This window comes from Halorubrum distributum JCM 10118, from assembly GCF_000337335.1.
In the GTDB taxonomy this organism is placed as follows: domain Archaea; phylum Halobacteriota; class Halobacteria; order Halobacteriales; family Haloferacaceae; genus Halorubrum; species Halorubrum distributum.
Window position 1 is genome coordinate 1 of record NZ_AOJN01000049.1, and the last position, 220,109, is coordinate 220,109.

Annotated in this window: 232 protein-coding genes, 5 tRNA genes and 5 pseudogenes (1 of these 242 running past the window's edge); 130 read left to right on the top strand and 112 right to left on the bottom strand. The window is 68.7% G+C overall.

All coding sequences use genetic code 11. The features are described from left to right. A partial coding sequence (locus C466_RS08890; protein WP_394295022.1) for a helix-turn-helix transcriptional regulator occupies positions 1 to 333 on the top strand: 333 nt, incomplete at its 5' end. Between the two features lie 42 nt (positions 334 to 375). On the opposite strand, the gene C466_RS17515 is transcribed toward C466_RS08890, so the two are convergent. The 8 genes from C466_RS17515 to btuC all read right to left on the bottom strand — a co-directional run bounded on the left by C466_RS17515 (position 376) and on the right by btuC (position 6,148). Further along, the gene (locus C466_RS17515) at positions 376 to 612 is read right to left on the bottom strand and encodes a rubrerythrin-like domain-containing protein (protein ID WP_321163794.1); all 237 of its coding nucleotides are present in this window, start codon (positions 610 to 612) and stop codon (positions 376 to 378) included. A gap of 36 nt (positions 613 to 648) precedes the next feature. Beyond that, on the bottom strand, positions 649 to 1,056 hold the full coding sequence (locus C466_RS08895) for a DUF4112 domain-containing protein (protein ID WP_004598308.1): 408 nt from the start codon (positions 1,054 to 1,056) through the stop codon (positions 649 to 651). 267 nt (positions 1,057 to 1,323) lie between these two features. Then, positions 1,324 to 1,396: transfer RNA gene (locus C466_RS08900), tRNA-Thr, on the bottom strand. A 583-nt stretch (positions 1,397 to 1,979) separates the two neighbouring features. After that, positions 1,980 to 2,369 carry a hypothetical protein gene (locus tag C466_RS08905; protein ID WP_004598307.1) on the bottom strand — a complete coding sequence of 130 codons (390 nt, stop codon included), beginning with the start codon at positions 2,367 to 2,369 and terminating at the stop codon, positions 1,980 to 1,982. Then, positions 2,356 to 2,577 carry a hypothetical protein gene (locus C466_RS08910; protein WP_004598306.1) on the bottom strand — a complete coding sequence of 74 codons (222 nt, stop codon included), beginning with the start codon at positions 2,575 to 2,577 and terminating at the stop codon, positions 2,356 to 2,358. Before C466_RS08910 ends, C466_RS08905 begins: the two co-directional genes overlap by 14 nt. A gap of 85 nt (positions 2,578 to 2,662) precedes the next feature. Next, complete coding sequence (locus C466_RS08915; RefSeq protein WP_004598305.1) at positions 2,663 to 3,658, bottom strand: class I SAM-dependent methyltransferase; 996 nt, start codon at positions 3,656 to 3,658, stop codon at positions 2,663 to 2,665. Between the two features lie 64 nt (positions 3,659 to 3,722). After that, positions 3,723 to 4,985, bottom strand: a complete 1,263-nt coding sequence (locus C466_RS08920) for an ATP-binding cassette domain-containing protein (RefSeq protein ID WP_004598304.1) — start codon at positions 4,983 to 4,985, stop codon at positions 3,723 to 3,725. Then, the gene (btuC, locus tag C466_RS08925) at positions 4,982 to 6,148 is read right to left on the bottom strand and encodes a vitamin B12 ABC transporter permease BtuC (RefSeq protein WP_049897581.1); all 1,167 of its coding nucleotides are present in this window, start codon (positions 6,146 to 6,148) and stop codon (positions 4,982 to 4,984) included. Before btuC ends, C466_RS08920 begins: the two co-directional genes overlap by 4 nt. A gap of 62 nt (positions 6,149 to 6,210) precedes the next feature. On the opposite strand from btuC, the gene C466_RS08930 reads away from it, so the two are divergent. Continuing rightward, a complete protein-coding gene (locus C466_RS08930) occupies positions 6,211 to 7,440 on the top strand; it encodes a PGF-CTERM-anchored ABC transporter substrate-binding protein (protein WP_004598302.1) in 1,230 nt (409 codons plus the stop codon). Between the two features lie 48 nt (positions 7,441 to 7,488). On the opposite strand, the gene C466_RS08935 is transcribed toward C466_RS08930, so the two are convergent. Both C466_RS08935 and C466_RS08940 read right to left on the bottom strand, forming a co-directional pair. Then, a complete protein-coding gene (locus C466_RS08935; protein WP_004598301.1) occupies positions 7,489 to 8,736 on the bottom strand; it encodes a pyridoxal-phosphate dependent enzyme in 1,248 nt (415 codons plus the stop codon). Positions 8,737 to 9,227: 491 nt separating this feature from the next. Continuing rightward, positions 9,228 to 9,788, bottom strand: coding sequence for a hypothetical protein (locus C466_RS08940; protein ID WP_004598300.1), 561 nt, complete (start codon positions 9,786 to 9,788; stop codon positions 9,228 to 9,230). A 98-nt stretch (positions 9,789 to 9,886) separates the two neighbouring features. Here C466_RS08940 and C466_RS08945 point away from each other — a divergent pair, with 98 nt between their 5' ends. After that, complete coding sequence (locus tag C466_RS08945; RefSeq protein ID WP_004598299.1) at positions 9,887 to 11,209, top strand: NAD(P)/FAD-dependent oxidoreductase; 1,323 nt, start codon at positions 9,887 to 9,889, stop codon at positions 11,207 to 11,209. A 30-nt stretch (positions 11,210 to 11,239) separates the two neighbouring features. Here C466_RS08945 and C466_RS08950 read toward each other — a convergent pair whose 3' ends face one another. From C466_RS08950 to C466_RS08990, 9 genes are all read right to left on the bottom strand, one after another. Further along, positions 11,240 to 11,422: a hypothetical protein gene (locus tag C466_RS08950; protein WP_004598298.1), complete on the bottom strand. Its 183-nt coding sequence runs from the start codon at positions 11,420 to 11,422 to the stop codon at positions 11,240 to 11,242. A gap of 74 nt (positions 11,423 to 11,496) precedes the next feature. After that, the gene (locus tag C466_RS08955) at positions 11,497 to 12,708 is read right to left on the bottom strand and encodes a thiamine pyrophosphate-dependent dehydrogenase E1 component subunit alpha (protein WP_004598297.1); all 1,212 of its coding nucleotides are present in this window, start codon (positions 12,706 to 12,708) and stop codon (positions 11,497 to 11,499) included. 21 nt (positions 12,709 to 12,729) lie between these two features. Beyond that, complete coding sequence (locus tag C466_RS08960) at positions 12,730 to 13,212, bottom strand: hypothetical protein (protein WP_004598296.1); 483 nt, start codon at positions 13,210 to 13,212, stop codon at positions 12,730 to 12,732. A gap of 63 nt (positions 13,213 to 13,275) precedes the next feature. Next, positions 13,276 to 14,316 (bottom strand): NAD(P)-dependent alcohol dehydrogenase, encoded by a 1,041-nt coding sequence (locus C466_RS08965; RefSeq protein ID WP_004598295.1) that lies wholly within the window; start codon positions 14,314 to 14,316, stop codon positions 13,276 to 13,278. Positions 14,317 to 14,481: 165 nt separating this feature from the next. After that, positions 14,482 to 15,273, bottom strand: a complete 792-nt coding sequence (locus C466_RS08970; protein ID WP_004598294.1) for a metallophosphoesterase — start codon at positions 15,271 to 15,273, stop codon at positions 14,482 to 14,484. Beyond that, positions 15,270 to 16,028 (bottom strand): J domain-containing protein, encoded by a 759-nt coding sequence (locus C466_RS08975; RefSeq protein ID WP_004598293.1) that lies wholly within the window; start codon positions 16,026 to 16,028, stop codon positions 15,270 to 15,272. Before C466_RS08975 ends, C466_RS08970 begins: the two co-directional genes overlap by 4 nt. Positions 16,029 to 16,134: 106 nt before the next feature. After that, positions 16,135 to 16,392 carry an MTH865 family protein gene (locus C466_RS08980; RefSeq protein ID WP_004598292.1) on the bottom strand — a complete coding sequence of 86 codons (258 nt, stop codon included), beginning with the start codon at positions 16,390 to 16,392 and terminating at the stop codon, positions 16,135 to 16,137. A gap of 200 nt (positions 16,393 to 16,592) precedes the next feature. Beyond that, entirely contained in the window at positions 16,593 to 17,078 is a 486-nt protein-coding gene (locus C466_RS08985) for a DUF371 domain-containing protein (RefSeq protein WP_004598291.1), read from the bottom strand. A 79-nt stretch (positions 17,079 to 17,157) separates the two neighbouring features. Continuing rightward, positions 17,158 to 17,988: an amidohydrolase family protein gene (locus C466_RS08990; protein WP_004598290.1), complete on the bottom strand. Its 831-nt coding sequence runs from the start codon at positions 17,986 to 17,988 to the stop codon at positions 17,158 to 17,160. Between the two features lie 145 nt (positions 17,989 to 18,133). Here C466_RS08990 and C466_RS08995 point away from each other — a divergent pair, with 145 nt between their 5' ends. Further along, positions 18,134 to 18,601: a GNAT family N-acetyltransferase gene (locus C466_RS08995; protein WP_004598289.1), complete on the top strand. Its 468-nt coding sequence runs from the start codon at positions 18,134 to 18,136 to the stop codon at positions 18,599 to 18,601. A 79-nt stretch (positions 18,602 to 18,680) separates the two neighbouring features. On the opposite strand, the gene C466_RS09000 is transcribed toward C466_RS08995, so the two are convergent. The 3 genes from C466_RS09000 to C466_RS09010 form a co-directional block, all read right to left on the bottom strand. Then, positions 18,681 to 19,868 carry a redox-regulated ATPase YchF gene (locus C466_RS09000; protein ID WP_004598288.1) on the bottom strand — a complete coding sequence of 396 codons (1,188 nt, stop codon included), beginning with the start codon at positions 19,866 to 19,868 and terminating at the stop codon, positions 18,681 to 18,683. Positions 19,869 to 20,294: 426 nt separating this feature from the next. Beyond that, entirely contained in the window at positions 20,295 to 20,486 is a 192-nt protein-coding gene (locus C466_RS09005; RefSeq protein ID WP_049902618.1) for a hypothetical protein, read from the bottom strand. A gap of 251 nt (positions 20,487 to 20,737) precedes the next feature. Beyond that, on the bottom strand, positions 20,738 to 21,847 hold the full coding sequence (locus C466_RS09010; RefSeq protein WP_004598287.1) for an OBG GTPase family GTP-binding protein: 1,110 nt from the start codon (positions 21,845 to 21,847) through the stop codon (positions 20,738 to 20,740). Between the two features lie 179 nt (positions 21,848 to 22,026). Between C466_RS09010 and C466_RS09015 the strand changes: the two genes are divergently transcribed. The 4 genes and pseudogenes from C466_RS09015 to C466_RS09025 all read left to right on the top strand — a co-directional run bounded on the left by C466_RS09015 (position 22,027) and on the right by C466_RS09025 (position 24,283). Next, the gene (locus tag C466_RS09015) at positions 22,027 to 22,227 is read left to right on the top strand and encodes a VNG_1110C family protein (protein ID WP_004598286.1); all 201 of its coding nucleotides are present in this window, start codon (positions 22,027 to 22,029) and stop codon (positions 22,225 to 22,227) included. A 100-nt stretch (positions 22,228 to 22,327) separates the two neighbouring features. Beyond that, positions 22,328 to 22,561 (top strand): annotated as a pseudogene (locus C466_RS17660) (hypothetical protein); the annotation flags it as partial. A 124-nt stretch (positions 22,562 to 22,685) separates the two neighbouring features. Next, positions 22,686 to 23,708: an NADP-dependent oxidoreductase gene (locus tag C466_RS09020; RefSeq protein WP_004598285.1), complete on the top strand. Its 1,023-nt coding sequence runs from the start codon at positions 22,686 to 22,688 to the stop codon at positions 23,706 to 23,708. A gap of 92 nt (positions 23,709 to 23,800) precedes the next feature. Next, positions 23,801 to 24,283 carry a hypothetical protein gene (locus C466_RS09025; RefSeq protein WP_004598284.1) on the top strand — a complete coding sequence of 161 codons (483 nt, stop codon included), beginning with the start codon at positions 23,801 to 23,803 and terminating at the stop codon, positions 24,281 to 24,283. A 36-nt stretch (positions 24,284 to 24,319) separates the two neighbouring features. Here C466_RS09025 and C466_RS09030 read toward each other — a convergent pair whose 3' ends face one another. The 4 genes from C466_RS09030 to C466_RS09045 form a co-directional block, all read right to left on the bottom strand. Continuing rightward, complete coding sequence (locus C466_RS09030; protein ID WP_004598283.1) at positions 24,320 to 25,606, bottom strand: sulfatase-like hydrolase/transferase; 1,287 nt, start codon at positions 25,604 to 25,606, stop codon at positions 24,320 to 24,322. A gap of 219 nt (positions 25,607 to 25,825) precedes the next feature. Next, positions 25,826 to 25,910: transfer RNA gene (locus C466_RS09035), tRNA-Leu, on the bottom strand. Positions 25,911 to 25,979: 69 nt separating this feature from the next. After that, positions 25,980 to 26,552, bottom strand: a complete 573-nt coding sequence (locus tag C466_RS09040; RefSeq protein WP_004598282.1) for a phosphatase PAP2 family protein — start codon at positions 26,550 to 26,552, stop codon at positions 25,980 to 25,982. Positions 26,553 to 26,594: 42 nt separating this feature from the next. Continuing rightward, the gene (locus C466_RS09045; protein WP_004598281.1) at positions 26,595 to 27,296 is read right to left on the bottom strand and encodes an endonuclease III domain-containing protein; all 702 of its coding nucleotides are present in this window, start codon (positions 27,294 to 27,296) and stop codon (positions 26,595 to 26,597) included. A gap of 125 nt (positions 27,297 to 27,421) precedes the next feature. On the opposite strand from C466_RS09045, the gene C466_RS09050 reads away from it, so the two are divergent. The 3 genes from C466_RS09050 (at position 27,422) to C466_RS09060 (ending at position 28,480) form a co-directional block, all read left to right on the top strand. After that, positions 27,422 to 27,730 (top strand): hypothetical protein, encoded by a 309-nt coding sequence (locus C466_RS09050; protein WP_004598280.1) that lies wholly within the window; start codon positions 27,422 to 27,424, stop codon positions 27,728 to 27,730. A gap of 142 nt (positions 27,731 to 27,872) precedes the next feature. Then, positions 27,873 to 28,289: a DUF2178 domain-containing protein gene (locus C466_RS09055; RefSeq protein ID WP_004598279.1), complete on the top strand. Its 417-nt coding sequence runs from the start codon at positions 27,873 to 27,875 to the stop codon at positions 28,287 to 28,289. Further along, positions 28,286 to 28,480, top strand: coding sequence for a helix-turn-helix transcriptional regulator (locus tag C466_RS09060; protein ID WP_004598278.1), 195 nt, complete (start codon positions 28,286 to 28,288; stop codon positions 28,478 to 28,480). Before C466_RS09055 ends, C466_RS09060 begins: the two co-directional genes overlap by 4 nt. Here C466_RS09060 and C466_RS09065 read toward each other — a convergent pair whose 3' ends face one another. From C466_RS09065 to C466_RS09075, 3 genes are all read right to left on the bottom strand, one after another. Beyond that, positions 28,481 to 29,119, bottom strand: coding sequence for a fibrillarin-like rRNA/tRNA 2'-O-methyltransferase (locus tag C466_RS09065; protein WP_004598277.1), 639 nt, complete (start codon positions 29,117 to 29,119; stop codon positions 28,481 to 28,483). It abuts the gene before it with no gap. After that, a complete protein-coding gene (locus C466_RS09070; protein WP_004598276.1) occupies positions 29,112 to 30,089 on the bottom strand; it encodes an NOP5/NOP56 family protein in 978 nt (325 codons plus the stop codon). Before C466_RS09070 ends, C466_RS09065 begins: the two co-directional genes overlap by 8 nt. A 61-nt stretch (positions 30,090 to 30,150) precedes the next feature. After that, positions 30,151 to 30,399, bottom strand: coding sequence for a glycine zipper domain-containing protein (locus C466_RS09075; protein ID WP_004598275.1), 249 nt, complete (start codon positions 30,397 to 30,399; stop codon positions 30,151 to 30,153). 224 nt (positions 30,400 to 30,623) lie between these two features. Here C466_RS09075 and C466_RS09080 point away from each other — a divergent pair, with 224 nt between their 5' ends. The 3 genes from C466_RS09080 to C466_RS09090 are packed head-to-tail and all read left to right on the top strand — an operon-like array spanning position 30,624 to position 33,609. Beyond that, the gene (locus C466_RS09080; protein WP_004598274.1) at positions 30,624 to 31,793 is read left to right on the top strand and encodes an ABC transporter substrate-binding protein; all 1,170 of its coding nucleotides are present in this window, start codon (positions 30,624 to 30,626) and stop codon (positions 31,791 to 31,793) included. After that, positions 31,794 to 32,723 carry an ABC transporter permease gene (locus tag C466_RS09085; RefSeq protein ID WP_004598273.1) on the top strand — a complete coding sequence of 310 codons (930 nt, stop codon included), beginning with the start codon at positions 31,794 to 31,796 and terminating at the stop codon, positions 32,721 to 32,723. 1 nt (position 32,724) lies between these two features. Then, positions 32,725 to 33,609, top strand: a complete 885-nt coding sequence (locus tag C466_RS09090; RefSeq protein WP_004598272.1) for an ABC transporter permease — start codon at positions 32,725 to 32,727, stop codon at positions 33,607 to 33,609. 87 nt (positions 33,610 to 33,696) lie between these two features. On the opposite strand, the gene C466_RS09095 is transcribed toward C466_RS09090, so the two are convergent. The 5 genes from C466_RS09095 to C466_RS09115 all read right to left on the bottom strand — a co-directional run bounded on the left by C466_RS09095 (position 33,697) and on the right by C466_RS09115 (position 37,950). Further along, positions 33,697 to 34,749 (bottom strand): ABC transporter ATP-binding protein, encoded by a 1,053-nt coding sequence (locus tag C466_RS09095; protein WP_004598271.1) that lies wholly within the window; start codon positions 34,747 to 34,749, stop codon positions 33,697 to 33,699. 88 nt (positions 34,750 to 34,837) lie between these two features. Next, entirely contained in the window at positions 34,838 to 35,620 is a 783-nt protein-coding gene (locus tag C466_RS09100) for a CBS domain-containing protein (RefSeq protein ID WP_004598270.1), read from the bottom strand. Positions 35,621 to 35,766: 146 nt separating this feature from the next. Next, positions 35,767 to 36,132, bottom strand: a complete 366-nt coding sequence (locus C466_RS09105) for a winged helix-turn-helix domain-containing protein (protein ID WP_004598269.1) — start codon at positions 36,130 to 36,132, stop codon at positions 35,767 to 35,769. Positions 36,133 to 36,298: 166 nt separating this feature from the next. Beyond that, positions 36,299 to 37,234, bottom strand: a complete 936-nt coding sequence (locus C466_RS09110) for a sulfurtransferase (protein WP_004598268.1) — start codon at positions 37,232 to 37,234, stop codon at positions 36,299 to 36,301. After that, a complete protein-coding gene (locus C466_RS09115) occupies positions 37,231 to 37,950 on the bottom strand; it encodes a helix-turn-helix domain-containing protein (protein ID WP_004598267.1) in 720 nt (239 codons plus the stop codon). Before C466_RS09115 ends, C466_RS09110 begins: the two co-directional genes overlap by 4 nt. Positions 37,951 to 38,098: 148 nt before the next feature. Here C466_RS09115 and C466_RS09120 point away from each other — a divergent pair, with 148 nt between their 5' ends. Further along, a complete protein-coding gene (locus tag C466_RS09120; protein ID WP_004598266.1) occupies positions 38,099 to 38,338 on the top strand; it encodes a hypothetical protein in 240 nt (79 codons plus the stop codon). A 55-nt stretch (positions 38,339 to 38,393) separates the two neighbouring features. On the opposite strand, the gene C466_RS09125 is transcribed toward C466_RS09120, so the two are convergent. The 3 genes from C466_RS09125 to C466_RS09135 are packed head-to-tail and all read right to left on the bottom strand — an operon-like array spanning position 38,394 to position 41,062. Beyond that, positions 38,394 to 38,639 carry a hypothetical protein gene (locus C466_RS09125; RefSeq protein WP_004598265.1) on the bottom strand — a complete coding sequence of 82 codons (246 nt, stop codon included), beginning with the start codon at positions 38,637 to 38,639 and terminating at the stop codon, positions 38,394 to 38,396. A 1-nt stretch (position 38,640) separates the two neighbouring features. Further along, on the bottom strand, positions 38,641 to 39,645 hold the full coding sequence (locus tag C466_RS09130; protein ID WP_004598264.1) for a cytochrome d ubiquinol oxidase subunit II: 1,005 nt from the start codon (positions 39,643 to 39,645) through the stop codon (positions 38,641 to 38,643). Next, positions 39,638 to 41,062 carry a cytochrome ubiquinol oxidase subunit I gene (locus C466_RS09135; RefSeq protein ID WP_004598263.1) on the bottom strand — a complete coding sequence of 475 codons (1,425 nt, stop codon included), beginning with the start codon at positions 41,060 to 41,062 and terminating at the stop codon, positions 39,638 to 39,640. Before C466_RS09135 ends, C466_RS09130 begins: the two co-directional genes overlap by 8 nt. A gap of 217 nt (positions 41,063 to 41,279) precedes the next feature. On the opposite strand from C466_RS09135, the gene C466_RS09140 reads away from it, so the two are divergent. Then, entirely contained in the window at positions 41,280 to 41,459 is a 180-nt protein-coding gene (locus tag C466_RS09140; RefSeq protein WP_049897574.1) for a hypothetical protein, read from the top strand. Positions 41,460 to 41,617: 158 nt separating this feature from the next. Here C466_RS09140 and C466_RS09145 read toward each other — a convergent pair whose 3' ends face one another. From C466_RS09145 to lonB, 4 genes are all read right to left on the bottom strand, one after another. Further along, entirely contained in the window at positions 41,618 to 41,836 is a 219-nt protein-coding gene (locus C466_RS09145) for a hypothetical protein (protein WP_004598262.1), read from the bottom strand. After that, positions 41,833 to 43,734 carry a ferrous iron transport protein B gene (gene feoB / locus C466_RS09150; RefSeq protein ID WP_004598261.1) on the bottom strand — a complete coding sequence of 634 codons (1,902 nt, stop codon included), beginning with the start codon at positions 43,732 to 43,734 and terminating at the stop codon, positions 41,833 to 41,835. The genes C466_RS09145 and feoB overlap by 4 nt, the downstream gene beginning before the upstream one ends. Next, positions 43,731 to 43,973 (bottom strand): FeoA domain-containing protein, encoded by a 243-nt coding sequence (locus C466_RS09155; RefSeq protein ID WP_004598260.1) that lies wholly within the window; start codon positions 43,971 to 43,973, stop codon positions 43,731 to 43,733. Before C466_RS09155 ends, feoB begins: the two co-directional genes overlap by 4 nt. A gap of 277 nt (positions 43,974 to 44,250) precedes the next feature. Next, positions 44,251 to 46,530, bottom strand: coding sequence for an ATP-dependent protease LonB (gene lonB / locus C466_RS09160; protein ID WP_004598259.1), 2,280 nt, complete (start codon positions 46,528 to 46,530; stop codon positions 44,251 to 44,253). Positions 46,531 to 46,700: 170 nt separating this feature from the next. On the opposite strand from lonB, the gene C466_RS09165 reads away from it, so the two are divergent. Then, complete coding sequence (locus tag C466_RS09165; RefSeq protein ID WP_008365526.1) at positions 46,701 to 47,231, top strand: nicotinamide-nucleotide adenylyltransferase; 531 nt, start codon at positions 46,701 to 46,703, stop codon at positions 47,229 to 47,231. A gap of 502 nt (positions 47,232 to 47,733) precedes the next feature. Further along, positions 47,734 to 48,609 carry an SAM hydrolase/SAM-dependent halogenase family protein gene (locus tag C466_RS09170; RefSeq protein ID WP_004598257.1) on the top strand — a complete coding sequence of 292 codons (876 nt, stop codon included), beginning with the start codon at positions 47,734 to 47,736 and terminating at the stop codon, positions 48,607 to 48,609. Between the two features lie 21 nt (positions 48,610 to 48,630). Here the strand turns inward: C466_RS09170 and C466_RS09175 are convergent, their stop codons facing one another. Next, entirely contained in the window at positions 48,631 to 49,110 is a 480-nt protein-coding gene (locus C466_RS09175; RefSeq protein ID WP_004598256.1) for a DUF5793 family protein, read from the bottom strand. A gap of 194 nt (positions 49,111 to 49,304) precedes the next feature. Here C466_RS09175 and C466_RS09180 point away from each other — a divergent pair, with 194 nt between their 5' ends. From C466_RS09180 to C466_RS09195, 4 genes are read left to right on the top strand one after another with little or no spacing between them, the layout of a single operon-like run. Next, positions 49,305 to 51,038 (top strand): type II/IV secretion system ATPase subunit, encoded by a 1,734-nt coding sequence (locus tag C466_RS09180; protein WP_004598255.1) that lies wholly within the window; start codon positions 49,305 to 49,307, stop codon positions 51,036 to 51,038. Next, positions 51,035 to 53,227 carry a type II secretion system F family protein gene (locus tag C466_RS09185; protein WP_004599769.1) on the top strand — a complete coding sequence of 731 codons (2,193 nt, stop codon included), beginning with the start codon at positions 51,035 to 51,037 and terminating at the stop codon, positions 53,225 to 53,227. Before C466_RS09180 ends, C466_RS09185 begins: the two co-directional genes overlap by 4 nt. Positions 53,228 to 53,268: 41 nt before the next feature. Continuing rightward, entirely contained in the window at positions 53,269 to 53,919 is a 651-nt protein-coding gene (locus C466_RS09190; protein ID WP_004598254.1) for a class I SAM-dependent methyltransferase, read from the top strand. A 60-nt stretch (positions 53,920 to 53,979) separates the two neighbouring features. After that, entirely contained in the window at positions 53,980 to 56,418 is a 2,439-nt protein-coding gene (locus C466_RS09195) for a methyl-accepting chemotaxis protein (protein ID WP_004598253.1), read from the top strand. 101 nt (positions 56,419 to 56,519) lie between these two features. Here the strand turns inward: C466_RS09195 and C466_RS09200 are convergent, their stop codons facing one another. Together C466_RS09200 and C466_RS09205 are read right to left on the bottom strand one after the other, a co-directional pair. Next, the gene (locus C466_RS09200) at positions 56,520 to 56,804 is read right to left on the bottom strand and encodes a hypothetical protein (protein ID WP_049897570.1); all 285 of its coding nucleotides are present in this window, start codon (positions 56,802 to 56,804) and stop codon (positions 56,520 to 56,522) included. Between the two features lie 13 nt (positions 56,805 to 56,817). Continuing rightward, positions 56,818 to 57,342, bottom strand: a complete 525-nt coding sequence (locus tag C466_RS09205; RefSeq protein ID WP_004598251.1) for a DoxX family protein — start codon at positions 57,340 to 57,342, stop codon at positions 56,818 to 56,820. A gap of 227 nt (positions 57,343 to 57,569) precedes the next feature. On the opposite strand from C466_RS09205, the gene C466_RS09210 reads away from it, so the two are divergent. Beyond that, positions 57,570 to 57,640: transfer RNA gene (locus C466_RS09210), tRNA-Gly, on the top strand. 236 nt (positions 57,641 to 57,876) lie between these two features. On the opposite strand, the gene C466_RS09215 is transcribed toward C466_RS09210, so the two are convergent. Then, positions 57,877 to 58,953 (bottom strand): NAD(P)/FAD-dependent oxidoreductase, encoded by a 1,077-nt coding sequence (locus C466_RS09215; protein ID WP_004598250.1) that lies wholly within the window; start codon positions 58,951 to 58,953, stop codon positions 57,877 to 57,879. 165 nt (positions 58,954 to 59,118) lie between these two features. Between C466_RS09215 and C466_RS09220 the strand changes: the two genes are divergently transcribed. Together C466_RS09220 and C466_RS09225 are read left to right on the top strand one after the other, a co-directional pair. Then, positions 59,119 to 59,436 carry a hypothetical protein gene (locus C466_RS09220; protein ID WP_004598249.1) on the top strand — a complete coding sequence of 106 codons (318 nt, stop codon included), beginning with the start codon at positions 59,119 to 59,121 and terminating at the stop codon, positions 59,434 to 59,436. 100 nt (positions 59,437 to 59,536) lie between these two features. Next, entirely contained in the window at positions 59,537 to 61,753 is a 2,217-nt protein-coding gene (locus C466_RS09225) for a prolyl oligopeptidase family serine peptidase (RefSeq protein ID WP_004598248.1), read from the top strand. Position 61,754: 1 nt separating this feature from the next. On the opposite strand, the gene C466_RS09230 is transcribed toward C466_RS09225, so the two are convergent. Together C466_RS09230 and msrA are read right to left on the bottom strand one after the other, a co-directional pair. Continuing rightward, a complete protein-coding gene (locus tag C466_RS09230; RefSeq protein ID WP_004598247.1) occupies positions 61,755 to 62,435 on the bottom strand; it encodes a metallophosphoesterase family protein in 681 nt (226 codons plus the stop codon). A gap of 475 nt (positions 62,436 to 62,910) precedes the next feature. Then, the gene (msrA, locus tag C466_RS09235) at positions 62,911 to 63,450 is read right to left on the bottom strand and encodes a peptide-methionine (S)-S-oxide reductase MsrA (RefSeq protein WP_004598246.1); all 540 of its coding nucleotides are present in this window, start codon (positions 63,448 to 63,450) and stop codon (positions 62,911 to 62,913) included. A gap of 545 nt (positions 63,451 to 63,995) precedes the next feature. On the opposite strand from msrA, the gene ribH reads away from it, so the two are divergent. The 16 genes from ribH to C466_RS09315 all read left to right on the top strand — a co-directional run bounded on the left by ribH (position 63,996) and on the right by C466_RS09315 (position 79,080). After that, positions 63,996 to 64,400 (top strand): 6,7-dimethyl-8-ribityllumazine synthase, encoded by a 405-nt coding sequence (ribH, locus tag C466_RS09240; protein WP_004598245.1) that lies wholly within the window; start codon positions 63,996 to 63,998, stop codon positions 64,398 to 64,400. A gap of 27 nt (positions 64,401 to 64,427) precedes the next feature. Next, complete coding sequence (locus C466_RS09245) at positions 64,428 to 65,582, top strand: pyridoxal phosphate-dependent aminotransferase (protein WP_004598244.1); 1,155 nt, start codon at positions 64,428 to 64,430, stop codon at positions 65,580 to 65,582. A gap of 102 nt (positions 65,583 to 65,684) precedes the next feature. After that, positions 65,685 to 66,209: a universal stress protein gene (locus C466_RS09250; RefSeq protein ID WP_004598243.1), complete on the top strand. Its 525-nt coding sequence runs from the start codon at positions 65,685 to 65,687 to the stop codon at positions 66,207 to 66,209. 149 nt (positions 66,210 to 66,358) lie between these two features. Continuing rightward, complete coding sequence (locus tag C466_RS09255) at positions 66,359 to 66,787, top strand: DUF5788 family protein (protein WP_004598242.1); 429 nt, start codon at positions 66,359 to 66,361, stop codon at positions 66,785 to 66,787. Between the two features lie 103 nt (positions 66,788 to 66,890). Then, on the top strand, positions 66,891 to 67,193 hold the full coding sequence (gene gatC, locus C466_RS09260) for an Asp-tRNA(Asn)/Glu-tRNA(Gln) amidotransferase subunit GatC (RefSeq protein ID WP_004598241.1): 303 nt from the start codon (positions 66,891 to 66,893) through the stop codon (positions 67,191 to 67,193). Beyond that, the gene (gene gatA, locus C466_RS09265; protein WP_004598240.1) at positions 67,194 to 68,498 is read left to right on the top strand and encodes an Asp-tRNA(Asn)/Glu-tRNA(Gln) amidotransferase subunit GatA; all 1,305 of its coding nucleotides are present in this window, start codon (positions 67,194 to 67,196) and stop codon (positions 68,496 to 68,498) included. It begins immediately after the preceding gene. Continuing rightward, on the top strand, positions 68,495 to 69,001 hold the full coding sequence (locus C466_RS09270) for a DUF5797 family protein (RefSeq protein ID WP_004598239.1): 507 nt from the start codon (positions 68,495 to 68,497) through the stop codon (positions 68,999 to 69,001). Before gatA ends, C466_RS09270 begins: the two co-directional genes overlap by 4 nt. An 83-nt stretch (positions 69,002 to 69,084) precedes the next feature. Next, positions 69,085 to 69,531, top strand: coding sequence for an SHOCT domain-containing protein (locus C466_RS09275; protein WP_004598238.1), 447 nt, complete (start codon positions 69,085 to 69,087; stop codon positions 69,529 to 69,531). A gap of 81 nt (positions 69,532 to 69,612) precedes the next feature. Then, positions 69,613 to 69,858: a YhbY family RNA-binding protein gene (locus tag C466_RS09280; RefSeq protein WP_004598237.1), complete on the top strand. Its 246-nt coding sequence runs from the start codon at positions 69,613 to 69,615 to the stop codon at positions 69,856 to 69,858. Next, a complete protein-coding gene (locus C466_RS09285) occupies positions 69,858 to 70,781 on the top strand; it encodes a mechanosensitive ion channel family protein (protein ID WP_004598236.1) in 924 nt (307 codons plus the stop codon). Before C466_RS09280 ends, C466_RS09285 begins: the two co-directional genes overlap by 1 nt. A gap of 118 nt (positions 70,782 to 70,899) precedes the next feature. Then, positions 70,900 to 72,237: a Trk system potassium transporter TrkA gene (gene trkA, locus C466_RS09290; RefSeq protein WP_004598235.1), complete on the top strand. Its 1,338-nt coding sequence runs from the start codon at positions 70,900 to 70,902 to the stop codon at positions 72,235 to 72,237. A 7-nt stretch (positions 72,238 to 72,244) separates the two neighbouring features. Beyond that, positions 72,245 to 73,747, top strand: coding sequence for a TrkH family potassium uptake protein (locus C466_RS09295; RefSeq protein ID WP_004598234.1), 1,503 nt, complete (start codon positions 72,245 to 72,247; stop codon positions 73,745 to 73,747). A 543-nt stretch (positions 73,748 to 74,290) separates the two neighbouring features. Continuing rightward, the gene (locus tag C466_RS09300) at positions 74,291 to 75,829 is read left to right on the top strand and encodes a TrkH family potassium uptake protein (protein WP_004598233.1); all 1,539 of its coding nucleotides are present in this window, start codon (positions 74,291 to 74,293) and stop codon (positions 75,827 to 75,829) included. Between the two features lie 70 nt (positions 75,830 to 75,899). Further along, the gene (locus C466_RS09305; protein ID WP_004598232.1) at positions 75,900 to 76,349 is read left to right on the top strand and encodes a universal stress protein; all 450 of its coding nucleotides are present in this window, start codon (positions 75,900 to 75,902) and stop codon (positions 76,347 to 76,349) included. 56 nt (positions 76,350 to 76,405) lie between these two features. Continuing rightward, the gene (locus C466_RS09310; RefSeq protein WP_152418573.1) at positions 76,406 to 77,278 is read left to right on the top strand and encodes a universal stress protein; all 873 of its coding nucleotides are present in this window, start codon (positions 76,406 to 76,408) and stop codon (positions 77,276 to 77,278) included. A 101-nt stretch (positions 77,279 to 77,379) separates the two neighbouring features. Further along, positions 77,380 to 79,080, top strand: a complete 1,701-nt coding sequence (locus C466_RS09315) for an acyl-CoA mutase large subunit family protein (RefSeq protein WP_004598230.1) — start codon at positions 77,380 to 77,382, stop codon at positions 79,078 to 79,080. A gap of 92 nt (positions 79,081 to 79,172) precedes the next feature. On the opposite strand, the gene C466_RS09320 is transcribed toward C466_RS09315, so the two are convergent. Further along, positions 79,173 to 79,409 carry a hypothetical protein gene (locus C466_RS09320; RefSeq protein ID WP_004598229.1) on the bottom strand — a complete coding sequence of 79 codons (237 nt, stop codon included), beginning with the start codon at positions 79,407 to 79,409 and terminating at the stop codon, positions 79,173 to 79,175. Positions 79,410 to 79,521: 112 nt separating this feature from the next. Here C466_RS09320 and C466_RS09325 point away from each other — a divergent pair, with 112 nt between their 5' ends. The 13 genes from C466_RS09325 (at position 79,522) to C466_RS09390 (ending at position 93,429) form a co-directional block, all read left to right on the top strand. Beyond that, positions 79,522 to 80,286 carry a 4-phosphopantoate--beta-alanine ligase gene (locus C466_RS09325; RefSeq protein ID WP_004598228.1) on the top strand — a complete coding sequence of 255 codons (765 nt, stop codon included), beginning with the start codon at positions 79,522 to 79,524 and terminating at the stop codon, positions 80,284 to 80,286. Between the two features lie 55 nt (positions 80,287 to 80,341). Then, positions 80,342 to 80,791 carry an Lrp/AsnC family transcriptional regulator gene (locus C466_RS09330; RefSeq protein ID WP_004598227.1) on the top strand — a complete coding sequence of 150 codons (450 nt, stop codon included), beginning with the start codon at positions 80,342 to 80,344 and terminating at the stop codon, positions 80,789 to 80,791. 72 nt (positions 80,792 to 80,863) lie between these two features. Then, positions 80,864 to 82,021: a DUF63 family protein gene (locus tag C466_RS09335; RefSeq protein ID WP_049908400.1), complete on the top strand. Its 1,158-nt coding sequence runs from the start codon at positions 80,864 to 80,866 to the stop codon at positions 82,019 to 82,021. Positions 82,022 to 82,757: 736 nt separating this feature from the next. Further along, positions 82,758 to 83,927, top strand: coding sequence for a bifunctional phosphopantothenoylcysteine decarboxylase/phosphopantothenate--cysteine ligase CoaBC (gene coaBC / locus C466_RS09345; RefSeq protein ID WP_004598224.1), 1,170 nt, complete (start codon positions 82,758 to 82,760; stop codon positions 83,925 to 83,927). Positions 83,928 to 84,132: 205 nt separating this feature from the next. After that, positions 84,133 to 85,410, top strand: coding sequence for a monovalent cation/H+ antiporter subunit E (locus tag C466_RS09350; protein ID WP_004598223.1), 1,278 nt, complete (start codon positions 84,133 to 84,135; stop codon positions 85,408 to 85,410). Then, entirely contained in the window at positions 85,407 to 85,712 is a 306-nt protein-coding gene (locus C466_RS09355; protein ID WP_004598222.1) for a cation:proton antiporter, read from the top strand. Before C466_RS09350 ends, C466_RS09355 begins: the two co-directional genes overlap by 4 nt. Beyond that, positions 85,709 to 86,044 (top strand): monovalent cation/H(+) antiporter subunit G, encoded by a 336-nt coding sequence (mnhG, locus tag C466_RS09360; RefSeq protein WP_004598221.1) that lies wholly within the window; start codon positions 85,709 to 85,711, stop codon positions 86,042 to 86,044. Before C466_RS09355 ends, mnhG begins: the two co-directional genes overlap by 4 nt. Further along, entirely contained in the window at positions 86,041 to 86,631 is a 591-nt protein-coding gene (locus tag C466_RS09365; protein WP_004598220.1) for a DUF4040 domain-containing protein, read from the top strand. Before mnhG ends, C466_RS09365 begins: the two co-directional genes overlap by 4 nt. After that, positions 86,628 to 87,371: an MnhB domain-containing protein gene (locus tag C466_RS09370; protein WP_004598219.1), complete on the top strand. Its 744-nt coding sequence runs from the start codon at positions 86,628 to 86,630 to the stop codon at positions 87,369 to 87,371. The genes C466_RS09365 and C466_RS09370 overlap by 4 nt, the downstream gene beginning before the upstream one ends. Continuing rightward, complete coding sequence (locus C466_RS09375; RefSeq protein ID WP_004598218.1) at positions 87,371 to 87,931, top strand: cation:proton antiporter subunit C; 561 nt, start codon at positions 87,371 to 87,373, stop codon at positions 87,929 to 87,931. The genes C466_RS09370 and C466_RS09375 overlap by 1 nt, the downstream gene beginning before the upstream one ends. Then, a complete protein-coding gene (locus C466_RS09380) occupies positions 87,924 to 89,546 on the top strand; it encodes a proton-conducting transporter transmembrane domain-containing protein (protein WP_004598217.1) in 1,623 nt (540 codons plus the stop codon). Before C466_RS09375 ends, C466_RS09380 begins: the two co-directional genes overlap by 8 nt. Next, positions 89,543 to 91,654 (top strand): cation:proton antiporter, encoded by a 2,112-nt coding sequence (locus C466_RS09385; protein WP_004598216.1) that lies wholly within the window; start codon positions 89,543 to 89,545, stop codon positions 91,652 to 91,654. The genes C466_RS09380 and C466_RS09385 overlap by 4 nt, the downstream gene beginning before the upstream one ends. Further along, positions 91,651 to 93,429: a Na(+)/H(+) antiporter subunit D gene (locus C466_RS09390; RefSeq protein ID WP_004598215.1), complete on the top strand. Its 1,779-nt coding sequence runs from the start codon at positions 91,651 to 91,653 to the stop codon at positions 93,427 to 93,429. Before C466_RS09385 ends, C466_RS09390 begins: the two co-directional genes overlap by 4 nt. 52 nt (positions 93,430 to 93,481) lie before the next feature. Here C466_RS09390 and C466_RS09395 read toward each other — a convergent pair whose 3' ends face one another. The 3 genes from C466_RS09395 to C466_RS09405 all read right to left on the bottom strand — a co-directional run bounded on the left by C466_RS09395 (position 93,482) and on the right by C466_RS09405 (position 95,150). Next, complete coding sequence (locus tag C466_RS09395; RefSeq protein WP_004598214.1) at positions 93,482 to 93,838, bottom strand: hypothetical protein; 357 nt, start codon at positions 93,836 to 93,838, stop codon at positions 93,482 to 93,484. 105 nt (positions 93,839 to 93,943) lie between these two features. Beyond that, entirely contained in the window at positions 93,944 to 94,297 is a 354-nt protein-coding gene (locus C466_RS09400; protein WP_004598213.1) for a helix-turn-helix transcriptional regulator, read from the bottom strand. A 73-nt stretch (positions 94,298 to 94,370) separates the two neighbouring features. Further along, the gene (locus C466_RS09405) at positions 94,371 to 95,150 is read right to left on the bottom strand and encodes an NRDE family protein (protein WP_004598212.1); all 780 of its coding nucleotides are present in this window, start codon (positions 95,148 to 95,150) and stop codon (positions 94,371 to 94,373) included. 104 nt (positions 95,151 to 95,254) lie between these two features. Between C466_RS09405 and C466_RS09410 the strand changes: the two genes are divergently transcribed. The 4 genes from C466_RS09410 (at position 95,255) to C466_RS09425 (ending at position 98,566) form a co-directional block, all read left to right on the top strand. Continuing rightward, complete coding sequence (locus tag C466_RS09410; RefSeq protein ID WP_004598211.1) at positions 95,255 to 96,325, top strand: glucose 1-dehydrogenase; 1,071 nt, start codon at positions 95,255 to 95,257, stop codon at positions 96,323 to 96,325. After that, positions 96,312 to 96,944 carry a transcriptional regulator GfcR gene (gene gfcR, locus C466_RS09415; protein ID WP_004598210.1) on the top strand — a complete coding sequence of 211 codons (633 nt, stop codon included), beginning with the start codon at positions 96,312 to 96,314 and terminating at the stop codon, positions 96,942 to 96,944. Before C466_RS09410 ends, gfcR begins: the two co-directional genes overlap by 14 nt. Positions 96,945 to 97,476: 532 nt before the next feature. Continuing rightward, positions 97,477 to 97,821 carry a glutaredoxin family protein gene (locus C466_RS09420; RefSeq protein WP_004598209.1) on the top strand — a complete coding sequence of 115 codons (345 nt, stop codon included), beginning with the start codon at positions 97,477 to 97,479 and terminating at the stop codon, positions 97,819 to 97,821. A 175-nt stretch (positions 97,822 to 97,996) separates the two neighbouring features. Continuing rightward, entirely contained in the window at positions 97,997 to 98,566 is a 570-nt protein-coding gene (locus C466_RS09425) for a DUF7110 family protein (protein WP_004598208.1), read from the top strand. A 26-nt stretch (positions 98,567 to 98,592) separates the two neighbouring features. Here C466_RS09425 and C466_RS09430 read toward each other — a convergent pair whose 3' ends face one another. After that, the gene (locus C466_RS09430) at positions 98,593 to 99,834 is read right to left on the bottom strand and encodes a trans-sulfuration enzyme family protein (RefSeq protein WP_004598207.1); all 1,242 of its coding nucleotides are present in this window, start codon (positions 99,832 to 99,834) and stop codon (positions 98,593 to 98,595) included. 181 nt (positions 99,835 to 100,015) lie between these two features. Between C466_RS09430 and C466_RS09435 the strand changes: the two genes are divergently transcribed. Then, the gene (locus C466_RS09435) at positions 100,016 to 100,732 is read left to right on the top strand and encodes a diphthine--ammonia ligase (protein ID WP_004598206.1); all 717 of its coding nucleotides are present in this window, start codon (positions 100,016 to 100,018) and stop codon (positions 100,730 to 100,732) included. A 35-nt stretch (positions 100,733 to 100,767) separates the two neighbouring features. On the opposite strand, the gene C466_RS09440 is transcribed toward C466_RS09435, so the two are convergent. Together C466_RS09440 and C466_RS09445 are read right to left on the bottom strand one after the other, a co-directional pair. Continuing rightward, positions 100,768 to 102,021: a Glu/Leu/Phe/Val family dehydrogenase gene (locus C466_RS09440; protein WP_004598205.1), complete on the bottom strand. Its 1,254-nt coding sequence runs from the start codon at positions 102,019 to 102,021 to the stop codon at positions 100,768 to 100,770. A gap of 155 nt (positions 102,022 to 102,176) precedes the next feature. Next, a complete protein-coding gene (locus C466_RS09445; RefSeq protein ID WP_004598204.1) occupies positions 102,177 to 103,052 on the bottom strand; it encodes an HpcH/HpaI aldolase/citrate lyase family protein in 876 nt (291 codons plus the stop codon). 498 nt (positions 103,053 to 103,550) lie between these two features. Between C466_RS09445 and C466_RS09450 the strand changes: the two genes are divergently transcribed. Next, positions 103,551 to 104,099, top strand: coding sequence for a MaoC family dehydratase (locus tag C466_RS09450; protein ID WP_004598203.1), 549 nt, complete (start codon positions 103,551 to 103,553; stop codon positions 104,097 to 104,099). A gap of 12 nt (positions 104,100 to 104,111) precedes the next feature. On the opposite strand, the gene cyaB is transcribed toward C466_RS09450, so the two are convergent. Further along, complete coding sequence (gene cyaB, locus C466_RS09455; RefSeq protein WP_004598202.1) at positions 104,112 to 104,708, bottom strand: class IV adenylate cyclase; 597 nt, start codon at positions 104,706 to 104,708, stop codon at positions 104,112 to 104,114. A gap of 176 nt (positions 104,709 to 104,884) precedes the next feature. Here cyaB and C466_RS09460 point away from each other — a divergent pair, with 176 nt between their 5' ends. Together C466_RS09460 and C466_RS09465 are read left to right on the top strand one after the other, a co-directional pair. Then, positions 104,885 to 105,820: an FKBP-type peptidyl-prolyl cis-trans isomerase gene (locus C466_RS09460; protein WP_004598201.1), complete on the top strand. Its 936-nt coding sequence runs from the start codon at positions 104,885 to 104,887 to the stop codon at positions 105,818 to 105,820. A gap of 109 nt (positions 105,821 to 105,929) precedes the next feature. Then, positions 105,930 to 106,190 (top strand): hypothetical protein, encoded by a 261-nt coding sequence (locus C466_RS09465; RefSeq protein WP_004598200.1) that lies wholly within the window; start codon positions 105,930 to 105,932, stop codon positions 106,188 to 106,190. A 26-nt stretch (positions 106,191 to 106,216) separates the two neighbouring features. On the opposite strand, the gene C466_RS09470 is transcribed toward C466_RS09465, so the two are convergent. The 4 genes from C466_RS09470 to C466_RS09485 all read right to left on the bottom strand — a co-directional run bounded on the left by C466_RS09470 (position 106,217) and on the right by C466_RS09485 (position 108,861). Then, positions 106,217 to 106,837 carry an RAD55 family ATPase gene (locus tag C466_RS09470; RefSeq protein ID WP_004598199.1) on the bottom strand — a complete coding sequence of 207 codons (621 nt, stop codon included), beginning with the start codon at positions 106,835 to 106,837 and terminating at the stop codon, positions 106,217 to 106,219. 104 nt (positions 106,838 to 106,941) lie between these two features. After that, positions 106,942 to 107,664, bottom strand: coding sequence for a MinD/ParA family ATP-binding protein (locus C466_RS09475; protein ID WP_004598198.1), 723 nt, complete (start codon positions 107,662 to 107,664; stop codon positions 106,942 to 106,944). A 91-nt stretch (positions 107,665 to 107,755) separates the two neighbouring features. Next, complete coding sequence (locus C466_RS09480) at positions 107,756 to 108,130, bottom strand: YlbF family regulator (protein ID WP_004598197.1); 375 nt, start codon at positions 108,128 to 108,130, stop codon at positions 107,756 to 107,758. Between the two features lie 71 nt (positions 108,131 to 108,201). Further along, on the bottom strand, positions 108,202 to 108,861 hold the full coding sequence (locus C466_RS09485) for an alpha/beta hydrolase (RefSeq protein WP_004598196.1): 660 nt from the start codon (positions 108,859 to 108,861) through the stop codon (positions 108,202 to 108,204). Between the two features lie 178 nt (positions 108,862 to 109,039). Here C466_RS09485 and dph2 point away from each other — a divergent pair, with 178 nt between their 5' ends. Both dph2 and C466_RS09495 read left to right on the top strand, forming a co-directional pair. Further along, positions 109,040 to 110,083 (top strand): diphthamide biosynthesis enzyme Dph2, encoded by a 1,044-nt coding sequence (dph2, locus tag C466_RS09490; protein ID WP_004598195.1) that lies wholly within the window; start codon positions 109,040 to 109,042, stop codon positions 110,081 to 110,083. 141 nt (positions 110,084 to 110,224) lie between these two features. Beyond that, entirely contained in the window at positions 110,225 to 110,764 is a 540-nt protein-coding gene (locus tag C466_RS09495; RefSeq protein ID WP_239641205.1) for a hypothetical protein, read from the top strand. 108 nt (positions 110,765 to 110,872) lie between these two features. Here the strand turns inward: C466_RS09495 and C466_RS09500 are convergent, their stop codons facing one another. Both C466_RS09500 and C466_RS09505 read right to left on the bottom strand, forming a co-directional pair. Beyond that, a complete protein-coding gene (locus C466_RS09500) occupies positions 110,873 to 111,088 on the bottom strand; it encodes a hypothetical protein (protein WP_004598193.1) in 216 nt (71 codons plus the stop codon). Then, positions 111,085 to 111,285, bottom strand: coding sequence for a hypothetical protein (locus C466_RS09505; RefSeq protein ID WP_004598192.1), 201 nt, complete (start codon positions 111,283 to 111,285; stop codon positions 111,085 to 111,087). The genes C466_RS09500 and C466_RS09505 overlap by 4 nt, the downstream gene beginning before the upstream one ends. Before the next feature lie 160 nt (positions 111,286 to 111,445). On the opposite strand from C466_RS09505, the gene C466_RS09510 reads away from it, so the two are divergent. Next, positions 111,446 to 112,600 (top strand): cobalamin-independent methionine synthase II family protein, encoded by a 1,155-nt coding sequence (locus C466_RS09510; protein ID WP_004598191.1) that lies wholly within the window; start codon positions 111,446 to 111,448, stop codon positions 112,598 to 112,600. A 107-nt stretch (positions 112,601 to 112,707) separates the two neighbouring features. After that, positions 112,708 to 113,784, top strand: a complete 1,077-nt coding sequence (locus C466_RS09515) for a sensor histidine kinase (RefSeq protein WP_004598190.1) — start codon at positions 112,708 to 112,710, stop codon at positions 113,782 to 113,784. Between the two features lie 11 nt (positions 113,785 to 113,795). Here the strand turns inward: C466_RS09515 and C466_RS09520 are convergent, their stop codons facing one another. Further along, entirely contained in the window at positions 113,796 to 114,245 is a 450-nt protein-coding gene (locus C466_RS09520) for a TIGR00725 family protein (protein WP_004598189.1), read from the bottom strand. 137 nt (positions 114,246 to 114,382) lie between these two features. Between C466_RS09520 and C466_RS09525 the strand changes: the two genes are divergently transcribed. The 3 genes from C466_RS09525 to C466_RS16990 all read left to right on the top strand — a co-directional run bounded on the left by C466_RS09525 (position 114,383) and on the right by C466_RS16990 (position 117,779). Then, positions 114,383 to 115,039, top strand: coding sequence for an HAD family hydrolase (locus C466_RS09525; RefSeq protein ID WP_004598188.1), 657 nt, complete (start codon positions 114,383 to 114,385; stop codon positions 115,037 to 115,039). 107 nt (positions 115,040 to 115,146) lie between these two features. After that, on the top strand, positions 115,147 to 117,540 hold the full coding sequence (locus C466_RS09530; protein ID WP_004598187.1) for an ATP-dependent DNA helicase: 2,394 nt from the start codon (positions 115,147 to 115,149) through the stop codon (positions 117,538 to 117,540). Positions 117,541 to 117,626: 86 nt separating this feature from the next. Beyond that, a complete protein-coding gene (locus C466_RS16990; RefSeq protein ID WP_004598186.1) occupies positions 117,627 to 117,779 on the top strand; it encodes a hypothetical protein in 153 nt (50 codons plus the stop codon). Between the two features lie 24 nt (positions 117,780 to 117,803). Here the strand turns inward: C466_RS16990 and C466_RS09535 are convergent, their stop codons facing one another. From C466_RS09535 to C466_RS09550, 4 genes are all read right to left on the bottom strand, one after another. Continuing rightward, positions 117,804 to 118,979 carry a M24 family metallopeptidase gene (locus tag C466_RS09535; protein ID WP_004598185.1) on the bottom strand — a complete coding sequence of 392 codons (1,176 nt, stop codon included), beginning with the start codon at positions 118,977 to 118,979 and terminating at the stop codon, positions 117,804 to 117,806. A 73-nt stretch (positions 118,980 to 119,052) separates the two neighbouring features. Next, positions 119,053 to 119,664 (bottom strand): translation initiation factor IF-2 subunit beta, encoded by a 612-nt coding sequence (locus C466_RS09540; RefSeq protein WP_004598184.1) that lies wholly within the window; start codon positions 119,662 to 119,664, stop codon positions 119,053 to 119,055. Between the two features lie 118 nt (positions 119,665 to 119,782). Then, positions 119,783 to 119,857: transfer RNA gene (locus tag C466_RS09545), tRNA-Met, on the bottom strand. Positions 119,858 to 120,015: 158 nt separating this feature from the next. Continuing rightward, a complete protein-coding gene (locus C466_RS09550) occupies positions 120,016 to 120,255 on the bottom strand; it encodes a hypothetical protein (protein WP_004598183.1) in 240 nt (79 codons plus the stop codon). Between the two features lie 99 nt (positions 120,256 to 120,354). Between C466_RS09550 and C466_RS09555 the strand changes: the two genes are divergently transcribed. Next, positions 120,355 to 121,971 (top strand): long-chain-fatty-acid--CoA ligase, encoded by a 1,617-nt coding sequence (locus C466_RS09555; RefSeq protein ID WP_004598182.1) that lies wholly within the window; start codon positions 120,355 to 120,357, stop codon positions 121,969 to 121,971. Between the two features lie 6 nt (positions 121,972 to 121,977). Here the strand turns inward: C466_RS09555 and C466_RS09560 are convergent, their stop codons facing one another. Then, positions 121,978 to 122,337, bottom strand: a complete 360-nt coding sequence (locus C466_RS09560) for a DUF5779 family protein (RefSeq protein ID WP_004598181.1) — start codon at positions 122,335 to 122,337, stop codon at positions 121,978 to 121,980. Between the two features lie 106 nt (positions 122,338 to 122,443). Between C466_RS09560 and C466_RS09565 the strand changes: the two genes are divergently transcribed. Further along, entirely contained in the window at positions 122,444 to 123,124 is a 681-nt protein-coding gene (locus C466_RS09565) for a DsbA family protein (protein ID WP_004598180.1), read from the top strand. Positions 123,125 to 123,217: 93 nt separating this feature from the next. Next, the gene (locus tag C466_RS09570; RefSeq protein ID WP_004598179.1) at positions 123,218 to 124,558 is read left to right on the top strand and encodes an MFS transporter; all 1,341 of its coding nucleotides are present in this window, start codon (positions 123,218 to 123,220) and stop codon (positions 124,556 to 124,558) included. Positions 124,559 to 124,628: 70 nt separating this feature from the next. Here C466_RS09570 and C466_RS09575 read toward each other — a convergent pair whose 3' ends face one another. After that, on the bottom strand, positions 124,629 to 125,684 hold the full coding sequence (locus tag C466_RS09575; protein WP_004598178.1) for a M42 family metallopeptidase: 1,056 nt from the start codon (positions 125,682 to 125,684) through the stop codon (positions 124,629 to 124,631). 151 nt (positions 125,685 to 125,835) lie between these two features. On the opposite strand from C466_RS09575, the gene C466_RS09580 reads away from it, so the two are divergent. Both C466_RS09580 and C466_RS09585 read left to right on the top strand, forming a co-directional pair. After that, positions 125,836 to 126,609 carry a prephenate dehydrogenase gene (locus C466_RS09580; protein WP_004598177.1) on the top strand — a complete coding sequence of 258 codons (774 nt, stop codon included), beginning with the start codon at positions 125,836 to 125,838 and terminating at the stop codon, positions 126,607 to 126,609. Positions 126,610 to 126,661: 52 nt separating this feature from the next. After that, on the top strand, positions 126,662 to 128,128 hold the full coding sequence (locus C466_RS09585; protein WP_004598176.1) for a small ribosomal subunit Rsm22 family protein: 1,467 nt from the start codon (positions 126,662 to 126,664) through the stop codon (positions 128,126 to 128,128). A 30-nt stretch (positions 128,129 to 128,158) separates the two neighbouring features. Here C466_RS09585 and C466_RS09590 read toward each other — a convergent pair whose 3' ends face one another. Both C466_RS09590 and C466_RS09595 read right to left on the bottom strand, forming a co-directional pair. Then, the gene (locus tag C466_RS09590; protein ID WP_004598175.1) at positions 128,159 to 128,902 is read right to left on the bottom strand and encodes an SOS response-associated peptidase; all 744 of its coding nucleotides are present in this window, start codon (positions 128,900 to 128,902) and stop codon (positions 128,159 to 128,161) included. A gap of 25 nt (positions 128,903 to 128,927) precedes the next feature. Then, a complete protein-coding gene (locus C466_RS09595; protein ID WP_004598174.1) occupies positions 128,928 to 129,635 on the bottom strand; it encodes a glycerophosphodiester phosphodiesterase in 708 nt (235 codons plus the stop codon). Between the two features lie 145 nt (positions 129,636 to 129,780). Here C466_RS09595 and C466_RS09600 point away from each other — a divergent pair, with 145 nt between their 5' ends. Continuing rightward, complete coding sequence (locus C466_RS09600) at positions 129,781 to 130,551, top strand: ribonuclease H-like domain-containing protein (RefSeq protein WP_004598173.1); 771 nt, start codon at positions 129,781 to 129,783, stop codon at positions 130,549 to 130,551. Positions 130,552 to 130,679: 128 nt separating this feature from the next. Here C466_RS09600 and C466_RS09605 read toward each other — a convergent pair whose 3' ends face one another. Both C466_RS09605 and C466_RS09610 read right to left on the bottom strand, forming a co-directional pair. Then, positions 130,680 to 131,561 carry a WD40/YVTN/BNR-like repeat-containing protein gene (locus C466_RS09605; protein WP_004598172.1) on the bottom strand — a complete coding sequence of 294 codons (882 nt, stop codon included), beginning with the start codon at positions 131,559 to 131,561 and terminating at the stop codon, positions 130,680 to 130,682. Between the two features lie 287 nt (positions 131,562 to 131,848). Further along, positions 131,849 to 133,156 (bottom strand): polymer-forming cytoskeletal protein, encoded by a 1,308-nt coding sequence (locus C466_RS09610; protein ID WP_004599771.1) that lies wholly within the window; start codon positions 133,154 to 133,156, stop codon positions 131,849 to 131,851. A 169-nt stretch (positions 133,157 to 133,325) separates the two neighbouring features. Here C466_RS09610 and C466_RS09615 point away from each other — a divergent pair, with 169 nt between their 5' ends. From C466_RS09615 to C466_RS17595, 7 genes and pseudogenes are all read left to right on the top strand, one after another. Then, a complete protein-coding gene (locus C466_RS09615; protein WP_004598430.1) occupies positions 133,326 to 133,508 on the top strand; it encodes a DUF5786 family protein in 183 nt (60 codons plus the stop codon). A gap of 123 nt (positions 133,509 to 133,631) precedes the next feature. Beyond that, positions 133,632 to 133,880, top strand: a complete 249-nt coding sequence (locus tag C466_RS09620) for a hypothetical protein (RefSeq protein WP_004598429.1) — start codon at positions 133,632 to 133,634, stop codon at positions 133,878 to 133,880. Between the two features lie 111 nt (positions 133,881 to 133,991). Continuing rightward, on the top strand, positions 133,992 to 134,189 hold the full coding sequence (locus C466_RS09625) for a DUF5800 family protein (RefSeq protein ID WP_004598428.1): 198 nt from the start codon (positions 133,992 to 133,994) through the stop codon (positions 134,187 to 134,189). A gap of 219 nt (positions 134,190 to 134,408) precedes the next feature. Next, positions 134,409 to 134,792 carry a hypothetical protein gene (locus C466_RS09630; RefSeq protein ID WP_004598427.1) on the top strand — a complete coding sequence of 128 codons (384 nt, stop codon included), beginning with the start codon at positions 134,409 to 134,411 and terminating at the stop codon, positions 134,790 to 134,792. Between the two features lie 2 nt (positions 134,793 to 134,794). Beyond that, the gene (locus C466_RS09635; protein ID WP_004598426.1) at positions 134,795 to 135,007 is read left to right on the top strand and encodes a helix-turn-helix transcriptional regulator; all 213 of its coding nucleotides are present in this window, start codon (positions 134,795 to 134,797) and stop codon (positions 135,005 to 135,007) included. A 266-nt stretch (positions 135,008 to 135,273) separates the two neighbouring features. Further along, entirely contained in the window at positions 135,274 to 135,474 is a 201-nt protein-coding gene (locus tag C466_RS09640) for a hypothetical protein (protein ID WP_004598425.1), read from the top strand. A gap of 869 nt (positions 135,475 to 136,343) precedes the next feature. Next, a pseudogene (locus tag C466_RS17595) lies at positions 136,344 to 136,546 on the top strand (PIN domain nuclease); the annotation flags it as partial. Between the two features lie 72 nt (positions 136,547 to 136,618). Here C466_RS17595 and C466_RS16090 read toward each other — a convergent pair. The 6 genes from C466_RS16090 to C466_RS09665 all read right to left on the bottom strand — a co-directional run bounded on the left by C466_RS16090 (position 136,619) and on the right by C466_RS09665 (position 139,967). Continuing rightward, positions 136,619 to 136,834 carry a hypothetical protein gene (locus C466_RS16090; RefSeq protein ID WP_004596396.1) on the bottom strand — a complete coding sequence of 72 codons (216 nt, stop codon included), beginning with the start codon at positions 136,832 to 136,834 and terminating at the stop codon, positions 136,619 to 136,621. Between the two features lie 462 nt (positions 136,835 to 137,296). After that, entirely contained in the window at positions 137,297 to 138,373 is a 1,077-nt protein-coding gene (locus tag C466_RS09645) for a tyrosine-type recombinase/integrase (RefSeq protein ID WP_004599772.1), read from the bottom strand. Further along, entirely contained in the window at positions 138,370 to 139,095 is a 726-nt protein-coding gene (locus C466_RS09650; RefSeq protein WP_239641206.1) for a hypothetical protein, read from the bottom strand. The genes C466_RS09645 and C466_RS09650 overlap by 4 nt, the downstream gene beginning before the upstream one ends. A gap of 14 nt (positions 139,096 to 139,109) precedes the next feature. After that, positions 139,110 to 139,424 carry a hypothetical protein gene (locus tag C466_RS09655; RefSeq protein WP_004596393.1) on the bottom strand — a complete coding sequence of 105 codons (315 nt, stop codon included), beginning with the start codon at positions 139,422 to 139,424 and terminating at the stop codon, positions 139,110 to 139,112. After that, the gene (locus C466_RS09660; RefSeq protein WP_004596392.1) at positions 139,421 to 139,669 is read right to left on the bottom strand and encodes a hypothetical protein; all 249 of its coding nucleotides are present in this window, start codon (positions 139,667 to 139,669) and stop codon (positions 139,421 to 139,423) included. Before C466_RS09660 ends, C466_RS09655 begins: the two co-directional genes overlap by 4 nt. 115 nt (positions 139,670 to 139,784) lie before the next feature. Continuing rightward, positions 139,785 to 139,967, bottom strand: coding sequence for a hypothetical protein (locus tag C466_RS09665; RefSeq protein WP_004596391.1), 183 nt, complete (start codon positions 139,965 to 139,967; stop codon positions 139,785 to 139,787). 233 nt (positions 139,968 to 140,200) lie between these two features. On the opposite strand from C466_RS09665, the gene C466_RS09670 reads away from it, so the two are divergent. The 6 genes and pseudogenes from C466_RS09670 (at position 140,201) to C466_RS09685 (ending at position 145,678) form a co-directional block, all read left to right on the top strand. Beyond that, on the top strand, positions 140,201 to 140,482 hold the full coding sequence (locus tag C466_RS09670; protein ID WP_049908356.1) for a phage repressor protein: 282 nt from the start codon (positions 140,201 to 140,203) through the stop codon (positions 140,480 to 140,482). A 5-nt stretch (positions 140,483 to 140,487) separates the two neighbouring features. Beyond that, a complete protein-coding gene (locus C466_RS16585; RefSeq protein WP_152418562.1) occupies positions 140,488 to 141,087 on the top strand; it encodes a hypothetical protein in 600 nt (199 codons plus the stop codon). A 289-nt stretch (positions 141,088 to 141,376) separates the two neighbouring features. Further along, the gene (locus C466_RS09675) at positions 141,377 to 142,786 is read left to right on the top strand and encodes a hypothetical protein (RefSeq protein ID WP_239641207.1); all 1,410 of its coding nucleotides are present in this window, start codon (positions 141,377 to 141,379) and stop codon (positions 142,784 to 142,786) included. Between the two features lie 118 nt (positions 142,787 to 142,904). Next, a complete protein-coding gene (locus C466_RS16590) occupies positions 142,905 to 143,933 on the top strand; it encodes a hypothetical protein (RefSeq protein WP_152418561.1) in 1,029 nt (342 codons plus the stop codon). Between the two features lie 132 nt (positions 143,934 to 144,065). Continuing rightward, entirely contained in the window at positions 144,066 to 144,404 is a 339-nt protein-coding gene (locus tag C466_RS09680) for a hypothetical protein (protein ID WP_239641208.1), read from the top strand. Positions 144,405 to 144,726: 322 nt separating this feature from the next. After that, positions 144,727 to 145,678: pseudogene (locus C466_RS09685) on the top strand (IS1595 family transposase). Between the two features lie 92 nt (positions 145,679 to 145,770). Here the strand turns inward: C466_RS09685 and C466_RS16095 are convergent. Further along, a complete protein-coding gene (locus tag C466_RS16095) occupies positions 145,771 to 146,910 on the bottom strand; it encodes a pentapeptide repeat-containing protein (RefSeq protein ID WP_004596387.1) in 1,140 nt (379 codons plus the stop codon). Positions 146,911 to 147,227: 317 nt separating this feature from the next. Between C466_RS16095 and C466_RS17335 the strand changes: the two genes are divergently transcribed. From C466_RS17335 to C466_RS09750, 18 genes are all read left to right on the top strand, one after another. After that, positions 147,228 to 149,891, top strand: coding sequence for an McrB family protein (locus C466_RS17335; RefSeq protein WP_239641209.1), 2,664 nt, complete (start codon positions 147,228 to 147,230; stop codon positions 149,889 to 149,891). 2 nt (positions 149,892 to 149,893) lie between these two features. Next, positions 149,894 to 151,189 (top strand): McrC family protein, encoded by a 1,296-nt coding sequence (locus tag C466_RS16105; RefSeq protein ID WP_080505971.1) that lies wholly within the window; start codon positions 149,894 to 149,896, stop codon positions 151,187 to 151,189. 219 nt (positions 151,190 to 151,408) lie between these two features. Continuing rightward, positions 151,409 to 152,014 (top strand): site-specific integrase, encoded by a 606-nt coding sequence (locus C466_RS09695; RefSeq protein ID WP_004596385.1) that lies wholly within the window; start codon positions 151,409 to 151,411, stop codon positions 152,012 to 152,014. Between the two features lie 34 nt (positions 152,015 to 152,048). Continuing rightward, positions 152,049 to 152,186 (top strand): hypothetical protein, encoded by a 138-nt coding sequence (locus C466_RS16780; protein ID WP_160163044.1) that lies wholly within the window; start codon positions 152,049 to 152,051, stop codon positions 152,184 to 152,186. A 198-nt stretch (positions 152,187 to 152,384) separates the two neighbouring features. Continuing rightward, the gene (locus tag C466_RS16995) at positions 152,385 to 152,525 is read left to right on the top strand and encodes a hypothetical protein (RefSeq protein ID WP_004596384.1); all 141 of its coding nucleotides are present in this window, start codon (positions 152,385 to 152,387) and stop codon (positions 152,523 to 152,525) included. Positions 152,526 to 152,738: 213 nt separating this feature from the next. Beyond that, the gene (locus C466_RS16785; RefSeq protein WP_158295143.1) at positions 152,739 to 152,906 is read left to right on the top strand and encodes a hypothetical protein; all 168 of its coding nucleotides are present in this window, start codon (positions 152,739 to 152,741) and stop codon (positions 152,904 to 152,906) included. After that, positions 152,903 to 154,357 carry a phage tail protein gene (locus tag C466_RS09700; protein ID WP_004596383.1) on the top strand — a complete coding sequence of 485 codons (1,455 nt, stop codon included), beginning with the start codon at positions 152,903 to 152,905 and terminating at the stop codon, positions 154,355 to 154,357. The genes C466_RS16785 and C466_RS09700 overlap by 4 nt, the downstream gene beginning before the upstream one ends. Then, positions 154,357 to 154,845 (top strand): hypothetical protein, encoded by a 489-nt coding sequence (locus C466_RS09705; protein WP_004596382.1) that lies wholly within the window; start codon positions 154,357 to 154,359, stop codon positions 154,843 to 154,845. The genes C466_RS09700 and C466_RS09705 overlap by 1 nt, the downstream gene beginning before the upstream one ends. Positions 154,846 to 154,893: 48 nt before the next feature. Next, entirely contained in the window at positions 154,894 to 155,355 is a 462-nt protein-coding gene (locus C466_RS09710) for a hypothetical protein (protein WP_004596381.1), read from the top strand. Further along, positions 155,356 to 155,841 (top strand): hypothetical protein, encoded by a 486-nt coding sequence (locus C466_RS09715; protein WP_239641210.1) that lies wholly within the window; start codon positions 155,356 to 155,358, stop codon positions 155,839 to 155,841. It abuts the gene before it with no gap. Further along, positions 155,838 to 156,116, top strand: coding sequence for a hypothetical protein (locus tag C466_RS09720; RefSeq protein ID WP_004596379.1), 279 nt, complete (start codon positions 155,838 to 155,840; stop codon positions 156,114 to 156,116). The genes C466_RS09715 and C466_RS09720 overlap by 4 nt, the downstream gene beginning before the upstream one ends. 58 nt (positions 156,117 to 156,174) lie before the next feature. Further along, positions 156,175 to 156,546 (top strand): hypothetical protein, encoded by a 372-nt coding sequence (locus C466_RS09725; RefSeq protein ID WP_004596378.1) that lies wholly within the window; start codon positions 156,175 to 156,177, stop codon positions 156,544 to 156,546. Further along, a complete protein-coding gene (locus C466_RS16600; RefSeq protein WP_004596377.1) occupies positions 156,546 to 156,776 on the top strand; it encodes a hypothetical protein in 231 nt (76 codons plus the stop codon). The genes C466_RS09725 and C466_RS16600 overlap by 1 nt, the downstream gene beginning before the upstream one ends. Beyond that, positions 156,773 to 158,629: a hypothetical protein gene (locus C466_RS09730; RefSeq protein WP_004596375.1), complete on the top strand. Its 1,857-nt coding sequence runs from the start codon at positions 156,773 to 156,775 to the stop codon at positions 158,627 to 158,629. The genes C466_RS16600 and C466_RS09730 overlap by 4 nt, the downstream gene beginning before the upstream one ends. After that, positions 158,622 to 159,392: a hypothetical protein gene (locus C466_RS09735; RefSeq protein ID WP_004596373.1), complete on the top strand. Its 771-nt coding sequence runs from the start codon at positions 158,622 to 158,624 to the stop codon at positions 159,390 to 159,392. The genes C466_RS09730 and C466_RS09735 overlap by 8 nt, the downstream gene beginning before the upstream one ends. Beyond that, complete coding sequence (locus C466_RS09740; RefSeq protein ID WP_004599774.1) at positions 159,389 to 160,759, top strand: hypothetical protein; 1,371 nt, start codon at positions 159,389 to 159,391, stop codon at positions 160,757 to 160,759. Before C466_RS09735 ends, C466_RS09740 begins: the two co-directional genes overlap by 4 nt. Before the next feature lie 171 nt (positions 160,760 to 160,930). Further along, the gene (locus C466_RS17340) at positions 160,931 to 164,239 is read left to right on the top strand and encodes a hypothetical protein (RefSeq protein ID WP_239641211.1); all 3,309 of its coding nucleotides are present in this window, start codon (positions 160,931 to 160,933) and stop codon (positions 164,237 to 164,239) included. Continuing rightward, the gene (locus tag C466_RS09750; RefSeq protein WP_239641212.1) at positions 164,229 to 164,561 is read left to right on the top strand and encodes a hypothetical protein; all 333 of its coding nucleotides are present in this window, start codon (positions 164,229 to 164,231) and stop codon (positions 164,559 to 164,561) included. The genes C466_RS17340 and C466_RS09750 overlap by 11 nt, the downstream gene beginning before the upstream one ends. A 461-nt stretch (positions 164,562 to 165,022) precedes the next feature. Here C466_RS09750 and C466_RS09755 read toward each other — a convergent pair whose 3' ends face one another. From C466_RS09755 to C466_RS09780, 8 genes are all read right to left on the bottom strand, one after another. Next, on the bottom strand, positions 165,023 to 166,690 hold the full coding sequence (locus C466_RS09755) for a winged helix-turn-helix domain-containing protein (RefSeq protein WP_239641213.1): 1,668 nt from the start codon (positions 166,688 to 166,690) through the stop codon (positions 165,023 to 165,025). Further along, entirely contained in the window at positions 166,687 to 166,863 is a 177-nt protein-coding gene (locus C466_RS16790) for a hypothetical protein (protein WP_160163043.1), read from the bottom strand. The genes C466_RS09755 and C466_RS16790 overlap by 4 nt, the downstream gene beginning before the upstream one ends. Beyond that, the gene (locus tag C466_RS09760; protein ID WP_004599776.1) at positions 166,860 to 167,078 is read right to left on the bottom strand and encodes a hypothetical protein; all 219 of its coding nucleotides are present in this window, start codon (positions 167,076 to 167,078) and stop codon (positions 166,860 to 166,862) included. Before C466_RS09760 ends, C466_RS16790 begins: the two co-directional genes overlap by 4 nt. Then, positions 167,068 to 167,205: a hypothetical protein gene (locus C466_RS16795; protein WP_160163042.1), complete on the bottom strand. Its 138-nt coding sequence runs from the start codon at positions 167,203 to 167,205 to the stop codon at positions 167,068 to 167,070. The genes C466_RS09760 and C466_RS16795 overlap by 11 nt, the downstream gene beginning before the upstream one ends. After that, positions 167,202 to 167,417 carry a hypothetical protein gene (locus C466_RS09765; RefSeq protein WP_004596360.1) on the bottom strand — a complete coding sequence of 72 codons (216 nt, stop codon included), beginning with the start codon at positions 167,415 to 167,417 and terminating at the stop codon, positions 167,202 to 167,204. Before C466_RS09765 ends, C466_RS16795 begins: the two co-directional genes overlap by 4 nt. A gap of 81 nt (positions 167,418 to 167,498) precedes the next feature. Continuing rightward, positions 167,499 to 167,673: transfer RNA gene (locus tag C466_RS09770), tRNA-Trp, on the bottom strand. A gap of 138 nt (positions 167,674 to 167,811) precedes the next feature. Continuing rightward, entirely contained in the window at positions 167,812 to 168,036 is a 225-nt protein-coding gene (locus C466_RS09775) for a DUF5795 family protein (RefSeq protein ID WP_004596358.1), read from the bottom strand. A 108-nt stretch (positions 168,037 to 168,144) separates the two neighbouring features. Next, the gene (locus C466_RS09780) at positions 168,145 to 169,161 is read right to left on the bottom strand and encodes a DUF5794 domain-containing protein (RefSeq protein WP_004596356.1); all 1,017 of its coding nucleotides are present in this window, start codon (positions 169,159 to 169,161) and stop codon (positions 168,145 to 168,147) included. 523 nt (positions 169,162 to 169,684) lie between these two features. Between C466_RS09780 and guaB the strand changes: the two genes are divergently transcribed. The 3 genes from guaB (at position 169,685) to C466_RS09795 (ending at position 174,011) form a co-directional block, all read left to right on the top strand. Beyond that, a complete protein-coding gene (guaB, locus tag C466_RS09785; RefSeq protein WP_004596354.1) occupies positions 169,685 to 171,172 on the top strand; it encodes an IMP dehydrogenase in 1,488 nt (495 codons plus the stop codon). A 180-nt stretch (positions 171,173 to 171,352) separates the two neighbouring features. Further along, on the top strand, positions 171,353 to 171,940 hold the full coding sequence (locus tag C466_RS09790; protein WP_004599777.1) for a HalX domain-containing protein: 588 nt from the start codon (positions 171,353 to 171,355) through the stop codon (positions 171,938 to 171,940). Between the two features lie 70 nt (positions 171,941 to 172,010). Further along, positions 172,011 to 174,011, top strand: coding sequence for a DEAD/DEAH box helicase (locus tag C466_RS09795; protein WP_004596349.1), 2,001 nt, complete (start codon positions 172,011 to 172,013; stop codon positions 174,009 to 174,011). Positions 174,012 to 174,064: 53 nt separating this feature from the next. On the opposite strand, the gene C466_RS09800 is transcribed toward C466_RS09795, so the two are convergent. Next, positions 174,065 to 175,126, bottom strand: coding sequence for a phytoene/squalene synthase family protein (locus C466_RS09800; protein WP_004596347.1), 1,062 nt, complete (start codon positions 175,124 to 175,126; stop codon positions 174,065 to 174,067). 177 nt (positions 175,127 to 175,303) lie between these two features. Here C466_RS09800 and C466_RS09805 point away from each other — a divergent pair, with 177 nt between their 5' ends. Further along, positions 175,304 to 176,449, top strand: coding sequence for an acyl-CoA dehydrogenase family protein (locus C466_RS09805; RefSeq protein WP_004596345.1), 1,146 nt, complete (start codon positions 175,304 to 175,306; stop codon positions 176,447 to 176,449). An 18-nt stretch (positions 176,450 to 176,467) separates the two neighbouring features. On the opposite strand, the gene C466_RS09810 is transcribed toward C466_RS09805, so the two are convergent. Beyond that, on the bottom strand, positions 176,468 to 178,492 hold the full coding sequence (locus C466_RS09810; protein WP_004596343.1) for a PH domain-containing protein: 2,025 nt from the start codon (positions 178,490 to 178,492) through the stop codon (positions 176,468 to 176,470). Next, positions 178,489 to 178,953, bottom strand: a complete 465-nt coding sequence (locus C466_RS09815; RefSeq protein ID WP_004596341.1) for a PH domain-containing protein — start codon at positions 178,951 to 178,953, stop codon at positions 178,489 to 178,491. The genes C466_RS09810 and C466_RS09815 overlap by 4 nt, the downstream gene beginning before the upstream one ends. Positions 178,954 to 179,124: 171 nt before the next feature. Between C466_RS09815 and C466_RS09820 the strand changes: the two genes are divergently transcribed. Then, complete coding sequence (locus tag C466_RS09820) at positions 179,125 to 180,414, top strand: Glu/Leu/Phe/Val family dehydrogenase (RefSeq protein ID WP_004596339.1); 1,290 nt, start codon at positions 179,125 to 179,127, stop codon at positions 180,412 to 180,414. A 464-nt stretch (positions 180,415 to 180,878) separates the two neighbouring features. Here the strand turns inward: C466_RS09820 and C466_RS09825 are convergent, their stop codons facing one another. Both C466_RS09825 and C466_RS09830 read right to left on the bottom strand, forming a co-directional pair. Further along, the gene (locus C466_RS09825; protein ID WP_004596338.1) at positions 180,879 to 181,589 is read right to left on the bottom strand and encodes a YqjF family protein; all 711 of its coding nucleotides are present in this window, start codon (positions 181,587 to 181,589) and stop codon (positions 180,879 to 180,881) included. An 89-nt stretch (positions 181,590 to 181,678) separates the two neighbouring features. Continuing rightward, positions 181,679 to 182,599 (bottom strand): cation diffusion facilitator family transporter, encoded by a 921-nt coding sequence (locus C466_RS09830; RefSeq protein WP_004596337.1) that lies wholly within the window; start codon positions 182,597 to 182,599, stop codon positions 181,679 to 181,681. Positions 182,600 to 182,779: 180 nt separating this feature from the next. On the opposite strand from C466_RS09830, the gene C466_RS09835 reads away from it, so the two are divergent. Next, positions 182,780 to 183,481 carry an HD domain-containing protein gene (locus C466_RS09835; RefSeq protein ID WP_004596336.1) on the top strand — a complete coding sequence of 234 codons (702 nt, stop codon included), beginning with the start codon at positions 182,780 to 182,782 and terminating at the stop codon, positions 183,479 to 183,481. A 34-nt stretch (positions 183,482 to 183,515) separates the two neighbouring features. Here the strand turns inward: C466_RS09835 and C466_RS09840 are convergent, their stop codons facing one another. Then, positions 183,516 to 184,250, bottom strand: coding sequence for a TetR/AcrR family transcriptional regulator (locus C466_RS09840; protein WP_004596335.1), 735 nt, complete (start codon positions 184,248 to 184,250; stop codon positions 183,516 to 183,518). Positions 184,251 to 184,416: 166 nt separating this feature from the next. On the opposite strand from C466_RS09840, the gene C466_RS09845 reads away from it, so the two are divergent. Together C466_RS09845 and C466_RS09850 are read left to right on the top strand one after the other, a co-directional pair. Continuing rightward, the gene (locus C466_RS09845) at positions 184,417 to 186,132 is read left to right on the top strand and encodes a COG1361 S-layer family protein (RefSeq protein WP_004596334.1); all 1,716 of its coding nucleotides are present in this window, start codon (positions 184,417 to 184,419) and stop codon (positions 186,130 to 186,132) included. Between the two features lie 60 nt (positions 186,133 to 186,192). After that, positions 186,193 to 188,712: an efflux RND transporter permease subunit gene (locus C466_RS09850; RefSeq protein ID WP_004596333.1), complete on the top strand. Its 2,520-nt coding sequence runs from the start codon at positions 186,193 to 186,195 to the stop codon at positions 188,710 to 188,712. 46 nt (positions 188,713 to 188,758) lie between these two features. Here C466_RS09850 and C466_RS09855 read toward each other — a convergent pair whose 3' ends face one another. Next, complete coding sequence (locus C466_RS09855) at positions 188,759 to 189,181, bottom strand: hypothetical protein (protein ID WP_004596332.1); 423 nt, start codon at positions 189,179 to 189,181, stop codon at positions 188,759 to 188,761. A 252-nt stretch (positions 189,182 to 189,433) separates the two neighbouring features. Between C466_RS09855 and coxB the strand changes: the two genes are divergently transcribed. Both coxB and C466_RS09865 read left to right on the top strand, forming a co-directional pair. Then, the gene (gene coxB, locus C466_RS09860) at positions 189,434 to 190,216 is read left to right on the top strand and encodes a cytochrome c oxidase subunit II (RefSeq protein ID WP_004596331.1); all 783 of its coding nucleotides are present in this window, start codon (positions 189,434 to 189,436) and stop codon (positions 190,214 to 190,216) included. Beyond that, positions 190,213 to 192,711 (top strand): cbb3-type cytochrome c oxidase subunit I, encoded by a 2,499-nt coding sequence (locus C466_RS09865; protein ID WP_004596330.1) that lies wholly within the window; start codon positions 190,213 to 190,215, stop codon positions 192,709 to 192,711. Before coxB ends, C466_RS09865 begins: the two co-directional genes overlap by 4 nt. Positions 192,712 to 192,742: 31 nt before the next feature. Here C466_RS09865 and C466_RS09870 read toward each other — a convergent pair whose 3' ends face one another. Beyond that, positions 192,743 to 193,252, bottom strand: a complete 510-nt coding sequence (locus C466_RS09870) for a zinc ribbon domain-containing protein (protein WP_004596329.1) — start codon at positions 193,250 to 193,252, stop codon at positions 192,743 to 192,745. Positions 193,253 to 193,329: 77 nt separating this feature from the next. Between C466_RS09870 and C466_RS17000 the strand changes: the two genes are divergently transcribed. Continuing rightward, the gene (locus C466_RS17000; protein WP_162832646.1) at positions 193,330 to 193,470 is read left to right on the top strand and encodes a hypothetical protein; all 141 of its coding nucleotides are present in this window, start codon (positions 193,330 to 193,332) and stop codon (positions 193,468 to 193,470) included. Positions 193,471 to 193,529: 59 nt separating this feature from the next. Next, positions 193,530 to 194,522 (top strand): NAD-dependent epimerase/dehydratase family protein, encoded by a 993-nt coding sequence (locus tag C466_RS09875; RefSeq protein WP_004596328.1) that lies wholly within the window; start codon positions 193,530 to 193,532, stop codon positions 194,520 to 194,522. 62 nt (positions 194,523 to 194,584) lie between these two features. Here C466_RS09875 and C466_RS09880 read toward each other — a convergent pair whose 3' ends face one another. Then, complete coding sequence (locus tag C466_RS09880) at positions 194,585 to 195,334, bottom strand: GNAT family N-acetyltransferase (protein ID WP_004596327.1); 750 nt, start codon at positions 195,332 to 195,334, stop codon at positions 194,585 to 194,587. A gap of 91 nt (positions 195,335 to 195,425) precedes the next feature. Continuing rightward, positions 195,426 to 195,506: pseudogene (locus C466_RS17345) on the bottom strand (pirin family protein); the annotation flags it as partial. Positions 195,507 to 195,512: 6 nt separating this feature from the next. Here C466_RS17345 and C466_RS09885 point away from each other — a divergent pair. Next, positions 195,513 to 195,791 (top strand): annotated as a pseudogene (locus C466_RS09885) (aldehyde dehydrogenase family protein); the annotation flags it as partial. A gap of 56 nt (positions 195,792 to 195,847) precedes the next feature. On the opposite strand, the gene tenA reads toward C466_RS09885, so the two are convergent. Together tenA and C466_RS09895 are read right to left on the bottom strand one after the other, a co-directional pair. Further along, positions 195,848 to 196,507 carry a thiaminase II gene (gene tenA / locus C466_RS09890; protein WP_004596325.1) on the bottom strand — a complete coding sequence of 220 codons (660 nt, stop codon included), beginning with the start codon at positions 196,505 to 196,507 and terminating at the stop codon, positions 195,848 to 195,850. 189 nt (positions 196,508 to 196,696) lie between these two features. Further along, positions 196,697 to 196,972 carry a cytochrome C oxidase subunit IV family protein gene (locus tag C466_RS09895; protein WP_004596324.1) on the bottom strand — a complete coding sequence of 92 codons (276 nt, stop codon included), beginning with the start codon at positions 196,970 to 196,972 and terminating at the stop codon, positions 196,697 to 196,699. Between the two features lie 180 nt (positions 196,973 to 197,152). Between C466_RS09895 and C466_RS09900 the strand changes: the two genes are divergently transcribed. Beyond that, a complete protein-coding gene (locus C466_RS09900) occupies positions 197,153 to 197,671 on the top strand; it encodes a hypothetical protein (protein ID WP_004596323.1) in 519 nt (172 codons plus the stop codon). Positions 197,672 to 197,731: 60 nt separating this feature from the next. Here the strand turns inward: C466_RS09900 and C466_RS09905 are convergent, their stop codons facing one another. Continuing rightward, positions 197,732 to 198,256, bottom strand: a complete 525-nt coding sequence (locus tag C466_RS09905; RefSeq protein WP_004596322.1) for a halocyanin domain-containing protein — start codon at positions 198,254 to 198,256, stop codon at positions 197,732 to 197,734. Positions 198,257 to 198,402: 146 nt separating this feature from the next. Between C466_RS09905 and C466_RS09910 the strand changes: the two genes are divergently transcribed. After that, on the top strand, positions 198,403 to 198,993 hold the full coding sequence (locus C466_RS09910) for a hypothetical protein (protein ID WP_004596321.1): 591 nt from the start codon (positions 198,403 to 198,405) through the stop codon (positions 198,991 to 198,993). A gap of 45 nt (positions 198,994 to 199,038) precedes the next feature. On the opposite strand, the gene C466_RS09915 is transcribed toward C466_RS09910, so the two are convergent. After that, positions 199,039 to 200,187 carry an acyl-CoA dehydrogenase family protein gene (locus C466_RS09915; protein ID WP_004596320.1) on the bottom strand — a complete coding sequence of 383 codons (1,149 nt, stop codon included), beginning with the start codon at positions 200,185 to 200,187 and terminating at the stop codon, positions 199,039 to 199,041. A 114-nt stretch (positions 200,188 to 200,301) separates the two neighbouring features. Between C466_RS09915 and C466_RS09920 the strand changes: the two genes are divergently transcribed. Next, positions 200,302 to 201,099 (top strand): RIO1 family regulatory kinase/ATPase domain-containing protein, encoded by a 798-nt coding sequence (locus tag C466_RS09920; RefSeq protein WP_004596319.1) that lies wholly within the window; start codon positions 200,302 to 200,304, stop codon positions 201,097 to 201,099. 31 nt (positions 201,100 to 201,130) lie between these two features. Here C466_RS09920 and C466_RS09925 read toward each other — a convergent pair whose 3' ends face one another. The 5 genes from C466_RS09925 to C466_RS09945 are packed head-to-tail and all read right to left on the bottom strand — an operon-like array spanning position 201,131 to position 206,145. After that, the gene (locus C466_RS09925; RefSeq protein ID WP_044965613.1) at positions 201,131 to 201,883 is read right to left on the bottom strand and encodes an ABC transporter ATP-binding protein; all 753 of its coding nucleotides are present in this window, start codon (positions 201,881 to 201,883) and stop codon (positions 201,131 to 201,133) included. A gap of 8 nt (positions 201,884 to 201,891) precedes the next feature. Then, entirely contained in the window at positions 201,892 to 202,680 is a 789-nt protein-coding gene (locus C466_RS09930) for an ABC transporter ATP-binding protein (RefSeq protein WP_004596317.1), read from the bottom strand. Next, positions 202,673 to 203,854, bottom strand: a complete 1,182-nt coding sequence (locus tag C466_RS09935) for a branched-chain amino acid ABC transporter permease (protein ID WP_004596316.1) — start codon at positions 203,852 to 203,854, stop codon at positions 202,673 to 202,675. Before C466_RS09935 ends, C466_RS09930 begins: the two co-directional genes overlap by 8 nt. Then, a complete protein-coding gene (locus C466_RS09940) occupies positions 203,851 to 204,810 on the bottom strand; it encodes a branched-chain amino acid ABC transporter permease (RefSeq protein WP_004596315.1) in 960 nt (319 codons plus the stop codon). The genes C466_RS09935 and C466_RS09940 overlap by 4 nt, the downstream gene beginning before the upstream one ends. Before the next feature lie 9 nt (positions 204,811 to 204,819). Next, on the bottom strand, positions 204,820 to 206,145 hold the full coding sequence (locus tag C466_RS09945) for an ABC transporter substrate-binding protein (RefSeq protein ID WP_004596314.1): 1,326 nt from the start codon (positions 206,143 to 206,145) through the stop codon (positions 204,820 to 204,822). A gap of 181 nt (positions 206,146 to 206,326) precedes the next feature. Between C466_RS09945 and C466_RS09950 the strand changes: the two genes are divergently transcribed. Then, positions 206,327 to 207,208: a proline dehydrogenase family protein gene (locus tag C466_RS09950; protein WP_004596313.1), complete on the top strand. Its 882-nt coding sequence runs from the start codon at positions 206,327 to 206,329 to the stop codon at positions 207,206 to 207,208. Positions 207,209 to 207,774: 566 nt separating this feature from the next. Here C466_RS09950 and C466_RS09955 read toward each other — a convergent pair. After that, positions 207,775 to 208,512, bottom strand: a complete 738-nt coding sequence (locus tag C466_RS09955) for a helix-turn-helix domain-containing protein (protein WP_049908353.1) — start codon at positions 208,510 to 208,512, stop codon at positions 207,775 to 207,777. 89 nt (positions 208,513 to 208,601) lie between these two features. On the opposite strand from C466_RS09955, the gene C466_RS09960 reads away from it, so the two are divergent. Next, positions 208,602 to 210,122: an aldehyde dehydrogenase family protein gene (locus C466_RS09960; RefSeq protein WP_004596311.1), complete on the top strand. Its 1,521-nt coding sequence runs from the start codon at positions 208,602 to 208,604 to the stop codon at positions 210,120 to 210,122. 42 nt (positions 210,123 to 210,164) lie between these two features. On the opposite strand, the gene C466_RS09965 is transcribed toward C466_RS09960, so the two are convergent. After that, a complete protein-coding gene (locus C466_RS09965) occupies positions 210,165 to 211,097 on the bottom strand; it encodes a transcriptional regulator TbsP domain-containing protein (RefSeq protein WP_004596310.1) in 933 nt (310 codons plus the stop codon). Positions 211,098 to 211,227: 130 nt separating this feature from the next. Between C466_RS09965 and C466_RS09970 the strand changes: the two genes are divergently transcribed. Further along, a complete protein-coding gene (locus tag C466_RS09970; RefSeq protein WP_004596309.1) occupies positions 211,228 to 212,025 on the top strand; it encodes an aldo/keto reductase in 798 nt (265 codons plus the stop codon). Between the two features lie 24 nt (positions 212,026 to 212,049). Here C466_RS09970 and C466_RS09975 read toward each other — a convergent pair whose 3' ends face one another. Next, positions 212,050 to 213,099 carry a phosphotransferase family protein gene (locus tag C466_RS09975; protein ID WP_004596308.1) on the bottom strand — a complete coding sequence of 350 codons (1,050 nt, stop codon included), beginning with the start codon at positions 213,097 to 213,099 and terminating at the stop codon, positions 212,050 to 212,052. A 143-nt stretch (positions 213,100 to 213,242) separates the two neighbouring features. Between C466_RS09975 and C466_RS09980 the strand changes: the two genes are divergently transcribed. Both C466_RS09980 and C466_RS17005 read left to right on the top strand, forming a co-directional pair. After that, positions 213,243 to 215,390: a hypothetical protein gene (locus C466_RS09980; protein ID WP_004596307.1), complete on the top strand. Its 2,148-nt coding sequence runs from the start codon at positions 213,243 to 213,245 to the stop codon at positions 215,388 to 215,390. Between the two features lie 67 nt (positions 215,391 to 215,457). Continuing rightward, the gene (locus tag C466_RS17005) at positions 215,458 to 215,607 is read left to right on the top strand and encodes a DUF7557 family protein (protein ID WP_004596306.1); all 150 of its coding nucleotides are present in this window, start codon (positions 215,458 to 215,460) and stop codon (positions 215,605 to 215,607) included. Between the two features lie 33 nt (positions 215,608 to 215,640). Here the strand turns inward: C466_RS17005 and C466_RS09985 are convergent, their stop codons facing one another. The 3 genes from C466_RS09985 to C466_RS09995 all read right to left on the bottom strand — a co-directional run bounded on the left by C466_RS09985 (position 215,641) and on the right by C466_RS09995 (position 218,325). After that, entirely contained in the window at positions 215,641 to 216,102 is a 462-nt protein-coding gene (locus C466_RS09985) for a DUF5799 family protein (protein WP_004596305.1), read from the bottom strand. Positions 216,103 to 216,214: 112 nt separating this feature from the next. Continuing rightward, positions 216,215 to 217,399, bottom strand: coding sequence for a mandelate racemase/muconate lactonizing enzyme family protein (locus C466_RS09990; RefSeq protein ID WP_004596304.1), 1,185 nt, complete (start codon positions 217,397 to 217,399; stop codon positions 216,215 to 216,217). After that, positions 217,396 to 218,325, bottom strand: a complete 930-nt coding sequence (locus C466_RS09995; RefSeq protein ID WP_049908352.1) for a 1,4-dihydroxy-2-naphthoate polyprenyltransferase — start codon at positions 218,323 to 218,325, stop codon at positions 217,396 to 217,398. The genes C466_RS09990 and C466_RS09995 overlap by 4 nt, the downstream gene beginning before the upstream one ends. Before the next feature lie 206 nt (positions 218,326 to 218,531). On the opposite strand from C466_RS09995, the gene C466_RS10000 reads away from it, so the two are divergent. The 3 genes from C466_RS10000 to C466_RS10010 form a co-directional block, all read left to right on the top strand. Further along, entirely contained in the window at positions 218,532 to 219,074 is a 543-nt protein-coding gene (locus C466_RS10000; protein ID WP_004596302.1) for a carboxymuconolactone decarboxylase family protein, read from the top strand. 40 nt (positions 219,075 to 219,114) lie between these two features. Continuing rightward, positions 219,115 to 219,393, top strand: a complete 279-nt coding sequence (locus tag C466_RS10005; protein ID WP_004596301.1) for a DUF7111 family protein — start codon at positions 219,115 to 219,117, stop codon at positions 219,391 to 219,393. Between the two features lie 297 nt (positions 219,394 to 219,690). Then, positions 219,691 to 220,109: the beginning of a substrate-binding domain-containing protein gene (locus C466_RS10010; RefSeq protein WP_004596299.1), read on the top strand. 559 nt of this gene lie beyond the right edge of the window; only the first 419 of its 978 coding nucleotides appear in the window; the start codon lies at positions 219,691 to 219,693; its stop codon lies off the right edge, out of view.

Genomic DNA, 220,109 nt, shown 5'->3' on the forward strand with positions numbered 1-220,109 from the left:
GTGTATAAGAGACAGCTGTTGAGCAACGAAGAGCAGGTGCTCCGGCTGATCGAGGCGCAGGGCGGGCGGATGAAACAGAAGCAGGTGGCCGAGGAGCTGGACTGGACCGCCGCGAAGACGAGCCAGGTGGTGACTGGACTGCGCGACGAGGGCGACCTCGACGGCTTCCGACTGGGCCGCGAGAACGTCCTCTCGCTCCCCGACTACGACCCCGAGGCAGATTCGGGTGGAGACGACGAGGACGAGAGCGACGACGGCGACGGGAGCGACGTCGACGAGGAGAGCGGCGGCAGGAACGGGAGCGACGAGCGCGACGCTACCGACGGCTCCTGACCGGACCGACGGCGGTCCGCACAGCGTTCCGCCCGACCGGGGTCACAGGTCCCGCGAGCGGCCGATGTGTAGCAGCTCACCCCCGCACTCGCACTCGCCGGGCGAGTCCGTCCGTCGACCGCATTCGAAACACTCGTACACTTCTTCGCTGTCGCACTCGTATTTTGGTCGCATATCAACCGATACGCTCCCGTGATAGATAATCACACGCCTAATATTGTTTGGATAATATAAACCAGTTTGCACGAGCCGGTGACCGAACGATCGGAATCCCGACATCGGCGGGCCTCGAACCGAGCGAGTTCCGGTGAACTCCTACGCCTCTGCGGCGAGCTCTTCGATCACCAGCTCGAAGTTGCGCGTGTTGGCCTTCCAGACGACGTCGAAGAGGTCGCCGACGACCGGGACCGCCCCCACGAGCACGTCCAAAGAGATGTTCGCGATCATTCTGAGCTGTGTCGTGTCGGAGACGCCGAGACGGGCCGCCTCGACCACGATATACAGCGAGACGCCGCCGCTGAGTACGTCTCCCGCACCCGGGAGGATGCCGAACAGCGGATCGATTCCGATACGATACCCGACGACCGGAACGCGGACGCCCTCGTCGAGGACGTACGCGAGGATTAGGACGCGCTTGACCGCCGCTCGGTCGACTGACTCCGGGAGGCGCGCGATCCGCTCGTTGGCCTCGGTCAGAAACTCGCTCTCCTGTGCGCTCGGCATACACCACGTACAGTTTCCCGCTGAATAACGCTGCTGTCGGAAATTCACCCTACGAGCCACAGCAAGTGATCGTATGCCGCTTATCAGGGGGTTCACTGAGCGATCGAAAACGGACCCGGCAGCGCATGGCTGCGACCCTTCGACTCCGCGTTGGTCCGTCAGAAGAGCCGGAGGGGGATTGTGAACAACGGCCGGACTCGCTCGCGCTCGTCCGGCCTCGTTCAAATCCCGCTTTGGCTTCCGCTGCTCACGTTGTCCACAGCAGGAAGCCGGAGGGGGGATTTGAACCCCCGACCTATTCCTTACGAAGGAATCGCTCTGCCAGCTGAGCTACTCCGGCACGCATGCTTCAATTCCCGGACGGAAAAATAAGGGTTCCGAAACGGGGACGGGGCGGCGATCCGCCGCGCCGAGCCGCGCGGTGAAATCGGCGAATTGTTCCGACAATAACCGGACGGACGTCTCGAATATGCTCATTTTCTGTTTCGAGACGAGCAAGAAATCGGAACACAATACAAGTGTATAAGGAAAAAGACTAAATACGTGTTCGGACTTCAATCCGAGTGTGCTGACACCGCCCGCGCGCCGAGACGGCGGGGATCGAATCCCCCGGCGGTGCGTGCCCGGTCGAAGCCCGTACCGGGCGGCGATAGCCTCGCCGGTCGTCGCCCTCACGGCGACTCGGCGCGGCCGTCATCCCCAGCAGCGTCCCGTCGCGGCTACCGTGTGAACCGCGTCTCCGACGCGCCAAGCGCAGAATCGCCTCTGGTCCGAGACTGCCGCCGCGACCGCTTGTCATGTGACGGGCCCCGGCCGCCCGCCCCCGACCCCCCTCGGGGCGGCGCGGCGTTCTCGCAGTTTCGACCGCTCCCCGCGAGCGACCGGACCGGTCGGCGCGCTCGGTCGGCGTCGGACGACCCGCGCTACGAGAACAGCCGCCGCGCCCGGCGGATCGCGGCGGAGAGGTCGCCGTACCCTGCGCCGACGACTCCGGCGAGCCGCAGCTCCGCGGGCGCGAGGCCGAGCCGGTGCGAGAGCGGTCCCGGTCGCGCGTCGGCCCCCGCGACCGCGACCGTTCGGCCGCGGACCCTGACCTCGGCGGTGAGGCCCGCGCGCATCAGCTCGGCGAGGGCGCGGTTCGAGACGGACTCGTCCGGCAGCCGCCGGGCGATACGGAGGGCGTCGCGGAGGCTCTCGACCTCGACGAACAGCCGGCGGTCGGTCGCGTGGACCGCCGCGTCGACGCCGTCCACCGAGAGCGTCAGGTCGTCGGTCTCGACCGAGAGCCGCGGGCCCGACTCACTCAGACTCACTCGTCGTGACCCGAACTCCGCCGTCGACGCGCCACTCGGCGTGCTCGACGTCGTCCCCCGTCCCGCTCGGCACCTCGACGGTCAGGTCGTCGAACTGGTAGTGAATCTCCGCGTTTCGGCCGGTCAGTCGGTCGTACAGTCCGATCGCTAAGTCCGGCCAGGTGGTCGTCTCGTCGATGCGCTCCTCTGGGTCTGCGGCGTCGCTCATACGAACACATGTTAGAGAGTAACACTCATAAACGGACGCCCTGACGTGTCGTGCCAGTGTTCCGAGGCGGCGCGTCGCGACCGGGTCAGCCCTCGGCGCGCGTCAGGCGCACGTCGAGACAGACGTTGTACTCGTGGGGGGCGTACGACCGGACGACGCGCTCGGCCTCGACCTCGACCGCGTAGTCGTCGCCCGCGGCGGCCTCGACCGCCCGGCGGCCCGGGCCGAACGGGTCGTCCTCGTGTTGGATGTCGTAGTAGTGAACCACGCAGTCGTCGCCCGCGAGCGTGACCGCGGTCTCCAGGAACTCCTCGGCGGAGTGCGGGAGGTTCATCACGAGGCGGTCGGCCGTGTCGGCGTACTCGTCGGCGATCTCGCGCACGTCGCCAGCGATCGCAGTCACCCTATCCGCGACGCCGTTGCGCTCGGCGTTCTCGCGGAGGTACTCGACCGCGCGCTCGTTGAGGTCGCACGCGACCACATCGGCGCCTCGGGAGGCCATGGGCACCGCGTACGGCCCCACGCCGGCGAACATGTCGACCGCCGACTCCCCGGCTCCGACCTGTTCGACCACCCGGTTGCGCTCGGTCGCGAGCCGCGGGGAGAAGTACACCTCGGCGACGTCGAGCGCGAACTCGTGGCCGTACTCGCGGTGAACCGTCTCGGTGCCGTTCCCGGCCAACACGTCCCACCGGCGGACCCGGAGCTCGCCCTCGATCGGCGACGCGCGGTTGAGGACGGTGTCGCAGGGGAGGTCGGCGGCCATCACGGCGTCGGCGATGTCGCGAGCGCGCTCGTCGTCGTCCTCGTCGACGATGACGATGTCGCCGAGCCGCTCCAGGGAAGGCTCGTAGCCGAGGATCTCCGCGGGCGTCGTGGGTCGGTCACGGGCCGCCGCGTCGCGCTCGACGACCCGGTCCGCGAGGTCGGCGGGCACTCGGTCGCGCCCGGAGACGGGGATGTAGATCGTGTCGTCTTCGACCGCGATCTGATGGTCGCCGTCGAGGGCGTCGGCGCCGGCGAGCCGGCTCCGGACGCTTTCGCCGCGCTCGCGGTCGACGGCGACGCAGGGGACGCTCATCGTCGGAGGGACGCGGGCGAGCGAATAAACGGTGACGCTTCGCGGGCGGCGTGAGCGCGAGAACTCACTCACCGTCCGCGGTCGTGGCCGCGACCGCGTCGAGCAGCTCCGCGCCGCTCGCGTCCGGCGAGACCGGGACGACTCGGTCCGCGGCCGCGGCCACCTCGGCGTTCGGGCCGTCCGCGACCCCGACCACCTCCGCCGGGCCGTCCGCGGTCGTGGGCCGGCCCTCGGCGGTTCCGACCGCGAGCGTCGCGTCCGCGTCGGCCGCGAGCTCGCGGGCCGCCGCGAGCGTCGCCTCGGAGGGGGCCTCGAACGGCGGCGCCGTCACGGCGGTCGCGCCCGCGTCAGCGGCGGCGCCGGCGGCCGCGTCGCCCGGCGGGACCACGCCGACCGAGGGCTCGTGGCCCGCGGCGGCCAGTCGGGCGACGACGCGCGCGGTCGGCCGCCCCCTACCGATCACGTGGACGCGCCGACTCTCGACGTCGCTGTGCGGGAAGGCGGTCACCGCGGGCGCTCCGGTCGCCGGGTCGCGGCCGACGAACGCCTCCGCGTCGAAGGCGGCGCCGACGGTCGACGCGGACAGCACCGACTCCGGCGGGCCGGCGGCCCGGACCCCGCCGTTCGCGAGGACGACGACCTCGTCGCAGTACCGCGCCGCGGCGTCCAGGTCGTGGATCGCGGCGATCGCGCCCCGGTCGCCGTCGTCGACGAACGCGCGGACCAGCTCGAGCGTCTCGACCGCGTGGTTCACGTCGAGGCTCGCGGTCGGCTCGTCGAGGAGGAGGAGCGGGGCCGCCTGCGCCAAGGCCCGCGCGAGCAGCACGCGCTGGCGCTCGCCGCCCGAGACCTCGGTGATCGACCGGTCGTCGAAGCGCGCGACGTCGGCCGCGGCCATCGCGGCGTCGACCGCGGCGTCGTCCTCGACGCCGTGGGCGTCGAAGCGGCCGAGGTGCGGCGTCCGCCCCATCTCGACGACGTGGCGCACGCGGAAGTCGAACGCGAGGTTCGTCGCCTGCGGCACGCTCGCGACGCGCCGCCCCACCTGCTTGGCCGACAGCGACGCGGCCGGGTCGCCGCCGATCTCGACGGTCCCCGCGTCCGGTTCGACGGCGCCGGTCACCGCGCGCAACACGGTGGTCTTCCCGGCGCCGTTGGGCCCGACGAGGCCGACCAGCGAGCCGGGCTCGACCCGGAGGTCGACGCCGGAGATGACGTCGAGGTCGCCGAAGGAGACGGCCACGTCCGAGGCCGACAGCAGCGGCGCGTCGCCGAACGAGAGCGCCGTGTCGGGCAGCGACGAGGGGGGAGAGCGGTCGGCGCTCACAGCTCCGTCACCTCCCGGGTCACGAGCAGGTAGACGAAGAAGGGCGCGCCGACCGCGGCGGTGATGATGCCGACCGGGTACTCCGCGGCCGCCGAGCGCGCGACGGTGTCGGCCGCGACGAGGAAGGTGCCGCCGGCGAGCGCCGCGGACGGGAGCAGCACCCGGTGGTCCGGCCCGACGACGAGCCGGAGCATGTGCGGGACGATGAGGCCGACGAACCCGATCACGCCGGCGAACGCGACGCCGGCGGCCGTGACGAGCGCCGACGCCGCGAGCAGCACGCGCTTGGTGCGCTCCACCGCGATGCCCAGCCCGCGCGCCTCCTCCTCGCCGAGCAGGAGGACGTTGAGGTCGCGGGCGTACGCGAGCAGCACGGCGAAAAGCGGCGGCACGACGGCCGCGGTGACGGCGACCTCGCTCCACGCGGCGCCCGAGAGGTGGCCCATCAGCCACGCGACGATCTGCCGGAGCGACTCGCCGGCCTGAAGCTGGAGGTAGGAGACGACCGCGCCGAGGAACGTCTGGACGGCGACGCCCGCCAGGAGGAGGGTGGCGACCGGGGTCCGGCCGTTCCGCGTCGCGATCGCGTACACGCCGAAGGCGGCGACGAGCGCGCCGACGAACGCGAAGAGGCTCGTCCCCGCGCCGCGCGAGAGCGCGACCTCGACGGGACCGAGGAGCGGGAGGGCGATCGTCGTCGAGAGCGCGGCGGGGAAGACGATGAACGCGACCGCGCCGACCGCCGCGCCCGAGGAGACGCCGATGATCGACGGGTCCGCCATCGGGTTGCGGAAGAACCCCTGCATTACCGTGCCGGCAGACGCGAGCGCGAAGCCGACGAGCGCGGCGAGCAGGATCCGCGGGAGCCGCACGCCCACGACGATCTGCTGGTGGACGGAGTCGACGGGGAACGCGAACGGCGACGCGAACGCGAGGTCGACGCTCGGGATCGTGAGGGGACCCACGCCGGGTATCGGCAGCGGGCCGACGCCGCCCGCGCTCGTCTCGATCCCCGCCGGCACCGCGACCGCGTTCAGCACAGACTTCATCACGGTCTCCGGCGGGATTCGAACCGGTCCGATCGCGGCGCTGCCGACGACGACGACCGCGAGCAGCGCGGCTCCCGCCGCCGACCACGCCGCCGATCGCACCCAGGGTCGCATACGTACTCCAACACAACTTGTAGTAGGTAAATACTTATTGGACGAGCCCGCCCCTCGATCCGATGCGAAACAGCTTCGCGATCGCGATGGCCGTGCTGGTGACGACCGCCCTGATCGGGGGCGTCGCCGGGACGGTCGCGGGCGCACAGCCGACGATATCGACCGACGGACCGACGGCGGGCGCGCAGCCGGCGGTCGGCGCCGCGGGCGCGACGGGGACCGGCCCCGCACAGACGGACGGCGCCTGCGGGTTCCCGTTCAACGCGACCGACGCCACCGGCGAGACGGTGACGCTGGAGGAGCGGCCCGAGCGGATCACGACGATCAACCCGTCGGCCGCGCAGACGCTGTGGGAGCTCGGCGAGCAGGACCGCGTCGTCGGCGTGAGCCAGTTCGCCTTCTACCTCGACGGCGCCGAGGAGCGCGCGAACGTCTCCGCCGAGTTCGGCGCGAGCGTCGAGCGCGTCGTCGACACCGAGCCCGACCTCGTGCTGGCGCCGAACTCTTCGGCGGCCGACGTCGAGCCGCTCCGCGAGCAGGGGCTGACCGTCTACCACTTCCCGGCGGCGACGGACGTCGAGGACATCGCCGAGAAGACGGAGACGATCGGTCGGCTCGTCGGCGCGTGCGACGCCGCCGCGGAGACCAACGAGGAGATGTACGACGCCGTCGACGCCGCCGAGGAGCGGACGGCCGACGTCGACCGCCCCGCCGCGCTGTACCCGCTCGGCGGCGGCTACGTCGCGGCGAACAACACCTTCATCGACGCGATCATGAACATCGGCGGGGCCGACAACGTCGCGGCCGACTACGAGGGGTACCCGCAGCTCTCCGACGAAGTCATCCTCGAATCGAACCCCGAGCTACTCTTAGTCACCGACTCCGAGGCCTCCATCCTCGAGCAGGAGCCGTACGCCAGCACGACCGCGGGCGCCGAGGACAGCTACGTGGTGATGAACGTGAACTACCTCAACCAGCCGGCGCCGCGCAGCGTGATCGAGTCCACGACGACGCTCTCGAACGCGGTGGTCGAACTCCAGGGCGAGGGCAGCGAGTCGACCGACGGCGCCGACGACGGTTCGTCGGACGGCGACTCCTCGGAGGATGGAGAGTCGTCGGCGGACGACACGTCTGACGGTTCCGACGACGGCTCGTCGACTGACGACGCGGACGGGAACGCGAGCGAAGGTGACGGAAGCGACGAGAACACGGGCGATTCGGCGCCCGGATTCGGCGTCGTCGCGGCCGCACTCGCGCTGCTCGCGACCGGGCTGCTCGCACGGCGCGACTGAGTCGAACCCGCATCGGATTCGACCCCGGCCGGATCGGCGGTTTTCTTTTTAAATACCCTGGCCCATCAGGTGGCTGCGCAGGATGTCCGGGGTCTTCAGCCCGGCGTCGCTGTTGAGCAGCACGACGGTCTCGTCGCCGTCGAAGAAGTCGTCCTCAGCGAGCGCCCACGCGCCGGCGGGGGCCGCCCCACCCGCCGCGCCCATCTCGACGACCTCGTTCTGCGCCACGGCGACCGCGCTCGCGAGGATGTCGTCGTCGTCGACGCCGACCGCGGTCCCGCCGCTCTCGGTGACCGCCTCGACGGCCGCCGCGCCGCCCGCGGGGTCCGGGATCTCCAGCTCGCCGCAGATGGTGTCGGGCGTCCCCCACGGCTCCGGCTCGTCGAGGCCGCGCTCGACCGCGGCCGCGATGGGCGCGCAGCCCGACGCCTGCGCGGCGACGACCTTCGGCGCCCCGTCGATCGCGCCGACCCGCTCCAGCTCCGAGAATCCCTTATAAACGCCGGCGACGACCTCGCCGGAGCCGGTCGGGACGACGACGACGTCCGGGGCGTCGCCGAGGTCGGCGACGAGCTCGAACGCGACGGTCTTCGCCCCTTCGTGGCGGTACGGCGTCGCGAACTCGCCGAGGTCGGAGTAGTCGGTCTCCAGCTGCTCGTCGACCGCCTCGGCCGCGTCCGGGAAGCGCCCGCCGACCACGCGCATCTCGCCGCCGTGGACGTTCGTCATCGACTTGTTCGAGAACGCGCAGCGCGAGGGAACGAAGGAGTACGATCGCAGGTCCGCGCGGCCCGCGTACGCCGCCATCGACTGCCCGGCGTTGCCCGGGCTCGCGCAGACGAGCGGCTCGACGTCCGCGCCGTCGGCCGCGCGCTTCGAAACTGCGGTCACGGCGAGCGACAGGCCGCGGTCGAGGACGGTCCCCGTGGGGTTCCGCCCCTCGTCTTTGACGTACACCGATTCCACGTCCAGCTCGTCGGCGAGCCGCTCGGTGGCCACGAGCGGCGTGGCGCCCTCGCCCGCGGTGAGCGCGTCATCGGCCGCGAAGGGGAGCAGCGCGTCGAACCGCCAGTGCCCCCTCGCGGTCGCGGGCGCGGTCCGGGCGTCGCCGCTCCCCCCGCGGGCCGCGGGGTCGAACAGGTCGTCCGGATCGACCGCGTCGTAGTCGTAGACCGGGTCGAGGCCGCGCGCCCGCTCTTCGTCGTCGATCGACGCCGCGTCGGCGGTCTCGTGGACGCGCCCCGACGCCCGACTTTTTAAACCGCGAAACGCCGGCGTGGTCTCGAAATCAGCCATACCGAACGTTGCGGCGGCGGCGACTAATCGCTTCGCACTCGGAGACGGATCTCCGTTGACTGACACCCCGAACATGCGGTGGCGCGTGCCGACGAGCGCCCGACAGGGCGCGAGTCGCACGCGCGAGCGACGCGGTGAGTGAGGGGCGACCGCAGGGAGCCCCGAACGAGCCGCGAGGCTGGGGAGGCGTGAGGCCGCGGTGCTGTGCGGGGCGGGACTCGAAGGGGCAGCCGCGAGGCGGGCGCAGGCGACGCAAGCACCGGAACGAGGAAGCGAACGCAGTGAGCGACCGAGTGAGGAGCGCAGCGAGCGTGCGCCCGCCTCGCGGCTGGGGCTTCGGTGGCGTTCGTGTCGGCCGTCGGTTTATAAGCGACTACGTACGGCCGAGCGGCTGGGGCTTTGCGGGCGTTCGCGTCGCTTCGCGATTTATAAACGCCTGAGTCCGACACCGCGACACAGTTGAATCCGGACCGCTCACCGGCTCCGGAATTTCACCACTGCGAGGAGGGTGGCAGTCGGAAGAGCGCGATCAGCCGACCGAGCGCGTACACCGCGGCGTACAGGAACGCAGACGAGGGCGCCGCGACGAGGAGCGCGAGGTACGTCCCGAACGTGCCGGTCCCACCGATTGCTCGGAACCAGACCGTCCGGCTCACGGCTCGAAGCCGATCCCACCGAAACGTGAGGACCGTCAGCCCGCCGCCGAGAACCGCCCCGGCGACGACGGCGACGAGGACGGACGTCCCCGGAGACCGGAGCGAAGCGACGACGGCCGAGGGAGATTCGAACCCGCCCAAAACAACGGTGAGAAACGCGAAGACGAGCAGCGCCGCGCCGAGCTGGAAGAGGTCCGCGGCTCGCGCGTCGATGATACTCCTCGACGAGGCGGCATCCGGGTCGAACAACCGGTCTGACAGCCCGAATCCGGCCAGCCCGAACAGGGCGACCGGCGCGCCGAGCGCGGCGCTCGCGTCCGGACCGCTGACGGACAGCCAGACACCGAGCGGGACGAGAGCGAGGGACAGCCACCGGCCGAGTTCGACTCGATCCACGCGTGGAACTCGCGCGGTCCCGACAAAAGCGTGGTCACCGCGACGTCCGCGAGCCGATCCCGCAGCCGCTTATAAACCCGCGACCCGATACTCGACGTATGAACGGAGACGCCACGGTCGTCGGCGGCGGACTGGCGGGGCTGGTCGCGGCGACGCACCTCGCCGAAGTGGGCGCGGACGTGACGCTGTACGAGCGACGGCCCGAGGTCGGCGGGCGCGTGCGGACGGAGACGGTCGACGGCTTCACCCTCGACCGCGGGTTCCAAGTCCTCTTCTCCAACTATCCCGCGGTCAAACGCGAACTCGGCGCCGGAGGTCTCGACGACCTCGACTTGCGCACGTTCGCCCCGGGCGCGACGATCTGTCGCCCCGGCTCGCGTTCGACGCTCGGGGACCCGCTCCGCGACCCGCTCTCGGCGATTCCCTCCCTCCTGAACGACGAGGTCTCCTTCTCCGACAAGCTCCGGACGCTCGCGCTCCGGTACGACCTCGCGAACCGCGACGAGGACGAGTTCTTCGCCGGGCCGGACGCGCCGATCCGCGAGTACCTCCGCGACTGGGGGTTCGCCGACGACTACGTCGAGAACTTCGTGGAGCCGTTCTACGGCGGGATCACCCTCGACCGCACCCTCTCGACCTCCAAGCACGTCTTCGAGTACACGTTCCGCGCGATGGGCCGCGGGTCGATCGGCGTCCCCGCCGAGGGGATGGCCGCGCTCCCCGCCGCGCTCGCCGACCGCGCCCGCGAGGCGGGCGTCGAAATCGAGACGGGCGAGGACGTGGATGCGGTCCGGATCGCGGGGCAGGGCCGGATCCCGTTCCGGTCCGGCGCGGCCGACGCCGACGGCGCCACCGTGGAACTCGCGGACGGCTCGACCCGCGAGACGGACGCCGTCGTCGTCGCGACCTCGCCGCCCGAGGCCCGGCGGCTCACCGGCGTCGAGTCGGTCCCCACGGAGGGCGTGCCGAACGTCACCGGCTGGTACGCGCTCCCGGCGGGCGAGTCGTTCGAGACCGGCGAGCGCATCCTGCTCAACGCGGCCGAGGAATCACCCAACGCCGTGGTCCCCATGTCGGAGGTCGCGCCCGAGTACGCGCCCGACGACCGCCCGCTGCTGGCCGCGACGTTCCTCGGCGAGGACTCGCTGGAGCGCGACGAGGAGGCCCTCCGCGGCGACGTGCGCGAGGCCCTCGACGCGTGGTTCCCCGAGCGCGACGTCTCCGGGCTGGAGACCCTCGACGTCCACCGGATCCGGTTCGCGCAGTTCGCGCAGCCGCCGGGCGTCCACGCCGACCTTCCGGACGTCGACGACCCGGACGGACCGGTGACGCTCGCCGGCGACTACACCGAGTGGTCGTCGATCCAGGGCGCGCTGGAGAGCGGCCGGAAGGCGGCCGAGGCGGCGGCGGAGCACCTGTAACCGCCCCGGCCGCACCGTGCCGTGCGCGTCTCACGGCAGCGCGCCGGACCGCCGTCCCCGGACGAGCCCGTACCCGACGAGCGCGGCGAGGACGGCCACCCCCACCGTGATCTCCCTCGCGTACCGGAACCCGACCCCGAACAGGAGGAGGGCGTTCGTCGCCAGCAGGAGCAGGATCGCGTCGAGGCGGGTCCGGAGGGCGGCGTCGTTCATGCGGGCACACCTCCCGGCGGACCAATAGGCGTGCTGGTCCTCGGAGCGCGGGCGGCACCCCCTCGCGGTCGACGCTACTCCTCCCGCAGGAACGCGTCCTCGCCGTGCTCCTCGACGGCCCCGAGCAGTTCGTCGCGCTGGCGGCGGACCTCGGGCGGGAGCTCGGCGTACGCGTGGTCGAACATGTCGCGCGGGTCGGCCTCTATCGACTCCGCGAAGTCGATCGCGTCGGCGACGACGTCGGCGGCCTCGTCGCGGATCGCCGCGACGCCCTCGTCGTCGATCCGCCCGGTCTCGCGGAGGAACGCCTCCATCCGGTCGAGCGGATCGAGCGCGCGCCACGGGTCCACGTCGTCGGGGTCGCGGTAGGCGGTCGGGTCGTCGGCGGTCGTGTGCGCGCCGAACCGGTACTCGACGAACTCGATGAGGACGGGGCGGGGGTCGTCGCTCTCCGCGTCGTCACCGGTGCCGCGAGCGCGCTCGGCCGCCTCCCGCGTGACCGCGTAGCTCGCGAGCGGGTCCATCCCGTCGACGCGGACGCCGTCGAACCCGTAGGCGGTCGCCTTCTGCGCGAACGTGTCGCTCGCGGTCTGTCGCTCTCCCGGGATCGAGATCGCCCACCCGTTGTTGTGACAGCAGAACAGCGTCGGCGTGTCGAACACGCCCGCGAAGTTCATCGCCTCGTGGAAGTCGCCCTCGCTGGTCGCGCCGTCGCCGAAGTGGCAGGCGACGACGCGGTCTTCCTCCTGATAATCGAACGCCCACGCGGCGCCGACCGCGTGCGGGAGGTGTGCCGCGATCCCGATGTTCAGCGGGAAGACGTTTCCGTCGGCGATCGCCTCGGTCCCGGACTCGTGGCCCATCCAGTACGGGAGGTACTCGCCGAGGAGGTCGCGGACGACGACCGCCCCGTGCTCGCGGTACTGGTAGCTTATCAGGTCGTCGTCCGCGAGCGCGTGCGTCGAGCCGACCGCCGACCCCTCCTGGCCCGCGCAGGGGGCGTACGTGCCGATCCGTCCCTGCCGCTGGAGGCTCACCGCGCGCTCGTCGAACCGGCGGGTGACCACCAGGTCGCGGTAGATCGCGCGGAACCGCTCGTCCGAGAGGTCCGGAACCGTCGCGTCGGACAGCGGGCTCCCGTCCGGCCCGAGCACCCGATAGACGTCCGCGTCGGCGAGCGGGTCGGCGGGGCCGCCGGCGGTGTCGGCGGGGCCGCCGGCGGTGTCGGCGGGGCCGCCGGCGGTGTCGGCGGTGTCCGCGGCGCCGTCGGCGCCGTTCTCGTCCATGGGGTCCCGTGTGCGCGCCGGTCACAAGGAGTTAGCGGTCCCGGGGCCGTCGGATGCCCCTCGGCTCCGCCGGCGGACGTAGGTGATCGGGAGGCCGACGACGACGCCCGCGACGGAGACCGCGGCGAACACGAACCCGACGAGCAGCCGCACGGGATCGGCCGCGAGCATCTCCGGGCTCCAGACGGAGACGAACCGAGCAGTCCAGAGGGTCCCCGTGACGAGCGCCGTGAGCAGTCCGAACGCGGCCCCCCGGAGGTACGTGACCGTCCCGCGGCGCTCGACGAGCGCCCACCAGACGAGAGCGCCGGCGAACAGCGCCGGGGCCGCGAGGATCGGCACGACGAGCGCGGTCGGGAGGCCGATCACCTCGCCGAAGAGGCCGAGCACGGTCGAGAGGGAGGCCGCGGTGAGCGCGGCGCAGGCGAACGCGTAGACGCCGGCGAAGAGCGACCAGCGTCGAGACGCGCGCGCACCGGCCGCGGACGAGGTCGAACTGTCCATACCACGACATCACTCACGCCGAGGAAAGCTCTTGCCGTAGGTGAAACGTCGGCTTGTCTCTTCTCAGGGCGTGATGACGGCGCGCCCGTCGATCTCGCGGTGTTCGAGCTTCTCGGCGACCGCGTTGATCTCGCCGAGGTCGTACCGGCTGGTGTGGAGGTCGACGTCGCCCTGCTCGACGAGCGCGACGAGCTCCTGGAGCTCGGCGTACCGGCCGACGATGTTGCCGACGAAGGAGAACTCGCCGTTCACCAGCGCCTGCGACGGCTCGTGGACGTGGCCGCCGTAGCCGATGACGTGGTGGTCGCCGCCGGCGGCGGTGATCTCGGGGGCGTAGGAGGTCGTCACGTCCTCGCCGACGAAGTCGAGCACCTGCGCCGCGCCGGTGCCGTCCGTAATCGATTCGATCTCGGCCGCGACGTCGTCCTCGCTCGGATTGATCAGGTGGTCGGCGCCGTAGCCGTCGGCCAGATTCAGCGCCGAGTCCTTCAGGTCGACCGCGGTGACCCGGGCCGCGCTCATCGCGTCGAGACACTGGAGGCCGATGTGGCCGAGCCCGCCGACGCCGATGACGACCGCGTGGTCGCCGGGGTTTAGGTCGGCGACCGCCTTCTTCGCGGCGTGGTACGCGGTGATGCCGGCGTCGGCGTGGGGGGCGATGTCGATCGGCTCGACGCCCGACGGCAGCGGGATAACCGAGCGCTCGCTGGTGTGGAGGTACTCGGCGAAGCCGCCGTCGGTGGTGAGCCCGTTGAACGCGTCGTTCTCGCAGTACATCGTCTCGCCGAGCCGACAGGGGCGACACGTGCCGCAGGTCTGGACCGGGTGACAGATCACCGGGTCGCCCGGCGAAACCAGATCCACGTTGTCGCCGGTCTCGACGACGGTGCCGGCGTTCTCGTGGCCCAGGGTCAAGGGGAGCTCCTGCGGGACGTACTCGGCCCACATCCCCTCGATGATGTGGTTGTCCGTCTGGCACCACCCCGCCCCCTCGACCTCGACGATCACGTCGTCCGGCCCCGTCGCCGCCGGCCTGTCTACCTCGTCGATGGTAAGCCCCTCGCTCATGTCGTCGGTGTACTCGTGGAGTCTCGCGGCTTCCATGCGTGAGAAACTCACGCGGAATTCACATAAACGTTCGTTGCGGACTCCGGCGTCGGGTCGCGGCCCCCGAGGGACCGCGAGTCGGTCCTCGGGGGAGGGAGAAGAGGAGAGAGAAGAGGAGAGAGAAGAGGAGAGAGAAGAGGAGAGAGAAGAGGAGGGAGCGCGTCACAGCAGCCGGTCGAACGCGCCCAGCGGCGGGAACCGGAGCGGCTCCCCGCGATCTGCGTCGTACACGATCGGGGCGAGCGCGGCCGCGTCGCCGACGAGCGGGGAGTCGAGGCCGGCGCTCACGGCGTCATTGACCGCCACGCCCGGAGCGAGCCGGGTGAACGCGGGCAACACGAGGAGGTCGGCGCCGCGGTAGGTCCCCTCGCCGCGGAGGACGCAGGGACGGCGGTCGCCCTCGATCTCGATCGTGGGGTGGACGTGGCCGATCACGTACCGGTCCGCCGCCGCAGACGGCGCCTCGTGGCCGTGGCAGACGACGGTTCGGGACGTGTCGCTGACGCCGGCTTCGCGGTCCCCGGCGCCACCGAGAACCAACTCCTCGCGGACCGGGCCGTCCCACGCGTCCGCGAGCGCGGCGTCGTGGTTGCCCGCGACGAGTTCGAGGGCGGCGCCGCGTGCGTCGCAGGCGTCGCGGAGCGCGTCAAGCGCCTCGCGGGCCCTGTCGCTGACCCGGTCAAAGGTGTGGACGACGTCGCCGGCGACGACGACCGTCGCGGGGTCGAACCGGTCGAGCAGCGCGCCGATCCGGTCGACGAGGTCCGCGCGCTCGCCGAGCGGAAGCGAGACCGCGGAGGCCTCGCCGCGGCCGACGTGGAGGTCGGCGACGACGAGCGCGTCGGCCTCCGAGAGGTACACCGCGCGCTCCGCGAACGCGACGTCTGAGAAGGGGGTTCCGGCTCCGGTCTCGGGCCCGACTCCGGCCCCGGCCTCGGCGTCTCGCCCCGTCACCGCCCGTACCCGGTCGAGCGCTCGCGGCGGCGGTCCGCGTCGCGGTCGGCCGGACCGCCGTCGACGTGGTTGCGGGCGGTCGCGTACGCCTCGCGGACGCGCCGGAACGACTCCTCGTCGCCGCCCTGATCGGGGTGCGTCTCCTTGACGCGCTCGCGGTAGGCGCCCTTCACCGCGTCGAGGTCGGCGTCGCGGTCGAGGCCGAGCTCGTCGAAGGCGTCGCCGACGGGATCGGCGCGGCCGGCGGGGCCGCCCGGCCGTGAGGGGCCGGTAGCGGAGCGGTCGGTTCCAAAGCGACCGCCGCCGAAACGGGCGGAGCGGCCGGCGTCCGGACCGGACTCGGCGGTCGCCCAGTCGGGCTCGTCGACGTCGAACGGGAGCCGACGGCCGAGCCCGCGCCCCGGCATCTCGTGTTCGCAGAGGACGGTGTAGACGCCCTCGCCCTCCAGCCGGAAGTAGTCGTGCGCGTCGAAGGTGATGGCGACGCCGCGCTCGGGGAGGTAGAAGGGGACCGACACGTCGTCGAAGGCGTGGTCTTCTGCGAACCGCTCGTCGGCCCCGGTCAGGTACGTCCGGATCTCGCGGCGGCGGCGCTCGTCGCCGGCGGCGCCGCGGCGGCCGGCCGACGCGGCCGGAGCCGGCACGAACCGGTCCCCGAGGTAGAAGGCGAGCGCGACCACCCCGGTGGCGGCGATCCCGAGGCCGACACCCCAGAGGACCCACCGCGGCACCAACGTCGTGAGCTCGGCGAACACACCCGTCGTAGCGGCTCCGCGGTAATCAACCTCCCGCCGGCGCGTCGGCTACGGGGTCACGGAGCGTGGGACCGTCGGCAGAAACGTTCCGTTTCGGTCGGCCGGCTCAGATCATTCCCTTCGCTTCGAGCCCGTCGAGGATGTCGTCGACGAGCTCCTCGGCGGTGTCGTAGGGGAACTCCTGTTCGCTGCCGAGCTTCGCCGCCATCTCCATCGCGGTGAAGCTCACGTCGCCGGCCTCGAACTTCGTCGCCGGGCCGTCCGGCAGCGCGGGGACGAGGTCCATCTGGTTCTCGACGGGGAAGTCTGCGCCGCCGAACGCCTCTAAGAACTGTTCGCGGAGTTCCGCTTTCACGTCGCTCATACACTGTTCATCCCGCGACCCCCGCAAAAGGGTTGCGGAACAACAGTGAACTCATTTAGGGTTGTCAGGTTTCGTGACGGCGGCCGTCTGTCGCGACTGTTCCGCCGTGGCGGCCGGTGGGACGCTGTTCCGCCGCGGCGGCCGGTGCGGACGCGACCGCCACGGGGGCACGCGGCGCGGGCCGAGGCGGCGGGCGGTCGTTACTCGCCGGGCTCGACCGCCAACCGAAGCGTGAGGTCCGCACCGTCGGCCAGCGCGGCGACGAGGGCGCGGTCGAGGTCGGCCGCCGCGCCGTCGCCGTCGACGAGTATCGTGCGCTCGTCGTCCGTGTAGCCGCTCGTCCGGCCGACCATCGAGCGGTCGTCGAGCAGCGCGAGGCCGGGGTCGCCGCGGCCGGTGACCGTCTCCTCGAACGTCTCGTCGCCCGCCTCGACGACGAGCGTCGCCTCGATCGTCGCGTCCGCGTCCCGACACGCCTCGCGGAACTCGGTCGAGAAGTCTCGCGGGGTCCGGTCCGCCTCGACGCCGACGATACAGTCGCCGGCGGGGGTGAGCCAGTCGTCGGTCGTGAGTTCGAACGTGCTCGCGTGCTCGGCGGTGACGTTCTCGTGGCCGACCGCGCGGACGACCTCGACGTGGGGGTCGTCGACGGCGGTCCGCGGGGCGTCTGCGTCCTCGTCGCTCATTGTCGGCGGTCGGCGGCGACGCGACAAGTGGCCGTCGCTTCGGCGCCGGGAGGCGGTCCGCGGGCGACGGTTTCCGGCGTCAGACGTCCGCGCCCTCGGCGAGCGCGGGGACGAGGCGGGCGGGGTTCTTCGCGAGGACGCGGGCCATCAAGTCCTCGGAGACGTCGAGTGTGAGCACCTCCATCACGCCGACGTTCGGGTGAACGTCGGGCGCGCCGGAGCCGAAGAGGACGCGGTCGGGGTGTTCCAGCACGCCGCGTTCGAGCACCTCGCGGTACCGCACCGCGCTCGTGTCGACGTACAGCCGGTCGTACTCGTCGAGCAGGTCGAGCGTCTCGTTCATCAGGTCCGCGTCCAAGGGATACCCCCCGAAGCTCCCCAGCACGATCGGGAGGTCGTAGCCGAGCAGCTCCGTCTCGACGGCCTCGGGCGGGAACTCCCGGCCCGCGTGGACGAAGAGGGGGAGGTCGGCGTCCTCAAGCCGAGCCAGCACGTCCTCGTTCGGGAGGCCGTCGACGTGGGGCGCGAGCGTGAAGCCGTGGAAGCGGTCGTCGTAGGAGTACTGCTCGACGTCGTCCGGCCGGGTGTGGTGGTCGTCGCGCTCGGCGCGGAGGTTCCGGACCGCCGACACGGGCCCCGTCCCCGAGTCGCGTGGGCCGTTGAGGCGGGCGAACGCGACGAACGGGCGGTCGATCGACAGCCGGGCGACCGCGTTGTTCGCGCGGAGGTAGCTCCGCCCGGCGGCGCGCTGGCCGGGGCTCGCGACCGCGCGGACGATGCCCGCCTGTAGCATCTCGCGTTCCAGCCGCTCCGGCGAGATGTCCCGCCCGTGGGTGGCGACCGACGACTCGTCGGGGTCGAGGGTCGCGCGGGTGTCGACGATCCGGAAGTCGTGTTCGAGCCCGAGCATGGCCGCTCTCTACCGACCCGTCTCGGGCGACCCGCATGTGCCTGTCGGTCGCACGGCGGGCGCTCGGCCCGCCTCGGCGCCCCGGACGCGACGCCGACGCACGCCGAACGAAGGCTGAAGTGGTCGCCCGCCGACACCGGGCGGCATGGAACTCGTGGAGGCCGACGAGAGCGACCTCGACGCCCTCGTCGAGCGGTGGTACGACCTCGCGACGGCGATGGAGCGGTACTCGGCGCTGAACGAGATCGCGTACGCCGACGTGGCGGAAGTCCCGGACGACGGGTTCCGCGCACACCTCGACGACCCGGACGTGACCGACTACCTCGTCGTCGTCGACGGCGAGACGATCGGGTTCGTCACCCTCGAAACGGGTGACCGACCCTCCCGAGAGCGTGGCCGGTACCTCGACGTGGTAAACCTCGAGATCGACCCGGACCACCGGAACGTGGGGAACGGCACGGCGGTCGTCGACCGGGTGACGGAGATGGCTCGCGAGGAGAACCGCGACTACGTCACCGTCTCCTGCGAGTGGGGCAACGACGGCGCGCGGCGGTTCTACCGGGACGCGGGGTTCGAGCCCAAACAGGTGACGTACGCGCGCTCGTTGGAGTGAGCGGCGCCAGGGCTCGGACCGGGACGCGGCGGAGCCCGGAAGGACCCGGCAGGACCGAGAGCGCGTCGCTCCGCCCCGATCAGGGGCCCGCCGTCGAAACGATCTTCACCACGTCGCCCTCGGTGAGCTCGTGGTTCTCGCCGATCCGACGCGAGGCGCGCGCGTCGACCGCGTGGAGGTACCCCTCGCCGATGTCGGAGTGGACCGCGTACGCGAGGTCGTGGGGGGTCGCCCCCGAAGGCAGGAGGAACGCGTCCGGGAGGACGTTCCCCGTCCCGTCGGTCCACTTGCCGGCGTCCTGGACCGGGTAGGCGGTGATCCGGTCGAGCAGGTCGTAGACGGCCGCGTTCAGCGCGGTCTGGACCCCCGTGCCACCGTGGGTCGCCATCGACTCGCGGAGGGCGTCGAGGCCGGCGCGCTGGTCGTCGGAGACGTCGCCGACGACCTCGAACGACTCGTCGCCCGGGTCGTAGTCGACGACGCCCGCTTCCGCGGCGCGCCGGAGGGCGAGCTCGCCGTCGGCGGTCGCGGGGATCACGGGCTTGTCGGTCTCCTCGCGGATGCGGTCGACCGCGCCGTCGGGCGCCGCGTCGACCTTGTTCGCGACGACGACGATGGGCTTGGTGCGGCGGCGGACCGCCCGCGCGAGCGCCTCGCGGTCGTCGTCGTCCCACGCCTTCGGGTCGTCGGGGTACTCCAGGTCGCGGAGGACCGCGGTCACGTCGCGCTCGGTCGCGCCGAAGCCGGTGAGCATGTCCGACAGCGCGGCTTCGAGGTCGAAGTCCGGCGAGCGGGACTGCCGCTCGACGCCCTCCCAGTTGCGGTCGACGATGCCCGCGAGCCAGAGGTCCATCTCCTCTTCGACGAAGTCCACGTCGTCGAGGGGGTCGTGGCTCCCGACCTCCACCGGCTCCCCCTCCGCGTTCGTCGCGCCCGAGGCGTCGACGACGTTCAACACGACGTCCGCGTTCGTCAGCTCGTCGAGGAACTGGTTGCCGAGGCCCTTGCCCTCGTGGGCGCCCGGCACGAGCCCGGCCACGTCGAGCAGTTCGACCGGGACGTAGCGCTTCCCGTCGCGGCAGTTCTCCGCCCCGCAGCGCTCCTCGCGGTCGAGGCAGGGGCACTCGGTGCGGACGTAGGTCACCCCGCGGTTCGGGTCGACCGTCGTGAACGGGTAGTTGGCGACGTCGACGTCGGCCATCGTGGCGGCGGTGTAGAAGGTGGACTTGCCGGCGTTCGGCTTGCCCGCGAGCGCGACCGTGAGCATACCCGAGGGTCGCGGCCCCGCGAAAAGCGCCTTTCGGTCGGGCGGGGGCAACAGGCGTGAGATCCGAGAAGACGAAGACTGAGGCTGTGCGGCGGCGCGCGCCTCCGAGTGGCCGCCGCCGGCGGCCACGAGGAGCGCGTGCGAGGGAGTCGCGGCCGTTTTTAAACGGCCGCGACGAGGCTGGGGAGGCGTGAGGTTGCGGTGCTGTGCGGGATGGGACTCAAAGGGGCAGCCGTGAGGACGAAGCACGCCGCAGTAAGCACCGCATCGAGGGAGTGAACGGCGTGAGCGACCGAGTGAGGAGCGCAACAAGGCGCGCGAGTCCTCACGGCTGGGGCTTTGGAGATGTTCGTCTCCGTTTGGGTCCTGTCGAGTTTTCTTTATCAGACAAGTTCTCACCTGAAACAGCCGGTCGATGAGAACTGCTTATATTGTGGTCAGTTGGTCCCGTTTTGTGTAGACAATGAGGGCGATGTAACCAGCAAACACTGTGTGTGCGGCATACAGCGTCTCTCTTTCAATCATGCCGGAATACCGTGTGACTGCTAAGATAAAGAATACGCCGTATAGGAGACAAGGGAGCGTAATGTATACTGTAATAGCCTTCTTCGGGGTCATGTTGCTTCATTTTCAACAACAGCATTAAAACCGTCAGATACGGGTGATTTCCACTTCGTCTGTATTGACCGATTCGTGAGCGCCCTGTACTGAGCGATTCGTGAGCCCCAGTACTGATCGGATACAGTTCAGAACGTATCCCCTACTGAGGATTTCAACGGATCCCTGCCTGTTGTCCGCTCGTCATCTGAGAACGATGAACGCGTCAGAAGAGGGAACAACCGCCCTACTGCTGTGATCAGCTCACAGACCTATTTCCGCGCGACGATCCGGAGCACGTCCTCGTCGGCCAGCTCGTGGCCCTTCCCGACCTGCTGGTCGTCGTGCTTCGCGCTGTCGCCGGACACGCGAGCAAATTTAAACCGCTCGTCGAACTCGCCGCCGAGCTTCGAACAGGCGTCGCCGACGGTGTCGCCCTCGAAGAGGATGAGGGGCTCCTCGTAGTCCACCCCCCGACCGGGCTTGTCCATATAAATACGAATGACGCCCAGCTCCTCCCAGAGCCGCTCCTTGAGCCCGTCGAGGCCGAGCTCCTTCTCGGCGGAGATGAAGAGCACGTCGTCGGGGTTCAAATTCCGCTCGCGCAGCTCCTCTTTCACCGTCGGGAGGTAGCTCTTGTCGATGAGGTCCGCCTTGTTCACGGTGACCATCGAGGGGAGGTACTCGCGGTTGTCCATCACGGCGTCGACGAGCTCGTCGATGGTCAGATCGTGGGGGATGGTGACCTTCGCGTTGACGTAGCCGTACTCACGGAGGACCTGCTTGACCGTCTCCTCGTCGAGACTCACGTCGTCGCTCATCGTCACGCCGAGCCCGTCCTTGTGGGTCTTCCGGATGTTGATGTTCGGCGGCTCGGTGTCGAGGCGGATGTTCGTCGCGTACAGCTCCTCGCGGAGGCGGTCGTACTGCTCGATTTCGAAGACGGAGAGCATGAACACGACGAGATCCGCCGTCCGGACCACGGAGAGCACCTCCTTCCCGCCCCCGCGACCGCCGGCGGCGCCCTCGATCAGCCCCGGCACGTCGAGGATCTGAATGTTCGCGCCGCGGTACTTCAGCATCCCGGGGTTGACGTCCAACGTCGTGAACTCGTAGGAGCCGACCTCGCTGTCGGCGTTGGTGAGGGCGTTGATGAGGGTGGACTTGCCGACGCTCGGGAACCCGACCAGCGCGACCGTGGCGTCGCCGTGCTTCTCGACCGCGTAGCCGTGGCCGCCGCCGGCGGAGGACTGGTTCTCCAGCTTCTCTTTCTTCTCCGCGAGCTTCGCCTTCAGACGCCCGATGTGTGCCTCGGTGGACTTGTTGTAGGGCGTCTCGGCGATCTCCTCGCGGAGGTCCTCGATCTCCTCCTCCAGTCCCATTACGATACCCTCGGCCGGTCGGCTCGTTAAAGGTGTTCCTTCGGTTCGCCGCCGCGCCGCCGCGGACCGAATCCCCCGACGACCGCCCGCGAACCGACGGATCGCCGCCGGGAGAGTGGTTGGAACGCCGATACTTCGACACGGTTATATCGGCGCCGAATAATTCCCACCCACGCCGAATGCCAGACCCGTCGAGCCTCCGTGACAGCACGCAGATCGTCCTCCCGCGCCGCGCGCTCGACGGACACCGGGAGCACCTCGAAGCCCGCTTCACCGTCACCGTCGTCGAGAGCGACGAACAGTTCCGGATCATCGGCAGCCCGGTCGAGATCAAGGCCGCGAGCGACTACCTCACCCGCAACGGCGTCGCCGTCGCGTAGCCGCTCTCTCCTCGCCACCCTGCTGAACCACTCCGCCGTCCGTTCGGAGGGTTGACGTCGCCGCTCGTCGAGCCCACGCGGCGATTGGCACCGTCGGTCGCTGCTCGCCGCTGGCGTCGCCGGAGTCGCCGGCCGCGCTGCCGCTCCGCCCGGCCGCGCCGCGGGCGGTCCCACCGCTGACGGGGACGACGGAGACGGCGACGCTGACGACGAACCCGCGACGTTCGAAACGGGTGACCTCACCGTCGCCGCGTTCGGTCTCACCGACCGGTCGACGGCGTTCGCGGCGACGGGCGACGACCCGGGCACCGCGTTCGCGCGGCCCGACCTCGCCGCCCTCCGCTTCTCGATCCCCTTGCCGGCCCCACCTCCGGATCCCCTTGTCGGCCCCGCCTTCGGATCCCCTCGACGGCTGCTGGCGTCCAAACCCTATTGGGTCGCAGCCGTCAACGGCAACCGTGACGAACACCAACCGCGAGTGGCTTCTCGCCGAGCGGCCGACCGGCGAGCCCGATCAGGACAGCTTCGACCTGCGAGAGACGGACGTCCCCACCCCCGAACCCGGCGAACTGCTCGTCCGCACCCGATACCTCTCGGTCGACCCGTACATGCGCGGCCGGATGCGAGACGCGGAGTCGTACGCGGAACCGTGGGACGTCGGCGACGCGCTCAAGGGCGGCGTCGTCGGCGAGGTGGTCGAAAGCGAGAGCGACGCGTACGACGCGGGCGATCTCGTGACCGGCGAGGGGAAGTGGGCCGACTACGCGACCCTCGACGCCGACGACGTCGCGCCGGTCGACCCGAGCGTCGCAGACCCCGAGGCGTACCTCGGCGTCCTCGGCATGCCCGGGCGGACCGCCTACTTCGGGCTCCTCGAAGTCGGCGAGCCGAAGCCCGGCGACACGGTCGTCGTCTCCGGCGCGGCGGGCGCCGTCGGCTCCGTCGTCGGCCAGATCGCGAAGCGAAACGGCTGCCGCGTGGTGGGCTTCGCCGGCAGCGACGAGAAGACCGACTGGCTCACCGACGAGCTCGGCTTCGACGCGGCAATAAACTACAAGACCACCGACGACTACCGCGCCGCGCTCGACGAGGCCGCGCCCGACGGCGTCGACGTGTACTTCGACAACGTCGGCGGCCCCATCACGGACGCCGTGTTCACGAAGCTGAACCTCGACGCGCGGGTCGCGGTCTGCGGGCAGATCGCCCATTACAACGACGAGGAGGCCCCGATCGGACCGCGCAAGCTCCCGCAGCTGATCCCGGTACGAGCGAAGGTTCAGGGGCTGCTCATCGCCGACTTCGCGACCCGGTTCGGCGAGGCGAGCGAGCGCCTGGGGCAGTGGGTCGCGAGCGGCGACCTGAAACACCGCGAGACGGTCGTGGAGGGGCTGGAGAACGCACCCGACGCCTTCCTCGGCCTGTTCTCCGGCGACAACATCGGCAAGCAGGTGGTGCGGGTGTCGGCGGCGGACGCGGCGTAACGGATCCGACTCAGGCACTCCACCTTCCCCGGCGGTGAGACGCACGTCGGTCGGAGCGCAACGCAGAAATCCCGATAGCGCGTAGCACGCCCATGCTTTTCGCGACCCACCTCCTCATCGGCGCGCTCGTCGCGCGGAACCGCTTCCCGGTGCCGTGGGTCGTCGCGGGCGCGGCGCTTCCGGACCTCGTCGACAAGCCGCTGGCGATGGTCGGGCTCGTCCCCACGTACCACTCCGTCGTCCACTCCGCGCTGTTCGCGGGCGTCCTCGGCGCCGGCTGGCTGGCGGCCCGTCGGTACGGCGCCGCGACGGCGATGACGGCCGCCGCAGCGGTCGGGGTCGGCTGGGCGACGCACCTCGTCGCGGACGCCGCCCACATCACCATCAACGGCCGACCGGAGAACACCGTGTTCCTCCTCTGGCCGCTCGTTCGGAGCTGGAACTCCATCGGCGCCGGTCCCGGGTCGTTCGCGCTCCAGTACCTCTGGACGCCGTCGTTCTACGTCGAGGTCGCGATCTGGCTGTTCGCCGGCGCGGTCCTGCTGCGCGACGGCCCGCCAGTGATTGGCGCGTGACGCGTCCCCCTACTCGACGTAGCCGAGCGCCCGCAGCTACTCGACGTAGCCGAGCGCCCGCAGGTGGGACTCGTCGACACCGGAGAGGTACTGCTCGTCGCCGACGAGACCGCCCGCGTCGGCGGCCCGTTCGAGCAGCCCCTCGGGGACGCTCGCCGCCGTCGCGCCGTCGCCGTACGGCTCCCCGACGACAGTCTCCGCGGCCGGATCCCCGACCTCGTAGCGGGCGTGGACCACGTCGGTGCCGTCCGCCGTCCGCCGCCCGAACAGCTTCTCCCCGTCCGCCCGGCGGACCCCGCGGACGACTCCCGCGGCCGTGAGCGTCCCCGCGACCGTCTCGACGTACTCCCGGCCGAACGCCGTCGGCGGAGCGGCCGCTCCCGGCTCGGGTCGGAGCATGTCGGGCAGGTCGACGAGCGAGACCTGCTCGTCCACCGTCGACTCCGGCCAGTCGGGTCGCGAAACGACGAGCGGAACGTGGACGAGCGACTCCCACGAGGCCGGCGGCAGGTGGCCGAACACCCCCCGCTCGGGGTCGAGGCACTCCCCGTGGTCGGCCGTCACCGCGAGCACGTCTCGGTCGGGCCTGTACAGCCCCCGTTCCCGGAGCTCGCTCACGAACTCGACGACCGATCCGCCGAGGTGGTCGCAGGCCCACCGGTACAGCCGCGCGACCGTCTCGGCCTCCGCCCGGTCCACGTCCGCGGCGTCCCCTATCGTGAGGCTCCGACTCATCGCGGCCGCCCGGTCCGGGTCGAGCCCCGCGGCCGCCTCGCCGTCGTTCGGGACGTAGTAGGGACTGTGGGTGTCCATGTAATGGAGCCAGCAGAACACCGGATCGGTCTCTCCGGACAGCGTCTCCAGCGCGCGCTCGTGGAGCCGCGCCGCCGGCCGGTAGTAGGGGGCAGCGAGCCCGAGGCGGCGCATCATCGGCCAGATGCGCCGGAAGTACGCCTGCTCGACGGGTCGGGTCACCCCGCGCGGCAGCAGGTCGTCCAACAGGTTACTCACCCCGCCGGCCTCCCCGACGGACCGCTCGGTCAGCGCGTCGGCGGCGATGGGGTTGTCGGTCAGCAGCCGCGTGCGGTAGCCGTCGGCCGAGAGCGACGACGGGAGCAGCGGGTCGTCGACCGTCCCCTCCTCGTCGATGAACCGCCCGGTCGCGAGGGCCGGGATCGAACTGGCCGTGTGCGAGGCCGGCGCGACGGCGTTCGAGAACCGGGTCCCGCCCGTCCGTTCCGCGACCTCGTCGACGAGTTCGGTCGCGTGGTCCGCTCTGAGCGCGTCGGCGGACAGGAGAAAGATATTCGGACGGCGTGGCATCTGGCCGCATTACGCCGTGACTGAGGTTATATCTGTTGTCCTCTCGGGGTTCGAATCCTCAGCACGTATTTGCGGCTCACGGATTGTTCGCCGCAAAATGCGCGGGACCGGATTTGAACCGAGGCGAGAAATGCTCGCTCACTCCGTTCGCTGCGCGTTTCTCGCTGGGCTCAAATCCGCTCCTGCTCCCTCGCTCAGTCGCTCCGCTCCTTCGCTCAGTGCGCGGGACCGGATTTGAACCGGCGGACCCCTACGGGATAGCGTCCTAAGCGCTACGCCTTTGGCCTGGCTCGGCAACCCGCGCGCGAGTTACCGTACCCGAGTGGTTCAAAAATAGTTGTCGCTAGCGACCCGCGACGCCCCGATCTCCCGCTCAGATGTCGGTGTCGAACGGCAGCAGATCGAGCACCGCCTCCTCGCCGACCCGATCGAGGAGCCACTCCGCGAACAGCACCGCGACGACCCCGAGCCCCATTCCGAAGAGGGTGTCAGAGAGGTAGTGCGTCCCGAGGTAGATCCGCGAGAAGGAGATCAGCCCGGCGAAGCCCGCGGCGACCGCGAAGGGGAGCTCATCGGAGTTGCGCGCGATCGTCGCGTACGCCGTCACGGCGGCCGCGTGTCCCGAGGGGAACGAGCTCGTCACGCCGGTGTCGCTCTCGGTGATACAGATCGGATTCGGCGGGAACGGTCGGTCGACGAGCGACATCAGCCCCCAGACGACGACGCCGAGCAGCGACAGCGCGACGACGCTTTTGACGAACTCCTCGCGCCAGCCGGCGAGGTAGAACAGCCCGACGAACACGACTCCGGCCGTGACGGAGCCGAGCCCGGTCATCGAGGTCATCATCACGGTCAGAAGCGACGTGCGGATCGCGCTGACAAACTCGACGCCGAGCCGATCGATCCACTGGACGGCGTTTAGAACCTCACCGGCGAGCGCGTACATGGATGACCGATCCTATCGACCCGAGAACCATAGAGGCCGCGCTCACCGACAGAACTCGCAGTCGCAGTACGCGTCGCAAACGGGGTTGTCGCAGTCGGCGCCGCGCGCCGAGCAGTGCTCGCGACCGTGCCGAATCAACAACACGTGAAGCGGGTAGGTCAGCTCGTCGGGAACCTGTTCGTCGAGCGCCTCGTGAGCCCGCTCGTTCGAGGCCGACTCCGGGACGAGTCCGAACCGCTTCGAGACGCGCTCGACGTGGGTGTCGACCGCCATCGTGGGCTTCCCGAAGTGGAAGTTCAACACGACGCTGGCGGTCTTCGGGCCCACGCCCTTGATCTCGGTGAGCCAGTCTTTCGCCTCGTCGGTCGGCATCGCGTCGAGGAACGCCAGCGAGTACGCGCCGCCGGTCTCCTCCCGGATCGCGGTCAGCGCGCGCTGGATCCGGGCGGCCTTCTGATCGGTGAGTCCCGCCACGCGGATCGTCTCCTTCAGCTCCTCGTGGTCGGCGCTCTCGACGGCCGCGAAGTCGTCGTAGCGGTCGAACAGCGCCTCGGCGGCGCGGCTCGTGTTCTCGTCGGCGACGTTCTGCGAGAGGATGGTGGTCACCAGCTGGCGGACGCCCTCGCCCGGCTCGGCAGTCGGGTCCGCGCCGTGTTCGGCGACGCGGTCGACCGGCTCGTACAGCGCCACGAGGTCGTCGTGAAGCGCCCGGACCCGCGTCTCGTTCCACTGCTGTGTCGACATACGCTCACTACGTGCGCGGGCGACTTCAGCGCGGCGGAGGCGCTCTCCTTCGGAGCGGCGAGGGCGGTCGACTCCGCGGCTGCGACCGCGGACCGTTTATATATCTCGCTCGACTACCCCGGCGCGTGTACCGGGCGAGCGACCGAGTCGACAACGAGGCGTGGATCGAGCTGGTCGAGGAGGCGTGCGTCTCGCTCGACCTCGACGAGGAGACGCGCTCGACCGCGGTCGACCTCTTCCTCTCCCGCGCGCCCGATGACGACCGCGGGAAGCGCGTCGCGGCCGCCGCCAGCCTCTACGCCGCCGGCCTGATCCGCGGCGAGGAGCGCTCGCAGTCCGCCGTCGCCGACGCGATGGACGTCTCGCGCCTCTCGGTCCAGAAGCGCTGGAAGCCCATCCTCGAAGACGCCGGCTTCTCGCCGCCCTCGTGGTGAACCCCGAAGACGCGGAATACCCGCCTTCTCGAACCGTGTGCGTTCGATGTATTGCTCTGCGATAGATTTATTATCCAACGTAAAGCACCCTTTACTGTAAAGCGAGCTTTACACACAACCCGCGCTCGCTTTACCCTCCACCATGAGCGAACACACGACCTCCGCGACGGCTCGGCCCTCCACCAGAAAGCGGTACAAGCGCATCGCCTACGGACTGCTCGGTGCCGGTATCCTCGCCTTGTGGATCGGCATCGCGGTCGACCGCTTCGTCCTCGGCGTCGCCCTCTACTGGGCCGGCGGCCTCGGCATGGGGCTCGTCCAGCGGTTCAGCCCCGTCGAACTGTACGACGAGCGCGACGGCACCATCAGCCGCAAGGCCAGCCAGACCACGATGAACGTCTTCGCCTACGTCTTCGTCCTCGGGACGCCCGGCGGACTCGCATTACAGGAGAGCGGCCTCGTCACGCTTCCGGGCGAGTTCTACGGCGCGACTTGGACCCTCTTCGGGGTCTTTGTCGTGTTCGGCGCGTCCCATCTCTACTACAAGCGGCGCACATGAGAAACGATATCCCCGACAGGCGCGACGAGACCGACGAGAGCCAGGCCGACCTCGCCGCCGCGGTCGAGGTCACCCGCCAGACGATCAACGCGATCGAACGCGAGCGCTACGACCCGTCGCTGGAGTTGGCGTTCGCGCTCGCGGATCACTTCGACTGCCGGATCGAGGACATGTTCGACCCGGACGAGTGATCACTTCGGCGTCGCGACGACGCCGAGGTGGTCCTCGTGGAACCGGTCCAGTCGCCGCGTCTCCAGTATCTCGTACGCGTCTCGGAGCCGGTCGAGCGCGCCCTCGAACACCGCCTCCGGCGCCGCCGTCACGTCCTCGCTGCGCGCCTTGATCGCCAGCAGGAGCCGCCCGTCCTCGGTCAAAAACTCCGCGTTGCGCACGGCGACGTCCGCCTGTCCGCGCGTGGCAACGTCCTGAACGACCGCGTCCACGTCGGCCTCGACGACGTGCGCGTACGTGTCCGGCTTCCGCGCGTCCTTGAGCAGCGGGAACAGCCGGTCGCGCGGCTCGGCGGCGTCGAGCAGGTCACGCGCCGGCCGCGGCGCGAACTCGACCGCGTAGGTCGGGCCGGCGAAGTCCGCGACGTGGCTGACCGTCGTGCCGCTCGCGGCGCCCAGGTAGAGGACCGTCTCGCCGCCCGTCAGGCCCGTCTCCAACCCGAGTTCGAGCATCCCGCCCAGCTTCGACCGCTCGGGGTCCCACGCGCGCCAGCCGTCGGCGGTCGGCTCGCCGTACACCGGCTCGCCGCGGGTCGCCAGCCGCTCCTCGCCGTTGACCTCGCGGCGCTCGACGCCGTCGGGGAGCGCGGGGTCACTCATCGTCGACCCCTCCGTCGCTCGCCGCTCCGCCGCTGTCGCCGCCCTCGCTTGGCCCGTCGTCCGCCCGCGCCCGGATCGTCGCCATCCGCTCGCGGAGGTCGTCGTGGAGCTGCGCCCGCCGCTCGCCGGCGTAGTGATCGGCGCGCGCCGCGAGCGTCAGCTTCCCGGCGAGCGCGCGCGCCGCGGAGCCGCGGTCCGCCGGCCGCGTCCCGCGGACGAACTCGTGGGTGTAGATGATCCCGTGCTTCGGCGAGGGCGCGCGCCCGGAGAGGTGCGCGAACAGCGCGTCCTCGGCGCCGAGCACCTGAACCGTGCCGGACGGCTTCTTCGCGAGCGACTCCAGTCCGCCCGCGAGCGCGATCAGCCGCGCGGCGAGCTCCGGCCCGGCCATCTCGGTGAGGTTGGGCGCGACGGCGGGCGCGATCCGACCGATCGTCTCGGCGAGTTCGGCCCGCTCGTCGTCGAGCTCCGCGGCGCGCTGCGCGAGGGAGACCGCCCGCCGCTCGACCCCGTTCTCGGGCTCTCGGGCCGCGATCTCGCGCGCGCCGTCGACGCCGGAGCCGACGTCGTCGAAGAGGCTCCCCGCCCACTCGACGGCGCGCTCGGCGAGCTCGTTGGCGACGCGCTCGGCGTCGTCCATCGCCCGGACCGCGTGGATCAGCTGCGCGTCGTCGGCGCGCTCCCGCTCGCGGACCGCCTCGCGGGTCGCGCGCGTCGTCGCGGCCTTGAGTCGGTCGTAGTACTCGTCGGCGTCGTCCGCGAATCCTGACTCGACGGCGCGCGCGGGCCAGTCGGCGGGCGCCGCGGCGCTCCCGCCGCGCACCCCCGCCGCGGCCGCCGCGGTCGCGGCGTCGTCGCTCTCCGTCTCGCTATCGATATCGCCGGTCGCGTCCGCCGGCGGCGCCTCGAACCAGCCGCCCCCGCCGTCGGACGCAGCGCTCGCGTCCGGTCCGGCGTCGGTGTCGCTCATTGCCGGCGGCTACTCGCCCCGGCGGTATAGACGTTCCCGATGCGACCCGCGGCCGCGCCGCTCACGCCGCCGCGTCGGCCGCGTCGGCCTCGGCTTCGCCGTCCTCGTCGTCCTCGTCGGGGCGGAGCGCGCCGAAGACGCCCGCCGAATCGGAGCGGAAGTCCGCGAGCGTCGCCCCCGCGAGCGCGCCGAGCGCGCCCCCGCTGGATGCCGCCTGTCTGCTGATCAGTCCGCCGACAGCGGCGCCGACGGCCGCGCCGACCGCGGCGAGCGTCGCCCGTGAGAGTGCGCGTCGAATCCGTGATCCCATGCGCGGAACGTCTACGCCGATTTACAAAAGCCTGCCCACGGTCGGACTCCGGCATCGGTCCGCCCGTCGGACGAGGGGTCACCGACGTCGCGGTTCGCTTCCGCGACGGCCGAGCGCGCGCGAGCCGAGCTAAGGAGCTTACACGACCGTCTTTGGGGTAAAATTTATCAATCCACAATATATGTCATCGGGATATGGCGTCAGATCCTGACAATAGGTCTCATGTGACGAACAACCAATCGAACGCGACCCGCCGCGGCGTGAGCCGCCGTCAGTACATCGCCGGCGCGGGCGCCGCCGGCGTGGCGGCGTTCGCCGGGTGTAGCGGCGGCGACGGCGGTGACGGCAGCGACGGCGGTAGCATGGGCGGCGACGGGACGACCACGATCAACATCATCACGTGGGAGGAGTACGCCGAGATGCAAGAGAACATCGAGTCCACGCTCGACGGGGTGGAGCTGAACATCACGCCCTCGACGTCGTCGACGGAAATGTTCTCGCAGTGGAGCTCCGGGCAGGACGAACAGTACGACATCGCCGTCCCGAACAACAACCTCGTCCCGCGGTTCATGGACGCGGACCTCGTCGCGCCGGTGAACAACGACGTGGTGAACAACTTCGGCTCCATGTACGACCGGTTCCAGTCGTTCGTCGACAACCAGTTCACGGAGAGCGGGAACGCGTACGGCGTGCCGATCCGCTTCGGCTGGTACGGGTACTCCTACGACTCCCGGAGCGTGCCGGACCACGAGCCGAGCTACGACATCCTGTTCGAGGACGACTACGTCGACGCGGACCTCGACGGCGAGATCATCATGTACGACGAGGCGGCGAAGTCGATCCCCGCCGCGGCGCTGTACCTCGGCATGGACGACGCGATGTCCGGGGCGCGGATGACGTTCACGGAGGACCAGCTCTCCGAGATACAGGAGCTGCTCATCCAGCAGAAGCCGCGGCTTCAGGGGTACATCGCCCCCGACCCGACGTTCATCCAGGAGTTCCGTCAGGGTAACTTCCTCGTCGGCCACAGCGGGCGGAATGAGACGGTCCAGATGCGGAGCGAGGGGGACGACTGGGTCGAGTTCGTCGCTCCCAGAGAGGGCGCGCTGGCGTGGTACGAGACCGCGGTCGTCTCGGCCGCATCGGACAACAAGGAGACCGCTTGGGAGGTGATAAACGAGTTCATCACGCCGCAGAACGGAGCGGCGCTCGCCGAGGCCGGCTTCTCGCCCAGCACGAACCCCAACGTGGCCGACGAGCTGACTGAGGAACAGAACGAGCTATACGGGCGGATCGACCCGTCGCGGCTCGAAGGGATGTACTCGCTCAAGGACATCGCCTCGGACGTCGAGGAGGCGTACGTCTCCACGTGGGAAGAGGTCAAGGCAGCATAGATGGCCGCAGACGAGCGGGACGAGAGCGCGCGGGCGAGAGTGGTGAGGCTGCTGAGCGGACCACGCAGTCGGATCGGCGTCACGGTCGGTCCCAGCGCGGCGTGGATACTCACCCTGCTCGTCGCGCCGCTGGCGTTCATGGTGGCCGTGAGCTTCTTCGAGGTCAGTTCGCTGACGTACCAGATAATCTACGAGCCGACGCTGAACAACTACCGCTCCCTGTTCGACGGCGGCGGCGCGATCTGGAACACCCCGTTCGTCACGGCGCTGTGGCTCTCGTACGTCATCGCCACCGTGACGACGCTGTTGTGTCTCACGCTCGCGTTCCCGCTGGCGTACCTGCTGGCGCGGAGCGGCGGGCGGCTGTTCAAGCTCGTCATCTTCTTCGTCCTCCTGCCGTTCTTCACGATGTACCTCGTCCGGGCGTACTCGTGGGTCCTGATGTTCGGTCCGGGCGGCGTGATCAACAGCACGCTCATGAGCTGGGGGCTGATCGACGCCCCGCTCGGGATCTTCAACTACGGCGTCCCGGCCATCGTCGTCGGGCTCACGCACGCGTACTTCCCGTACATGCTCCTGACGCTGTACGCGAGCCTCGACGGCCTCGACTTCTCGATCATCGAGGCCGCCCGCGACCTCGGCGCGTCGCGGGTCGAGGTGCTCCGCGACCACGTGATCCCGCTAACGCTTCCGGGGATCATCGGCGGGAGCCTCTTCGTCTTCGTACCCAGCGTCGGCGCGTTCATCACGCCGACGTTCCTCGGGCAGGGCAAGGTCCAGATGATCGGCATGCTCATCGAGAGCCGGGTCGCCGGGACCTACTCGATCGGGTACGCGAGCGCGGCGTCGATGTTCGTGCTCGTCTCGATCGTGGGCGCGATGATCCTCGCGTTCCGGTACGTGAGCATCGAGGAACTGGGGGGTGCCTGAGATGGCGACCGAGACGTCGGAGTCGACCGAGACGACTGGATCGACTGAGCGGCTGGTCGGGCATCAGACCGTCGAACGGCTCCTCGGCACCTCGCTGTACGTCGTCTCCGGGCTGTTGCTCCTCTTTTTGTGGGTGCCGCTCGCGATCATCATCTTCCTCGCGTTCGCGGAGAACGCCGTGACGATCTTCCCGTTCGAGGGACTCACGCTCGACAACTTCCGGCTGGCACTCCGCAGCGACTCGATGCGATCCTCGCTCGTCGGGAGTTTCACCATCGCGACGGTCGCGGCGTCTATCGCGACGATTCTCGGCGTGCTGGCCAGCTTCGCGCTGACCCGCTACCGGTTCCGCCTCCGGGAGGTGTACCGGACCTTCGGGATCATCCCCATGGTGATCCCGGGCATCATCCTCGGGGTGGCCCTGCGGATCTACTTCCAGAACCTCCTCGGCATTCTCCCGGGGTTCGCCACCGTGGTGCTGGCCCACTCGCTGTACGGGCTCCCGTTCGTGCTCCTCATCGTCTCGGCCCGGCTGTACACCTACGACGAGTCGCTGGAGGAGGCGGCCCGAGACCTCGGCGCGGACCCGCTGACCGTGTTCCGCGACGTGACGCTCCCCGTGATCGCCCCGGCCGTCGGAGCGGGGTTCCTGTTCGCGTGGATCCGGTCGTTCGAGGACTACATCCGCGCGCTGTTCCTCACCGGTCCCAACACCGACGTGCTGACGATCTGGATGTTCAGCCGGATCCGACAGCTCGACGCGCCGGAGCTCAACGCGGTCTCCGCGATCATCGTGTTCGGGATCGCGATCGCGCTGGCGGTCGCGATGAACGTCGGCAACGTGACCGGCTACGTCGCCGGGACGGTCACCGAAGAGGAGGAGTGAGGCCCCAAGCGGGCGGCCCCGCTTTCCGGTTACTTTCGCCGCCCCGACCGTGACCGCGGAAACGGTCCGACGGAGGGCGACGACCGATCAGAACACCGTCGGGGCGCCGTCGACCACGTCGAGTGCGACGTCGTCGCCGGTGTCGACCGCCGACTCGCGCCCCTGGATGACCACCTGGAGCTCGTCCACGTCCCCGTGGGGTTCGACGAGGTAGTTCGTCTGGTCGCCCTGGAAGTACCGCTCGACGACGGTGCCGCGCAGGACGCCGTCCCCGTCCGCGATGGTGAAGTCCTCCGGTCGGATCGAGACGGTGACCTCGCCGGTTCGGTCCGGCGCCGGCACGGTAAACCCACCTTCGCCGCCGACCTCCGCGACGGTCGTTCCGTTCCGCTCGACGGTCCGCGCGTCGATGAGGTTCGTGTCGCCGATGAAGTCCGCGACGAACTCGGACGCGGGCTCGCGGTAGATCTCCTCCGGCGGACCGATCTGCTCGATGTGGCCGTCGTTCATCACGGCGATCCGGTCGCTGAGCGTCATCGCGACCTCCTGGTCGTGGGTCACGTAGAAGAAGCCCCCCTGCGTCTGCTTGTGGATCCGGCGCAGTTCGACCTGCATCTGCTTCCGGAGCTTCCGGTCGAGGCTGGAGAGCGGCTCGTCGAGCAGCAGCACCGCCGGCTCGTTGACCAGCGCTCGCGCGAGGGCGACGCGCTGCTGTTGGCCGCCGGAGAGCTCCGTCGGGTTCCGGTCCTCGAACCCGTCGAGGTCGACGAGTTCGAGGTACTCGGAGACGCGCTCCGACCGCTCGTCGGCGTCGACGCCCGACTTCGCGAGCCCGTACCCGACGTTCTCGCCGACGCTCATGTGCGGGAAAAGCGAGAGCTGCTGGAACACGAGGTTCGTCTCCCGGGCCTCCGGGGGAACCGATCCCATCGATTGGCCGTCTATCCGGACCTCTCCCTCGGTCGGGTGTTCGAAGCCACAGATCATCCGGAGCGTCGTCGTCTTGCCGCAGCCGGAGGGACCGACGAGCGTGAAGAACTCGCCCTCTCGAACGGAGAAGTCGACGCCGCCGACCGCGGTGAGGTCGCCGAACCGCTTCGTCACCTCGTCGAGTTCGACTAATGTGTTCCCCGTTGCCATGTGCCACTCCTCCTGACACCAGCACTATCAATCTATCGCCGGACGGGACCGCGGATGGGGTGGGTGCTCCCCGGGCAGCAGAACGGCGTCACTGAAGCCGCTTCGTCGTCTCCACGAGGGGATGTCGCGCGTAGTCGACGATCTCGATGTCAGCGACGACGCGGAGCCCCTCCTTCTCTGCGGTCTTCGCCATCCCCAGATCGACAGGGGTCCGCGGGACGATCACGTAGGCGTCCATCGTCTCGATGCCGGCCTCGCGCGCGGCCATCGCTCGGTGGTGGCCGTCGGCCAGGTAGAGGGTGCCGCCGTTGTCGATGACGACGAGGGGTTCGGCGAGCCCGTGTTCGAGCTCGTACTGTCGGCCCTCCAGCTCGTCGGCGTACACGCGGGCCTGCGTCGGCGTCAGGTCCGCGATCGCCACCTCGCGGCGCTCCTCGTCGAGCTCGACGCCGTGGATCTGCGAGAGGGTTCGCATCAGCTTCCCGACCTTGCCGGGCGTCGCGCGCTCGATCTGCGAGCGGACCACGTCGGTGTTCGAGATGATCCCGACGAGGTTGTCGGCGTCGTCGACGACCGGGAGCCGCTGGATGCCGGAGCGTAAGATCACGCGGGCGGCGTCGGTCACCTTCATGTCCGGGTGCGCGACGATCAGGTTCTCGGTCATCACCGTGAACAGGGGGGCGTCGTCGTCCGCGAGCAGCAGGTCCCCGGCCGAGACGAACCCCTCGACGGTGCGGCCCTGGGTGACGGGGAACCCGTTGTGCCCGTCGCTGTCGGCCATGCGGCGCGCGACGGTCGCTACCGTCTCGTCCGGACTGACCGTCTCCACCTCGCGGGTCATGTACTCCCCGACCGTCGGTTTCCCGCTCATCGTCAGTCGTAGAGGCTCCCGGGATAAAAAGAGGGCGGGGCGACGGAGGCCCGCCCCGGCGGCCCGGCGCGGCCGCCCGCCGGAGCGCCACGGGAGGCGACTCCCGCCACAGGTCCACCGCGGGCGCCCGTCGGTCGAGGGCGGCGTTACCCCGCGGGCGGCCCCCAAGTCACCGACTCGTCGGGCTCGCCGTTCGGGCGCTCGACCCGAGTCCTGAGCCCCCCGCGCTCGTCGACGGCGATCGAGACACGGCTCACGTTCCGCTCGTAGCGCCGGTACCGTCCCTTTTCGGCGTCTATCGAGACGTGTTCCGTCACCAGGTCCAACTCGTTGAGCACGTCCAAGCGCCGGTACACCGTCGACATCGGGATACCGGACTCCTCGACCACTTCGGCGACCGAGGTCGGCTCGTCGAGCGCGGTCAGGATCGTCCGGTTCGTCTCCTCGCTCAGGGCGTCGAGGAGCCGCTGAACGAACTGCGACTCGTCGCGTTTCGGGCCGGCGTCACTCATCGCGAACGACCGGTGACGCGGGCTCGTTTCTCCGGGCTCCGTCCCCGTCTCCTGTGCGCTCCGCCTTCGACTCGACGTGAGGATCGCTCATCATCGGGGATTACACGCACAGCGGCTAGTGTGTCCGTTTGTCGCAGGACAACTCCGCCGCCACCGCTCCGGGCGGCTAACTGTCGCCGTCCGGCTCGCCGACTTCGATCGGGACGCCGATCATGTTCCCCCACTCGGTCCAGGAGCCGTCGTAGTGTCGCACGTGTTCGTATCCGAGCAGCTCCTCGAGGACGAACCACGTGACCGACGACCGCTCCCCGATCCGACAGTAGACGATCACGTCGTCGTCGGGGGTGACCCCTCGAGACTCGTACACGTCCGCGAGCTCCTTGCGCGACTTGAACAGGCCGTCGGGGCGGACGTTCTCGGCCCAGAACACGTTCGTCGCTCCCGGGATGTGTCCGCCCCGCATCGCTCCCTCGTCGCTGCCGGGCGGCTTCGTGACGTCGCCGCGGAACTCCTCGGGCAGGCGCACGTCGACGAGCTTCGCGTCGGTCCCGATCGCCGCCCGCACGTCCGTGCGCCCGGCCCGCACCTCCGGTCTGGCCGGCGCGTCGGGGGCGTCGCCGTACGTCACGTCGGGCGGCGCGACCGGCTGCGTCGTGGTCGGGTAGCCGTGTTCCGTCCAGTACTCGCGCCCGCCGTCCATGATCCTGACGTCCGGATGGCCGTAGTGGGCGAGCTGCCAGTACAGGTGCGCCGCGAACCAGTTCCGGTTGTCGCCGTAGATGACGACGGTCGTCTCCTCGGTGATCCCGCGCGATTCGAGGAAGGCGGTCATCTCCGTCGGGGAGAGGATGTCGTGTGCCTCCGCCGACCGGAGGTCGGTCCGCCAGTCGACGCCGACGGCGCCGGGCGCGTGCCCCTCCTCGTAGAACGAGGCGTTGACGTCGACCTCGAGCAGCCGCAGGTCGGTCGCGACGGAGCTGAACTCGTCGAGCCGGGCGTTCACCCAGTCGGCGCTAACGAGCACGTCCGTCGGGTAGCGGCCGCCCGTCGACGCGGCTGTCGGGTCTCGCTGATCGTCGTCCGTGGGGGGTTCGGCGGTCATGCTTGTTGGTCCGCGAATCGTTTCGCTAACTCAGCGGTCGCGCGTCGCAGCCGGTAGGACACCGTCGAGCGGGGCTCTCCGAGCTCCGCCGCGAGCTCGTCGAGCGTCACGCCCCGCGGCGTCTCGAAGTAGCCGCGCTCGACCGCGAGCAGCAGGGTCTCGCGCTGCTCGGCGGGGACGTCCGGTCGGGAGAGCAGCTCGCTCTCCCAGTGGTCGACCTCGGTCAGGTGCTCGAACGAGAACGACAGCCCGTCGCCGAGCTTCGCGGCCAGCGTGTCGTACAACAGCCCGATCTTCGAGTCGTCCTGGACCAACACGCGCCACCGGACCGTATCGCCGGACCGCGTCTGCTCGAAGAGGACGCCTCCGTCGACGTACTTCGCCGCGATCAGCGGCACGGACTCGCAGTAGTCCACGTCGGAGACGTACGTGTACGTCACTCGCCGCCGCTGCTCGTGGGTCAACAGGCTCGTCGTGCGGTTCGAGCGACACTCTCGAGCGCTGATCGACTCGCAGTCGACGGACTCGTCCAGGAGCAGCTCGTCGACGGCGTCGAGGTCGGCCGCGTCGCCGGTCACCGATTCGAGCTTCCACAGCTCCGTGGGATCGAGACACGAGTAGGTCGCCTCCGACTGGAGGGACTCGCGGTCGATGAACAGGTCGACGTACTCGTCGGCGCCGGGTTCGTAGGTTATGGTGAACGTGAAGTCGTACATCTGACGGGGAGCTCGTTCTGTCGTGCGATTTCGGTTCGCCGCGTCCGCCTCACGGGCGACCGAACCGTCGCGGTCGGCCGCGCTCCGGCGGGAAGTTGGCCCTCGACAACACGCCTGATACGGGCCCGACGCACTTACGTTATCTCGTATGGTACATCCACGTTCGAATCGGGGAACGCCGGCCGCGCTCCGGAGCCGCCTCCTGATCCCGGCCCTCGTCGCGCTCGTCGGCGGGATCGGCGGGTTTGCCTTCGGACTTGCCCGCGACGACGCCGTCACCGCGCTGGGCGCGCTGCTGTTCCTCCCGAGCGCCGCGCTGCTGTTCGGCATCGTCGCCAAGCGCCACGGTATCGGACCGTTCGGACCGTCGAACCGCCGAGGGGACTGACGGTCGTTCGCCCCCGCGCGGCACCGCGAGCGGGCCCGCTGGCGAGGCGCTCGGCTCACGTCGCCTCCCGAACGCGAGCGGTGACGAGCCGGTCGACGTTGTACATGAACACGGCGACCGCGGCGAGGACCGTCGCGAAGTAGACGACGAGCTGCGGCGGCCCCGACGCGGCGCCGCCTGCGACGGCCCCGCCGAACCCGACGAGGGTGAGCTCCGCCCACGTGATGAACACGCGCGAGAGCAGCAGCGTTCCGACCGGCGACCGCCGACTCGGCGCGTTCGCCGCTGGGTCGTCGCTCATCTCAGTACGCCTCCTCGGCCGATATCGGGCCGCTGAACGCCGAGTACAGGACGGCGAAGTACGTGGCGATCAGCGGCAACAGCAGCGCCGCGCCGATCGACATGAGGTTTAGCGGTAACGTCGAGACGACGGCGTCACTCACCGTCGCCCCGGTCGCCGGGTCGATGCGCGGGTACATGAGGACCGCGACGACCGCGGTCAGCCCGTACGTCAGTCCCGCGGCCGCCGCGAGCGCGGCGACGTTCGCCCCGCGTCGAAGCGCGACGGCGTAGCCGACGCCGAGCGCGACGGAGGCGGCGACCAGCGCGAGCACCGGGAGCGACAGGAGCGCGTCGACGCCGGCCGGGAGTCGGGTCGCCAGGACGCCGAGGGTCGCGACGACGGCGAGGAGGTACGCCGCGACCGCCCCGACTCCGATCTGAGTCACCGTTTCGGGAAGCGCGTCCCGGGCTTTCAGCCGGAGGAACGCGGCGCCGGAAACGACGGTCAGCGCCGTGACTGTGACGCCCGTAACGACGCCGACGAGCGTGAGCGACCGGGGAGTCCCGACGAGCCAGTTGCCCGCGAACGCGCCGAGGAGGAACGGCGCGAGGACGCTGCCGGCGACGAACGACCGCCCCCACCACCGCTGCCAGCGCTCGTCGCGGCGCTGTTCGTACATCTCCGGCGCCAGTCCCCGGAGGATGAGGGCGCCGAGGATGCCGAACATCAGCAGGTAGTGTCTGCTGAACAGCCCCGCGTACACCGACGGGAAGGCGGCGAACAGCGCGCCGCCGAAGACGACGAGCCACACCTCGTTCCCGTCCCAGAACGGCCCGATAGCCGACAGCACCGCCTCGCGCGCCGCGTCTTCGCGAAGCGTCGCGAAGATCGCGCCGGCGCCGAAGTCGAAGCCGTCGAGGAACAGGAACGTTCCGAGGATCGCGAACACCAGCGCGAACCACAGCTCCGGGAGCGGCAGGCCGAACACCGGCCCCGCCGCGAGCGCGTCGACGGCGCTAGTCATCGCCGGGCACCTCCGCGGGCCCGGTGTCGCGCTCGGCGCGGGGACGCGGTCCGGGCACGCTCGGGGGCCCCTCCCGGATCACCCGCGCGACGACGTACGTGTACAGCGCGAGGATGCCGGCGTAGACGCCGACGAACCCGGCGAGCGTGACCATCGCTTCCGTCCCGGTGAGGCCGGGAGAGACCCCCTCGCTCGTCTTCAACACGCCCTGGATCACCCAGGGCTGACGACCGACCTCCGTGACGACCCACCCGAGCTCGACCGCGGCGATCCCGAGCAGGCCGGACGCCATCAGCGCCTTGTGGAGCAGCCCGTCCTCGAACAGCTCGCCCGTGTACCACCGGTAGCCGCCCCAGAACGCGAGCAGGATGAACCAAAAGCCCATCCCGACCATCGCGCGGAACGACCAGAACACGACGGCGACCGGCGGCGCCTCCGTGTCGAACGTGTTCAGTCCGCGGATCTCCGCGGTCGCGTCGCCTCCGCTGGCGAGCCACGACGCCCCGCCCGGGATGCCGATGCCGAACAGCTCCTTCGCGCGGGGGTCGGTGAACTGGCTCAGGTCAGTTGGAATCGCGAAGATGTACTCCGGGACGTACGCCTCGGTGTCCCAGACCGCTTCCATGGCGGCGAACTTCTGCGGTTGCGTCTCGTAGACGTGCCGCGCGTACAGGTCGCCTTGGAGCACCTGTAGCGGGGCCGTGATGAGCAGCGCGACCAGCGCGATCTTGAGCGTCTTCTGCCAGAAGGCGATGTTCTCCGTCTGGTGTCCCCAGACGTGGTGTCGGTAGACGTAGTACGCGGAGACGCCGGCCATGAACAGCGCCACCGACTCGACGGCGGCGTTTTGCATGTGGACGTACATGTACCCGAACCGCGGGGTCAGGTACGCCGCGACCGGGTCGACGAGGTGGACCACCTCCTGTCCGTCCTCGGCGACGAGCTCGTAGCCGCGCGGCATCTGCATCCACGAGTTCGCGATGAGGATCCAGACGGCGGACAGCCACGTCCCGACGCCGACGGCGAGGCTTGAGACCATGTAGAGCCGGTCGGAGACGCGCTCGCGACCGAACACGAAGATGCCGAGGAACGTCGCCTCCAGCATGAACGCCATCATCCCCTCGACGGCGAGCGGGCCGCCGAACAGCTCGCCGGCGGTCGTCGAGAACGCCGCGAAGTTGGTTCCGAACTCGAACTCGAGCACGATGCCGGTGACCGTCCCGACGACGAACGAGATAGCGAAGATCTTGGTCCAGAACCGACGCAACTGCTCGTACACCGGATCGCCGCCCCGGATGTCCTTCCACGTGAAGTAGATCAGGAACGGAGCCAGTCCCATGCTCATCACCGGGAAGATGATGTGAACGATCGTCGTCAGGGCGAACTGGAATCGGCTTGCGAGTACTGGGTCGATCATATTGTGGTGTGTGGCTGCCTCGGAGGGTCGCTCCGCCGTGCGCCGCGGTCGATCGCCTCGTTTGTCGCTGCGTACTCCTCGTCCATAACCCCGGAGTTGGCACAGGACAAGCGCCGGTCGGACCCCCCGTTTCCCGGCGTCGAGCCCTCGACGAGGCGCCCCGCGGTTGTCCTGCGCCAACCCGCCTCTTTGGGTGGCGAAGCGGTTACGGTCGCCCATGGAGACACGGCACGCCGTGCTGGCGCTCGTCGCGCTCGTCACCACGATAATGGCCGTCAGAGCGGTTGTCGCCGGCCTCGACGGTGACTTCGGGACGGTCGGTCGGCAGGTCGGCGTCGGGGGGATCGTCCTCGCGTTCGGCGTGGCGCTGTACCGGAACTGGGAGTCGGTCGGGTGATGCGGGGAGGCGGTCGGCTGACGCGGGGAGGCGGTCGGCTGACGCGGGGGGCCGTCCGCGTCGGGATATGCCGCGCGCCGGTCCCGGCGTCCGCTCGCCGTTCGCCGGCTCGGCGCCCCGTCCGTCGCGATGTCCGTCGGGCGTCGTCGCGGCGGCCGTCAGGACTCCTCCGCGGACTCGTCACGACCGTCTCCGTCGTCGCGCCGCTTCCCGCCGCGCAGCCGTTCGGCGACCCCGTGCCGAAGGCGATGGAAGGGCCGCGAACAGGCGCCGCACTCGGCACAGGAGACGTCCGAACAGGACACGGCGGCGCCACACCGCGGACACGAGAGCCCGTTCGCCGGGTCGAACTCGTACTCGCAGCGCGGACAGTTCACGCGATCACCTCCAGCGCGGCCGCGACGGCCCCGCCGACGGTGAACGCCGTGACCCAGGAGCCGACCCACACGAGGAGCGCGCTCCGCGCGTCGCGCTCCCTGAGAATCATCGCCATCGTGAGGATACAGGGGACGAACAGCGTGACGACGATCAGTCCGACGAACGTCTGGGACGCCGACAGCGCCATGTCCGTCATCCCGGCGGCGGCGAAGTCGCGCCGGATCAGCCCCAAGACGAGAACCCGCCCGAACGACGGCGGTAGGCCGAGCGCCGCGGTCAGCGGTCGGACCCCCTTGACGATCGCGTCCAGCGCCCCGACGTAATCCAGCGTCGACACCGCCGCCGCAGTGGCCCCGAACAGGGGGACCGCCTCTCTGAGGAACGCGGCGCTCCGGTTCGCCGTCTTCCGTGCGACGTTGCCCGGGCGGGGGACGCGCAGTCGCGGCAGCTGCTCGATCAGCGGCTCCGCTCGGCCGGGGAGCGTCCGGTCGAGGAAGACGCCGGCGACCCCGAGGACCCCGAGCAGCACCGCCAGATAACCGACCCACCAGGCGAGTCCGAGCCCGGCGAGCAGCCCCGTGATGACGCCGATCTGCGCCGAGCAGGGTATCGCAAGCCCCAGCAGCGCCGTCGCGATGAGTCGCTCCCGACGCGACCCCACCATTCGGGTCGAGATGACCGCCATCGTCACGCAGCCCACGCCGACGACGAGCGGAACGACCGCGCGGCCGTTGAGGCCGATCCGGCTGAGTCCCCTGTCGGTCAAGACGGCCAGTCGCGGCAGGACGCCCGCGTCCTCGAGCGTCCCGATCGCGAGGTAGAACGCGACCACCAGCGGGAGCAGGACGCCGAGAACGTACTGGACGGTGATCGTTAGCAGTCCGAGGTTGCCGTTGACGAGCAGGAACTCGACGGGCGCGGCCCACTCGCCCCCCGGGAGCAGGTCCGCGACGACCGCCTCGACCGCGGGGTTGTAATACCGGTCGAAGAGCACGCCCTCCGCGTAGCCGACGACCCGCTGCGCGACGACCACGCCCATGACGTAGAAGACCGCCGCGAGGAGTCCGATCGCGATCGGCACTCCCGTCATCGGCCGCATCAGCAGGTCGCCGAGCCGCTGCTCGGCGGCCCGCCCGGGGCCGGCCTCCCGTTCGACCGCTTCGACGATGGACCGAACCCGACTCCGGCGCTCGCGGTACACCGCTTCCCGCGCTCCGGCGTCCGCGAGCGGCGCGTCTCCCCCGTCGGCCACGAGGCCACGGGCGGCCACGCGTCGAGCCGTGGGTTCGTCGCCCTCGACGAGGAGGGTCTTCTCCGCCCGGCTTGCCTCGACCGCGTCGGGGAGCGCGTCGTAGTACGAGTCGACGGGCGTCGACGCGGGGGCGGACGCCTCCGGGAGGCGGTCCCTGAGTTCGTCGACGCCGGATCCGGTGACGGCGACGGTCGGCACGACCGGGACGCCGAGGGCCGCCTCCAAGGCGTCGACGTCCACGTCGACACCGTCGGCCTCGAGTTCGTCCATCATGTTCAACGCCACGACCGTCGGAACGCCCATGTCCAGCAGCTGTAGGGTCACGAACAGGTCCCGGTCGAGCTTCGTGGCGTCGACGACGTTGACGACCGCGTCCGCCTCGAGGACGGCCTCCTTGGTGACTCGCTCCTCCTCGGAGAACGACGAGATCCCGTGGACCCCGGGAGTGTCGGTCAGGCGGGTCGAACCGACGGTCGCCGCGGTCGTCTCGACCGTTGTTCCGGGGTAGTTCGAGACGTCGGCGTACTCGGCCGTGAGCCTGCCGAAGAGCACGCTCTTGCCCGCGTTCGGGGCGCCCACGAGCGCCACGAGCGCCTCGCCGTCGCCGGTCCCGAGCCCGCCGGCCGCCTCGCCGTTCGCCGTCATCGGCGTTCGCCGTCGCGTCCCGCTCGCTCGACGGTGATGTCCCGAGCGAGCGACCGTCCCAGCGCCACCTCCGTCCCGCGACGCCGCACGACGACCGGCCCGTTACGGATCCGCCGGCGACACTCGACGCGGCCGTCGAGGAGGCCGAGCCGCAGCAACCGAGCGCGCGACTCGTCGTCCGGCACGTCGACCAGTTCGATCCACTCGTCCGGCGGAACGTCGACCAGCGCGGCCGTCATTTAGGTGTACCTAAAACCACGCCCGTAATGGGCGGCACGCCGAATTATGTGGCGTTATAAAAGCGCACCGCGTTTCGAACCGCCCCGAAGCGGGCCGTGAGTTCGGCTCCTCGTCGTCGCCGCTCCGAGCGACGGCGCCCTCGGTGATCTCATCGCCGCCGAGCCGATCGGGGGCATCGGAGACGCCCGGGATCCCCGGCTCCGCGACCCGCTCGCGGCGCGGCGGCTCGCGGGGCGGAGCGAGAGCGGAGAATCGGAGGGGGAAGCGCCGAACCGCCTACTGCGGGCTGGGGTTCGACGGCCCGGAGACGTTGCCGTCCTTCAGCGTCGACCCCGTGATCGACTTCAGCCGGGAGACGAGCGAGTCCTTCTCGGTTTCGCCCTCCAGGGCGATGTCGAGGACCTCGCTGATGTGCGAGACGGGGATGACCTCGATCATCTCCTCGTACTCGTCTTCGATCATCACGTCCTGCTCGTTGGCCGCGGGGATGATCACACGGTCGCAGCCGGCCTTCGCGGCCGCCTCGATCTTGTGGGTGACCCCGCCGACGGGGAGCACGTCGCCGCGGACCGACAGCGAGCCGGTCATCGCGAGGCTCTGGTCGACGCCGACGTTCTCCAAGGCGGAGATGACGGCGGTCGCGACCGTGATGGACGCGCTATCCCCGTCGACGCCCTGCTGGCCCGTCTGGATGAACTGGATGTGGATGTCCTTCTCGGAGATGTTCTCGTCGGAGAACTTCTTGATGATCGCCGAGACGTTCTGGACCGACTCCTCGGCCATCTCCTTCAGCTGGCCGGTGGCGATCACCTGCCCGCCGCTCTGGGTCGGCGTCACCTCGGCCATCACCGGGAGCATGATCCCCGAGTCCTCGCCCATCACGGCGAGACCGTTGACGCGGCCGACGACGTAGCCGTCGGAGACCTGGAGCTCGTAGTCCTTCCGGCGCTCGATGTAGTCGTCCGCGAGCTGCTGTTCGATGGACCGCGAGCGCCCCTTCGCCTGGAGCACGTGGTCGCGGGTCGTCATCTCGGCGTCCTCGCCCCGGGCGATGTCGCCCGCGACGCGGACCATCCCGCCGAGGTTCCGCATCTTCAGCGTGAGGTGGCCCTTCCGGCCGGAGCGCCGCTTGGCCTCGAGGATGATCTCCTCGACGGCCTCGGCGGAGAACTCCGGCAGGCGGCCGTCCTTCGCGACCTCCTGGGCGATGAACCGCACGTACTTGCGGCGCATCTCCGGGGTGTCCTCGATGGTGTCCTCCATGTACACCTCGTAGCCGTACCCCTTGATGCGGCTGCGCAGCGCCGGGTGCATGTTCTCCATCGCGTCGAGGTTCCCGGCCGCGATCATGACGAAGTCCGTCGGGACGGGCTCGGTCTGGACCATCGCGCCCGAGGAGCGCTCGGACTGGCCCGTGATCGAGAACTCGCCCTCCTGGATCGCCGTCATGAGGTGCTGCTGGCTGCGAATGTCGAGCGTGTTGATCTCGTCGATGAACAGCACGCCCTTGTTCGCCTTGTGGATGGCGCCCGCCTCGACGCGGTCGTGGCTGGGCGTCTCCATCCCGCCGGACTGGAACGGGTCGTGCCGGACGTCGCCGAGCAGCGCGCCGGCGTGCGCGCCGGTCGCGTCGCGGAACGGCGCGGTCTTCGTGTCGCCGTTGTTCACCAGCAGGTTCGGGATCATGGCGTCCGACCCGCGGTTGAGGTAGCGGAAGACGAGGTACACCACGCCGGCCGCGATGATGCCGACGAGGATCTGGCCGACGATGATGAGCGCGTAGCCCAGCACAACGGCGATGATGATCCACATCAGCAGCGACCGCATCTGGTTGCGCTTGCGCGCCTCCTCGCGGTGCGCCTCGACGATCTGGTCGCCCTTGCCGGCCGGCACCGTCCGCACCTTCGGCTTGTTGCCGTCGTCGGGGTTGTGATACACCAGGACGTCCTGGAGCTCCTCTTTGGGGAGGAGCTCGGACATCGCCTTCGCGAGCATCGACTTCCCGGTCCCGGGCGAGCCGATCATCATCACGTGGCGGCGCTGCTTCGCCGCCTTGATGATCACGTCGCGGGCGTGCTCCTGCCCGATGACCTGGTCGACGAGCCGGTCGGGGATCTCGATCTCGGCCGTCGTGTCGATCTTGAGCCCGCCGAGGAGGTCGTCCTCGTCCGGGTCCTCCTCGATCTCGGCGCCCTCGACCTCGACGGTGCTGCCGAGCTCGTCGATGTCGCCGTCGTCGGCCGGCTCGGCGGCGTCGCCGTTCCGGCCGCCGTCGGGACCCTCCCCGACGACGTCGGTCCCGTCGAACCCGTCGTCGTCGACGACGACCCCGTCGTCCCAGGGGTCGTCCTCGCCGTCGGGGTCCGCGGTCGACTCCCCGTCGGAGTCCGGGACCTCCTCGACGCCGGGCTCGTTCGCCGGACCGTCGTCGGGCTCGGGGTCGCCTCGCTCGGCGTCCTCGCCGTTCCCCGCCGGACTCGAGTCGTCGACGCCGCCGTGGGGCGGTTCGTCGGGGTCGTCGGCCGTCGGGTCGTTCGTGTCCTTCTCGTTGCTCATAGAATCGGGTGTCGCTATCCAAAAGGACGGGTCGGCTACTGATATACTTTCTCCCCCCGGAGGCACCGGCTGGGGGGCAGCAAACACCGTTTTGAAGGCTTATATCCCCCGATTTCGACGTGCGACCGTTCCCACGGGGTTTATAAATGACGCCGACGGTACGTAGATTCATGCGGGGGTTTTACATCGGCCGGTATCAGCCGTTTCACGACGGCCACCGGCACATGGTGGAAGAGATCGCGGCGGAGGTCGACGAGCTCGTCTTGGGGATCGGCTCCGCCGGCGACTCCCACACCACGCGGAACCCCTTCACGGCCGGCGAGCGCGTGATGATGGTGACCAAGGCGGTCGAGAAGCTGGACGCCACCACCTACGTCGTCCCCATCGAGGACCTCGACCGGAACTCCGTCTGGGTGAGCCACGTCCAGAGCATGACCCCGCGGTTCGACGTCGCGTACTCGAACAACCCGCTCGTGGTCCGCCTCTTCGAGGAGGCCGGGGTCGAGGTGCGCCAGTCGCCGATGTTCCGCCGCGACGTGCTGGAGGGCACCGAGCTCCGGGAGCGGATGATCCGCGGCCGCGACTGGGAGGACCTCGTCCCAGACGCCGTCGTCGACGTGATCCGCGAGGTCGACGGCGTCGAGCGCATCCGCCGGATCGCCGAGACCGACACGTTAGGCGACGAGCCCTCGGATCAGTAGGTCGCTCACCGCGTTTCGGACGCGTCGATGCGACCCGGCGGCTGTTTATATATCGTTGCCCGGGCGGTGACTGCCTCAAACGCGCAAGCCGCTTGCTTATAAATGGCCGCTCCTGAGTCAACGGCGAACACCGCCGAAGCCCCAGCCGCTCGCTTATAAATGAACGACTGTCGATCGGCGGAGAACACCGCCAAAGCCCCAGTCGCGAGGATGCCGTACGCTCGCTGTGGTCCTCGGTCGCTCGCTCCGCTCGCTCCCTGCGGTCCTTGCGTCGCCTACGGCGTCCTCGCGACTGCCCCTTTGAGTCCACCCGACCGCACAGCGCCTCACGCCTCCCCAGCCTCGTCGCTCACGCCCTACGGGCGTTCGCGACTCCCTCGCGCGTGCTGACTCGCGGCCTCCGCTTCGCTCCGGCCGCTCGCAGGCACGCGCCACCGCGGTTGTCGAGTGAGCGGCGCGGCCGCCCGTTCCTTTTAAATCTGCGCCGACCGCGGGTTCTGACATGATCACGCTCACCTCGGACTTCGGCTCGCCGTACCCCGCCGCGATGAAGGGAGTGATCCGCCGGCACACGGACGCCGAGATGATCGACGTCGCGCACGACCTCCCGCGCGGGGACCCCCGCGCGGCGGCTTTCTGGCTCCGGTTCGTTCTCCCCGAGTTCCCGCCGGCGGTCCACTGCGCCGTCGTCGACCCCGGCGTCGGCACCGACCGCGACGCCCTGGTCGTCCGCGCCGGCGCGCACGTCATCGTCGCGCCCGACAACGGCCTCGCGATGCCGCCGGCCCGGGCGCTGGCGGCCGACGAGTCGGACGTCGAGGCCTGGACCGTCGCGGTCGACGACCCCGCGAGCGAGACGTTCCACGGCCGCGACGTGTTCGCCCCGACCGCGGCCCGGATCCGGGCGGCGCTCGACGAGGTCTCGGGGGCGCCGAACGGCGCTCCCGACGCCGACGCGGTCGCCGAGACGCTCGCGGCGATGGAGGACCTGACGCCCGCGAGCGACCCGGTCGACATCAGCTTCCCGGAGCCGACGGTCGAGCGCGCCGAGGGGAGCGAGGAGGGCGGAGACGGCGAGGAGGGCGGAGACGGCGAGGTGATCGCCGTCGACGGCGAGGTGCTCGCGATCGACCGGTTCGGCAACGTGATCACCAACGTCCCCGGCGAACTGGTCCGCGGCCGCGACTGGGTCCGCGTCGACGGCGACCTCACGCCGGTCGCGGAGACGTTCGGCGCCGTCGACCCCGGCGAGCGCCTCGTCACCGTCGGGAGCCACGGCTACGCGGAGTGCGACGTCAACGACGGCCGCGGCGACGGCGCGTTCGACCTCCGGCCCGGGGACTCGGTGCGGTTCGTGCCGGACAGCGTCAGCCTCTGACTCGCGGAAAAACCGTCGCGCCTACAGCTCGACGCCCGAGGGGATCAGGCTCTCGCTGCGGAGGAGGTTCCCCTCGTGGTCGTACACGAGGAAGGTGTCCTTGTCATAGGCGACCAGCCGCTCGCCGTCGACGTCGATCTCGACGCGGTACCGGGCGTCGCCGTCGTCGGTCGCGTCGCGCGCGGCATGGATGAACGGGAGGACGTCCGTCGCCGTCTCGTTGAGTTCGAGGACGAAGTCGCCGGTGTACCGGTTGGTGACGCCGACGACGCCCTCCGGGTCGTCCGCCTCGCCGAGCGGCTCGCGGAGCCGGAAGGCGACGTCGATCTGGTCGGCCGCGAGCAGGTCGCCGTCGTCGGCGCCGTCGCTCTCGCCCCCGGAGAGCCGCTCGCGGAGCAGCTCCTCCGGCCCGTGGAAGTCGATCCGCACCAGCGGTGGGGACCGGGAGTCGGCGCCGTCCCCGACGCCCTCGACGGTCAGATCGAAGTAGTCACGCCGCATTTCCTATCGAACGCTTTGCGGTCCGGCCGTATCAACGTAACGGGCGGATCGGGGCCGCGGAGCCGACAGCGCCGCGTCGACGGTGCCCCCGGTCGTCCGCACTGTGTCGGCACCGCCCTGGAGCGTCCCCGGCCTCGCTCGTGATAATCGTCGGGGGTAGTTTAACTTCCCCCCGCCACTACGTCCTCGTATCCATGGCGAGTGACGCCGGCGGGAGCGACCTCGGCGACCGGATCGAGGACCTCCAGCGGCGCCTCTCGCGTACGTGGGAGCTGCTCCAGGGATCGACGCTCGACGTCCGCCCGTTCAGCCCGGGCGAGGACGGCCCGCTCGCGTCGTTCGTCGTTCCCGAGGACGAGCGCGAGGTCGACCGGTACTGGGTGAACGCCCCGTACGCGTACGTCGTGATCACCTACGACGAGGTCGAGAGCGAGCACCGGTACTACGCGGTCGAGCCCGAGCTCGACGCGTTCGAGCGAGGCCTCCTCGACCGCATCGTCGACGACATCCGCGACCCGCTCCTCTATCGCGAGGGGACTGGGAAGACGGACGAGGAGACGCTCAAAACGGAGCTGGTGACGCTGCTCGAGGGGTACGGCGTCGAGGCCGGGATGGACACGTTCCACGCGCTCGCGTACTACCTCTACCGCGACTTCCGCGGCTACGGGAAGGTCGACCCCCTCCTGAACGACCGCCACATCGAGGACGTCTCCTGTGACGGCTACGACCTCCCGATCTTCGTCTACCACGACCAGTACACGGACATCGAGACGAACGTCTCGTTCGGCCAGGAGGCGCTCGACAGCTACGTGATCCGGCTCGCCCAGCAGTCCGGCCGCCACGTCTCCGTCGGCGACCCCATCGTCGAGACGACGCTCCCCGACGGGTCGCGCGCGGAGCTGGCGCTCGGCGAGGAGGTGACCCCGCGCGGCTCGGCGTTCACCATCCGCCAGTACGCGGAGGACCCGTTCACCCCGGTCGACCTCGTGGAGTACGGCACCTTCTCCGTCGAGCAGATGGCGTACTTCTGGCTCTGTATCGAACACAACAAGAGCCTCATCTTCGCTGGCGGCACCGCCTCCGGGAAGACCACCTCGATGAACGCGGTGTCGATGTTCGTCCCGCCGCGCGCGAAGGTGCTCACCATCGAGGACACCCGCGAGCTCTCCTTGTACCACGACAACTGGCTCTCCGCGGTCACCCGCGAGCGCCGGTACGAGGGGACGGACATCGACATGTACGACCTGCTGCGCTCGGCGCTGCGCCACCGCCCCGAGTACATCATCGTGGGCGAGGTGCGCGGCGAGGAGGCGATCACCCTGTTCCAGGCGATGAACACCGGCCACACCACCTTCTCGACGATGCACGCGGACTCGATCGAGACGGTGATCAACCGGCTGGAGAACGAGCCGATCAACGTCCCCCGCGCGATGGTGCAGTCGCTCGACATGCTCTCGGTCCAGACGCTCACGCGCTCGGACGACGAGCGGGTCCGCCGCGCGAAGACGATCGGCGAGATCGGCGGCATCGACCAGCGCACCGGCGAGCTCGACTACTCCTCCGCGTTCGAGTGGGTGCCAGACACCGACAGCTTCAGGCGTAACGACTCCTCGCTTTTGGAGGAGATCGCCGACGAGCGCGGCTGGTCCCGGTCCGAGCTGCTCCGCGAGGTCCGGCGCCGCGAGCGCTTCATCGAACTGCTCTCCGCGCTCGGCATCGACGACTACCGCACGTTCACCGCCCTCGTCAACGAGTACTACGCGGACGCCGACCGCGTGATGGAGAAGCTCGACGACCGCGCCGCCGCGGCCGACGGCGTCGATCCCGACGACCTCGCGGACGAGACCGACGCGGTCGCGGCGGGCGACGGGGCCGACCGCGGTCCCGGGGCCGCCGACGGCGTCGACCCAGACGCCGCGGACCGATGATCGAGTACCTCCCGCTCGCCGTCGCGGTCGCGGCCTGCCTCGCGCTCGCGCTGCCGTTCGTCGACGACCGCGCGGACCTGTTCGTCACCCGCGTCGCGCTGTCGGCGTTCGGCGACTACGTCGGCGAGGACGAGGCGCGGCGGCAGGCCCAGCGCGACCGGATGCGCGCGGCGCACGTCGCCGGCACCACCCACCGCGTGTACGCCTCCCGGACGCTGCTGTACGCCGCTGTCCTCGGCGTCGCCGGCAGCGTGATCGGCGTGTACGCGGCCGGGGGATTGCTCGCCGCGCTCGACGTCGGCGAGGCGGCGATCCGCGAGGCGCTCCCGGCCTCCGTCGAGTTCGTCGCCGTCGTCGCGCGGCTCGCCGACCTCGGGCTCGGCAGGCTGTTCGTCCTGCTCGCGGTCGTCTCCGCGACCGTCGGCTCCGGGCTCGCGCTCGGCGCGTACGTGGCTCGCTGGCGGCTGCTCGATCAGCGGGCCTACGCCCGCGCGGCCGAGATCGACGCCACCCTGCCGCGGACGGTCGCGTTCATGTACGCGCTCTCGCGCTCCGGGATGGCGTTCCCGCGCGTGATGGACACGCTCGCGGAGAACGAGGCGGTGTACGGCGAGGCCGCCACGGAGCTTTCCGTCGCGGTCCGCGACATGAACGCCTTCGGCACCGACGCGCTCACCGCGCTCCAGCGGATCTCGCGGCGGACGCCCAGCGAAGACCTGGCGGATTTCTCGGAGAACCTCGCCTCCGTCCTGAGCACCGGGCAGTCGGTGTCGACGTTCCTCAACGACCAGTACGAGCGCTACCAGGCGGAGGCGGAGGCGAAACAGGAGCAGTACCTCGAGCTGCTCTCGACGTTCGCCGAGGCGTACGTGACCGCGCTCGTCGCCGGCCCGCTCTTCTTCATCACCATCCTCGTCGTCATCGGCCTCGTCTTACAGGACACCCTCCCGCTCCTCCGCGTCGTCGTCTACCTCGGCGTGCCGCTCGCCACCTTCGGCTTCGTCGTCTACGTCGACAGCGTGACGCAGGGCGTCGGCGGCACCGAGACCGTCGCGGCGTCGTCGCTCGATGACCCGGACACCACCTCGGTCACCGGCGTGCGCCACGCGACGGACGAGCCCGGCGACCGGGGCGGCTCCCCGCGGTTCGACGGCGGCGCGGCGACCGGCCGCGAGGCAGACAGGAGATCCGCAGACCGGAGCAGCGCGGACCGCTGGGCGGAGAGCCGCGAGCGGCTCCGCGTCTACGACCGCCTCCGCTGGGTGCGGCGGCTGGTCGCGTCGCCGGCCGAGACGGTGCTGGCCTCGCCGCGGACGGTCCTCCTCGTCGCGGTCCCGGTCGCGGTCGCCGGGCTGCTCGTCTTCGCGTTCCCGATCACGCTCGGGACGCCCGTGGAGATGGTCGGCCAGGTCGACGGGCCGATCGTCGCCGCGACGGCGTTCGTCCTCGCGGCGTACGCGGTCGCCTACGAGTTCGGCAAGCGTCGGGTCCGCCGCATCGAGTCCGCGGTGCCCGACTTCCTCGACCGGCTCGCCAGCGTCAACGAGGCGGGCACCGCCGTGGTCGGCAGCGTCCGTCGCGTCGCCGACTCGAACCTGGAGGCGCTGACCGAGGACCTCCGCCGGACCCGCCGCGACATCGACTGGGGAGCGGACGTCTCGACGGCGCTACGCCGGCTGGAGCGCCGCGTCCGGTCGCCGATGACCTCCCGCGCGGTCGCGCTCGTCACCAACGCGATCCGGGCGAGCGGCGACGTCGGGCCGGTCCTCCGGATCGCCGCGGACGAGTCCCGGGCGACGTGGTCGCTCCGGCGCGAGCGCCGGCAGGTGATGTTGACCTACCTCATCGTCATCTACATCTCCTTCCTCGTCTTCCTCGGGATCATCGCGGCGCTGTCGGTGTCGTTCATCCCCGCCATCGAGGCGGCCGGCGTCCCGGGGACGGGCGGGAGCCTCCCGGACGCGGGGACCGGCGTGCCCGACGGGCCGGGGGGGATCGCGGACGGGATCGGCGACATCGAGGTCGACGCCTACGAGCAACTGTTCTTCCACGCCGCGTCGATCCAGGCGGTCTGCTCCGGCCTCGTCGCCGGACAGCTCGGAGAGGGGTCGGTGCGCGACGGCGTGAAACACGTCGTGGTGCTGCTCGCGCTCACGCTCGTCGCGTTCGTCGCGATCGGCGTGGTGTGACGGTCCGGTCGGCATTTATCCGCCGGGGCCGAGGCTCCGATATGGACCCGCAGTCGACCGGCGATCCGCAGTCGACGTACGACCGCATCGCGGCGCACTTCTCGAAGACGCGGGAGTACGCGTGGCCCGAGGTCGAGTCGTTCCTGGAGGGGCGGTCGGGGGCCGTCGCGCTCGACGTCGGCTGCGGGAACGGCCGGCACACGGAGGCGCTCGCGGCGCGCGCCGAGGTCGCGGTCGGCGTCGACCTCAGCCGCGGCCTGCTCGACGAGGCGGTCGCGCGCGCTCGCGACCGGGGATTCGCGGACGCGGCGGCGTTCGTCCACGGGGACGCGGGCGCGCTCCCGGTCCGCGACGACGCGGTCGACCTCGCGGTCTACGTCGCCACGCTCCACCACCTCTCGCCCCGGGCGACCCGCGTCGAGAGCCTGAACGAACTGGCGCGCGTCCTCGCGCCCGACGGGGTCGCGCTCGTCAGCGCGTGGAGCACGGCGCACGACCGGTTCGACCGCGACGAGGGGTTCGACACGACCGTCGACTGGACGCTGCCGGGCGGCGAGACGGTCCCCCGGTACTATCACATCTACTCGCCCGCGGAGTTCGAGGCGGACCTCGCGGAAAGCGACCTCGAGCCGCGAGACGTGACGGTCTCGAGCGGGAACTGCTACGCGGAAGTGACGCCTCGAACCCGCTGATTATCACTACCGATACCGTTGGGGGTGAATTAAAGAGCCCCTGTCGAGCGCGTGATAGTAATGGCCGACACCTTCCTCGAACGGGTCCTGCGTCGGGTGACCCCCGGCGCGCTGGCTCGGAGCTACCTCGCGAAGTTCCTCGTCGCCCTCGTCGTCGTCGTCCTCGCGATCGGCGCCGTCGGGGCGGTCACGTACGCGGAGACGACCGATCAGCTCGAATCGAACGCGCAGGGCGACTACACGGCCGTCGCGGAGCTGAGCGCGACGGAGCTCGACGGCTGGGCGACCGACCGGCGCACGCTGCTCACCGACGTGGCCGACAACCACGCGTTCTCGCAGGACCCCGCCCGCGTGGAGAGCTACCTCGCCTCTCACCTCTCGCGGACCTCCGAGGCGGTCACCGCCTTCCACTTCGTCGACCGCGACGAGGGCACCGTGATGGCCACCACCGACCAAGCGGGCGGCGAGGCGGTCACCTCTCAGGCGTGGTTCGACGACGACCTGCTGTTCGCGGACGACGTGTTCACGAGTCCCACCTACACGGTCGACGGCGAGCGTCGGATCGCGTACGTCGCGTCGACCCCCCTGCGCGAGTACCTCGTGATGGAGATCTCGCTCGGCCCCGTCACCGAGGACTTCCGTCAGCCGACAGACGGCGCCTTCACGACCATCGTCCAGCCCGACGGCCGGATCGCGGCGAGCAACGCCGACTACATCTCCGGGATCCGCTACGACGGCGACGTCCGGTCGGCGATGCTCGACGACACGCGGTCGGTCGGGTTCCTCCCCTCGGCCACGTTCAGCTTCGCCGACGGCGGCGAGTACCTCGTCGCGTACGCGCCCCTGGAGAGCGAGGAGTGGTACGTCGCGGTCCACGTCCCGCTCTCGGAGGCGTACGCCCTCTCGGGGATGATCGGGCGGAACCTCCTCCTCATCGTCGGCGTCGCGATCGTCGGGCTGGGCCTGCTCGGCGCGACGCTCGGCCGCGGCACCGTCGCCGAGCTGAACCAGCTCCGGGCACGGGCGTCGGCGCTGGCGGACGGCGACCTCGACGTCGACTTCGACACCGAGCGGCGCGACGAGTTCGGCGACCTCTCCGCGGCGTTCGCCACCATGCGCGACTCGCTGCGCGAGCAGATCCAGTCGGCGGAGACGCAGCGGGAGCGCGCCGAGGCGGCGAAGGCGGAGAGCGAGGCGTTCGCCGAGCGGCTGGAGTCGCGGGCGAGCGAGTTCGGCGAGACGATGGCGGTCTGCGCCGACGGCGACCTCACGGCGCGGCTCCGCGCCGACCCCGACGACCCCGAGGCGCTCCGCTCGATCGCCGCGGAGTTCAACGACGCGATGGACGAGCTGGAGGCGGCGATCGCGGCGGTCGACGCGTTCGCGGTCGAGGTGGCCGACCGGAGCGACGCGGTCACCGACGGCACGGACGAGGCCGCAGCCGCGGGCCGCGAGACGAGCGACGCGGTCGACGAGATCTCCGCCGGCGCGGAGCGGCAGAGCCGCCAGCTGGCCGAGGTCGCCGGCGAGATGGAGGACATGTCGGCGACCGTCGAGGAGGTCGCCGCCTCCGCGGACGAGGTCGCGACCACCTCCCGGCAGGCCGACGCCCTCACCGAGGAGGGCCGCGAGGCGGCCGCCGACGCCGTCGACGAGCTCCACGGGATCGAGGCGCGCTCCGAGTCCGCCGCGGAGACGATCGAGCGGCTCGAGGCCGAGATGGCGGAGGTCGACGCGATCGTCGAGACGATCTCGGAGATCGCCGACCAGACGAACCTGCTCGCGCTTAACGCCTCGATCGAGGCGGCCCGCGCCGGGGAGGCCGGCTCCGGCTTCGCGGTCGTCGCCGAGGAGGTGAAGTCGCTCGCCGAGGAGACGCAGGAGTCCGCCGCCGAGGTGGAGGCCTTGATCGAGAGCCTCCGCGAGCGCACCGACGAGAGCGTCGACGAGATGGCCGCGATCCGCGACGGGGTCGACGACGGCGTCGATGTCGTCGAGGACGCCGAGGACGCGCTCGCCGAGGTCGCCGACCGAGTGAGCGAGGCCGACGACGGCGTTCAGGAGATCTCCGGCGCGATGGACGCGCAGGCGGCGTCGGTCAACGAGGTGACCGGCGCGGTCGACGACCTCGCCGGCGTGAGCCAGCAGACGACCGCCGAGGCGACGACCGTCGCCTCCGCCGCCGAGGAGCAGGCCGCCACGCTCGGCGAGGTCTCCGAGCAGGCGCACGACCTCCACGAGCGCGCCCGCGACCTCCGTGAGATGACGGAGGAGTTCGAGGTCGACGCCGACGCCGAGGCCGGGGACGACGCTGTCGGGGGCGCGGACGGCGACTCGGTCGGCGAACCTGCCGCCGGCGGATCGGTCGAGACGGACGAGACGGCGTTCGCGTTCGGCGCGGACGAGGAGCCGTCGGACGCCGCCCCCGCCAGCACCGACGGCGGCACCGCTCACGGAACCGGAGAGTCAGGCGAGCCGCACGCCGACGACTCGGCGTAGCCGGAGACGGCTCTCAGCGAACGTCGGAACGAAGGAAAGTGGTCGTCGTCGCCCGCGGCGACGAGCACTACCGGTGGCGTCGCGGCCGGGTGCCTCGCTTCTCAGTCAGCCATCGTCTCGTGGCTGACGCCCCGGTCCTCGGGGAGCGGCGCCACGAACCGGTAGGCCGCGTACAGCCCGAGCACCACGAGGCCGGCCAGCACGAAGCCGGTCCGGATCTCCGGGCTGATCAGCGGCATCGCGGTCACCTCGCCCGCCTCGTTCGTTATCGGGGCCGGGGCGAACGGTTTGCCGGTGAACGTCTCGACTAGTCCGAGGACCACGATGCCGAACAGCATCAGTCCCGCGCTCAACGCCCGTGCCGCCTTGTCAATGGTGTCTGTCATAGTGAATCACCTTTTAACCGAGCAGGTACCGCAGCTTGGGGTTCTGCTTGACGAGCGCCGTCTGTTCGAGGAGCGCGTCGAGCCCGTAGTACCGACCGGCCGCGAGCACGATCACGGTCATGAACAGGAACAGGCCCATCAGGTCGCTGTTGACGACGCCGTGACCGAAGCCGGCGTTCCCGACCCAGAACAGGACCATGAAGATGACCCCGCCGAACGCGGCCAACCGGGTGAACGCCCCCGCGATCAGCGCGAGGCCGATGAGCGTCTCGAACAGCGGCACGCCGGGCTCGATGAGCCACGCGAGGTTGTTCCCCATCCAGACGGGGATGCCGCCCAGCGCGGTGCCGGTCATGCCCTTCATGTACGACGGCCCGTAGGTGAACGCGAACCCGTTCTCGATGATCTTGGTGACCCCGGCGTGGAAGAACCACCACCCGGTGACGACGCGCAGGAACGCGATCCAGTAGGTCGCCCAGGGGCCTTCCAGCGCGAACTCGGTCTCGCCGACCAGCGGATTGCTTGTTTGGTATGACATCGGTCTCACCTCACGGGTGTAGGTTGGGTGGGTAGACAGATATGTACCGAACAGTGTTCTAACCGGCTGAAAAGCGTTCTAACGCGCTGGGAGACGCCCGCAGTATCGTGGCCCTTTAAGTGAGATATGCTCACCGGGCGGCTCGTGCCCGCTGATCTCCTGCCCGAACACGGAACGCTTATGAAAGCCGTTGTGCCTACGTGTAGGTGCGTCATCGACCGACGCGAGCGCCGGTGGTCTAGTGGTAGGACCTGAGCCTTCCAAGCTCATGGCCCGGGTTCAAATCCCGGCCGGCGCACTTCTCGAACGAAGTGAGAGAAATCGCCGAGAGGGATTTGAACCCTATCAGTCGCGCGCAGCGAGCGGTGCGAGGTGCGAGCGAAGCGAGCACCTCGATAAGCGAGCGAGCACGTCTGATTCCGGTTCAAATCCCGGGCGGCGCACTCACTTCGTTCGTGCGCCGCCCGGACTCCCGCTCGCTCGCTGCGCTCGCTCACGGGAGTCCCGGCCGGCGCATCCTGCCGCACAGATTCTTCAGTCGTCGTCCGCAGCCGGGGCGTCCGCGTTCTCGGCCTCGGCAGACTCGCGCGGCCCGCCCGCGTGCCCCTCGTGGGCGACGGCGGTCGCCATGAGGTGCGGCGGGATGGCAGGCACCTCGTCGGCCTCGACGGGGCCGTTCGCCTCGATGTCCTCGGGGGAGCGCGGGAACTCGCGGAGGCTCTTGTGGATCGCGATGCCAGCCTTCGCGCCCTGTCCCATCGCGACCGGGACCTGGTTGTGGCCCGGCGTCACGTCGCCGACGGCGAAGACCCCGTCGACGCTCGTCCGACCGTGGTCGTCGACGTCGACCTCGCCGCCGTCGGTGAGGTCACAGCCGAGGCCCTCCGCGAGCGAGGTGTTGTAGTCGGAGCCGTACATCGGGAAGCCGCCGCGGTACTCGCGGCGGGTGCCGTCCTCGAACTCCATCGCCTCCAGCCACCCGGAGTCGGGGTCGTTCTCGACGCCCGTAACGTCCTCGTGGACGACGTCGACGGGGTGCGCCTCCAGCTGGGCGGCCGTCTCCTCGCTCCACGTGGGCTCCGCGCCGCGGGTGAGCAGGTCCACCTCGTCGGTCATGTTCAGCATGATCATCGCGACGTGGGCGGCGGCCTCGCCGTGTCCCATCACGTACACCGGCTCGTCGACGAACATGTACGCGTCACAGTGGAGACACCAGTGGAGTCCCTTGGCGTTCCGCGGGAGCGGCGGGTCCGGGCGCTCGTCGGAGAAGCCGGTCGCGAGAACGACGTGGTCGGCGACGATCTCGGCGTCGTTCGTCGAGAGCCGGAACCGGCCGTCGTCGGTCTCGACCGCGTCGGTGACGAAGTCCCGGACGAAGGTGCCGCCGTACGACTGAACTTGTTCCCGGCCGGTCGCGAGCAGCTCGTTGCCGGACACCTCCTCGGTGACGCCGATCACGTTGTGCGTGTCCGCCATCATCGCCGCGCGCCCGCCGCCGCGGTCGATAAGCACCGTCTCGTGGCCCAGTCGAGCCCCGTACAGGGCGGTCGTCAGCCCGGCCGGCCCGCCGCCGACCACCGCGATCTCGTACTCGTCGTCGGACGAACTCATTATCCGTGTTACGAGGTGCGCCGGTTTAAATGGCGCCGTGCTGTGCGCGGCCGGCGACCAGCCACACCGTCGGGGTACGACCCGCCTACCTCCGACCGGCGGGCGTCGCCGCGATCCGACCGCATGCCCGGAGATTTATGCGTCCGTACCGCGTTCGCCCGGTCAGTGCCTTCCCGTCTCGCCCTCGCCGTCGGCCTCCTGCTCGTCGGCATCGCCGCCGACGTGGGAACGACGTACGTCGCCCTCACCGGGAGCGAGTACGTCGAGGGGTCGCCCGTCGGTCGCCTGTTCATCTCGCGGTTCGGGCTCCTCGGCGGGATGCTCCTCACGAAGGTCGTCGGCATGGCCGTCATCGGAGTCCCGGTCGCGCTCGCCGGCGGCACGCGGCGGTTCGTCGCGACCCTGATGTGCGCCGGGGTCGGCGCCCTCTCGCTGGCGGTCGCCGCGCGGAACCTCCTGTTCGTCGCCGGCCTGTGGCCCTGACGGCCGCGTCGTCGTCGCCCGCAGTCCGCGGGTCGCCCTGAGCGGCGGCCTCGGCCGCCGCGACCCCAGCCGTTTTGCGTCGCCGGCGACAGGCGAACGTATGTCACGCCAGTCCGCTCCGGCCCCGTCCCCGCCGGAGACCAAGCGGGAGGTCGTCACGGAGACGCTCCACGGGATCGACGTCGACGACCCGTACCGGTGGCTCGAAGGCGACGACGAGGCGGTCCGCGAGTGGGTCGACGCGCAGAACGCCCACGTCGACGAGGCGCTCGACGACGACCTGCGCGACCGGCTCCGCCCGCGCTTCGAGGACCTCGTCGAGGTGGCCGACTACGGCCCGATCGCCGTCCGCGAGGGGCGGTACTTCGCGACGGTCCGCGAGCCGGGCGCCGACCACGCCCGCCTCGTCGTCCGCGACGCCCCGGACGGCGCGGACCGCGTCCTCGTCGACCCGAACGCGTGGGCGGCGAATCGCGACGACGACCGCCCGCCCAGGTCGATGGCGTGGTACGTCCCCTCGCACGACGGCGAGCGCGTCGCGGTCGGCGTCACCGAGGGCGGCGACGAGAACTACGACGTGCGGGTGCTGTCGGTTCCCGACCCGAGCGAGGGGCACTCGGGCTCCGAGGCGGGCGAGTCCGACTCCGACGCGGCCGAGGGCTACGGCCTCGGCGTCGAGGAGGTCGCGGTCCTCCCCGAGCGCGGTCGGGTCAACGCCGGGAGCCTCGCGTGGGAGGCGGACGGCGAGGGGTTCGTCTACGTCGCCACCGGCGGCGCGGCCGACGGCGCGCAGATGGACAAGGAGATCCGTCGGTTCCGGCTCGCTGACGGGACCGACGAGGAGGAAGTTCTGTTGGAACACGACGATCAGCACGTCTGGCCGCGGGTGACGGTCGACCCGGACTCCGGCCTGCTCGCGGTCGCCTTCTCCGAGATGGTGGGCGGCACCGAGTGGTACGTCCACGTCGACGGCGAGCTCCGACCGGTCCTGACCGACACCGACGCCGAAACGTCGGTCCAGTTCCACGGCGGGACGGCGTTCGTCTCGACCGACCACGGGGCGCCCCGGCGGCGGCTGCTCGCCTGCTCCGTCGACCGCTTCCGCGAGGGCGACCTCTCGTTCGAGGAGTGCCGCGAGGTGCTCCCCGGCGGGGAGGGGATCATCCAGTCCGTGGTGCCGACCCCGGAGCGCCTCCTCGTCCACCGTCAGCGGGACGCCCACTCCCGGCTCTCGGTCCACGACCGCGACGGGACGCACCTGCGCGACGTGTCGCTACCGTCGTACTGCTCCGTCACGTGGGTCTCCGGGAACCGCGACGCGCCCGAGGCGTTCTTCGGCCTCACCGGGTTCGACCGCCCGCCGGCGGTCCGCGGGCTCGACCTCGACGACGGATCGGGAGTCGGAGGGGACGAGTCGGACGGCGCGCCGGAACTCGCGTCGACGGAGCTCGATTCGACGGAGATCGACTCCGTCGACCTCCCGGTCCCAGACGACCTCGTCGTCGAACAGCGGTTCGTCGACTCGACGGACGGCGCCGAGGTCCCGGTCTTCGTCTGCTACCGCGAGGACGTGGAGGTCGACGGGGCGCGCCCGACGCTTTTGTACGGCTACGGCGGATTCCGGAACAGCGTCACGCCCTCGTTCGGGCGGTTCCGCCTCCCATTCCTCGCGGACGGCGGCGCGTTCGCCGCGGTGTGCGCCCGCGGCGGGTACGAGTACGGCGAGCCGTGGCACGAGGCCGGGATGCTGGCCGACAAGCAGCACACGTTCGACGACTTCGTCGCGGCCGGGGAGGCGCTCTGCGGGTCGGGGCTCACCGACGCGGACCACCTCGCGGTCGCCGGCGGGTCGAACGGCGGGCTCTCGGTCGGTGCGGTCGTCACGCAGCGCCCGGACCTGTGGGCGGCCGCGCAGTGCGCGGTCCCCCTCTTGGACATGCTCCGGTTCCACCGCTTCCTGCTCGGCGAGTCGTGGACGACGGAGTACGGCCACCCGGAGGAGCCGGAGGCGTTCGAGTACCTCCGCGAATACTCGCCGTACCACAACGTCGACCCCGAGGCGACGCACCCGCCCGTCTACTTCACCACGGCCGCGAGCGACACGCGCGTCCATCCCTCGCACGCCCGGAAGATGACCGCGCGGCTCCAGAACGAGGCCGCTGGCGGTCCGTTCCTGTTGCGGACCAAAGGCGAGACCGGTCACGGCGTGGGCAAGCCCACGTCGATGATCGTCGACGAGCAGACGGACTCGTGGGCGTTCCTCTACGAGCAGTTGGGTGTAGAAGTCGGCGGCGACGCCGACCGCGACGGCGCCTGATCTACTTGCCTTCGTAGAGTCGCTCCGCGGTCGTCTCGGGGAGATCGGCGTCGCGGACGGCCTCCGCGACGCGGTCGACGTCGTACTTCACGCGATACGTCTCGACCGCGTCGGTCCCGTCGGCCGTGGTGTCGAGGACGGCGTAGCCCGCCCGCGGGTCGCCGTCGCGCGGCTGGCCGACGCTGCCCGGATTGAGCACGAACCCGCCGGCCACGGCGCGGCAGCCTTGGACGTGGGTGTGGCCGAGGACGATGCCGTCGTACTCGCCCATGTGGCGGTCGAGGTTGGGGAACTCCTCCGGGTAGACGTAGGCGTCCTCGCGCTCGGCCGCGGGGTGCGAGTGGACGAGCAGGTACCGGTCACCCCCGAACGTCTCCGCTCGCGGGAGGGCGCCGATCCACTCGCGCTGCTCGTCGGAGAGGGACGCCTTCGCGTGTTCGAGACCGGCCTCGGCCATCCGGTTGGCGGCGTAGCGCTCCGGGGTCTCGACGGTGCGGTCGTGGTTCCCCCTGACCGTCGCGGCCGCGACGTCGCGAACGCGCTCGACGCACTCGGCGGGCCAGGGGTTGTAGCCGACCACGTCGCCGGCGCAGTAGATCCGGTCGACAGCGGGCATGTCGTCGAGCACGGTCTCCAGCGCGGGGAGGTTCGCGTGAACGTCCGAGATGAGGCCGACCTTCATCGAGTGTTCGTTCGATCGGCGGGAGGGAATAGATTGTGGCGAGAGGGTTCGTCGGACGGGTGACAGGGTCGTAGGGTTTCGAGAGGAGTTTAAATAGGGTACGCGGTGGCGCGTGCCTGCGAGCGGCCGCTAGGCCGCGAGGAGCACGCGCGAGGGAGTCGGTCGCCGAGCGAAGCGACGGCGACCGACGAGGCTGGGGAGGTGAGAGGTGCGGTGCGGTGCCGTGCGGGGTGGGACTCGAAGGGGCAGTCGCGAGGCCGCAGTAGGCGACGTAAGCACCGCAGCGAGCGAAGCGAGCGAGGAGCGCAACGAGCGTACTGCGGCCTCGCGACTGGGGCTTCGGTGGTGTTCTCTGTCGAGACGCAGTCAGTCGTTTATAAGCGACCGACCAGGGCATCGGTGGTACTCACGGCCGATTCGCAATCAGACGTTTATAAGTGAGCGCCTGGGATTCGGTGGTTTCCACCGACGATCCTTACGCCTTGACCTTCTCGCGGAAGCGCTCGCGGACCTTCTCCACCTTCGGCTGCGCGTGCATCGTACAGTAGGCGTCGGCTGGGTTCTTCTCGAAGTAGTCCTGGTGTTTCTCCTCGGCGCGGTAGAACGTCTCCAGCGGCTCGACCTCGGTGACGACCTCGTCGTCGTAGCCGCCCTCCTCGTCGAGCGCCTCGACGTACCCCTCGGCGACGTCGCGTTGCTCGTCGTCGTGGTAGAGTACGATCGACCGGTACTGGCTGCCGACGTCCGGGCCCTGTCGGTTCAGCTGGGTCGGGTCGTGGACGGTGAAGAAGATCTCCAGGATGTCCTCATACGAGAGGGCGTCGGGGTCGTACTCGACCTGAACGACCTCCGCGTGACCGGTGGTGCCGGTACACACCTCGCGGTAGGTGGGGTCGTCGGCGTGGCCGCCGGCGTAGCCGGAGGTGACGCTCTCGACGCCGTCGAGCTCCTTGAACGCCGCCTCGACGCACCAGAAACAGCCGCCGCCGACCGTCGCGGTCTCGGTGTTCGTCATAGAGACGTGTAGGCCCCGCAGACGTATTAATCACGCGTGGCGCGAGACGTGAGGGTGGACTGGTTCGGTTATTTATAAATAATCGATGCCGGATCGACGACGGAGACCTCCAAAGCCCCAGTCGGCGAGGCGGGCGCACGCTCGCTGCGCTCCTCGGTCGCTCGTTACACTCGCTCCCTGCGGTGCTTACGTCGTCATCAGAACGCGGAGCGTTCTGATTGGCTCACGAGAGCTTTGCTCTCGTGAACGCCTGCGCCCGCCTCGCCGACTGCCCCTTTGAGTCCCGCCCCGCACAGCACCGCAACCGCGCCTCACACCTCCCCAGCCTCGCGGCTCACGGCTCGCGGCTTCGCCGCTCGCGTTCGCCGCGTCCCTCACGCGGTGCTGACTCGCGGCCGCCAAGGGCGGCCGCTCGCAGGCACGCGCCACCGCGGATCCATCTATAAACGATCGTCCGCCCGTTTGCGCCCTGTTCCCGAACGCGTTCGCCCGGCAACCCTGCGGTCGAACGGTAGACCTTTGCCGTCGCCCGCTCCAGTTCGGGTATGGTCTCGCTGGGACTGGTGGTGGCGCGGTTCAACGACTCCGTCACGGAGCCGATGGCCGAGGCCGCCCGGGAGGCGGCCGCCGACCGCGACGCCGTCGTCGTCGACGAACTGAGCGTGCCGGGCGCGTACGACAGCCCCCTGGCCGCGGACCGGCTCGCGCGGCGCGAGGACGTCGACGCCGTCGCGGTCGTCGGCGCCATCGTCACCGGCGACACCGACCACGACCGCGTCATCGCGAACGCGACCGCCGAGAAGCTCACGCAGGTGAGCCTCGACCGGGACACGCCGGTCACCTTCGGCGTGAGCGGCCCCGGGATGTCCGGCGCTGAGGCGCGCGAGCGGATCGACAAGGGGGCGGACGCGGCCGCGGCCGCGATCGACCTCGCGGAGGCGCTCGACTGACCGAGACACGACGACTACACACGACACATGAGCGACGCATACGACTTCTCGGAGCGGATCGGACGCGTAGAGCCCAGCGCGACGCTGGCGATATCGAACCTCGCGGCGGAGAAGGAGGCGGAGGGCGCCGACATCGTCGACCTCTCGGTCGGCGAGCCCGACTTCGACACGCCGGCGAACGTCGTCGAGGCCGGCAAGGAGGCCCTCGACGCAGGCCACACGGGGTACACCTCCTCGAACGGGGTCCCCGAACTCAAGGAGGCGATCGCGGCGAAGCTCCGCGGGAACGGCGTCGACGCCGACGCCGACGAGGTGATCGTCACCCCCGGCGGCAAGCAGGCCCTCTACGAGACGTTCCAGACGCTGATCGACGAGGGCGACGAGGTCGTCCTCCTCGATCCGGCGTGGGTCTCCTACGAGGCGATGGCGAAGCTCGCGGGCGGCGACCTCTCGCGGGTCGACCTCGCGCCTCACGGCTTCCAGCTGGAGCCCGCGCTCGACGAGCTCGCGGCGACGGTCTCCGACGACACCGAGCTGCTCGTCGTCAACACCCCGTCGAACCCGACGGGCGCGGTGTTCTCCGAGGCCGCGCTGGAGGGCGTCCGCGACCTCGCCGTCGAACACGACGTGGCGGTCATCTCCGACGAGATCTACGAGCGCATCACGTACGGCGTCGAGCCAACCTCGCTCGCGAGCCTCGACGGGATGGCCGACCGCACGGTGACGGTCAACGGCTTCTCGAAGGCGTACTCGATGACCGGCTGGCGGCTCGGCTACCTCCACGCCACCGACGAGTTCGTCGGCGAGGCGGGGAAGCTCCACTCGCACTCCGTCTCCTGCGCCACCAACTTCGTCCAGCGCGCGGGGATCGAGGCGCTCGAGAACACCGAGGAGTCGGTCGAGGAGATGCGCGACGCGTTCGAGTCCCGCCGCGACCTGCTCGTCGACCTGTTCGACGAACACGGCGTCGACGTGGACGTCGGCGACGGCGCCTTCTACATGATGATCCCGGTGGACGACGACGACCAGGCGTGGTGCGAGCGCGCCATCGAGGAGGCGTCGGTCGCCTGCGTCCCCGGCAGCGCGTTCAACGCAGACGGCTTCGCGCGGATCTCCTACGCCGCGAGCGAGGAGCGCCTGCGCGAGGCGGTCGACCGGCTCGTCGCGAACGACCTGTTGTAGCTCGTCGCGTCGACCGCGCGGCCCCGAGCCCGACGGTCCCGCAGAGTTCGCTCCGCCGCCAACGTTTTGTGTCAGCTCGGCGAAATCCGCACGGACCACACCATGTACCAGACAATCCTCTACCCGACTGACGGGAGCGAGGGATCGGCGGCCGTGGCCGACCACGTCCGAGAGCTCGCGGCCGCGTTCGACGCGACCGTCCACGTCCTGTACGTCGTCGACGCGCGAGGCGCCAACTACGGACTGAGCGGCGCCTTCCTGACGGACGAGGGATCGGGCGTGCGGGCCGACCCGGCGCCCGACGACGGCAGCGGCATGGTCGGTGAGGGAACGGACGCGGAGGCGACGCGGTCGGCGCTCGTCGAGCGCGGCGAGGAGATCGTCGAGGCCGCGGCCGCGGCGCTCCGCGACGCCGAGGCGCCGCCGGAGACGCTCACCGCCGTCGAAACGGGCACGCCGCACTCGGCGATCTTGGAGTACGCCGACGAGAACGACGTCGACCTCGTGGTGATGGGGACCCACGGCCGGACCGGCGTCGAGCGGTACCTGCTCGGCAGCGTCGCGGAGAAGGTGGTGCGGCTGTCGGACGCCCCGGTGGTGACGGTGCGGGCGGACGACGGCGAGTGACGACGGTGCGGGCGGACGACGGCGAGTAACGACGGCGCGGGCGGACGACGGCGAGTAACGACGGCGGTCAGGGTCGGCTTCGAGGCTCGGTCCGACGGTCCGGGCCCGCCGGCCAACGGTTTTTCTGGCTCCGTCGACCACGGTCGCTCATGAGCGACTCGGAGCGAACGGCGATCGGCGACGACGTTCGTGAGGCCCTCCTCGACCGCGTGACCAGTCAGAGCGCCACGGTCGGCGCGAGCGTCCCCGACGAGGTCGAGGTCGACGGGACCGCGCTCGACCTCTCCGCGTTCATCGTCGAGAGCCGGAAGGTCGACGCCGTCCCGCCCGCGCTCGACCGGAAGGTGACGGCCGCGCGCGACGCCCTCCGCGCGGAGCGGGAGCGGCGGCTCGACCGGTTGGAGACGGAGCCGCTCGACCGGGAGACCGCGGAGACGATCGCCGAGGAGGTCATCGGTATCGACCGCGCGCTGAACGCCTTGGAGGGGATCCGCCGCCCGGGGTTCGCCGACGAACACCACGCCGACACGCTGGCGGGCCACGAGCGCTGGCTCGCCTTCGTCGATCAGGTGCGGTGAGCCGTCGCCGGGCCGACGCCGCTCCTCCGCCGGGACGCCGCCGGTCCCTCGTCGCCGACCCCTTCCGAAACCCTTACTCGCCGCCCGCGTGGTACGTTCGGGTATGAGCGACACCGCAGCGTCGGACGACGGCGAGGCCGCCGTCGACGCCGAGGAGGTCAGACACGTCGCCGACCTGGCGCGGGTGCGGCTCGCCGACGACGAGGTCGACGAGTTCGCGGCGCAGTTCGGCGACATCCTGGAGTACTTCGCCGCGCTCGACGAGGTCCCCGAGACCGAGCGCGAGGAGGAGCTGGTCAACGTGATGCGCCCCGACGAGATCGAAGAGGGACTCTCCCAGGAGGAGGCGCTCGCGAACGCCGAGGAGACGGAAGACGGCTTCTTCGTCGGGCCGAAGGTGTCGTAGATGGCGGCCGACCTCAACGCCTTCGTCACGGAGGAGACGATCGAGGGCGACGCGGACGCCGAGGGCCCGCTCGCGGGGCGAACGGTGGCGGTCAAGGACAACATCTCCACCGCGGGGATCCGGACGACCTGCGGCTCAGAGATGCTGGCTGACTACGTCCCGCCGTACTCCGCGACCGTGGTCGACCGCCTGACCGAGGCGGGCGCGACGGTCGTCGGCAAGACGAACATGGACGAGTTCGGGATGGGGACGACGACGGAGACCTCCGCGTTCGGCCCCACCCGGAACCCGGTCGACACCGACCGCGTGCCCGGCGGCTCCTCCGGGGGCTCCGCGGCCGCCGTCGCGGCCGGCGAGGCCGACGTGGCGCTCGGCTCCGACACGGGCGGCTCGGTGCGGTGTCCGGCCGCGTTCTGCGGCGTCGTCGGCATCAAGCCCACCTACGGGCTCGTCTCCCGCTACGGGCTCATCGCGTACGCGAACTCCCTCGAACAGATCGGGCCGATCGCGGGCACCGTCGAGGAGGCGGCGGCCGCGCTCGACGTCATCGCCGGCGACGACCCGAACGACGGGACGACGCGCGACCTCGCCGACGTCGAGGGCGCGGATCCCGACGCGAGCTACGCCGCGGCCGCCGACGGCGACGTGGAGGGGCTGACGGTCGGGGTGCCCACCGAACTGTTCGAGGGCGCCGACGAGCGCGTCGTCGAGACGGTCGAGGCCGCGCTCGACGACCTCGAAGCACAGGGCGCGGAGACGACCGAGATCTCGCTCCCGTCCGTCGAGCACGCGGTCCAGGCGTACTACGTGATCGCGATGGCGGAGGCCTCCTCGAACCTCGCGCGCTTCGACGGCGTGCGGTACGGGAATCGCGCCGAGTCGGACGGCAACTGGAACGAGTCGTTCGCGGAGACGCGCGAGGAGGGGTTCGGCGCGGAGGTCAAACGACGGATCCTGCTCGGCACGTACGCGCTCTCGGCCGGCTACCACGACAAGTACTACGAGAAGGCCCAGGACGCCCGGGCGTGGGTCCGGCGGGACTTCGAGGACGCGTTCGCCGACGTCGACGTGATCGCGTCGCCGACGATGCCCGTCCTCCCCTTCGAGCTCGGCGAGAGCCTCGACGACCCGCTGCGGATGTACCTCGCGGACGCGAACACGACACCCGTCAACCTCGCGAACCTGCCCGCGATCTCGGTGCCCGCCGGCGAGGCCGACGGGCTCCCCGTCGGGCTCCAGCTCGTCGGGCCGAAGTTCGGCGAGGAGACGATCGTTCGCGCCGCGAGCGCGGTCGAGGAGCGATGAGCCTCACGGACGAGGAACGCGGGCGGCTCGCGGACGTGGTCCGCCTCCAGCCGACGAAGAACGGCGAGCTGCAAGACGCCTGGGAGATGGAGAGCGGCAGCGACGTCCACGGCTACCTGGAGAACCACCTGAAGGAGTACTACTACCGCGACGACGACAGCCTGATCCGGACGACCGCCGAGGCGAACGACCTCGTCGACGTCGAGCCCGGCGTCGAACCCGACGCGGTCGCGAAGGGCGGCGTCCCCGAGACGGTCCGCGTTCCGGAACTGGAGTCGCGGATCGTGGACGTGCTCGCCGGGCCGGACGAGCGCTCGCAGTCGGTCGTCAGCGTGCTCAACGCCCTCCGCGAGGCGTACGACGCCGACCCCGAGGTGGACGCGGTGCGGCGGGCGCTCCGGAGCCTCGAACGCAAGAACGTCGTCGAGGTCGTCTACCGCACCGTGCCGACGTTCCGGCTCGCGGTCGCCCGCGACGAGATCACGGTCGAGATCGAGGAGTAAGCGGCCGCGACGCGGCCGACCCCAGACCGGGGCGCGGTTAATCGCCGATACGACTTTGTACCGCGACTGACACCCTGCTACCGATGGCCGACGACGAGACCCTCCGCGAGCGGTTCCGCCGCAACGCCAGCGGCATCGCCGCCACGACGGTGACCGGGACGTGGCTCGCCGCCCTCCTGCTCAACTTCGACTGGTGGCTCGGGTTCATGCTGTTCGGGTACATCGTGATCGTTCCCGTCGTCTCGATGCTGTTCGACGAGGAGGAGGCGGAGTCCGTCCACGTCGAGTCCGACTCCGGCTCGGTCCGCGTCGAGCGCGGGACGGCGGCGGAGCGCGAGGAGGCGACCGGCGACACGGCGGACGCCTTGGAGCGGCTGCGGACCAGATACGCGAACGGCGACCTCACCGACGAGCAGTTCGAGCGGAAGCTCGACCGCCTGCTGGAGACCGAGACGCCGGAGGACGCCGCCGAGTGGGCCCAGCGCAACCGCTCCGCCGCTCGGGAGCGCGAGGCGGAGCACGAGCGGTAACGCGAGTGGTTGAATCGGGGGCGGCTCCCGGCGGCGAGGCCGAACCTCAAGCTTCAATGCGCGCGGTCGACTCGACAGGGTATGAGCGACCAGGAACTGCGGAAGGAGGCGCACGACCTCGACGTCACCGTCTGGGTCGGGAAGCACGGCATCGACTCGGTCGTCGACGAGCTGGCCGACCAGCTCGACGACCGGAAGCTGGTGAAGGTGAAGTTCCTCCGGGCGGCCCGCGGCGGGACCTCGACCGACGAGCTCGCGGAGGAACTCGCCGAGGCGGTCGGCGCCGACCTGATAGAGACCCGCGGGAACACGGCGGTGCTGCACTGATGGGCGCCGCGGACGGGGCGGTCGGGGCCGTCGCCGTCGCGGGGACGCTGGAGCCGTACCTCGGTCCGGTGACCGGAATCGTCGTCGACGCCGCCATCTTCCTCGTCGTCGTCGCCGCGACGTACGTCATTTATAAATCGGTCGTCACGTCGATCCTCCGACGGGTGTTCGACAGGCAGGGGCTCGACGAGCACGCGCGGCGTCCGCTCCAGAAGATCGTGGCGTTCCTCGTGCTGTTCGCCGGTGTCACGGTGGCGTTCGGCGCGGCGGGCTACCAGGGGTTCCTGCGCTCGCTGGCGACGATCGCGGCCGCGGCGACGCTCGCGATCGGCTTCGCCTTACAGGACGTGATCAAGAACTTCGTCGCGGGCGTGTTCATTTATACCGACAAGCCGTTCCGCATCGGCGACTGGATCGAGTGGAACGGGAACTCGGGGGTCGTCGAGGACATCTCCTTCCGGGTCACCCGGGTCCGCACGTTCGACAACGAGCTGCTCACGGTGCCGAACCACGCCCTGACGAGCGACGTGGTGAAGAACCCGGTCGCGAAGAAGACGCTCCGCCTGAAGTTCGTCTTCGGGATCGACTACGAGGACGACGTCGAGACGGCGACGGACATCATCGTCGAGGAGGCCGAGAAGAGCGACGCCATCCTCGAAGATCCCGCGCCGTCGGTCCGGCTGACCGAGCTCGCCGACTCCTACGTCGGCCTCCAGTCGCGGATCTGGATCGACGACCCCTCGCGGGCCGACTTCGTGAAGGCCCGCGCCGACTACGTGAAGGCCGTCAAACAGCGGTTCGACGAGGAGGGCATCTCGATCCCCTTCCCGCAGCGGACCGTCTCGGGGCGGAACGAGTGGACGGACCCCTCGTCGTTCGGCGGCGCTTCGGACGGCGGCGTCGACGGCGGGTCGCAAGCCTAAGCGTCCGCGGATCCGCCGCGCGTGCGACGCTGAACCCCTTTTTCCCCGCGTCGACGCGCCGGAGCCGTCGAGGGGAGCGATAGTAACGAACTTGAGGGTCCGGTAACTGGGTGTGCCCATGCACGTGGTCGTCATCGGGGCCGGCGAGGTCGGGACGAGCATCGCCGCGAGTCTCGCGTCGGACCACGAGGTCGTCGTCGTCGACGTCGACCCGGACCGGGCGGAACAGCTCAAGTACGAACTCGACGTGCTCACCATCGCCGGCGACGGCACGTCCTCGGAGATCCAGTCGGCCGCCGAAGTCGACCGCGCGGACATGGTCATCGCCTGTACCGACGACGACCAGACGAACCTCGTCGCCTGCGGCACCGCGAAGACGCTCGGCGACGGGTTCACGATCGCCCGCGTGAAGAGTACCGACTTCCTCCGCACCTGGCAGGGCAACGAGGGCGCCTTCGGCGTCGACTTCATGGTGTGTACCGACCTCCTGACCGCTGAGAACATCGTCCGCGTCATCGGCCTCCCGGCCGCGGTCGACGTCGACCCGTTCGCCGGCGGCCTCGTCCAGATGGCGGAGTTCGAGATCGCGGAGGGGAGCCCCGTCGCCGGACAGACCGTCTCGGAGGCCGACCGCTTCGAGTCGCTCACGTTCGTCGGGCTGTTCCGGGACGGCGAGATGACCATCCCGCGCGGGGACACCGACATCGCCGTCGGCGACCGCGCGGTGGTGATCGGGAGCCCCGAGAGCGTCCAGTCGTTCGCGACCGACGTGGCGCCCGAGACGACCCCCGACCGGGCCGACGAGATCGTCGTCGTCGGCGGCAGCGAGATCGGGTATCAGACCGCCCGACTGCTGGAGGAGCGCGACTTCAAGCCCCGGCTGATCGAGCGCGACGCCGACCGCGCGCGGTGGCTCGCGGAGAACCTCCCGAACACCGTCGTGATGGAACACGACGCCACCGACACGGAGTTCCTCTCCCGGGAGCACGTCGACGAGGCCGACATCGTCGTCACCGCGCTCCGCTCGGACGAGAAGAACCTCCTCATCTCCGTGCTCGCCAAGCGGCTCGGCGTCGACCGCGTGATCGCCGTCGTCGACAGCCCGGACTACGTCACCGTCTTCGAGGAGATCGGCATCGATATCGCGATCAACCCCCGCACCGTGACCGCCGAGGAGATCACCCGGTTCACCTACGAGAGCGTCGCGGAGAACATCGCGGTGCTGGAAAACGATCAGGCGGAGGTCTTAGAGCTCGAACTCACCGAGGGGTGCGGGCTCGTCGGGCGACCCATCTCGGAGGTCGTCGCCGAGAGCGAGGCGCGGTTCGTCATCGGCGCGATCACGCGCGACCACCGGCTGGTCACCCCCCGCGGGGACACCGTGCTTCAAGCGGGCGACCACGTGATCCTCCTCGTGGAGTCGGAGTCGGTGGGCGAGATCGCGTCGATGGCCTGAGAAACTCGTGAACACCAAGATCCGAGTCGGGTGGCGGGCGAGCGTGGGGCTCACCGGCGACGTCCTCGCCGCGCTCTCCGTTCCCCTGTCCTTCCCCCTCCTCATCGCGCTCTACTACGGGGAATCGCCGCTGCCCTTCGTCGCGGCGATCGCCGTCTCGCTCGCGCTCGGCGCGGCGTTCCGGTCGGTCCAGGACCCGTCGGTCAACCTCGGGCCCCGGGAGGCGTTCCTCGCGGTGGCGCTGATCTGGTTCCTCGTCGCCGCGGTCGGCGCGATCCCGTTCGTCGTCGCGGGCGTGGGCACCGTCGCGCACCCGGTGAACGCCATGTTCGAGGCGATGAGCGGGCTGACGACGACCGGCGCGACCGTGTTGCGCGACTTCTCGCTCCACGCGAAGTCCGTCATGATGTGGCGGCAGGTGATCCAGTGGCTCGGCGGACTGGGGATCCTGATCTTGGCGACCGCGGTCCTCTCCGAGATCGGGGTGGGTGGCGCGCAGCTGATGGAGTCGGAGTCGCAGACGCAGGACGTCAACAAGCTCACGCCGAAGATCTCGCAGACCGCGCAGCTGATCTGGGGGATCTACTTCGGGCTCACGGGGCTCGCGATCGCCGTCTACTTCCTGCTCGGGCTCGCCGTCGACCCGCAGATGGACCTGTACAACGCGGTCGCCCACGCGTTCACGTCGGTCGCGACCGCCGGGTTCTCGCCGGAGCCGCTCTCGGTCGGCGCGTTCCACCCGCTCATCCAGTGGGCGGTCGTCCCGTTCATGGTGATCGGCTCGACCAGCTTCGTGCTCATCTACTTCGCCATCAACGGCGAGCCGATGCGCCTGCTGCGAAACGAGGAGTTCCACTTCTACCTCGGCGCGATGGGGACGCTCGCGTCGGTCGTCGCGCTCGGCCTGTTCCTCGACCCCAGCACGACCTTCGGCGCCGAGGGAACGGTGCGTCACGCCGTGTTCAACGTCGCCTCCATCGTGACCACGACGGGGTACGCCAGCACCGATTACGTGCAGTGGGCGCCCGCGGCGAAGCACATGCTGTTCATGGGGATGTTCGTCGGGGGAATGGTCGGGTCGACCACCTGCTCGATCAAGTCGCTGCGGTGGCTGGTCGCGCTGAAGTCGTTCCGCCGGAACCTCTACACCGCGATCCACCCGGAGTCCGTCCGGCCGGTCCGGATCTCGGGGAAGCCGATCGACGAGGGCGCGATCCGCGACATCTACGCGTACCTCCTCCTCAGCATCGTGATCTTCTTTCTGCTCGCCATCGTCATCGTCGTCGACGCCGAGCGAGGGAACGCCACCGTGACGGAGTTCGAGGCGCTCGGCGCCGCGGCGACCACGTTCCTCAACATCGGGCCGGCGTTCGGCGACGCGGGTCCGTACGGGACGTTCGCGACGTTCCCGCTGAGCACCCGCGCCGTGATGGTCGTCCTGATGTGGATCGGCCGGATCGAGATCATCCCGGTCCTCGTGCTGTTCACGAAGGCGTTCTGGACGTCGTAGCGTCCCTCGGCGGCCGAGTTTCGAGCGATGGAGTCGGCGTCGATATAACTTCATTTTTAAATTGGATTCTCAAACCGAATGCCTTGTAGGCGATCGATGCCGGGAGTAGGTATCACACAGTTGTGGAGTGGTCGTTTATAAATAATCGAGCCGTGCTGCTGTTGGCGGTTTATGAGTTGCTGACGGCTCTGTGGTGGCAATTTTCAAAGCCCCAGCCGGGAGGACGCCGCACACTCGCTGCGCTCCTCGCTCGCGTTGCTCGCTGCGGTGCTTACGTCGTCTGCGGCGTCCTCCCGGCTGCCCCTTTGAGTCCCACCCCCGCACGGCGACCGCACCTCACGCCTCCCCAGCCTCGTCGATGGTCCTCCGCTTCGCTCCGGACCATCGACTCCCTCGCGCGTGCGGTTCGCGGCCTGTCGGCCGCTCACTGGCACGCGCCACCGCACCGTCTTTTACGATTTTTAAGAATCCACGGACCCCTACCGACGGCTTCTTATCGCATCGGAAAGCTACGACGCACATCGGAACCTCTGAGGGACACTCGTGACACGAACGACGGTCGACGTACGAGCGACGCTCAGCTACACCGGGACTATCGTGAAGCTCCTCTCCGCGTCGATGAGCGTCCCGCTCGTCGTGGCGCTGATCTACGGGGAGGACGCGCTCACGTTCGCGGTCTCGATGACGATCGCGGTCGCGGTCGGCGCGGGAATGGAACGGCTCGACGACGAACCGGACCTCGGCCCCAGAGACGCGCTGGCGGTCGTCTCGCTGGCGTGGCTCATGGCCGCGGTCGTCGGCGCGATCCCGTACGTCATCGCGGGCTACGGTACCCCCTCCGCGCTCGGACACCCGGTGAACGCGCTGTTCGAGTCGATGAGCGGCTTCACCACGACGGGGGCGACCGCGACCGCGGAGATCAGCTTCGAGCGGCACTCGCACGCCGTGTTGATGTGGCGGCAGCTCACCCAGTGGCTCGGCGGGATGGGGATCATCGTGCTGATGGTCGCGATCCTGCCCCAACTCGCCGTGAACGGCGCGGAACTGATGAAATCTGAGGCGCCGGGGCCGGGCCTCCAGAAGCTCACGCCGCGGATCGCGGAGACGGCGCGGGCGCTCTGGCTCATCTACGCCGGGTTCACGGCCGCGCTGATCGCGATCCTGTTCGGCCTCGGCCTCACGCCGCTCGCGCCGAACATGGACCTGTACAACGCGATCGCCCACGGCTTCTCGACGCTGCCGACGGGAGGATTCTCCCCGCAGGCGGAGAGCATCGCGGCGTTCTCGCCCGTCGTCCAGTGGGTGTTCGTCCCGTTCATGGTGATCGCCGGGGTGAACTTCGCGCTGTTCTGGTACGTGCTGCGCGACGACCCGCGAGAGATGTTCGGAAACACCGAGTTCCGCATGTACCTCGGGCTGGTGACCGGGTTCGCCGCGGTGCTCGCGGTCGGGCTGTTCTACGGCGGCGCGCCCGAGACGGGTATCGGCGGGGTTACGGAGGGCGTGACCGAGAGCGCGCTCAGACACGGTGCCTTCCAGATCGCGTCGCTTTTGAACTCGACTGGGTTCGCGACCGCGAACTTCGCGGAGTGGGACACCCAGACCAAGTTCTTCCTGCTGTTCGTGATGTTCGTCGGCGGCTCCGCGGGCTCGACCGGGGGCGGGATCAAGGTCATCCGGTGGCTCATCCTGTTGAAGGTGCTGTACCGCGAGCTGTACACCACGGCGAACCCCGACGTCGTCCGGCCGGTGCGGCTCGGCGGCGAGGTCGTCGACGAGGACGTGATCCGCGGCATCCTCGTGTTCACGCTGCTGTACTTCCTCGTGTTCGCGCTCTCCGCGGTGTTCATCGAACTCGACACGACGCGGGTCGGGGAGGGCCTCACCGGGACGCAGGCGTTCGCGGCGTCGCTCGCGACCATCGGGAACATCGGGCCGGGGCTCGGGCCGCTCGGGCCCTTCGGGAGCTACGAGTTCCTGCCGAACGCGACGAAGCTGCTGATGATCGGGCTGATGTGGATCGGGCGGCTGGAGATCGTCCCCGTGCTCGCGCTGTTCGTCGCCGGCGTCGACGAGCGGTGAGCGGGCGCCCGTGTTACGGACCCGGTCGCGGGAGGCACCTTCTTAAACGGCGGCGGGCGTAGTACCTCGTATGAACGGAACCGACGAGACAGACGACACCGGCGGTCGGGACCTGCTCGCTCACGTGCTCCTCCCGGTCGCGAACGAGGAGGACGCGCTGGCGACGGCGCGGGCGCTCGAACCGTACGAGACCGGGCGCGTGACCGCGCTCCACGTCGTCGAGAAGGGCGAGGGCGTCCCGGACAAGACCCCGGTCGAGCAGTCGGAGGAGCTCGCGGCCGAGTCGTACGCGGCGGTCCGGACGGTGTTCCCGGACGCGGGCGAACACACCGCGTACGCACGCGACGTGGCCGAGGCGATCTTCGACGCCGCGGCGGAGGAGGACGCGAGCGCGATCGCCTACCGGCCGCGCGGCGGGAACCGGCTCGTCCAACTGCTCTCGGGCGACCTGTCGACCGAGCTCGCGACCGACGCGCCGGTGCCGGTCGTCGCGCTCCCCCGCGCGGATTCGGACGAATGAGCCGTCGCCGCCCTCGTGGGGCCGGCTCCGCCGGGCGCTGATCTGTACCCCAACCGATGCCACGCGCCGACGACCGACCGACGCCGGGCAGCGGGGGACGACCGACGGTCATGGTCGCGCTCTCGAACCCGCGGACGGAGGGCGCGCTCGTCGCGCTCGCCGGCGCGCTCGCGGAGCACCGGAACGGCCGCCTGCTCGCCGTCCACGTCGTCACCGTCCCCGACCAGACGTCGCTGGAGAAGGCCGCCGCGAACCGGGAGCGGCTCGACCGGTCCTCCGCGGACCTGCTCGCCGCGGCCGTCGACGACGCCGCGGCGTTCGACGCGCCGGTCGAGACGAAGACGGTCCTCTCGCACCGCGGGATCGAGGAGGTGTTCGACGCCGCGCGGACGAACGACGCGGACGCCGTCGTGATGGGCTACGGCGGGGCGCGGTTCGCCGGCGGGCGCGCCGAGGGGTCCCTGGACGAGCTTTCCCGCGACCTCCCCTGTGACTTCCTCGTCTTGGACGGGCAGCGGCTCGACGCCGGGGAGGTCCTCGTGCCGACCGCCGGCGGCCCCTCTTCGGACCTCTCCGCCGAGGTCGCGCTGGCGCTCCGAGACGTCAGCGGCGCGGAGGTGTCGCTGCTCCACGTCGTCGACGAGGGCGAGGCGGCGTCGGGCCGCGAGTTCCTCGCCGACTGGGCTGACGGCCACGGACTCGGAGACGTCGACCTGCGGGTCGAGGCGGGCGACGTCGGGGCGGCGATCGAACGGGTCGGCGCGGGGTACGACCTCGTGGTCGTCGGCGCCACGGAGCGCGGCCTCCTCTCGCGGGTCGTCCGCGGATCGCTCGCGTCCGCGGCGATCGAACGCCTCGATACGCCGGTGTTGCTCGCGGAGCGCCCGTCCGACCGGTCGCTCCGTGAGCGGCTGTTCGGCGGGCGCTGAGGCGGCCGCACGCGGGGTTCGTCGGCGAGCGTCGTTTCGGGCCGACCGCTCCTATTAATGTATAATGAATATTTATACGCGACCGGCGGGTACTCGGGGGTATGTACGACGACGAGGAGCTCTCCGAGATCCGCGAGGCGAAGGCGTCGTGGGAGGCGGAGACGCTCGACCCGACTCTCGACCGGCACGGCGAGCGGAAGGAGCGGTTCGCGACGGTCTCCAACCGCGAGGTCGACCGGATCTACACCCCCGAGGACGTGGCCGACCTCGACTACGACGAGGACCTTGGATACCCGGGCGAGGAACCGTACACCCGCGGCGTCTACCCGACGATGTACCGCGGTCGCACGTGGACGATGCGCCAGTTCGCCGGGTTCGGCACCGCGGAGGAGACCAACGAGCGGTTCCGCTATCTCATCGACGAGGGGCAGACCGGGCTCTCGACGGCGTTCGACATGCCCTCGCTGATGGGGATCGACTCCGACGACAAGATGTCGCTCGGCGAGGTGGGCAAGGAGGGCGTCGCGGTCGACACCCTGCGCGACATGGAGGTGCTGTTCGACGGCATCGACCTCGCGGAGGTGTCGACCTCCTTCACGATCAACCCGAGCGCGCCGGTGATCTACGCGATGTACGTCGCGCTCGCGGACCAGCGCGGAATCGACCGCGAGGAGCTGCGCGGGACCCTGCAAAACGACATGCTCAAGGAGTTCATCGCGCAGAAGGAGTGGGTGGTCCCGCCGGAGCCCTCCCTCGACTTGGTGACGGACACGATCGAGTTCGCGGTGGCGGAGACGCCCAAGTTCAAGCCCATCTCGGTGTCGGGCTACCACATCCGCGAGGCGGGGTCGACGGCGGTCCAGGAGCTCGCGTTCACCCTCGCCGACGGGTTCGCCTACGTCGAGGCGTGCCTCGACCGCGGGCTCGACGTCGACGAGTTCGCCCCCCAGCTCTCCTTCTTCTTCAACTCCCACAACTCGCTGTTCGAGGAGGTGGCGAAGTTCCGCGCCGCCCGCCGGATCTACGCGAACGTCATGGACGAGTGGTACGACGCCGAGGCCGAGGCGTCGAAGCGGCTGAAGTTCCACACCCAGACGGCGGGGCAGTCGCTGACGGCCCAGCAGCCGCTGAACAACGTCGCGCGCGTCACGATCCAGGCGCTGGCGGGCGTGCTGGGCGGGACCCAGAGCCTCCACACCAACTCCTTCGACGAGGCGCTCGCGCTCCCCTCCGAGCAGGCGGTGCGCGTCGCGCTCCGGACCCAGCAGATCATCGCCGAGGAGTCGGGCGCGGCCGACATCGTCGACCCGCTCGGCGGCTCCTTCGCGGTCGAGAGCCTCACCGACGAGACGGAGGCGGACGCGATGGCGTACATCGAGGAGATCAGGGAGATGGGCGACGGCTCCGTGCGCGACGGCGTCCTCCGCGGCATCGAGCAGGGGTACTTCCACCGCGAGATCCAGGAGTCGGCGTACGAGTACCAGGAGCGCGTCGACGAGGGCGAGGAGACGGTCGTCGGCGTCAACGCCTACGAGATCGACGAGGACACCCGGCCGGACCTACTGAAGGTCGACGAGACCACCCGCGAACGACAGCTCGACCGGCTGGAGTCGGTGAAGGCCGACCGCGACGACGACGCGGTCGACGCCGCCCTCGGCGACCTCCGAGACGCCGTCGAGGCCGGCGAGAACGTCATGCCCGCCATCGTCACGGCCGTGAAGGCGTACGCGACGATGGGCGAGATCATGGAGGTGTTCGAGGCGGAACACGGCGCGTACCGCGAGCGGATCGGCGTCGCCTGACCGGACAAAAAAGGGGGAACGGGCGGACCGGCGGCGCGGTTCGACGGGACGGTACGCTGCCTCGACGGGACGTACGCCGTTTCGACGGGATCTCAGACCGTCTCGACCGGTCGCGCGGACTCCGCGCACCACGCGTTGCCCCGACGGCCCGCCCGCCGGAGGTCGAGCTCGACGACCGAGCCGGTGTCGAGCGACGACAGCTCGGCCTCCACGTCGGGGTCGTCGTACTCGACGACGTACAGCGTCCCGTTTCGCGGGTATTCGCGGAGCGTGATCGCCCCGTGGTCGTTGCACGCGTCGACGACCGTGTACTTGCCAGTGCGGTCCATCCCGCGTGGAGCTACGATGTGACCCGTGTTAACAGTTGTGCGCGTCTGCGTCCGAACCGCACGCACCGACCACGAACGGTCCACTTTAATCGGCGCGCCGCCTCGCTCGGGTATGACGGAGACGGAGGTCCCCGAGGACCACCCGCGCTACGCGTCGCTCGTGACGCGCCACCGGATCGAGGCGGGCGTCGAGAAGGGGATCACCTCGAAGCAGGGGCTGATCGCGCAGGGACGCGGTGAGGCGTTCGATTACCTCCTCGGCGAGCGCACGCTCCCGAGCGCCGACGACGCCGCGCGCGCCGCGGCCGCGACGCTCCTCCTCGCGGACCGCCCCGTGATCTCGGTGAACGGCAACGTCGCGGCGCTCGCGCCGGCGGAGACGGTCGAACTCGCCGAGGCGGTCGACGCCGACCTGGAGGTGAACCTCTTCAACCACACGGACGAGCGCGTCCGACGGATCGCCGAGCACCTCCGCGAGCACGGCGCCGACGAGGTGAAGGGGCTCGCCGGCGACGGCGAGATCCCCGGCCTCGACCACGCCCGCGGCGTCGTCGACGCCGACGGGATCGAGGCGGCCGACGTCGTCGTGGTGCCCCTGGAGGACGGCGACCGCGCCGCCGCGCTCGAGGCGATGGGGAAGACCGAGATCGTGATCGACCTCAACCCGGGAAGCCGCTCGCCGCGGACGGCGGACGTGCCGATCATCGACAACCTCCTGCGCGCGGTGCCGAACGTGACGGCGCACGCGGAGGACCTCGCGGACGCGGTGCCCGCCGAGTTGGAGCGGACCGTCGAGGAGTTCGACGCCGACGCGGCGCTCGACGCGGCCGAGGCGGCGATCCGCGAGGGGTCGTTCGCGGACGGGGACGGGGAGTAGTTCGCCGGCCGCCCCCGCCGGAAGGCAAAAGCGTACGCCGCCCGTAACGGACGCCATGGAACTCGACGAGACGGACCGGGCGATCCTGCGGATCCTCCAGGAGGACGCGCGGACCCCGTTCTCGGAGGTCGCGCGGCGGATCGACATGTCCAGCGCGACCGTCCACGACCGGGTCAGCCGCCTCGAGGAGGCGGGCGTCATCCGCGGGTACCACGCCGACATCGACCCGAAGGCGGTCGGGTACGGCGTCGGCGCGTTCGTCGGCCTGCGCGTCGAACAGGGCCGCGAGGAGGACGCGCTCGAACGCCTCCGCGGCATCGACGGCGTCCGCGAGATCCACCTCACCACCGGCGAGTGGGACGTCATCCTCCGGGTCGTCGCGGCCGACACCGACCGGCTCCGCGAGCTGATGTTCGAGCGGATCGCGGAGACCGAGGGGTTCTCGCGCTCGCAGACGATGGTCATCCTGGGCACCGACTACGAGCAGCCCGGGCCGCCGCTGTAGCGGGGGACGGCGCGCCGCCGCCAGCGCTACGGGACCGGAACGCTCAACTCGGGACCTCCCCGAACGGTGACCATGAGCACAGGAGTGGCCAACGGGTTCGACCCGTCGCCGGAGCGCGCGTGGGCGGCGGTCGTCGGCGGCGTCACGGCGCTGCTGGCGATCGGATCGGTCGTCTTCCCGCGCGTCGTCTACGATCGCTTCCTCTGGCGCTACTTCTGGGGGCCGGTCGTCGCGGACGGCGAGGGCGCGCAGTGCGCGGTCCGCGAGGCGGGCGGCACCACGGAGCTGCTCGGCAGCAGCGCGGCGTGTCAGGCGGCGCGGAGCGCCGGCGAGGTCGTCGCGACCCCGGGGTACACCACCTTCTCGACGGTGAGCTACGTGGTGATCCTGCTGGCGATGCTGATCGGCGTCGTCTTCCTCCTCCGCCGGCTCGACATCGCGACGGAGCTCCGCTTCTTCTTCGCGCTGTTCCCGTTCATGCTGTTCGGCGGGGCGATGCGGACGGTCGAGGACGCGGGCGTCGCCGCGACCGACGCCGGCGTCGAACCGTTGATCTCGTTCCCGGCGAGCGCGGTGCTGATCAGCCCGTTCATCTACTTTACGGTGTTCCTGTTCACGCTCGCGTGCGTCCTCGCGGCGTACGGGCTCGAACGCCGCGGCGTCGTCGACGACTACGCGCGCCCGCTGTTCGGGTCGGGCGCCGCGGGGCTCGCGCTCGCGGTCGGCTACCTCTCGTATCTCGCGGCCACGACCGGCTACGTCACCTTCTACCCGCAGGTGCTCGTCCCGACGCTCGTCATCGCGACGGTTGCGACCGCGGTCACGTGGGTGATCGCGACCCGACGGATCCCGACGATCCGGCAGGGCACCGGCGCGGCGGGGATCGTGATCATCTGGGGGCACGCGATCGACGGCGTCGCGAACGTGATCGGGCTCAACTGGATGCCCGCGCTGACCGGCACCGCGAACCTCGTGCCGAAACACGTCGTCAACGCGCTGATCGTCGACTGGACCGGGCGGCTGCTCCCCGATTCGATCCTCGCCGTCACCGGCGACGCGTGGCCGTTCCTCCTCGTGAAGCTCGCGGCCGCGACGTTCGTCGTCTGGGTGTTCAACGGCGAGATGTTCGAGGAGTCGCCGCGCTACACGCTGCTGCTGCTTATTACCGTGCTGGCCGTCGGGCTCGGGCCGGGGACGCGGGACATGCTGCGCGCGACGTTCGGGGTTTAAATAGCGGGCGGTTACTCCCCGTAATACAGGATGCTCGCAGATACGCTCGTTTATCCCGAGGTCGGATTACTGGCAGTCGGAAACTGAATTTGACACAATGAACGGGCACGTCAGAATTATTCTTCTCGGAAGTCTTGGTCTGATCATTAGCGTCCCCATTTGGTATACGATTATATCCTCTGAAGAATTTTCACCGGACGTTTTCTTGAATCCGAGCCTGCTATTCTGGCTGATATTCGGGTTTGTCGTTTTTCTGTTCGGGTATTACAACACCGATGTAGAGTAATTCGGGTCTACTCACGAGGCGATCGTTCCCGAAGGCTCACTCGCTCATTTATAAATGGCTAACCGCGGATCAGTGGCGGACTCCTCCAAAGCCCCAGCCGTGAGGCGGACGCACGCTCGCTGCGCTCCTCGGTCGCTCACTGCGTTCGCTCCCTGCGGTGCTTACATCGCCTGCGGCCGCCTCCCGGCTGCCCCTTTGAGCCCCGCCCCGCACGGCACCGCACGGCACCGCACAGCGCCTCACGCCTCCCCAGCCTCGTCGGTGGTCCTCCGCTTCGCTCCGGACCACCGACTCCCTCGCGCGTGCGACTCGCGCCCTGCGGGCGCTCGTCGGCACGCGCCACCGCCGACCATTTATCAGCAGTTTTCAGGAGATCGCGCCGGGGTTGGTCATTCGACGCCGTTCCGCAACGGCATCTTATAAGCCGCCGGGGGCGGAACGGTCTCGGTAATGCTGGACGGGGTCAACGTCGCGCTCGGCGTCTCGGGGAGCATCGCGGCGGTGAAGATCGTCGAACTCGCGCACGAACTGCGCCGCTACGGCGCGAGCGTCCGCGCCGTCATGTCCCCGTCGGCGACGAATATCATTCATCCGTGGGCGGTCGACTTCGCGACCGACGAGCCCGTCGTCACCGAGATCACCGGGAGCGTCGAGCACGTCGAGCTCTGCGGCCGCGAGGGGTGGGCCGACGTACTGCTGCTGGCGCCCGCGACGGCGAACACCGCCGGAAAGATAGCGTCGGCGGTCGACGACACGCCCGTGACGACCTGCGCCACGACGGCCTTGGGCGCGGACGTGCCGGTCGTGATGGCGCCCGCGATGCACGAGCCGATGTACGACCACCCGGGCGTCCTCGACGCGCTCGATCGCTTGGAGTCGTGGGGCGTCCGCTTCGCCGATCCCCGAGTCGAGGAGGGGAAGGCGAAGATCGCGGCCGAGGACGACATCGTGACTGAGGTCGCCCGCGCGACGACGCCGCAGTCCCTCTCCGGGTCGCACGTCGTCGTCACCGCGGGCGCGACGAAGGAGCGGATCGACCCGATCCGCATCCTGACGAACCGCGCGTCGGGGAAGACCGGCCGGGCGGTCGCGCGGGCGTGCTACGCCCGGGGCGCGCGGGTGACGCTCGTCCAGGACGGCCCCGAGGTCCCCTACGCCGACGTGGTCACGGTCGAGACGGCCGACGAGATGATGGCGGCCTGTCGGCGGACCGCGGCGACCGCGGACGCGCTGATCTCCGCGGCCGCCATCTCCGACTTCACCGCCGACGCCGTCGACGAGAAGATACGGTCCGGGTCGCCGCTGTCGGTCGAGCTGGAGCCGACGCCGAAGCTCATCGACTCGGTGCGCGAGGCGTACCCGGACCTCCCGATCGTCGGGTTCAAGGCCGAGACGTCGGGCGACGACGCGGCGATGGTCGCGGAGGCGGAGCGCATCCGCGACCGGGTGGGGCTGGCGTTCGTCGTCGCGAACGACGCGAGCGTGATGGGCGGCGACGAGACGCGCGTCCTGCTCGTCGGCGAGGACGGAACCGACCCCGAGGAGGTCGCCGGCTCGAAGGACGCGGTCGCCGGCCGCATCGCCGACCGGCTCGCGACGACGCTCGACGCGTCGGGGTGAGCGGCGGTCCGACCGGACGCTCGCGCCGCGGTTCCGAGGGCGCTGGACGGCCTCGCGTGGGACGGAAGTCGCGCGGACGGTATCGCCCGCCTCCGGCAGGGTCTCCGCGGATACAAACTGTTTTGAGGCGGTAGGGTGACCAAACGGGTAGAGAAACACATGTGTAACGAGACGGTCACGCACGGCTCCGTGGGAGGTGTGGTGGGTGGCTGACGCCGGCCCGTCGCCCGGCGACGACGACCCGGACACCGAGGCGTCGGCCGACCCCGAGGCGACCTCGGATTCGGACGCGGCGTCGGCGCCGGCGTCCGGCGCGGTCATCGTTCCGGTCGAGCCGAGCTCCACGCTGCGCTCGACGATCGCGCACATCGCGGAGGCCGCCGCCACGGAGGGCGCGTCGGCGCTCCACCTCGTCGAGATCGCCTCGTGGCGGAACGGGGACCCGGAGAGCGACGAGCGGGCCGCCGCCGCGGAGCGCGTGCTCGAACGCGCGGCGGCGTGGGCGAGGGCCGACCTGGAGGACTCCGAGGCGCCCGGCGCCCCGGACGTCGAGGTCGTCATGGCGGTGCTCGGCGCCGACGGCTACCTGTTCGGCGCCGACGACTACGTCCGCGTCCTCGCGGAGTATGCCGAGGCGAACGACGCCGACCGCGTCGTCTTGGACCCCGAGTACACTCCGGTGGGGAACACGACGCTGCTTCAGCCGCTGGAGTTCGCGCTCTCGAACACGCCGCTGTCGGTCGAGACCGCGCCCGTCGACCGGCCGACGCGCCGCGAGCGCTTCCGGACCGAGGCCACGACCGGCCGGTTCGTGGCGCTGTTCGGGCTCTCGCTGGCCTTCTACCTCCTGTTGGGCGACCCGACATACTGGTTCGACGCCGTGACGGGCGTCGCGACCGCGGCGGTCGTCTCGATCACCCTCTCGCGGGTGAGCCTCGACTCCGACCCGGCGTTCCCGCGGACCCCGATGCGGATCGTCCGCGGGCTGATATACGTCCCCGTGCTGCTGTTCGAGATCGTGAAGGCGAACCTCGTCGTCGCCCGGGTCATCCTCGACCCGCGGCTCCCGATCGAGCCGACGCTGAACCGGATGCGGGTGATCGTGGGGAGCGGCCTCCCGCTGATGACGCTCGCGAACTCGATCACGCTGACGCCCGGGACGCTCACCGTCCGCGCCCGCGACAGCGACCTCTACGTCCACTCGCTCGTCCCGTGGGCCCGCGAGGGGCTGTTCGACGGCCCGCTCGAGCGGTGGACGCGCTTCGTCTACTACGGTCGCCGGGCCGCGCGGCTTCCGTCCCCGCGCGAGCGCGACGACGTCGCGATCCTCCAGGGCCCCGACGCCACCGAGGAGCTGCCAATCGCCGCCGCCGACGGCGGCGATCCGGGATCGGGCGTCGAGTCCGAATCGAGTGGCGGCGCGGCCGTCGAGGTCGAGTCGAGTGACGACTCGACCGACGCCGACGGGGTGACCGACCGATGAGCCTCGTGGACGCCTCGCTCGCGGCCGGCTACACCCTCGGCGACTTCCTGCTCGTCGCGGCCGCCGGTTTCGCCGTCCTCGCCGTCGGCATGCTGTACCGCGCTGTCGTCGGGCCGACGATGCAAGACCGGGTGCTGGCGGTGAACGTCCTCGGGACGAACACCGTCGTCATCCTCGCCATCCTCGGCGCGGCGCTCGGCGAGCCGACGTTCCTCGACATCGCCCTGGTGTACGCGCTGCTCAACTTCCTGATGGCCATCGCCATCTCGAAGTTCACCGTCGAGCGGGGTGGTGTGCTGTGACCGCCGCCGCCATGACGGAGACGGCCCGCGTGTGGCTCGTGGTCGCGCTCACGCTGCTCGGGCTGTTCTTCTCGTTCGTCTCGATGGTGGGCGTCCTCCGGCTGCCGGACGTCTACTCGCGGGCGCACACCGCGTCGCAGGCCGACACGCTCGGCGCTGGGTTCGGCCTCGCGGCCGTCGCGCTCACCGTCGGGCTGGCGGGCGCCGGCTTCAAGTCGGTGCTCCTGCTGTTCTTCATCTTCGTGACGAACCCGACCGCGGCCCACGCCATCGCGCGGGCCGCCTTCGAGGAGGGAATCGTGCCGTGGGTCGAGGGGGACGACCGCCGATGACGGGGGCGCTCGCGTCGGCCGCCCCTCTCGGCGCGCCGGTGGTCGCGCAGGTCACCGCCATCGAGGCGAGCCTGTTCGTCTTCGTGGTGTTGACCGCGCTGTTCACCGCCTTGGCGCGCGACGTGCTCGCGGCGGTGATCATCTTCGGCGCCTACAGCCTCGGGATGGCCGCGCTGTACACGTTCTACCGCGCGCCGGACGTCGCGATGACGGAGGCCGCCATCTCCGCCGGGGTGACGACCGTGCTGCTGCTGCTCACGCTCGCGAAGACGACCCGCCTCGACCACGAGGCAGCCTTCGAGTCGGTGAACCTGCCCGCGGCCGGCGCGGCCGGGCTGCTGTTCGCCGGGCTGATGCTCACGATGGGCGACATTCCGGCGGTGGGATCGGCGGACGCGCCGATCTGGTCGAACCCGGACGTGACCCAGTGGTACATCGCGGAGACGTACGCTGAGACGCACGTCGAGAACACGGTGATGGCGGTGCTGGCGGCGTTCCGCGGGTTCGACACGTTCGGCGAGGCGGTCGTCGTGTTCGCGGCCGGGATCGCCGCCCTCATCGTCCTCCACCGGGAGGTGTTCGCATGAGCGGCACAGACGCCGGCGGCGACGCCGACGCGGGTTCCGACACGGGCGCCGCTGCCGACACCGACGCAGCAGAAGCCGGCGACACCGCCGGTTCCGAGTTCGCGTCCGGCGGCGGGTTCGGTCGCGACCGGCCGCCGCGCAGCGACGGCCGACTCGACTCGGAGCGCCGACAGGGAAGCCCGTACACGGAGAGCCAGGTGATCATGCCGACGGTGAAGATCGTCGCGCCGTTCGCGTTCACCTACGGGCTGTTCGTCACCTTCCACGGCGCCGGCTCGCCCGGCGGCGGGTTCCAGGGCGGTGCGATCGTGGCCGCGGTCGTGTTCATGATCGCGTTCGCGTTCGGGATCGAGGCGACCCGGCAGTGGCTCGCGAACACCGTCGTCGTCGCGCTCGCGGTCGGCGGCGCGCTCGTGTTCGCCGGCATCGGGTTGGTCCCGGTCGCGCTCGGCGGCGCGTTCCTCCAGTACGAGCTGCTCCCGATCCCCGACCCCGTCAAGTACGGGATGGAGGGCGTCGAGATCCTCGGCATCGGCACCATCGTCGCCGGCGTCCTCATCGGGCTGTTCCTCGTCCTCGCGAAGGGGTTCAGCGACGCGGGCGGGTTCGCGGACGCCGACGCGTTCGACGACGAGGTCGGCGAAGGTCCCGGCACCGAGGAGGGCGACGAGTCGACCGACGACGGGGCGACCGAACCGGGAACGCCCGGTCCGGCCGCGACCGACGGGGGTGAGCGGTAGTGTCCGCGCTCACCGGCGCGGCTGACCTCGCCGGAATCGCTGGCTCGGTGCCCGCATCGGCCGCCGGCGCCGTCGAGATCCTCGCGACGAGACACGCGTACGTCGCGTTCGCGCTGCTGCTGTGCATCGGCCTCTACATGATGATCGCGAACAAGAACCTCGTGAAGAAGATCATCGGTCTCAACCTGTTCCAGACGGCGATATTCCTGCTGTTCATCGCCTCGGCGTACGTCGAGGGCGGATCGATTCCGATCGTCCCGACCGGCGGTCCGGAGGACGGGCTCTACGTCAGCCCCCTGCCGCACGTGCTCGTGCTCACCGCCATCGTCGTCGGCGTGAGCCTCACCGCGGTCGCGCTCGCGCTGTGTATCCGGATCTACGACGAGTACGGCACGCTCCGGACCGACACGCTCCGCGAACTGCTCCGCGACGAGGGGTCGATCCCGTCGCGGCGGTCGGCGGGGGCGTCTGGAGCCGACGGGGCGCCTGCCGCCGACGCGGCGCCCGAGACCGACGGGGCGACGGCCGCGCCCGGCGCAGGGGGTGAGACGGATGACTGACGTCCTCCTGCCGCTCGCGGTCGTCGTCCCCATCGTGGCGGCGACGCTGCCGCTGGCGCTCGGCCTCCGGTACGACCGTGTCGGCTGGCCGATCGCCGCGGTCGGGACGACGGCCGTGGCCGGGATCGCGGCCGCGATCGCCGCGGAAGTGGTCGCCAACGGCCCGTTCGACCACGCGCTCGGCGGCTTCCTGCCGCCGGTGGGGATCGAGCTCGTCGCTGACCGGCTAACGGTGGCGGTGCTGCTGCTCGTCGCCGCGGTGTCGGTCGCGACGCTCGCGTTCGCGCGGGTCGCCGGCCCGCGGGGGAACCCCTTCTACAGCGCCTACCTCCTGCTGGTCGGCGGACTCGTCGGGATGACGCTCACCGGGGACCTGTTCAACCTGTTCGTGTTCCTCGAGATAACCGGGCTGACGACGTACGCGCTCATCGCCTCGGACCGGTCGGGCGCGAGCGCGTACGCCTCGCTGAAGTACCTCGTCGTCGGCACCGTCGGCGCCTCGCTGTACCTGCTCGGCGTCGGCTACGTCTTCCTCGCGACGGGGACGCTGAACATGCTCGACGTCCAGGCGCAGATCGTCGCGCAGGCCGGCTACGGCGACCCGCTCGTCCGCGCGAGCTACGCGTTCATCGTGACCGGGCTGGCGCTGAAGATCGCCATCTTCCCGGTCCACTCCTGGCAGCCGGACGCCTACCAGCGCGCGCCGGACTCGGTCACGACGATCGTCGCGGCGCTCGTCTCGACGACGAGCGCGTACGCGCTGATCCGCGTGACGTACACCGTGTTCACTGTCGACTTCCTCGCGGCCAACGAGGGGATCGCGACCGCGCTGCTCGTCGTCTCGACCGTCTCGATCGTCGCGGGCTCCGCGCTCGCAGCGATGCAGTCGAACCTCAAGCGGATGTTCGCGTACTCCTCGGTCGCGCAGTTCGGGATGATCGGCGCGGCGGTCGCGCTCGCGAACGAGACGGCCCTGCTCGGCGGGATCGTCCACCTGATCGGTCACGGGATCATGAAGTTCGGCCTGTTCCTCGGGATCGGGCTGCTGGCGCTCGGCTACGGGACGCGGCAGATGGAGGACCTCGCGAGCGCCGCGCGCGCGGCCCCGTACACGTCGGGCGGGGTCGCGGTCCTCGGGCTCGCCTTGGTCGGGATCCCGCCCTCGATCGGCTTCCTCGGCAAGTGGTACATCGGCGTCGGCGCGGTCGACGCCGGCCTCGCGGGTGGGGGTGCGGTCGGGATCGCGGTCGCGGCGGCGATCTTCGTCAGCACGCTGTTCACGCTGTCGTACGTCGCGCGCCTGCTAGAGCGGTTCTACTTCGCCGGCGCGGGGCTCCCGGGCGACCACGGCGAAGTTCCCGGGACCGGTGACGACGGTGGGCGCGGAGATGACCACGCGGCGACCGACGGCGGCGAGGCGTCCCCCGCGAAGACCGCCGACGGCCTTCCCGCGCCCGTCGAGGGCGCCCCGCGGTCGTCGCTCGTCCCCGACCGAGTGCCCACGGCGCCGCTGCTCGCGCTCGGGCTGGCGGTGCTTGCGACCGTCGCGCTCGGCTTCGGCGGCTTCGCGCTCGCGGAGTGGTTCGACCCGTTCCTCACGGAGGCCTTCGCATGACTGACGCTGTACTCTCAGACCCACGACCCCTGCTGGCGGTCCTCGTCTCGTTCGTCGCGGCGTTCCTCATCGTCGCGTCGTACCGCTCGCCGAACGTCCGCGAGGGGTGGACGCTCGTCGCGTCGCTCGCGAAGTTCGGCATCGTCGCGTCGATGCTGCCGGCGGTCCTCGACGGCGCGGTGTTCGAGTGGTCGGCCGGCGCGTTCCTCCCCGGGATCGGCGCGCCGATCGAGTTCGCGCTCCGCGCGGACGCGCTCGGCATGCTGTTCGCGTTCCTCGCGAGCGGGCTGTGGATAATCACCTCCTTCTACAGCATCGGCTACATGCGCGGGCTCGACGAGCCGAACCAGACCCGGTACTTCGCGGCGTTCGCGGTGTCGCTCGCGGCGACGATGGGGATCGCGTTCGCCGGCAACCTCGTGACAATATTCGTCTTCTACGAGCTGCTGTCGATCGCGACGTACCCGCTCGTCGCGCACGACGAGACTGCGGAGGCGCGCTCGGCCGGCCGGAAGTACCTCGCGTACACGATGTTCGGCGGCGGCGTGCTCGTCCTCGCTGGCACCGCGCTCGTCTACCTGCTCGCCGGCTCCGTCGACTTCACCGCCGGCGGCATCGCGGCGCTCGCGAACGCCGACCCCGGGCTGGCGATGCTCGCCTTCTTCCTGCTCGCGATCGGGTTCGGGGTGAAGGCCGGGATCATGCCGCTCCACCAGTGGCTCCCCGAGGCGATGGTGGCGCCGACCCCCGTTTCCGGACTGCTCCACGCGGTCGCGGTCGTCAAGTCCGGCGCGTTCGGCGTCTCGCGGGTCGTCCTCGACGTGTTCGGCCCCGAGCTCGTCTACAATCTCTCGCTCCCGTTCGGCTTCACGGCGGGGCTCGTCCTCTCGACCATCGGGGCGATCACGCTCACCGCGGCCTCGCTCATCGCCCTGCGGAAGGACCACCTGAAGCGCCGGCTCGCCTACTCGACGATCAGCCAGTTGAGCTACATCATCCTCGGGCTCGGGCTGTTCGGCTGGTACGGGCTCGTGGGCGCGCTGCTCCACATCCCGGCGCACGCGTTCATGAAGCTCACCCTGTTCTTCTGTGCGGGCAACATCCACGTGTCGACCCACACGGACTACATCTCCCAGATGGCGGGGATCGGCAAGCGGATGCCGCTGACGATGGGGGCGTTCACGATAGCCTCGCTGGGGATGGCGGGGATCCCGCTCCTCGCCGGCTTCGTCAGCAAGTACTACATGCTGATCGGCGGGGTGCGGATGGGGATGAACTTCACCCCGGTCGCGTACTACCTCGTCGGCGCGCTGCTGTTGTCGGGCGTGCTCAACATCGCCTACTTCTGGCCGGTGATCTACACCGCCTTCTTCGAGGCGGAGGACGCCCACGACGCGAAGCCGCTCGTCGACTTCCCGCTCGGCGGCGAGTCGCGCTCGATCGTGGCCGCGACCGACGGGGGCCGCGCAGGTGACGGGGACGCTGACCAAAACGACGACGACCACGAGGGATCGGCTGACGACGTGGAGGACATCGTCGCGGACGCGGGCGACGGAGACGACCCCTCGTCCGAGGCCGCCGACGGGGTCGACGAGTCGGACATCCCCGACGCCGACCTCGACGACCTGCCGACCGACGAGGAGGGCGTCGTCCGGCCGGACTTCGCGGCGAGCGAGCGCGACTTCTCGGAGCCGGCCGAGCGCGTCGACACGGGCGATTACGCGGTCGACGAGCGCCCCTCCGACGCGGACGTGCCGTTCGGTCCCGGACGCGCCGACCCGGAGGAGTCGGCCTCGGCGGATGCCGTCGAAGCTGACCGCGGCCCCGACGATCCGCACGGCGACCACGACGACGATCCGCACGGCGGTCACGACGCGGACACGCACGACGACGGTCACCACGGCGGGCCGCCGGCCGGCGGCTGGAAACACATCGCCGGGCTCGACGCGCTCCGCGGGCGCGAGTCGACCTGGTTCACGCTCGGGCCGATCCTCGCCGCGATGACGCTCGCGGTGCTGCTCGGCGTGATCCCCTACGAGATGGGCTTCCTGGAGCTGATCGAGCTCATCGTCGACACGCGGCTCCCCGAGGGGGTGGTGCGCCCGTGACGGTTCCCACGAGCCTCCTCACGGCGGTCCCGCCGTACGTCCTGCTCGCGTTCGCGGCGCTGGCGGTGCTGGCGCTGCCGCGGCGGGCGGGCCACGCGGTGGCCGCGCTGGCGACGGCGCTCACCTTCGTCCAGGCGGTGCTGCTCGGCGACGGCGGGACGGGCGCGCACCTCGCGACGACGTTCCTCGGCTTCGACGTCGTGTTCTTCAACGTCGACCAGTTCTCCCTGCTGATGGGGGTCGTCGTCGGCTTCCTCGCGACCGCGGCGGTGCTGTACGCCTACGGCAGCGAGGCGCCGACGTGGGTGACGGCGTTCGCGCTGCTGTACGTCGCCACGACCTTCGGCACGATCTACGCCGGCGACTGGCTCACGCTGGTCTTCTTCTGGGAGCTGACGGCCGTCACCTCGACGCTGCTGGTCTGGCAGCACGGCGGCGAGGCGGTGCGGGCGGGCTACCGCTACGCGCTCTTCCACGGCACCGGCGGGACCATCCTGCTCGCCGCCGTCGTCGTCCACTTCGTCAACGCCGGGACGTTCCTGTTCTCGGAGACGGCCGGAATCGACCCGGCGGCGACGGCCCTCGCGGCGGTCGGCATCGGGATCAACTGCGGGTTCATCTTCCTACACAGCTGGCTGCCGGACACCTACCCGCGCCCGCACGTCGCGGCGTCGGTGTTCCTCTCGGTGTTCACGACGAAGACCGCGGCGTACGTGATGTACCGCGCGTTCCCCGAGGGCGGCATGTGGCTCGCGTACCTCGGCGGCTTCATGGCCGTCTACGGCGCGTTCTTCGCGCTGCTCCAGTACGACCCGCGCCGGCTGCTCTCGTACCACATCCAGGCCCAGCTCGGCTACATGCTCGCCGGGTTCGGGCTCGCCACGGCGGTCGGCGAGTTCGCCGTCACCGGCGGCTTCGCGCACCTGTTCAACAACGTCCTCTACAAGAGCCTCCTGTTCATGGCGGTCGGCGTCGTGGTGTACCGGACCGGCGTCGAGGACATCAGGGATATGGGCGGCCTCTGGAAGGTGATGCCCGTCACCTTCCTCGTCTACCTCGTCGGCGCGGCCTCGATTACGGCGGTGCCGGGGTTCAACGGGTTCATCTCGAAGGGGATGGTGCTCGACTCCGCCCACGAGGTCCACAACTACATCCTGCTCCTGGACAGCGGGCTGCTCTGGTGGCTGCTCGTCCTCGGCGGCGTGGGGACGTTCATGTCGTTCATCAAGCTCGGCTACTACATGTTCTTCCACGGCTCGGCGACGCTGTCGCCGGACGACGCCACGCCGTTCCAGACGGCCGGGATGCTGCTGGCCGCGGGCGCGTGCGTCTTCTTCGGCGTCTTCTACACCCAGCTGATCGAGCTGATGCCGTTCACGGACCTGATCCTCAGCGACGAGGTGTACTTCAAGCCGTACAGTCAGAGCCACCTGATCGAGAGCGCGGCGCTGCTGATCGCCGGGTTCGTCGGCTTCTTCGCGCTGAAGCGCCCGCTCGGCTGGCTCGCCCACCGCATGCCGGACGTCGACCGCGTCATCTTCCCGGCCGCGTTCTACCTCGGGCGGGGTTCCGTGTGGGGCGTCACGGAGCTGTGGGCCGCGGTCGACCGCGCGACGATGGCGCTGGCGGGCGCGACGATGCGGACCGCGAGCCACCCGCGGGAGGCGCTCTCGCGGGCCGGAGTCGACGTGGAGATCCGCGCCGGCATCGGTCGGAGCGTGCTGCTGTTGACGCTCGCGGCCGGCGTCGCGCTGTTCGCCTTCCTGCTGGTCTGACCCCGCGGCGCGGTCGGCCCGCGCTCGCGCCGCGCCGCACGTCTGTCCGGCGTCACCCCGTCTCGTCGTCGGTCCGGCGCGCCTGCTCGCTAAGCGTGAGGAAGGCCACCGCACCGAAGAACGCGACCACGAACCCGAAGACAGCGGCGTCTTCGCCGGCGTAGTGGCCGAACAGAAGCGGCGTGACGCTCAGACCGAAGAGCCCCACTCCGTAACCGATCCGGTCGGTGCGCCCCTCGAACCGCGGCGCCGCCGCGAGCAGCGAGACGTCGAACGCGAGGTAGAAGTAGGCGGCTCCGGCGTACACGGCCGCCGTGCCGACGGCGGTCGGGAGGTACGGGACGAGCTCGTAGACGCCGAGCGCGGCGAGCAGGCCGACGCCGGTCGCGAGCGGGAGGGCTCGGTTCACGGGCGTCCGGTTCGACGTCGGGGGTAAAAAGCGCCGCGTCGACGCCTTCTGGTCGTCGCGTGTGATTCAGGTCGGGACCGAGCGGGAAAGCCGAGCAGTTCGGCGTCAGTACTCCTCGTAGGCGAGATTCATCATCCACTGCGAGAAGGCGTCGGCCTGCGCGTCGACCTCCTCCTCCCCGATGAACGGCGAGAGCATGTCGTCGGCCATCAAAAGCGAGAAGTCGAGGTCGCGCGGCGCGGGCTCCAAGTAGTAGGTGTTGTGGCCGTCGTAGACGGTGTCTTCCCGCTGGATGACCCCGGCCTCCTCCAACGACTCGGCGATGCGGCTCCCCTTCCGCGAGGAGACGTCGAGTTCCTTCCAGAAGTCGCTCTGGTGGATGCCGCCGGTCTCGCGGATGAGTTCGAGACCGGCGCGCTCGTCCGCCGACAGGTCGGACTCGATTTCGGACGCGCTCATACTCTCTCACGCCTCCCGAATCGCTTAAAACTGGCTTTCCGGTCGGACGCCTCGCGGCCGCACGGGGCTCGTCTCACCGGCCGGCGGGCACGAAGTCCTCGGGGAGCGACACCGCCTTCGTCGGCGTCTCGCAGGGCGGGCCGTCGGCGTACGCGACCGCGGGGTCGTCGCCGGTCCGGATCCGGGTGAACGACCGGGTTCCGAACTCCTCGCCGTGGAGGCAGGCGCCGTACTCGTGGTCGGCGAGGACCCCGCTCGCGCGGTCGAGCCACGACGCGCCCGTCTCGCCCGGCTCCGGGACGAGCGCGGCCGCGATCCGCCTGGCGCTGTCCGCGCGCTCCTCGCCGAACTCCCGCCGCCGCTCGGGGACCGCGAACCGCTCCGCACCGTTGACCACGCCGCCGACGTTGCCGACGACGTGGACGCCCGGGTCGAGTCGGGTCACGGCGAGGCCGCCGTCGTACGTCAGGAGGAACGCCGCCCGCCCGTCGGCGAGGACGAGGTTGAAGCCGTCGTACGCGCGCTCGTCGAGCTCGCGCTCGACCGCCCGGACCGCGTCCTCGGCGGAGGCGGCCGTCAGGCAGTCGCGGACGAGCAGCCCGCGCGAGCGGTCGCCCTCGCGGTCGGCGTCGAGCCACCGGTTCGTGACCGCGACGACGAGGCCGCCCTCGGAGACGCCGATCCACGTCCCGCCGGCCTCGGCGTCGCGCGGGGCGACGTACCGGACGCCGTCGCCGTCGGCCGTTCGGAGCGTCGGCGGTTCGCTCGGGCGGTCGAGCGCCTCGTCGCGGGTGGCCGCGAGCGCGACGGGGGCGTCGCCGAACGTCCGCCACGCGAGAGTCAGTGTGCACACGCCATCGAGTACGCCCGAACGACTGAAAACTCCACGGGGGTCCGACGCACGTGTTTACTCACAATAAAAGAAATCTTTTGGTGACTGACCGCTTGGGTCCGGATATGAACGCGATTGCCGTCTACGAGGGAGCCGACGAACCGGTCGTGACAGCGAAGCCGCGACCGGAGCCCGCGCCCGGCGAGGCGCTGGTTCGGACCCTGCGGGTCGGCGTGGACGGGACCGACCACGAGGTCATCGCCGGCGGTCACGGGGGAACGCCCGCGGGCGAGGACCACCTCGTGTTGGGTCACGAGGCCGTCGGCGTGGTCGAGGACCCGAACGACACGCCGTTCGAGGCCGGCGACGTCGTCGTTCCGACGGTGCGCCGCCCGCCGAACGGGGCGAACGAGTACTTCGCGCGCGGCGAGCCCGACATGGCGCCGGACGGCGAGTACCACGAGCGCGGCATCGTCGGCGCGCACGGCTTCATGGCCGAGTACTTCACCAGCCCGGCGGAGTTCCTGGTCGAGATCCCGCCGGCGCTCGCGGAGTGGGGGTTCCTCGTGGAGCCGATATCGATCGCGGAGAAGGCGATCGAGCACGCGTACGCCAGCCGGTCGGCGTTCGGCTGGGAGCCCCAGTCGGCGCTCGTGCTGGGCAACGGCTCGCTCGGCCTGCTGACGGTCGCGACGCTCGACGAGGAGTTCGATCGGATCTACTGTCTCGGGCGTCGCGAGCGCCCCGACCCGACGATCGACATCATCGAGTCGCTGGGGGCGACGTACGTGAACTCCAACGACACCGCGGTCCCCGAGGTCCCAGAGGCGTACGAGCCGATGGACTTCGTCTTCGAGGCGACCGGCTACGCGCCGCACGCCTTCGAGACCATCGAGGCGCTCGCGCCCAACGGCGTCGGCGCGCTGCTCGGCGTCCCGGGCGACTGGGAGTTCGAGGTCGACGGCGGCCGGCTCCACCGGGAGTTCGTCCTCCACAACAAGGCGCTCGTCGGCAGCGTCAACTCCGGGTACGGCCACTTCGAGTCGGCCGTCGAGTCGCTCGCGGCGCTCCCCGAGTCGTTCTTGGGCGATCTCGTGACGGGAATTCACGGGCTCGACGACTTCGAGGCCGCGTTCGCGGATGACGACACGACTATTAAAACGGCGGTCGAATTCGGCGCATATGAAGAACGTTGACGACCTCATCGACAGCGCGGCCGAGCTCGCCGAGCGGGGGCTCTCGAAGGGCGAAATCGCGGACGAGCTGAACGTCTCCCGCGAGACGGCGAGCTGGCTGGTCGAGCGCGGCGGCGGGGCGGAGAGCGCGGAGGCCGCGGACGCGACCGCCTCCGCCGACATCCACGTCGACTGGTCGGCGCTCGGGCGCGACTCGACCCGCCTCGGCTACGCGGCCAGCGCGATGGCGGACCTCCTGGCCAAGCAGGGCGAGGCGGTCGACCTGACGGTCGGCATCGAGAAGGCGGGCGCGCCGCTCGCGACCGCGGTCGCGGACCGGCTCGACACCGACCTCGGCACGTACGCGCCCGCGAAACACCAGTGGGAGGAGGGGGACATCGACGAGCACGGCGGCGGCTTCTCGCGGAACTTCGCCGCGATCCGGAACCGCGACTGCTACGTCGTCGACGACATCATCACCTCGGGGACGACGATGCGGGAGTCGATCGACGCGATCCGCGAGCAGGGCGGCGAGCCGGTCGCGTGCGTCGTCCTCGTCGACAAGATGGGGTACGACGACATCGACGGCGTCCCGGTCTACTCGCTCGTCGACGTCGTCCGCGTCGACCGCGACGAGTAGGACTGCGGGCGCGCTCGCCGATATTTATAAAGGCGGATCGTCCGAGAGACACGCAGCGTCGGCGTGCGCCGGTGAGCGGCCCGCAGGGCCGCGAACCGACCGCACGAGGGAGTCAGTCGCCGGAGCGAAGCGGAGGCGACTGACGAGGCTGGGGAGGCGTGAGGCGCGGTTGCTGTGCGGGCGGGACTCGAAGGGGCAGTCGCGAGGACGAAGCCCGGCGTTCACGAGAGCGGAGCTCTCGTGAGCCAACCAGAATGCGGAGCGTTCTGGTGACGACGTAAGCACTGGAGAGAACGAACGGAGTGAGCGACCGAAGCGCGCAGCGAGCCGCGCGAGTCCTCGCGACTGGGGCTTTGGCGGTGTTCGCCGTCGCTCCGTCAGTAGCTGTTTATAAGTGAACGACTGGGGCTTTGGCCGTGTTCGCCGTTGATCTACTGTTAGTCCGCATTAACCGACCAAGCGACCGCTCACCTCACGATCGCCGCTCGTCCCGTGCGGAACCCATTTGCCTCGCCGACGCGTACCCGGTCGCATGACGTTCAGCCCCGAAACGGACGCCGACTCCGAGGAAATCGAAGCGCGCGTCGAGAACACGATCGCCGACAACGACGTGGTGCTGTTCATGAAGGGGAACCGCCTGATGCCGCAGTGCGGCTACTCGAAGCGCGCCGTCGAACTCATCTCCCAGCACGTCGAGGAGTTCGAGACGGTCGACGTGCTGCCCGCGCTCCCGCAGTACCGCGAGGCGCTCGAGTCGCACAGCGGCTGGGAGACGATTCCGCAGACGTTCGTCGACGGCGAGTTCGTCGGCGGCAGCGACGTGCTCGCCGAACTCGACGAGCGCGGCGAACTCGCCGCCGAACTGGGCGCGGAGTGAGGTCGGGGGCGCCGCGGACTCCCGCCCGAATCCCTGACGCGCCGGCCGCGCGCCGCGCCGATCCTCACACCTCGAAGGGCAGTCCATATAAACCCACGGTGCCTATGTGGGGTAGGTGCAGCCGTTGCCGCTGCCGCCGTGACCACCGGTTCGACCCCACCGCATTCCACAAACAATGACAGGCCGCGTGTTCCGACTTCATTCGACGCTCGAACTGCCCCTCGAAGACGTAGAGACGTACTTCGACGAAGACCCCGATCTGCCCCCGGAGATCGACGACATCGACATCACGCGTCGAAACAACACACTCATCATCAAGGCCCTGTCCGACGACGAGTCGATCAGCAAGTACACGCCCACGGCGCAGCTGAAGGCGTCGGTCACGGAGACCCGCGTCTGGGAGGAGGAGCCGCCGCGCGCCGGCGGCCCGCAGTGGATGGACGACGAGGAGGAAGAGATCCCCTCCGAGCTCGTCGAGTTCGCCTGCTTCAAGGGCGACCGCGAGACCGTCCTCCAGAACTCCGCGCTCCAGTACCCGATGTTTCGGGTGCTTCGCAAGATCGCGACGCTCTCCGAGAAGGGGACGCTGACCGCGATCACGGAGGAGGACGGGGAGCTGGAGGCGACCCGCATTGTCGAGGGCGAGCCCCGCCCCGCCAGTATCGAGGTCGTCGAGAGCCCGCAGGGCGCGGGCGAGGGCGACGGCGGCGTCAACTGGCGCGACAACGACTTCATCTCGGACTGAGACCGCCGCCGCGGCGTCGGCCGGCGTCAGCGGTCGGCCGGCGGCGTCGTCGTGCGACGGTTCATCGCGTCGAACCCGCCTTTTAAATCCGCGATCAGGTCGTCTACCCCTTCGATGCCGACCGACACGCGGAGCAACGTGTCCGAGATCCCGAGCGCTTCCCGCTCCGCGGGCGAGAGCGGTTCGTGAGTCATCGCGGCCGGCAGCTCGATCAGGCTCTCGACGCCGCCGACGGAGACCGCGAGCGTGAACTCCGTCAGCGCCTCGACGAACCGCTTCGCGTCGTCTATCGTCCCGTCGAGTTCGAACGAGAGGATCCCGCCGAATCCGGACATCTGCTCGCGGGCGAGCTCATGGTCGGGATGACTCGACAGCCCCGGGTAGTACACGTCGCTCACCTCCGCCCGTCCGTCGAGGAACTCGGCGACGGCCGTCGCGTTCGCCTCGTGTCTCTCCATCCGTGCGGCGAGCGTTTTGGTGCCGCGTAACACGAGGTAGCTGTCGAACGGGCCGCTCACCGCGCCCACGCCGACTCGCTGGAGGAACCGAATCTCCTCGGCCAGCGCGTCGTCATCGGTGACGACCGCGCCGGCGATGGCGTCGGAGTGGCCGTTGAGATATTTCGTCGTACTGTGCGCGACGACGTCGGCGCCCAGTTCGAGCGGGCGCTGGAAGTACGGGCTCGCGAACGTGTTGTCCACGCCGAACAGCACGTCTCGGTCCGCGACCAGGTCGGCGATACCGGCGATGTCACACAGCGCGAGCTTGGGGTTCGTCGGCGACTCCATCCAGACGACGGCGGTCTCCTCGCGGAGCGCGGCCGCCACGTTCGCCGTGTCCGTCGCGTCGACGTACGTGACGTCGACGCCGAGGCGCGACCGGAACACGTCGTCGAGCATCCGACGGGTGCCGGCGTACAGGTCCTCGAAGGCGACGACGTGGTCGCCGGGGGTCAGTCGAGCGAGCAGCGTCGTGAATATCGCCGCGGTGCCCGAGGCGAACGCGGCCCCGTGAGCGCCGCCTTCGAGCGCTGCGATTCTGGTCTCCAGCGCGTGTCGGGTGGGATTCGACAGCCGGCCGTAGACGAACTCGCCGGCGGCCGGGTCGACGTCATCCAGTCGCATCTCGGTGTCGAGGCCCGGCAGGGCGAACGTCGACGAGAGATGAATCGGCGAGACGACGTCGCCCGCCTCGCTCCCGTTCTCGAACGGCTCTTCGCCCTCGGTGACGGTGAGCGTCTCGAACGTCGACTTCGATCGGTCTTCCATACGCGGACTCCGACGCATCGTCGCTAATAGTTTATCATTTTTCATTAATAATGCTGAATTCCCGGATAACTCGCGGGGATATTACTGTCGGATCGACAGATCGGCGCGTCCGGCAGCCGGCAGTCGACGGTCGTCAACCGGGACCGTCGACAATTTACGTAAGCCGGGCGTTCCCTCGCCAATGACCGACGACTGGGTGAGCCTCTTTTCGGGGGGCAAGGACTCCTCGTGGGCGCTGTACCGCGCGCTGGAGGAGGGCCTCGACGTCTCGCGGCTCCTGACCGTCCACCCCGCCGGCGACTCGTACATGTACCACACGCCGGCGACGGAGCTCGCCTCGCTCGCGGCCGAGAGCGTCGGGATCGACCTCGTCGAGGTGTCGCCCGACGACTTCGGCGCGGACGACGTCGACGACGCCGGCGCGCAGGGCGACGCCGAGCTGGAGCCGATGGAGGCGGCGCTCCGCGAACTCGCCGCCGCGGACGACGTTGACCTCGCGGGCGTCACGGCCGGCGCGGTCGAGAGCGAGTTCCAGACGAACCGGATCCAAGCGATGTGCGACCGGCTCGGGATCGACCTGTTCGCCCCGCTGTGGCAGCGGGACCCGGTCGAACTCGCGGAGGCGATGTTCGACGCCGGCTTCGAGATCCGGATCGTCCAGGTGGCGGCGTACGGGCTCGACGAGTCGTGGCTCGGCCGGCGGTTCGACGCCGACGCGCTCGACGAGCTGCTCGAACTCCGCGAGGAGTACGGCGTCCACCCGCTCGGCGAGGGCGGCGAGTTCGAGACGTACGTCGTCGACGGGCCGCACATGGACCGCCGCATCGACCTGACCTACGACGCGGTGTGGGAGGGCGACCGCGGCCACGTCGAGATTCGGGACGCGCGCCTGGAGTGAGTCGAAGCGGTTCCTGAAGCGGTCGACTCTGTCCGCTACGGCCAGCTGCCGGCCTGATCGTACGCGTCCACGATCCGACCGATACCGACGACGTACGCCGCGGTGCGGAGGTTGTGGACGTCGTTCGATTCGTAGGTGTCGACGAGCGTGTCGAACGCGTCCGTGATCACGCGTTCCAGCTCCTCGTTGACGCGCTCCTCGGTCCAGCTGAACCGCTGTCGGTTCTGGACCCACTCGAAGTAGGAGACGGTGACGCCGCCCGCGTTCGCGAGGATGTCGGGAACGACGTGGACGTCGCGCTCCGCGAGCACGTCGTCGGCGTCGGGCGTCAGCGGTCCGTTGGCCGCCTCGACGACCAGCTTCGCGTCGACGTCCGCCGCGAGGTCCTCGTCGACCGCGTTCTCCAGCGCGGCCGGGACGAGGCAGTCGATGTCGAGCGTGAGCAGCTCGTCGTTGGTGATCTCCTCGGTGTCGGCGTAGCCCACCACCGAGCCGGTCTCGGCCTTGTGCGATTTCACGTCGCGCGGGTCGAGACCGTTCGGGTCGTGGATCCCGCCCGAGGAGTCGGAGACCGCGACCACGCTCGCGCCGAGGTCGTCGAGCAGCGCAGCGGCGACCGACCCGGCGTTACCGTACCCCTGGACGGCGACCGTCGCGCCCGAGAGGTCGCGGTCGAGCCAGTCGAACGCCTCGCGGGCGGACAACGCCACGGAGCGGCCGGTCGCCTCGACGCGCCCCTCGCTCCCGCCGGAGTCGAGCGCCTTCCCCGTGATGACGCCCGGCGCGGTGGTGTTCTCGAGGGTCTCGTAGGTGTCTTTGATCCAGTTCATCTCCCGCTGGCCGGTGTTGACGTCCGGCGCGGGGACGTCGCGGTCCTCGCCGATCAGGGGCCGGAGCTCCGTCGCGAACGCCCGGGTGAGCCGTTCAAGCTCGGTCTCCGAGTAGTCGGCCGGATCGATCGCGATCCCTCCTTTCCCGCCGCCGTAGGGAACGTCGACGACGGCGCACTTGTACGCCATCCAGCCGGAGAGCGCCTTCACCTCGTCGCGGGTGACGCCCGGGTGATAGCGGATTCCGCCCTTGTACGGCCCTCGGTCGCCGTTGAACTGCGAGCGGTACGCGCGGACGGTCTCCAGCGAGCCGTCGTCGCGCTCGAACGTCAGGTTCGTCTCTAACACCCGCTCCGGGTTCTTCAGGCGCTCGATGACGCCCGGGTCGGCGTCGACGACCGCCGCGGCGTCGTCCACCTGCTCTCGCAGACTCTCGAACGGGTTCGCCTCAGAAGACATACCATCACGTGCCGGCGGCCGGAGGTTAACTGTGACGACCGGAACGGAAATTGTGTGTGTCGACACCGCACACAGCGACTCCGAAAGTGCGGACGGGCGACTCGAAGGCAGCGCGGACGGGCGACTCGAAGGCGGCGCGGACGGGCGACCCGGCCTCAGCGGTCGCCGTCGGGCGCTCGGTCGAGGATCCGCTCCGCCTGGGCGATCAGCGGCGCGTCGATCATCTCGCCGTCGACCCGGAAGACGGCTCGGCCCTCCCGCTCCGCCTCGTCGCGCGCGTCGAGGACGGCCTCGGCCCACTCCACGTCCTCGGGGTCCGGCGTGAACGCCTCGGTGATCGGCGCCACCTGCGCCGGGTGGATCGCGAGCTTGCCGTCGTAGCCGAGCCGCCGCGCGAACGCCGCGTCCTCGCGGAGGCCGGCCTCGTCGGAGAAGTCCGTGTACACGGTGTCGATCGCGTCGACGGCGGCCGCGCTCGCCGCGAGGACGACGTGCTCGCGGGCGTACAGCACCTCCGTCCCCTCGTCGGTCCGGGTCGCCCCCACGTCGGCGGCGAGGTCCTCGGCGCCGAACACGAGCGCGTCCGTCGCGTCCGCCGCCGCGATCGACTGCGCGGAGAGCACCCCCGCCGCGGTCTCGACGAGCGCGAACACGGCCGGGTCGCGCCCGCGCTCGGCGCACAGGTCGGCAACGCGCTTGACCCGATCCGCGGCCTCGACCTTCGGGAGCATCACGGCGTCGAGGCGGACGCCGCCGGTCCCGTCGCCAGTCCCGTCCTCGCTACCTCTCCCCAGCACGCCGTCGAGGTCGGCCGCGGGCGATTCGGCGGTCAGCCGGACGCAGACCTCCGCGTCCGGATCGAAGGCTGGGTCCGCGAGCACCTCGCGGACCGCCGCCCTCGCCTCGTCCTTCCGCCCGGGGGCGACGGCGTCTTCGAGGTCGAAGCAGATCACGTCGGCGCCGGCGCCGGGCGCCTTCCGCATGAGGTCGGGGCTGTCGCCGGGCGAGAACAGCAGACTTCGTCTGGCCATGTCGAGGCCTCCCCGCCGGCGGACATAAATCGTGGGCGTCCAAGCTGGATCATTTATAAATAAACGAGGAAGATGCGGTGGCGCGTGCCGGTGAGCGGCCGACAGGCCGCGAACCGCACGCGCGAGGGAGTCGCTGGCGCCGGCGGCGCCAGCGACGAGGCTGGGGAGGTGTGAGGTGCCGTGCGGTCGCGGATGGGTGGGACTCAAAGGGGCAGCCGCGAGGAGCCCGTAGGTGACGCAAGCACCGCAGCGAAGGAACGGAGTGACTGAGTGAGGAGCGCAGCGAGCGTACGGGCTCCTCGCGGCTGGGGCTTTGGCGGTGTTCGCCGTCGAGTCGCCAACCACGTATCGCCGAGCGGCTGGGGCTTTGGCGGTGTTCGCCGTCGAGTCGCCAATAGCCATTTATAAATGAACGGCTGGAATTTGGGCGGAGTCACCGCGGATGACTCCCCAGTAAAGAGCGGTACCGATTTCACCTCACCGGCTGACCGGGAAGTCATGCCCGGACTGTACTACGAGGAGTTCGAGGTCGGCGAGACCATCGACCACGCGAAGCGACGGACGGTGAGCGAGGCCGACAACCAGCGCTTCTGCGACATGACGATGAACCAGCAGCCGCTCCACCTCGACGCGGACTTCGCGGGCGAGACGCAGTTCGGCGAGCGGCTGGTGAACGGGCTGTACACCATGTCGCTCGCGGTCGGTCTCACCATCCCGGAGACGACCGACGGCACCATCGTCGCGAACCTCTCGTACGACGACGTCGAACACCCGAACCCCGTCTTTCACGGCGACACGATCCGCGCGCGCTCGACGGTCACCGACAAGCGGGAGACGAGCGACGGCGAGCGCGGCGTCGTCACCATGCGCGTGGAGGCGTTCAAGATCGTCGACGGCGACGACGTTCTCGTCTGCGAGTTCGAGCGAACGGTCCTCTCCGAGAAGCGGCCGGAGGGCGACGCGGACGATGCGGAGGACGGGGGCGACGCGGATGATGCGGAGGACGGGGGCGACGCGGACGATGCGGACGACGAGGCCGCTCCGTAGCCCCCGCCGGCGTCAGTCCTCCTCGTCCGCCAACAGCAGCCCGAGGTAGGAGGTCCGGACCTGATCGTCCGCGTCGAGCCCGAGCCGGTCGAGCGCCGCGACCGCCGCGTCGCGCGCCGCGTCGACCTCGCTTTCCGCCTCGACTTCCCGCTCGATCTCGACGTACTCGTCGAGCCCGGTGACGGCGTCGAGCGTCACCGTGAACCCGTCGTACGACCAGAACTCGCGGCGCTTCTCCACCGTCGCGGCCGGATCGAAGCCGAGCCCGGAGAGGACCGCGGCAAGCGCCTCGCCGTCGTCGACGCCCGTCTCGTGTTCGGTGCGCGTCTTCGAGGCCTCCTCGAGGAGCGGTCCCTTGTAGGTGACCGTCGCCGCCGGATCGGGCGCCGCCACCGACTCGCCGTCATCCGCCGCCGACACGCCGGCCTCCGCCAGCGGCGTCTCCCGTCGGATCCGGAGCGCCTCGTCGGTCTCGGCGAACTCGCGGTGCGGCGCGTCGTAGTAGGTGTCGCGCTGGCGGCGCGCGTCGACGCGCTCGGCGCCGGCCTCGCGGAGGCGCTCCCGCGTCGCCTCCAGGTCGGCTGGGACCTTGATCTCGACCTCGTACATGCCCGGGGATGCGACCGGGGCGTTCATAAGCGACGCGGGACTCCGCGGGCTCAGCGCCCGGTCGACGGGACCCGCTCGTCGGCCGCCGCGCGCCCCGAACCGCCGCTGTCGCCCGTTCGTCGGCGGCCTTCGGGCCGAACCGTGCTTCTTAAGGGTGTAACAGGTGACGTTCGGGTATGAGCGATCAGGAGCAAGCGGACGCGGCCGACGAGGCCGAGGAGAGCGAGACCGAGACTGACGCCGGCGGACTCGAAGACGGCGACTTCGTCCGCGTCGCGTACACGATCCGAACGGCCGACGACGGCCGCGTCATCGACACGACCGACGAGGAGACGGCCGAGGACGCCGAGATCGACGTCGACGAGTACGAGTTCGAGCCCCGAATCATCGCGCTCGGCGCCGGCCACGTGTTCCCCACCGTCGAGGAGGCGTTCGTCGGCGGCGCCGTCGGCGACGAGGGCACGGTCGACGTCCCCGCCGAGGACGCCTTCGGCGAGTACGACCCCGACGAGGTCGAGACGGTCAAGGCCGACAAGATTCCGGAGGACGACCGCTACCCCGGCGCGCAGGTCCAGATCGACAACCAGCAGGGCCACCTCGAGACGATCATCGGCGGCCGCGCCCGCGTCGACTTCAACCACCCGCTGGCCGGCGAGGACCTCGAGTACGAGTACGAGATCATCGAAGCCATCGACGACCGCGAGGAGCAGGCGTCCGGCATGCTCGGGATGTACCTCCAGGAGGCGCCCGAGGTCCGCATCGAGACGGTCACCGAGGAGGAAGAGACCGTCACGGAGGACGACGACGGCGAGGAGACCGTCGAGACCGAAGAGGTCGAGAAGGACGTCCTCTACGTCACCGCGACGCAGGCGATGCAGATGAACCAGCAGTGGATGTTCCAGAAACAGCAGATCGCCCAGGACCTCATGGACCGTCTCGATCTCGACCGCGTCGTGATCGAGGAGGTCATCGAGGGCGGCGGCATGGGCGGTCTCGGCGGCATGATGGGCGGCATGGGCGGCGCCGGCGCGGGCGACGTCGACATCGAGGAGGCGCTCGAGGACGTCGACGTCGACGCCGACGAGATCGTCGACGAGATCGACGAAGAGTAGTCGACTCCGCTTCTCTACCCACCCGATTCTCGCGTTTTTCCTTCCCGGCGAGCGACCGGTCCGACCGGCGAACGGAGCCCTTTTGCCCGGCGACGCGCCCACACCGAGTATGGAGATCGAACGGGCACGCGAGGACGCGCTCGTCGCCGGGGTCGCGGGCGCGGCGACGGTCGCGATCGCGCTGCTGTCGAGTTTCACCGGCGTCGTCTCTGTCGCGACGCTCCCGACGCTGGCGCCGCTCGCCGTGTACGCGCTGTACCTCTTCTCGCGGAAGGGCGGACCGTACGGAGCCGCGGACACCGCGCGGAACTGGGCGGTCGCGGCGGCCGTCGTCGGCGCGGTCGTCCTCCTCGCGTCCGCCGTGCTATAGGCTCGGAGCGCCGACGAACGGCCGCGTCAGGCGATGTCTCGGCTCGTGTCGACGGCGACCTCGTCGGTGAGCTTCAGCTTCAACGGCTCTTCGAGGGCGGCGCCGCCCCGGAACTTGGGGATGACGAGCCGGTTCGCGATCTCGGTCCCGGTGACGGTGGTTCGCAGGTCGAACACCACGTCCGCGACCTGTTCCGTGACGCGCCGCGTCCGCGGGTCCTCGCCGCCGCGGAGCGCGTGGAGCAGCGCGACGCCCCCGGCGTCGACCACCCGTGACCGCACGTCGTCGAGGAACTCCGCGTACGCCGCCGGGGACGCGCTCTCTTCTACCGGCCCCACGGAGTCGACGATCAGCGTGCCCTCCTCGGGGAGGTCGTCGGACAGCGACGCCAACTCGTCGAGATCGCCGGCGTCCTCCGTGGCCTCGACGGTCGTCTCCTCGTCTCCGTCGCGACTGAGCGCCGCCGCCACCGCGCCGGCGGACCGGACGGTTGTCAGGTAGCGGCACTGCCGGACCCGGGCGAACCGGTTTAAGATGAGCTCGGACTGACTGTCGGGGTTCGCCTTCAACACGACGACGCTACCGCTCGGGAGCCCCCCGCCGAACTGTCGGTCCAGCACCGAGATCCCAGTCGGAAGCGTCTCCATACGATCGCTGCCGCCTGTGGACGTTTGGGTCTGTCGATGGCGGCTCTCTCGGCCGCTCGTGACCCCGTCGTCCGCCGTTTCGGCGCCGCCGGTGGGGTAGATCCTCACGCGATCTGCCACCCGCTCGCCGCCGCGGTCTCGCCGAGCCGTGAAGCGAGGCCATCGTACGCGCTCCGGACGCTCGGGTCGGACAGCGGGACGGCCCCGCCGTCCGGGATCGCGCCGAGGACGGGACAGCCGAGTAGCGTCGCCACCCGGTCCGGCACGTCCGTCTCGCCGATCACGACCGCACCGACCGGCGGGCAGTCGAGCCGGCGGGCGATCGCAGCCGTCTTCGCGGCGTCCCGGAGCGCGGCGCGCCGGAGCGGCGTCGCGATCAGCGCCCGGTCCGCCGCCCGAAGCGGCGCGGCCACGTCCGGCGACGCGCCCGCCGGACTGTCGAGCAACACCGGCGCGCTCTCGGGCGTCGCGCCGTCGAGCGCGTCGAAGGTCGCGCCGGCGTCGACGGACCGCGGCGCGTCCGGCGCGGCGAGGACCGTCGGCGCCGAGCGACCCGGACGGACCGGCTCCGTCCCCCGGACCGCGTCGAGGACGGTCCGCGTGTCCGCCCCGTCGGTGCGACGGGCGGCGCCGACCGGCGGGCCCTCGGCTTCGGTCTTTCCCGGGGCCTCTGGCTTCGTCTCCGCGGCCAGCCGCGCGAGGTTCGGGAGGTCCCAGTCGGCGTCGGCCGCGACCACCGGCGCGCCGCGACGCGAGAGCGCGCGGGCGAGCCCGAGGGTGGTCGTCGTCTTTCCGCTTCCGCCCTTGCCGCCGGCGACGGCTATCACGGCGGGCGTGGGGCGGGATCCGGTATAAAGAGTCGGCCGCAGTCGCCGCGCGGTACGGCGTTCAGCTCACGATGACGGCGACGGGGGGCGCTTAGTCCTGACAGCAGCCGCCGGCCTCGCCGCCGAAGTCGACGGCGAGGGGCTCGGAGATGGCCTCGTTGACCGCTTCGAGCGTGTCCTCCAACTCGTCTTGCGCGTCCAGATACTCGCTCATCACCGGCATCGAGTGGAGTTCGTCCTGCGCCTCCTGGACGCGCTGGAGCTCGTCGTTCGTCGCCTGTCCCGTCTGTCGGGCCTGCATGAACTCCGCGCGGAGCTGCTCGAACTCGTCGATCCGCTCTTGGACCTCCTCGTCGCGCTGGACAGCGGCTCTCGCCTCCTCGAAGCGCTCGTACTCCGCGGTTTCGGCGATCCGCTCGCCGAGCTCTCGGCCGAGGTCCTCGATGGAGACCTGTTCGACGCTCATATCCGGACATCGTTGCCGAGCGGTTTGAACCTGCCGGAGCCGGGGTTCGGTGGGGCCGACTTCGGAGCCCGCTACGTCGTCCGCGACGCGACGAACTCGACGACCGCCTCTAGCTCCTGCGGCCCGATGCCGTGGCCGCCCGGGAAGCTCCCGCTCGTGACGTCTGCGCCGACGGATTCGAGCCGGTCGACGGCCGCCGTCGTCCGCGACTCGGGGATCACGCGATCGCCTGCGCCGGCGCCGACGAAGACGGGCTTGCCTTCGATTCCCTCCGGGTCGAGGTCCGCGTGCGACTCCGCGAGGTAGCCGTGGAGCGCGACGACCCACGCGTAGCGGTCGGGGTCTTCCAGCAGGAGCGAGAGGCTCGTGATCGCGCCCTGGCTGAAGCCGAGCAGGCCGATCCGGTCGGCGTCGAGCCCGTATGCGTCGACCGCGGCCGCGACGCTCTCGACGATCAGGTCGAGGCTCCGCCGGAAGTCCTCGGCGTCGGGCTGGCTCGATTCGAGTCCGCCAGCCGAGAGGTCGAGTTCGTACCACGTGTACCCTCCCTGGAGCGGGTCGGGCGCACGCAGGCTGACGACGTGGTGGCCGTCGGGCAGTTCGGCGGCGACGGGGAGCAGGTCCTCCTCGTCGGCCCCGCGGCCGTGGAGGACGAAGACGGCCGGTGCGGGCCCGCCGTCGGGGCTGTCGTCGGGCGCGACGTGGACGTGCTCGAGCGGAATGTCGGTCATCGGACCCCGATTGGCGGGGGCGGCCGTTAGGTTCGTCGACCGCGGCAGGGACACGAGGACGCTCGGCGAGGGCGAACACCGGTCAACGCCGTCGGCCTCGGAACTGGTAACCGAGACCGGTTACACCAGTCGTCGCCGAACGCGCCGTTTAACCGTCCTGCCGCACAATTCGCTCGATATGAGCGGCTCCACGGAGGGCGACCTCACGAAGACCGGGATGGCCCTGAAACACGACCGCGAGTGGGACTACGAACTCGACCGGATCCTCGAGGCCATTGAGGAGCGCGACGCCTCGAAGGTCGGTCTTCAATTCCCCGAGGGGCTCAAGCGACGCGGCCCGAAGGTCGCCGACGACCTCCGGGAGGTCGCGCCCGACGACGTCACCTTCATGCTCTCCGGGCAGCCCTGCTACGGCGCCTGCGACCTCGACACGTACCTGATGCGCCGCACGGACGTGTTCGTCCACTTCGGCCACACGCCGATGAAGGAGTCCGACAGCATCGTCTACGTCCCCCTCTTCTCGAACGTCGACCCCTTCCCGATTATGGAGGACGCGCTCGAGGAGGAGCTGACCGCGCCGGAGGAGGACGCCGACGTGGGGCTCGTCACGACGGCCCAGCACATGAACCGCTTCGAGGAGATGACCGACTGGCTGGAGGAGCGCGGCTACGAGGTCCACACCCGCCGGGGCGACGACCGCCTCACGAAGGAGGGGCAGGTGCTCGGCTGTAACTACGCCTCCGCGGACATCGACGCCGAGCAGGTGCTGTACGTCGGCGGCGGGAAGTTCCACCCGGTCGGCCTCGCCATGGAGCACCCCGACAAGCGCGTCGTCATCGCCGACCCGGTCAACAACGCGGTGTCGGTCGCCGAGCACGACCAGTTCCTCAAGCAGCGCTACGCCTCGGTCCACAAGGCGATGGACGCCGAGAAGTGGGGCGTCATCTTCTGTACGAAGATCGGCCAGGGGCGCTGGGAGACGGCCCAGGAGATCGTCGACAACAACGAGAACGCCTACCTGATCACGATGGACGAGGTGACGCCGGACCGCCTGCGCAACTTCGACATGGACGCGTTCGTCAACACCGGCTGCCCCCGGATCACGACCGACGACGGCCCCCGGTTCCACAAGCCGATGCTGACCCCCGGCGAGTACGAGGCCGCGATCGGCGAGAAGCAGCTCGACTCGATCGAGTTCGACACGTTCCACGACACCTGGTAGAGCGGCGCGGAGCGCGAGGTTCGCTTTTTCAGACTCCGGCGAGCCCCTCCGGCGGTGAGATTACTTATAGATACTGAGCCCTGCGGCGCGTGCCGGCGGAACAAAGTTCTTTTAACCACAATTTCTGTGGGGGAGAGTGTCATGGTAGCCAGCCTGGACCGAGTCGTGCGGCTGTACGGTCGATACGGACCGTCGCGGTTGCCGCTCGGAGACCGACGGGACGTGGGTGGTGGCTACAGTATGGCCGCCGGTGTCCTCGCCGGTGGAATCGTGTTTGCTCCGGTGAGTGCGTTGGTTTCGGGTACGGTGGGTTCCGCAGGGGTGATTCTGTCTGCGATCCCGGTGTACCTCGCCACGGGATTCGCGGTCGGGGCGCTCACGTGGCGCTCCCTGGCGTCGAGTGTCCCGTACTACAGTGCCGTCGCAGCGTTGGTCACGGTCATCGGGAACTACCTCGCCGGGACCGCCGTGTGGTTGCTACTGGCCCCGGTGTACGGCTACGAGGTTTTGAACCCGTACGTGGGGGCCGATCCGCCGACCTCGCTCACCGAGTTCCTCGGAGCCTTCTTCGAGCTGTACCCCCTTACCGTCTTGACAGTGGTCGTGTGGACGATCTGGATAGCCGTCCCACTCAGCCTCGTTTTCAGCTACGTCTACGAGCGCAGTCGTAGCGGAGCATAGCCGATCCGTTCGCAGCAATCATCTAGCGGCTGTTTCACTCGATATCTCTCCTGGAAAACAGAACTTCACCGAATCCCCTTTCTGATCCGCTTCCGCCCTAACGGGTCGTCACGCCTCGTCCGGCGGGTTCAAGAAGAGCCCGTCGACCACGAGGGCGCCGGCCGCGAGTGATCCCCCGGCGACGGGGAGCGTGTAACCCCGAGCGAGGAGCGACGCGGCCGCGTACACGGCGCAGAAGGCGAGGGGGATCGCGAGCAGGATGAGGTCGGCGCGCTCGACCCCGCCGAGGGGGTTCGACCCGCCCGTCCGGTGCCGCCCGCTCATTCCATGTACCCCAGGTCCCGGAGCTTCTGGGCGATCTGTTTCGCCTCCGCCTCGGAGACCCCCTGGTCGGACTCCATCTCCTGGACGACGACGTGTTTCACGAACTCCTTCACCGAGCCGAACGGCTCGTCCTCGATGTACGCCTCCACGTCCGCGACGAACTCCTTCCGCAGCGAGATGGTGGTGTAGTCGCTCATTGCCGTACCTTGCTCACCGCCGGCTAATAAGTCTTAATTACATCTAATTACCGGTCGTCGGAGTCGCGGTCGATTCCGGGAGGAACCGCGGCAGTGCCGGTTCCGCCGGATTCCGCCGGATCCTCGGCCCTTTTGGGGAAGCGACCCGTCGGATCGATCGATGACGACGAACGACGGCCACATCCCCACCACGCACATCGGTAGCCTGCCGCGACCGCCGGAACTGCTCGACCTGCTCACGCGTCGGCAGGACGGCGAGGCTGTCGACCCCGACGAGTGGGACGAGACGGTCGCGGACGCGACACGCGACGTCGTCGACCGACAGGCCGAGGTCGGCCTCGATTCGATCAACAACGGCGAGCAGTCCCGCGTCTCGTTCAACTGGTACGTTGCCGACCGGCTGAGCGGCATCGACGGGAAGCGGGAGACCGAACTGTGGGCCGACCTCCAGGCGTTCCCCTCCTACGCCGAGGAGACGTTCAAGACCGACGTGATCGACCTCTCGATGCACCCGGTCGTCACCGAGGCGGTCGAGTACACGGGCCGCGAGGAGGCGGAGGCTGAGATCGACGAGTTCACCGACGCGCTCGCAGCCGCGGGCCGCGACGTCGACGGCGCGTTCATGACCGCGGCGTCGCCGAGCGTCGTCACCGCCACGCACGTCGACGACCACTACGACGACTACGAGGAGTACCTGTTCGCGGTCGCCGAGGCGATGAAGACCGAGTACGAGCTCGTCGCCGACGCGGGACTCACGCTCCAGATCGACGCCCCGGAGCTGCTGACCGTCGGCCACACCGCGGCGTACGCCGACGAGCCGCTGGCGGCCGCGAAGGACGCGACGCGGCTCCACGTTCAGGCGCTCAACGAGGCGCTCGCGAACGTGCCCGCCGAGCAGGTCCGCCTCCACACCTGCTGGGGTAGCTACGAGGGCCCCCACCACCTCGACACCGACCTCGCGGAGATGCTACCGCTGATCTACGAGGCGGACATCACCGGGCTCAGCGTCGAGCAGGCGAACCCGCGCCACCAGCACGAGTACCGCGCGTTCGCGGAACACCCCGTCCCCGACGGGTGGACGCTCATCCCCGGCGTCGTCGACGTGAAGACGAACATCATCGACCACCCGGAGACGATCGCCGACCGGCTGGAGCGCGTCGCCGACGCGGTCGACGACGGCACGCCGCTCGTCGCCGCGCCCGACTGCGGGTTCGGCACGCAGGCCGGCCTCGGGATGGTCGACCCCGAGATCGCGTGGGCGAAGCTGGAGGCGCTCGTCGAGGGCGCCGAGATCGCGAGCGAACGGCTCGCCTGAGCGGAACCGGGACGGCGCGCGACGCCGCGAAACGGTTCTCCGACTGACGCGTTCCCCGCTAACGTTTATCACTCAAGCGGCCGGGCGTTCAGAGAGGGTCCTCCGCGATGTCCACTCTCAGGGGTTCGATCGCCGTCGTCCTCGTCGCGAGTACCCGCGACCGAGCGGCGGAGCTCAAGGCGTCGCTGGAGCGCGCCGCCGACCGCCTCGCCGTCGAACCGGTCGCGACGGTCGACGCGGCCCTGGAGATTCTCCGGGACTCGCCAGTCGACTGCTTGGTCGCGGTCGGTCGACCCGCGGAACCGACCGGCCTCCCCGCCGTCGAGGCGGTCCGCGACCGACACCCGGTGCTCCCGATCGTGTTCTGCCCCGACGAGGCGCTCGACGCGTCTGGCGTGGCCGAGGCGTTCGACGCGGGCGCCACGGACGTCGCGAGGGTGTCGACCGATTCGGACCGAGCGCCCGTTCTCGTCTACCGGATATCGAACGCCGTCGCGTCCGCCCGCGCGGTGGCGGAGGCCGAGCGACAGCGCGACCGCCTCGAAGGCTTCGTTCACGGCGTCTCGCACGACCTGCGAAACCCGCTCAACGTCGCTCAGGGGCGGCTCGACATGGCGCAAAGCGAAGGGGATCTCGGACACGTCGACACCGCGGCGTCGGCGGTCGACCGGACGCTCGAACTGATCGCGGACCTGTTGACGCTCGCGAAGCAGGGCGAGCAGCCGGGGGAGCTCGAACCGGTCGAGCTGTCCGCCGTCGCGGAGGGGTGCTGGGCGAACGTCGCGACCGGCGACGCGACGCTCGTCGTCGACGCCGATCGGCGGATCCTCGCGGAGCGCGGGCGCCTGAAGCGGCTGTTGGAGAACCTGTTCCGGAACAGCGTGGAACACGGCAGCGACGACGTGACCGTCGTCGTCGGGGACATCTCGCCGATGTACACGACGACCCGCGCCGGCGCCGTCCTCCCGTCGGGGTTCTTCGTCGAAGACGACGGCCCGGGGATCCCCGAGGCCGAGCGCGACCGCGTGTTCGAGGTCGGGTACACGACGGATCGGGACGGGACCGGGTTCGGCCTCAACATCGTCTCGGAGGTCGCCAGCGCTCACGGCTGGGAGGTCGCCGTCTCCGAGGGCTCGCGCGGCGGCGCGAGGTTCGAGATAACCGGCGTCGAGTACGACGACTGACTCCGGCGGGATTATTCCGTCCGTCCGGCGCGTTCGACGTACTCCACCGCCGCCGCGGGCGAGTCGACGGCCTCGACGCCGGCGACGTCGTGGGTGTCGAGTCCGGCCACCGGGCGGCCCTGCGCGAGCGCGAGCCCGACCTCGGAGAGCGTGCCGCTCGCCCCGTCGACGGCGACGGCGGCGTCGCCGTTCATCACGACGATCGCGTTGCGCGCGTGACCCATCCCGGTCGCGATCGGAACCGTGACGTGCGGGTTCGCGTCCCCGCGGTCGTCCGTCGGCAGGATCCCAATCGTCGTGCCGTCGGCCGCCCGGGCCCCGCGACACACCGCCTCCATGACGCCGCCGAGGCCGCCGCAGACGACGACGTGGCCGCGCTCCGCGAGCCGCTCGCCGAGCGCCTCCGCGACCGCCGCCGTCTCCCCGTCGATCGAACTGCCGCCGATGACGCTGACGCGCATGGCTCGCTCCACGGTACCCGGACGGGAAAACCGACCGGTGGAACCCCTCGATCGACCGCAGAAAGTCGCCTCGCGTCGATTCTCGCCGCTGAGACCGTCACTGAAACGCTTATCCCTGCCGGCCGTGAATGGAAGCTATGACGTACGATACCGTCGTGTTCGACAACGACGGTGTCCTCGTGGGCCGCACGCGCTTCGACGTGCTCCGGGATGCGACCCGGAACGCGTTCGAAGAGTGCGGCGTCGAGGAGCCCGATCCGGACGACGTAGAGCAGATGACCATCGGTGCGACCCCCGGTAGCGTCGGCACCGTCTGTCAGACGTACGACCTCGATCCGGGGTCGTTCTGGCGGACGCGCGACGACGTGGTGTCGCGGGCCCAACAGCAGGAGGCCCGCGAGGGGCGCAAGACACCGTACGACGACCTCGACGAGCTCCAGGACCTCGACGTCCAGATGGGGATCGTCTCGTCGAACCAGCAGGCGACCGTCGACTTCCTCGTCGACCACTTCGACGGATTCGACCGCATGGGCGCCGCGTACGGCCGCGAGCCCACGATCCACTCGCTCCAGCTGCGCAAGCCGAACCCCCACTACATCGAGCAGGCCCTCGGCGACCTCGACGCGGGCAACGCGCTGTTCGTCGGCGACAACGAGTCCGACGTGCGCGCGGCCGAGAACGCCGGCATCGACTCGGCGTTCATCCGCCGCCCCCACCGCCGCGACTGGGAGCTGAACGTCTGGCCGACCTGGGAGATAGACCGGCTCTCCGACCTCCACGACATCGTGGAGTGAGGCCGCCCCGCCCGCACCTCTATCGCCTCTCGACAGCGACGCGTCGAGGACGCGCTCGGCACGCCGCCGATGAAGCGTTTAAACCGGATGGGGCGTAACTCGCGCTCGTGACCGACTCGCCCCCGTGGGCCGACCTCTTCGGCCATCCCGAACCCTACCCCGAGCAGGCCGACGGCATCGACGCCGCCGTCGACGCCGCCGCGGACGGCGGCTTCCTCGCGCTGGAGGGCGCCTGCGGGACGGGGAAGACGATGCTCGCGCTCACCGCCGGGCTCGACCGCGTCCGCGACCCGGAGTCCGACTTCGAGCGCGTCTTCGTCCTCACCAGCGTCAAACAGCAGCTGCGCCAGTTCGAGACGGACCTGCGGACGATCAACGACGACCTCCCGGAGGAGTACGACCCCGTCTCCGGGCTCACGCTCGTCGGCAAGGCGGACGTCTGCCCGTACGCGCGGGAGAACCGCGGCGGGATCGACCGCGAGAACGTGTACGAGCGCTGCGAGGGGCTCCGCGAGCGAACCCGCAACCTCGTCGGCGACGGCGGCGCGACGACGACCTCGAACCTCGTGAGCGAGGCGCGCAGCCAGCAGGTCGGGCTCATGGACTCCGGCTCCGCCGCGGGCGGGGCGCCCGGGGCGGGCGACGCGTCCGACGAGGACGGCGCGCCGGCCGCCGACTACCTCTCCGTCGACGGCGAGCCAACCCCGTACCGCCCCGACACCGAAGCGTACGACGACGTCGAGTTCTGCCCCTTCTACGCCGGCTTCCTCGACGACCTGCCCGACGACGGCGACCCCGCGGAGGCGGTCCCGTTCGACGTGACCGAACTCGGCCACGTCGACGCCGACGAGCTCGTCCGGCTCGCGGCGGGTCACGGTTCCTGTCCCCACTCGATCATGGGCGCGCTCGTGCCGGAGGTCGAGGTCGTCATCGGCAACTACTACCACGCGTTCGACCCCGTGACCACCGGGACGTTCACCGGCGCGCTGTTGGACGACTCCACGTTCGTCGTCTGCGACGAGGCGCACATGCTCGAACCGCGCGTCCGCGACCTCGTGAGCGACGCCGTCGCGGACGCGAGCCTGCGTGACGCGGAGAACGAACTCACTCGCGTCGTCCAGCCGCTCTCGTTCGAGTCGGCGGGCGCGGAGTCCGACGACGCCGCCTTGGTCCGCGGCGAGCTGGAGGACGCGGACGTGAGCGTCGAGGAGATCGAGGCCGTCCGGGAGTTCTACGCCGACCTGCGCGGCGAGCTGGACCGGCGCGTGACTGCCCACCTCGACCGAGAGCGCCCCGACTGGCGGGCGTCGCTCCGCGACCTCGACGACGAGGAAATCCCGCTCCGCGACCCCGAGGAGCCGGGCGAAGACGAGATCACGGCGTGGGCCGACGACGAGGGGTACGGCGAGCGCGTCTGGGCGCGCGCTGAGCAGGTCGGCGCGGTCGTCAAGCGCGTCCTCGACACGCTGGAGGACGAGGACAAGCAGCGCGCCGCCCCCGGCGTCGGCCGGACCCTCAACGCCTGGTACCGGGAGGGCCACACCGACTTCTTCCGGGCGATCGAGCTCGAACGCACGTTCGACGAGACGGAGCCGCCGGACTCGTGGCGGCGGGCGTACAACGCGCGCCTCGCGCTCCACAACTGCCTGCCCAGCGAGCCGATCGGCGACCGCCTCGCGGAGTTCGGCGGCGGCGTGCTCATGAGCGCGACGCTGGAGCCGATGGACCTGTTCCGGGAGGTGACCGGCCTCGACCACCTCGCGGAGCGCGGCCGCCCGGTCGTCGAGCGGACCTACGGCCTCTCTTTCCCCGAAGTGAACCGGGCGAGCCTCGCGGTCGACGCGCCGAAGTTCACTCACCAGAACCGCGGCGCCCCGGGCGAGGAGAACCCGACGCGGCTCGCGCACCTCGACGCGACGGCCGCGGTCGCGCGCCGCGAGGGGAACGTCCTCGTCGGCACGCCGAGCTACGCAGAGGCGTCGTGGATGGCGGAGTCGCTCTCGGAGCGGCTCGACAAGCCGGTCCTGCTCGACGAGTCCTCCGGCGACCGCGAGACGGAGTCGCTGAAGGACGACTTCTTCGCGGGCGACGGGAAGGTGCTGGTGACGAGCCTCCGCGGCACGCTCACCGAGGGCGTCGACTACCGCGGCGACCGCCTCTCGGCGGCCGTCGTCTGCGGCGTCCCGATCATCAACACGGCGCGACCGCAGACGCGGGCGGTGATCACCGCCTACGACCGCCGGTTCGAGTCGGGGTTCGAGACGGCGCTCACCGTCCCCGCCGTTCGCAAGGCCCGGCAGGCCGTCGGCCGCGTCATCCGCGGCCCGGACGAGCGGGGCGTCCGCGTCCTGCTCGACGCTCGCTACGCGCGCGACTCGTGGAACGGCGTCCGAGAGTACCTCCCGGAACACGAGCGCGAGGAGTACCAGCCGGTGAGCCCGGACATGCTGGAGGTCGCGCTCGATCGGTTCGCGTCGCGGTCTCCGGCGGCGGGAGAGTGACTCGGAGGCGTCGGGCCGCCGAATAACGTCTCGTTGTCCGGTGGTAGGTCCTTCGTAACTATGCCGTCACGGAGGGTATCTCCGGTATGTCTCCCATCCACCGGACCGAACGATACCATCTCGTCTGCCGTGAATGCCCGCTTGAACGCCTGTACGACGTCGAGACCGACGCGGACGCGGTCCACCGCGACCACGTCGACGAGACCGGACACCGCGTCGCCGTCGAGCGGATCGCGTGAGGCTGGCGGTTCTGTGCCGCGCGATCAGACGACGTTCGAGTCGATGTCGCGCGGGAAGTTCGTGAGCCGCTCCGTCCCCGACTCGGTGATCGCCACCGTGTCGGAGTGGCGGTAGCCGAACTCGTCGGTGTAGATTCCGGGTTCGATCGTGTACACGTGGCCCGGTTCCATCACCGCGTCGTCGCCGTCGTAGCGCTCGCCCCAGCCGCGGTCGATGTACGGCGGCTCGTGGGCGCCGAGCCCGATGTTGTGGCCGACGTGGTGCTGCGCGAGGTCGGCCACGCCCTGCTCTTCGAAGTACTCCCAGACGACTTCGTCGACCTCGGCGACCGGGACGCCGGGGCCCAAGGCGTCGATGGCGAGCGTCTGCGCCTCAAGCATAAGCTCGAAGTAGTGTTCCTGCTCGTCGGAGTAGTCGCCGACGAACATCGTCCGCTCCAGCTCGGAGCGGTAGCCGTCGACGTTCGCGCTCGCGCCGGTGACCAGCACGTCGCCCTCGGAGAGCCGCTCGTTCGGGGTGTGGCCGTGCGGGAGCGCGGTCTCCTCGCCGGAGATGTAGCCGGCGTGGACCGGGCCGTCGCCGCGGACGCGGACGCTGTACGCGTCACCGAGCGCGTCGAGCATGGCGCGGGAGGCGTCGGTGGACGCACGCTGCGAGACGGTGGCGGGGTGCGCGCCCGGTTCGGAGTAGTCGGCGAGGTAGCGATGGCCGAGGTTCGCCCACTTCGCCGACTCGCGGATCAGCTCGACCTCCGCGTCGGACTTCGCCCAGCGCATCCGGCCGACCCACGACTGCGTCTCGACGTCGACGAACTCGGAGAAGGCGGGCCCTTCGTACCCCATCACGCCCGGCGGGCCGTCGGCGTCGGCGGCGATCGCGTCGGCGCCGAGCCCGTTCAGCATCTCGACGGCGACCGAGACGGGCTCGCCGCCGGGGTAGTCGAAGTAGTGATGGACGGCGTCGATCCGCGGATTGGGTTCGACGCGCTCGACCTCCAGTCTCGGAACCGTGATCTCGACGCGGTCGTCGGTGACCGCGAGGACGACCGGCCGCTCCGTCTGGATGTGATGGAAGCCGGTGAGGTACTCTATCGCTGTCGCGCCGACCCACGTGGCGGCGTCGGCGTCGGTGTCGGCGAGTCGGTCCCGCACGGCTGCGAGCCGGTCCGCGAAGGCCGACTCGGGGAGTCGCGTGGCCATGGCTCAGGATACGAGAACGCGCGGATAAACGGTCGGGTAGCGGAACGGCGGGGACGGGCTCTTCCGCCTCCGCTCAGTCCTCGCGGCGGGCGAACGCGAGGTTGCCGGAGACGTTCTTGATGTAGGCGGTCACGGTCTCGCCCTCCTGCGCGCCGGGGACGAAGATGGTGTACTCGCCGCGCTCGGCGACGCCGTCGCCCTTGCGGCCCGTGCCGACGATCTCGAGTTCGTAGGTGTTGCCCGACTCCACGGCGTCCTCCTGCCGCTGGGTGTTGGAGGTGTTCTGTTTCGCCACCGGCCGGAACGCCCCGCAGGCCTCACAGCGGAGCATCGGCGTCCGGTTCTCGGTCTCCAGTCGGGTGTCGGGGAGGCCGCACTCCGAGCAGGTGACGAACGACTCGATGTACGAGTCGATCGCGGCCTGGAAGTCGCGCTCGCGGAAGTTCCCGCTGTAACGCGCGCGGCCGTCCTCGTATTGGCCCGCGGTCCCCAGCTCCTGCTGGATCTTCGAGTGGACGTGTTCGGGGTCGCGGCTCAGGGCGTCGGCGATTCCGGAGAGGTTCGTCAGGCGGGTGAACGCGCCGTCCTTCTGCCATTCCGGGTCCGGAACCGACAGCCGCTCGTCGGAGCCGCCCAGATCCGGTACCTCATCCATCGCGCGGTCGAGGCTCGATTCGTAGTCCATACGCGTGGAAACGACAGCGCGACGGAAATCGCTTCCGGGTTCGGCGGCGGCTCCGAAAGGCGGAAACGACGTTCGGTGTGTAACGACCGGTCAGGAGTCAGTCGGCTTCGAAAGAAAATAGCGGGAGGTAGATTTGAACTACCGATCTCCGGGTTATGAGCCCGGCGGAATCTCCTGGCTATCCCATCCCGCTATCGTAGCACAATCGGGTGCGACTGTTAAGGGTTCTGATCCCGGCGCCGGTATGCGATTCGTCCACGCGTCAGCGGCGGTCGCGAACCATCGCGCAGGCGCCCGCATCGGAGCCGTAGATCGCACCGAGCGGCCGCTTCGCGGACCGGATTTCCGTCGTCACTCCTCGCCCGCGCCCCCGTCGTCGCTCGTCCGCGCCGCGACAGCCTTCATGCGGATCCGGAGCGCGAGGACCGCCACGACGGCGAATCCGACGGTCACCGCGACGTCGGTCGGGTCACCGGAAAGCGCCCGCTGCGCGGTGAGCCCCGCCATCAGCGCGAACATGAACGACAGCAGTCCTGCGATCGGAATCACGTACCCCTCGCCGAACGCCGACCCCTCGGACTCGTCGCTCATTTCTCACTCCTCTGCCGCCGACCGTGAAAAGGCTCCCGCGACCGTCCGTCCCTTGCGTCGGCCGCAAACAATTTCACACATCATCGATAGTGACAGACGATGCACAAGCCGCTGTTGACGACGGACTTTCTGGACCGGGCGCGGCGCCACTACGCCGACGAGGAGGCGGTCCTCGCGGTCGACGGGACGCGATACACGTACGCGGAGCTCGGCGAGCGCGCCGACCGCTTCTCCGCCGCGCTTCAGGCGCGCGGGATCGAGAAGGGCGACCGGGTGGCGGTGTTGGACCCGAACACGCACTACCACCTGGAGGCCGCCTACGGCGCGATGCAGGTCGGCGCGGTTCACACGCCGCTGAACTACCGGCTCACGCCCGACGACTTCTCGTACATGCTCTCGGACGCCGGCGTCGACGCCATCTACGCCGACGCCGAGTACGCCGCGAACGTCGAGGCGATCCGCGACGAGGTGCCCACGGAGACGTTCCTCACGAACGACGCGGACGCGGTCGAGGGCGACTGGGAGTCGTTCGACGCCGCGCTTGACGACGCGGACCCCGACGCCTACGAGCGCCCGGAGATGGACGAGGACGAGGTGATAACGATCAACTACACCTCCGGGACCACCGGCGACCCGAAGGGGGTCTGCCGAACCCACCGCGCCGAGACGCTCCACGCGTACCTCATCTCGATCCACCAGGAGATCACCGACGACGACGTGTACCTCTGGACGCTGCCGATGTTCCACGTCAACGGCTGGGGACACATCTACGCGATCACCGGGGCGGGCGCCCGGCACGTCTGTACCCGCGGGGTCGACGTCGCGGAGACGTTCGACCGGATCCGCGGCGAGGACGTCTCGTACTTCTGTGCGGCGCCGACCGTCCTCAACATGCTCGGCGACCACCACGCCGAGCACGGGGGCGCGACGACGGGCGACAACGACGTGCGGGTCGCCACGGCGGGCGCGGCGCCGCCGGAGGCGACGATCCGCACCGTCGAGGAGGAGTTCGGCTGGGATCTCAAACACGTGTACGGCGCGACCGAGACGGGCCCGCTTATCACCACTTCAGACGCGAAGCGCCACTTCGACGAGGGCGCCGACGACCGCTTCGCGGTCAAGAAGACGCAGGGGATCGGCTATCTCGGCACGGACGTGCGCGTCGTCGACGAGAACGGCGAGGACGTGGCCGCCGACGGCGAAACGATCGGTGAGATCGTCGTGCGGGGCAACCAAGTGATGGACCGCTACTGGAACAAGCCCGAGGCCACCGAGGAGGCGTTCTCCGAGCGACTGGAGGGGTACTACCACATGGGCGACCTTGCGGTCGTCGACGAGGACGGGTTCGTCTCGATCCAGGACCGCAAGAAGGACATCATCATCTCCGGCGGGGAGAACATCTCCTCGATCGAGCTGGAGGACACCCTCTTCGAACACGACGTCGTCTCCGACGTCGCCGTCATCCCCGCGCCAGACGAGCGCTGGGGGGAGACGCCGAAGGCGTTCGTCGTCCCGGAGAGCGGCGACCCCGACGACGCGGGCGCGACGCCCGAGCAACTCAAGGCGTTCGTCCGCGAGCGCGTCGCCGACTACAAGACGCCCGGCGAGGTGGAGTTCGTCGCGGAGCTTCCCACCACCGCCACCGGGAAGATCCAGAAGTACGAGCTGCGCGAGCGCGAGTGGGACGAGGAAGACCGGATGGTCGGCGAGGGGTAAAACGTCTCAGGCCTCTTCGCTACCGCTCTCCTCGGATCGGTTCGAACCGACGGTCTCCTCGTCGTCGTCCGAATCGCTCAGCCGGTCGGTGTCGATGCTCACGCCGGGCGGGGTGACGACGAGGAAGCCGCGGAAGTGCATCAGCTCGCCGTCCATGTCTTTCACGTCGCGCGCGAACGGGGCGGCGAGCTCGTTGAGGTCGCCCTCGATCGACAGCACCAGCGTGTTCCCGTAGTCGACGCTGCGGACCCACTCCTCCGGGTCGGTCGTGCCGTCCAAAACGCCGAGGACGACGTCGCCGGCCGGCGCGAACGCCTCGTCCATCTTCTCCTCGGCGTCCCGCAGGTCGAGGTCCCAGTCGCTCATACGTGGGGGTCGACAGGCGGCGGCAAAAGCGTTCGGGAGCCGGGCTGCCATCCGGAGGCCGCCCGGTCGCGGAGTCGTTAAGTACGCGCCGACCCCAGCGGCGGACATGGAACGCACGCGACGGTCCCTGCTCGCGAGTGCGGCGTCGGTGGGCGTCGTCGGCGCGGCGGGGTGTCTCGGCGGTGGCGGCGGGACCAGCCTCGACCTCAGCGGCGTCGAACTCGACACGGGCGAGTACGACTGCGACCTGACGGAGCCGTCGGACCCGAACCTCGACTACCGGCCGACCCTCGGCGACCCCGACGCCGACGTGGTCGTTCAGGCGTTCGAGGACTTCACCTGCGGACACTGCGCGAGCTACAAGCTCGACCACTTCCCCACGATCCGCGAGGAGTACATCGAACCCGGCGAGATCCGGTACGAGCACTGGGACTGGCCGATCCCGGTCGACGAGACGTGGGCGGTCCCCGTCGCGAGCGCGGCCCGCGGGGTCGGCGCGCGCAACGGCGACGAGGCGTTCTTCGAGTTCGCCTCGGCGGCCTACGAGTCGCAGGGGAGCTACAGCGGGGAGACGCTCGGCGCCGCCGCGGAGGCCGCCGGCGCGGACCCCTGCGCGGTGCTGTCCGACGCGCGGTTCGCGGCGTTCGGAGAGGCGTCGGCGGACGACAAGTCCGAGGGGACGTCGATGGGCGTCGAGGGGACGCCGACCATATTCGTGAACGGGAGCCCGGTCGAGGACGGATACGGCGCGCAGTCGATCGCGGCGGCGATCGACGCCGAGCTCTGAGACCGGCGGCGTCTCGTCGCGGCTGAGGGAAAGTCGGGAAGGCGCTTCCTCGGAGCGTCGATCTTTTGCCCGTTCGCCCCGTTTTATAAGTAGATGAGCGACGCCGACCCGGACGCCGATCCCGCCGTCGAAGCCGACGGGTCCGGCCGCGTCGACGCCTCGGTCGACGGCGACCAGGCTGCCGCGGTCGACGGCGACGCCGGCGAACGCCGCCGCCTCGGCGCGGTCGTCCTCGCCGTGCTGATCTCGCAGGTCCTCCTCTATCCGGGGGTCCCGGACCTCGTCGTCGCGCTCGGCGCCCCCGCCGGCATCGACGCCGGCATGTGGTTCCTCGTCGCCGAGTTCGGCGCGTTCGTGACGTTCGCGGTCGTCTGGGGCGCGCTCTCGGACGTGCTCGGGACGCGGGTCCCGCTGATCGTCGCCGGCGCGCTCGGCGGCGCGGCCTCGTACGTCGCGCTCGCGTCGCTGCCGGGGCTCGGACCCGGCTTCGAGGCCGCGCTCCTCGTCAGGGCGGTCGGCGGCGCGCTCACCATCGGCGCGTTCTCGCTCTCGATCACGCTCCTGATGGATCTGCGCGGCGGAAACGGGCGCAACATGGGGACCGCGGGGCTCGCGATCGGGCTCGGGGCAGCGGTCGGCTCGGTCGTCGGCGGGGCGCTCGCCGACCTCGGCGCGCTGTACCCGGTGTACGCCGGCGCCGTGGTGCTGGCCGCGGCGGGGCTGCTCGCGGCGACGGTCGACGACCGGGCGGGGACCGGCTCCGCGGAACCGGGAGTCGACTCCGAGGCGGTCGAGAGCGGCGACGTCGGCTTCGGCGCGGTGATCGCCCGCGCCCGGACGACGCCCGGCCTCCTCGTTCCCCTGGCGTTCGGGTTCGTCGACCGCCTCACCGCGGGCTTCTTCGCCTTGGTCGGCGTCTACTACTTCCAGGACCCGTCGACGTTCGGGCTGTCGGCGGCCGGCGCGGGCGCGACGCTCGCGCTCTTCTTCGTCCCGTTCGCGCTGCTCCAGTCGCCGTTCGGGGCCCTCTCGGACCGGATCGGTCGCTTCCTCCCCGTCGTCGCCGGCTCGCTCGCGTACGGCGTCGTCACCATCGGCGTCGGCGTCGCGCCGGCGTACCCGATCGCCGCGGGGCTGATGGTGCTCGTCGGCGTCTGCGGCGCGCTGATGGCGCCGGCGACGATGGCGCTCGTCACCGACCTCGTCGAGCCGGAGGTCCGCGGCGCCGCGATGGGACTGTTCAACGTGTTCGGATCGCTCGGCTTCCTCACCGGCTTCCTCATCGGCGGGAGCGCCACCGACGCGTTCGGCTACACGCCTGCCTTCCTCGCGGTCGGTGGGCTGGAGCTGGCCATCGCGATCGCGCTGCTGCCCGCGGTCCGCTCCATCTCGCCCGGCGCGGGCGTGATCGGGCGGCTCGGCGCCGAGGGGTGAGGTCGCTTCGACGGGACCGAGAAAGGGGTCGACGCGCCGTCGCCGTCACGTGCCGCCTCGCGGGCCGGGATCAGCTCGGCGCGTACCCCTCGCCGTCCTCGGTGTCGAGGAAGGCGGTGAGGAGGTCGACCGCGGCCTCGACGTCGCGCGCGTCGGCCGTCTCGACGGCGGAGTGGTGGTACCGGACGGGGACGGAGAGGGCGCCGACCGGTCGTGCGCCTCCGGCGTGCTGGAGCGCGCCGGCGTCGGTCCCGATGTTCCGAGCCACCTCGCGCTGGAAGGCGATTCCGCGCTCCTCCGCGAGGGACTCGAGCCGTTCGACGACCCCGGGCGTCGGGACGACGCTCGCGTCCTTCCGCTTCACGCCCACGCCGTCGCCGAGCTTCGATATCGCGTCCGCGGGGTCGACGCCGGGGTACGACTGCTCGAGCGTCCCGTCGATCGCGACGGCCAGGTCCGGGTCGACGTCTACACCCAGGGCGGCCGCGCCCCGCAGGCCGACCTCCTCCTGAACGGTCGCGGCGTAGTGAACCGTCACGTCGGGATCCGCGCGCCGCGCGGCCTCCAGCAGCACGTACACGCCCGCGCGGTCGTCGAGCGAGGAGCCGGCGACGCACCGCCCGATCTCTCGGAGGTCGCCGTCGAACGTGACGACGTCGCCGACGCGGAACGTCTCGGCGGCCGCCGCGGGGTCGAGCCCGGTGAACACGTGCGCGTCGTCGAGCGTCCACTCGTCCGGCGCCGCCTCGGCGGCCGTGTGCGCTGCCGTGACGCCGACCACCGCGCCGTACTCCCCGTCCTCGGCGTGGACGGTGACCGGGTGGCCGCGGAGCGCGTCCGGGTTCCAGCCGCCGAGCGGCTCTACGGAGAGGAAGCCGTCGTCGTCGACGTCGCTCACGACGAGCCCGATCTCGTCCATGTGCGCGGCGACGAGCACCTCGTAGCCGGGAGTCGCGTCGCCCTCGGCGGTCGCGACGACGTTGCCCATCGCGTCCGTCCGCACGGCGTCGACGGGGGGAAGTTCGTCTCGCACGACGTCCCGGACGCCGTCCTCGCGACCGACCGGCCCGGGGGCGTCCGCCAGTCGCGCGAGCAGGTCGAAGTTGAGCGTGGGGTTCGCGGTCACGTCCCGACCCTTGCGGGTCGCGCGTGAAAGTCCGGGGGTCGCGGCAGAACGGGGGCTCCCGCGATCCGCTCGGCGGGACGCAGCGCCGAGCGCCCGCTCCGCCCCGAGGCGAGGCCTTTTAACCGGCGCGTCACCTCCGTTCCCGTAACCGATGGACCTCCTCGTCGTCGGCGCCGGTGAGATCGGACGCTGGGTCGCCGACACCGTTTCGGCCGACGCCGCGCCCGTCGACGCGAGCGTCGCGTTCGCCGACCGCGACCCGTCCGTGGCGGCCGACGCCGCGGCGGGTCGCGACGCCCGGACGGTCGACGCAGACGGGGACTCAGTCCACGACGCCGTCTGCCTCGCGGTGCCGATGTCGGCGGTGCCCGCGGCGGTCGAGGCGTACGCGCCCCGCGCGGAGCGGGCGATCGTCGACGTCTCGGGCGAGATGACCGACGCGCTCGCCGCGATGCGCGAGCACACCCCGGCCCTCGAACGCGCGAGCTACCACCCGCTGTTCGCCCCGCCGCGCGTCCCGGGGAACGTCGCGGTCGTCGTCGACGAGGGCGGTCCCGCGATCGAGGGGCTCACCGCGTCGATCGAGGCCGGCGGCAACGACGTGTTCGAGACCACGGCGGACGAGCACGACGATGCGATGGAGACCGTTCAGGCTGGAGCGCACGCCGCGGTGCTCGCCTGGCGGCTCGCCGCGGACCCGGTCCGCGAGGAGTTCCACACCCCCGTGTCGGCCGCGCTCGACGAGGTCGCCGACACCGTCACGGAGGGGTCGCCCGCGGTGTACGCCGAGATCCAGCGCGCCTTCGACGGCGCCGCGGACGTGGCCGACGCCGCGGCGGCGATCGCGGACGCGGACGACGAGGCGTTCGCCGCCCTCTACGAGCGCGCCCGCGGCGACCGCGAGGGGCGGGACCGGCTGGAGTGAGACGACGCGAGGCAGACGGGACACACCAACACGCGAGACAGACGAGAACCCAATGATCGACAGAACCGCGGTCCGGAACAACGCGAACTACCTGCGCAACGTCAGACCGATCGACCCCGAGGAGATCGCCGAGTACATCGAGGGGACCCCGCACCCGGCGGTCGTCCGCGAGACGCTCCGCGAAGAGGCGTTCGACCTCCGGCTCCGCGAGCGCGAGGACGGCGCCTTCGTCCCCGTCGAGGAGTCGCCCGTCGATCCGCCGGGCTGGGCGCCCGAGGCGCTCCCGGAGGCGTACGCCTTCGCGGTCGAGGACCTGCTGGTCCGCGAGTACGGCGCGAACTGGCACCGCGGCGAGTCCGGCGACGAGCTCCGCGAGCGGGTCCGCCGACTGAAGACCGACTACCTCTACGAGAACGAGGTCGAGTACGACCACGTCGCGGCGCTCGGCTACGCGATCTACCACCTGCCGGCGTACTACGCGACGGTCGGCTACGTCCTCGACGACCTCACCGAGAACGGCCTGATCGACCGGACGCTCCGCGTCCTCGACGTGGGCGCCGGCGTCGGCGGACCCGCGCTCGGGCTCCACGATTACCTCCCCGACGACGCGGTCGTCGACTACCACGCCGTCGAGCCGAGCGCCGCGACCGACGTGCTGGACCGACTGCTTGAGGAGACCGGCCGTAACTTCCGGACGACCGTCCACGAGGCGACCGCCGAGGCGTTCCTCGGGCTCGACGAGGGCGAGGAGGCCGACCCCGCGACGGACGACCCGTTCGACCTCGTGCTCTTCGGGAACGTCCTCTCCGAGCTCGCCGACCCGGTCGCGGTCGCGGACGCGGCGCTCGACGCGCTCGCGCCCGACGGGAGCCTCGTCGCCTTCGCCCCGGCCGACCGGAACACCGCGATCGGGCTCCGGCGGGTCGAACGCGCGCTCGTCGCGGGCGATGGGGACGGCGCCGGCCCGGGCCGCGACGCCGAGATCTACTCACCGGCGCTCCGGCTCTGGCCCGACGCGATTCCGAGCGACCCGGGCTGGTCGTTCGACGTCGCCGCGGACCTCGCGGTCCCGCCGTTCCAGCGCCGGCTCGACGAGGCGACCGCGCGCGGCGAGACGGACGAGCCGGGCGAGTTCGTCAACGTCGACGTCCAGTTCGCCTACTCGATCCTCCGCCGCGACGGGAAGCGCCGCGTCGACGTCGAGGCGAGCGCGGAGCGGTGCGCGCGCATGGCCGAGTCCGAGCGCCACGTCACCGACCGGGTGAACCTGCTCGCGGTGAAGCTCAGCCACGACCTGAGCGAGGGCGACAACGCGCTCTACCGCGTCGGCGACGGCTCGCAGGCGACCGACCACTACCTCGTCTGTACCCGCGAGACGGCGCTGAACCGCGACCTCCGGGAGGCCGGCTACGGGTCGGTCGTCTTCGTCGAGAACGGGCTCGTCCTCTGGAACGAGGACGAGGGCGCGTACAACGTCGTCGTCGACGACGAGACGGTCGTCGACCTGGTCGCGCCCTGACGGGGCCGGTTACGGCGTCGGACCGCCCAGTCAGTCCCCGGCGACGGGTTCGATCAGGTCCGGCGCGTCGACGCTCGGCGAGTTCACCCGGGTCGACACCGGGTGCGCGGCGAGCTCGTTGCTCGGGTAGGGGTCGAGCAACGCGGCCGCCTCGTCCGGACCGCCCCGGAGCCACGCCTCCTCCTCGCCGGCCTCGGGGTCTAAGATCACCGCCATCCGGTGGTGGAGGTCCGCGACGAGGTCGTTCGGCTCGGTGGTCACCACCGCGAACGTCTCGATCACGTCCGGGTCGTCGGCTCCGGCGGGGCCGTCCCCGTTCCCGCCGCCAAACGCGCCGAGTCCGGTCTGGGTCGTCTCCGGCGTCGGCGGCTCCCACCGCTCGTAGATGCCGGCCATCGCGAACGGCCGGTCGTCCTCGAAGGCGACGCGGTAGGGCGTCTTATCGGAGCCGCCGCGGCCCCCGTCGGGGCCCCCGACCCACTCGTAGAAACCGTCGGCGGGGACGAGACAGCGCCGGCGCTCGAACGCGTCGGCGAAGCTCCGCTTCTCGCGGACCGTCTCCGCACGGGCGTTGATGAGATCGAACGACTCGTCGGCCCACGAGGGGGTCAGGCCCCACTCCATCCGGGTCGCTTCGCCGGGGTCCCGGTCCGGGATCACCGGCAGCGACTGTCCCGGGGCACAGTTGTAGCTCGGTTCGCGGTCGCCGAAGTCCGCGTCGAACCGGGCCTCGAGGTCGGCGGTCGGCGTGAAGAGGGTGTAGCGGCCGCACATACCGCAGGGTTGTGACGGGAGGTACTTAGTCCCGCGACGATCGCTCCGGGAGCAGGTCCCGCCGGTCGGCGATGACCCCGTCGACCCCGGCCGCGAGGAGCCGCCCCGCGTCGTCCCGATCGGCCGCGGTCCACGCGTTCACCGCGAGCCCGGCCTCGTGCGCCGTCGCCACGAACCCCGGCTCGGTCGCGAGGTCGATCGGCGGATGAACCGCGACGCAGCCGAGGTCGGTCGCCGTCTCGACCGCGGCCTCCGGCGTTCCGTCCGCGACGAGCAGCGCGCGGTCCGTCCCGGGATCGCGATCCCGCAGCGCCGCCAGCGCCTCGGGGTGAAACGACGAGAAGAGCACGTCGTTTCTCGCCCGTCGGGCGTCGTCGAGCGCGTCGCTCGCGACGCCCGGGTGCTTAACCTCGACGTTGACGAGGAGGTCGTCGGGCGCGGCGTCGAACAGTTCTTCGAGCCGCGGGATCGGTTCGCCGGAGTCGAGGACCGTCAGCTCGCGGAGGTCGCTCCAGTCAGTGTCCGCGACGCGCCCGGACGCGCCTGTCAGCCGGTCCAGCTCCGCGTCGTGGAACACGACGAGCTCGCCGCTCGCGCACCGGCGCACGTCCACCTCGACGGCGTCGACGCGCGGCGCCGCGCGCTCGACGGCCGCGACCGTGTTCTCCGGGTGCTGCCCGGCGCAGCCGCGGTGCCCGATCAGCGTGACGTCGTCGGGATCGGTCCGGGTCATCGCCGCGCTCGCGCCTCGCCCTCCCGTCGGTTCGCTCGCTCGCTCACGCACGGCCCTCGGGCCCGGACCGTGTTAGTTCTTCGTCGGTCGCGGCCGCGCGCCCGCTCCCGTCGGGTTTTTACTCGCGCGTCGCTCCGGGACGGACATGCGCATCGAGAACAGCTTCATCCCCGTCGAGGGGGTGGGCGAGACGACCGAACGGCGCCTCTGGGAGCGAGGGGTCACGAGGTGGGAGGAGTTCGACCCCGCGGTCGACGTCGCGGGGGTGGGGTCGACGACCGCCGACCGGATCGAGTCGTTCATCGCGGAGGCGCTCGCGCGGCTCGACGACGGGGATTCCGCCTACTTCGACCGGGTGTTCCCCTCGGGCGAACGCTGGCGGCTCTACGAGAACTTCCGCGAGGAGACCTGCTTCTTCGACATCGAGACGACCGGGCTCGACGAGCGGCGCGACCGCGTGACGACGGTTAGCTTTCATCAGGGCGGCGAGACGACGACGCTCGTCGCGGGCGAGGACCTCACCGCGCGGCGCCTCCGCGAGCAGTTCGCGGACGCGAGCCTGCTCGCGACGTTCAACGGCGCGCGCTTCGACGTCCCCTTCCTCGAGACCTCCTTCGACGTCGAGATCGACACGCCCCACCTCGACGTAATGTACCCCGCGAAGCGGATCGGCCTCTCGGGCGGGCTGAAGCCGATCGAAAAGCAGCTGGGAATCGACCGCGACCGGCCGGACATCTCCGGGCGCGACGCGGTCCGCCTCTGGCGCGAGTACGAGCGCGGCGACGAGGCGGCGCTGGAGACGCTCGTCTCGTACAACCGCGAGGACACCGTGAACCTCCGGACGCTCGCCGACGAGGTCTGTGCGCGGCTCGACGACGAGGTGTTCGTCGCCGCCCCGGACGGAGACGGCGACTGAGAGGGACCCGATAGGCCGCGGACGGCGGGTATGGACCGTCGCGATGGGAGCCGCAGGCGCGGTCGACGCAGGCGCGGTCGACGCCGGAGTGATCGGATTCGCCGGCGCGATCGGATTCGGCGGAGCGGTTACCGGCGCAGGATCATACCGCTGTCGCCGACGACGACGGCGTCGCCGTCGACGTCGACCGCGTTCAGGTTCTCGCCGGTGGGCGTGTCGAGGACGAACCGGTCGTCGGCCGTCAGCTCTTGGACCACGCCGCCGCTCCCGACGACGTAGCCGGCGTCGCCGTCCGTCTCGACGTCGACGAGGTCGGCGTCGCCGAGCGCATCGGGCGTCCAGTTCGCCCCGTCGTAGGTCAGTACCGTCCCGTTGCCGCCGGAGACGTCGACGTCGTCCGGCGCGTCGCTGTCGAGGCCGTAGAACGTCACGTTGGCGTCCTCGATGCCGATCGCGTTCCAGGTGACGCCGTCGTCGGTGGCGAACACGCGGCCGTTCGTGTCGATGGCGTGCCCGCTGCGGGGACCGTGGAAGTCGATCGCGGGGAGCGCGGAGCCGCTGCCCGGCGTGACGTAGTCCCACGTCCCCGCCGCGCCGTTCTCGAAGCTGTAGTATATCTTCCCGGAGTCGCCGGCGACGTAGACGTTCGCCTCGCCGGCGTCGCCCGTGACGGCGACCGAATTGTAGTTGTTCGTGTTGTCCATCGGCGCGGAGCGGTCCACGAGCGTGTCGGTCGCGGGAACGTACTCGCCGATGGCGCCGCTCGCGCCGACGAACCAGACGCGCTCGCCGTCGTCGGTGACGGACGCCCCGTAGAGGTTGTTTCCGTTCCCGGTCGGGCCGCCGTCGCGAAGCGTTCGCCAGCCCTCGGCCGTCCGCACGGTGAGGACGCCGCCGCCGCCGACCGCGAAGCGGCCGGCGTTCGCCGACACCACGTCGTGGAGCGTGCTGTCGGTCTCGGTCTCCTCGATGGTCCAGTCGCTCTCCGCGGCCGCGGCGACACCTGTCACGCCTCCCGATGCGACGATCGCACCCAGTCCCGCCAGCGTGGCGCGGCGGGTCGCCGTCAGTGATCGGCTCATGATGCACCCGGGCTTTTCGGTGCCTGTTGTAAGTGCCTTGTGTCAGTTTAGAAAGCGTCTGAAATTAACTCGGGTAAAACCGGGTTAAACGTCGACTTCGGTGCGTATACGTCTGCTATCGCAATCCGTCTACCGCGGCTAAATCGACGTGCGAGTCCCTAAAACTGGACGCTGTAGTTTTCAGGTGGTGGGCCGAATATGTCCGGGGCAACGGGTCAGGACTCGTCGTCGGATCCCGCCGCGTCCGTCGCCGCCCCTGCGTCGGCGGTCACCGGCGCGGTCTCCTCGCCGTCCGCGGCGGAATCGGCGCCGTCTGCCGCCCGGTCGTCCTCGCCCGCGGGCGCCGCGGGCTCGCTCTCCGTCGCGTCGTTGCCGGTATCCAACTCGTCGGTTCGTTCGCGGTCGTCGTCGCCGGCCTCGGTTTCGGCCGTGTCCGCGGCATCGTCCGCTTCCCCAGGGTCGACTTCGTCGGACCGCTCGATCTCGGTCTCCTCGGTCTCGGTCTCGGTCTCCGTCTCCTCGATCTCGGCCTCCTCGGTTCGGGCCGCACCGTCGTCGGAATCCTCAGTTTGGGCCGCTCCGTCCACCGAGTTCTCGGCTTCGGCTTCCTCTCTCCCGTCCGCCGCTTCCGAGTCCGTCTCGTCGGGGTCGCCGCCCTCGGCGTCCTCCGCTTCGCTCTCCGAGTCCGTCTCCTGGATCAGCTTCATCTCGCCGCGCGCTCGGAGGGTGCCCTGGATCTCCGCGCCGTCGTACACCACCAGGTCGCCCGCGGAGACGTCGCCGAGGACGCGCGCGCCGCGCTCGACGGTCACGGTCCCGCCGCGGGTCGTCACGTCGCCGTGGATGACCGTGTCGGCGCTGACGGTGACGTCTTCCCGGGCGCGCAGCGAGCCGAACACCTCGTTGCGCTCGCCCACGCGGATCGACGCCGCGCGGAGGTTGCCGTGGAGGCGGCAGTCGTCGCCGACGGTCGCCGGCGTCGATACGCGCCAGGCGTCATCGGAGATCTCGGCGCTCCGCGGGACCAGCAGGGGGTCGCGGACGTCGTCGCCGTCGGCGAGCGCCTCGGCCAGCTCGTCGGCGGCGTCGGTCTCGCCGACGCGCAGCAGCTGCGAGAGGACGATGAAGTAGAAGACGATCGTCGGGACGGGGTTCCGGATGACGATCCAGCCGTTGGCCTCGAACCCCTCCTCGATCGTCACGTCGTCGCCGATGTCGAGGTCGCCCGACACCATCAAGCGCCCGGTGACGGTGACCCGCTCGCCGAGGTACGCGTCCTCGCCGACCAACACGTTGCCGTCGACGGAACACCAGGTGTCGAGCCGGCAGTCTCCCTCGGCCTCGATGTCGTCGCCGACGCTGACGCGCTCGCCGATCGCGACGTTGCGCCCGCGGACGCCGAGCTCGACGGTCGACTGGCCGCCCACGAGCACGTCGCCGTCGACCACGACGTCGTGCTCCTCGACGGTCGTCCCCGAGGGGATCGAGAGCTCCTCTATCGGGCCGTCTCCTCGCAGCGACACACCGGGAGCAGTCGCCCCGCGGGTATAAACGGTGCGGGGCGTCGGACGGGCGTCGGACGCGGGCGCGCCGCGTCAGGTCCGCAGAACTCCCTCCCGGACCGGGACGTGAACCCCTACCGCGACGGATGACGGTCGCTGTGCTTTTCAGTGCGCCGCCGAAGTGTCGCTCATGGGATTCGGATCGTACGACGAGAGCGAACAGAAGGACCAGGACGTCGACACCGACGAGGACGACGCGGTGAACGTCCACGAGAACGACCACGACGGCGACGTCTCCATCGAGGGCGACGCCGACACCGACGACCTCGTCGGCCGCCTCTCGGAGATGCGGGACGACGAAGCCGAGGACTGAGTCGCCGCCCGCTGCCGAGACGCTCTGTAACCCGAAACGCGGACGGCGTGGACCGACCGTGGGTGTGCGTGTCGTTCACACACCCGATTTGGATTTATTTTTCACCACCTCCACTGGTACTGTATGGCACGGAAACGTAACCGAACCCCTCGGTTCGGCCGACGAGCGCGCTCCCGTCGTCGGGGGCGCGGGCGCTCTAGCGGTCGATCGGACGAGACCGACGACGCCGGAGGAGACGGCCGCGACGACGAGGCCTCCGCCGCGACGGTCGCGCTCGCGCGCCGGCTCTGCGCGGGCGGAAACGGACAGGCCTGCGAGATGCTCGAACGGCTCTGCGAGTCGGGCTACGACGCCGCCTGCGACGCGACCTGAGGCCGCCTGCGGTCGCGGTCCGCGCGCGACCGGCGCCGCTGGTTCGCACGCGCGACGGTCGTCTCCCGGCAGTGCGTGTTCCTTATCACCTCGAACGGAGTACTCGGAACCATGAGCACGGACCTGACGTTCACCGACCGCGGCGTCGACGTCGTCTACGAGGGCACGGAGTTCGAGCTGGAGAAGACGCTGATCGAGGAGGCGACCGGGAAGTCGTACCGCGACGTCACCGACCACGAGGTGCTGACAATCGTCGCCGAGGACCCGGATCTGGACGGCGAGCCGGTCCGGATCGGCGACGTGTTGTAACTCGCTGTTGACCGGTCGGCCGCTCGTCCGGAGGCCCCGGCCCGACGCTCTACTCTCCGAGGTCGCGCACGCCGCCCAGACCTCCTTCAACCCCCGCGAACGGCGGGTCACGCGCTGGGCGGGCGAGTAAGAAATATATAACGTTAGGTCGAAGTAACATTCAGAGGTGACCACCTTATGCGACCTCGGACGCGTTACCGCATCGGACGAGCCGTTCACATGCTCGTGACGGTACTGACCCTCAACCTCGGACTGGCACGCGAATCCCCCCCGCTCATCGCCAGCGGCGCGGTGCTGTTCGCCGCGTTCTTCCCGGTCAGTCGGACGCTCGCCGACCGTGTCGGTCACACCCCGGTGGACGAGCGCACCCGCGAGATCACGCGGACCGCCGCGAGCCGCGCCGCGATGCTGCTGTTCGGAGCCGCGCTCACCGTCTTCCTCCTCGGGTCCGCCATAGAGGCGGCGGGCGGGCTCACCGGCCTCGCGCGGACCGCCTACGCGCAGGCCCGCGTCGTAGTAGTGTGGGCGGCCGTCGCGATCTGCGTCTCCTCCGTCACCCACGGCACGCGGGCTTGGGCCAGACGCCGGGGCGTGGAGGCGTAAGCGTGGAGTTCGAGACGCGTATCCGCGAACTCCGCGAGGGAGCGGGGCTGACGCAGGCCGAGCTCGCCGACCGCGTCGACGTTACTCGCCAGACGATCCTCTACGTCGAGAAGGGGGAGTACAACCCGTCTCTGGAGTTGGCCTGGCGCATCGCGCGTGAGTTCGACGCGCACGTTGAGGACGTGTTCGATCTGCCCGACGAGCCGCAGTCGTAAGCGTCGCGAGGGTACCGCGGGCACTTTCGCTCCGCGGCGACAAGATCGCACCCGCTGGCGGGTATCGGGTAGTGCGTTCGCTCCCGCCGCGCTGTGCGTGCCGACGTTGACCTCCGGGATCCCCCACGCTTTCTCAGCCGTGCCGGGCACGCGGTCGTCGCCGCGCCGACCGCGGCGACCTGCTCGCGACGGGACCGGGCGTGGAGCATCGAGCCGTCGCGCGGTCCGACCGGACGACTTTTTCCGTCGCCCCCCGAAGCGGGGTTATGGAGATCGGATTCGACCTCGGCGCGAACGTCCCGTCCGGCGTGTTCGCGCTCCACGCCGTCATCGCCGTCGTGTTCGTAGGCCTCGCGGGCGTGAACGGGGCGAACGGCGAGACGATCGGGCTGGCGATCTACCTCGCGATGGCGGGCATGATCGCCATCGTCGGCGTCATGGCCGCGCGGATCGTGGCGCGGCGGTAGTTGGAAGCCGAATCGAATTTTCGACGCCGCCGACCGGCCGACGAGCCCGTTCCTGTCCGTCGAGTACGTCTCTATTCCCCTGCTCCGTTAGGGCCCGATCACGATCCAGACCAACCTTGGGCTGAACGGCTCCGTTGAAACTCTTCGGAAGTGATTCAGTCTGATCGGGGCGTGGCCGGTATGGACATAGCGACGAGCGATTCCGGGAGTAGGTATCGCTGATCTACAGCCGCGATGTCGTATTTAAGTAACCACGAGCGACGGCGACGAGTGTTTATAAAAGAGGTGCGGTGGCGCGTGCCGACGAGCGCCCGGAGGGCGCGATGTCGCACGTGCGAGGGAGTCGGGCGCGGCGAGGGCGACCGGAGGGAGCCCGCAGGACGCGCCCGACGAGGCTGGGGAGGCGTGAGGCTGCGGTCCCGCGAGCGACCGGAGGGAGCGAGCGGGAGCACGGAAGTCGCAGCCCGCGCAGCGAACGCAGTGAGCGAGCAGGACCGTCTTCCGGTGGTGCTGTGCGGTGCGGGGCGGGACTCAACGGGGCAGTCGCGAGGCGGCCACAGGCGTTCACGAGAGCTTCGCTCTCGTGAGCCAATCAGAACGCGGAGCGTTCTGACGACATCACGAAAGGCGCGAAGCGCCTTTCGAACGGCAGCGAGCGTGCGCCCGCCTCCCGACTGGGGCTTTGGAGGCCGTCATCCCAGCAGTCTCAATCATTTATAAACGGCCAACGGCAAAACCGGGATGCTACTTATAAATGACCTCACTCGCGATATACTACACTTACTCTCGCTACCGATCAGGAAGCACCTTTCAGCGACCATGTGTTTCAACCCAGTTTAAATCTGGAGAATAGGGCTTCAACAGAGCCGCTTGAGGTTGTTCCCGTTGCGACCGACGAAGAACGGCAGATCGTGCTCACGGCTGTGAATTATGTTGATGACCGCATAACCGCGTTCGATTCGTCCCATGCCGCTACTGCCGAAGCTCGTGGCATCCCATCTTAAGCTCTGACAAACCATACGAGGATGTCGATCCCGAGCGTCTTCCGTTGGAACCGACTGACGAGGAGTGAGTCATCCCTCAGACAGACTGAGCACCCGAGCCTATCCGTTTCTAAGTGACCCGACGAAGTCCAGGCTGAATGTCACCGCTCCCTGAATTTGACCGTGTAGCCGTTATTGCGGAGCGCTTCAACGAGTTCGTCTCCACGCTCGATTGTGAACTCGTGGAACGAGTTGGTGGGGCTATCTGCCGAATACAGCTCTGAGTCGATATTCTCCGGAATTTCGTTCTGATGGGTATCTTCTTGGACAACAACGGGCTGGCTGGGTACGTTGGTGGAACTGCTATCTTCTGACATTGGGACATCCTGTGTTACAACCGTTCGCTCATTTGAATTCCGATTCTGATTTCTCTTGAGAGAGGTATCTGACGCGATTGCAGACGCCGACAGGCGTAGAGTTACCAGGCTCTGTTGAAATCCTCAGCAAGTGATATATTCCCACTCAACCGCAGTCAGTACAGGGGATCCACATACCGGAATTGTGACGCCCTACTTTTGTCGGGGTGTTACCGTGTGCTGGGAAATATCAGGGAGAACGCGATTCCTTGTGCGATGCCCATCCGATTGAGCGATGAATCTCAATTGGGCCGGCGAACAGTAATTCTTGAACGAGGGGCGAGCTCAAGACTCCAGCAACAAACCAGAAGAGTCCCATCTAACGATATCGGATGAAACTGAAGGAATGGGGCCGGAGGGACGAACCAAATTCAAAAAATCCCCTATGTCGGTACTCTGAGATACCCGTCTTCGGTGTCGTTGTCATGAGTCGTCCTCCTCATCGCCGATTCCGGCGATATCGAGGTCCGCAGTGTACTCCTCTCGGCGTTCTGCCATTTTCCGGTGCCGGTCCGCCTTGTCGTAGTAGCGCTTGATTGTGTCCGGGTCCGCGTCGACGCGCTCGCTGATCACTTCGATCGGGAGCCCGCGGTCGCAGTGCCACGTGAGCGACCCCGTCCGGATGTGGTGGGGCGCTCGCGACGAGGGACACTTCGAGGCGTGCGAGCGCTCCGTGAACTTACAGCTCCGGCGAAGGCGCCCGTGTGGACATTTCATGTAGAGGCAGGGCTGTGTCCCCTGATACGTCCAGGAGCGGATCGTCGTGTCCGTGACGCGGCCCTGCCGGCCAGCGAACAGCGGCTCGCGGCCGTGCTCGTCGCGCTTGTCCGAGCGCTCCCGGGCGATGTACGTGTCGAGCGCGTCGACGACCGGCTCCGAGATGCGCACGACGCGCTCGCCCTCGTCGTTGTTCTTCAGGGGCGTTCCGGACTCCGGTCGGTGGTTGAACTCGAGGTACCCGTTCTCCGGGTCGTAGTCGCCGACATCGAGGCCGACGACGGCGCCGAGCCGGCAGCCCGTGTTCCAGAACACTTCCACGACCGCGTGCGGCGGCGTGCCGAAGCGGGCCGGGTCGTTCCGGTAGAACTCGAGGAGCTGCTTCGCGTCCTCGGTGTCGAGCATCGTGTCGCTCGTCTCCTGCGACCGCGTGAGTTTCGGGACGTGGACCTTCTCCGGGAGGTCCTCGTCGACGGCCTCGATCGTCGCGAGGTACTGGACGACCTGCGAGACGGCGGTCATCTTTCCCTTCACCGTCGCCGGGGCGTTGTCCTCAGCGCGGAGGTGGCGCTCGTACTCGTCGAACAGCCAGCCGGAGAGGTCGCCGACGCGCTCGACGCCGCGCTCCTCGCACCAGTGGACCCAGCGCGTGAGGCGGTTGTCGTAGCTCCGGATCGTCTTGTCAGAGTTCTCCATCGAGCGCTTCTCCAGGAACCGGTCCCGTGCCTCCCGCGGCGAGAGGTCCGAGGGATTCGCGGGCGGCGAGGAAGAGTTCCGGCTCACCGTGAGTCCCCCATGTTCTCGACTTGGTCGCTCACCGGGTCGAACTCCCACCCGGCGACCGATCCTCCGTAGAGGTCCCCGTACCCGTCGACCACGTCGGTCGCGGTTGCGCGGTCCGCCGGCGCGCTGCGGTCCGGGTTCGGATCGTTTCGCGCGGCGTCCCGGCGCCGGTCCTGAACCAGTTGGAGGAGGAGCGCGTTCTGGAGTTCGAGGGCGTCCGCGATACGGGCGAGGTCGTCATCGCGGTCGCGACCGCCGTCGGCAACCAGCCGACGCTTTCCAGCAAACCTTTCCGCATCTAGCCCTTGGGATCTATCGGTGTGATCGGCGCACCATGTCAGAGGCACGCACCTGCGTGTTCCCCCTTTCCTGCTGCCGAAACCGCGTTCGGGTTCGTCGCCGGTACTCCCCGGCTGATCGATACCGCCGTCGGTTACGAGTTCGCGCTCGCCAGCGTGGTAGCGGAGGTCCTCGACGAGCGAGATCGCGCGGTCGGCGTCGAGGTCGCGCCGGAACCGGTCCGCCAGGTCGAGTCCCTTTACCTGGTGGTCCTCGTCGCGAACGTGGAGCCGCGCGACGACGTCTCCGTCCGTTCCGTGTCGGCGGTCGACCAGGTCATACAGCGACTGTAACACGGCGCGGTGGTTCGCGAGAAGTCGGGAAGCGCGGTTCCGGTCGGTGTACGCCAGCACCGAACCGTGGCGGTTCCGGCGGATCTCCACGTCGACGGTCGGGCTCATCGGTCCACCTTCGCGGGCATGACCACGGCCTCGGTACCGTCTCCGTCCCACGGTCGTAGGCAGACGAGGACCGTCCCGCTCTCCTCCGCCTCAACGAAACTCAGCCGCGCGTCGGTCTCTCCGAACTCCTCCTCGAACGTCTCCGTGAGGTCGGCCAACAGAATCGGCGAGACGATCTCGCCCATCTTCAGGGACTCCTGCCCGGCAGCCTCCAGGCGACCGAGGAGGTTCTGATCGTCGAGGACGGTGATCTCGTGGAGATCCGCGTCGGTGACCTGCTTCGGGGCGAACTCGCTCGGTGAATCGCTCACGCGCGACCACCCCGGAGGCTCTCGTAGGACTCCGAGCCGCGCACGAGTTCGACCTCGTCGCGCTCGAAGGTCTCGTCGGTGCGGACGTTCCGCAGCTCCTCGAACTCCGGCTCGGCGTCCGTGTCGTTCGACCGGGCGCACTGCGCGCACCAGAAATGGTAGTTCGTCGGTTCCCACGAACGGTGTCCCGCCGGACACCGCCACTGCCACCGATCCGTCTCCTCGTCAAGGTCGATCTCGACCATATCGGGGCGAGACGTTATCTTATAAAAGGGGTCGGCCAAAGGCGCTCGGTGAAACTGAACGTAGTCGTCACGTCGGGCGATACTGCGGGTTTTGCCGGTTCCGTCGCTATGAGTCCTAATCATGATTCTCGGGGTACAGGTCGATCTCTCCCGCGAACTCGCTGAGCGAGGTCTGCGCCACGTCGTGCGCGTGGCGGTCCGCGCGGACGATAACGGCGAGCGCGTCGGGAGTGGTAGTGAAACGCTGTTCGTGCTCTCGGTCGGGAGTTTGAAGCCCCCCTGTGGTGTTCCCGTACATGGGTTTCGTGCTCTCTCACGGAACCCCACACGGGCCGGCTGTTGGCGCAGCGCGGCCCGCGTCCTTTTCAGGCTCGCCACGTCCGAGACGGGCGAGTGGGTCCGTGACTGACACGTGTGGGTTCGGGGTTCTTAACTTTAGTGTATGGAACGATACGCTACAATGACCTTGATAAGTCACTCTGAGTTCGTAACCAATCGAACTAACACCCTGATTTGCGTGGAAACCACCCAATGCGCCGGCCTCGGGTGGAGTGGATGACGCGCGCCGACGATACCATCCTTGAGTTTCTTCTGAACGACGGGAACAAGCCGCTCAACGCGTCGCCAACATTCGTCGAGGCAAACATCGATTACAAAATCTCGCACATCCGCAGTCGGATGCGGAAGCTCCACGAGTCGGGTTTAATCGAGTACTACGACGAGGACCGAGGCCTCTACCGGATCACCGACCGCGGTCGCGACTACCTCTCAGGCGAGCTCGACGCTGAGGACTTAGAAGATATCGGCGAGTAGCACAGATGAATATCGGATCAATCCCCGTTTGGTCCATTTTAGGCGTCGTAGTCCCCCTAATCGCGCTTTATTACCGATACGGATACGGAGCGAAGTCACACGTCTCCCTATCGAGATTAGTATTGAATGATGACTCAGATTGGAGAGATGGCAGAAGCAATGATCAAGAGATCTGCTCTAAGAGGATCTTCATTGTCGCTTCAAACAGTGGATGGCGAGAAGGCATAGTAAGCGGGGTAGAACTGGTCGAAGCAGTGGTATGGGATGAGGAGGGCAATAAAAGAGTCGTCTTAGGCCCTCAAGACAGTATCCTCAAAATAGAACTAGAACACTTTGAGCCGGACGGAAGATCGACAAGGTTAGATCTTGAGAAAGAAACTGATTTCAGCGGACAAATCATCCCCGGTCGTGATGATGAGAGGTTCGCTGTTCTCCCATTCATTCTGAAGGATAGCGAACTATGGGAAGCGATGAAGAACGGGGAACGTGGTCGTTTTGTTTTTAAAATGACCATTGAGGATAATAAGCGGCTTTACCCGACAAGTGTGGATGTATCCACGAGTCTGACATACAGTACGAGAGATGAAATTAGTGAAGGCCAGTAGTAGGCTACCTCTCGGGCGGGTTCGCCGCTAACGACTCAGAAGACATCGGCGACGGGTAGTACCCTCCCGTTTTGTCGGAAATAAAATCTTTTTCAGTGACGCTATCGACGGGTTTGATATGCCAACTAATCGGTATCCTATTCTCGCCGTCACTCTGGTCGTGCTTTTGGCCGGATGCGGCGGACTCGCGGGGATCGGCGGCCCGTCGATCTCCGACACCGAGGCGACCGTCGTCGAGGGACAACCCGCACTGACGTTCGACTACGAGATCGACGACTTCGCGACGGCGTTGCTCGAGGACCCGAACGGGAACATCGTCTCCGAGGCGCGGATCGAACCGGAACAGAACAGCAGCGCGCTGTACATGGGCGACACGCAGGGCGGCGAGTACCGGCTCCTTATCAGGGAAGGCGGAGAGACGCTCACGAGCGAGACGCTCGAATTCGACGGCCCCGAGCTGGTGATATCGGACGTAAGCGACCAGTGGTCGAGTAATTCTCTGGAATCCGTCGAGGTGACAGTCGAGAACACCGGAGACCTCCCGGCTCGCTTAGAGAGAGGGACCTATCAGGTAGATGGGAACGAGGCCGAATCCTACATTAGTGGACCCATTGAGGCGAACGAGAGCGTCACTGCCAGTATCTCGCCGGGATTCGGAGTGGCCGAATTCGAGGAGCCTGGTCTCGTAGAGGGTGAGCTCACCGTGGTGACTACGGCCGGGAACCTCTCTGGGGATTTCTCCCGGGACCTCGAACCGGCGTCGCTGAACATCGAACAGGTCAATCCGATCTGGTCCGGGAACGCCTTAGAGGAGGTCGTCGTGCGAGTTCGGAACACCGGCGACGTGCCCACTGAGGCGAACGTTTCCGTCGAACACAACGGCGAGGAGGCGGCTGGAACGGGCGTCGGGACCGTCGAACCCGGCGAACTCGCCCGGTTCGAAGCGGACTCGTTCTTCTCGACCTACGAGGTTCAGTCCGGCGGCGAGGCGCAGTTCGACGTCTACGTAGACTCCCCGTCCGGTCGCGTCTCCGACGAGTTCACTCGCGACGTCGCCGGTGCGGACGTCTCGATCGGATCGGTTGATTCGACGTGGGAGTCGGGTCGGTTAACCGAGGTCCGGTATTCAGCTGACAACGCGGGCGAGGTCGAGGCGGAGTACGACGCGACGGTTGAGGTCAACGGTGAAACGGTCGCCGAGGGCGATGTCACGATCCCGGCCGACGGGGTCTCTGGACAGACGCTCGCGGAGGATTCGATCTACTCCAGCTTGGACTACGCCGCGGACTCGGGAGGCGAGTACGAGGTGACCGTGACGCTCGACACCGGGGACGGAACCGTTTCCGCGTCCGATACGGTCGAGTTCGAGGGAATCGATTACGAGATCTCCGAGGTCGATGCGACGTTTTACGATCAGTACGATAGCGACAGCTCGGAGCTATCCAGCGTGGACTTCTCCGTGAGAAATGACGGCGATATCGCGCTTCGATACGATTCTGTGGAAATCGAGATCGGCGGTGCCTCCCGGACGGACGATCCATACGGAACACAGGAACTTGAGCCGGGGTCGTCCTCGATGGAGTACGTCTCCCTGACGGATTCAATTGTAGTTGATTCGGGGTCGCACGACCTCACGATTCGGTTGCTCCTTGACGGCGACACGGTTGCGAGCGAAACGACGACGGTCTCGACTGATTAGAGACGGAGCGATACTGCCAACCTGTTCAGGACTTCACACAATCCTGATTTCAGAAGGTAAGGTATCGTAAACGTCGTTTGTCAGTAGCTTTTTCTTGGAATGTATTTTTGGTAACATTATGAACAGACGAACGCTGATTGGCACTTCGGTAATGCTTGCCACACCAGTGCTCGCGGGGTGTTCCTCAGATGGACAAAATCAATCTGAGCCTTCTGGAGATGATAGCGAAAACGAATCGGAGTCAGTAAACAGTGAGCAAGGACCTGTCGGGCCTGCGGACGCAGTAGAACACTATGACAAGGCGATCGAGCTGTTGGGAAAGAACGCCGAGGTATTCAATGAAGTCCGTCAAGAGCTATTGTTAGAGGGAAGTACTGTAGAGTTCAGTTCCTCAGAAGTCAAATCACGAACCTCTGAGGCCCGCAGTCAACTTGACAGTGCTGAACAGGATGACGACGGCTCGTTGAGTGATCATATCGACGCAATGCGTGTGCTCGCATCGTACCAAGATTCCTTAGCCGATTACAATGAGGAATACCTCAGATTGACGAGCCTCGTCAATACAGGGGTTGATGAATACTTCGATGGGCAACATCAGTCTGCGATAGATATCCTTCAAGAAGCTCAGGAGCAGATTTCACCGACCAGGTCCTCACTAGAAGAGGTCGGTGAAAAACTAGATGAGGTACTGGAGGCTGCCGAAGTGGCAGATTTGAGTGATCAATATAAAGAAGAAATGCTCGTAGCAGGAGACCAGTTTGCCGAGGTTCAGGAGGAACTCGCTTGGCTTAACCAGATAGTTCCCGCCCGAATCGCTGAAGTTGAGGGGGATCGAGCGTTTGAGTTAGGTACAAATGCGTTTGACAATGAGGAATATGGTACTGCCCGCTCTCATTATGCGGATTCTGAAAACCACTTTGTGTCTGCTGAGACCCATTTAGATAATCTCCAAGTACAAGAGATAACCTCGTATATTGAGGAATTAGTCAGTGACGCAGAGAGTTTGAACTGTGAGTATCGACATAGCTCAAACGCTTCCGACGAGATGGTACAGGCCTCAGAGGCGATGGAAAACAATCAATCAGAACAGGCTAATCAACACATTGAGGCAGCAAATACTCAGCTTTCAAAAATAGACACCTGTTAAACTCCAACTGACCTGTCCTGTGCTACTCTGAAGAGCAATCCGCTCCGAAGGTAGGAAGCGATTTGTAACACTTCCAGTTTCACTCCATGGCCATGGCTCACGTCCTTTACCCTGTCCGCCAGTGCTACAGATATGGCAACGACGAACTCGGGAGAGGGGATTCGGCGTCGCGATGTCTTCGTAAACCTCGCTGAAGAGCTCCAACTTCGGCGGTCGGGCGTCCACAGCGCGAAAATGGCTGAGAATCTGTTCAGATTCGAGGAAGGTCGAGATCTCGTCGGGATCGGACACAAGGCCGAGCGAGCGATCTACTACGAGACTGCTTCACGATCGCTTGTCGCGGTTCAATTCGACAAACACGGTGTGTACGCCGGTGAGCAGGAACTACTCCAGCGTGAGCTCGACGATCCATCGGCATGGGTTGAGGCGTATGGTGGCGGGCTGGTTTGGGTTCATCCGCGGTACCGCTGATTCGGCCATGTCTAGAAACGGGCAACATCAGGATCTCAGCGCCACCAGCTGTCCGCGGTGGAGATATGTAAATTGTGCTTAAATACGCTCGCGAGTGCCCAAGACATAGCCTAAGAAAATAATCGCTGTCGTTCCGAGGAACGTCTCAATGCCAGCAACCAAGCGCATTATACCCGGTTCAGGAGGTTGTGGTGGTGAAGTAGTAAACGTAACTACACTATAATACAGACTACGCTCTTCCGTAGGAGATTGTTGATACTGGCGAGCTGTCGCTGTCGTGTCGAAGAGGACAAGGACACCGCGTCAGCGGTGTCCGACACGGATGATTCCGCTAGATGTGTTTGGGTCGGAATCGGTCGCAGCGGACCTGTTACAGCAGGTTCGCTGGCGTGACGGCGTTTCCTGTCCTCGCTGCCGTTCTGACCGAACGGTCAGAAACGGCAGCTACGGGCAGTTTCAGCGGTATCTCTGTAAGGATTGCGACCGCACGTTCAACGATAAGACTGGCACGATCTTCGCTCACTCGAAGATCGCACTCCGCAAATGGTTGTTCTCGATCTACGCGTTTTTGCGGTTTAACACCAGTCTCAGGCAACTACAGTGCGAAATCGATGTCACCTACAAAACGATCCACAGGCGTGTCGAGCGCTTCACCGAAGCGCTCGACGCGCCGTCACTCGATCTCCGTGGCCCGGTTGAAATTGACGAGTTCTACGTCTCTGCCGGCTTGAAAGGCCGCGAGNCTCGATCTCCGTGGCCCGGTTGAAATTGACGAGTTCTACGTCTCTGCCGGCTTGAAAGGCCGCGAGCGCGACCGCTGGTCGCGCTCTCGTGGCCTCTCACGACGCGGACGCGGAACGTATGATCAAGACAAACCGCCCGTGTTCGTCCTCGTGGATCGTGGCACCGAGCAACGGTACGTTGTGCCGGCGAAATCCGCAGACGAATCGACGATCCGGCTCCTGCTGGCTGCCCGCCAGCAGGAGCCTCTCACTGTCTATACCGACGGATTTCGTGCGTACGATCCGCTTACTGAAGACGAGCAACTCGACCGCGAATACGTCGTTCACGGAGACGGTGAGTACGCCGACGAAGAGGTCCACGTGAACTCCTGCGAGAGCCACGCGTCGCTGGCGCGACGGTGGCTCTCGCCGCATCGAGGCATCTCAAAAGATCGCCTCACACAGTATCTCCGAGCGTTCCAACTCAGACAAGAACTCTACCACAAACCCGGACGAAAAGCGCTCAAACACGCCGTCAAAGCCACTCTCTGAAATCAACAATGTGCTACACAAGAGCGNCAAGAACTCTACCACAAACCCGGACGAAAAGCGCTCAAACACGCCGTCAAAGCCACTCTCTGAAATCAACAATGTGCTACACAAGAGCGATACAGACTATATTGAAGTCCCATTTCAGTTGTCGAATACGCCCCTGCCGAAGATAATAATAAAACCAACATAAGTACAACTACTGGTAATAATTTGACACCATAACCAGTAGTCCATAGAGATACTACTGAACCTGCCCACTCCATCGTTCCCCGTATTGTCTCATCGGCCTTTGCCTCTTGCCGACGAGCACGACGTTCTCGAACGCGAGCATCCCGCGCTTGTTTGACAAGACCATTGTTACTATATGCGGATCTAAGTTCATGATTTGCCCGCGCAACAGCATCATGGAGGTCAACAGGAGAATTCAATGCCTCCTCATCCTCTACAGATTCGTCTTCGAGACGGTGCCTAGGAGGATCAACTATTGTGTTACGTGAGAGTAGCGCGTCAGAAAGTGACGTATCCCAAAGCAGAACAGAACTCATGTCAGAACCGATTAATTTTGCCTTGGAGAGATCTGTTGCCCCCAAATCAGCTTTCGATAGGTTGGCATTGAACAGGTCAGCTTTAGACAAATTTGCCCGGCGTAAGTTTGCCTCTGTAAGGTTGGTTTTGTGTAATTTAGCCCCTGAGAGATCGGCTTCCACTAGTGTAGTATTGGAAAAGTTAGAACCCTGTAGATCGGAACCGCTGAGATTAGCAACTGTTAGGTCAGATTTTGACACGTTGGCATCTATTAACAAGGATTCAGAAAGATCGATACCACGTAGGTTAGCCTCTGACAGGTTAGTGCCAGACAGCTCTGCCTCCGAAAGATCAGCAGCACGTAAAAATGATTCAGACAGATCAGCATCCCACATTTCAGCCTCAGAGCACTTGGCACCGGTTAACTTGGCTTTTGAAAGATTAGCATCCCACAGCTTTGCCTTAGAAAGGTCGGCGTCACGTAGGGAAACCCCGATAAGCTGAGAATCACGCAAATCTGCTTGTAAAAGCTTAGCATTACGCAAATCAGCGCCTGAAAGATTAACGCCTCTGAGGTCGGCACCTGAAAGGTCAGCACCACGCAGAGCTGCCCCTGAAAGATTGGTATTGCTAAGATCCGCTTCTGGCTGTATATCAGTGGTAGATACCCCTGATTCGGCGGGAATATTATATTCAGCATCGCTCATGTTGTTGAATCTATGTATGAGACGGCATAATATCCCCGCCTCAAATTGAGTCTATAAATATTCCCGACTTCTCACACAACTCAAGAGGCAATTCTCACAAAATACAGTCATACCCAAGCTCACAGCATCGGTACTGTTGAGGCCGGTAGTGTCGCCGTTGGGAAGCCATCCCGTCGACGTGAACCGCGGGAGCGACGCCGACGAGGTCGTGAGAGATCTGTTCCAAGAGCGCGTTCCGCGTGTGGTCTTGGCCGGTACTAGTTGTACTCCCAAATCCGGTACAGATATGCCCCTCGCATATCACGATTGTATATTCAATGAGTCGAGAGACCGACACGTGGATATTCAACATCGGACCGTCAAATTGGGAAGTTTGCGCTAACGGTCCGACTGACAGCTCGATTCACCCAGAGGAATATCTCGGACAACCGTGTCATGGGATTCGGGTTGATGCAAATAAGAGCCCAGAGGGACTCGAAGAGGGAGATTTGGTGCTCGTCAGAGAGAGTCCTGGAGGGGTGCGTGGAATCTGGCGGTACTTAGACAAGCAAAATATCAAGGGTGTCTCTCAGGAGTTGTGGTCAGATAGCGACTACGAGTGGATGTTGTACTGTGAGGCGTTGGAACGCGACCTTTCGGAGCCATACTCTGAAGATTGGGAAGCCTTGGGAGATGCCATAGGCGCGAAGCCTGAGGCGGCCCAATCGCAGATCCGCGGCGCCGTGTCGAATCTCTCGACCCCTCTTAAGAGAGAATATTTGACGCAACTCCTAACCGAAGTAGATCTCTCGAATACAGCCGGCGATGCGATCATTGAGTCGCTCACGTCTCTAGATGATTGGCCTGAGATCCTCAACTCATCCGCGAACGCCGATGAAGCTCCATACTACTGGGTCAACCAGACGAGTAAAATCCACCACATTGAAGAGGAAATACTGGAGGCTCCTGTTCGAACGAAGGAACCGACACACGACATCTCAAGGCTCTCTCCGGGCGATACGGTGTTCCACTATTCGGGAGGGAAAATCATTGGCTATTCCTCGGTAAGCGGGACCCGGTCAATCCACTGGGATAGCACGGAGTCAGAGCAAAAAAAGAAACTCAGACAGCGAGTTCAAGTTGATCTCACCCAATTTGAACGACCGCTGTTATTTAGAGAGGTATTCGAGGTACTGGCAGCTGATGCCGACCAGATTTCGAATTATCCGGTTCACGACTCTGGCCTTAATTCCGGATATTTGTTCAACCTGACTCGTGAAGCGGGCGAATATCTCAGAGCGGAGGGAACGGAGTGGGAACCACATCCACTCGTGAAATCGTTCCATGACTCGGGGGATGGTTCGGTCTATGTGTGTTCGTTCAACCCGAGTGATCACCTGACCATACACCGGCGTGGTGCGGTGCTACTGTGGAGGGGAAAAAAATCTGTCTGGGAACGAATTTCCAAGGGAGACGTTGTATTATTTCATGCGAAAAATGAAGAAGACCGAGCGAACGGAACAGCAGAACACGTACCAGCAGGACTTATCGGCGGAGGGGTTGTCAACTCAAAATCAATTAAAAGGGAGCGATGGGGCCTCGACGAAGCTGATGATCTTGGGAACCCATATCTCCTCAATCTCGAGAAGTTGTACACCACCGCAGACATCGATCGGCTTGCGTTAAATCGTCCAGTATTCACGCTGACCCAGTCAGAGTTCGAAGCTGAGTTTGATGCGTTGATGGACGGCTGTCTCCCGTGGACGACCGCAAATGAGATTGCGAACCGGATCAATGGAAAGGGCCTAGCAAGCAGGAGCTTCTCTAAGGTCGACGCTTCATTCAATACCCTCGTAGACCTTCTTGAGGCATTAACCGAAGAGATGCGTCCTCAGTTACAGCATCTGGAACCTCCTGAAGAACTCCCTGGAATGCTCCCTCACCCGTCTGATGGGTTCCAAGTACCTAATTCACTGAAGCGTCGGCTCGGCGACGTTGGTCAACTCATTTTCTACGGACCTCCAGGTACTGGAAAAACATTCACCGCCACAGAACTCGCCCGCCAGTGGGTCTATTCACGAACCGACACGCCAACAGACACTCAGGTACAAACGGTCACCTTCCATCCATCAGTCAGTTATGAGGACTTCGTTGAGGGACTCACTGCGACGAAATCCTCCGGAGAAGACGCAGTTACATACAAGTATGAAGCAGGCACGTTTAAGGAAATATACGAAGAAGCTCGTGACGCATATGAGCGGACTGATGGGGATGAGCCACCGCGGTATGTCCTCATAATCGATGAAATCAATCGCGGAAACGTGCCGCAAATTCTGGGTGAACTGATCTCTCTACTCGAAAGCGATAAACGGCTAGATGAGCCTCAGCAGACCTCAGTACAAGCCGCTCACTCTGGAGAGAAACTAACACTGCCGCCGAATCTCTATATTATTGGAACGATGAACACCGCAGACCAGTCGATCGCGCTGATTGACGCTGCTATCCGAAGGCGATTCTCGTTCCACCCGTTCCCACCGGACACACAGGTTATTATCGAGAAATCGTCGCTGCTCAATCCAGATAAGGATGATATCGATACCCTCGCAGAAGAATCATCTATCACACCGAAATCCCTCCTAGCACGCTCTATCAAAGCTATCGAGACACTTAACGAACGGATTGTCGATGGTGATCCAGGAAGAGGGCAGCGGCTCGGTCATACATATCTGATGGGCGTAAAGGACACTACTGATATATGTGATACGTGGCAGTTCGACATTCTTCCGCTATTAGAAGAGTACTACTTCGGTAATGTGGACCGTCTGCGGGCTGATCTACTGACCAACGATGACGATGATGAACCAGTCGCAGATGTGCTGTTTGACACAAACACTGGCGAAGTTCGTCCCGAAATACAGCCCTCTGAAATATATTCGGCTTTAGGAGAGATAGTTGGTATTCAGTCTTCAGACGACTCGAGTGACGTAATCAACGAGGATTGAGAATGCGAACCGGTGGGAATATCTTGGACGATAACCGTGGTGAACGGAGCGTCCACAAGGTCGTAGAAAACGACTCGAAGCAGTTACAGCTATCTCGCGAGGATGTCACATACCTCCAGCAAGAGTGGGATGATGATGTTTCACTTATTGACAAGGGCGATACACAGACTATCTCAGTTACCAACACTGTCGGGGTAATTGGGCTTCCGAGCGGCAAAATACTCTCTATTACACCAAAAGTAGAGACCTCACTGCTGTACTTGCTAGCGTATGCTGGGCGTGTGAATGATAAAATCGTTCGAGACCGTCATCCTGGAGCGATCGAATTAGGTGACTCCCTGACTAACCTCCTTGGACAACTTTTCCTTACAGAAATTGAGCACCTTCACCGGCAGGGGCTCGACCAAGACTATCGGACTACGGAATCAACTGAACGACACGTCCGGGGACAAATTCAGGTGCAGAAACAACTCCAGCAACATGGTCCTGTTCCGACAGAATTCGAATGTCAGTACCAAGACCGCACACCTAACATCCCGATAAACCAAGTGTTGGTAAAGACGGTCAATGTGGTACTTCCCCTGATTACTGACGCCGATCTACGCGCTCGACTACAACAAGCACAAGCGCGTTTCAAGCCTGTTGTTGCTCCTAGTGTACACCCTCTAGAAGCTTTAGAACAAATTTCACTCAGTCGCCTCAATGATCACTATCGCGCTGCGCTACTGCTTTCTCAGGCGATTCTCGAGCAGGAATACCTCCATGATACTACAGAATCTACGAGACCGTTTCCGTCGATGGTTTTCCCAATGCCGACTGTTTTCGAAGAAGTGGTCCAGCAGGTCGTGGAAACGACACTGGACGGTACTCCATATAGAATGTCAAAAAAAGATCTGGGAACCATCGCCAAACGAGCCGATGATGAGAGAGGGACTCGAGACCTAGAGCCTGACTTTGTCATCCGCCGGGAAGTAGAATCTAAAGAAACTGACCCGGTAATCGCAGTCGGCGACGCAAAGTGGAAAACCGACAAGAAACCCTCCAGTGAGGACTTCTACCAACTTGCAACGTACCAAGCTTACGCAGATGTTCCTGGGATCCTCATTTATCCAAAAAAGCAGACGGAAGAACATGATCTCGTCTATGAGAACAGCAGTGATAGCAATCGGGGCCGCCTCTTGATTCGAACACTGAACACAGATCCCACGAATAGGTATGAGCCATTTGTTGATCAGTTATTTGAGAGCTTACGCGACCCACTATCTGAACTGCTCGATCACACAGATACTCCAATTTGAGTTCCTCTGTTATCCTCACCATCATAAGAGAGCGGTAATCAGCTGTGTGGTCCGGTAATCCATCCGGATAGGGTTCCGGCCACACAGCTAAGAGCTGGTAAATTCACTTTGGCCGACTTCTTACACAACTCGTCAACGACCGGCCGAAAACCGCCCCGATCACGCCGGTCACCGGCTGGGTTCTGCCGTATTATATGCAATCTTGTTTAGCAAGATCGTATGCGCCTAGAGCAAACGCAAGCGGAGGATCAATTCAAATGCTGGCTCACTGACGACGACCTTGACGAGCTGCGGCGGGCGGCCGGGAGCATCCGGGACGACCTCGTGATTCAACTCGGCGGATTCGTCGGGCTCCGCGCCTTCGAGATCCCGCAGGTGTGCCCGAAGCACGTCAAACGCACCCCGGACGGCGACCACTTCCGGCTCCGCGTCCCGGAGGGGAAGGACACGACCAGCAGCGGCGGGAAGCCTCGCGACGCCTATCTCCCGCGAGAGGTCGAGGGCGACATCCACCGGTACGTCCGGTCGGAAGACGTGGGGCGTCACGAGCCGATCGTCGACCTCTCCGAGAGCGGTATCCGGGCGGTGGTCAAACGCACGGCCGACCGCGCGGCCGACGCGACGGGCGATGAGGACTTTCGCTACGTATCGAGCCACGATCTCCGACGCCGGTTCGCGCAGCGGCTCCTCGTCGATAAACAGGTGAACCCGCGGGTCGTCATGCAGGTCGGCGGCTGGGACTCCTTCCAGGCGATCGAACCGTACCTGAACGCGCCGACGCCCGACGTCGTGAACGCGGCCTTCGAGGAGGCTGGGTTCGCATGAGTTCCAACGAGAAAGAGGCTGTAGGTGTTCCACGATGAACATCCACATCGACGCGAGTTGGTTCCTGCTCGCGGCGCTGGCGTTGATCTACTTCCTCGGTTTCATCGGGTTCCGCGCCACGGTCGTACTGATGTTAGCCGCGGGTCTACCGTACGGAGGACCAGCACGATGACCCGCGATCAACAGTCGGGCGGGCCTAATCAACGGGTACGACAACTGCTACTCGACCCGGGAACGTGGGCCGGCATGGCTCTCTTCGCCGCGGGGTATCTGATTCCAATGTTGGCGTTCCCGGATTCGGCACCAGCAGTCGCTACAACGGCGATGTCCATGACGATCGCCGTACTACTCGCGAACGAGGTGATCCCGGATGTCGAGTGAGCAAGAGACGGATGGAACGTACCGCTGTACCGAGTGCGACTATGAGGGTGACGAGTATCGAATCCTCGACGACGGCTCAACGGGCGGGACCGCGGTGTGTCCCGAGTGCGAGGGCCAGCTGACGATCTAAGCGAGTCGGTCTCACACCCGCTGGGTTCTGCCGTTTTATCACCGACCTGCCGACTTGTCCTTTTTATCGACCCGGTGACCGGGTCGAAAACTGGTATGACCGACGACGACAGGGGCTCGTCAAAAGAGCCCGACGACGGATCGAAACGGTGGGTCGACTGGCGGAACCGCGGAGGGTCGGCGTGACCCCCACCCGGATGCGGGGGGCCTTCGAGTGAGCCGCGTTCCCGACGGGATCGCGGTCTCGGAGGCGTTCGCGTCGTACCTCGAGGAGTTCCGCGAGCGGTACCCGCTCGATGTCGAACTGGCACGCAAACACGGCTGTTACCACACTCTCATGACACGAAGACGGACCAGCGGTAGCTACGGAGGAATCGCATGAACATCGATCTCAAGAAGGCGGGGCTGGCGGCGCTGCTGGCGCTGACGGTACTCTCGTCGATGGTCGCGATGCCGGTAGCGGCGGCGGGCGGGATCGGCTGGGGCGGTGACGCGAAGACGCCGAACCCGGCGATCCACACGGACGTGACGGTCGAGGAGTGGTCGAACGCGGACTTCGACAGCGCGCTCGAGTACTACGACGACAGCGGCGAGGCAACTGAACTGCCGGCCTCGGTGAACGAGTCGAACGACAACCCGGTCACGCTGACGGCGACCGCGATCGAGTTCGACCAGGGCGACGCGTTCCCGCGGCTCGACGCGGAGGACGACGAGAACTCGGCGTCGGCGCTCGACGCGAGCGAGTGGACGACCTCGGGGGCGACGGTGAGCGACTCGACGACCGCGGCGGGCGTCGACGCGCTGAACTACGCCGGGACGGCGACCTCGGACTCGGCGTCGTACACGAACGTCTCGGTCGCTGACGGCGAGAAGTCGTACGTCACGATCGCGGCGGACATCAACTCGGCGAGCGGGACGCCGACGCTGCGGGTGACCGACGGCGACGGCGACTACGTCGAGGTCACGCTGTACGACTCGTCGGCCAACGCGGACTCGGACACGGCCCTCGCGAACAGCACGGGCGATGGGAAGGTCCTGCAGCAGCAGGTCGGCAGCATGACGCTTCAGGGGTCGGGCGACGGCTCCTTCGGGTCGACCGAGGAGGTCTCGCTGCACGGTGACATCGACGCCGACGTCTCCGTCCTCGACGCGGAGCGCACGCGCGCACTCACCTTCGGTGAGAAGCTTGAGGACACGGACGACGACGACGAGCTAGAGACGGTGACGATTACGGAGCCGCGGGGCTCGTACTCGGTGACGGGCGTAGACACGTTCGACGAGGTCATGTCGGACGCGACGATCTACGGACTCACCGCGGACGCGGAGTTCGCGGCGAGCGACCTCGAGGACGACGAGGACGTGAACGCGGAGTTCGGCCCGTCGAGCGACTTCCCGCAGTGGGACCAGCTCGGTGAGCTGACGTTCCGGCTGGAGCTCCCGACGGCGTTCGACCTCTCGTACTCCTCGCCGGAGTTGGTCGACGAGCCGACCCTCCCGAGTGAGCGCTACAAGGCGGTCGACTTCGCGGAGGACACCGGCGACACGGACTTCTCCGAGATCGACTACTCGTCGGTTGCGTCGAGCTACGACGGGAGCGACGAGGTCTCGCTCGACTCGACGGTCTCAACGGACACCGAGTACGTGATCTCGTACGACGTCACGCTGACGAACGACGAGGTCTCGGCGATTCAGAACGCGGCCTCGGGCGGCGGGGCGGCGATCATGTCGTCGAATAGCGGAGGTATCGTCGGGTTCATCACGTCGCTCCCCGGCATGATACTCTCGGCGCTGGCGGGTCTCGTCGGGATCCGCGCCTTTGGCGGAGGGTCCTGATGTCCGGAGCCGCCGACGAGCTACCGAGCGGGGACGACCCGTCTGCGAACTCGGTACTCACGGGGACGATCTCGTTCCTGAATGGCGGAGGCTCTCTCGGGACGCTCCTACAGGGGGCGATCTTCGGCACGCTCGTCTCCTTCGCGACCGGCGGCGTGAACTTGATCCAGAGCGCGTTCGGGCTGGTGATCGCGCCGCTCGACGCGCTGGCGTCGTCGGTGACGCAGTTTGTCGACTCGGCGTTCCTCGCGCCGCTGGGGATCATCGAGACGACGGCGGAGGCGTCGGCGACGGCGACAGCCTCGCAGTTCGGACCGTTCGCGATCCTCGTCGGCGTCGTGTTGGTGCTGGGTGCGTTCTGGATGATCACGCAGTTCCTCGAACAGTCGGAGACGAGCGACACGCTGCCGATCCCAGGACTCGGCGACGCGCCGGACATCCCGGGACTCCCGCTCGGCGTGACCGAGGAGAACGAGGACGAAGACTGATGCGGCACCCATCGCGATCCAACCGCGCGCTCGCGGGGGTGGTGAGCGGTGGCTGACGGCGACGACGCGACCGACGTGGACGTCGACGAGTCGTCGTTCCTGACCGGCGTCACTTCTATCGAGGGCGTCTCTTGGTCGGGTGCGTCGGGCGTCGACGTGGGACGGCTCGCGAGAGCGATCGTCGGGACGGCGGTGTTCACTGTCGCCGCCGGTGTGAACACGGTCGTCAGCGGCCTCACGGCCGCGGTCACGGGCCTGATAGACGGCGTCAGCGAGTTCCTCGCGGGGGCGACGGAGTGGTTCCGGATCCCGGGCGTCGGCTGGCGGCCGACTCGAGAGGCGGGCCTGATCGAAGTGATCTTTGGGACCGGCATCGCCGCGATCCGCGGTGCATGGTCGTTCAACGTGGACACCTTCGGCCCGCTTTCGCTCCCGGTCGGCCTCGCGGTCGTTCTCGGGACGTTCCTCGTGGTCGCCCGGGGCATCGAACAGATCCAGGAGGTGATCTGAGTGGCGGATGACGGTCCCTCTATCCCCGGTTGGATAGATGGTCTCAAGCCTCTGATCGACGATGTCAGTCTTCTCGAGGACTTCGCGAGCTCGCCTCGTCAGTTCGTCGTCGGCGCGGTGCTGACGACGTTCCTCGAGGTCGTGTTCGGCGTCGTCTCGCAGCTGGTCGACATCGTCCTCCTGCTGTTCGGCGGCTCGGAGCCGGGGCGGTTCAACGCGCCCGGCGAGACGCTCGGACTAGCGGACGTGCCGGTCGCGGTCGCTCAGGCACTCGGCGGTGCGGGAGCATCGTTCGGGACGACGATCCTGGATGCGATCCGCGGGCTCAACGCGGCCGTATTCGAGGCGGCTGGGGTGCTCGGACCGTTCACGCCGGTCGTCGTGGCGGCGGTCGTGATCACGGAGGTCGTCGTGGCGATCGTGGTGCTGCGTCGGATCGTGTACATCGTCGCCGACCTGCTGCAGCTCGGAGGGTTGACAGAGTGACACTGAAAGACATCGCGAAGGATCCGCTGACGCAGGTGTCGGCGGGACTTGGCGCGATCGCCGCGGTGCTGAACCCGGAGGTCGTGTGGGCGCTGACGGATGCGCTCATCGCCTCGGGGCCGCAGTTATTCTCGGCGATCTCGGTGGGGGCGCTGACGCTCCCCCAGGTCCTGCCGCCGTCGTCAACGGGAGAGTGGGCGGTCGTCGCGGCCGCTCTCGTCTTCTTGGCGTATCTGGGTCAGCAGATCTGGAGCAACATCGATCGAGAAGTATGAAACGCACACACAGCGGACGATCTGAGTGGAATCGGACACGAACGAACGGAGGTGAACAATGTCGGCGGTGACGCTGGCGCTGGGCGTGCTCGCGGTGGGCGCGCTGGTCTACGTGGTCGGCGTCGAGCGAAGTCGTGACGCGGCTGCACGGGCCGGCTCGGCGGCCTCGTCGGGCGCCGGGGCGGCGTCGCGAGCGGTGTCGACGAGCGCGGCGGCTGGCGTCGCGGGGCTGGGTGTCGGCCTGCAGTTCGGAGACGACCTGATCACTGCGGTCCTTTCCGATCCGGGGTTCGCGTTGGCGGCGGTGACGGGGATCTTCGGCTCGCTCGGGACCGGGGGCTACCTCGGCGACCTGTCGGGGCTGCAGTTCCTGCTGATCGGCGTCGTCGTCTTCGCCGTCGGCTACGCGGCGTTCGGAGGTGAGGAGTAGTGTCGTTCTACTTCCCTGATATCCCGGAAACAACCGGTGGATGGTCTCTCGCAGTTGCTGGTGGACTCATAGGGTTAGTCGTCTTCACGTTCCAGCACTGGTTCGATGCGCCATTCAACGGTCTTGCGATGGTCGTCGGTGCGGCGCTGACTGTGTTCGCGTTCACGGATGCCTACCTGATCGCGGACACTCTCGACGACCGAGAGCGGGCGACGGAGGCGAGTCGATGAGCCGCGGCGCCGCGGTCGTCGCGGTAAGCCTCGCGGTCCTCTGTGTGCTCTCCGCGCTCGGGGCGGCGATGCCCGCTATGGCGGCTGGGGTGCCGGCACAAGTCGAGGGCGGAAGCGGTGAGTTCGACGCGCCCGGACCGTTCGAGATCTCGGAGCTGCGGACGGGTGGGAACCAGCCGGCGGCAGCGCCGCCGTCGGTGCGGTACGTGGGCGACGGCTCGCAGCCCGGAGGAGCGATAGCGCTCCGGCACGTCCCGGCCGGGCCGCTGGAGAACCAGCCGATATTCTTGGAGCGAGGGAAGACACTGAACACCGACGAGGTCGAGCTTTACTCGACGGTGTTCGGCGGGTCGGCGACCGGCGAGTACGAGGCGGTGATCGTCTACTGGTCGGCGGAGTCCCGGACGGTGAACGGGACCACGGTCGAGTACGCAGCCGATCAGGAGGTGCAGCGGGCGACGGTCGACGTCGAGCCGGGGTACGCGTCGGCGCCGATCGCGTTGAACTCGCACTACAACGAGTCGGTGCAAGCGACCATGTGGCTCGAGCGTGACGGTCAGGTCGTCGACGGGGCTCGCTGGCGGTTCACCCACGCGTCGGCGCCAGCGAGCCAGCAGGTACAGATCGAGACGCAGGCTGATGCATGGTGGTACGTGTTCCGGACGGCGATCCTGCCGGGCGTGGCGTCGATCGTGGTCGGGCTGTCGGCGGCGAGAGCGACGCTGAAGCGAGCGGGCCGCGGACCGGGGTACTCACTCGGCACGTACGGGTTCCTGACCGGCGTCGGCGTGCTGCTGGCGATCGCCGGGCTCTACTACGAGCTCGCGGTCGTGGTACAGCACGTCGACATCCTGTTCGGCCTGTCGTTGCTCCCGATCGCGTACGGTGGCGGGCTCCGGATACGTGACCCGACGGAGAACATCGCCTTTGAGCGGAAGGAGCTGACCGAGGCGCTGAACCTGCGCCGCGGTCAGACGCACAAGGAGGCGGACCCGGATGCGGTGCCGGACGGGGGTGCGGAGTCGTCGGCGTCTACGAGCGACCGGATATCGCTCGACGAGGACGGCTACTACGACGAGCTCTTCGAGGACCTGTCGCTCCTCAAGACCATACGGGCGCCGGACGGGAACGGCCGGCTGGTCCCGAGAAAGGGGTTCCGGCCGTTCTTTGCCCGGCTGTTCTCGAGCGCGGCGCGGCTCGATCTCACCGATCTTCGGACGCGGGTGAGTGTGAACGGGTCGGCGAGTCAGAAGGTGTACGTCGACCCGGAGAGCGACCACGCGGTCGACCTCAAGCCCGCGCACCTCCGGCGGCGGATGCCGGTGTGGCATCGGCTCCCGGAGCCGGCTGACGGAGAGAGCCTGTCGCCGGTGACGAGAGGGCTCTACGGGTTGCTCACAGTCGGCGCGCTGGCGTTGCCTCTCATCGGGTGGCAGGCAGGGGCCGCTGTGGCGAACACGCCCGTCGTCGGCGCTGCGGTCGGCGTGGTACTCCTCGCGGTGGAGAGCTACGAGGCGGTCGACGGGTCGATCGACTTCGACCCGGCGCCGCGCCACGACGTCACCGCGGACGCGTCTCTAACGGTCATGCAGTCGGAGCACTCGGACGCGAAGACGCTCGAGGAGTACGAGGAGATCGTCTGGCAGGAGCGGACGTCGACGGCGCTCGAAGCCCGCGAGGTCGACTCGCGGCGCGACGCGAGCATGATCCGGCGGCTCCTCGAGGACGAGGTGAACATGGACCTCGGCGCGACCGGCGTCGACGAGAACGCCGGCTCCGAGCTTGAGGACCGGCCCGTCGACGAGTCGGACCGTCGCGCCGGCCGGCGCGACACGGAGGAGGACGATGTCTAAGAGCGACGACAGCGGTCAGACGCGAACGACCCGTCCCGCGCTCGACGTCCTCGACCGCGACCAGGACCGGCTCTTGTACGCGGGCGACACGCGTCGGAATCCGGCGGTCGAACCGCTCGCGGACGGCTTCTCGACGTACTGGTCGGCGCTAACATGGTACCAAGCGGCGGGGATCCGCACGCTCGGACACGTCGAGCGGGTGATCGAGCCGAAAGAGATCATGCCGCTGTCGACGATCCTCGAGTACCTGTTCGCGACCGACGACTCACCGGAGGGGCGCTACGTCCGGATGCGGACGGTCGAGGAACTAAACGATGCGTGCGACCTCGCGTACAAGCAGTTCCGAGAGCGCGCGAACGAGCGGGTCGAGAACGAGGAGGGCGACAGCTGGAAAGACGTCGACCCGGACTCGGAGCGGAACCCGTTGATGCGCCCGGCGTTCCGCCGGCTCGACCGGAGCCAGGCGGGGGCGCTCATCGCGCTATGGGACGGCTTCGAGGACCGGCGGGCGGTCGGGCGCTGGGTCCGGTCGCTGGCGGCGCCGACGAACGGCGAGACGCCGGACGGGTTCCTGAACGAGATCGTGTCGTCGCCGCCACTCCTCGAGGCGCTCCTGGATAGGGAGTCACGAGACGCGAAGATGACGCGGTACCGGTTCGCGGTCGGCGCGCTCCTGCCACCGTTCCTGTCGGCCGCGCGGACGCTGAACGGCGGCGAGCGGACGGATAGCAGCGGGAAGACACACGAAGCGTGGAACTCATGAGCAAATCATTCAGCAGTCGACAGAAGGAACAGCGCGGCGAGGAGTCGGTGATCGAACGGCTCCACGAGGACTTCGCGCCGTGGGAGAAGTCGCGGCAGGCGCGGTATCACGCCGGCTCGAAGTCGTGGGGACGGCTCGCTCAGTACCACAACGACGGCGAGCGGATCTACAAGGACTTCGAGGACGCGGCGGGGAACAGCCTCAAGCCGTTTCACAAGAAGCTCGAGAGCCTGTCGCGGACGGCACGCCTGAACGGGATGGAGAACGCGCACCCGGTGTACCGGTACCCGAGCTCGTACCTCGACGCGATCATTCACGTCGACGACGCGGAGATGTGGGCGCTCGAGGAGGGGCGGCTCGACGACGACATCATCGCGGAGCAGCCGGCGCCGCGCCGGAAGGTGCTCGAGTGGCTCGCGAAGCCGGAGAACGAGCACGTCCTCGCGGCGATGGGCGACGGCGGGACCGACATCTGGGCGCACTCGAAGCCGGGCGGCGGGAAGACGTCGTTCGCGAACGTCGTCGGCGGGATCCGGATGCCGGAGATCAACAACGAGACGCTGCTGTGGATGCTGACGCTCGACGAGCTCGAGTGTCTCCCGCTCGCGCCGTACATGACCGTCGCGGTGCCGGCGGGGATCGACTACGAGGTCCACGCGAAGCCGCGGAACCCGACGCTGCCGACGACGGAGATCTCGCTGACCGACGTGTTCCGCGACACGATCACGTACAAGAACCCGCGAGACCTCATGACGAAGATCGTCCCGGGCGGGCTCTACGCGGTGCTGCCGGACCCGCTGTTCCGAGGCTGCGAAAAGCAGACGATGGCGACGTACACGCCGGCCCGAGAGGCGGAGAAGCCGGCGGAGGTAACGCCGCTCCGTGACGTTAATTTCGCGTTCATGGACACGAGAGCGAAGGACGACGAGTTCCTCCACCCGACGACGATGGTCCTCGACGAGTTCTCGGACCTGGTCCCGCTGAACCCGGAGGCTGACGAGAACGACCAGAACCGGAAGGTGAAGGGCTACCCGGTCAGCCAAGGGAAGGGACGGAAAAAGAACCTCTCGACGATCCCGCTGTCCCACAGCGTCGCCCGCGTCGACGAGGGGGTTCGGGAGAAGACACGGTGGTTCGTGACGATGCCGAAGCCCCCGCCGCCGTCACCGTCGCTGTCGGGGATCGGGAACGTACCGATCGACAAACACTACGTGAACCGGTTCGCGGACCGGACGGGTCGGGCGGTGATCTGGCGCGACCAGAACTACACGCCGGTCGAGTGGCCAAACCCATACCGGAACTACCGGTTCCGGGGCGAGATCTCGGTGCGATACCCGCGCCGGGAGGAGGCGCTGGATGCGTTGTAGAGCTAGTCAGACCCCGGTATCTGGCTGTTTTGACGGCTACAAACGCCGATATTCGGCGTCGAAACAAACCGGTCCTGCCGAGATCGACCGGTACGCGACTGCTCGCGACCGCGCACAGAGAGGCCCACACGCGCGCGTATCTAAGAGGAGGGGAGGGGGAGGGGGTGAACCATGACTGACGAGACACCAACCGACACCAACGACGAGGAGGAACAGAACCGAGAGCTGATCGCGTGGCTGAAGACGACGCTGGTCGCGCTCGTGGCGCGAGTCCGGTCGGCGGTCGCACAGTCGGTCGAGGAAATCGAGCCGCAGCTCCGCGGGACGCTCGAGCGGCTACACATACCGGCGGGCGCGGTGAAACCGCTCGCACTCGCGGCCGTGCTAGTCGTGGCCGCGGTCGCGATGCCCGCGGCGCCGTTCGCGGGCGATGCGACGAACAACTCCACGGAGGAGGCTGTCTCAGGGACTACTTACGACCCGGTCGACGGGAACGACCTGCGGGACGTGGTGTCGAATAGTCTAGGCGCTGCGACGAGTTCGGCACCGCCAGCACCGAGTGACGTGCGAACGAGCGCGGGCTCACAAACGATGAGCGTGCAAACGGACGTCGTCGACGGTGATCCGGCGATCGTCCTCGAGGACGACCGAACCCACGACGGACGCTGGGTCGCGATCGAGACGGCGTGGTTCCAGGAGCACGTGGGCGAGGTGCCGCAGGTGGCTCGCGTAAAACACGAGAGTAACGGCACGTACTCGACGCCGATCGAGGCGCGCGGCGAACAGGCCGCGTTCTACGTTGAGGAGTTCTCGACGAACACGGTCACGTTCGACGGCGTGCTCTCGGTCTCGGGTGGTCCGGCTGTCGACGGCGACACGATCAGCTACGAGGCGCCGAACGGTGGTTCCGACCTATCGATCGATCTGACGGGCGTCGAGAACACGGCACCGGACTCGGCATCCATGAGTGCGTCGGGATCAGGCACTCTCCCGATCTCCGTCGACGGCAACACGGCTCCCCGCAACGAGAGCGTCACTATTACCGGAGTGAGAGAGACGACCGCAAAATCGACAAGTGACACGTTCACAAGTTCTGGGACGCTTGCCGTCGACACGGGTAACGTCCCCGCTGACAATATTCAACTGTCGGTTGCTGGTGGCGCTAACACCGCCTCAAAGTCTGTTGGTGAGTGGATCTATGACAACGAATACTCGGAGAGCGAGCGAACAAGCGAGACGACCGTTTCAACAGACAGTATAGATACAATTGAGCAAGTGTATATTAACACATATGTTAATCTCGCGGGTCTCGATGATTCTAACATGGAGGTGTATATCGACGGTGAGAAGCAAGGATCCTATACGGTCATAGATGGTGAAAAAGAGAGTATAACGATAGATATTGGCTCTGTTCCTGTAGATAATGATGTGACTGTCAAGTTTTATAACCCGGATTATGGCACGATCAAAATCCAAAGCTACGAGCTGCGGGGGATGTCGCCGGGGACGGTCACGGCGTCGACAGATACGGGGGACTCAGAATCACTCAGTATGGGGGAATCGACCTCGATCCCGCTCAAAAGTAACACCAACGGAGTGACAATTGACGGGATAAGCGGAGGGACTGTTGACGCGTCGCTATCTTATGATAAGGTCATCCAGACACAGAACCCGTCCGTTAGTGTCGGTGGATCGACCGTCTCCGAGTCGGGTGTCATGTCTCCCGGAGATACAAAGACTGGACAGGTGGACCTCTCGACAGGCGCGCAGTCGGCTGACGTATCGGCGTCCGGTCCGGTCGACGTGTCGGCGTCGTGGACAGAGGTGAGCGAGACGCGCGATCCCGTCGTGGAATATAACGGTCAGACGGCGAGCTACTCCGGAACGCTATCGGACGGCGAGACCACCTCGCTTCCGGTGAACGACTCGTGGATCAACGAGGGGACGAACGACCTCTCTGTGTCGCTGCCGTCGGTGTCGAGCGGACCGGTCCCACAGGTGGGCGTCGACGTGACCCACGATGTCTCCGAGAGCCGGACGATCGACTACTCCGCCGAGGCGTTCTCGGAGCGGTACACGACCTCGAAGACGTGGAGCGAGAACACGTCGAACGCGACGCTAAGCGTCCCGTGGGCCTCGTCGAGCGTCGTCTCCGTCCGGGATATTTCGGTGACCTACGAGGACTCGACGGGAGCGACACCGAGTCCGCGGCCGAACCCTACGCACCGCCTCGAAAACGGGTCGGTCGTCGTAGAACTCGGAGACGTGAAAGCTGGATGGACTACCGAGATCTCGGCGGCCGGCTCGAAAGTGCAAGTCGACGGCGCCGACCTCGAGGTCATCAACGCGACGGCAGCTGGCGAGGACCTCGACAGCCGGATCCGACTGAACAGCCCGTCGGACGACGTGTACCTCCGCGTCGGAGAGACCGAACAGGGACAGCAGCTCCACTACCTCGCGAACGCCTCGTGGAGCAACGAGGAAGCGTCGCAGATCAGCGCGGACGGGACGAACGAGATTCGCATCCCGAACGCGCCGGACAACGGCGAGGCACAACTCCGGACGCTTCCGCTCGCGTTCGACGTCGAGACGGGAGCGATCGACGTGGACATTCCGGACGGCCGGCTGAACGAGGGAGAGCCGGTCTACCGTGTCTCGTCGGCTGGCAGTACGGGAGACAGCTACCACGTGACGTTCACCGAGGCGAAGGACGGACAGCCGTACGTCCTCTGGTCGGAGACGCGCGAGATCGTCCTCGACGAGGGCATGGCGTCGAGCCCGCTCACGCTCTCGGCGGAGGACTCCGAGGAGACGCAGGTGATCCAGTTCCGCGAGGACGACGGCACCGTGACGAGTTCCGACGGTGGCGTCGGCGGAGCGATCGCAGGGGCGGCGCCGATGGTGACGACGTCGTCGCCGTTTAGCGGGCTGGGTGGCTTCCTCCCGGGCCCGAGCGTGTTCATCATCGGTCTCGCCGGCCTCGTCGGACTAACGTTCGTGGCACGGCGGACGCAGCTCTTCGACGAGGGCACAGCCTCGGACGCGGTCGCGGACTCGGCAGCGAGTGTAGGCGAGCGCGCCGGTGGGCTTCTGGGCCGCGCGCTGTCAAACGAACTCGTGCTCGCGGGCCTGACGCTCGCGGGTGGCGTGTGGTTGCTCACGTCGGGCGCGTTCACCGAGACGGAGCGGCTGATCATTTCCCTCGGGAGCGTCCCGGTCGCGATGTTCTTGGTCCTACAGCAGTTCGACCAGTTCGACCTCCGGGTGTGGGCTGGCTCGACCGCGGTGGTCGCGGTGCTCGGGATCCAGGCACTCGCGCCGGAGGTGTTCACGACGATCGCCGAGGAGGCGGGGATCGTGATCGTGGCCGGTGCGCTGATCCTCGGGTGGCGAGCGCTGTCGGCGTGGCGCGCGGAGGCGTCGACGCCGGAGACGGTCAACCGGCTGCGGATCTCGACGGAGGACGACGATGACACCTGACGTGCCGCTGTTCATCGGGGAGTTCCTCTCGGAGTACTTCCGCGAGTCGGTGGTGCTCGCGATCCTCGCGGGTGTCGTGCTGCTGCGGTTCCGTCGATACCGCGCGGTGGCGGGAGCCGGCGCGGCGGCGGCGGGGTCAGCGGCGACGGTCGCGGTCGCGGTGGTCGTGACGCTCATCGCGATCGTGGCACTCGGCTACTGGGAGCCGCCGGTCGAAGAGATCATCGCGGACGGGAGCGCTGCGGCTCGCGGTGTCTACGAGTTCATCCTACAGCCTATCGTCGACATCGGCGCGAAGGCTCTCCGTACAGGGACGTCGTAAGGCCACCTGACAACCTTCTTTCTCGGGGTACCTCTCACGGCTATACCGCGCTCTCACGGCCGAGAGGGCGTCCTACGACTGTTCTGTAGGTTCCACGTGCTGTGTGGTGCGGTGCGGTAGGCCGGAGCCGTTCTGGCTCCGGCCGTTATTGTCTTCCCCCTTAGGGGCTACACCCGTAGGGTCCCCTGCTAACCTACCCACGCACCGCAGACGCTCTACTGGCTGTTCTCGCGACGCTCGACACCACGAGAGACACGATCCGCGGATAGGAGTTAACAACCATTATGTTTTAAAATCCACTCTGTTCGCGGGCGTAACTGCGGAAGCGGAATGATCGACGCCGATCGAGCCGCCTGGTCGTCGACGTCGAGGGACAAGAGGCGCGGATCGAGGCCTCAGAACGCGCGAAAGAACAGAGCCGAAGCTACCGACCGCGGCGAACCGAGGCGCGTCGAGCGCCGTTACTCGACCCAGTCTCGCCGATCGGTCCGAACGCGGACCTCGTCACCTTCCAGGTACTCCTTCTCGAGCGCTGTCGCCAGCTGGTGCGGCTCGAGCGTGAGGTCCTGGAAGTACGCCCACTCCGAACGACGTCCGCGATCTCCGTCGCCGGCGTCGTCCTGGTCGTCGCTGTCCTCCTGGTCGTCGTCACCGACCGCGGTCGGGTCCTCGCGCTCCTCGCGGCGCTCGCGTCGAGCCTCCGCGCGGTCCATCATGTCGTCGACCTGGTCGTCCGGGTAGATCCGCCGAAGGATCTCCTCGGCCTCGTCGAGGACGGCGAGGCTCGGGAACACGACCAGCACGGGGTTCCCGACCTTCTCCGCGATCCCGACGTCGACGAGCCGGGACACGTGGTACCGTATCGTCGAGCGGGCGAGCCCGGTCCGCTCCTCGAGCGTGTCGTAGGACGCGCCCGACTCGGTCGCGACCACGCGGAGGATGTCGTACACGGCCTGCGTGTTCGCTTTCAGCGCCTCGCGGTGGATCTCCGTCCCGACGGCCTCGTAGCGCTCCCGGAGCTGTTCACGACGGCCGCCCGGGTGCTTGTACCGGTACTCCGGGCTCGCCGGTCCCGCCTGATAGTCGTCGGCGATCAGCTCGTCGCGACCGACCCCGGCCCACTCTAGGTGCGCCGAGACGACCGACCGCAGCACCGACATGACCTCGTCCCACTCGTCGACATGCGGGAGCGCTCCGTCGCCGTCGACGCCGGCGAACGACGCCTCGAGCTTCGGGTGGTGCGCCGGGTCCTCGCGCGGGAACTCCGCCCACCCCGCGGCCTGGTAGCACTTGAGTTCGATGTCGTAGGACGTCCGCTCGAACCCGAGGAGGTGCCAGCGGTCGGCGTCGAGGAGCGCCTCCAGGTAACCCTCGCGCTGTCGGCGCTGGTGCGCCTCGATCTCGGACTGACCGCCGTAGGCGATCAGCTCCCGAGTCTGATCCAGGACCTCGACGACCTGCCGCTTCCATCCGATGTCGAACCGGTGGTGTGCCTCGGCTTTAGTGAGCCGACGCGAGTCGGCGTTCCGGTCCGCGAGGAGGCGACCGCGGTCGACGTCCAGGACGACCTCGAGGAGGTCGAGCATCCGCCCCTCGACCTCGGCGGCCGTGTCGGCCCACGTCGTCGAACACCGCACGAGCGAGCCCTCGTCGTACTGGAGCGTGAGCGGCTCGCCGTCCTTGTAGTTGAGATCCTCGAACTGCGGGATCACACGGAGCGAACACGCCTTCCCGGTCTTGTAGAGGTCCCCGTCCTCGTCGCGCTCGCGGAGCGTGAGGTCGTACTTGTAGTACGCCGAGTAGTCGTCGCCCGAGCCGGTACCGGCCTTCCAGCGCGACGAGGTGAGCTTCACGACCCACTCTCGCCCGGGCGTCGGCGCGTCGAGCCACGACAGCTCCCGGTGATCGACCTCGGCGGCGATCCCCGGCTCCTCGTCGCGATCTCCGACGAGGTCGTACCACAGCTGGTGAACGGCCGAGTAGAGCGCGAGGTCGCGACCCGCGTCGTTGAAGACGGCTTGAACGGCGGCTCCGTGCGCGGCCGGCTGCGGTGCGACGCGGTCCTCGATCCGCGGGTCCGGGAGCGTGCCGATCCCGGCCTCCGGAGTGGTCGGCGTGTCGATGCTCACGTCGACCCACCCCGGCACTTGTAGCAGACGACGTCTTCGCCGGATGTCTTCCCCCCGCACTCGGGACACTCGTAGTCGCCCTTGTCGAGGTCGACGCCGTCGAACTTTTGCTCGACCGCGCACATCTGACAGACGCCGCTCCGGCGCTGCGTGGGGTGTGGGCACCCCGTCATCGGCCACCTCCCGCGTCGGCCTCGACGAGCTCGAGGACGTTCCACCAAGTGACTCTCTGGCAGGAGTGACACACGTGTTGGAACGAGCCGCTGGAGCGGTCACCGACGATCTCGGCGGTCCGCTTCTCCGAGGTCTTTCCGCACCCCGTACAGCGCGCCGAGAGCAGCGGGCCGACGTGGCCCACGCCGGGCGCGGTGGCCCGTTCACTCGACATCTTCCGCCTCCTCAGTCTCGTCGTCCTCCCGGTCATCTGCCAGTTCGTCGGGGAGGTTCCCGTTCTCCTCCGCGAGCCGGAGTTGTTCCGCGAGCGAACTCGCGTGACCGGGGTCGTCGTCGCTCACGCTGACGCACCCCCGTCTGAGCCCTCGTCGGGACGGTAACGCCGGCCTTCGGAGGTGCCGATCTTGAAATCGTCGGGACGATGCGGGCAGCCGACCAGGTGGCCGTACTCGAGGTCGCCGTTGATGCTGCGGGTACACCGCGCGCCGCAGGTGTCGCAGAAGAACTCGCGGTCCTTCTCGGCGGTGAAGCTCCCGGAGTAGCCGAGGCTCACGCGCCGACACCTCCGGCTACGGACGTGTTTTTCCTCGAATACCTATTACTAAGAAGTGATACGTTAGAGTGAAGACCGCTATGGGGCCGGAGGGATTTGAACCCCCGATCGACTGATATCTCCGGTGCGCCTCGGAACTCCAGAGGGTCGTCAACACGACCGATGATCAGTCGGCCGCTCGGTATATCAGTCTGGAGTGTCGTCCCGGGCGCAAGCCTCTGGAGTCAGTCGCCATGCCTGGCTTGGCCACAGCCCCGCGTGATCTCGCATCAGACCGTTGCCGAAACGCGGATAAAGGGGTTTCGATCGAGGGCGTTCGGGGGACGGCGACGCGCTCCCGGTCCCGCGAATATCGGTCCGCGCCGGCGGCGTGCGGAACGGACGGAGACCGGCGCTACTCCCGGTCGTCGGCGCTCCAGTCGCAGTCCTGGCACTTGTAGCCGGTGACGAACTCGGTCACGCTCGGCATGTACCCGACCGAGATGACGTCGCCGCCGCACTCCGGGCAGTCGCGGTCGGCGTCCGTGATCGACTCGGCCTCCAGCACCGACTCACCTTCGACCAGCTCTGCGAGCTTCTCGGGCGTCACCATCCGCCCCTGAACGACGCGGTTCGACATACCTGCCGTTCGGGGTCGAGTACCTAAACCCCGGCGACACGCGCGGGACGCGGACCGCCGACCGACGCGCGTCGAACGCGCCGGGGCCCGCGGTCGATTATCCCGGAACTACAGCCACGGCGCGCGGGAGTCGTCGTCCGTGAACGGGTCCGGGTCGTCGTCGGTCTCGCGCCCCTCGCCGCCGTTCGCGAGGACTGCGACGTCGTCGTCGACGATGGGGGAGGGCCCCTCTGGCGGCGCGTCGAGCGGGGGATCGCTCGGCGACTCCGCGGGCTCTTCGCCGCCGTCGGTCGGGTCCGCGTCCGACGCGTCCGCCTCGTCGACCGACTCGCCGTCGTCCGGCGCGTCGTCACCGGGCGCGTCACCGTCGGCGGCGCCCGCCACGCCGTCCGAGTTCGGGTCGTACGCGAACAGGGTCGTCACGGCGAGCACCGCGAGCGCGATGGGCGCGTCCGTCTGCATCAAGTCGAACGGGCCGAGCAGGATCGGCAGCGCGAGCACGCCCAGCGCGACCGCGGAACCGAACCGGAACCGGTCGATGTCGACGCGACCGCGGAGGTGCGGCGACAGCAGCGCGATCGACAGCGCGAACCCGACGCCCACGGCGGCGGCCGCGGTCCCGTTGACCACGTACTCGGTCGAGGTCCGCAGCGCGAACCCCGACGGATCGAAGCTCGCGACGAGCCCGAGCCCGATGATCACGCCCGGGCTCGGCAGGTACTCGCCGACCTCCGAGCTGGCGGTCTTGGCGGCGACGGTCAGGATGACGAGCCCGGCGAACCGCTCGAAGACGGGGAGATCGAGGAGTCCTTGGAGCGTCGGCGCGAGTGCGGCCTCGACGGCGGCGATCGGGATGATCACCGCGCCGATCAGCAGGATCGAGGCCGCCATCTCCCGGCGGGAGCCGTCCATCTCCGCGAGGATCACCGCGGCGGTCGCGGAGCCGCCGAAGATGAGGATGCCGGTCTCGACGACGCCCGTCGCGGAACCGAGGACGCCGGCGACAACGAGTGCGGGGAAGATGCCGTCGACGAGCGGCAGGGCCATGACGGTCGCGAGCAGCTTCGTCGCGCTCCCGACCTGCTGTTCGAGCCGCAGGGCGACCGGGTGACGTGACGTGCTCATTTAGGGACGATAGCCCTGACCGGCGGGGTGGCGGTGGGACGCGTGCGACTCGCGATGGTCCGGGGACCGGCACGCGGAGTCCACGCCGCGGGGGGTCCGACGAGCCCATGTAAAGGGTTTGCGCGGATTGCCGGCTGTAAAGCGGACGCCGAGGTCGGCGTTCGGCTGGCCGGCGATGCGCGCGTTCACGGGACTGTCGGAGTCCATACCAGATATACGTGTTTCGGTCGCGTTAAAGGTTGTGTGAGACGTGTCCGCACGACACGAAGGATCGACGACGAACTCCGGACTTCGACGACGATACGTCGACGCTTTCCGATCTTCTCCGATCATCTCTCGGCTTTCGGGTTCTCTCCCTCGGCTACCGGGGTCGGATGGCGGGCTCCGACCGAGGGCGCTCGCGCGAGCGGGCTTGAGCAGATAAAAACCCACGATTGTGTATACAATACGAGTTCGGATGTGATCAACCACCACGTCCGTGCCGTCTCGCAACGCTTTTCATCGGCCGTTCATGACGGATTATATGGCGACAGATTCTGGCCGATTCTCAGCGAAGCTCGAGGTTCCGGAAGCGCTGACGTTCGACGACGTGCTGCTCCGCCCCAAGGAGAGTCGGGTCGAGCCCGACGACGCCGACCTGAGCACGCGGGTGTCGAGGAACGTCGAGCTCACCGTCCCCGTGCTGTCGGCGGCGATGGACACCGTCACCGAGAGCGACCTCGCGATCGCGATGGCCCGCGAAGGCGGCCTCGGCGTCCTCCACCGCAACATGACCGTCGAGGAGACGGCCGCCGAGGTCGAGCGCGTCAAGCGCGCCCACGAGCTCGTCATCCGCCGCGAGAACGTCGTCACCGTCTCGCCGGACGACACCGTCAGCGAGGCGGACGCCGTGATGGAGCGACAGGGCGTCTCCGGCGCCCCCGTCGTCGACGAGGGCGACGCCGTCCTCGGTATCATCTCCGGTACCGACATCCGCCCGTACCTCGAGGTCGGCGAGGACGACGCCGTCCGCGAGGCGATGACCGACGAGGTCATCACCGCCACGGAGGACGTCGAGGCGCGCGCGGCGCTCGAACTGATGTACGACCACAAGATCGAGCGCGTCCCCATCGTGGACGGCGACGAGCGGCTCGTCGGACTGGTGACGATGCAGGGGATCCTCCAGCGCCGCGAGCACGAGGAGGCCGCCCGCGACGACCGCGGCCGGCTGCTGGCCGGGGTCGCCGTCGGCCCCTTCGAGGAGGAGCGCGCCGTCGCCGCCGACGAGGCCGGCGTCGACGTCATCTTCATCGACTGCGCGCACGCCCACAACCTCAACGTGCTCGACTCCGCGGAGGCGATCAAAGCGACCGTTGACGCCGACGTCGTCGTCGGTAACGTGGGGACGCGCGAGGCCGCAGAGGCCGCCGTCGACTTCGCCGACGGGCTGAAGGTCGGCATCGGCCCGGGCTCGATCTGTACGACGCGGGTCGTCAGCGGCGCCGGGATGCCCCAGATGACCGCCGTCGCGGAGGTCGCCGACGTCGCCGCCGAGCACGGCGTGCCCGTGATCGCCGACGGCGGGATCCGGTACTCCGGCGACGCGATCAAGGCGCTCGCGGCCGGCGCGGACGCGGTGATGCTCGGCTCGTACTTCGCCGGCACGGACGAGGCCCCCGGCCGCGTCATCACGATGCAGGGGAAGAAGTACAAGCAGTACCGCGGCATGGGCTCGGTCGGAGCCATGAAGTCCGGCGGCGGCGACCGCTACCTCAAGGAGGAGCAGGAGGACGAGGAGTTCGTCCCCGAGGGCGTCGAGGCGGCGACCCCGTACAAGGGGAGCCTCGCGTCGGAGCTCCACCAGCTCACCGGCGGGATGCGCTCCGGGATGGGATACGTCGGCGCGGAGACCGTCCCCGACCTCCACGAGCGCGCGGAGTTCGTGCGCGTCTCCTCGGCGGGGCAGAGCGAGAGCCACCCGCACGACGTGATGATCACGGACGAGGCGCCGAACTACAGCCCGGACGAGTAGCACGGACGGATACCCCAGACGAGTAACCCGGACGAGTAACTCGAACGGCCGGTTCGGGCGGCCGCGATCGGACCCGACCCCCACGGCGCGACCGATCCCGCTGCGCGTCGAAGAGGTATTTTAATATAGCCAGCGGCGAGACGAAACGTGTGAGCGAACACCCCCTCGCTCCCGTCATCCATGAGTGAGCAACCGCCGCTGGTCCTCGTGGTCGAGGACGAACCCGACTTGGCCGACCTGTACGCCGCTTGGCTCGGCGACGAGTACCGCGTCCGAACCGCGTACGGCGGCCGCGAGGCGCTCGACCAGCTCGACGAGGCCGACGACGAGGTCGACGCGATACTCCTCGACCGTCGGATGCCCGGCCTCTCCGGCGACGAGGTCCTCACCGCCGTCCGCGACCGCGGTATCGACTGTCGGGTCGCGATGGTCACCGCCGTCGAGCCCGACTTCGACATCCTGGAGATGGGGTTCGACGACTACCTCGTCAAGCCCGTCACGAGCGACACGCTTCGTGAGACGGTGGAAGGACTGTTGCGCCGCGGCGAGTACGATACGGAGGTCCAGGAGCTGTTCTCGCTGACCTCGAAGAAGGCGATGCTTGAGTCCGAGAAGAGCGCTAGCGACCTCGCGGACAACGAGGAGTACCAGCGGCTCACGGAGCGGATCGCCGAGCTCCGCGAGCGGGCCGACGAGTCGCGCGACGCGGTCGCGACCGACGACGAGGACTACGAGAAGCTCTTCCAAGACTTCGACACCGACGGGTAGCCCGCGACCGAACCGGGCGAGGGGAACGCCGCCGACTCTTTATCACCGATCGAGCCGAAGCCGTGTTTACATGCGCGTCCGGGACCTGCCGCTGTCTCAGCCCGTCGTCGACCACTTCGCCGAGCGCGGCGTGCGCGAGCTGTACCCGCCGCAGCGCGCGGCGGTCGAGGCGGGCGTCTGCGAGGGCGCCGACGTCGTCGCGGCCGTGCCGACCGCGTCGGGCAAGACGTTTATCGCCCAGATCGCGCTGCTGACGGCGGACGGCCCCGGGCTGTACGTCTGCCCGCTCCGCGCGCTCGCCCGCGAGAAGTACGAGACGTTCGCGGCGCTGCCCGGCGTCGACGTGGGCATCTCCACCGGCGACTTCGACGCCACGGGCGAGGCGCTCGCTGGCAACGACGTGGTGGTCGCCACGAGCGAGAAGGTCGACTCGGCGATCCGGAACGGCGCCTCGTGGGTCGACGAGCTCGCCTGCGTCGTCGTCGACGAGGTCCACCTGCTCGGCGCGAAGCGGCGCGGGCCGACGCTCGAAGTGACGCTGGCGACGCTCCGCCGCCGGAACCCAGAGCTTCAGACGGTGGCGCTGTCGGCGACCGTCGACAACCCCGACGCGATCGCGGACTGGCTCGACGCCGAACTCGTCGAGTCGGAGTGGCGACCGGTCGAACTCCGGACCGGCGTCGCGGTCGGCGGCGAAGTCGCGTTCGACGACGGAACGAGCCTCTCCGTCGACGTCGACTCCATCGCTGACGGAGCCGACGGCGAGGGAGACGAGGGAGGCGACGCAGGCGAGGTGGGCGACGCAGGCGACGCGAACGACCCCACCGAGGTCACGGCCGCGCTGGTCGCCGACGCGGTCGCCGACGGCGGGCAGTGCCTCGCGTTCGTCCGGTCCCGGCGCGAGGCGGTCGACCTCGCGGAGCGGCTCGCTGACGACGGCCTCGCCGCGGAGCTCGGGGTCGAGGACGCGGCCGCCGCGGCGGCCGAGGAGGCCACCGACGTGGACGGCACGCTCACCGGCCGACAGCTCGCGGACTGCCTGCGCGCGGGCGTCGCGTTCCACCACGCGGGGCTCCGCTCGGGCCACCGCGGGGTCGTCGAGTCGGCGTTCCGCGAGCGCGACGTGGCCTGTATCTGCGCCACCCCCACGCTGGCGGCCGGCATCAACGTGCCCGCCCGGCGGGTCGTCGTCCGCGACCAGCGCCGGTACGGCGAGGGCGGCATGTCGTGGATCCCGACGCTGGAGGTCCACCAGATGTGCGGCCGCGCCGGGCGCCCGGGGCTCGACCCGCACGGCGAGGCGGTCCTCGTCGCCGACGCGGACACGCGCGACGAGGTTCACGAGCGGTACGTCGAGGGCGAGCCCGAGGCCGTCGAGTCGCAGCTCGCCGACCCGGCCGCGCTGCGGACGCACGTCCTCGCGGCGGTCGCGACGGGGTTCGCGGCGACCGAGTCGGAGATCCTCGACGTGTTCGAGGGGACGTTCTACGCGCGGGAGACGGGCGCCGGTGGCCTCGCGGATGCGGTCGCCGTCGCGGTCGACGACCTCGTCGCGGCCGGGATGGTCGCCCGGGAGACGGGCGGCGTTGAGGACTACCGGCTCGTCGCGACGGCCGTCGGCGAGACGACCTCGAAGCAGTACGTCCGCCCCGAGACCGGCGAGCGGATCGTCGCCGGCCTCCGGGCGGCGGCCGACGTATCGGACGCGACGACGCTCACGGCCTTCGAGGTGATCTGCGATACGCCGGATATGCAAGACACCTACCTCGGGAACGCCGAGCGCGCCGACGTCTACCAGTTCGCCCGGACGAACGCCGCGCACCTCACCACGGACATGACGGAGCCGGACGACTTCGAGGGGTGGCTGGAGTCGGTGAAGACCGCGCGAATCCTCGACGAGTGGATCGGCGGCGCGACCGTCGAGGAGCTCGTCGAGCGGTATCGGATCGGTCCCGGTGACCTAGACTCGCGCGTGGAGCGCGCCGAGTGGCTGCTGAGCGCAGCCGAGGCGCTCGGGGAGACGATCGGCGTACGCGTCCCGGCGGTGTCGCGGGCGCGGTCGCGGCTGTGAGAAACGGGCGATGAGAAACGGGCGGTGCGGAACCGGCGACGACCGGCGGCGCTTCAGTCGGCCGATCCGACAGCGCGGTGGAACGGGGTCCGGGCGATGGTCTGCCGGAGCTCCGCGAGCGAGTCGCGCCCCACGTCGCTTGCGGCGGACATCACCGCGAACACCTCCTGTCTGGACACCTTCACGCCCGTCTCGGTGAGCGCGTCCTCCGGGCGGCTCCCGAGCTCGCGGAGGGTGCCGACCGCGAGCAGGTACGGGACGGTCCACGCCTCCATCGTGTTGCCGTTCGAGAGCGGCATCGTCTCGAGGTACGCCTGCGCGTCGTCGAGGAACGAGCGGGCGTAGTCGGCGGTGCGGTCGACGACGCGCGCGGACGACTCGCGGTTCTCGGGGTGGACGACGCGCTCCTGGTCGACCCCCTCGGCCTCCAGCCACTCGGCGGGGAGGTAGACGTTGTTCTCCTCGGTGTAGTCGTCGTAGACGTCCTTCGAGACGTTCACGAGCTGGAGGAGGAGTCCGAACTCCTCGGCGGTCTCCCGCAGGCGCTCCGCGCGCTCCTCGCCGATGTCCTCGCGGGTGAGCAGGTTCGTGATGAGGTTGCCGACGGTGCCGGCCGCGTAGTAGCAGTACTGCTCTAACTCCTCGCGGTCGTCGATGCGGAGCCCGCCCTCGGTGGCGTGGCGGTCGACGAACATCGCCATCCCGTCGACCATCTCCAGCACCGGCGGGACGATGGCCGCCTGGGCCTCCGGGTCGAGCTCCTCGAACGTCGCGGCGATGGTCGGCGCCTCGGCGACGACGGTCCAGTCGTCGTCGCGCTCGGCGGGCAGCCACTCGTCGACCGCCTCGCGGAACTGGCCGATGTCGGTCTCGTCGTCCGGGTCGATCGCCCGCCGGTAGGTCCGCAACACGTCGCTCTGGGCGTCCGGCGGGATGTGCCCGGCGTCCTCGACCGTGTCGGCGACGCGGCAGAGGAGGTAGCCGACGCAGATCTGCGAGGCCATCGGTTCCTCTAACACGTCGACCGTCAGCGCGAAGGTCCGCGAGACCCCCTGGACCGCCTCGTGACACCACGCGAGGTCGGCCTCGCCGGGGGCGTGTTCTCGTCCGCTCATTCAGTTGCCAGTGTTTACGGCACAACGCATAAAAAGCCTCGTGGAACGGCGGTCGGGCGTCGTTCCTCGGCCGAGCCGCCGAAATCGCACGACGAAGCGCCCGTCCCCTCCGACGAACCGTCGGCCCGTGTACAACCGTGTGAAAACGGCTAAGTCCGCCCGGCCGAACGCCACGGCATGGAGTTCACGCTCACCGAAGAGCAGCGTCAGATCCGCGACACGGTCGCGGAGTTCGTCGACGAAGAGGTCGTCCCCCGCGCGGCCGAGATAGACGAGACCGACGAGTTCCCCGCGGACCTCGTCGAGGAGATGGCCGACCTCGGCCTCATGGGCATGCCGTTCCCGGTCGAGTACGAGGGCGCCGGGCTCGACTACCACAGCTACGCGATCGGGCTCGAGGAGATCTCCCGCGGCTCGGGCGGGCTCGGCACCGTCGTCGCGGCCCACACCTCCTTGGCCGGTAACATGCTGTACGAGTTCGGGGACGAGGCCCAGAAGGAGGAGTACCTCACCGCCCTGAACACCGCCGAGGACATCGGCGCGTTCGCGCTCTCGGAGGCCGAGGCGGGCTCCGACGTGCCCGCCATGTCGACCACGGCCGAGCGCGACGGCGACGGGTACCTCGTCAACGGCGGGAAGCTCTGGATCTCGAACGGCTCCGTCGCGGACACGGTCACGTTGTTCGCGAAGACCGACCCCGACGCCGGACGGAAGGGCATCTCGTCGTTCGTCGTGCGCCCGGAGGAGGACGACGGGTTCATCGTCGAGGGGACGGAGGACAAGCTCGGCGACAAGGGGTGTCCGACCGCCGAGCTCCGGTTCGACGACATGTGGATCCCGGAGGAGCGCCGGCTCGGCGAGGAGGGCGAGGGGTTCGTCCACGCGCTGAAGACGCTCAACGGCGGCCGGATCACCATCGCGGCCCGGTCGGTCGGGATCGCGCGCGCCGCGCTCGACGAGGCGAAGGACTACGCCCAGCAGCGCGAGCAGTTCGACCGCCCGATCTCGGACTTCCAGGCCATCCAGCACAAGCTCGCGGACATGGACACGAAGGCGCGCGCCGCGGAGCTGCTGATGCACGAGGCCGCCGACCTGAAGATGCGCGACGAGGACTACATCAAGGAGGCCGCGCAGGCGAAGCTGTACGCCTCCGAGATCGCCCGCGAGGTCGCCAACGAGGGGATCCAGATCCACGGCGGCTACGGCTACACCAAGGACTTCCCCGCCGAGCGCTTCTACCGCGACGCGAAGCTCTCGGAGATCTACGAAGGCACGAGCGAGGTCCTGCGCAACACGATCGCTCAGCAGCTGCTCGACGAGTAGCGCCGCCCGCCGCGACGGTCAGGGTCGCGAACTGGGGTCGCCGTTCTCGGGGCCACCGCCGGCGTCGTCAGCGTCCGCCCGTTCGTCCTCGTTGCGGTCGCCGTTGGTTCCGTTTCCGTCGCCGTCGTCTTCTGTCTCGTCTGCGTCGCCTGCTTCGTCGGCCCGGGGTCCGTGCGCCACGTCGGCATCCGACGGGTTCTGGTCGACCGCGTACCCGCCCGTGTCGATCCGCTCCGCGGGCTCCGAGTAGTCGCGGTCGCTCGGCGAGAAGTCCGGACGGACGACGCCGTCGTCGGGTATCTCTGGCTCTTCGTCTGGGGGTTCCTCCGTCGTCGCGCCGTCGGCTTCCGCGTCGACGACCGCGTCCTCGACGGGACCGTCGCTGCCGGTCTGGTCGCCTCCGGTCCGTTCGTCGCCTTCGACGCTCCCTTTCGCTCCGGTCCGTTCGTCGCCTTCGACGCTCCCTTTCGCTCCGGTCCGCTCATCGCGTTCGACGCCCTCGGCGGCTCCGACGCTCCCGTCTCCCTCCGCGTCGTCGTCGATCCACTCGAAGGAGTCTGTCCCTTCGCTCCGCCGCTCCGCGACGGCGGTCGCGAGGCGCTCCGTGAGCGTCTCCTTTAACGCCTCGGCCTCGCCGACCTCGAAGTCGACGGCCGCGGCGTCGCTGCCGGTCAGCGAACTGGTCCCCGCCGTGTCGGCGACGATCGTCGCGACGCCCCACCGGCGCTGGAACACGGTGCGGCTGTCGATCACGTTCTGGATCCGGTAGTACGGGACGACGGCGACCGTCCGGCTCCAGAACCCGTTCCGCGTGAGCAGGTGGTCCTCGCCGACCCAGTAGCCGCGGTGCTTCCACTTCAGGTGCGCCGCGGGCGGCACGGCGAGGAGGAGCGCGGCGACGCCGTACCACGGGAGCGACGGCGAGACGTACCAGTCCACGCCGTACGCGACGGCCGTGAGCACACCGACGATCATCGCGTACCGGATGACGTACCGCCACCGGATCCGCTTGGGCGGCCGGTTGAAATCCGGCGACCCGAACGACTCGATCTCGTGTGCGAGCCGGTAGACGCGGTCGGTCGCGGCGATCGGCACGGCGGACTGGTTGCCGGACTCCGACCCCTGACCGGGGGCGTACCCCGCGGTCTCGATCGAGAGGCTCGCGTAGCCGAGCGCTCGCTTAGCGGGGTTGTCGGTGATCCGCAGCGCCTGGACCTTCTCGGTCGGGATCGACCCGCTGTACCGGCGGAACAGCCCGCGCTCGTAGCGCAGTTCGTCGCCGGCCCGCGAGAGCCGGAACCCGTAGTAGTTCGAGAAGGCGACGCCCGCGCCGATGAGCCACGACGCGATGAACAGCGCCGCGACGCCGACGAACGCCGTCGCGGTGAGCGCGGCGGCCGACGTCTCCGGCAGGAAGCTCGACAGCACCGGGAACGACCCGGAGCTCAGGAAGGCGAGGAGGCCGATCAGGCGCCCGTCGAACGACAGCGCCCCGACCAGCGCCAGCTCGCCGGGCGAGATGGCGAACAGCTCCTCCTCGTCGGGCGCGAACGCGTCGTCGCGGCCGCCCCCGACCGCGTCCGTCGCCGTCCCGTCGCCGGCGTCCTCGGCCCGCGCGCTCGCCGACTTCCGTCGCTGGACCTCGCGCTGGAGCCGCGTCGCCTCCGCGGGCGTGACGAAGCGGATCGACCCCTCCGTGCTGGAGCCGCCGGCGGTCTCCAGATCGACCGCGGCGACGCCGATCGCGCGCTGGAGCACGCCGCGGCTCACGTCGACGTTCTGGATCCGCCGGTACGGGATCTCGCGCTCGCGCCGGGAGATGACGCCGGAGGAGATGTCGAGCGTGTCCTCCGTGAGGACGTACTCGAACCGGCGGTAGTACGCGACCTCGTAGGCGAGCATCACGAGGAGGATCGCGGCCCCGCCGCCGACCGCGAGCGGGAGGCCGAACCCGCCGCTGTTCACGATCACGAACAGCGCGACGGCGGTCCCGGCCGCCTTCTGGAGCGCGCGGTACGGGACCGACTGCGGCGCTAACTTCACACCGCGTCCTCCCCGTCGGCGCGGATCGCCAACCGCTTCAGCTCCTCGCGGAGGTCGCTCGCGCCGTCCGGTGTCAGCCCGGGGATCCGCACGTCCGCGCCGCGCGACCCGGCGGTGTACACCACGCAGGAGGCGAGGCCGACGGTCCGCTCGATCGGGCCGCGGCGGGAGTCGACGTGCTGGATCCGCACCAGCGGTACCGTCGTCCGGACCTGCGTGATCACGCCGCGGTCGAGGTAGATCGCGTCCTCGCGGATCTCGTAGCTCCAGCGGCGGTAGCGGAGCAGCGCGTGCGCGACGGTGAGCGTCAGGACGACGGCCCCGACGGCGACCGGCGCCCACCGCGGGAGGTATTCGAGGTACGCGCCGCCGACGAACGGCGCGGTGACGAGCGCCGAGAGCAGCACCGCGCGGAGGACCCACACGACCTGAACTCGGGGGTGAAGCGTCTGTGTCGTCATCGGCGGTCCCCCGTCGCATGTCCGTGTGTCATGGCCGGCGATTGACGGCCCCGACGTATAAGTCCGGCCGGAAACGGCCGGAGAAAACGGCCGAAAGATCGTGTGAGATATTCTCTTCCGGAGGCGATACTTGCCGAAACCGATATGCCGCGCGGCGGAGTCGTTCCGGCCATGGCCGACGATCCGTTCGAGAACATGCTCGCCCAGATGGACCGCGCCGAGGAGTACGCAGACGTGGACCACGGGGTGTTCGAGCGGCTCAAACACCCGGAGCGCACGCTGAAGGTGACGCTCCCGGTCAGGCTGGAGTCCGGCGAGGTCGAGGTGTTCGAGGGGTACCGCTGTCAGTTCGACAGCGCCCGCGGCCCGTTCAAGGGCGGCGTCCGATTCCACCCCTCGGTCACCCAGCGCGAGGTCGAGGCGCTCGCCGGGTGGATGACCTGGAAGACGGCCCTGGTCGACCTCCCCTACGGCGGCGCGAAGGGCGGCGTGATCTGCGAGCCGAAGGAGCTCACCGACCAGGACCTCGAACGGCTCACGCGGCGGTACACCGAGGGGATCCGTCGGATGATCGGTCCCGAGACCGACGTGCCGGCGCCCGACATGAACACGAACCCGCAGACGATGGCGTGGATGATGGACACCTACTCGATGTACGAGGGCCACTCCATCCCGCAGGTCGTCACGGGCAAACCGCTGGAGATCGGCGGGACGCCCGGCCGCGTGGAAGCCACGGGCCGCGGCGTCTCGCTCGTCACCGAGCGCCTCTTCGAGTACCTCGACCGCGACCTCTCCGACGCGTCCGTCGCGATCCAGGGGTTCGGGAACGTCGGCTCGAACGCGGCCCGGCTCCTCGACGAGTCCGGCGCCAGCGTGGTCGCCACCTCCGACGTGTCGGGCGCGGCGTACGACCCGGACGGCCTCGACGTGGCGGCGCTCGGCGCGCACGTCGACGCCGGCGGGCTGATCGAGGAGTACGTCGCGGGCGAGTACCGGGGGAACGCGGACGGCTCCAGCTGGGACGACCCGGACGCGATCACCAACGCGGAGCTTCTGACCCTCGACGTCGACGTGCTCATCCCCGCCGCCGTCGAGGGCGTGATCACCGCCGACAACGTCGACGACCTCCGGGCGTCGGCCATCGTCGAGGCCGCGAACGGACCCACGACGGTCGCCGCCGACAAGGCGCTCACCGAGCGGGACATCCAGGTCGTGCCGGACATCCTCGCGAACGCGGGCGGCGTCATCGTCTCGTACCTCGAGTGGGTGCAGAACGCACAGGAGTTCTCGTGGCCGCTGGAGACGGTCAACGCCGAACTGGAGCGCCGCATCGGCACCGCGTTCGACGAGACCATCGAGCAGTACGACACGAAGGGCCTTCCCGACCTCCGGACCGCCGCGTACACGCTCGCCTTAGAGCGCACGGCGACGGCCCACGAGTACCGCGGGCTCTTCCCGTAGACGGCGGGCGATAGCGGGACGGTTGCGCGGTTATTTATAAGTAGAACTTCGGTGTCGTTGCCAGATATTTATAAGTGACAGCTGAATCGGTGGCGAACACCGCCAAAGCCCCAGCCGCTCGGTTATAAATCGTTGATTCCGGATCGACGGCGAACACCGCCAAAGCCCCAGCCGCGAGGGCGGCGCACGCTCGCTGCGGTCCTCGTCGCTCACTTCGTTCGCTCCTGCGGTCCTTACGTCGCCTGCGCCGCCCTCGCGGCTGCCCCTTTGAGTCCCGCCTCCCATCGCACGGCACCGCAGCCTCACGCCTCCCCAGCCTCGTCAGTCGCCTCCGCTTCGCTCCGGCGACTGACTCCCTCGCACGGTCGGTTCGCGGCCCTCTGGGCCGCTCACCGGGGCGCGCCGCCGCACCGCTTTTTATAAGCTATCGTCGCACTTGCTCGTGATTATTTAAATACCGTTCGTCAGACCGAGCGAATCCGGTCCGCGCCGACCTCGATCGGCTCCGCGTAGCGGACGATCGGGTCGCCGTCGGGCCGGTCGAACCCGTTCGCCTCGAACAGGGTGTTCGCCCGGAGGTCGACGGTCGCCTCCCGGAGCCGCCACGGGTCGTGAGCGATCCCCCCGCAGTACAGCCGGTTCCCCGCGGCGTAGAACTGGTAGTTCTCGGCGAGAAACGCGTCGAGCGACCCCGGTTCGGCCGCGAACGCCTCACCCGTCGGCTCGTAGGTCGCGTCGAACCGCACGTGAGGAACGCCGGGGTGGGTCCGGCGGCTGGTGAACCGAACGGGGCCGCCCGCGCGCTCCGAGCGATCGGCGGTCTCGGGGCGGGACACGTCCATCGCCGCGCGGTAGTACGGGAGTGCGAACAGCCGCCGCGCGGCCGCGACGCCGATCCGATCGTCCGCGTCGAGGTTGTAGAAGTAGACGCCCGGACCGTCGGGGCCCTCGACGTAGGTCCGGAGGTTGAGCTCCGGGAACGAGAGCCCGACTGGTGCCCCGCGCGGACGGATGTCGTCCATCACGAAGGCGACGACGCTCAGGTACGCGTCGTCTCGATGGGTGGCGACCGAGAGCCGGTCGGGGAGCGTCGCGGAGACGGCGGCGGGATCGACGGGCCAGTGACAGAACAGCGCGTCGCGCCACGTCATCGTCAGCCAGCGCCGCTTGAACATACGATCGGTAGGAGCGCCAGCGAGTTAACCCGCACGCCGGGCGACTCTCCTCGTTCGGCTCCGTCTTCGCTCACGCTGGTTTCTCCGTTCTACCCGCTGCCCCCGTCTTCGGCGTCCTTCCACTCGCCGAGCCCGGACGGGTCGAGGTGGACGTGGACGTCGCCGACGTCCTCCAGCGCGCGCAGGTTCGTGACGAGGGCCGTCTCCACGTCGTGGGCCTCCCGGAGCGTCATCTCGCCGTCGACCTCGACGTGGACCTCGACCTCCAGGTCGGTCCCGTCGTAGAACACGGTGAGGTCGTGGACGCCCTCGACGGCGGGGTTCTCGCGGAGCGCGGCGACGACGCGCTCGCGGTCGCCCGGCGGCGGGGCGGCGCCCACGAGGTAGGTGACGTTCTCGCGGCCGATCTCGATCCCCTGATAGACGACGAGGACGCTGACGAGCGCGCCGGCGATCGGGTCGAGGATCGGGACGTCGAGGAACACGCCGAACACGCCGACGAGCGCCGCGATCGTGGTGTAGATGTCGTTGAGGCAGTCGACCGCGAGCGCGGTGAGCGCCGTCGAGCCGAGATCGGCGTTCACCAGCTCCGTGTACCAGTACAGCAGGTACATGTCCGCCATCGCGAACACCAGCGCGGCGACGAGGAGGAGGCTCTTCCGGGGCGGGCTGTGCGTCCCGAGCAGCCCGAGGACCGACTCGCGCAACAGGAGGAGCCCGAGGACGACGATGGTCGCGCCGACGAGCAGCGCCGTCAGCGGCTCGATCCGCTGGTGGCCGTGCGGGTGCGTCTCGTCGGCGCTCTCGTACCGCGAGCCCCCCCAGACGAACACGACCGCGCTCGCGACGAGGTCGGCGACGGAGTGGGCGGCGTCCGCCACCAGCGCGACGCTGCCGAACGCGAGTCCCACCGCCCCTTCGACGACGATCTTCACCGCGTTGCCGGCGACGTTCACCGCCGCCGCCCGCTGGAACCGAGCGCGGTCGCCGCTCCCGAAGGGGCTCGACATAGAAGCCGATGCGCCCGCGACCCTGTTAAGCGTCTCGCGTCGCGTCGGCGCGCTCCGATCGGCCGACGGCCGCTTCCCTCGCCGACTGCCCGCCGCCGGATCGGCGGGAGACTCCGTCGTAACGCCTAAGACCGAAACGCTCCTCGGCTACGGTAATGAATCACGATCTTTTCGCCCGAGGTGGTCCCGGTGGGCGTCGAAATTAAGGAAACGGAGGTGAGCGACGAGGATTTCGAGGAGATGAAGGGGTTCGTCCGCGACTACCTCGCGGCCAGCGTCGAGGGCGAGGACGACGGCGGACGGATGCGCTGGTACCCGTGGCACTCGGCGTCGTACCGGTTCAACCACATCCTCAACGTCGTCGACCTCGCGACCGAGATCGCCGAGGCCGAGGGCGCCGACGTGGACGTCGTGCGGGTCGCGGCCGTCTTCCACGACGTCGCCAAGCTGGAGGCCGAACAGGACGTCCACGCGGAGGCCGGCGCGCGCGTCACCCGCGAGTACCTCCAGAGCCGCGGCAACTACCCCGAGTCGTTCATCGAGGAGGTGTGCGGTGCCGTGGTCGACCACTCGTACACGGGCGACCTCGACGACGTACCCCTGGAGAGCCGGTGTCTGATCGAGGCCGACGTGCTCGACAAGGTCGGCGCCAACGGCGCCGTCCTCATGCTGTTGCGGATGGGGTACGAGTCGCGCACGCACATGGACGCCGCGAAGATGGTCGACCGCGTGCTCCAGCGCGCCCACGACCACACCGAGCGCGTCGTCTCCGACACGGCCGAGAGCATCGCGCACCAGCGCATCAAGCGCGTGAAGTGGCTCCGCGAGTGGCTCGAAGAGGAGGTCTCCCGGATGGACGCCGAAGGCGTCACCGACCGCTGAGATCGTCACCGAACGGGGACGGCATCACCGCTCCTTACTCGTCCGGACCGGTCGTCTCGACGAGCGGTAGCATCGCCTCCAGGTAGCGGTCGATCCCTCTCCGAGAGTCCTCGACCCACGCCCCGTCGTTCGTCGTCGCCCAGCGGAACATCCCGCCGGTAGCGAACGTCTGGAGCGTCGCGGCCACCTCCGACGCGGCGACGGTCCGCTCGTCCCCCGACACGTCGTCCTCGCCGCCCGACACTTCGGTCGCCGCCTCGCGCACCAGCCGTTCGAGGTACTCGCCGAAGACGCGGTCGCTGCGGTCGAAGTGGTCGCGGTACGCCTCGTCGCTCGCGGCCTGGGAACGGAGCTCGGTCATCACGGTGACGAACCGCTCGTCGGGCGCGTACGCGTCGTCGAGCGACGCGGGGTCGACCGCGGCCGTGAGGTAGCCGTCGAGCTGCTCCCGCGCCGAGCGGTCGAAGGCCTCCTCGGGAGCCACCTCCGGCGCGTCCTCCCCCGCGGCAGCCGCATCCTCGCCCGGCGGCTCCGTGACGGGGCCGTCGGCGACGGACGCCTCGAACTCGTCGAGCAGAAAGCCGAGGAGGTCGATCAGCAGGTCGTCTTTCCCGTCGTAGTGGTGGTACACGAGCGACGGGCTCTTGTCGAACTCGTCGCCGATCCGCTGGATCGTGACGTTCGCGTACCCGTGTTCACAGAGCGCGCGGAACGCCGCGCCGAGGATCGCCTGTCGGGTGTCCGACGGCTCCGCGAACGGGTCGTTCATACGCCGCGTAGACGGGTGCGGTATATATCGCTCCTGATTGAACGTTCATTCAACACGCTTATGCCGCGGGCCCCTGACAGCAACGTATGACTCGACCCGACGCGCCACGGTACGACCGGTCGCGCCGCGCGACCAGACCCTCCCACCGATACGGCGGAGGCGACCGATGAGTCGGTCGACGCGGCTCGCGACCGCCGCGCTCGCCGTCGTCGCGGTTGGAGCGTTGCTCGTCGGCCTCTCGCTCGCCGGCGCCGCGGCCACGAGCGCGGGGACGGCGGACGGCGGCGCCGCGGCGCTCTCCGGAATCGGTGGCCCGGTCGCCGACGGCGCAGTCGCGCAGGCAGGTACCGAATCGGACCCGACTGACAGACAGGTCCGCGGGTCGCCGGTGCTGGAACTGTTCGCCACACAGCGGACGGTGCCGGCGGGCGCGGAGTCCACGGTCAGGATCGACATCGTCAACACCGGCGAGATGGAGATCGGCAACCAGCTGAACTCGCGGGTCACCACCGCGCGCGGGCTCACCCTCGAGATCGACGACGGTGACGTGCCGATCGACGTCGAGGACGGCGAGATCCCGGTCGGCGACGTTTCGACCGCCGCGAGCCCGGTCCCCGTCGAGCTGGACGTGACCGTGCCCGACGACGTGCCCGACGGCAGGTACGAGGTGGAGGCGACCGCCCGCTACCGCTACACCTTCGAGATCATCCCCGAGTTCAACGACCACAAGGACCGGCGCGGCATCGACGATTTCGACCTGACCATCGTGGTCGACGACGGCGCGCGGTTCGCGGTGCTGGAGACCGACACCGACGCGCAGGTCGGTGGGAGCGGCGACGTGACCGTCACGATGGCGAACGTCGGCGACGAGACCGCGCGCGACGCGGTCGTCTCCGGAACGACGACCAGCCCGGGGGTCCGGCTCGGGGCCGGCGAGGGCGGCGGCCAGTCGTTCGTCGGCGACTGGGCGCCCGGCGAGAACCGGACGGTGACGTTCGACTCGTCGGTCGGCGAGGCGTTCGGCGGCGGGGCGTACGCGCTCTCCTCGACCGTCGACTACCGTGACCCGAACGGGATCGACGAGACCGCGGCGCCCGCGCGCGCCGGCGTCGTCCCGATCCGCGAGCAGTCGTTCTCGCTGGAGGACGTCTCCGGCACGCTCGAGGTCGGGTACTCGGGGACGGTCTCCGGCACGATCACGAACGAGGGGCCGCTCGACGTCGAGGACGCGGTCCTTATCGCCGACTCCGGGAGCAACCGCGTGAGCCTCGGCGAGAGCCGGTACGCGCTCCCGACGATCCCGGCCGGCGAGTCGACGAACTTCACCTTTGACGCCGACGTGAGCGGGAGCGCCGACCCCGGCCCGCGGCAGTTCCGGTTCACGACCGAGTACGAGAGCGGCGACGCGACGCTCGCGGCCGAGGAGACCCGCCGCGTCGAGGTGGCGCCCCGCCAGCCCGAGTTCGACCTCGCGGTCGACAACGCCACGATTCCGGCCGGCGAGACCCGGCGGATCAACGCCACGATCACGAACCGTCGCCCGGAGACCCTCTCGTCGATCAACGCCGGGCTCTACGCCGACAGCCCGCTGACGGCGGTCAACGACGAGGCGTTCGTCGACGAGCTCGAACCCGGCGAGTCCGCGAGGATCTGGTTCGAGGTGTCGGCCGCGGGGAGCGCGAGCGTCGAGGAGCACCCGATCGAGCTCGACTTCCGGTACGAGGACGAGCGGGGCAACGACCGCATCTCGGACGTCACGCAGGTCCCGGTCACCGTGACCGCCGCCGCCGACGACGGCGGGACGCCCGTGGGCCTGATCGCCGTCGGCGTCCTCCTCGTCGTCGCCGCGGTCGGCGGCGCGGTCTGGTACCGACGGCGGTGATCGGATGAAGGGACACAGTACCGCCCCGGGTCGACCGACAGGGGCTCACCCGACGGGAGGGTGTCGGACAGCGGGGCGCCGGTGACCGCGGCCGACCGGCTGATCGAGGAGATCGACCGCGTCGTCACGGAGCGGCCGCTGGCGGTCGTCGCGGTGTTCCTCCTCGTCACCGCGGGCTTCGCCGGCGGACTGACCGGGATCGAGACGAGCGCCGGCGCGGACCAGTTCACGCAGGACATCCCCGCCCAGCGGGCGCTCGACGACATCGACGAGGAGTTCGAGACGTCGATCGGCGGCTCCGCCACCTCGGCACAGGTTATCGTCTCCGACGACAACGTCCTCTCCCGCGACGCCTTGGTCCGGACGCTGGAGACCCAACACCGGTTGGAGTCCCGCTCCACGCTCCGGGTCGCGTCGACGTCGAGCCACGCCGACGCGATCGCGCGACAGCTGGACCCGGACGCGGCGAACGCGGCCGAGCGGCGCGACGCCGTGGCCGAGGCGACGCCCGCGGAGCTGCGGACGGCCATCGCCGACGCCGACGCGGCGGGGGCGATCGCGGCGCAGGTGTCCGTCGACTACAACCCCACCGCGCAGGCGGCCGACACCGCGATCGTGGGGATCACCTACGACCTGCCGGACGCGGCGACGACGGCGCGGGTGACGGAGCTGCAGACCCGCAGCGTCGAGGTCGTCGACTCCGTCCCGGGCAACGAGGCGGGCGAGAACGCGATCCTCTTCGGCGACGGCGTCCTCCAGTCGGAGATCACCGCCCTGCTCACCGACACCGCGATCATCGTCTTCCCGGCGGCGCTCATCCTGATCGTCGGGTTCCTGATCTTCGCGTACCGCGACCCGATCGACATGGCGATCGGGATCTCCGCGCTGCTGATCTCGCTGCTCTGGACCTTCGGGTTCATGGGGTACGCCGGGATCCCCTTCTCCGACTCGCTGGTAACCGTCTTCCCGCTGTTGCTCGCGGTCGGGATCGACTTCGGGATCCACATCGTCAACCGCTACCGCGAGGAGCGGGCGACCGGGACCGGGATCGAGGCGTCGATGCGGACCACGACCGACCAGCTGCTCATCGCCTTCCTGCTCGTGACGATCACCACGGTGTTCGGGCTCGTCTCCAACGTGGTGAGCCCGTTCGACCCGAACCGCGACTTCGGGATCGTCGCGGCCGCCGGGATCACGTTCACGCTGGTGATCTTCGGCGTCTTCCTCCCGGCCGCGAAGGTGCTCGCCGACCGCTGGCGCGAGCGGCTCCCGATCCCGGAGTTCGGCACGACCGCGCTCGGATCGGGCGGGTCGCGGCTCGCCCGGGTGCTCCACGTCGGGGTGGACCTCTCCCGGATCGCCCCCGTGGCGGTCGTCGCCCTCCTCCTCGTCGGCGGCGCGGTCGGCGGCGCCTACGGCACCGGCGTGAACACGGAGTTCTCGGAGGAGGCGTTCTTCCCGGACCAGGACCGGCTGGAGACGTACGACGACCTCCCGGAGCCGTTCGCGCCGACTGAGTACACGTTCCTCGACGTGTTGACGCTCTTCGAGGAGGAGTTCGAACAGGACTTCGTGGGGTCGGTGACCCTGTACGTCGACCAGTCGGTCAGAGACGACGACGCCCTGGAGCTGATCGACCGGACGACGCGGAACCCGCCGGACACCTTCGCGACGACCGACGACCGCCGCGCGCAGGCGACGAGTATCGTCACCGTCATCGAGGACCGGGCGGAGCGGGACCCCGAGTTCGCGGCGCTCGTCGAGCGCAACGACCGCCTCGGCAACGGCGTGCCCGACCGGAACGTCGACGAGGTGTACGACGCGCTCCTCGACTCCTCCGCGGAGGGTCGCGCGCGCGGCTACGTGGCCGCCGACCGCGGCAGCGCGCGGATCGACTACACGATCCGCCCGGGCGTCGACAACTCCGAGGCGGTCGCGGACGTGCGCGCGCTCGCAGAGCGTACCCCCCTCGAAGCGGTGCCGACCGGGTCCCTCGTCGTCAACGAGGCGGTGATCGACTTACTGACCGAGTCGGCGATCCGCAGCCTGTTCGCCGCCTTCGGACTCACGGCGCTGTTCCTGGCGCTGTCGTACGCGTACCTCGAAGGGAAGGCCGTCTACGGCCTCCTCAACCTCGTCCCCGTCCTCGTCACGGTCGGGCTGCTCGTCGGGTCGATGCGACTGTTCGAAATTCCGTTGACCCCGATCAACGCCCCGATCCTCTCCGTCTCGATCGGGCTCGGGGTCGACTACACCGTCCACTTCGTCCACCGGTTCGTCGACGAGTACCAGGCGGGGCTCCCGATCGACGAGGCGCTCGACGTCACCATCGCCGGGACGGGCGGCGCGCTCACCGGCAGCATGCTCACCACGGTCTCCGGCCTCGGCGTCCTGTGGCTCGCGGTGATCCCCCTGCTCCGCGACTTCGGCGTCCTGCTCGCGCTGGGCGTGTTCTACGCGTACCTCTGTTCGATCCTGCTCGTCCCGTCGCTCGTCGTCGTGTGGGGCCGGTACGGCGGGATAGTCGGTCTCGGGCTCGACGACGGGCTCCGCGGGTCCGGCGCCGAGGGCGGGCGCTGACCCGAGAGCGACTTCGATCGGACTGCGGACGCGAAAACGAGGCGAGTCAGCCGACTACGCTGAAGACCAGCTGGACGGTGACGAGGACGAGGAACGCGGCGCCGGTCGCGAGGGAGCCGGCGGCGACCCCGTGCGCGTTACCGAGTCCGCGGCTCCGCGTCGCGAAGTAGGCGCCGAGGAAGACGAAGCCGACGAGGAGCAGCCCGACAATCAGGTACGCCACGTTCACCAGCGTCCCGGCGAGCCCCTCAGGGATCCCGAAGCTCCCGACTCCGAGGAGGATGCTCCCGCCGACGAGGACGGTGATGCCGACGAACGAGACCGCCCACACGACCGGCGTCCGGGCGATGTCGCCGAGCGTCCCGACGATCGCTTCGTAGCGTCCGCCGGACTCGTCGCGGCCGGGAGCGACTCGCTTCGCTCCGATTTCGGCGACCGCGACGAACGTGGCGACGACGAGGAGGCCCATCAGCCCCGTACTCAAGAGGGTGAGTGATGTCATGGATATCCGTTATTAGGGGCTCCGTTCGCGCGTACAAATACCCTTCGACGCGCGGGCTCCGTCCGGCTCGACGGTTCTGCGCTCGACGCGCCGACCGACCGGTCGGCGGGATCGCGTCCGCGGCGGGAGACCCGCGTTTCGGCCCTCCGATCGCCCGCCCCGCTACACAAGAGATAAGTGTGCCATCGCTAAGGGTGGTACAAGAGCAGACAGACGAACATGATAGATCCAGTTATCCTACAACAGGGGAGCGACTGGCGCGCACAGGCGGAGGTCTTCGACGAGATCTTCTTCGTCTTCCTCGCGCTCGGTACCCTCGTCGGCACCATCGTCGTGGCGTACACGCTGTGGAACGTGTACAAGTACCGCGACGACGGGAACCGGTCGGACGAGGAGTTCGACGCACCGGTCGTCGGCGAGCTCCCAACGGGACAGGGCGGTCCGAAAGCGAAGAAGCTCTTCCTCTCGTTCGGGTTGAGCGCGATCGTCGTCATCAGCCTCGTCGTGTACGCGTACGGACTCCTCCTCTACGTCGAGCAGGGACCGGACACCGGCGACGAGGGTGACATCGAGATCATGGTCGAGGGGTACCAGTACGGCTGGGCCTACGAGTACCCGAACGGTCACACCGAACGGGAGGCGCTGATCGTGCCGGCCGACCAGCGGATCGACCTCAACATCACGTCGAGAGACGTCTGGCACAACTTCGGCTCGTCGGACTTGCGGATAAAGTCCGACGCCATCCCCGGAGACTACAGCGAGGTGTGGTTCGCTGTGAGCTCCGAGGACGTCGAGGCACAAGGCGGGGAGGCGACCTACCGCGTCGAGTGCTTCGAGTTGTGCGGTGCGGGTCACTCTCAGATGAAGAGCCAGATCACGGTCCTGCCTGAAGATGAGTGGGAAGAGTGGTACGAGAGCACCGGCAACAGCTCCGAGAGCGCGGGCAACAGCTCTAACATCGGGGCGGCCGGCGTCGCCGCGCCCAGCGGGGTGAGCGCATGAGCGGACTCCCGCCGACGACCTCGGTCAAGCGCTGGTTCGTGACGACCAACCACAAGGACATCGGGATCCTCTACACGATCACCGCGCTGTTCTTCCTGCTGTTCGGCGGCGTGATGGCGCTGCTCATCCGCCTCCAGCTGTGGGACCCGACGAGCCAGATCCTCTCCGGGCTGGCGTACAACGAGGCCGTCACCGCCCACGGGCTCATCATGGTGTTCTGGTTCCTCTCGCCGTTCGCGTTCGGCTTCGCGAACTACTTCGTGCCGCTTCAGATCGGCGCGGACGACCTGGCGTTCCCGCGGCTCAACGCCTTATCCTACTGGCTGTACCTGGGTTCGGGGCTCCTGCTCGCGGTGAGCTTCTTCCAGGGCGGCACGCTGTCGGCGGGGTGGACGATATACGCCCCGCTCAACGTGCCGATGTACACGCCGAGCATCGGGTCGACCGGTGCGGTGCTCGCGCTCGCGATGTTCGTCACCGGGACCACGGCGTCGACGGTGAACTTCCTCACGTCCATCCACCACTCCCGCGCGGAGGGGATGGGGATCATGGACATGCCGATGTTCACCTGGTCGATGCTCGCGACCGTGTGGATGATGCTGTTCGCGTTCGCCGCGCTGCTCGCGGTCGGCCTCATCCTCGCCGCCGACCGCGTCCTCGGGAGCGTCTACTTCTCGGCGACCGAAGGCGGCTCCCTCTTGTGGGGCCACCTGTTCTGGTTCTTCGGTCACCCGGAGGTGTACATCGTCTTCTTCCCGGCGCTCGGCGTGATGCTGGAGCTGTTCCAGACGTTCTCCGGGCGTCGCCTCGTCGGCCGGAAGTGGGTGATCATCTCCATCTGCCTGATCTCCGTCCAGTCGTTCCTCGTGTGGATGCACCACATGTTCCTGACGACGATCAACCTGGAGATCAAGACGCTGATGATGGCGACGACCATCGGCATCTCGCTCCCGTTCGACCTGGTCGTCTTCGCGCTGATCTACACGCTGATCAAGGGGCGGATCCAGTTCACGACGCCGTTCCTGTTCGCGTTCGGCGCGCTCCTGCTGTTCATCCTCGGCGGGATTACCGGGGTGTTCCTTGGCGCCATCGTGCTCGACTACGAGTTCCGCGGCACCTACTGGGTGGTCGCGCACTTCCACTACGTGATGTTCGGCGGCGCGACGGCGCTGTTCGGCGGGGCCTACTACTGGTTCCCGAAGATCACGGGGAAGATGTACGACGAGTTCCTCGGGAAGCTCCACTTCGTGATCTTCTTCATCGGGTTCAACGCCGTCTACTTCTCGATGTTCCTCGGCTGGGAGACCCCCCGTCGGGTGTTCGAGTACAACCCCGAGTTCCAGATCTACCACCAGTTCGGGACGATCGGAGCCTTCGTGCTCGGGTTCTCCTTCTTCATCATGTTCTACAACTTCGCGAAGTCCTACGTCTCCGGCGAGCCCGCCGGCGACAACCCGTGGGACTACTCGCGGACCGCGGAGTGGGCGGTCTCCTCGCCCCCGCCGCTTGAGAACTGGCCGAACCGGCCGTCGTACGCCTCCGGCAAGCTGGAGTTCGTGAAAGACTACGTGCCGGACGGCGGACCCGCGATGAAGACGGACGACAACGGCGACGTCGCCACCGACGGCGGCGACAGCCACTCGGCGCACATCTCCGAGTACCCGTACTGGGACAAACATCCGAGCCACGCCAGCATCTGGCCGTTCGCGCTCTCCGTGGCGCTCGGCGTCACGCTGTTCGGCTTCTCCGGCTTCGCGGACGCGGTCACCGTCGAGCTGGGTGAGACGGCCATGCAGAGCAACGTCGTCATCTCCAACGCGATGTACCCGATCGCCATCGTGGCCGGTATGCTCGGGCTCCTCTACACCGGCGTGAAGTGGGGGCTGGAGGACTTCTACGCGCCCCCGTCCGAGTTCGCCGAGCGCTGGCCGTTCAACGGCGTCGAGAAGGTGAAGCTGGGGATGTGGTTCTTCCTGGCCTCGGACGTGATCGTCTTCGGCGCGTTCCTCTCGGCGGCCATCTTCGTCCGCTACAACGCGGGCTGGATGACCTGGTCGCCGCTGACGGAGTCGCTGCCGGGGCTCATCAACACCTTCGTCCTGATCACGTCCTCGTTCACCGTGATCCTCGCGCTGGTCGCGGCCCGCCGGAAGAGCCGGCAGGGCCTCTTGGCGACGCTCGGCGCGACCATCCTGCTCGGGTTCACGTTCATGGCGATCAAGCTGTGGGAGTGGAACCACGAGATCTTCGACCGCGGCGTGACCATCTCCGCGAACGCTCACGGCGACCCGATCCAGGCGTCGATCTACTACGTCACGACCGGGCTCCACGGGATCCACGTGCTGCTCGGCTTAGTGATCGCCATCTTCCTGTTCGTCAGGGCGTACCAGGGTCACTACCTCGACGACGAGCGGCCGATCGAGTACTTCGGCCTCTACTGGCACTTCGTGGACATCGTCTGGGTGTTCATCTTCCCGCTGTTCTACCTCTTCTGAGGCGGTCCGCGGTTCGGTTTTCTTTTCGTCCTCACGCGTCGCCCTCACCCACCGGTTCGGCGCACCACTGACAGAAGTCGTACGTCGGATCGGTCTCCTTGCCGCACTCCGGACAGCGCACGGTCCCGTCGGCGTCCGTCACCTCCGCCGACGGCGCGTTCGGTTCCTCTGCCGTCCCCGCGGACCGCGCGTCCGGTTCCGCTGCGGTCCCGTAGTCGACCGGCTCCCTGCGGTCGGTCGCGCGGGTCGTCTCTCGCTCCCGCTCGTACGCCCGGTTGTTCCGGCGGGCCACGACGTACGCGTCGATCACGCTGGCGCCGACGACCGCGGCGGCGGGGGCGACCTCTCGGACCGCCGGCGGGTCTCCGGCGAACGCGCCAGAGATCGCCGACTCGGGAACGAACACGAACACCGCCGCGGTGACCGCCACGTACCAGCCGAGCGCCCGGGCCCATCTGCGGAGGTAGGCGTGACCGAGTCCGGAGACGACGAGCGCGAGCAGGGCGGCGAGCCAGGGCCGCCGGCGAGTGTACTCTGACATGCGCAGCCGTAGGAGCTCCCGCCCCGAGAAGCTACCTCTCTCGGAGCGTTTATGTGCGGGACGCGCCGAACTCGGGTATGTTCGGCGTTCCGCTCGGCGAGTTCCTCTCCGGGGTCGCGGTCGCGGTGTTCGGCGTCGGCACCTGGGGGATCGGTCTCGGCGTCGCCTACCTCCTCTATCGTCGGTGGCGCGGCGACGGCCCCCGCGACGACGACTGAATCGCCCCGTCGCGTTCCGGTTCGGCCACGCTTTTCACCTCGCTCGTCCGATCCCGCGTATGACAGACACGGCGCTCGTCGTGGGCGGGACGCGATTCATCGGCCGACACACCGTCGAGGAACTGCTGGCACACGACTACGAGGTCGCGATATTCAACCGGGGGAACCACGAGAACCCCTTCGCGGACGACGACCGAGTGACCCACGTCGAGGGGGACCGGAAAGACGAGACCGCGTTACGGGCCGCGAAGCTCTCGGTCGAACCGGACGTGGTGATCGACTGCGTCGCCTACCAGCCCGCCGACGTGGAGACCGCGACGGAGATCTTCGCCGACGTCGACGGCTACGTGTACATCTCGTCGGGCTCCAGCTACGCCGCCGAGGAGATCCCCAAGCGGGAGGGCGAGACGCCGCTGGAGCCGTGTACCGACGAACAGGCGGTCGACGACGACCACGAGACGTACGGCAACCGGAAGGCGGAGGGCGACCGCGCGGTGTTCGCGGCCGCGGAGGCGGGCGTCGCGGCGATGGCCGTCCGCCCGTGTATCGTCTACGGGCCGCACGATTACACGGAGCGGCTCGACTACTGGATCGACCGCGTGCTCACGCACGACCGCGTGGTCGTTCCGGGCGACGGGCAGAACCTCTGGCACCGAGCGTACGTCGAGGACGTCGCGAGCGCGCTGCGGGTCGTCGCCGAGCGCGGCGAGCCGGGCACGGCGTACAACGTCGGCGACCGGCGCGCGCTCACGCTGCGGGAGACGCTGGAGACGATCGCCGACGTCGCGGGGGTCGACTGCGAGTTCGTCACGGCGAGCGACGACGCGCTCGCGGCCGGCGGGCTCGAACCCGACGACTTCACCCTCTACCGCGAGTACCCGCACCTGCTCGACACCTGCGCGCTCGCCGACCTCGGCTGGGAGTCGACGCCGGTCGACGAGGCGATGGCGCGGACCGTCGAGGAACACCGCGAGTCGGACCGCGACGGGAGCGAGTGGGACCCCGGCCGCGAGGCCGAGGAGCGCGTCATCGGCGTGAAGGAGACCCTCTGAGAGCGGAGATCGGGTCGACGATCGCGAGGAGGAGAGCCGCGGCGACGACCGGATCGAGAGCGTCAGTACGCCGCGTCCCACCGCGCCGGCTTCCGGCGGTTCCCGCAGTCGCGACACTCCATTCGGTCCATCGTGTCGATCGCGATGTCCGTCCCTTCGCAGTTGCCACAGAGGTAGCCGTACCGGCGCTCGTGGTCCGGGTCGGCGTACGCGACGTAGAACGGGGCCCGCGAGCCGCGGTCGCTCTCGTCGAACGCGACGTAGACCGTCTCGCCCTCCTCGGTCTGGTAGGTCGCCTCGGAGATGCCCCTGAGCCGGCCGACCTGCTTCCGGAACTCCCGCTCCGCGAACGTCTGGCCGCCGATGTCGACGTCGCGCTCGCCGGCGAGCTCGTACCCCTCGCGTTCGTAAAACTCCGTGCCCGCCTCGTTGTCGGCGAGGACGCGCGCCTCGATGCGGTCCACGTCGGCCGAGCGGAGCGCGGACTCGACCCGTTCGAGGAGGGCGGAGCCGATCCCCTCTCCCCTGCGGTCGGGGTGGACGTGGAGCCAGTCGATCTCACCGACGCGCTCGCGGCGCCCGACGACGTAGCTCTCCGCGAACCCGACGACGACCCCGTCCACGACCGCGACGGGGAACACCGCGTCGTCGTCCTCGACGTCGTCGCCGAGGTCGCCGGCGTTGTACCACTCTTCGACGGCCTCGTCCAACAGCTCCTCGTCGACCGCGTGTCCGTACGACGCCACGAGCGACTTGCGGGCGACCGACCGGACCGCGTCGACGTCGGCGGCGGTTGCTTCACGTAGGTCCATGCGGGTAGATACCACTCCGGCTACAAAAAACTCGGTCGGGATTTCCGTCGCGCGCGGTCGGTGTCGCCCCCTCGGCGCGGACCGGCGCCCCTCAGAGAACGAACGGGCCCTGCTGACGGATCTGTTCCCCGTGCGGCCGTCCCGAGACCGCCACCGCGCGGAGCGACTCGTCGGTGGCGACGTCGACGAGGCGGTCGAGATCGCCAACGACACCGAGTACGGGCTCTCGGGCGCGGTCCACTCCGGCGACCTCGGCACGGCGAAGGCGATCGCGGACCGCATGGAGACCGGTAACGTCCACATCAACGACCAGCCGATCAACGACGAGGCGCACGTCCCGTTCAGCGGGGTCGGCGCGTCCGGCGTCGGCCACTACAACAGCGACGCGTTCCTCTCGGAGATCACCGAGACCAAGTGGATCTCGATCCAGCACGAGCCGCGCGAGTACCCGTTCTGAGCGGGTCTCCCCCGCTGCGCGGCTGCTGACCGAGACGCCTCGGCCGGCTCGTCGCCTCAGACGCTCCACTCCTCCTCGGTGTAACACATCTCCCAGAACGCGTGTTCGAGGCGCGCGCTCCGCAGGAACGCCTCCCGCATCGCGTCCCGCTCGCCCGGGTACGCCTCGCCGTATCGGTCCACGAGCCCGCGCATCCATCCGACCGTCTCGCGGAACTCGTCGCTCGTGTACTTCGCGATGAACGGGGTGTACCGATGCGCCTCGGTCGCGAGCGCCGCCATGTGGTCGGCGACGTCGAGGTACCCCTGTCCGCACGGGTAGACGGCGGCGGCGACCTCCGCGATCGACCCCTCGTGGGCCGTCCGGACGAGGAAGTCGGTGTAGGCGGCACAGGTCGGCGCCTTCTCGACGGCCTCCAGGTCAGCCGGCGAGAGCCCGTAGTCGGCGGCGAACGAACGGTGGAGTTCCATCTCGTCTGCGAGCGTGGCGTGAGCGGTTCCGATGAGTCGCCGCGTCGTCTCCTCGTCGTCGGCCTTCGTCCCCGCGAGCGCGAAGACGCGCGCGTAGTCGAGCAGGTACCGGTAGTCCTGTTTCACCCAGTGGCGGAACGCCGCCTCGTCGAGGCTGCCGTCCGCGAGTTCGACGACGAACGGGTGCTCCTTCTGCGCGTCCCAGATGTCCGATCCCGCGTCGAGGAGTCGGTCGCTGAACGCCATCTCGTTGGCCCCTCGTTCTTGCGACGTGTTATAACTAACTAATATCACTAAGTAATAGCCAGTGTAGTGATCGCTGTCGACGAGCGTATCGGCGGCGAACGGAACGAGACGTGGTCTCCCGGAGTTCGGGAAGTGGAACGCTTCGAGGAAGGAAGTCGGCAGCGGGGTCGGCCGTAGGAACGAGCGTCGTTACGAGATGGAGTACGTTGCGGCCGCCATCAGCAGCATGGTGAGCGCGAGCGCGAGTCCCATCAGGTAGGTGAGCGAGCGGTTCTCCCAGCGGAGGTGCTGGAAGTACGCGACGATGAGCAGCGTCTTGACCGTCGCGATCACCAGCGTCCCGACGATCGCCTGTGTGTACGTGAACTCGATGAACGACGTCTCGAAGAGCGCGAAGTTCATCGTCGCCGCGACGAGGAGGGCGACGTATATCGCCGAATACAGTTTCACGGAGTCGTGCGCCATCTTACACTCCACTTCGTCCGTGCGCTTAAAGAATTAACCATCCGGGGGTGCCCGGTGTCGACGCCGATCGGGCCCGATGCCGGCGTCGAGCGGGGTCACGCCGACGTGTCGGATCCCGAAACGCCTATCCGCGCGACGGCCGGACCCCCGGCCGGTCGCAGTCCGCGATCGGGACCCCACGTGACTCCGCTCGAACCGACGGACGACCTGCTCGAATCGCTGTACGTCGTCAACAAGGTGGCGAAGCAGTTCGCCGACGAGGCCACCGCGGCCTACGAGCGCGGCGATGTCACCGAGAGCAACGTCCGATCGGCGCGGAAGGACGCTCTCTACCGTCTCAAGACCGCGGTCCTCTCCCGTATCGTCGCGTACGACGCCGACCGGGTCACTGGCGAGTACCACGCCATCAACGGCGACGTGTGGCTGTTCCTCACCATCGGCGACTGGCACTTCCACCAGCCGCCGCACGCGATCGGCGGCGAGCTCACCGACGCGATCGCGATCGCGAACTCCCGGGCGAACCCGATCGACGCCCCCTACGAACGCGACTCCGCCGTGAAACGCTCGGACCGGACGCTCGAAGCGGCCCTGTCGCACCTCGCCGAGGTCGGCGCCAACGCCAACGACCACCTCGCTCGACCGACGGTCACCAGCGAGCACGACCGGATCGTCGACGTCCGCTGGTCGTTCCTCTCCTGAACTCCGTCTCGTCGCCACAAAAAGCGATTTCGCGTCCGAACGGCCCGCCGAGAACCCCGCTTAGGCTTCGACGACTTCGATCGCGCCGAGCATCCCGTTCGCCTGGTGGGGCGTACACTGGTACAGCTGGATCCCGGTGTTGTCGAACGACTGCTCGAAGGTGTGGCCCTCCTCGGAGACGGAGTCACCGCTGTCGAAGTCGGACTCGGAGCCCTCGACGGAGGCCACGTTGTGCGCGCCGCCGTTCCCGGTCCACTCCCAGACGACGGTCGTGCTGGAGTCGATGCGGATCGCCGCGGGCGAGAAGGCGAACCCGACATCGCCGGCGCCGACCTCAACGGTCACCTCGTCCTGTCCGGTGAAATCCATGATCGTGCCCTCGTACATCCGGGCGTCCGAGAGGTACTCGTCGATCTCGTCCGGCACGTCCTCGGCTGCGTTGCCGCCGCCGGAGCCGTCGGAGCCGTCGGAGCCGTCGCCGCCGTCACCGCCGTCGCCGCCGCCGGAACAGCCGGCGAGCGTTCCGATGGTCAGCGCGGCGCCGGTTCCGGCGAGATACCGCCGTCTGGACAGGTTATCAGACATCACTTTCCGTAGGGGTTCAAGCCTTACAAACCCCGCGGTGTCTCTTGATTTGTGGGGACGTACGACGGTGTATCACGCCCCCAGACGCCCGACCGGACCGAGTCACGAAGCCCGGGTTTATCGCGCTCCGACGCTTCCCGAGAGACATGCGCGAAGACGCGCTGGCGACCCGGCTCGTCGAGCACTTCGAAGCGACGGTCGACGATCCGGCGATCCGGCTCGAAGAGCCGTACGACGCCGACGGCCGCGAGGGGGTCGTCGACCTGTTCGTCCGGACGCGGACGCCCGAGCCGGTCGACCGCGTGATCGAACTCAAGGCCGACGCCGCGGTCCGCCGCGCCACCGGCGCGAACGAGGTCCTCAGGCAGTACCGTCGGATGGAGCGGTACTTCCACGCCGACGAGCGCCACGCGCTCCGTCCCAAGCTGGGCCGGGACGAGCCGGGCGCCCGCTACCTGCTGTGTTTCGCGCCGACGCCGACCTGCGTCCACCACGTCGCGACGAACCGCACGCTGTACGGCTCCGTCGACCCGGAGGCGCATGCCGGCGACGTCCCCGCCGTCCGCACCGTCGCGTTCCTCACGGGGCTCGACGGCGACCCCGCCGACCTCGGACTGGTCTCCGTCAACGGCGAGGTCCAGTTCGGATCCGAGCCGTTCAAGCGGGCCGTGCCCGACGACTCGCGGCTCGCCGAGAGCTTACGCGGCGTCGACGACGGCCTGATCGAGTTCCCCTGAGGCGGCTCGGGAATGTCTGACCGTCCGATCGCGGGAGATGGCCCTTCAGAGGCCGATTTCGCGCCCGATGACGACGTGTTGGATCTCGCTGGTCCCCTCGCCGATCTCCATCAGCTTCGCGTCGCGGTAGAAGCGCTGCGGCGCGAAATCGGTGGTGTAGCCGTAGCCGCCGAGCGTCTGGACCGCCTCCTCGGCCACCTCGCGGGCGGCCTCGCTGGCGTCGAGCTTCGCAAGCGCGGACTCGCGGGTGACCGACTCGCCGGCGTCGTACTTCGACGCGGCCCGGTGGGTCAGCAGGCGGGCGCGCTCGATCTGGCGGTGCATGTGGACCACCTTGTCGCGGACGGCGTCGAACTTCGATATCGGCTTTCCGAACTGCTCGCGCTCGCCCGAGTACTCCTTGGCGGCCTCGTAGGCGCCCTGCGCGAGGCCCACGGAGAGCGCGGCGATGGAGATCCGCCCGCCGTCGAGCGTCTTCATCGTCTGTGTCCACCCCTCGCCCTCCTCGCCGAGGAGCCGGTCCTCCGGGATCCGCACGTCGTCGAAGGTTATCTCGCAGGTGGGCGAGCTGTTGAGCCCCATCTTCTCCCAGACCGTCGTCACCTCGAACCCGTCGTCGTTCGCCGGGTCGACGATGAACGTCGAGATGCCGTCGTACCCCGCGTCCGGGTCGGTCACCGCCTTCACGAGGATCGAGTTGGCGACGTTCGCGTTCGTGATGAACTGCTTGGTGCCGTTCAGGACGTACTCGCCCGCGTCGGCGTCGAACTCGGCGGTCGTGTCCATGTCGGAGGCGTCCGAGCCGCTGCCCGGCTCCGTGAGCGCCCACGCGCCGATCCCCTCGCCCTCCGCGAGCGGGCGGAGCCACCGCTCCTTCTGTTCGTCGGTGCCGAACAGGTCGATCGGCTTCGCGCCCAGCGAGGTGTGCGCGGCGTACGAGAGCCCGATCCCGCCGGAGACGCGGCCGAGTTCCTCCGTGACCAGGGCGTACATCAGCTGGTCGCCGCCGAGGCCGCCGTACTCCTCGGCGACCGGGACGCCCATCATGTCGAGCTCCGCGAGGGAGTCGAACACCTCCTCGGGGAACCGGTGTTCGTCCTCGATCTCCTGGGCGATGGGTGCGATCTCCGCCTCGCAGAACTCCCGGACGGTGTCGCGTATCATCCGGTGTTCCGCGGGTACCTCGAAGTCCATGGGCAAGAATTGCGACCCGCGGGCATAAACGATGCGAACGACCGTGACAGACCGTCCCGGGGTGGGACCGTCCGCGAGCCGACGACTTATGAGGCGCCGCCGCGTTCCGCCGATATGGAGTTCCGGCAGCTCGTCCGCGGGCGCGTCGACTGGCCCGACATCGAGCGGGTCGCGCGCGAACTGGCGGACCGGTACGACCGCGACGAGATGCGCGTGCGGTTCCTCGACGCGGACAACTGGCTGTCGACGCCGATGGTCGTCGACGACGACCTCTTCGTGAAGGTGATCACCCGGCAGAACACGCTCGTTCACGCGCTGTTCACCACGGGGCGGAACCTCGGTGCGTTCTCCGCGGGCACCGAGGGGTTCTTCGAGCGCCACGAGACCCCCTACGAGATGGCGCGCCACGAGCTGGAGGCGACCCGGCGGGTCCGCGAGCTCGGGGTCAACGCGCCGGAGCCGGTCGAGGCGTTCGAGGTCGACGGCCTCGGCGTGCTCGTGTTGGAGTACCTCCCCGAGTTCCGCACGCTCGGCGAGCTCGACGAGGACGCGGTGGTCGAGCTCGCGCCCGACCTGTTCGAGACGCTCCGGACGGTCCACGACGCCGGGCTCGCGCACGGCGACCTCCGCGCCGAGAACGTCCTCGTCGCGGACGGCGAGCTCTACGTCATCGACGCGACCCGCGTGAGCGACGACGGCCGCGACGCGGCCCGCGCCTACGACCTCGCGAGCGCGCTCGCGGCGCTGGAGCCGCTGATCGGCGCCGCCGACGCGATCGAGGCCGCGCTGACGAGCTACTCGGCCGACGAGCTCCTCGCGGCGCGCCGGTTCCTCGACTTCGTCGCGATCCGCCCCGACCACGACTTCGACGCCGCGGAGCTGACGGGCGAGCTCGAGAAGCGCACGGCGTGAGACGCCGCGAGAAGGCGGACCGACCGGAGACTCAGCCGCCCAGGTACAGCTGCGAGACCTCTTCGTCGTTCAGCAGCTCCTCCGGCGTCCCCTCGAACCGGACGGTCCCCTGATCGAGGACGTAGCCCCGGTCGGAGATGCCGAGCCCCTTCGTCACGTTCTGCTCGACCATGAGGATCGCCGTGTCCATGTCGTTGACCTCTTTGACGTCCTCGAACACGTCGTCGGCGGTGTTCGGTGCGAGCCCCGCCGACGGCTCGTCGATGAGCAGCACGTCGGGCTCCATCACCAGCGCGCGGGCGAACGCGAGCACCTGGCGCTGGCCGCCGGAGAGCGTCTTCGCCTTCGAGCCGCGCTTCTCGTCGATGATCGGGAACCGGTCGTACAGCGTCTCGATGACCTCCTCGAGGCTCCCGTCGCGGGCGACGCCGCCCATCCGGAGGTTCTCGTCGATCGTCAGCGAGCCGAACACGTTGTCGGTCTGCGGGACGTAGCCGATCCCCTCGCGGACGATCTCCTCGGGCGCCATCCCGCCGATGTCGCGGCCGTGGTACTCGACGGTCCCCGTCCACGGGGTCAACATCCCGAACGCGGTCTTGAGCACCGTCGACTTCCCGGCGCCGTTGGGGCCGACGAGACAGACGATCTCGCCCGGGTCGAGCCGGACCGAGCAGTCGTCGAGCACCTGCACCTCGCCGTACCCGCTGTCGACGCCCGACAGCGAGAGCACGGGGTCGGTTCCGCCGTGAGGCCCGTCCGCGGCCCCGGTCGTGTCGTCTGTCATACCGTCGCTCATGTTCCGCCTCCGAGGTACGCGTCGATGACGCGGTCGTCGTTCCGGACGCCCTCCGGCGTCCCCTCCGTCAGGACGTGTCCCTGATCCAGGACGACGATCGGGTCCGCCAGGTCCATCACGAACTCCATGTCGTGTTCGATGAGCAGGAACGTCGTCCCCTGCTCGTTGAGCCGCCGGATCTGGTCTTTGAGCTTCTTGGCCAGCGTCGGGTTCACCCCCGCCACCGGCTCGTCGAGCAGCAGCACCTCCGGCTCGGCGAGCATCGCCCGCGCGAGCTCGACGAGCTTCATCTGGCCGCCGGAGATGTCGGTGGCGGGCTGGGTCGCGAGGTGGTCGATCTCGAAGTCCTCCAGGATCCGCTCCGCCTCGGCGAGGTTCGCCGACTCGCTCTCCGCGACCGTCCCCGGCGAGGTGAAAAGCGTGAGGAACGACTCGCCGGGCTGTTTCCGCGGGCCGACCAGCATCGCCTCGCGGACCGTCATCCCCTCCAGCTTCCGGGGCGTCTGGAACGTCCGGATGAGCCCGTGTTCCGCGACTTGGTACGGCTCCATCCCGGTCACGTCGGTCCCGTTCACCTCCACGGTCCCGCCGTCCGGCTCGTAGAAGCCGGAGATGAGGTTGAAAAGCGTCGACTTCCCGGCGCCGTTCGGGCCGATGAGCCCGGTGATGGTGCCGCGCTCGACCGCGAACGTCGCGTGGTCGGTCGCCGCGAGCCCGCCGAACGACTTCTGGAGGTCGTCGACGCGGAGGACCGCGTCCTCCTTCGGAAGCGCGCCCTCACTCATCGTCACCACCTCCCTTCCGTTCGCGGACGCCGCTGTCCGGCGTCTCGGGCGTTCCGCCACCGCCGACCGCGCTCGGCCAGATCAGCTCCCGCTGCGGCGGGAGCACCCCCTGCGGCCGGTAGCGCATGACGGCGACGATGACGACGCCGATCAACAGCAGTCGCAGCGGCGCGGGGTCGATCGGGAGCGCCACGTCGTTCAGGAAGCGCGTCCCCTCGCGGATCGTGACGATGACGATCCCGCCGAACAGCGCCCCGCGGTTGGAGCCGCTGCCGCCCAAGATCACCGCGACCCACGCGTAGAACGTCGTGATCGGGTCGAGGTCGCCCGGCCCGACGTAGAGGTTCAGGTGCGCGTAGAAGACGCCCGCAAGCGCCATTATCAGGCTGCCGAGGACGAACGACTGCATCTTGAACGAGTAGGTGTTCTTGCCCAGCGCCCGCGCGAGGTCCTCGTCGGAGCGGATCGTGCGCAGCACGCGCCCCCACGGCGACCGGTGCGCGCGCCGGAGGACGAAGTACGCCGCGCCCGCGAACGCGAGCACCAACAGGACGTTCAGCGACGCCTGCCAGAACGCCGTCTCTAAGATCACCGGCGACCCGGGGATCACCTCCAGCCGGAGCCCCGGCATCGCTTCCGGGAACGTCGAGAGCACCGGCCACCCGTCGAAGAAGCCCGGGATGCCGCGCAGCCCCGCGCTCCCGTTCGTCAGCCAGCGCTCGTTTAACACGATCAGCCGCACGACCTCCGCGAGCCCGAGCGACGCGATGGCGAGGTAGTCGGCCCGGAGCCGGAGCGTCGGGATGCCGATGAGCAGCGCGAGCGCGAGCGCGACGACGAGCGCGACGGCGAGCCCGACGAGCGGACTGAAGCCGCCGGCGATCGGCGAGCCGCTCGCGGTCATCAGCGCGGTGCCGTACGCGCCGATGCCGAAGAACGCGGCGACGCTGAAGTTGATCAGTCCCGTGAACCCCCACTGGGCGTTCAGCCCGAAGGACAACAGCGCGTACATCCCCGCCAGCCCGACGAGGAACAGGAAGTACGTCGGACCGAGCGCGCCGGTGAGCATCGCGACGAAGAGGAACAGTACGAACGCGACGCTGACGCCGAGCACCCACCCCTCCGGGCGGGAGAGGTCGGCAAACGCCGCTTTCGGGTCGTCGAGGAGGCTCACGTCGCGCCCTCCCCGGCGATCCCGTTGGGCCGGACCAACAGCACGACGACCATGATCACGAACGCGATCGCGTTCGCGTACTCGATGGTGATCATGTTCTCGATCACGGTCGCGAGCCAGTTCGGACGGATCGGTAGCGCCTCGACCACGTTGGAGAAGAACGGCGTTAGCTGGTTTATCATGCCGATGAGGAACCCGCCCGCCATCGCGCCGTAGACGGAGCCGATCCCGCCGAGGATCACCGCCGCGAAGATCACCAACAGGAGGTTAAACCCCATCCGGGGCGCGAGCTGGTTGAACAGTCCGAGGAACACGCCGCCCGCGCCGGCGAGCCCGGCGCCGATGACCCACGTCCACAGCTTGACCCGCTTCGTCCGGATACCGCTGACCCGCGCGAGGTCGGGGTTGTCCGCCATCGCGCGCATCTTCCGACCGAGGTCGGTGTACTGGAGCAGAACGTGGAGCCCGACGACGAGCGCCACCGCCGACCCGAATATCGCGACGTCGTGGAGCGTTATCCGGACGCCGTACGGCACCAGCGCCTCGATCGGCCGCAGCGGCCGGACGTCGAACCGGGTGAAGTCGGAGCCGAACCGGATCTGGATCACCGCGCGGTAGATGAACGCGATCCCGATCGACGTGATCAGCAGGCCGATCGAGTCGACGTCGAGCGGCTCGTAGATGAGCTTCTCGGTGGCGACCGCCACGACCGCGGCGACGGCGATCCCGACGACCAAGGCCAGGAAGAAGCCGTACGGGAGCCCCAACACCGCGCCGCCGAGCCCGCCGACGGCGCCGAAGGTCACGAGCGCCGAGTACGCGCCGATCGTCATCGTGTCGCCGTGCGCGAAGTTCGCGAAGTCCGCGATGCTGTACACCAGCGACAGCCCGATGCTGCCGAGGACGATGATGCTGCTGAACACCAACCCGTTAGCCAGGTATCCGAGGACGGTCATCGGTCGGGATTAGCCTTCGATGAAGTCGATGCCTTCGTACGCGTGGTCCTGGACCTCCAGGACCTGAAGGAAGCCGACCGGGTCACCGTTCTCGTCGAAGTCGATGGGGCCGCTGACCCCCTGGTAGTCGACGTCGTCCGGGCCGCCGCCGTCCGCGAGGATCTGGCTCGCGGCCTCGAACGAGGTCACCGTCTCGCCCTCCGGGCCGGAGACGCGCCGGACGGTGTCTTGGAGCGCCGCGCCGGTGAACTCGTCCGCGGCCTGGATCGCCAAGGCGGCGTTGATCACGCAGTCGTACGCGTACGCCGCCCACGACGTCGGCTGCCGGCCGTACTCGGACTCGAAGGCGTCCGCGAACGACTGGTAGTTCTCCTCCTCGACGGGCGCCGAGGGGACGACGATCTTCATCCCCTCGATGCTCCCCTCGGGGGTGTTCTCGAGCACGTTGTCGCCGGAGACGGAGTCGGCGCCGTAGAACTGCGCCTCGTACCCCGAGGAGAACACCTCGTTGACCATCGTCGCGAACTCGGCCTGGTAGGTGATGAACAGCCACGCGTCGGCGCCGGAGCTGTTCATCTCCGAGATGACGCCGGAGTACGACTGCTGGTCCTGGTCGTGGGGCGTGTTGTAGACGACCTCGCCCTCGTACGCGTCGACGAACGCGTCCGTGAGGCTCTGGCCGTAGTCGTTGTTGACGTAGGTGATCGCCACCTCGTCGTAGCCGTCGTCGGTGATGAGGTTCGAGAGCGCGAGCGACTGGCTCCGCCCCGACGGCGACATCCGGAGCAGCCCCGGGAACTCGGTGAGGTTGAGCCCGGTGGAGTTCTGGCTCAGCTGAACGACGTCCGTTCCTTCGATGACGCTCTCGTAGATGGCCAGCGAGACGCCGGAGCCGACCGCGCCGATCAGGAACGGCACGCCGTCCTGATTGACGAGCTTCTGGGCGGCGGCGATCCCGCCCTGGTTCTCGCTCTCGGAGTCCTCGACGACGATATCGAGGTCCCGCCCGTTAATGCCGACCTCGTTGACCATCGAGAGGGCGAGGTTGACGCCGCGCTGGTTCCGCTCGCCGAACGCCGACAGCGACCCGGTCTGGGAGTCGACCATCCCGATCTCGTAGGTCTCGGTCGAGTCTCCCCCGTCGTCTCCGTCACCGCCGTCGCTCCCGTCGCCGCCGTCGCTCCCGTCGCCGCCGTCGTCGCCGTCACCGCCGTCGCTCCCGTCGCCGCCGTCGTCGGTCGTGCTGAGACAGCCCGACAGTCCGACGAGTCCCGCACCGCCGGTCAGTTTCAGCAGCGTCCGCCGATCCGTCGTGCCCGTGGTATCCCGTGACATATGTTTCCGATAGTCCCGAGCACATTCGGCTACCTTAACCCCGGCCCGTCCATGGTCGGTGAGCGCGGGGCAGATCGATGAATCGGCCGGTAGTGGCACTGAACGTATTTTATACAAGCATATATTTTTGGAACGATTGGTCGGGTGCCATTATATACCGCTCCGGATCCGCAGTGATCGCATGATCCCGCCCATCGCGAGCAACTTTGTCGCCGGGGAGTCGCCGGAGGCGGCGCTCGCTCACGTCGAGGGGCTCAACGACCGCGGCGTGGCCGGCATCCTGAACCTGCTCGGCGAACACTACGAGGAACGGCCCCCCGCCGACGCCGACGCCGACGCGTACGTCGACCTCGTCGAGGCGATCGCGGAGCGCGGCGTCGACGCCTGCGTCTCCGTCAAATCGAGCCAGATCGGCCTCGACATCGGGGACGACGTCTTCGAGGAGAACCTCGCGCGCATCGTCGAGGCGGCCAACGCGCCGGCGGCGACCGGATCGGCGGAGACCGGAGCGGACGGGACGGGCACCTTCGTCTGGATCGACATGGAGGACCACGAGACCACCGACGTGACGCTCGACGCGTTCGAACGGCACGCGGTCGAGACGGACGGCAACGTCGGCGTCTGCGTGCAGGCGAACTTGAAGCGGACCCGCGATGATCTCGAACGGCTCGCCGACCTCCCGGGGAAGGTCCGACTCGTCAAGGGCGCGTACGATGAGCCGGCCGAGATATCGTATAAAAAGAAGGCGCGCGTCGACGAGTCGTACCGCGACTGCCTCGCGTACATGTTCGAGGCGTTCGACGACGGCGTCGCCGTCGGGAGCCACGACCCCGCGATGATCGAGTACGCGAAGGAGCTGTACGCCGAACACGAGACCACCTACGAGGTCCAGATGCTGACCGGCGTCCGGGAGTCGGCGCAGTTCGAACTCGCCGCCGAAGACGACGTGAAAGTGTACCAGTACATTCCGTACGGGTCCAAGTGGTTCTCCTACTTCTACCGGCGGATCCGAGAGCGCAAGTCGAACGCGCTGTTCGCGCTGCGCGCAATCGTCGGGAACTGAACGACCTGGGTCAGGGACCGGTGAGCGGGCGGTGACCGGCGATCTGAGTAGTAACCCCCGATCGGGCGTCACGATTTCTTAATCAGTGTGTGGTCTTGCGGTCAGCTGTTTATAAGTGATTGACAGACCCACGACGGACACCTCCAGAGCCTCAGCCGCTCGCATATAAATAGCAGACTGGAGATCAGCAGCGACCACCTCCAAAGCCCCAGCCGCGAGGACGCCGTACGCTCGCTGCGGTCCTCGGTTGGTCGCTCGCTTCGCTCGCTCCCGCCCTGCGGTCCTTGCGTCGCCTACGGCGTCCTCGCGGCTGCCCCTTTGAGTCCCGCCCCGCCCAGGATAGCAACCGCGCCTCACCCCTCCCCAGCCTCGTCAGTCGCCTCCGCTTCGCTCCGGCGACTGACTCCCTCGCGCGTGCTGACTCGCGGCCGCCGATGGCGGCCGCTCGCAGGCACGCGCCACCGCGCGTTCATTTAATAAACAATCGCCGCTATCGCTCGCGGGTACTTAAATATCGTACCACGACCGACGCGCTATAACACTCGCTCCGCCGTCGACACCGCCGATCACGGGTCCAGCAGCTTGGACTCCGCCTTCCGAAGATGTTCGAGCAGCGTCGTCTTCGAGACGTCCATGTCGTCGGCGAGCTCGCGCGTCGACGCCTCTCGGGGCCACTCGTAGTAGCCCGCCTCGCGGGCGTGTTCGTACACCTTCCGCTGGGTCGTGGTCAGCGTGTCGAGCCGCTGCTCGCGGGGGGTCCGCCCCGCGTGGCCCGACGACGACATCGACTCCACCGTCACCTCCGCGCCGGCCGCCTCCTGAACCGCGTCGAGCGACTCCCGGATCTCCGTCCGCTCGCCGACGAAACACACCTGCCACTCCTCGCGTCCGCCCTCGATCCGGACCGGCGCGCTGTGGACGAAGCCGTGTTCCAAGAGCGTCGGACACACCATGTCGCCCGGGTCGTACTCCAGGAAGAACTCGCGGACGACGTTGCCCGGAGCGTCCCGAGCGCGCCCGAACCGCTCCTGGAGTTCGAGCAGGTTCCCCGCGCGGTCGGACTCGCGGATCGCGTCGAGCAGCGCCTCGACCTCCTCGTTCGTGTCTCCGAACGCCGTGAACAAGCCGTTCACCGTGTTCGGCGCCTCGCTCTCGGCCCTCGGCGAGTTGTATATGGCGTGTGCTAACACGCCGCCGTCGGTTCTGCCCGTCGCCTCGATCGCCCAGCAGTTCGGATGCCACAGATCGAGCGTGAGCCTGGTTCCGGCCCACTCCACCGCCCCTTTCCCGTCGGTTGTCGACATTGTTCACACGTCGTAAGCAGCGCACCACCAAGACCCTGCCGACCATGGTAGGGTGGGTTATTTGGACGTGCCGACCGGACGTCTCGAACATGGCGCAACCCTACCAGCACTACATCGACGGCGAATGGGTCGACGGCGACGGGTCCGAGACCTTCGAGAGCGAGAACCCCGCGACCGGAGAGACGCTCGGGGAGTTCCGACAGGGAACCCCCGAGGACGTCGACCGCGCGGTCGACGCCGCGGACGCGGCGTTCGAGGAGTGGCGAGAACTGTCGCGTATCCAGCGCGCGGAGTACCTCTGGGACGTGTACCACGAGCTCCGCGACCGGACCGACGAGCTCGGGGAGATCGTCACCAAGGAGTGCGGGAAAGAGATCAGCGAGGGGAAGGCGGACGTGGTCGAGGCCGCGCACATGGTCGAGTGGGCCGCGGGCGACGCCCGGCATCCGAAGGGAGACATCGTCCCCTCGGAGATCCCCTCGAAGGACGCGTACATGCGACGGAAACCGCGCGGCGTCACCGGCTGTATCACGCCGTGGAACTTCCCGGTCGCGATCCCCTACTGGCACATGGCCATCGCGCTGGTCGAGGGGAACACGGTCGTGTTCAAGCCGGCCGAGCAGACGCCGTGGTGCGCGCAGATCATCGCGGAGATGTTCGACGACGCGGGCATCCCCGACGGCGTGTTCAACATGGTACAGGGGTTCGGCGACGCGGGCAACGCGATCGTCGAGAACGACGACGTCGACACCGTCATCTTCACCGGTTCGGCCGAGGTCGGCCACCACATCCAAGAGAAGCTCGGCGGCGTCGCCGGCAAGCGCGCCGCCTGCGAGATGGGCGGCAAGAACGCGATCGTGGTCACCGAGGAGGCGGACCTCGACGTCGCGGTCCACTCCGCGGTGATGTCCTCGTTCAAGACGACCGGTCAGCGCTGCGTCTCCTCCGAGCGCCTGATCGTCCACACGGACGTGTACGACGAGTTCAAAGAGCGGTTCGTGGAGGTCGCGGAGTCGGTCGCGGTCGGCGACCCCCTCGACGAGGACACCTTCATGGGGCCGCTCATCGAGGAGGAACACCGCGAGAAGGTCACCCGGAACAACGAGGCGGCCCGCGAGGAGGGCGTGAACGTGCTCGTCGACCGGACCGAGCTCGACGACGAGGAGATCCCGGACGGCCACGAGGACGGCTACTGGGTCGGTCCGTTCGTCTACGAGGCCGACGCCCACGCCGACCTGACGTGTACTCACGAGGAGGTGTTCGGACCCCACGTCGCGCTCATGGAGTACGACGGCGACATCGAGGAGGCCGTCGAGATCCAGAACGACACCGACTACGGGCTGGCTGGCGCGATCATCTCCGAGGATTACCGACAGATCAACTACTACCGGGACCGCGCCGAGCTGGGGCTGGCGTACGGGAACCTCCCGTGCATCGGCGCCGAGGTCCAGCTCCCCTTCGGCGGCGTGAAGAAGTCCGGCAACGGCTACCCCTCCGCCCGGGAGGCGATCGAGGCCGTCACCGACCGCACCGCGTGGACCCTGAACAACTCGAAGGAGATCGAGATGGCGCAGGGGCTCTCGGCGGACATCAAGACGAAGGACGACTGATCCGTCCGGAATGACGCCCGGTGACGGGCGTCCGAATTCCTTTTACTCCGTCACGCCGCGAACCGCCGCGACCGCCTCTTCCGGCGTCTCCGCCGCCGCGAGCGCGCCGCGCGCCGCGAGCCGCTCGCGCGGGCGCCCGACCGGTTGCGGCTCGGAGGCGGTCTCGATCAGCTCGGCCTCCCGCAGGAGCCGTTTTATCCGCGTGAACGTCGAGGGGCTCCCGAGCCCCGCGTCCTCGCAGGCCCGACGGAGCGCGTGGTCAGAGACGCCCTCGCGGGCGCCGACAGCGTAAGCGCGGACGCGGGTCTCCTCGGAGTCTGGACCCGCGGCTCCGCGCGAATCGGCGTCGACCTCGGCGTCGAGCGCGCGGAGCACCGCCGCGGCGACCGACTCGTCGCACCGCGCCGCGAGCCCCTCGTACACGCGCCGCCGGCTCGGCGTTCGGAGTCGGTACGGCTCGGCCGCCGCGAACGCCGAGGCGTACCGCTCGCGGAGCGAGGCGTCGTCCCCGATCCGGTGCCACCGACTCTCCGCTCCGGTCGCCTCCTCGCTCGTCTCCCCGCCCGCCCCGTCGCGCTCGCTTCCGATCAAGGCGAATCCCGTCTCCGCCCCCGCCAGCACGGGGTTCGGCTGCGGCGTGTCGAGGACCCGGAGGTCGACCGCGTCGGCGTCGAAGAGCGCCGCGAGCCGGCTCGCAGGCCGGAACCCGGCGGTCACGGCGTCGACCGCGGGCTCGCCTGCGAACACGTTCAGCGGCGGGAGACCGGACGGGTGGCGGTCGCCCTCCCCGCCGTCCCCGCGCGCGTCACCGGCAAGCTCCGCGACGCTCGGATCGACGAGCGCCGGGGCGGCCTCGCGGTACGCCTCGAGGACCGCGCGGAGCAGTCGCGGTCCGGGGTCGACGAGGATCGGGTCGGAGAGCGCGCCCAGCGGGAGCGGATCCGGGGTCGAGGGGAGCGCGGGTCCGGTCGCCATCGACCCGTCCTACGGGCGCGACGCATTAAGGGTGCGGGGCGCGGCAGGCGCACGGGACGCGCACGGAACTGCGGGATCGTGACGTGCCGGCTCGCGCGCCTTTTTCACCCGGCGGCCGGAACGGGAACGCGTGCCACCGCTCGACCTGTCGATCGGGCTCGGAACGTCCGGGCTCGACGACCCCGAGACCTGTACCGACACCGTCGCCGCGGCGCTGGACGCCGGCTACCGCCACGTCGACACCGCGCAGATGTACGACAACGAGGCCGCGGTCGGCGAGGGAATCGCCGCGAGCGACGTCGACCGCGACGACGTGGTCGTCGCCACGAAGGTCCACCCCGAGAACCTCGCGCCCGAGGACGTGCGCGAGACGGCGCGGGGGAGCCTGGATCGGCTCGGCCTCGACCGCGTCGACCTCCTGTACGTCCACTGGCCGATCCGGGCGTACGACGCGGAGACCACGCTGCCCGCGTTCGACGAACTCCGCGACGAGGGGGTGACCGACCACGTCGGCGTCTCGAACTTCACGCCCGATCTGCTGCACGAGGCCCGCGAGATCCTCGACGCGCCGATCGCGGCCCACCAAGTCGAGTGTCACCCGCGGTTCCGACAGCCGGAACTGCGCGCCCTCGCCGACGAGTTCGACCACCGGCTCGTGGGCTACTCCCCGCTCGGCCGCGGGGAGATCCTCGACGATCCGGCGATCCTCGAAATCGCCGAGCGGAACGACCTCTCGCCGGCGGTCGTCGCGCCCGCGTGGGCGCTCGACCGCGGGATCGTGCCGATCCCGAAGGGGCGGGGCGACCACCTGCGGGAGAACCTGCGCGCGGTCGACGTCGACCTGCCCGACGAGGACCTCGATGAAATCGATGCGCTCGATCCGGGCGACCGTCAGATCGACCCCGACGGTGCGGCGTGGAACCGCTGACGGGGCGGCCGGCTGACACCGCGATCAGACCGCGTCGAGCCGCGCCCGCAGCTCGGCGTCCGCCCGATCGACCAAGGCATCGAGGGGCTCGTCGAGGTACGGTACCCACTGATCGACGAATCCCGAGCGCCCGAGCATTCTGACGACCTCGTAGACGGGGCGCCGCCGTTCGAACCCCGCGGGAAGCCCCCCGGCGCGCTCGCGGTATCCCTCGCGGAGGGCCGCGGCGAACCGCTCCGGGCCGGTCGAGTCGAACCCGTTGAGCAGCTGGTCCTCCGCGCGCACCAGATCCCGAGCCGGGTCGCCGACGTGGGACAGCTCCCAGTCGATCGCCGCGACGCCCGGGCCGTCGGTAGCGTCCGCCCCGTCCCCTTCGGCCGTCACGAAGAGGTTCGGCTTCGTGACGTCGCCGTGGAGCAGCGCCGCCGGCGCGTCGTCGAGCAGGTCCCGGTTCGCGCGCACGCAGTCGACGACGGCGTCGTAGTGGTCGGCGAGCCGCTCCGAGGTGCCGATCTCGCGCGTCCGCTCGACCGTCGCGAGCAGCACGTCCGTCCACGGTGCGAACTCGATCGCGAGTCCGGTCTGCGCGTCGGGTCCCGCGGTCGCCGCTCCTTCCGCCACGCTCCCGCGCTCCGTCCCCGCGCCGACGATCTCCCCGTGGCTCGCGAACCGGTCGGCGTGGAGCGCGGCGAGCACGCGCCCGACGCGGCGGAGCAGCCGCTCGCGCTCGTCGTCGCTCGCCGCCTCGTAAACGTCCAACAGTCCTCGACCGGGCGCCGGCGCCGTCGCGAGGTACGCCGGGTCGCCGTCCGGATCGGCCGCCAGCACCTCGGGGACCGGGAGTTGGCCGTGCTCCCCGACGTATCGGAGTACGGCGCGTGCCCGGGCGAGCCGGTTGCTCTCGTCGGCGAGCGCGACCTTGAGGAACGCTCGCTCACCGTCGGCGAAGACGACGCCGACCGTCTCGTTGGCGCCGTTCCAGGATGGGCCGACGCCGGTCAGTCGGTCGACCTCGCGGTCAGGAAACGCCGCGGCGAGCGCGCGGTCGATCGGTTCCGATCCGGGCCCGTCCATGCGTGCTCGTCCGAGTCGGCCGATGTTAAGATTGTTGTCAGGGTTGGACGAAATCGAGCAAGAACCACGGTAGCACGCTTCAGAACTCCGAAACGAGATAATTACCAACAAGGTCATACGTGTTGGGGAATCAGACTAATCCAGTGAACGACGGGGCATCCGGGGGGCGCATCGAATTCGAGGTCGACGGGACGACGCTCACCGTCCGGGACGTGATCGAGGGCGAGGAGATGGAGTTCCGTGTCGACCGCGAGCCGGATCTCTCATCGGCGCTCCCCGAACTGTTTCCGTCTCCGGTCGACGATGCGGTCAGTTTTGAGACGGAGTCGCTGGTGATACCCGACTACGCGTCGATCGTCTTCCGGGACGTTAACGGTGACCACGTCGCCAGACACAGCGATTCGATAGAACTCGAACGCGGCTCGTACTGTATCGAAGTGAACGGGGTGACGAAGACACTCATCCGCGTGACGGACGTCGAAATCGCAGCGACCGGCGACGGAGATCCCGGCCCGATCACTATCTCGTTCGACCGCCCCCGGACTGTCTCGGTCGGTGCGCGCTCGTTCCACACGCGCCCCGAGGCGACGATCACCGTCCCCGACGACCCGGTAGCTCTAACCGAGGTCGTGTCGCTGCTCGGATCGTCGATCAAGGAGTTCTCCCCGGAACGGTCGTGGCCCACCTTGCGCGGTTATCCGCCTCGGATCGAGCGCGGTGACTCTCTCGACGTTCCGAGCCCGCTGTCGGTGCCCGACACGGGCGTCGAGGTAGTCGTCCGACCGACGTACGCCGACGTGTACCGGCTCTCGACGCTGTCGTACTACCTCGGGGCTCGAATGGTGACGGGCGACGCCCCGGCGATCCGACTGGATACGGGGTACGAGGAACGGCTGCCGATAGAGGGGGAAGCGCTCGAAGAGCGGGTCACGGAACTGTTCCGAACGTGGTTCTTCCTCGACACGCTCGCGCGGACGGAGGGGTACGTCCCGTCGGACCGGTACGAGTACGACGCGGTCGGTCCCGATCTCCCCTTCTATCCGCCGAACCTCGCCGACCAATCCATGAGCGAGCGGCTGATGGAGTACCTAGAGGTCGATCCCGAGACGGTCGAACCTCATCTGCCGGCGTGGCCAACGGAGGCGGTCCTCCGGCCTGTCTCCGCGTCCGCGGAACTGCTGCCGCACCTCGCTCACGTCCTCGCGCCGGTCCGCGTCCGGGGCGACGCCGATCCCTCCGCGTCGGACGCGCCAGTGGGGATCGCGACGTCGCCTCAGGCGGCAGCGGATCTGTCCGCCTTCGGCCCTTCGAACACCTCATCGGGACCGGGAAAGACGGCCCCCTCTCGTTCGAGTCGGGTTCCGTCTCCGGACGCGGACCCGATTCCTGCGGGCGCATCCGTGATATCCCCCGACGCGTACGAGAACCGACTTCGGAGACAGATCCCAGAGCGCGGCACCCTCTCGGTCGCGTTCCTCTTCGAGGACGAGAAACGTGCCCGATCCGTTCGGGGGTCGATGGTCGAACCCGCGGAACTCGACGGGATCGGGTCGCTAGACGTGATCGGTTCGCCGTCTCGCGACGCGGTCGTCGAGACGCTGTCCGACCCCGACCTCGACATCGTCTTCTGCGGGGCTTCGGTGACCGCCGGCATCACTGAGGCCGACGGTTCGCTCCGTCTCAACGGACGGGACGAGGCACCGAAACTGAACGTGTTCGAGGGAACGAGGAACACCGCCGCCGGCGTCGATGCGGTCGAGCGTGGGGGAGCGGGGGCGATTCACCTCAGCGACAGCGTGTCCCCGGAGCGACTCCGGACCATGATCGGACTCCTCACCGGGGGCTCCCCGATCGGAGTCGCGACTCAACTGAGCCTTCGAGACGGACCCGTGACTGCCCGCTACGTCGGTGACCCGTCGACCGCGGTCGCCGTCGATCGTGGACTTCCGACTCAACTGTATTCCTGCCACTCACAGGCGGACGATACCTACCGCGTGGGCTGCCGGTCGTTCCTCTCGACCGAAGGGCTAATCGGGGGCGAGTACCGGTTCACCGGGGTTTTCATCGACCGGAAATCGTTCCTGATCGGAACGAGCGTGGAGGCCGGGACTACTGACGCTTCAGGGGTTCTCGAGATACACAGCGAGAAGTCACCCGTCCTTGAGTTCTCGGACGAACTCGTCCTCTGGAGCGACGATCTCTCCCCGGATGAGATCACTGCGATGGCCCGAAGCCGACGGTCAGACGTCAGATCAACCGAATCCGCGTGCAAAACGAGTCCGGAGGATTGAGAGGCCGTACTCTCGGGATCTCGTTTCCGCCGACATTTTTTATTCCCCGGCTGACCAACCGCCGCGTATGCCCCAGATCCACCTCGACGAGGAGACGGTCGAGCGGCTGGACGCGCTCCGGGTCGATGACGAGGAGTACGACGAGATCGTCAACGAACTCATCAGCATCTATGAGGCGGAGGAGCTGACGCTGTTTCGCGGCAGCGACATGAAGTAACGACGGGGGACAATCCGCGCCGGTGTCCTCGGCCTACTCCTGATACGCGACGCGGACCTGCTCCCACTTCCCGACCTCCTCGAGGTGCGCCTGTAGCTCGTCGGCGTACTCCTGAACCAGCCGCTCTGCGGCCTCCAGCTCCTCGTCCGAGGGACCGCCGGATCCGCCCCCGCCGCCGAGCCCGAGCGCGCCTTTGATCGAGTCGACCACGCCGCCGCCCGACCCGCCGGTGTCGCCGGAGCCGCCGGGGGCGCCGCCCATCCCAGCCATCTGCGACCGGAGGTTCTCCAGTTCGGGCATGATCGCGGGGAGGCTCGACGTGTCCGCGACGACGCGCGCCGCCTCGGCGTCGTCGGCGTTCTCGATCTCGAACTCGGTCGCCGTCATGATTAGTCCCCACTCCTGGCTGGAGAAGCGCGACGCGGCGACGCGCTCGTTGAACTGGTTGTCGACGGTCATCCGCTCGCCGACGATGGCGTCGGTCCACTCGCTCATACGCCTCCGTTCGCCGGTCGCGGTGAAAAGTCCGTCCCCCTGCGGCGAGCCGCGTCCGCGGTCGCCCGGACCGCGCCCGAGCCAAGCCCGGGCCGCGCCCGAGCCGAGCCCGTTACCACCGTCGCAGGTCCTCGAACGCGCCGCCCGCGAGCCCCGGACCGGTCGGGACCGCGATCTGCCCGTCCACGACCGGACAGGGATCGGGCGCCAGGTCCTCGTCGAGCAGCGACCCGGTCGCGAGCCCGCACGGGGAGACGTCGGGGATCGCGGCCGCGACGTGGACGGCGGCCGTCCGCGCGACGACGGCGTCGATCGTGGTGGTGACGACCGGGTCGACGCCGGCCGACCGCGCCCGCAGCGCGACCGCGAGCGCGCGGTCGGGCCCGCCGAGCGCCATCGGCTTGAGCACGACCGCGTCGGCGGCGCCCGCGTCGAGCACTGCGTCGATCCCGCGTCCGGCGACCGACTCGTCGGCCGCGATCGGGACTCCGTCGCTCGGTCGTCCGGGACGGTCACCCTCGCGAAGCGCCGCCAGCCCGTCGAGGTCGTCCGCCGGGAGCGGCTGCTCGACGTACGCGAGGTCGAAGTCGGCCAGCGCGTCGAGCGCGCGCCGCGCCGTCTCACGGTCCCACGCGCCGTTGGCGTCGGCGCGGAGCGCAACGGCGTCACCGACGGCCTCGCGGACCGCGCGGACGCGTTCGACGTCGGCGTCGACGTCGCGGGCGCCGACCTTCAGCTTGAGGCAGTCGAACCCCTCGTCGACCGCCCGCTTCGCCTCGGCAGCGGTCTCGCCCGGCGACCCGTCCCCGACGGTCGCGTTCACCGGAACTGCGTCCGCGGGCGTCGCGGTTACACCGGCCTCGTCCGCGAGCCGGTCCGCGAGCCGCGCTTCCGCGTCGCGGGCGGCGGCGTCGGCGAGCGCGAGGGAGACGCCGTGTCGCGCGGCCGGCGTCGACGCCGCGTCCGGCATCGATCCGAGAATCGCTCGGCCGTCGAGTTCGTCGAGCGCCGCCGCGCAGGCCTCGCGCGACTCCGTCCAGCCCGGGAGCGGGGTCGCCTCCCCGAGGCCGACCGCGCCGTCCTCGTCGCTCCCCGCGCCGTCTCCGTCGCTCCCCGCGCCGTCCCCGTCGCTCCCCGCGCCGTCCCCGTCGCTCCCGCGTTCGACCGCGATCAGGAACCCCTCTCGCCGGCGGATCGCTCCGCGGGCGGTGCCGAGCGGGCGGGTCAGGTCGAGTGCGAACGACCGGCGTCGCATCGCGTGAACCGGGCCCTGGCCACGGGGGTCGTCGGCGGTCACACCGCGAGGCCGACGGCGAACGCGGCGGCGTACGCCGCGAGCAGTTTGCCGGTCGATTCGAGCGCGGGGTTGAGCGCCTCGCCGGACGTCTCGGTCAGCACCGTCCGCGCGACGACCGCGGCCAGCGGGAGCGTGACGAGCGGGAGCAGCGTCGCGAGGCCCTCGCCGCGCGCGACGAACCACAGCGGGGCGAGGTAGGCGACGGCGAGCATCGCGAGGTACTCGGCGCGGGCGAAGCGGTAGCCGAACCGGACGGCGAGCGTGCGCTTGCCCGTCGCGGCGTCCTCCTCGCGGTCGCGGAGGTTGTTGACGACGAGGATGTTCGTCGACAGGCCGGCGATCGGGAGGCTCGCGACGACCGCCGCGACCGTGACCGTCCCGCCTGGCACTCCGAGCGGGAACCACCCGGAGAGGAGCGCGGCGGCCTGGACGTAGTACGTCCCCGTCACCGCGATCACGCCGAAGAAGACGAACACGAAGAGGTCGCCGAGACCGTGGTAGCCGAGCGGGTACGGCCCGCCGGTGTAGGCGATCCCGGCCGCGACGGAGGCGAGCCCGATCACGAGGATCGGGACGCCGCCGACGGCGACGAGGTAGGTCCCCACGAGGATCGCGGCCGCGAAGGTGAGCCACATCGCCCGCTTCACCTCGGCCGGCTCGATGAGGCCGCTGGCGACGACGCGCGTGAACCCCTCTCGGTCGTCGGTGTCGGCGCCCTGGATCGCGTCGTAGTAGTCGTTCGCGAAGTTCGTGCCGACCTGGATCAGCGCCGCGCCGACGAGCGCCGCGAGCGCGGGCAGCGGGGCGAACACCCCGTCCGCGAGCGCCAGCCCGACGCCGACGATCACCGGTGCGGCCGCGGCAGGGAGCGTCTGGGGACGCGCGGCCATCACCCACGCCCGCCGGCGGGTCACCTCGGTACTCATTGTCGCAAGTTGGTGCGTGGCGTCCCTTAACCTTGCCATCGCGGATCGGTGCGACACCGCGCCGCCGGCGCCACGGAACGGGCCCGACCGGCCGCGTCGATACCGGTCGCGGCCAGCGACGTACCGGCCGCGGCCAACGACGTACCGATCGCGGCGAACGATACCGAGTCGCGTACACCTATCCCCCGCGGGCGCGACCGCTCGCCATGGCCCGCGTTCCCTACGCCGAGGCGACGGACGTGCCGGACGAGTACGAGGACCTCCTGGAGTCGTCGCTCCAGGGCAAACCGCTCCACGTGTACCAGTCGATCGGCAACAACCCCGAGGTGTTGGCGGGGCTCCGGTCGTTCCTCGGGTCGCTGTGGACCGACAGCGGCCTCACGGACCGGGAGCGCGAACTCGTCATCCTGGCGGTCACCAGCGAGACCGGGAACCGCTACGAGTGGCACCAGCACGTCAACATCGCCCGCGGCGTCGGGATCGACGACGACGAGATCGCGGCGCTCGGGAGCGGGAACCGATCGCCCTTCGGCGACGAGGAGACGACCCTGATCGCGTACGCGCTGGCGGTCGTCCGCGGCGAGGTCGACGCGATCGCGCACGACGAGGTCGCGGCGCTGTACGACGACGAGACGGTCGTCGGTATCGCCGCGGCCGCACGGGGGTACGACGCGCTCGGCGGGATGATCGACGCGTTCGACCTCGAACTGGAGCCGGGGACGGAGTTCCACGGCTGGGATCCCCGATAGCGACCGACAGATTCGACAGGGATCGGCCCCTACCAAGCGTATGACCGACACGGAGACAGTGACGGCGAACGGCGTCGCGGCCCGCTACGAGGAGACGGGCGGCGAACGCTTGCTCACCTTCTCGCGAGACGGCCGCGAAGCGACAGTTGCGCAGAACGCCGAGGGGTACGCCATGCTGAAGGTCCGGTCCGGCCCCGACGGCGACGAGCTGGAGCGGTACTACGGGTTCGACATGGCGCTCGACCACGCCGCGGAGCTCCTCGGCGTCGCGGTCCCCGACCTCCCGGTGCCGGACGCCGCCGCCGACATGGGGATGTAGCCGCGGCAGCGGACCGATCGGGCGGCGCGGGCGCCGTTTCTCCCTCGCGTCGGCGCCGGCGACGCGAACAACCAGCAACATGATCCGGCACCCGGAACGCGAGCCGAACCCCTTCGCCGGTGCGTGAGGCCGGCCTCGAAACGCGCGGCGGGCCGTCAGGCGCCGTGAGGCGTCGGTCGATGCCCCTGTGAATCGTACCCGTTGGTGAAATTAAATAACCTTGGAACATCATAGCCGTAGCTGAATATTCTCCATAGCCATATCTCCTTATGAATGGCACCGGTACGGAGAGTCACGATGGAGCGAAGACAATTCCTGCGCGGTACCGGCGCGGCGATCGGCGGCTCGCTCGTCGCCGGCTGCGTCGGGGGCGGGAGCGAATCGGGGACGGTGACGGTCGACTACGCGTACTACAACCCGGTCAGTCTCGTGTTGCGCGAGAAGGGCTGGCTCGGGGAGGCGTTCGCCGACACCGGCACCGACGTCGAGTGGGTGTTGAGCCTCGGGAGCAACCAGGCGAACGAGTACGCGCAGAGCGGGGAGGCCGACGTCTCCTCGACCGCCGGTATCGCGGCGCTGATGGCCCGCACGAACGGCGTCCCGATCACGACGCCGTACGTCTACTCGGAGCCGGAGTGGACGGCGCTCGTCACCTTCGAGGAGACCGGGATCGAGTCGGTCGCGGACCTCGAGGGGAAGCGGGTCGCCGCGACCCG

What these genes read in the sequence shown, in the direction of transcription:
- C466_RS09730 (WP_004596375.1), top strand. Translation starts at nt 156,773, where the DNA reads ATGAGCCGCGGCGCCGCGGTCGTCGCGGTAAGCCTCGCGGTCCTCTGT.
- C466_RS09245 (WP_004598244.1), top strand. Translation starts at nt 64,428, where the DNA reads ATGAGCGACGCATACGACTTCTCGGAGCGGATCGGACGCGTAGAGCCC.
- C466_RS09305 (WP_004598232.1), top strand. Translation starts at nt 75,900, where the DNA reads ATGAACGGAACCGACGAGACAGACGACACCGGCGGTCGGGACCTGCTC.
- C466_RS09480 (WP_004598197.1), bottom strand. Translation starts at nt 108,130, where the DNA reads ATGAGCGTCGAACAGGTCTCCATCGAGGACCTCGGCCGAGAGCTCGGC.
- cyaB (WP_004598202.1), bottom strand. Translation starts at nt 104,708, where the DNA reads ATGTACGAGGTCGAGATCAAGGTCCCAGCCGACCTGGAGGCGACGCGG.
- C466_RS09535 (WP_004598185.1), bottom strand. Translation starts at nt 118,979, where the DNA reads ATGGCCACGCGACTCCCCGAGTCGGCCTTCGCGGACCGGCTCGCAGCC.
- C466_RS08990 (WP_004598290.1), bottom strand. Translation starts at nt 17,988, where the DNA reads ATGCTCGGGCTCGAACACGACTTCCGGATCGTCGACACCCGCGCGACC.
- C466_RS16095 (WP_004596387.1), bottom strand. Translation starts at nt 146,910, where the DNA reads ATGAGCGATGCTGAATATAATATTCCCGCCGAATCAGGGGTATCTACC.
- C466_RS09625 (WP_004598428.1), top strand. Translation starts at nt 133,992, where the DNA reads ATGAGCACGGACCTGACGTTCACCGACCGCGGCGTCGACGTCGTCTAC.
- C466_RS09750 (WP_239641212.1), top strand. Translation starts at nt 164,229, where the DNA reads ATGACACCTGACGTGCCGCTGTTCATCGGGGAGTTCCTCTCGGAGTAC.
- C466_RS09950 (WP_004596313.1), top strand. Translation starts at nt 206,327, where the DNA reads ATGATCCCGCCCATCGCGAGCAACTTTGTCGCCGGGGAGTCGCCGGAG.
- dph2 (WP_004598195.1), top strand. Translation starts at nt 109,040, where the DNA reads ATGAGCGGCTCCACGGAGGGCGACCTCACGAAGACCGGGATGGCCCTG.
- C466_RS09470 (WP_004598199.1), bottom strand. Translation starts at nt 106,837, where the DNA reads ATGGAGACGCTTCCGACTGGGATCTCGGTGCTGGACCGACAGTTCGGC.
- C466_RS09230 (WP_004598247.1), bottom strand. Translation starts at nt 62,435, where the DNA reads ATGAAGGTCGGCCTCATCTCGGACGTTCACGCGAACCTCCCCGCGCTG.
- C466_RS09630 (WP_004598427.1), top strand. Translation starts at nt 134,409, where the DNA reads ATGCTCGTGACGGTACTGACCCTCAACCTCGGACTGGCACGCGAATCC.
- coxB (WP_004596331.1), top strand. Translation starts at nt 189,434, where the DNA reads ATGATAGATCCAGTTATCCTACAACAGGGGAGCGACTGGCGCGCACAG.
- C466_RS17000 (WP_162832646.1), top strand. Translation starts at nt 193,330, where the DNA reads ATGTTCGGCGTTCCGCTCGGCGAGTTCCTCTCCGGGGTCGCGGTCGCG.
- C466_RS09510 (WP_004598191.1), top strand. Translation starts at nt 111,446, where the DNA reads ATGACGACGAACGACGGCCACATCCCCACCACGCACATCGGTAGCCTG.
- C466_RS10000 (WP_004596302.1), top strand. Translation starts at nt 218,532, where the DNA reads ATGGCCCGCGTTCCCTACGCCGAGGCGACGGACGTGCCGGACGAGTAC.
- C466_RS09285 (WP_004598236.1), top strand. Translation starts at nt 69,858, where the DNA reads ATGGGCGCCGCGGACGGGGCGGTCGGGGCCGTCGCCGTCGCGGGGACG.
- C466_RS09540 (WP_004598184.1), bottom strand. Translation starts at nt 119,664, where the DNA reads ATGGACTACGAATCGAGCCTCGACCGCGCGATGGATGAGGTACCGGAT.
- C466_RS09185 (WP_004599769.1), top strand. Translation starts at nt 51,035, where the DNA reads ATGATCGAGTACCTCCCGCTCGCCGTCGCGGTCGCGGCCTGCCTCGCG.
- C466_RS08995 (WP_004598289.1), top strand. Translation starts at nt 18,134, where the DNA reads ATGGAACTCGTGGAGGCCGACGAGAGCGACCTCGACGCCCTCGTCGAG.
- C466_RS09465 (WP_004598200.1), top strand. Translation starts at nt 105,930, where the DNA reads ATGGAGATCGAACGGGCACGCGAGGACGCGCTCGTCGCCGGGGTCGCG.
- C466_RS09845 (WP_004596334.1), top strand. Translation starts at nt 184,417, where the DNA reads ATGAGTCGGTCGACGCGGCTCGCGACCGCCGCGCTCGCCGTCGTCGCG.
- C466_RS09380 (WP_004598217.1), top strand. Translation starts at nt 87,924, where the DNA reads ATGACTGACGTCCTCCTGCCGCTCGCGGTCGTCGTCCCCATCGTGGCG.
- C466_RS17335 (WP_239641209.1), top strand. Translation starts at nt 147,228, where the DNA reads ATGAGTCGAGAGACCGACACGTGGATATTCAACATCGGACCGTCAAAT.
- C466_RS09870 (WP_004596329.1), bottom strand. Translation starts at nt 193,252, where the DNA reads ATGTCAGAGTACACTCGCCGGCGGCCCTGGCTCGCCGCCCTGCTCGCG.
- C466_RS08955 (WP_004598297.1), bottom strand. Translation starts at nt 12,708, where the DNA reads ATGGACGAGAACGGCGCCGACGGCGCCGCGGACACCGCCGACACCGCC.
- C466_RS09485 (WP_004598196.1), bottom strand. Translation starts at nt 108,861, where the DNA reads ATGACCGACATTCCGCTCGAGCACGTCCACGTCGCGCCCGACGACAGC.
- C466_RS09330 (WP_004598227.1), top strand. Translation starts at nt 80,342, where the DNA reads ATGGAACTCGACGAGACGGACCGGGCGATCCTGCGGATCCTCCAGGAG.
- C466_RS09200 (WP_049897570.1), bottom strand. Translation starts at nt 56,804, where the DNA reads ATGACAGACACCATTGACAAGGCGGCACGGGCGTTGAGCGCGGGACTG.
- C466_RS09895 (WP_004596324.1), bottom strand. Translation starts at nt 196,972, where the DNA reads ATGGCGCACGACTCCGTGAAACTGTATTCGGCGATATACGTCGCCCTC.
- C466_RS09060 (WP_004598278.1), top strand. Translation starts at nt 28,286, where the DNA reads ATGAGAAACGATATCCCCGACAGGCGCGACGAGACCGACGAGAGCCAG.
- C466_RS09520 (WP_004598189.1), bottom strand. Translation starts at nt 114,245, where the DNA reads ATGCGCGTCAGCGTCATCGGCGGCAGTTCGATCGACGGGGAGACGGCG.
- C466_RS09025 (WP_004598284.1), top strand. Translation starts at nt 23,801, where the DNA reads ATGCTTTTCGCGACCCACCTCCTCATCGGCGCGCTCGTCGCGCGGAAC.
- trkA (WP_004598235.1), top strand. Translation starts at nt 70,900, where the DNA reads ATGCACGTGGTCGTCATCGGGGCCGGCGAGGTCGGGACGAGCATCGCC.
- C466_RS09155 (WP_004598260.1), bottom strand. Translation starts at nt 43,973, where the DNA reads ATGACGGCCGCGCTGGTCGACGTTCCGCCGGACGAGTGGATCGAACTG.
- C466_RS09030 (WP_004598283.1), bottom strand. Translation starts at nt 25,606, where the DNA reads ATGCCACGCCGTCCGAATATCTTTCTCCTGTCCGCCGACGCGCTCAGA.
- C466_RS09615 (WP_004598430.1), top strand. Translation starts at nt 133,326, where the DNA reads ATGGGATTCGGATCGTACGACGAGAGCGAACAGAAGGACCAGGACGTC.
- C466_RS09205 (WP_004598251.1), bottom strand. Translation starts at nt 57,342, where the DNA reads ATGTCATACCAAACAAGCAATCCGCTGGTCGGCGAGACCGAGTTCGCG.
- C466_RS09370 (WP_004598219.1), top strand. Translation starts at nt 86,628, where the DNA reads ATGAGCGGCACAGACGCCGGCGGCGACGCCGACGCGGGTTCCGACACG.
- C466_RS09140 (WP_049897574.1), top strand. Translation starts at nt 41,280, where the DNA reads ATGGAGACACGGCACGCCGTGCTGGCGCTCGTCGCGCTCGTCACCACG.
- C466_RS17340 (WP_239641211.1), top strand. Translation starts at nt 160,931, where the DNA reads ATGACTGACGAGACACCAACCGACACCAACGACGAGGAGGAACAGAAC.
- C466_RS09125 (WP_004598265.1), bottom strand. Translation starts at nt 38,639, where the DNA reads ATGAGCGACGACCCAGCGGCGAACGCGCCGAGTCGGCGGTCGCCGGTC.
- C466_RS09910 (WP_004596321.1), top strand. Translation starts at nt 198,403, where the DNA reads ATGCGCGAAGACGCGCTGGCGACCCGGCTCGTCGAGCACTTCGAAGCG.
- C466_RS09410 (WP_004598211.1), top strand. Translation starts at nt 95,255, where the DNA reads ATGAACGCGATTGCCGTCTACGAGGGAGCCGACGAACCGGTCGTGACA.
- C466_RS09780 (WP_004596356.1), bottom strand. Translation starts at nt 169,161, where the DNA reads ATGAGCACGTCACGTCACCCGGTCGCCCTGCGGCTCGAACAGCAGGTC.
- C466_RS09225 (WP_004598248.1), top strand. Translation starts at nt 59,537, where the DNA reads ATGTCACGCCAGTCCGCTCCGGCCCCGTCCCCGCCGGAGACCAAGCGG.
- C466_RS17515 (WP_321163794.1), bottom strand. Translation starts at nt 612, where the DNA reads ATGTCGGGATTCCGATCGTTCGGTCACCGGCTCGTGCAAACTGGTTTA.
- C466_RS09130 (WP_004598264.1), bottom strand. Translation starts at nt 39,645, where the DNA reads ATGACTAGCGCCGTCGACGCGCTCGCGGCGGGGCCGGTGTTCGGCCTG.
- C466_RS09585 (WP_004598176.1), top strand. Translation starts at nt 126,662, where the DNA reads ATGATCGACAGAACCGCGGTCCGGAACAACGCGAACTACCTGCGCAAC.
- gfcR (WP_004598210.1), top strand. Translation starts at nt 96,312, where the DNA reads ATGAAGAACGTTGACGACCTCATCGACAGCGCGGCCGAGCTCGCCGAG.
- C466_RS09440 (WP_004598205.1), bottom strand. Translation starts at nt 102,021, where the DNA reads ATGTCTTCTGAGGCGAACCCGTTCGAGAGTCTGCGAGAGCAGGTGGAC.
- C466_RS16990 (WP_004598186.1), top strand. Translation starts at nt 117,627, where the DNA reads ATGTCTCCCATCCACCGGACCGAACGATACCATCTCGTCTGCCGTGAA.
- gatA (WP_004598240.1), top strand. Translation starts at nt 67,194, where the DNA reads ATGGCGGCCGACCTCAACGCCTTCGTCACGGAGGAGACGATCGAGGGC.
- C466_RS16790 (WP_160163043.1), bottom strand. Translation starts at nt 166,863, where the DNA reads ATGACGGGGTGCCCACACCCCACGCAGCGCCGGAGCGGCGTCTGTCAG.
- C466_RS09565 (WP_004598180.1), top strand. Translation starts at nt 122,444, where the DNA reads ATGGAACGCACGCGACGGTCCCTGCTCGCGAGTGCGGCGTCGGTGGGC.
- C466_RS09930 (WP_004596317.1), bottom strand. Translation starts at nt 202,680, where the DNA reads ATGAGTGAGGGCGCGCTTCCGAAGGAGGACGCGGTCCTCCGCGTCGAC.
- C466_RS09700 (WP_004596383.1), top strand. Translation starts at nt 152,903, where the DNA reads ATGAACATCGATCTCAAGAAGGCGGGGCTGGCGGCGCTGCTGGCGCTG.
- C466_RS09740 (WP_004599774.1), top strand. Translation starts at nt 159,389, where the DNA reads ATGAGCAAATCATTCAGCAGTCGACAGAAGGAACAGCGCGGCGAGGAG.
- C466_RS09705 (WP_004596382.1), top strand. Translation starts at nt 154,357, where the DNA reads ATGTCCGGAGCCGCCGACGAGCTACCGAGCGGGGACGACCCGTCTGCG.
- C466_RS09110 (WP_004598268.1), bottom strand. Translation starts at nt 37,234, where the DNA reads ATGACCGCCGAACCCCCCACGGACGACGATCAGCGAGACCCGACAGCC.
- C466_RS16105 (WP_080505971.1), top strand. Translation starts at nt 149,894, where the DNA reads ATGCGAACCGGTGGGAATATCTTGGACGATAACCGTGGTGAACGGAGC.
- lonB (WP_004598259.1), bottom strand. Translation starts at nt 46,530, where the DNA reads ATGAGCAACGAGAAGGACACGAACGACCCGACGGCCGACGACCCCGAC.
- C466_RS09495 (WP_239641205.1), top strand. Translation starts at nt 110,225, where the DNA reads ATGGTAGCCAGCCTGGACCGAGTCGTGCGGCTGTACGGTCGATACGGA.
- C466_RS09170 (WP_004598257.1), top strand. Translation starts at nt 47,734, where the DNA reads ATGATCACGCTCACCTCGGACTTCGGCTCGCCGTACCCCGCCGCGATG.
- C466_RS09250 (WP_004598243.1), top strand. Translation starts at nt 65,685, where the DNA reads ATGTACCAGACAATCCTCTACCCGACTGACGGGAGCGAGGGATCGGCG.
- C466_RS09045 (WP_004598281.1), bottom strand. Translation starts at nt 27,296, where the DNA reads ATGTCGACACAGCAGTGGAACGAGACGCGGGTCCGGGCGCTTCACGAC.
- C466_RS09600 (WP_004598173.1), top strand. Translation starts at nt 129,781, where the DNA reads ATGCGCATCGAGAACAGCTTCATCCCCGTCGAGGGGGTGGGCGAGACG.
- C466_RS09120 (WP_004598266.1), top strand. Translation starts at nt 38,099, where the DNA reads ATGGTACATCCACGTTCGAATCGGGGAACGCCGGCCGCGCTCCGGAGC.
- C466_RS08910 (WP_004598306.1), bottom strand. Translation starts at nt 2,577, where the DNA reads ATGAGCGACGCCGCAGACCCAGAGGAGCGCATCGACGAGACGACCACC.
- C466_RS16995 (WP_004596384.1), top strand. Translation starts at nt 152,385, where the DNA reads ATGTCGAGTGAGCAAGAGACGGATGGAACGTACCGCTGTACCGAGTGC.
- C466_RS09665 (WP_004596391.1), bottom strand. Translation starts at nt 139,967, where the DNA reads ATGTACGGGAACACCACAGGGGGGCTTCAAACTCCCGACCGAGAGCAC.
- C466_RS09085 (WP_004598273.1), top strand. Translation starts at nt 31,794, where the DNA reads ATGGCCGCAGACGAGCGGGACGAGAGCGCGCGGGCGAGAGTGGTGAGG.
- C466_RS09385 (WP_004598216.1), top strand. Translation starts at nt 89,543, where the DNA reads ATGACTGACGCTGTACTCTCAGACCCACGACCCCTGCTGGCGGTCCTC.
- C466_RS09270 (WP_004598239.1), top strand. Translation starts at nt 68,495, where the DNA reads ATGAGCCTCACGGACGAGGAACGCGGGCGGCTCGCGGACGTGGTCCGC.
- C466_RS08895 (WP_004598308.1), bottom strand. Translation starts at nt 1,056, where the DNA reads ATGCCGAGCGCACAGGAGAGCGAGTTTCTGACCGAGGCCAACGAGCGG.
- C466_RS08945 (WP_004598299.1), top strand. Translation starts at nt 9,887, where the DNA reads ATGAACGGAGACGCCACGGTCGTCGGCGGCGGACTGGCGGGGCTGGTC.
- C466_RS09325 (WP_004598228.1), top strand. Translation starts at nt 79,522, where the DNA reads ATGACGGAGACGGAGGTCCCCGAGGACCACCCGCGCTACGCGTCGCTC.
- C466_RS09905 (WP_004596322.1), bottom strand. Translation starts at nt 198,256, where the DNA reads ATGTCTGATAACCTGTCCAGACGGCGGTATCTCGCCGGAACCGGCGCC.
- C466_RS10005 (WP_004596301.1), top strand. Translation starts at nt 219,115, where the DNA reads ATGACCGACACGGAGACAGTGACGGCGAACGGCGTCGCGGCCCGCTAC.
- C466_RS09620 (WP_004598429.1), top strand. Translation starts at nt 133,632, where the DNA reads ATGGCACGGAAACGTAACCGAACCCCTCGGTTCGGCCGACGAGCGCGC.
- C466_RS09555 (WP_004598182.1), top strand. Translation starts at nt 120,355, where the DNA reads ATGCACAAGCCGCTGTTGACGACGGACTTTCTGGACCGGGCGCGGCGC.
- C466_RS09925 (WP_044965613.1), bottom strand. Translation starts at nt 201,883, where the DNA reads ATGACAGACGACACGACCGGGGCCGCGGACGGGCCTCACGGCGGAACC.
- C466_RS09255 (WP_004598242.1), top strand. Translation starts at nt 66,359, where the DNA reads ATGAGCGACTCGGAGCGAACGGCGATCGGCGACGACGTTCGTGAGGCC.
- C466_RS09825 (WP_004596338.1), bottom strand. Translation starts at nt 181,589, where the DNA reads ATGTTCAAGCGGCGCTGGCTGACGATGACGTGGCGCGACGCGCTGTTC.
- C466_RS09590 (WP_004598175.1), bottom strand. Translation starts at nt 128,902, where the DNA reads ATGTGCGGCCGCTACACCCTCTTCACGCCGACCGCCGACCTCGAGGCC.
- C466_RS09105 (WP_004598269.1), bottom strand. Translation starts at nt 36,132, where the DNA reads ATGAGTGACGCCGGCCCGAAACGCGACGAGTCGCAGTTCGTTCAGCGG.
- C466_RS09505 (WP_004598192.1), bottom strand. Translation starts at nt 111,285, where the DNA reads ATGAGCGACTACACCACCATCTCGCTGCGGAAGGAGTTCGTCGCGGAC.
- C466_RS09640 (WP_004598425.1), top strand. Translation starts at nt 135,274, where the DNA reads ATGGAGATCGGATTCGACCTCGGCGCGAACGTCCCGTCCGGCGTGTTC.
- C466_RS09015 (WP_004598286.1), top strand. Translation starts at nt 22,027, where the DNA reads ATGCCAGACCCGTCGAGCCTCCGTGACAGCACGCAGATCGTCCTCCCG.
- C466_RS09115 (WP_004598267.1), bottom strand. Translation starts at nt 37,950, where the DNA reads ATGTACGACTTCACGTTCACCATAACCTACGAACCCGGCGCCGACGAG.
- C466_RS09075 (WP_004598275.1), bottom strand. Translation starts at nt 30,399, where the DNA reads ATGGGATCACGGATTCGACGCGCACTCTCACGGGCGACGCTCGCCGCG.
- C466_RS08985 (WP_004598291.1), bottom strand. Translation starts at nt 17,078, where the DNA reads ATGAGCGACGAGGACGCAGACGCCCCGCGGACCGCCGTCGACGACCCC.
- C466_RS16780 (WP_160163044.1), top strand. Translation starts at nt 152,049, where the DNA reads ATGAACATCCACATCGACGCGAGTTGGTTCCTGCTCGCGGCGCTGGCG.
- C466_RS09815 (WP_004596341.1), bottom strand. Translation starts at nt 178,953, where the DNA reads ATGACGACACAGACGCTTCACCCCCGAGTTCAGGTCGTGTGGGTCCTC.
- C466_RS09065 (WP_004598277.1), bottom strand. Translation starts at nt 29,119, where the DNA reads ATGAGTGACCCCGCGCTCCCCGACGGCGTCGAGCGCCGCGAGGTCAAC.
- C466_RS09875 (WP_004596328.1), top strand. Translation starts at nt 193,530, where the DNA reads ATGACAGACACGGCGCTCGTCGTGGGCGGGACGCGATTCATCGGCCGA.
- C466_RS09865 (WP_004596330.1), top strand. Translation starts at nt 190,213, where the DNA reads ATGAGCGGACTCCCGCCGACGACCTCGGTCAAGCGCTGGTTCGTGACG.
- C466_RS09365 (WP_004598220.1), top strand. Translation starts at nt 86,041, where the DNA reads ATGACGGGGGCGCTCGCGTCGGCCGCCCCTCTCGGCGCGCCGGTGGTC.
- C466_RS09425 (WP_004598208.1), top strand. Translation starts at nt 97,997, where the DNA reads ATGACAGGCCGCGTGTTCCGACTTCATTCGACGCTCGAACTGCCCCTC.
- feoB (WP_004598261.1), bottom strand. Translation starts at nt 43,734, where the DNA reads ATGACGGCGAACGGCGAGGCGGCCGGCGGGCTCGGGACCGGCGACGGC.
- C466_RS09975 (WP_004596308.1), bottom strand. Translation starts at nt 213,099, where the DNA reads ATGGACGGGCCCGGATCGGAACCGATCGACCGCGCGCTCGCCGCGGCG.
- C466_RS09180 (WP_004598255.1), top strand. Translation starts at nt 49,305, where the DNA reads ATGGCGAGTGACGCCGGCGGGAGCGACCTCGGCGACCGGATCGAGGAC.
- coaBC (WP_004598224.1), top strand. Translation starts at nt 82,758, where the DNA reads ATGCTGGACGGGGTCAACGTCGCGCTCGGCGTCTCGGGGAGCATCGCG.
- C466_RS09695 (WP_004596385.1), top strand. Translation starts at nt 151,409, where the DNA reads ATGCGCCTAGAGCAAACGCAAGCGGAGGATCAATTCAAATGCTGGCTC.
- C466_RS09670 (WP_049908356.1), top strand. Translation starts at nt 140,201, where the DNA reads ATGCGCCGGCCTCGGGTGGAGTGGATGACGCGCGCCGACGATACCATC.
- C466_RS09735 (WP_004596373.1), top strand. Translation starts at nt 158,622, where the DNA reads ATGTCTAAGAGCGACGACAGCGGTCAGACGCGAACGACCCGTCCCGCG.
- C466_RS09135 (WP_004598263.1), bottom strand. Translation starts at nt 41,062, where the DNA reads ATGATCGACCCAGTACTCGCAAGCCGATTCCAGTTCGCCCTGACGACG.
- C466_RS09580 (WP_004598177.1), top strand. Translation starts at nt 125,836, where the DNA reads ATGGACCTCCTCGTCGTCGGCGCCGGTGAGATCGGACGCTGGGTCGCC.
- C466_RS09055 (WP_004598279.1), top strand. Translation starts at nt 27,873, where the DNA reads ATGAGCGAACACACGACCTCCGCGACGGCTCGGCCCTCCACCAGAAAG.
- C466_RS09175 (WP_004598256.1), bottom strand. Translation starts at nt 49,110, where the DNA reads ATGCGGCGTGACTACTTCGATCTGACCGTCGAGGGCGTCGGGGACGGC.
- C466_RS09940 (WP_004596315.1), bottom strand. Translation starts at nt 204,810, where the DNA reads ATGACCGTCCTCGGATACCTGGCTAACGGGTTGGTGTTCAGCAGCATC.
- C466_RS09400 (WP_004598213.1), bottom strand. Translation starts at nt 94,297, where the DNA reads ATGAGCGCGTCCGAAATCGAGTCCGACCTGTCGGCGGACGAGCGCGCC.
- C466_RS09920 (WP_004596319.1), top strand. Translation starts at nt 200,302, where the DNA reads ATGGAGTTCCGGCAGCTCGTCCGCGGGCGCGTCGACTGGCCCGACATC.
- C466_RS09320 (WP_004598229.1), bottom strand. Translation starts at nt 79,409, where the DNA reads ATGGACCGCACTGGCAAGTACACGGTCGTCGACGCGTGCAACGACCAC.
- C466_RS09955 (WP_049908353.1), bottom strand. Translation starts at nt 208,512, where the DNA reads ATGTCGACAACCGACGGGAAAGGGGCGGTGGAGTGGGCCGGAACCAGG.
- C466_RS09820 (WP_004596339.1), top strand. Translation starts at nt 179,125, where the DNA reads ATGGCCGACGATCCGTTCGAGAACATGCTCGCCCAGATGGACCGCGCC.
- C466_RS09515 (WP_004598190.1), top strand. Translation starts at nt 112,708, where the DNA reads ATGTCCACTCTCAGGGGTTCGATCGCCGTCGTCCTCGTCGCGAGTACC.
- C466_RS09445 (WP_004598204.1), bottom strand. Translation starts at nt 103,052, where the DNA reads ATGGCCAGACGAAGTCTGCTGTTCTCGCCCGGCGACAGCCCCGACCTC.
- C466_RS09215 (WP_004598250.1), bottom strand. Translation starts at nt 58,953, where the DNA reads ATGAGTTCGTCCGACGACGAGTACGAGATCGCGGTGGTCGGCGGCGGG.
- C466_RS09945 (WP_004596314.1), bottom strand. Translation starts at nt 206,145, where the DNA reads ATGTCACGGGATACCACGGGCACGACGGATCGGCGGACGCTGCTGAAA.
- C466_RS09095 (WP_004598271.1), bottom strand. Translation starts at nt 34,749, where the DNA reads ATGGCAACGGGGAACACATTAGTCGAACTCGACGAGGTGACGAAGCGG.
- C466_RS09880 (WP_004596327.1), bottom strand. Translation starts at nt 195,334, where the DNA reads ATGGACCTACGTGAAGCAACCGCCGCCGACGTCGACGCGGTCCGGTCG.
- C466_RS09595 (WP_004598174.1), bottom strand. Translation starts at nt 129,635, where the DNA reads ATGACCCGGACCGATCCCGACGACGTCACGCTGATCGGGCACCGCGGC.
- C466_RS09725 (WP_004596378.1), top strand. Translation starts at nt 156,175, where the DNA reads ATGTCGGCGGTGACGCTGGCGCTGGGCGTGCTCGCGGTGGGCGCGCTG.
- C466_RS08965 (WP_004598295.1), bottom strand. Translation starts at nt 14,316, where the DNA reads ATGGAAGCCGCGAGACTCCACGAGTACACCGACGACATGAGCGAGGGG.
- C466_RS09680 (WP_239641208.1), top strand. Translation starts at nt 144,066, where the DNA reads ATGGCAACGACGAACTCGGGAGAGGGGATTCGGCGTCGCGATGTCTTC.
- C466_RS09800 (WP_004596347.1), bottom strand. Translation starts at nt 175,126, where the DNA reads ATGAGCGGACGAGAACACGCCCCCGGCGAGGCCGACCTCGCGTGGTGT.
- C466_RS09000 (WP_004598288.1), bottom strand. Translation starts at nt 19,868, where the DNA reads ATGCTCACGGTCGCGCTCGCGGGCAAGCCGAACGCCGGCAAGTCCACC.
- C466_RS09310 (WP_152418573.1), top strand. Translation starts at nt 76,406, where the DNA reads ATGCCACGCGCCGACGACCGACCGACGCCGGGCAGCGGGGGACGACCG.
- C466_RS09435 (WP_004598206.1), top strand. Translation starts at nt 100,016, where the DNA reads ATGACCGACGACTGGGTGAGCCTCTTTTCGGGGGGCAAGGACTCCTCG.
- C466_RS09560 (WP_004598181.1), bottom strand. Translation starts at nt 122,337, where the DNA reads ATGAGCGACTGGGACCTCGACCTGCGGGACGCCGAGGAGAAGATGGAC.
- C466_RS16590 (WP_152418561.1), top strand. Translation starts at nt 142,905, where the DNA reads ATGAACAGACGAACGCTGATTGGCACTTCGGTAATGCTTGCCACACCA.
- C466_RS09795 (WP_004596349.1), top strand. Translation starts at nt 172,011, where the DNA reads ATGCGCGTCCGGGACCTGCCGCTGTCTCAGCCCGTCGTCGACCACTTC.
- C466_RS09500 (WP_004598193.1), bottom strand. Translation starts at nt 111,088, where the DNA reads ATGAGCGGGCGGCACCGGACGGGCGGGTCGAACCCCCTCGGCGGGGTC.
- C466_RS09315 (WP_004598230.1), top strand. Translation starts at nt 77,380, where the DNA reads ATGTACGACGACGAGGAGCTCTCCGAGATCCGCGAGGCGAAGGCGTCG.
- C466_RS09525 (WP_004598188.1), top strand. Translation starts at nt 114,383, where the DNA reads ATGACGTACGATACCGTCGTGTTCGACAACGACGGTGTCCTCGTGGGC.
- C466_RS08930 (WP_004598302.1), top strand. Translation starts at nt 6,211, where the DNA reads ATGCGAAACAGCTTCGCGATCGCGATGGCCGTGCTGGTGACGACCGCC.
- C466_RS09460 (WP_004598201.1), top strand. Translation starts at nt 104,885, where the DNA reads ATGAGCGATCAGGAGCAAGCGGACGCGGCCGACGAGGCCGAGGAGAGC.
- C466_RS09100 (WP_004598270.1), bottom strand. Translation starts at nt 35,620, where the DNA reads ATGAGCGGGAAACCGACGGTCGGGGAGTACATGACCCGCGAGGTGGAG.
- C466_RS09195 (WP_004598253.1), top strand. Translation starts at nt 53,980, where the DNA reads ATGGCCGACACCTTCCTCGAACGGGTCCTGCGTCGGGTGACCCCCGGC.
- C466_RS09965 (WP_004596310.1), bottom strand. Translation starts at nt 211,097, where the DNA reads ATGGCGACCGGACCCGCGCTCCCCTCGACCCCGGATCCGCTCCCGCTG.
- C466_RS09450 (WP_004598203.1), top strand. Translation starts at nt 103,551, where the DNA reads ATGCCCGGACTGTACTACGAGGAGTTCGAGGTCGGCGAGACCATCGAC.
- C466_RS09010 (WP_004598287.1), bottom strand. Translation starts at nt 21,847, where the DNA reads ATGGGACTGGAGGAGGAGATCGAGGACCTCCGCGAGGAGATCGCCGAG.
- C466_RS09830 (WP_004596337.1), bottom strand. Translation starts at nt 182,599, where the DNA reads ATGTCGAGCCCCTTCGGGAGCGGCGACCGCGCTCGGTTCCAGCGGGCG.
- guaB (WP_004596354.1), top strand. Translation starts at nt 169,685, where the DNA reads ATGGCGACAGATTCTGGCCGATTCTCAGCGAAGCTCGAGGTTCCGGAA.
- C466_RS17005 (WP_004596306.1), top strand. Translation starts at nt 215,458, where the DNA reads ATGCCCCAGATCCACCTCGACGAGGAGACGGTCGAGCGGCTGGACGCG.
- C466_RS09760 (WP_004599776.1), bottom strand. Translation starts at nt 167,078, where the DNA reads ATGTCGAGTGAACGGGCCACCGCGCCCGGCGTGGGCCACGTCGGCCCG.
- C466_RS09550 (WP_004598183.1), bottom strand. Translation starts at nt 120,255, where the DNA reads ATGAGCGACGAGTCCGAGGGGTCGGCGTTCGGCGAGGGGTACGTGATT.
- ribH (WP_004598245.1), top strand. Translation starts at nt 63,996, where the DNA reads ATGGTCTCGCTGGGACTGGTGGTGGCGCGGTTCAACGACTCCGTCACG.
- C466_RS09430 (WP_004598207.1), bottom strand. Translation starts at nt 99,834, where the DNA reads ATGGAAGACCGATCGAAGTCGACGTTCGAGACGCTCACCGTCACCGAG.
- C466_RS09165 (WP_008365526.1), top strand. Translation starts at nt 46,701, where the DNA reads ATGCGGGGGTTTTACATCGGCCGGTATCAGCCGTTTCACGACGGCCAC.
- C466_RS08960 (WP_004598296.1), bottom strand. Translation starts at nt 13,212, where the DNA reads ATGGACAGTTCGACCTCGTCCGCGGCCGGTGCGCGCGCGTCTCGACGC.
- C466_RS09915 (WP_004596320.1), bottom strand. Translation starts at nt 200,187, where the DNA reads ATGGACTTCGAGGTACCCGCGGAACACCGGATGATACGCGACACCGTC.
- C466_RS09995 (WP_049908352.1), bottom strand. Translation starts at nt 218,325, where the DNA reads ATGAGTACCGAGGTGACCCGCCGGCGGGCGTGGGTGATGGCCGCGCGT.
- C466_RS16585 (WP_152418562.1), top strand. Translation starts at nt 140,488, where the DNA reads ATGAATATCGGATCAATCCCCGTTTGGTCCATTTTAGGCGTCGTAGTC.
- C466_RS09775 (WP_004596358.1), bottom strand. Translation starts at nt 168,036, where the DNA reads ATGTCGAACCGCGTCGTTCAGGGGCGGATGGTGACGCCCGAGAAGCTC.
- C466_RS09190 (WP_004598254.1), top strand. Translation starts at nt 53,269, where the DNA reads ATGGACCCGCAGTCGACCGGCGATCCGCAGTCGACGTACGACCGCATC.
- gatC (WP_004598241.1), top strand. Translation starts at nt 66,891, where the DNA reads ATGAGCGACACCGCAGCGTCGGACGACGGCGAGGCCGCCGTCGACGCC.
- C466_RS09960 (WP_004596311.1), top strand. Translation starts at nt 208,602, where the DNA reads ATGGCGCAACCCTACCAGCACTACATCGACGGCGAATGGGTCGACGGC.
- C466_RS09805 (WP_004596345.1), top strand. Translation starts at nt 175,304, where the DNA reads ATGGAGTTCACGCTCACCGAAGAGCAGCGTCAGATCCGCGACACGGTC.
- msrA (WP_004598246.1), bottom strand. Translation starts at nt 63,450, where the DNA reads ATGACGAACACCGAGACCGCGACGGTCGGCGGCGGCTGTTTCTGGTGC.
- C466_RS09840 (WP_004596335.1), bottom strand. Translation starts at nt 184,250, where the DNA reads ATGAACGACCCGTTCGCGGAGCCGTCGGACACCCGACAGGCGATCCTC.
- C466_RS09420 (WP_004598209.1), top strand. Translation starts at nt 97,477, where the DNA reads ATGACGTTCAGCCCCGAAACGGACGCCGACTCCGAGGAAATCGAAGCG.
- C466_RS09355 (WP_004598222.1), top strand. Translation starts at nt 85,407, where the DNA reads ATGAGCCTCGTGGACGCCTCGCTCGCGGCCGGCTACACCCTCGGCGAC.
- C466_RS08915 (WP_004598305.1), bottom strand. Translation starts at nt 3,658, where the DNA reads ATGAGCGTCCCCTGCGTCGCCGTCGACCGCGAGCGCGGCGAAAGCGTC.
- C466_RS08980 (WP_004598292.1), bottom strand. Translation starts at nt 16,392, where the DNA reads ATGAGCGACGTGAAAGCGGAACTCCGCGAACAGTTCTTAGAGGCGTTC.
- C466_RS09790 (WP_004599777.1), top strand. Translation starts at nt 171,353, where the DNA reads ATGAGTGAGCAACCGCCGCTGGTCCTCGTGGTCGAGGACGAACCCGAC.
- C466_RS09275 (WP_004598238.1), top strand. Translation starts at nt 69,085, where the DNA reads ATGGCCGACGACGAGACCCTCCGCGAGCGGTTCCGCCGCAACGCCAGC.
- C466_RS08935 (WP_004598301.1), bottom strand. Translation starts at nt 8,736, where the DNA reads ATGGCTGATTTCGAGACCACGCCGGCGTTTCGCGGTTTAAAAAGTCGG.
- C466_RS09985 (WP_004596305.1), bottom strand. Translation starts at nt 216,102, where the DNA reads ATGAGCGAGTGGACCGACGCCATCGTCGGCGAGCGGATGACCGTCGAC.
- C466_RS09280 (WP_004598237.1), top strand. Translation starts at nt 69,613, where the DNA reads ATGAGCGACCAGGAACTGCGGAAGGAGGCGCACGACCTCGACGTCACC.
- btuC (WP_049897581.1), bottom strand. Translation starts at nt 6,148, where the DNA reads ATGCGACCCTGGGTGCGATCGGCGGCGTGGTCGGCGGCGGGAGCCGCG.
- C466_RS09070 (WP_004598276.1), bottom strand. Translation starts at nt 30,089, where the DNA reads ATGAGCGACACCGACGCCGGACCGGACGCGAGCGCTGCGTCCGACGGC.
- C466_RS09040 (WP_004598282.1), bottom strand. Translation starts at nt 26,552, where the DNA reads ATGTACGCGCTCGCCGGTGAGGTTCTAAACGCCGTCCAGTGGATCGAT.
- C466_RS09570 (WP_004598179.1), top strand. Translation starts at nt 123,218, where the DNA reads ATGAGCGACGCCGACCCGGACGCCGATCCCGCCGTCGAAGCCGACGGG.
- C466_RS09335 (WP_049908400.1), top strand. Translation starts at nt 80,864, where the DNA reads ATGAGCACAGGAGTGGCCAACGGGTTCGACCCGTCGCCGGAGCGCGCG.
- C466_RS09855 (WP_004596332.1), bottom strand. Translation starts at nt 189,181, where the DNA reads ATGGGCCTCCTCGTCGTCGCCACGTTCGTCGCGGTCGCCGAAATCGGA.
- C466_RS16090 (WP_004596396.1), bottom strand. Translation starts at nt 136,834, where the DNA reads ATGTCAGAAGATAGCAGTTCCACCAACGTACCCAGCCAGCCCGTTGTT.
- C466_RS08950 (WP_004598298.1), bottom strand. Translation starts at nt 11,422, where the DNA reads ATGAACGACGCCGCCCTCCGGACCCGCCTCGACGCGATCCTGCTCCTG.
- C466_RS09660 (WP_004596392.1), bottom strand. Translation starts at nt 139,669, where the DNA reads ATGGTCGAGATCGACCTTGACGAGGAGACGGATCGGTGGCAGTGGCGG.
- C466_RS09090 (WP_004598272.1), top strand. Translation starts at nt 32,725, where the DNA reads ATGGCGACCGAGACGTCGGAGTCGACCGAGACGACTGGATCGACTGAG.
- tenA (WP_004596325.1), bottom strand. Translation starts at nt 196,507, where the DNA reads ATGGCGTTCAGCGACCGACTCCTCGACGCGGGATCGGACATCTGGGAC.
- C466_RS09005 (WP_049902618.1), bottom strand. Translation starts at nt 20,486, where the DNA reads ATGACCCCGAAGAAGGCTATTACAGTATACATTACGCTCCCTTGTCTC.